The sequence below is a fragment of the Actinocorallia sp. B10E7 genome, from assembly GCF_039871655.1.
In the GTDB taxonomy this organism is placed as follows: Bacteria; Actinomycetota; Actinomycetes; order Streptosporangiales; family Streptosporangiaceae; genus Actinocorallia.
In genome coordinates, this window is the sequence record NZ_JBDPLZ010000002.1 from 112,985 (window position 1) to 340,471 (window position 227,487).

201 protein-coding genes and 3 tRNA genes (2 of these 204 only partly in view) are annotated in these 227,487 nt (G+C 70.5%); 128 read left to right on the forward strand and 76 right to left on the reverse strand.

The features are described 5' to 3' along the window. Both ABGB12_RS05605 and ABGB12_RS05610 read left to right on the forward strand, forming a co-directional pair. Positions 1-754, forward strand: the 3' portion of a protein-coding gene (locus ABGB12_RS05605; protein WP_347675179.1) for an electron transfer flavoprotein subunit beta/FixA family protein. Its footprint begins 26 nt before the window's first position; 754 of the gene's 780 nt are visible here — the last part of the coding sequence; the start codon falls outside the window, past its left edge; its stop codon occupies positions 752-754. 13 nt (positions 755-767) lie between these two features. Further along, on the forward strand, positions 768-1,712 hold the full coding sequence (locus ABGB12_RS05610) for an electron transfer flavoprotein subunit alpha/FixB family protein (protein WP_347675180.1): 945 nt from the start codon (positions 768-770) through the stop codon (positions 1,710-1,712). A 63-nt stretch (positions 1,713-1,775) separates the two neighbouring features. On the opposite strand, the gene ABGB12_RS05615 is transcribed toward ABGB12_RS05610, so the two are convergent. After that, positions 1,776-2,966, reverse strand: a complete 1,191-nt coding sequence (locus ABGB12_RS05615) for an MFS transporter (protein WP_347675181.1) — start codon at positions 2,964-2,966, stop codon at positions 1,776-1,778. 87 nt (positions 2,967-3,053) lie between these two features. Next, positions 3,054-3,569 (reverse strand): TetR/AcrR family transcriptional regulator, encoded by a 516-nt coding sequence (locus ABGB12_RS05620; protein ID WP_347675182.1) that lies wholly within the window; start codon positions 3,567-3,569, stop codon positions 3,054-3,056. Between the two features lie 92 nt (positions 3,570-3,661). Here ABGB12_RS05620 and ABGB12_RS05625 point away from each other — a divergent pair, with 92 nt between their 5' ends. Next, complete coding sequence (locus ABGB12_RS05625; RefSeq protein WP_347675183.1) at positions 3,662-4,813, forward strand: cysteine desulfurase family protein; 1,152 nt, start codon at positions 3,662-3,664, stop codon at positions 4,811-4,813. A 132-nt stretch (positions 4,814-4,945) separates the two neighbouring features. Beyond that, the gene (locus ABGB12_RS05630) at positions 4,946-6,148 is read left to right on the forward strand and encodes an FAD-dependent oxidoreductase (RefSeq protein WP_347675184.1); all 1,203 of its coding nucleotides are present in this window, start codon (positions 4,946-4,948) and stop codon (positions 6,146-6,148) included. Here the strand turns inward: ABGB12_RS05630 and ABGB12_RS05635 are convergent. From ABGB12_RS05635 to ABGB12_RS05665, 7 genes are all read right to left on the reverse strand, one after another. Next, positions 6,069-7,034: a hypothetical protein gene (locus ABGB12_RS05635; protein WP_347675185.1), complete on the reverse strand. Its 966-nt coding sequence runs from the start codon at positions 7,032-7,034 to the stop codon at positions 6,069-6,071. The two genes, ABGB12_RS05630 and ABGB12_RS05635, sit on opposite strands and share 80 nt — an antisense overlap. 13 nt (positions 7,035-7,047) lie before the next feature. Then, positions 7,048-8,085, reverse strand: a complete 1,038-nt coding sequence (locus ABGB12_RS05640; RefSeq protein WP_347675186.1) for an SCO2521 family protein — start codon at positions 8,083-8,085, stop codon at positions 7,048-7,050. Next, positions 8,063-9,031, reverse strand: a complete 969-nt coding sequence (locus ABGB12_RS05645; protein WP_347675187.1) for an SCO2522 family protein — start codon at positions 9,029-9,031, stop codon at positions 8,063-8,065. The genes ABGB12_RS05640 and ABGB12_RS05645 overlap by 23 nt, the downstream gene beginning before the upstream one ends. Beyond that, positions 9,028-9,942, reverse strand: coding sequence for an SCO2523 family variant P-loop protein (locus tag ABGB12_RS05650; RefSeq protein ID WP_347675188.1), 915 nt, complete (start codon positions 9,940-9,942; stop codon positions 9,028-9,030). Before ABGB12_RS05650 ends, ABGB12_RS05645 begins: the two co-directional genes overlap by 4 nt. A gap of 1 nt (position 9,943) precedes the next feature. Next, positions 9,944-11,806 (reverse strand): SCO2524 family protein, encoded by a 1,863-nt coding sequence (locus ABGB12_RS05655; protein WP_347675189.1) that lies wholly within the window; start codon positions 11,804-11,806, stop codon positions 9,944-9,946. Positions 11,807-11,809: 3 nt separating this feature from the next. Then, the gene (locus ABGB12_RS05660; RefSeq protein ID WP_347675190.1) at positions 11,810-12,580 is read right to left on the reverse strand and encodes an SCO2525 family SAM-dependent methyltransferase; all 771 of its coding nucleotides are present in this window, start codon (positions 12,578-12,580) and stop codon (positions 11,810-11,812) included. 330 nt (positions 12,581-12,910) lie between these two features. After that, positions 12,911-13,927 carry a DUF695 domain-containing protein gene (locus tag ABGB12_RS05665; RefSeq protein ID WP_347675191.1) on the reverse strand — a complete coding sequence of 339 codons (1,017 nt, stop codon included), beginning with the start codon at positions 13,925-13,927 and terminating at the stop codon, positions 12,911-12,913. A gap of 68 nt (positions 13,928-13,995) precedes the next feature. Here ABGB12_RS05665 and mnmA point away from each other — a divergent pair, with 68 nt between their 5' ends. Then, complete coding sequence (mnmA, locus tag ABGB12_RS05670; RefSeq protein ID WP_347675192.1) at positions 13,996-15,063, forward strand: tRNA 2-thiouridine(34) synthase MnmA; 1,068 nt, start codon at positions 13,996-13,998, stop codon at positions 15,061-15,063. Here mnmA and ABGB12_RS05675 read toward each other — a convergent pair. Further along, entirely contained in the window at positions 15,003-15,335 is a 333-nt protein-coding gene (locus tag ABGB12_RS05675) for a SemiSWEET transporter (protein ID WP_347675193.1), read from the reverse strand. The genes mnmA and ABGB12_RS05675 overlap by 61 nt on opposite strands. Before the next feature lie 102 nt (positions 15,336-15,437). Further along, the gene (locus tag ABGB12_RS05680; RefSeq protein WP_347675194.1) at positions 15,438-16,004 is read right to left on the reverse strand and encodes a hypothetical protein; all 567 of its coding nucleotides are present in this window, start codon (positions 16,002-16,004) and stop codon (positions 15,438-15,440) included. A gap of 44 nt (positions 16,005-16,048) precedes the next feature. Here ABGB12_RS05680 and ABGB12_RS05685 point away from each other — a divergent pair, with 44 nt between their 5' ends. The 10 genes from ABGB12_RS05685 to ilvC all read left to right on the forward strand — a co-directional run bounded on the left by ABGB12_RS05685 (position 16,049) and on the right by ilvC (position 31,530). Further along, positions 16,049-17,038 (forward strand): methionine synthase, encoded by a 990-nt coding sequence (locus ABGB12_RS05685; RefSeq protein WP_347675195.1) that lies wholly within the window; start codon positions 16,049-16,051, stop codon positions 17,036-17,038. A gap of 149 nt (positions 17,039-17,187) precedes the next feature. Further along, positions 17,188-19,341, forward strand: coding sequence for an NAD-dependent DNA ligase LigA (ligA, locus tag ABGB12_RS05690; RefSeq protein WP_347675196.1), 2,154 nt, complete (start codon positions 17,188-17,190; stop codon positions 19,339-19,341). A gap of 179 nt (positions 19,342-19,520) precedes the next feature. After that, the gene (locus ABGB12_RS05695) at positions 19,521-21,584 is read left to right on the forward strand and encodes an EAL domain-containing protein (RefSeq protein ID WP_347675197.1); all 2,064 of its coding nucleotides are present in this window, start codon (positions 19,521-19,523) and stop codon (positions 21,582-21,584) included. A gap of 114 nt (positions 21,585-21,698) precedes the next feature. Continuing rightward, complete coding sequence (gene gatC, locus ABGB12_RS05700; RefSeq protein WP_347676063.1) at positions 21,699-22,001, forward strand: Asp-tRNA(Asn)/Glu-tRNA(Gln) amidotransferase subunit GatC; 303 nt, start codon at positions 21,699-21,701, stop codon at positions 21,999-22,001. After that, entirely contained in the window at positions 22,001-23,485 is a 1,485-nt protein-coding gene (gene gatA, locus ABGB12_RS05705; RefSeq protein WP_347675198.1) for an Asp-tRNA(Asn)/Glu-tRNA(Gln) amidotransferase subunit GatA, read from the forward strand. Before gatC ends, gatA begins: the two co-directional genes overlap by 1 nt. Further along, positions 23,446-24,978: an Asp-tRNA(Asn)/Glu-tRNA(Gln) amidotransferase subunit GatB gene (gatB, locus tag ABGB12_RS05710; protein WP_347676065.1), complete on the forward strand. Its 1,533-nt coding sequence runs from the start codon at positions 23,446-23,448 to the stop codon at positions 24,976-24,978. Before gatA ends, gatB begins: the two co-directional genes overlap by 40 nt. Positions 24,979-25,316: 338 nt before the next feature. Next, a complete protein-coding gene (locus ABGB12_RS05715; protein ID WP_347675199.1) occupies positions 25,317-27,974 on the forward strand; it encodes an EAL domain-containing protein in 2,658 nt (885 codons plus the stop codon). Positions 27,975-28,241: 267 nt separating this feature from the next. Next, positions 28,242-29,984 carry an acetolactate synthase large subunit gene (locus ABGB12_RS05720; RefSeq protein ID WP_347675200.1) on the forward strand — a complete coding sequence of 581 codons (1,743 nt, stop codon included), beginning with the start codon at positions 28,242-28,244 and terminating at the stop codon, positions 29,982-29,984. After that, positions 29,984-30,511: an acetolactate synthase small subunit gene (gene ilvN, locus ABGB12_RS05725; protein WP_347675201.1), complete on the forward strand. Its 528-nt coding sequence runs from the start codon at positions 29,984-29,986 to the stop codon at positions 30,509-30,511. The genes ABGB12_RS05720 and ilvN overlap by 1 nt, the downstream gene beginning before the upstream one ends. Before the next feature lie 35 nt (positions 30,512-30,546). Next, on the forward strand, positions 30,547-31,530 hold the full coding sequence (gene ilvC / locus ABGB12_RS05730) for a ketol-acid reductoisomerase (RefSeq protein ID WP_344245958.1): 984 nt from the start codon (positions 30,547-30,549) through the stop codon (positions 31,528-31,530). Positions 31,531-31,555: 25 nt separating this feature from the next. On the opposite strand, the gene ABGB12_RS05735 is transcribed toward ilvC, so the two are convergent. The 4 genes from ABGB12_RS05735 to ABGB12_RS05750 form a co-directional block, all read right to left on the reverse strand. Further along, positions 31,556-33,475: a hypothetical protein gene (locus ABGB12_RS05735; RefSeq protein ID WP_347675202.1), complete on the reverse strand. Its 1,920-nt coding sequence runs from the start codon at positions 33,473-33,475 to the stop codon at positions 31,556-31,558. Positions 33,476-33,620: 145 nt separating this feature from the next. Beyond that, entirely contained in the window at positions 33,621-35,597 is a 1,977-nt protein-coding gene (locus ABGB12_RS05740) for an FtsX-like permease family protein (protein ID WP_347675203.1), read from the reverse strand. After that, positions 35,594-36,307: an ABC transporter ATP-binding protein gene (locus ABGB12_RS05745; RefSeq protein WP_347675204.1), complete on the reverse strand. Its 714-nt coding sequence runs from the start codon at positions 36,305-36,307 to the stop codon at positions 35,594-35,596. Before ABGB12_RS05745 ends, ABGB12_RS05740 begins: the two co-directional genes overlap by 4 nt. Further along, positions 36,285-36,860: a PadR family transcriptional regulator gene (locus tag ABGB12_RS05750; RefSeq protein ID WP_347675205.1), complete on the reverse strand. Its 576-nt coding sequence runs from the start codon at positions 36,858-36,860 to the stop codon at positions 36,285-36,287. The genes ABGB12_RS05745 and ABGB12_RS05750 overlap by 23 nt, the downstream gene beginning before the upstream one ends. Before the next feature lie 131 nt (positions 36,861-36,991). Here ABGB12_RS05750 and ABGB12_RS05755 point away from each other — a divergent pair, with 131 nt between their 5' ends. The 7 genes from ABGB12_RS05755 (at position 36,992) to ABGB12_RS05785 (ending at position 46,587) form a co-directional block, all read left to right on the forward strand. Further along, positions 36,992-37,762, forward strand: a complete 771-nt coding sequence (locus tag ABGB12_RS05755) for a hypothetical protein (RefSeq protein WP_347675206.1) — start codon at positions 36,992-36,994, stop codon at positions 37,760-37,762. Positions 37,763-37,854: 92 nt separating this feature from the next. Next, positions 37,855-39,444, forward strand: a complete 1,590-nt coding sequence (serA, locus tag ABGB12_RS05760; protein WP_347675207.1) for a phosphoglycerate dehydrogenase — start codon at positions 37,855-37,857, stop codon at positions 39,442-39,444. A 570-nt stretch (positions 39,445-40,014) separates the two neighbouring features. Then, complete coding sequence (locus ABGB12_RS05765) at positions 40,015-42,075, forward strand: AAA family ATPase (protein WP_347675208.1); 2,061 nt, start codon at positions 40,015-40,017, stop codon at positions 42,073-42,075. Between the two features lie 70 nt (positions 42,076-42,145). Then, positions 42,146-43,195: a 3-isopropylmalate dehydrogenase gene (locus ABGB12_RS05770; RefSeq protein WP_347675209.1), complete on the forward strand. Its 1,050-nt coding sequence runs from the start codon at positions 42,146-42,148 to the stop codon at positions 43,193-43,195. A 151-nt stretch (positions 43,196-43,346) separates the two neighbouring features. After that, entirely contained in the window at positions 43,347-44,438 is a 1,092-nt protein-coding gene (locus ABGB12_RS05775) for a branched-chain amino acid aminotransferase (RefSeq protein WP_347675210.1), read from the forward strand. A 277-nt stretch (positions 44,439-44,715) separates the two neighbouring features. After that, positions 44,716-46,290, forward strand: a complete 1,575-nt coding sequence (gene cimA, locus ABGB12_RS05780) for a citramalate synthase (protein WP_347675211.1) — start codon at positions 44,716-44,718, stop codon at positions 46,288-46,290. A gap of 18 nt (positions 46,291-46,308) precedes the next feature. Next, positions 46,309-46,587, forward strand: a complete 279-nt coding sequence (locus tag ABGB12_RS05785) for a GNAT family N-acetyltransferase (RefSeq protein ID WP_347675212.1) — start codon at positions 46,309-46,311, stop codon at positions 46,585-46,587. Between the two features lie 51 nt (positions 46,588-46,638). Here ABGB12_RS05785 and ABGB12_RS05790 read toward each other — a convergent pair whose 3' ends face one another. Further along, positions 46,639-46,986, reverse strand: a complete 348-nt coding sequence (locus ABGB12_RS05790; RefSeq protein WP_347675213.1) for an antibiotic biosynthesis monooxygenase — start codon at positions 46,984-46,986, stop codon at positions 46,639-46,641. A gap of 158 nt (positions 46,987-47,144) precedes the next feature. Here ABGB12_RS05790 and ABGB12_RS05795 point away from each other — a divergent pair, with 158 nt between their 5' ends. From ABGB12_RS05795 to ABGB12_RS05825, 7 genes are all read left to right on the forward strand, one after another. Continuing rightward, complete coding sequence (locus ABGB12_RS05795; protein WP_347675214.1) at positions 47,145-48,002, forward strand: cellulose binding domain-containing protein; 858 nt, start codon at positions 47,145-47,147, stop codon at positions 48,000-48,002. Between the two features lie 31 nt (positions 48,003-48,033). Next, complete coding sequence (locus tag ABGB12_RS05800; RefSeq protein WP_347675215.1) at positions 48,034-48,801, forward strand: fumarylacetoacetate hydrolase family protein; 768 nt, start codon at positions 48,034-48,036, stop codon at positions 48,799-48,801. Positions 48,802-48,922: 121 nt separating this feature from the next. Further along, positions 48,923-48,994 (forward strand) — tRNA-Gln (locus tag ABGB12_RS05805). Positions 48,995-49,227: 233 nt separating this feature from the next. After that, positions 49,228-49,821 (forward strand): TetR/AcrR family transcriptional regulator, encoded by a 594-nt coding sequence (locus ABGB12_RS05810; protein WP_347675216.1) that lies wholly within the window; start codon positions 49,228-49,230, stop codon positions 49,819-49,821. Positions 49,822-49,943: 122 nt separating this feature from the next. Next, a tRNA-Glu gene (locus ABGB12_RS05815) sits at positions 49,944-50,016 on the forward strand. 26 nt (positions 50,017-50,042) lie between these two features. Continuing rightward, a tRNA-Glu gene (locus ABGB12_RS05820) sits at positions 50,043-50,115 on the forward strand. 154 nt (positions 50,116-50,269) lie between these two features. Next, positions 50,270-51,076 (forward strand): mycofactocin-coupled SDR family oxidoreductase, encoded by an 807-nt coding sequence (locus ABGB12_RS05825; RefSeq protein ID WP_347675217.1) that lies wholly within the window; start codon positions 50,270-50,272, stop codon positions 51,074-51,076. Here the strand turns inward: ABGB12_RS05825 and nhaA are convergent. Beyond that, positions 51,066-52,928 carry a Na+/H+ antiporter NhaA gene (gene nhaA, locus ABGB12_RS05830; protein ID WP_347675218.1) on the reverse strand — a complete coding sequence of 621 codons (1,863 nt, stop codon included), beginning with the start codon at positions 52,926-52,928 and terminating at the stop codon, positions 51,066-51,068. The genes ABGB12_RS05825 and nhaA overlap by 11 nt on opposite strands. Before the next feature lie 245 nt (positions 52,929-53,173). Between nhaA and ABGB12_RS05835 the strand changes: the two genes are divergently transcribed. Both ABGB12_RS05835 and ABGB12_RS05840 read left to right on the forward strand, forming a co-directional pair. Next, on the forward strand, positions 53,174-54,550 hold the full coding sequence (locus ABGB12_RS05835; RefSeq protein WP_347675219.1) for a hemolysin family protein: 1,377 nt from the start codon (positions 53,174-53,176) through the stop codon (positions 54,548-54,550). Then, complete coding sequence (locus ABGB12_RS05840) at positions 54,550-55,581, forward strand: hemolysin family protein (protein ID WP_347675220.1); 1,032 nt, start codon at positions 54,550-54,552, stop codon at positions 55,579-55,581. The genes ABGB12_RS05835 and ABGB12_RS05840 overlap by 1 nt, the downstream gene beginning before the upstream one ends. Before the next feature lie 3 nt (positions 55,582-55,584). Here ABGB12_RS05840 and ABGB12_RS05845 read toward each other — a convergent pair whose 3' ends face one another. After that, the gene (locus tag ABGB12_RS05845; protein WP_347675221.1) at positions 55,585-56,298 is read right to left on the reverse strand and encodes a hypothetical protein; all 714 of its coding nucleotides are present in this window, start codon (positions 56,296-56,298) and stop codon (positions 55,585-55,587) included. An 18-nt stretch (positions 56,299-56,316) separates the two neighbouring features. Between ABGB12_RS05845 and ABGB12_RS05850 the strand changes: the two genes are divergently transcribed. The 3 genes from ABGB12_RS05850 to ABGB12_RS05860 all read left to right on the forward strand — a co-directional run bounded on the left by ABGB12_RS05850 (position 56,317) and on the right by ABGB12_RS05860 (position 58,216). Continuing rightward, positions 56,317-56,499 carry a hypothetical protein gene (locus tag ABGB12_RS05850; protein WP_347676143.1) on the forward strand — a complete coding sequence of 61 codons (183 nt, stop codon included), beginning with the start codon at positions 56,317-56,319 and terminating at the stop codon, positions 56,497-56,499. 109 nt (positions 56,500-56,608) lie between these two features. Continuing rightward, positions 56,609-57,184 carry a hypothetical protein gene (locus tag ABGB12_RS05855; RefSeq protein ID WP_347675222.1) on the forward strand — a complete coding sequence of 192 codons (576 nt, stop codon included), beginning with the start codon at positions 56,609-56,611 and terminating at the stop codon, positions 57,182-57,184. A 117-nt stretch (positions 57,185-57,301) separates the two neighbouring features. Next, a complete protein-coding gene (locus tag ABGB12_RS05860; RefSeq protein WP_347675223.1) occupies positions 57,302-58,216 on the forward strand; it encodes a tyrosinase family protein in 915 nt (304 codons plus the stop codon). Between the two features lie 44 nt (positions 58,217-58,260). Here ABGB12_RS05860 and ABGB12_RS05865 read toward each other — a convergent pair whose 3' ends face one another. The 3 genes from ABGB12_RS05865 to ABGB12_RS05875 are packed head-to-tail and all read right to left on the reverse strand — an operon-like array spanning position 58,261 to position 61,779. After that, positions 58,261-58,905, reverse strand: a complete 645-nt coding sequence (locus tag ABGB12_RS05865) for a TetR/AcrR family transcriptional regulator (protein ID WP_347675224.1) — start codon at positions 58,903-58,905, stop codon at positions 58,261-58,263. 24 nt (positions 58,906-58,929) lie between these two features. Next, on the reverse strand, positions 58,930-60,684 hold the full coding sequence (locus ABGB12_RS05870) for an amidohydrolase family protein (RefSeq protein ID WP_347675225.1): 1,755 nt from the start codon (positions 60,682-60,684) through the stop codon (positions 58,930-58,932). Between the two features lie 45 nt (positions 60,685-60,729). Next, positions 60,730-61,779, reverse strand: coding sequence for an aldo/keto reductase (locus ABGB12_RS05875; protein WP_347675226.1), 1,050 nt, complete (start codon positions 61,777-61,779; stop codon positions 60,730-60,732). A 120-nt stretch (positions 61,780-61,899) separates the two neighbouring features. Here ABGB12_RS05875 and ABGB12_RS05880 point away from each other — a divergent pair, with 120 nt between their 5' ends. Then, positions 61,900-62,271 (forward strand): MerR family transcriptional regulator, encoded by a 372-nt coding sequence (locus ABGB12_RS05880; protein ID WP_347675227.1) that lies wholly within the window; start codon positions 61,900-61,902, stop codon positions 62,269-62,271. A 70-nt stretch (positions 62,272-62,341) separates the two neighbouring features. On the opposite strand, the gene ABGB12_RS05885 is transcribed toward ABGB12_RS05880, so the two are convergent. Continuing rightward, complete coding sequence (locus ABGB12_RS05885) at positions 62,342-63,214, reverse strand: enoyl-CoA hydratase/isomerase family protein (RefSeq protein WP_347675228.1); 873 nt, start codon at positions 63,212-63,214, stop codon at positions 62,342-62,344. Between the two features lie 131 nt (positions 63,215-63,345). Beyond that, positions 63,346-64,116 carry a glucose 1-dehydrogenase gene (locus tag ABGB12_RS05890; protein WP_347675229.1) on the reverse strand — a complete coding sequence of 257 codons (771 nt, stop codon included), beginning with the start codon at positions 64,114-64,116 and terminating at the stop codon, positions 63,346-63,348. A 325-nt stretch (positions 64,117-64,441) separates the two neighbouring features. On the opposite strand from ABGB12_RS05890, the gene ABGB12_RS05895 reads away from it, so the two are divergent. Further along, entirely contained in the window at positions 64,442-65,152 is a 711-nt protein-coding gene (locus ABGB12_RS05895) for a hypothetical protein (RefSeq protein ID WP_347675230.1), read from the forward strand. Between the two features lie 80 nt (positions 65,153-65,232). Here ABGB12_RS05895 and ABGB12_RS05900 read toward each other — a convergent pair whose 3' ends face one another. Next, a complete protein-coding gene (locus ABGB12_RS05900) occupies positions 65,233-66,609 on the reverse strand; it encodes an MFS transporter (RefSeq protein WP_347675231.1) in 1,377 nt (458 codons plus the stop codon). 89 nt (positions 66,610-66,698) lie between these two features. Between ABGB12_RS05900 and ABGB12_RS05905 the strand changes: the two genes are divergently transcribed. Continuing rightward, on the forward strand, positions 66,699-67,583 hold the full coding sequence (locus ABGB12_RS05905; protein WP_347675232.1) for a LysR family transcriptional regulator: 885 nt from the start codon (positions 66,699-66,701) through the stop codon (positions 67,581-67,583). 23 nt (positions 67,584-67,606) lie between these two features. Here the strand turns inward: ABGB12_RS05905 and ABGB12_RS05910 are convergent, their stop codons facing one another. The 4 genes from ABGB12_RS05910 to ABGB12_RS05925 form a co-directional block, all read right to left on the reverse strand. Further along, entirely contained in the window at positions 67,607-67,960 is a 354-nt protein-coding gene (locus ABGB12_RS05910) for a transcriptional regulator (protein WP_347675233.1), read from the reverse strand. Continuing rightward, positions 67,957-68,385, reverse strand: a complete 429-nt coding sequence (locus ABGB12_RS05915) for a hypothetical protein (protein WP_347675234.1) — start codon at positions 68,383-68,385, stop codon at positions 67,957-67,959. The genes ABGB12_RS05910 and ABGB12_RS05915 overlap by 4 nt, the downstream gene beginning before the upstream one ends. A 202-nt stretch (positions 68,386-68,587) precedes the next feature. Next, on the reverse strand, positions 68,588-69,073 hold the full coding sequence (locus ABGB12_RS05920; protein ID WP_347675235.1) for an SRPBCC domain-containing protein: 486 nt from the start codon (positions 69,071-69,073) through the stop codon (positions 68,588-68,590). Next, positions 69,070-69,444 (reverse strand): metalloregulator ArsR/SmtB family transcription factor, encoded by a 375-nt coding sequence (locus tag ABGB12_RS05925; RefSeq protein ID WP_347675236.1) that lies wholly within the window; start codon positions 69,442-69,444, stop codon positions 69,070-69,072. Before ABGB12_RS05925 ends, ABGB12_RS05920 begins: the two co-directional genes overlap by 4 nt. A gap of 159 nt (positions 69,445-69,603) precedes the next feature. Between ABGB12_RS05925 and ABGB12_RS05930 the strand changes: the two genes are divergently transcribed. Together ABGB12_RS05930 and ABGB12_RS05935 are read left to right on the forward strand one after the other, a co-directional pair. Beyond that, a complete protein-coding gene (locus ABGB12_RS05930) occupies positions 69,604-70,404 on the forward strand; it encodes a hypothetical protein (protein ID WP_347675237.1) in 801 nt (266 codons plus the stop codon). Between the two features lie 105 nt (positions 70,405-70,509). Continuing rightward, positions 70,510-71,721, forward strand: coding sequence for a hypothetical protein (locus ABGB12_RS05935; RefSeq protein WP_347675238.1), 1,212 nt, complete (start codon positions 70,510-70,512; stop codon positions 71,719-71,721). Positions 71,722-71,740: 19 nt separating this feature from the next. Here ABGB12_RS05935 and ABGB12_RS05940 read toward each other — a convergent pair whose 3' ends face one another. The 4 genes from ABGB12_RS05940 to ABGB12_RS05955 all read right to left on the reverse strand — a co-directional run bounded on the left by ABGB12_RS05940 (position 71,741) and on the right by ABGB12_RS05955 (position 82,004). Next, a complete protein-coding gene (locus tag ABGB12_RS05940) occupies positions 71,741-72,277 on the reverse strand; it encodes a maleylpyruvate isomerase N-terminal domain-containing protein (RefSeq protein WP_347675239.1) in 537 nt (178 codons plus the stop codon). A gap of 186 nt (positions 72,278-72,463) precedes the next feature. Continuing rightward, positions 72,464-73,303, reverse strand: coding sequence for a serine/threonine-protein kinase (locus ABGB12_RS05945; RefSeq protein ID WP_347675240.1), 840 nt, complete (start codon positions 73,301-73,303; stop codon positions 72,464-72,466). A 5-nt stretch (positions 73,304-73,308) separates the two neighbouring features. Next, a complete protein-coding gene (locus tag ABGB12_RS05950; RefSeq protein WP_347675241.1) occupies positions 73,309-75,522 on the reverse strand; it encodes a UvrD-helicase domain-containing protein in 2,214 nt (737 codons plus the stop codon). Beyond that, complete coding sequence (locus ABGB12_RS05955; protein ID WP_347675242.1) at positions 75,519-82,004, reverse strand: DEAD/DEAH box helicase; 6,486 nt, start codon at positions 82,002-82,004, stop codon at positions 75,519-75,521. The genes ABGB12_RS05950 and ABGB12_RS05955 overlap by 4 nt, the downstream gene beginning before the upstream one ends. Positions 82,005-82,688: 684 nt before the next feature. Here ABGB12_RS05955 and ABGB12_RS05960 point away from each other — a divergent pair. The 4 genes from ABGB12_RS05960 (at position 82,689) to ABGB12_RS05975 (ending at position 87,607) form a co-directional block, all read left to right on the forward strand. Beyond that, the gene (locus ABGB12_RS05960) at positions 82,689-83,498 is read left to right on the forward strand and encodes a hypothetical protein (protein WP_347675243.1); all 810 of its coding nucleotides are present in this window, start codon (positions 82,689-82,691) and stop codon (positions 83,496-83,498) included. Positions 83,499-83,582: 84 nt separating this feature from the next. After that, positions 83,583-83,810 carry a PIN domain-containing protein gene (locus ABGB12_RS05965; RefSeq protein WP_347676067.1) on the forward strand — a complete coding sequence of 76 codons (228 nt, stop codon included), beginning with the start codon at positions 83,583-83,585 and terminating at the stop codon, positions 83,808-83,810. 295 nt (positions 83,811-84,105) lie between these two features. Continuing rightward, positions 84,106-86,691: a hypothetical protein gene (locus ABGB12_RS05970; protein ID WP_347675244.1), complete on the forward strand. Its 2,586-nt coding sequence runs from the start codon at positions 84,106-84,108 to the stop codon at positions 86,689-86,691. Positions 86,692-86,695: 4 nt separating this feature from the next. Beyond that, positions 86,696-87,607 (forward strand): phosphotransferase, encoded by a 912-nt coding sequence (locus ABGB12_RS05975; RefSeq protein ID WP_347675245.1) that lies wholly within the window; start codon positions 86,696-86,698, stop codon positions 87,605-87,607. 79 nt (positions 87,608-87,686) lie between these two features. Here the strand turns inward: ABGB12_RS05975 and ABGB12_RS05980 are convergent, their stop codons facing one another. Together ABGB12_RS05980 and ABGB12_RS05985 are read right to left on the reverse strand one after the other, a co-directional pair. Continuing rightward, positions 87,687-87,962, reverse strand: coding sequence for a hypothetical protein (locus ABGB12_RS05980; protein ID WP_347675246.1), 276 nt, complete (start codon positions 87,960-87,962; stop codon positions 87,687-87,689). 261 nt (positions 87,963-88,223) lie between these two features. Further along, positions 88,224-89,480, reverse strand: a complete 1,257-nt coding sequence (locus ABGB12_RS05985; protein ID WP_347675247.1) for a hypothetical protein — start codon at positions 89,478-89,480, stop codon at positions 88,224-88,226. A 277-nt stretch (positions 89,481-89,757) separates the two neighbouring features. Here ABGB12_RS05985 and ABGB12_RS05990 point away from each other — a divergent pair, with 277 nt between their 5' ends. The 3 genes from ABGB12_RS05990 (at position 89,758) to ABGB12_RS06000 (ending at position 92,368) form a co-directional block, all read left to right on the forward strand. Then, a complete protein-coding gene (locus ABGB12_RS05990) occupies positions 89,758-91,089 on the forward strand; it encodes a DUF222 domain-containing protein (protein ID WP_347675248.1) in 1,332 nt (443 codons plus the stop codon). Between the two features lie 125 nt (positions 91,090-91,214). Further along, complete coding sequence (locus tag ABGB12_RS05995) at positions 91,215-92,036, forward strand: hypothetical protein (protein WP_347675249.1); 822 nt, start codon at positions 91,215-91,217, stop codon at positions 92,034-92,036. Between the two features lie 17 nt (positions 92,037-92,053). Then, the gene (locus ABGB12_RS06000) at positions 92,054-92,368 is read left to right on the forward strand and encodes a hypothetical protein (protein WP_347675250.1); all 315 of its coding nucleotides are present in this window, start codon (positions 92,054-92,056) and stop codon (positions 92,366-92,368) included. Here the strand turns inward: ABGB12_RS06000 and ABGB12_RS06005 are convergent. Then, positions 92,331-92,954, reverse strand: a complete 624-nt coding sequence (locus tag ABGB12_RS06005; RefSeq protein WP_347675251.1) for a hypothetical protein — start codon at positions 92,952-92,954, stop codon at positions 92,331-92,333. The two genes, ABGB12_RS06000 and ABGB12_RS06005, sit on opposite strands and share 38 nt — an antisense overlap. Before the next feature lie 42 nt (positions 92,955-92,996). Beyond that, positions 92,997-93,542 (reverse strand): hypothetical protein, encoded by a 546-nt coding sequence (locus tag ABGB12_RS06010; RefSeq protein ID WP_347675252.1) that lies wholly within the window; start codon positions 93,540-93,542, stop codon positions 92,997-92,999. 688 nt (positions 93,543-94,230) lie between these two features. Between ABGB12_RS06010 and ABGB12_RS06015 the strand changes: the two genes are divergently transcribed. Further along, entirely contained in the window at positions 94,231-95,220 is a 990-nt protein-coding gene (locus tag ABGB12_RS06015) for a hypothetical protein (RefSeq protein WP_347675253.1), read from the forward strand. A gap of 30 nt (positions 95,221-95,250) precedes the next feature. Continuing rightward, complete coding sequence (locus tag ABGB12_RS06020) at positions 95,251-96,012, forward strand: DUF6461 domain-containing protein (RefSeq protein WP_347675254.1); 762 nt, start codon at positions 95,251-95,253, stop codon at positions 96,010-96,012. A 459-nt stretch (positions 96,013-96,471) separates the two neighbouring features. Here the strand turns inward: ABGB12_RS06020 and ABGB12_RS06025 are convergent, their stop codons facing one another. The 3 genes from ABGB12_RS06025 to ABGB12_RS06035 all read right to left on the reverse strand — a co-directional run bounded on the left by ABGB12_RS06025 (position 96,472) and on the right by ABGB12_RS06035 (position 98,784). Then, the gene (locus ABGB12_RS06025; RefSeq protein WP_347675255.1) at positions 96,472-96,795 is read right to left on the reverse strand and encodes a hypothetical protein; all 324 of its coding nucleotides are present in this window, start codon (positions 96,793-96,795) and stop codon (positions 96,472-96,474) included. Positions 96,796-97,169: 374 nt separating this feature from the next. Next, positions 97,170-97,703, reverse strand: a complete 534-nt coding sequence (locus ABGB12_RS06030) for a hypothetical protein (protein WP_347675256.1) — start codon at positions 97,701-97,703, stop codon at positions 97,170-97,172. A 553-nt stretch (positions 97,704-98,256) separates the two neighbouring features. Next, entirely contained in the window at positions 98,257-98,784 is a 528-nt protein-coding gene (locus tag ABGB12_RS06035) for an ATP-binding protein (RefSeq protein ID WP_347675257.1), read from the reverse strand. 157 nt (positions 98,785-98,941) lie between these two features. Here ABGB12_RS06035 and ABGB12_RS06040 point away from each other — a divergent pair, with 157 nt between their 5' ends. Genes ABGB12_RS06040 through ABGB12_RS06050 form a run of 3 tightly spaced genes read left to right on the forward strand, consistent with a single transcriptional unit; the run spans position 98,942 to position 100,160 of the window. Then, positions 98,942-99,802: a DUF5753 domain-containing protein gene (locus ABGB12_RS06040; protein ID WP_347675258.1), complete on the forward strand. Its 861-nt coding sequence runs from the start codon at positions 98,942-98,944 to the stop codon at positions 99,800-99,802. Beyond that, positions 99,799-99,990 (forward strand): DUF397 domain-containing protein, encoded by a 192-nt coding sequence (locus tag ABGB12_RS06045; RefSeq protein ID WP_347675259.1) that lies wholly within the window; start codon positions 99,799-99,801, stop codon positions 99,988-99,990. The genes ABGB12_RS06040 and ABGB12_RS06045 overlap by 4 nt, the downstream gene beginning before the upstream one ends. Positions 99,991-100,049: 59 nt before the next feature. Further along, positions 100,050-100,160 carry a DUF397 domain-containing protein gene (locus tag ABGB12_RS06050; RefSeq protein ID WP_347675260.1) on the forward strand — a complete coding sequence of 37 codons (111 nt, stop codon included), beginning with the start codon at positions 100,050-100,052 and terminating at the stop codon, positions 100,158-100,160. A gap of 20 nt (positions 100,161-100,180) precedes the next feature. On the opposite strand, the gene ABGB12_RS06055 is transcribed toward ABGB12_RS06050, so the two are convergent. From ABGB12_RS06055 to ABGB12_RS06075, 5 genes are all read right to left on the reverse strand, one after another. Next, a complete protein-coding gene (locus ABGB12_RS06055) occupies positions 100,181-100,780 on the reverse strand; it encodes an SMI1/KNR4 family protein (protein ID WP_347675261.1) in 600 nt (199 codons plus the stop codon). Positions 100,781-100,915: 135 nt separating this feature from the next. Beyond that, complete coding sequence (locus ABGB12_RS06060; protein ID WP_347675262.1) at positions 100,916-105,934, reverse strand: class I SAM-dependent DNA methyltransferase; 5,019 nt, start codon at positions 105,932-105,934, stop codon at positions 100,916-100,918. Further along, a complete protein-coding gene (locus ABGB12_RS06065; RefSeq protein WP_347675263.1) occupies positions 105,931-108,687 on the reverse strand; it encodes a DEAD/DEAH box helicase in 2,757 nt (918 codons plus the stop codon). The genes ABGB12_RS06060 and ABGB12_RS06065 overlap by 4 nt, the downstream gene beginning before the upstream one ends. Before the next feature lie 39 nt (positions 108,688-108,726). After that, complete coding sequence (locus tag ABGB12_RS06070; RefSeq protein WP_347675264.1) at positions 108,727-109,791, reverse strand: serine/threonine-protein kinase; 1,065 nt, start codon at positions 109,789-109,791, stop codon at positions 108,727-108,729. Between the two features lie 131 nt (positions 109,792-109,922). Then, a complete protein-coding gene (locus ABGB12_RS06075; protein ID WP_347675265.1) occupies positions 109,923-111,938 on the reverse strand; it encodes a serine/threonine-protein kinase in 2,016 nt (671 codons plus the stop codon). A 199-nt stretch (positions 111,939-112,137) separates the two neighbouring features. On the opposite strand from ABGB12_RS06075, the gene ABGB12_RS06080 reads away from it, so the two are divergent. Next, positions 112,138-114,396: an ATP-binding domain-containing protein gene (locus tag ABGB12_RS06080; protein ID WP_347675266.1), complete on the forward strand. Its 2,259-nt coding sequence runs from the start codon at positions 112,138-112,140 to the stop codon at positions 114,394-114,396. Here ABGB12_RS06080 and ABGB12_RS06085 read toward each other — a convergent pair. Together ABGB12_RS06085 and ABGB12_RS06090 are read right to left on the reverse strand one after the other, a co-directional pair. Next, positions 114,393-117,605, reverse strand: a complete 3,213-nt coding sequence (locus tag ABGB12_RS06085) for a hypothetical protein (protein WP_347675267.1) — start codon at positions 117,603-117,605, stop codon at positions 114,393-114,395. The two genes, ABGB12_RS06080 and ABGB12_RS06085, sit on opposite strands and share 4 nt — an antisense overlap. Positions 117,606-117,610: 5 nt before the next feature. Beyond that, positions 117,611-118,261, reverse strand: a complete 651-nt coding sequence (locus tag ABGB12_RS06090) for a pyridoxamine 5'-phosphate oxidase family protein (protein ID WP_347675268.1) — start codon at positions 118,259-118,261, stop codon at positions 117,611-117,613. A gap of 67 nt (positions 118,262-118,328) precedes the next feature. Here ABGB12_RS06090 and ABGB12_RS06095 point away from each other — a divergent pair, with 67 nt between their 5' ends. The 5 genes from ABGB12_RS06095 (at position 118,329) to ABGB12_RS06115 (ending at position 124,892) form a co-directional block, all read left to right on the forward strand. Beyond that, positions 118,329-119,732 carry a PLP-dependent aminotransferase family protein gene (locus ABGB12_RS06095; RefSeq protein WP_347675269.1) on the forward strand — a complete coding sequence of 468 codons (1,404 nt, stop codon included), beginning with the start codon at positions 118,329-118,331 and terminating at the stop codon, positions 119,730-119,732. Positions 119,733-119,772: 40 nt separating this feature from the next. Further along, on the forward strand, positions 119,773-120,633 hold the full coding sequence (locus ABGB12_RS06100) for an EamA family transporter (protein ID WP_347675270.1): 861 nt from the start codon (positions 119,773-119,775) through the stop codon (positions 120,631-120,633). Positions 120,634-120,701: 68 nt separating this feature from the next. Beyond that, positions 120,702-122,312 carry an AMP-binding protein gene (locus ABGB12_RS06105; RefSeq protein ID WP_347675271.1) on the forward strand — a complete coding sequence of 537 codons (1,611 nt, stop codon included), beginning with the start codon at positions 120,702-120,704 and terminating at the stop codon, positions 122,310-122,312. Positions 122,313-122,343: 31 nt separating this feature from the next. After that, positions 122,344-124,077 carry an AMP-dependent synthetase/ligase gene (locus ABGB12_RS06110; RefSeq protein WP_347675272.1) on the forward strand — a complete coding sequence of 578 codons (1,734 nt, stop codon included), beginning with the start codon at positions 122,344-122,346 and terminating at the stop codon, positions 124,075-124,077. Positions 124,078-124,124: 47 nt separating this feature from the next. Next, a complete protein-coding gene (locus ABGB12_RS06115; RefSeq protein WP_347675273.1) occupies positions 124,125-124,892 on the forward strand; it encodes a class I SAM-dependent methyltransferase in 768 nt (255 codons plus the stop codon). Between the two features lie 96 nt (positions 124,893-124,988). Here ABGB12_RS06115 and ABGB12_RS06120 read toward each other — a convergent pair whose 3' ends face one another. Continuing rightward, positions 124,989-125,954, reverse strand: coding sequence for an alpha/beta hydrolase (locus tag ABGB12_RS06120; RefSeq protein ID WP_347675274.1), 966 nt, complete (start codon positions 125,952-125,954; stop codon positions 124,989-124,991). A 102-nt stretch (positions 125,955-126,056) separates the two neighbouring features. Continuing rightward, on the reverse strand, positions 126,057-126,779 hold the full coding sequence (locus ABGB12_RS06125; RefSeq protein WP_347675275.1) for an IclR family transcriptional regulator: 723 nt from the start codon (positions 126,777-126,779) through the stop codon (positions 126,057-126,059). Between the two features lie 88 nt (positions 126,780-126,867). On the opposite strand from ABGB12_RS06125, the gene leuC reads away from it, so the two are divergent. The 4 genes from leuC to ABGB12_RS06145 all read left to right on the forward strand — a co-directional run bounded on the left by leuC (position 126,868) and on the right by ABGB12_RS06145 (position 129,705). Then, positions 126,868-128,265, forward strand: coding sequence for a 3-isopropylmalate dehydratase large subunit (leuC, locus tag ABGB12_RS06130; protein WP_347675276.1), 1,398 nt, complete (start codon positions 126,868-126,870; stop codon positions 128,263-128,265). Positions 128,266-128,277: 12 nt separating this feature from the next. After that, positions 128,278-128,865, forward strand: a complete 588-nt coding sequence (gene leuD / locus ABGB12_RS06135; protein WP_347675277.1) for a 3-isopropylmalate dehydratase small subunit — start codon at positions 128,278-128,280, stop codon at positions 128,863-128,865. Positions 128,866-129,026: 161 nt separating this feature from the next. Continuing rightward, positions 129,027-129,266 carry a hypothetical protein gene (locus ABGB12_RS06140; protein WP_347675278.1) on the forward strand — a complete coding sequence of 80 codons (240 nt, stop codon included), beginning with the start codon at positions 129,027-129,029 and terminating at the stop codon, positions 129,264-129,266. A 160-nt stretch (positions 129,267-129,426) separates the two neighbouring features. Further along, positions 129,427-129,705 (forward strand): HU family DNA-binding protein, encoded by a 279-nt coding sequence (locus ABGB12_RS06145; protein ID WP_347675279.1) that lies wholly within the window; start codon positions 129,427-129,429, stop codon positions 129,703-129,705. A 78-nt stretch (positions 129,706-129,783) separates the two neighbouring features. Here ABGB12_RS06145 and ABGB12_RS06150 read toward each other — a convergent pair whose 3' ends face one another. Together ABGB12_RS06150 and cofC are read right to left on the reverse strand one after the other, a co-directional pair. Further along, positions 129,784-129,984: a hypothetical protein gene (locus ABGB12_RS06150; protein WP_347675280.1), complete on the reverse strand. Its 201-nt coding sequence runs from the start codon at positions 129,982-129,984 to the stop codon at positions 129,784-129,786. Positions 129,985-130,007: 23 nt separating this feature from the next. Beyond that, positions 130,008-130,649 (reverse strand): 2-phospho-L-lactate guanylyltransferase, encoded by a 642-nt coding sequence (gene cofC, locus ABGB12_RS06155; protein ID WP_347675281.1) that lies wholly within the window; start codon positions 130,647-130,649, stop codon positions 130,008-130,010. A gap of 69 nt (positions 130,650-130,718) precedes the next feature. Between cofC and ABGB12_RS06160 the strand changes: the two genes are divergently transcribed. The 3 genes from ABGB12_RS06160 (at position 130,719) to ABGB12_RS06170 (ending at position 133,585) form a co-directional block, all read left to right on the forward strand. Then, the gene (locus ABGB12_RS06160; protein ID WP_347675282.1) at positions 130,719-131,453 is read left to right on the forward strand and encodes a lysophospholipid acyltransferase family protein; all 735 of its coding nucleotides are present in this window, start codon (positions 130,719-130,721) and stop codon (positions 131,451-131,453) included. A 6-nt stretch (positions 131,454-131,459) separates the two neighbouring features. Next, on the forward strand, positions 131,460-132,467 hold the full coding sequence (locus tag ABGB12_RS06165; RefSeq protein ID WP_347675283.1) for an NAD(P)H-dependent glycerol-3-phosphate dehydrogenase: 1,008 nt from the start codon (positions 131,460-131,462) through the stop codon (positions 132,465-132,467). Positions 132,468-132,535: 68 nt separating this feature from the next. Then, a complete protein-coding gene (locus tag ABGB12_RS06170; RefSeq protein WP_347675284.1) occupies positions 132,536-133,585 on the forward strand; it encodes a D-alanine--D-alanine ligase family protein in 1,050 nt (349 codons plus the stop codon). A gap of 39 nt (positions 133,586-133,624) precedes the next feature. Here the strand turns inward: ABGB12_RS06170 and ABGB12_RS06175 are convergent, their stop codons facing one another. Next, positions 133,625-135,424, reverse strand: a complete 1,800-nt coding sequence (locus tag ABGB12_RS06175; protein WP_347675285.1) for a beta-propeller domain-containing protein — start codon at positions 135,422-135,424, stop codon at positions 133,625-133,627. Between the two features lie 178 nt (positions 135,425-135,602). Between ABGB12_RS06175 and ABGB12_RS06180 the strand changes: the two genes are divergently transcribed. Next, positions 135,603-136,202, forward strand: coding sequence for an acetamidase/formamidase family protein (locus ABGB12_RS06180; protein ID WP_347675286.1), 600 nt, complete (start codon positions 135,603-135,605; stop codon positions 136,200-136,202). Here ABGB12_RS06180 and ABGB12_RS06185 read toward each other — a convergent pair. Beyond that, positions 136,199-136,684, reverse strand: coding sequence for a DUF3515 domain-containing protein (locus tag ABGB12_RS06185; protein ID WP_347675287.1), 486 nt, complete (start codon positions 136,682-136,684; stop codon positions 136,199-136,201). The genes ABGB12_RS06180 and ABGB12_RS06185 overlap by 4 nt on opposite strands. Next, positions 136,681-136,914 carry an Lrp/AsnC ligand binding domain-containing protein gene (locus ABGB12_RS06190; protein ID WP_347675288.1) on the reverse strand — a complete coding sequence of 78 codons (234 nt, stop codon included), beginning with the start codon at positions 136,912-136,914 and terminating at the stop codon, positions 136,681-136,683. The genes ABGB12_RS06185 and ABGB12_RS06190 overlap by 4 nt, the downstream gene beginning before the upstream one ends. Positions 136,915-136,966: 52 nt before the next feature. Here ABGB12_RS06190 and ABGB12_RS06195 point away from each other — a divergent pair, with 52 nt between their 5' ends. The 3 genes from ABGB12_RS06195 to thiD all read left to right on the forward strand — a co-directional run bounded on the left by ABGB12_RS06195 (position 136,967) and on the right by thiD (position 139,491). Then, complete coding sequence (locus tag ABGB12_RS06195; protein WP_347675289.1) at positions 136,967-137,914, forward strand: thiamine-phosphate kinase; 948 nt, start codon at positions 136,967-136,969, stop codon at positions 137,912-137,914. A 103-nt stretch (positions 137,915-138,017) separates the two neighbouring features. After that, entirely contained in the window at positions 138,018-138,653 is a 636-nt protein-coding gene (locus tag ABGB12_RS06200; RefSeq protein ID WP_347675290.1) for a hypothetical protein, read from the forward strand. Between the two features lie 40 nt (positions 138,654-138,693). Continuing rightward, complete coding sequence (thiD, locus tag ABGB12_RS06205) at positions 138,694-139,491, forward strand: bifunctional hydroxymethylpyrimidine kinase/phosphomethylpyrimidine kinase (RefSeq protein WP_347675291.1); 798 nt, start codon at positions 138,694-138,696, stop codon at positions 139,489-139,491. A 246-nt stretch (positions 139,492-139,737) separates the two neighbouring features. Here the strand turns inward: thiD and rpmB are convergent, their stop codons facing one another. Then, positions 139,738-139,935, reverse strand: coding sequence for a 50S ribosomal protein L28 (gene rpmB / locus ABGB12_RS06210; RefSeq protein ID WP_106398010.1), 198 nt, complete (start codon positions 139,933-139,935; stop codon positions 139,738-139,740). 257 nt (positions 139,936-140,192) lie between these two features. Here rpmB and ABGB12_RS06215 point away from each other — a divergent pair, with 257 nt between their 5' ends. Beyond that, the gene (locus ABGB12_RS06215; protein WP_347675292.1) at positions 140,193-141,767 is read left to right on the forward strand and encodes a DAK2 domain-containing protein; all 1,575 of its coding nucleotides are present in this window, start codon (positions 140,193-140,195) and stop codon (positions 141,765-141,767) included. A 128-nt stretch (positions 141,768-141,895) separates the two neighbouring features. Further along, entirely contained in the window at positions 141,896-143,422 is a 1,527-nt protein-coding gene (gene tnpB / locus ABGB12_RS06220) for an IS607 family element RNA-guided endonuclease TnpB (protein WP_347675293.1), read from the forward strand. A 43-nt stretch (positions 143,423-143,465) separates the two neighbouring features. On the opposite strand, the gene ABGB12_RS06225 is transcribed toward tnpB, so the two are convergent. Continuing rightward, positions 143,466-143,738 carry a hypothetical protein gene (locus ABGB12_RS06225; protein ID WP_347675294.1) on the reverse strand — a complete coding sequence of 91 codons (273 nt, stop codon included), beginning with the start codon at positions 143,736-143,738 and terminating at the stop codon, positions 143,466-143,468. Between the two features lie 224 nt (positions 143,739-143,962). Here ABGB12_RS06225 and recG point away from each other — a divergent pair, with 224 nt between their 5' ends. The 29 genes from recG (at position 143,963) to ABGB12_RS06370 (ending at position 175,844) form a co-directional block, all read left to right on the forward strand. Next, positions 143,963-146,143, forward strand: a complete 2,181-nt coding sequence (recG, locus tag ABGB12_RS06230; protein WP_347676069.1) for an ATP-dependent DNA helicase RecG — start codon at positions 143,963-143,965, stop codon at positions 146,141-146,143. Positions 146,144-146,197: 54 nt separating this feature from the next. Next, complete coding sequence (gene rsmD, locus ABGB12_RS06235; RefSeq protein ID WP_347675295.1) at positions 146,198-146,758, forward strand: 16S rRNA (guanine(966)-N(2))-methyltransferase RsmD; 561 nt, start codon at positions 146,198-146,200, stop codon at positions 146,756-146,758. Positions 146,759-146,833: 75 nt separating this feature from the next. Then, positions 146,834-147,313: a pantetheine-phosphate adenylyltransferase gene (gene coaD, locus ABGB12_RS06240; protein WP_347675296.1), complete on the forward strand. Its 480-nt coding sequence runs from the start codon at positions 146,834-146,836 to the stop codon at positions 147,311-147,313. A gap of 242 nt (positions 147,314-147,555) precedes the next feature. Further along, positions 147,556-148,047, forward strand: a complete 492-nt coding sequence (locus ABGB12_RS06245; protein WP_347675297.1) for a YceD family protein — start codon at positions 147,556-147,558, stop codon at positions 148,045-148,047. Positions 148,048-148,050: 3 nt separating this feature from the next. Next, complete coding sequence (gene rpmF / locus ABGB12_RS06250; protein WP_347675298.1) at positions 148,051-148,227, forward strand: 50S ribosomal protein L32; 177 nt, start codon at positions 148,051-148,053, stop codon at positions 148,225-148,227. Between the two features lie 255 nt (positions 148,228-148,482). Further along, positions 148,483-149,226: a ribonuclease III gene (gene rnc, locus ABGB12_RS06255; protein WP_347675299.1), complete on the forward strand. Its 744-nt coding sequence runs from the start codon at positions 148,483-148,485 to the stop codon at positions 149,224-149,226. After that, positions 149,219-150,088: a bifunctional DNA-formamidopyrimidine glycosylase/DNA-(apurinic or apyrimidinic site) lyase gene (mutM, locus tag ABGB12_RS06260; protein WP_347675300.1), complete on the forward strand. Its 870-nt coding sequence runs from the start codon at positions 149,219-149,221 to the stop codon at positions 150,086-150,088. The genes rnc and mutM overlap by 8 nt, the downstream gene beginning before the upstream one ends. Further along, complete coding sequence (locus tag ABGB12_RS06265; RefSeq protein ID WP_347675301.1) at positions 150,078-150,365, forward strand: acylphosphatase; 288 nt, start codon at positions 150,078-150,080, stop codon at positions 150,363-150,365. Before mutM ends, ABGB12_RS06265 begins: the two co-directional genes overlap by 11 nt. A 181-nt stretch (positions 150,366-150,546) precedes the next feature. Then, complete coding sequence (locus ABGB12_RS06270; RefSeq protein ID WP_347675302.1) at positions 150,547-150,732, forward strand: hypothetical protein; 186 nt, start codon at positions 150,547-150,549, stop codon at positions 150,730-150,732. 247 nt (positions 150,733-150,979) lie between these two features. Beyond that, positions 150,980-154,627: a chromosome segregation protein SMC gene (smc, locus tag ABGB12_RS06275; protein WP_347676071.1), complete on the forward strand. Its 3,648-nt coding sequence runs from the start codon at positions 150,980-150,982 to the stop codon at positions 154,625-154,627. A gap of 82 nt (positions 154,628-154,709) precedes the next feature. After that, on the forward strand, positions 154,710-155,858 hold the full coding sequence (gene ftsY, locus ABGB12_RS06280; protein WP_347675303.1) for a signal recognition particle-docking protein FtsY: 1,149 nt from the start codon (positions 154,710-154,712) through the stop codon (positions 155,856-155,858). A 227-nt stretch (positions 155,859-156,085) separates the two neighbouring features. Beyond that, positions 156,086-156,655 carry a hypothetical protein gene (locus ABGB12_RS06285; protein ID WP_347675304.1) on the forward strand — a complete coding sequence of 190 codons (570 nt, stop codon included), beginning with the start codon at positions 156,086-156,088 and terminating at the stop codon, positions 156,653-156,655. Positions 156,656-156,901: 246 nt separating this feature from the next. Continuing rightward, positions 156,902-158,194 carry an ammonium transporter gene (locus tag ABGB12_RS06290; protein WP_347675305.1) on the forward strand — a complete coding sequence of 431 codons (1,293 nt, stop codon included), beginning with the start codon at positions 156,902-156,904 and terminating at the stop codon, positions 158,192-158,194. Next, positions 158,191-158,529 (forward strand): P-II family nitrogen regulator, encoded by a 339-nt coding sequence (locus ABGB12_RS06295; RefSeq protein WP_347675306.1) that lies wholly within the window; start codon positions 158,191-158,193, stop codon positions 158,527-158,529. Before ABGB12_RS06290 ends, ABGB12_RS06295 begins: the two co-directional genes overlap by 4 nt. Positions 158,530-158,615: 86 nt before the next feature. Beyond that, positions 158,616-160,868, forward strand: coding sequence for a [protein-PII] uridylyltransferase (locus ABGB12_RS06300; protein ID WP_347675307.1), 2,253 nt, complete (start codon positions 158,616-158,618; stop codon positions 160,866-160,868). A gap of 375 nt (positions 160,869-161,243) precedes the next feature. Next, positions 161,244-162,785: a signal recognition particle protein gene (gene ffh, locus ABGB12_RS06305; RefSeq protein ID WP_347675308.1), complete on the forward strand. Its 1,542-nt coding sequence runs from the start codon at positions 161,244-161,246 to the stop codon at positions 162,783-162,785. Between the two features lie 211 nt (positions 162,786-162,996). After that, a complete protein-coding gene (gene rpsP, locus ABGB12_RS06310; protein WP_347675309.1) occupies positions 162,997-163,428 on the forward strand; it encodes a 30S ribosomal protein S16 in 432 nt (143 codons plus the stop codon). Then, positions 163,429-163,671: an RNA-binding protein gene (locus tag ABGB12_RS06315; RefSeq protein ID WP_347675310.1), complete on the forward strand. Its 243-nt coding sequence runs from the start codon at positions 163,429-163,431 to the stop codon at positions 163,669-163,671. It abuts the gene before it with no gap. A 3-nt stretch (positions 163,672-163,674) separates the two neighbouring features. Continuing rightward, entirely contained in the window at positions 163,675-164,175 is a 501-nt protein-coding gene (gene rimM / locus ABGB12_RS06320) for a ribosome maturation factor RimM (protein ID WP_347675311.1), read from the forward strand. A 3-nt stretch (positions 164,176-164,178) separates the two neighbouring features. Beyond that, the gene (gene trmD, locus ABGB12_RS06325) at positions 164,179-164,955 is read left to right on the forward strand and encodes a tRNA (guanosine(37)-N1)-methyltransferase TrmD (RefSeq protein ID WP_347675312.1); all 777 of its coding nucleotides are present in this window, start codon (positions 164,179-164,181) and stop codon (positions 164,953-164,955) included. A 106-nt stretch (positions 164,956-165,061) separates the two neighbouring features. Further along, the gene (gene rplS, locus ABGB12_RS06330; RefSeq protein WP_347675313.1) at positions 165,062-165,415 is read left to right on the forward strand and encodes a 50S ribosomal protein L19; all 354 of its coding nucleotides are present in this window, start codon (positions 165,062-165,064) and stop codon (positions 165,413-165,415) included. A gap of 211 nt (positions 165,416-165,626) precedes the next feature. After that, a complete protein-coding gene (gene lepB, locus ABGB12_RS06335; protein ID WP_347675314.1) occupies positions 165,627-166,505 on the forward strand; it encodes a signal peptidase I in 879 nt (292 codons plus the stop codon). 92 nt (positions 166,506-166,597) lie between these two features. After that, positions 166,598-167,335, forward strand: coding sequence for a ribonuclease HII (locus ABGB12_RS06340; protein ID WP_347675315.1), 738 nt, complete (start codon positions 166,598-166,600; stop codon positions 167,333-167,335). After that, positions 167,325-167,633, forward strand: coding sequence for a DUF2469 domain-containing protein (locus ABGB12_RS06345; protein ID WP_347675316.1), 309 nt, complete (start codon positions 167,325-167,327; stop codon positions 167,631-167,633). The genes ABGB12_RS06340 and ABGB12_RS06345 overlap by 11 nt, the downstream gene beginning before the upstream one ends. Before the next feature lie 423 nt (positions 167,634-168,056). Then, the gene (locus ABGB12_RS06350; RefSeq protein ID WP_347675317.1) at positions 168,057-169,310 is read left to right on the forward strand and encodes a glycosyltransferase family 2 protein; all 1,254 of its coding nucleotides are present in this window, start codon (positions 168,057-168,059) and stop codon (positions 169,308-169,310) included. Next, positions 169,311-171,398, forward strand: a complete 2,088-nt coding sequence (locus ABGB12_RS06355; RefSeq protein ID WP_347675318.1) for a right-handed parallel beta-helix repeat-containing protein — start codon at positions 169,311-169,313, stop codon at positions 171,396-171,398. After that, positions 171,395-173,311, forward strand: a complete 1,917-nt coding sequence (locus ABGB12_RS06360; protein WP_347675319.1) for a NosD domain-containing protein — start codon at positions 171,395-171,397, stop codon at positions 173,309-173,311. The genes ABGB12_RS06355 and ABGB12_RS06360 overlap by 4 nt, the downstream gene beginning before the upstream one ends. Before the next feature lie 13 nt (positions 173,312-173,324). Beyond that, a complete protein-coding gene (locus tag ABGB12_RS06365) occupies positions 173,325-174,473 on the forward strand; it encodes a right-handed parallel beta-helix repeat-containing protein (RefSeq protein ID WP_347675320.1) in 1,149 nt (382 codons plus the stop codon). Between the two features lie 39 nt (positions 174,474-174,512). Continuing rightward, on the forward strand, positions 174,513-175,844 hold the full coding sequence (locus ABGB12_RS06370; RefSeq protein ID WP_347675321.1) for a UDP-glucose/GDP-mannose dehydrogenase family protein: 1,332 nt from the start codon (positions 174,513-174,515) through the stop codon (positions 175,842-175,844). A gap of 215 nt (positions 175,845-176,059) precedes the next feature. On the opposite strand, the gene dprA is transcribed toward ABGB12_RS06370, so the two are convergent. The 5 genes from dprA to ABGB12_RS06395 form a co-directional block, all read right to left on the reverse strand. Continuing rightward, positions 176,060-177,217: a DNA-processing protein DprA gene (dprA, locus tag ABGB12_RS06375; protein WP_347675322.1), complete on the reverse strand. Its 1,158-nt coding sequence runs from the start codon at positions 177,215-177,217 to the stop codon at positions 176,060-176,062. A gap of 167 nt (positions 177,218-177,384) precedes the next feature. Continuing rightward, on the reverse strand, positions 177,385-178,932 hold the full coding sequence (locus ABGB12_RS06380) for a YifB family Mg chelatase-like AAA ATPase (protein WP_347675323.1): 1,548 nt from the start codon (positions 178,930-178,932) through the stop codon (positions 177,385-177,387). Next, positions 178,932-179,288, reverse strand: coding sequence for a YraN family protein (locus ABGB12_RS06385; RefSeq protein WP_347675324.1), 357 nt, complete (start codon positions 179,286-179,288; stop codon positions 178,932-178,934). The genes ABGB12_RS06380 and ABGB12_RS06385 overlap by 1 nt, the downstream gene beginning before the upstream one ends. Positions 179,289-179,699: 411 nt before the next feature. Continuing rightward, positions 179,700-180,584 (reverse strand): tyrosine recombinase XerC, encoded by an 885-nt coding sequence (locus ABGB12_RS06390; RefSeq protein ID WP_347675325.1) that lies wholly within the window; start codon positions 180,582-180,584, stop codon positions 179,700-179,702. A 143-nt stretch (positions 180,585-180,727) separates the two neighbouring features. Further along, the gene (locus tag ABGB12_RS06395; RefSeq protein WP_347675326.1) at positions 180,728-181,171 is read right to left on the reverse strand and encodes a M23 family metallopeptidase; all 444 of its coding nucleotides are present in this window, start codon (positions 181,169-181,171) and stop codon (positions 180,728-180,730) included. 267 nt (positions 181,172-181,438) lie between these two features. Between ABGB12_RS06395 and rpsB the strand changes: the two genes are divergently transcribed. The 8 genes from rpsB (at position 181,439) to ABGB12_RS06435 (ending at position 187,637) form a co-directional block, all read left to right on the forward strand. Next, positions 181,439-182,341, forward strand: a complete 903-nt coding sequence (gene rpsB / locus ABGB12_RS06400) for a 30S ribosomal protein S2 (RefSeq protein WP_347675327.1) — start codon at positions 181,439-181,441, stop codon at positions 182,339-182,341. A 72-nt stretch (positions 182,342-182,413) separates the two neighbouring features. Next, on the forward strand, positions 182,414-183,250 hold the full coding sequence (gene tsf, locus ABGB12_RS06405; protein WP_347675328.1) for a translation elongation factor Ts: 837 nt from the start codon (positions 182,414-182,416) through the stop codon (positions 183,248-183,250). A 111-nt stretch (positions 183,251-183,361) separates the two neighbouring features. Then, a complete protein-coding gene (gene pyrH, locus ABGB12_RS06410) occupies positions 183,362-184,096 on the forward strand; it encodes a UMP kinase (protein ID WP_347676073.1) in 735 nt (244 codons plus the stop codon). Positions 184,097-184,111: 15 nt separating this feature from the next. Then, positions 184,112-184,669 carry a ribosome recycling factor gene (gene frr / locus ABGB12_RS06415; RefSeq protein ID WP_347675329.1) on the forward strand — a complete coding sequence of 186 codons (558 nt, stop codon included), beginning with the start codon at positions 184,112-184,114 and terminating at the stop codon, positions 184,667-184,669. Between the two features lie 53 nt (positions 184,670-184,722). Beyond that, positions 184,723-185,508: a phosphatidate cytidylyltransferase gene (locus ABGB12_RS06420; RefSeq protein WP_347675330.1), complete on the forward strand. Its 786-nt coding sequence runs from the start codon at positions 184,723-184,725 to the stop codon at positions 185,506-185,508. Positions 185,509-185,522: 14 nt separating this feature from the next. After that, complete coding sequence (rlmN, locus tag ABGB12_RS06425; protein ID WP_347675331.1) at positions 185,523-186,650, forward strand: 23S rRNA (adenine(2503)-C(2))-methyltransferase RlmN; 1,128 nt, start codon at positions 185,523-185,525, stop codon at positions 186,648-186,650. 25 nt (positions 186,651-186,675) lie between these two features. After that, positions 186,676-187,215, forward strand: coding sequence for a DivIVA domain-containing protein (locus tag ABGB12_RS06430; protein ID WP_347675332.1), 540 nt, complete (start codon positions 186,676-186,678; stop codon positions 187,213-187,215). A gap of 11 nt (positions 187,216-187,226) precedes the next feature. Continuing rightward, positions 187,227-187,637 carry an HIT family protein gene (locus ABGB12_RS06435; protein ID WP_347675333.1) on the forward strand — a complete coding sequence of 137 codons (411 nt, stop codon included), beginning with the start codon at positions 187,227-187,229 and terminating at the stop codon, positions 187,635-187,637. Between the two features lie 5 nt (positions 187,638-187,642). Here ABGB12_RS06435 and ABGB12_RS06440 read toward each other — a convergent pair whose 3' ends face one another. After that, positions 187,643-188,107 (reverse strand): Lrp/AsnC family transcriptional regulator, encoded by a 465-nt coding sequence (locus tag ABGB12_RS06440; RefSeq protein WP_347675334.1) that lies wholly within the window; start codon positions 188,105-188,107, stop codon positions 187,643-187,645. 216 nt (positions 188,108-188,323) lie between these two features. On the opposite strand from ABGB12_RS06440, the gene ABGB12_RS06445 reads away from it, so the two are divergent. From ABGB12_RS06445 to ABGB12_RS06470, 6 genes are all read left to right on the forward strand, one after another. Beyond that, positions 188,324-189,760, forward strand: a complete 1,437-nt coding sequence (locus tag ABGB12_RS06445) for a gamma-aminobutyraldehyde dehydrogenase (protein ID WP_347675335.1) — start codon at positions 188,324-188,326, stop codon at positions 189,758-189,760. 82 nt (positions 189,761-189,842) lie between these two features. After that, a complete protein-coding gene (locus tag ABGB12_RS06450; RefSeq protein ID WP_347675336.1) occupies positions 189,843-190,940 on the forward strand; it encodes an ABC transporter ATP-binding protein in 1,098 nt (365 codons plus the stop codon). Positions 190,941-190,943: 3 nt separating this feature from the next. After that, a complete protein-coding gene (locus tag ABGB12_RS06455) occupies positions 190,944-192,158 on the forward strand; it encodes a spermidine/putrescine ABC transporter substrate-binding protein (protein ID WP_347675337.1) in 1,215 nt (404 codons plus the stop codon). A 26-nt stretch (positions 192,159-192,184) separates the two neighbouring features. After that, positions 192,185-193,012 carry an ABC transporter permease gene (locus ABGB12_RS06460; RefSeq protein WP_347676075.1) on the forward strand — a complete coding sequence of 276 codons (828 nt, stop codon included), beginning with the start codon at positions 192,185-192,187 and terminating at the stop codon, positions 193,010-193,012. An 8-nt stretch (positions 193,013-193,020) separates the two neighbouring features. Continuing rightward, on the forward strand, positions 193,021-193,794 hold the full coding sequence (locus ABGB12_RS06465; protein ID WP_347675338.1) for an ABC transporter permease: 774 nt from the start codon (positions 193,021-193,023) through the stop codon (positions 193,792-193,794). 89 nt (positions 193,795-193,883) lie between these two features. Further along, positions 193,884-195,293 carry an FAD-dependent oxidoreductase gene (locus ABGB12_RS06470; protein ID WP_347675339.1) on the forward strand — a complete coding sequence of 470 codons (1,410 nt, stop codon included), beginning with the start codon at positions 193,884-193,886 and terminating at the stop codon, positions 195,291-195,293. A gap of 44 nt (positions 195,294-195,337) precedes the next feature. Here the strand turns inward: ABGB12_RS06470 and ABGB12_RS06475 are convergent, their stop codons facing one another. From ABGB12_RS06475 to ABGB12_RS06490, 4 genes are all read right to left on the reverse strand, one after another. Beyond that, positions 195,338-196,618 carry a hypothetical protein gene (locus ABGB12_RS06475; protein WP_347675340.1) on the reverse strand — a complete coding sequence of 427 codons (1,281 nt, stop codon included), beginning with the start codon at positions 196,616-196,618 and terminating at the stop codon, positions 195,338-195,340. Then, positions 196,618-197,043, reverse strand: a complete 426-nt coding sequence (locus ABGB12_RS06480) for a hypothetical protein (RefSeq protein ID WP_347675341.1) — start codon at positions 197,041-197,043, stop codon at positions 196,618-196,620. Before ABGB12_RS06480 ends, ABGB12_RS06475 begins: the two co-directional genes overlap by 1 nt. Before the next feature lie 78 nt (positions 197,044-197,121). After that, complete coding sequence (locus tag ABGB12_RS06485) at positions 197,122-197,919, reverse strand: serine/threonine-protein kinase (protein ID WP_347675342.1); 798 nt, start codon at positions 197,917-197,919, stop codon at positions 197,122-197,124. A 31-nt stretch (positions 197,920-197,950) separates the two neighbouring features. Further along, complete coding sequence (locus ABGB12_RS06490) at positions 197,951-198,829, reverse strand: cation:proton antiporter (protein ID WP_347676077.1); 879 nt, start codon at positions 198,827-198,829, stop codon at positions 197,951-197,953. On the opposite strand from ABGB12_RS06490, the gene ABGB12_RS06495 reads away from it, so the two are divergent. Then, a complete protein-coding gene (locus ABGB12_RS06495; RefSeq protein ID WP_347675343.1) occupies positions 198,813-199,583 on the forward strand; it encodes a hypothetical protein in 771 nt (256 codons plus the stop codon). The two genes, ABGB12_RS06490 and ABGB12_RS06495, sit on opposite strands and share 17 nt — an antisense overlap. Here ABGB12_RS06495 and ABGB12_RS06500 read toward each other — a convergent pair. From ABGB12_RS06500 to ABGB12_RS06515, 4 genes are all read right to left on the reverse strand, one after another. Then, on the reverse strand, positions 199,559-200,713 hold the full coding sequence (locus ABGB12_RS06500; RefSeq protein WP_347675344.1) for an FHA domain-containing protein: 1,155 nt from the start codon (positions 200,711-200,713) through the stop codon (positions 199,559-199,561). The genes ABGB12_RS06495 and ABGB12_RS06500 overlap by 25 nt on opposite strands. Next, positions 200,710-201,156, reverse strand: coding sequence for a hypothetical protein (locus ABGB12_RS06505; protein WP_347675345.1), 447 nt, complete (start codon positions 201,154-201,156; stop codon positions 200,710-200,712). Before ABGB12_RS06505 ends, ABGB12_RS06500 begins: the two co-directional genes overlap by 4 nt. Positions 201,157-201,159: 3 nt before the next feature. Next, positions 201,160-202,686 carry a hypothetical protein gene (locus ABGB12_RS06510; RefSeq protein WP_347675346.1) on the reverse strand — a complete coding sequence of 509 codons (1,527 nt, stop codon included), beginning with the start codon at positions 202,684-202,686 and terminating at the stop codon, positions 201,160-201,162. Between the two features lie 124 nt (positions 202,687-202,810). Beyond that, positions 202,811-203,341, reverse strand: coding sequence for a PH domain-containing protein (locus tag ABGB12_RS06515; RefSeq protein WP_347675347.1), 531 nt, complete (start codon positions 203,339-203,341; stop codon positions 202,811-202,813). A 327-nt stretch (positions 203,342-203,668) separates the two neighbouring features. Between ABGB12_RS06515 and ABGB12_RS06520 the strand changes: the two genes are divergently transcribed. Genes ABGB12_RS06520 through ABGB12_RS06530 form a run of 3 tightly spaced genes read left to right on the forward strand, consistent with a single transcriptional unit; the run spans position 203,669 to position 206,758 of the window. Next, positions 203,669-205,981, forward strand: coding sequence for a nitrate- and nitrite sensing domain-containing protein (locus ABGB12_RS06520; protein ID WP_347675348.1), 2,313 nt, complete (start codon positions 203,669-203,671; stop codon positions 205,979-205,981). After that, the gene (locus ABGB12_RS06525) at positions 205,978-206,397 is read left to right on the forward strand and encodes a roadblock/LC7 domain-containing protein (protein WP_347675349.1); all 420 of its coding nucleotides are present in this window, start codon (positions 205,978-205,980) and stop codon (positions 206,395-206,397) included. Before ABGB12_RS06520 ends, ABGB12_RS06525 begins: the two co-directional genes overlap by 4 nt. After that, complete coding sequence (locus ABGB12_RS06530) at positions 206,384-206,758, forward strand: DUF742 domain-containing protein (RefSeq protein WP_347675350.1); 375 nt, start codon at positions 206,384-206,386, stop codon at positions 206,756-206,758. The genes ABGB12_RS06525 and ABGB12_RS06530 overlap by 14 nt, the downstream gene beginning before the upstream one ends. Here the strand turns inward: ABGB12_RS06530 and ABGB12_RS06535 are convergent. After that, positions 206,755-207,780, reverse strand: a complete 1,026-nt coding sequence (locus tag ABGB12_RS06535; RefSeq protein ID WP_347675351.1) for a polyprenyl synthetase family protein — start codon at positions 207,778-207,780, stop codon at positions 206,755-206,757. The genes ABGB12_RS06530 and ABGB12_RS06535 overlap by 4 nt on opposite strands. Positions 207,781-208,133: 353 nt before the next feature. Here ABGB12_RS06535 and ABGB12_RS06540 point away from each other — a divergent pair, with 353 nt between their 5' ends. The 7 genes from ABGB12_RS06540 (at position 208,134) to ABGB12_RS06570 (ending at position 215,700) form a co-directional block, all read left to right on the forward strand. Next, on the forward strand, positions 208,134-209,474 hold the full coding sequence (locus ABGB12_RS06540) for a cytochrome P450 (protein WP_347676079.1): 1,341 nt from the start codon (positions 208,134-208,136) through the stop codon (positions 209,472-209,474). Between the two features lie 24 nt (positions 209,475-209,498). Next, positions 209,499-210,335 carry a terpene synthase family protein gene (locus tag ABGB12_RS06545; protein ID WP_347675352.1) on the forward strand — a complete coding sequence of 279 codons (837 nt, stop codon included), beginning with the start codon at positions 209,499-209,501 and terminating at the stop codon, positions 210,333-210,335. After that, on the forward strand, positions 210,332-211,819 hold the full coding sequence (locus tag ABGB12_RS06550) for a prenyltransferase/squalene oxidase repeat-containing protein (RefSeq protein ID WP_347675353.1): 1,488 nt from the start codon (positions 210,332-210,334) through the stop codon (positions 211,817-211,819). Before ABGB12_RS06545 ends, ABGB12_RS06550 begins: the two co-directional genes overlap by 4 nt. A 243-nt stretch (positions 211,820-212,062) precedes the next feature. After that, on the forward strand, positions 212,063-214,336 hold the full coding sequence (locus ABGB12_RS06555) for a nitrate- and nitrite sensing domain-containing protein (RefSeq protein ID WP_347675354.1): 2,274 nt from the start codon (positions 212,063-212,065) through the stop codon (positions 214,334-214,336). Further along, positions 214,336-214,743, forward strand: coding sequence for a roadblock/LC7 domain-containing protein (locus ABGB12_RS06560; RefSeq protein ID WP_198653129.1), 408 nt, complete (start codon positions 214,336-214,338; stop codon positions 214,741-214,743). The genes ABGB12_RS06555 and ABGB12_RS06560 overlap by 1 nt, the downstream gene beginning before the upstream one ends. Further along, complete coding sequence (locus tag ABGB12_RS06565; RefSeq protein ID WP_347675355.1) at positions 214,740-215,129, forward strand: DUF742 domain-containing protein; 390 nt, start codon at positions 214,740-214,742, stop codon at positions 215,127-215,129. Before ABGB12_RS06560 ends, ABGB12_RS06565 begins: the two co-directional genes overlap by 4 nt. Continuing rightward, entirely contained in the window at positions 215,110-215,700 is a 591-nt protein-coding gene (locus ABGB12_RS06570) for an ATP/GTP-binding protein (protein ID WP_347675356.1), read from the forward strand. The genes ABGB12_RS06565 and ABGB12_RS06570 overlap by 20 nt, the downstream gene beginning before the upstream one ends. A gap of 4 nt (positions 215,701-215,704) precedes the next feature. Here the strand turns inward: ABGB12_RS06570 and ABGB12_RS06575 are convergent, their stop codons facing one another. The 6 genes from ABGB12_RS06575 to ABGB12_RS06600 all read right to left on the reverse strand — a co-directional run bounded on the left by ABGB12_RS06575 (position 215,705) and on the right by ABGB12_RS06600 (position 223,596). Continuing rightward, positions 215,705-216,532, reverse strand: a complete 828-nt coding sequence (locus ABGB12_RS06575; protein ID WP_347675357.1) for a glutamate ABC transporter substrate-binding protein — start codon at positions 216,530-216,532, stop codon at positions 215,705-215,707. Next, the gene (locus ABGB12_RS06580) at positions 216,529-217,896 is read right to left on the reverse strand and encodes a hypothetical protein (RefSeq protein ID WP_347675358.1); all 1,368 of its coding nucleotides are present in this window, start codon (positions 217,894-217,896) and stop codon (positions 216,529-216,531) included. Before ABGB12_RS06580 ends, ABGB12_RS06575 begins: the two co-directional genes overlap by 4 nt. Continuing rightward, on the reverse strand, positions 217,893-219,113 hold the full coding sequence (locus ABGB12_RS06585; protein ID WP_347675359.1) for an FHA domain-containing protein: 1,221 nt from the start codon (positions 219,111-219,113) through the stop codon (positions 217,893-217,895). Before ABGB12_RS06585 ends, ABGB12_RS06580 begins: the two co-directional genes overlap by 4 nt. Continuing rightward, positions 219,110-220,036 (reverse strand): protein phosphatase 2C domain-containing protein, encoded by a 927-nt coding sequence (locus ABGB12_RS06590; protein WP_347675360.1) that lies wholly within the window; start codon positions 220,034-220,036, stop codon positions 219,110-219,112. The genes ABGB12_RS06585 and ABGB12_RS06590 overlap by 4 nt, the downstream gene beginning before the upstream one ends. 22 nt (positions 220,037-220,058) lie before the next feature. Beyond that, complete coding sequence (locus ABGB12_RS06595; protein WP_347675361.1) at positions 220,059-222,239, reverse strand: tetratricopeptide repeat protein; 2,181 nt, start codon at positions 222,237-222,239, stop codon at positions 220,059-220,061. A 205-nt stretch (positions 222,240-222,444) separates the two neighbouring features. Continuing rightward, positions 222,445-223,596, reverse strand: coding sequence for a GDSL-type esterase/lipase family protein (locus ABGB12_RS06600; protein WP_347675362.1), 1,152 nt, complete (start codon positions 223,594-223,596; stop codon positions 222,445-222,447). A gap of 114 nt (positions 223,597-223,710) precedes the next feature. Here ABGB12_RS06600 and ABGB12_RS06605 point away from each other — a divergent pair, with 114 nt between their 5' ends. The 4 genes from ABGB12_RS06605 to ABGB12_RS06620 all read left to right on the forward strand — a co-directional run. Beyond that, complete coding sequence (locus ABGB12_RS06605; protein ID WP_347675363.1) at positions 223,711-224,919, forward strand: alpha/beta hydrolase; 1,209 nt, start codon at positions 223,711-223,713, stop codon at positions 224,917-224,919. A gap of 139 nt (positions 224,920-225,058) precedes the next feature. Further along, the gene (locus tag ABGB12_RS06610; RefSeq protein ID WP_347675364.1) at positions 225,059-226,303 is read left to right on the forward strand and encodes an ATP-grasp domain-containing protein; all 1,245 of its coding nucleotides are present in this window, start codon (positions 225,059-225,061) and stop codon (positions 226,301-226,303) included. Further along, a complete protein-coding gene (locus ABGB12_RS06615; protein WP_347675365.1) occupies positions 226,300-227,106 on the forward strand; it encodes a DUF364 domain-containing protein in 807 nt (268 codons plus the stop codon). The genes ABGB12_RS06610 and ABGB12_RS06615 overlap by 4 nt, the downstream gene beginning before the upstream one ends. Beyond that, positions 227,094-227,487, forward strand: partial view of a PLP-dependent cysteine synthase family protein gene (locus ABGB12_RS06620; protein WP_347675366.1) — the beginning only. It continues 641 nt past the right edge of the window; 394 of the gene's 1,035 nt are visible here — the first part of the coding sequence; its start codon is at positions 227,094-227,096; its stop codon lies beyond the right edge, outside the window. The genes ABGB12_RS06615 and ABGB12_RS06620 overlap by 13 nt, the downstream gene beginning before the upstream one ends.

Genomic DNA, 227,487 nt, shown 5'->3' on the forward strand with positions numbered 1-227,487 from the left:
GGTTCCCGACACGGAGAGCCCGCGTAAGTTGAAGTCCGATGACAACACCCTCGACCGCGCTGCGGCGGACGGCGTCATCAACGAGCTCGACGAGTACGCCATCGAAGAGGCGCTGCTCATCAAGGAGGCGCACGGCGGTGAGGTGACCGTCCTGACCATGGGTCCGGACAAGGCCACCGAGTCGATCCGCAAGGCCCTGGCCATGGGCGCGGACAAGGCCGTCCACCTGGTCGACGACGCCCTCGTCGGCTCGGACGCGCTGCAGACCTCCTACGCGCTGCAGCAGCTCATCACCCGCGCCGGCGCCGACCTGGTGATCCTCGGCTCGGAGTCCACCGACGCCCGCACCGGCGTGCTCGCCGCGATGCTGTCGGAGCGCCTGGGCTGGCCGCAGGTCACCCTGGCCAACAAGGTCGAGATCGACGGCACCGCGATCACCGCGCAGCGCCAGACCGACACCGGCTTCGACAAGGTCGAGGCCTCGCTGCCGGCCGTCGTCTCCGTGGTCGAGAAGATCAACGAGCCGCGTTACCCGTCCTTCAAGGGCATCATGGCGGCCAAGAAGAAGCCGGTCGAGTCCCTGTCCATCGCGGACGCCGGGATCGAGGCCGACAAGGTCGGCGGCGCCAACGCCTACTCGGCCGTGGTCGACCACGCCGACGCCCCGGCGCGCGCCAAGGGCCAGATCGTCACCGACGAGGGTGACGGCGGCGTGAAGATCGCCGACTTCCTCGCCAGCAAGAAGTTCGTGTAAGGGGGATAGGGACATGGCAGAGATTCTCGTCCTCATCGACCACGCCGAAGGCGAGGTCAAGAAGGTCTCGTTCGAGCTGCTGACCCTGGCGCGGAGCCTCGGCGAGGCCGCCGCCGTCTGGATCGGCCCGGGCTACGAGGCCGCCGCCGACAAGATCGCCGAGTACGGTCCGGCCAAGGTCTACGTGGCCGCCGACTCCGAGCTCACCGACTACGTGGTGGCTCCCAAGGTCGAGGTGCTCCAGCAGCTCGCCGCCGGCGCCGGCGCCGTCCTGGTCGCCGCCACCGGCGAGGGCAAGGAGATCGCGGGCCGCCTGGCGGTGCGCCTGGACTCCGGCGTGCTGACCGACGTCGTGGGCGTGACCCCCGAGCTGGTCGCCAAGCACTCCGTCTTCGGCGGCTCGGTCATCGCGCACGCCAAGGTCGTCAAGGGCACCCCGGTCATCGCGGTCCGCCCGAACGCGATCGCGCTGGAGGCCGCTCCCGGCTCTCCGGCCGTCGAGCAGGTCTCGGTGGCGCTGTCCGACGCCGCCAAGGCCGCGAAGATCACCGACCGCGTGGTGCAGGAGAAGGGCGAGCGCCCCGACCTCACCGAGGCCTCGATCGTCGTCTCCGGCGGCCGCGGTGTCGGCGGAGCGGAGAACTTCAAGGTCATCGAGGGCCTGGCCGACACCCTGGGTGCGGCCGTCGGCGCCTCCCGCGCCGCGACCGACGCCGGCTGGTACCCGCACCAGTTCCAGGTCGGCCAGACCGGTAAGACGGTCTCCCCGCAGCTGTACGTCGCCGCCGGCATCTCCGGCGCGATCCAGCACCGGGCCGGCATGCAGACCTCGAAGACCATCGTGGCCATCAACAAGGACCCCGAGGCCCCGATCTTCGAGCTCGTCGACTTCGGCGTCGTGGGCGACCTCTTCCAGGTCGTCCCGCAGCTGACCGAGGAGATCACCAAGCGCAAGTGACGCTTGCCGATCCGTCCGGACGCCCCCGAGCCTCTGTGCTCGGGGGCGTCCGCCGTCGCGGGGTCAGGCGGCGACAGGCTCGTGCTCGGCGGAGCGCCGCGGGACGGCGGCGAGGTCGGTGGTCTCACGGAGGGGGAGGAACCGGACGGAGATCGCGATGGCGGCGGACAGGACGACCACCAGCGACAGGCCGACGCGGATCGTGGAGGCCTCGGCCGCGGCGCTGATGAGGACCGGGCCGAGCAGCAGCCCGCCGTAACCCATCGCGCCGACCTGGGCGACGGAAGCGGCCGAACGGCCCGGAGCCGCGGTGCCGGCCAGCGAGAGCAGCGTCGGGACGATCGTGCAGACCGCCAGGCCGGTGAGGAAGAAGCCGGCCAGCGCCACCGGGAGGCCGGGGGCCAGCAGCACCACCGCCATGCCCGCGGCGGTGCCCGCGCCCGCCCAGGTGAGGAGCGCGCGGGTGCCCAGCAGGACGCGCAGGCGGTCGCCGAAGATCCGGCCGCAGAGCATCGCGGCCTCGAACAAGGGGTAGCCCAGGGCGGCGAGGGCCTCGACGGCGCCCAGATCGTCGTGCAGGAACAGGCCGCTCCAGTCGGCGATCGAACCCTCGATCATGAACGCCAGGAACGTCAGGGCGCCCAGCAGGTGGACGAGGAGCGGCAGGCGCGTCCTGCGGGCCTCGGGGGCCGCGCGGAGGACCGGGGGGTCGGGCAGGTAGGCGCGGCCCAGCAGCACCGTCAGCGGCAGCGCGACCAGGCCCGCGGCCAGCACCGAGGAGGTGAAGGACCAGCCGAGGGCGGCGGTTCCCGACCCCAGCAGCCCGCCGGCCATCGCGCCCACGCACCAGCCCGCGTGCATCCCGCTCATCAGCGGTCTGCGGTGGGCCAGCTCGACCACCGAGGCCTGGGCGTTCATCGCGACGTCCGTCACGCCGAAGGCCATGCCGAACAGGGCGACGCCCGCCAGCAGGAGCGCGTGGGACGGGGCGAGGGCGACCAGCACGACCGAGACCGCGGTCAGCGGGGCGGCGACCCGCAGGGCGGCGCGGCTCCCGAACCGGGAGATGACCCCGCGCAGGCCCTGCATGGCGACGACCGCCGCGATGCCCCACACCAGCAGGACGACGCCGACGCCGCCCGCGTCCAGGGCGAACCGCTCCTTCAGCGCGGGCATCCGCACGACCCACACCCCGGACATCAGACCGGCCACGGCGAAGGTCAGGAACGTGCCCAGACGGGCGCGGAACAGCATGGTGGATCACTCCTTGCGCAAGGGGGAGAACGCCTGGACAGGCGAGTCCGCCGGTGGTGAGAGAGGGGAGGGAAGAGGGGGAAGAGGTCAACCGAGGAGGTCGAGCAGCCGTCGCCGCAGCGCGGTGTACTGCTCGGGCGAGAAGCGCCCGGAGCCGTGGGCGACGACCTCCCACAGGCCTTCGGCGGCCAGGCGGACGACCGTCGCGGTCACCGGATCGGCGTCCTCGGCCTCGTCCCGGTGGTGCCAGCGGTCCATCGCCTCGCGCAGCGGGGCGGCCAGCTCGGGCGTGGTGGTCGCGGCGGTGATCGCCGCCCAGCGACGCCCGGTGCGCTCGCCCTCGGGAGCGGCGACGATCGCGAAGGTGGCCTCGACGAAGGCACGGGTGAACGAACCCTCGTCGTACTGCTCGACGAGGGCGTCGAACTCGGCGATCACCCGCGAGACCAGAGCTGTGACCAGGGCTTCCTTGGTGGGGAAGTGGTACAGCAGCCCGCCCTTGCTGACCCCGGCGCGCTCGGCCACGGCGGTCAGCGTCAACGCCTGGGTGCCGTGCTCCAGCAGCACGGCCTCGGCGGCGTCGAGAAGGGCTTCACGTTTCATGGTCCTCTTTACTGTACCGTCCAGCCGGTACAGTGACAAACGGGCCTCTGGGACAGCGAGTAGAATGGATCGACTCTGGAGGAGGGAGCGCCGTGCCGTATCTCGACCATGCGGCGACGACGCCGATGCTCCCTGAGGCGATCGCCGCGATGACCGAGCAACTCGGACGGGTCGGCAACGCCTCGTCGCTGCACGCCCCCGGCCGCCACGCCCGCCGGGTGGTCGAGGAGTCCCGCGAGATCATCGCCGCGGCGTTCGGAGCCCGCCCGTCCGAGGTGATCTTCACCAGCGGCGGCACCGAGGCCGACAACCTCGCCGTCAAGGGCCTGTACTGGCGGGGCAGGGACGCGGGCCGCAACCGCGTCGTCGCCGGCGCCGTCGAACACCACGCCGTGCTGGACGCCGTGCACTGGCTGGCCGAGCACGAGGGCGCCGACGTGGTGCTGCTGCCGCCCGACCGGCACGGACGCATCTCGCCCGAGGCCCTCGCCGAGGCGGTCACCGACGACACCGCCCTGGTCACCGTGATGTGGGCCAACAACGAGGTCGGCACGATCCAGCCGGTCGCGGAACTCGCCGAGGTCGCCCGCTCCCGCGGCGTCCCCTTCCACTCGGACGCGGTGCAGGCCGCGGGCGTCCTGGACGTGCGCCTCGACGGCGACCCCGCCCCCGACGCCCTGACGATCAGCGCCCACAAGCTGGGCGGCCCCCTGGGCGTGGGAGCCCTCCTGCTGGCCAGGGGTGTCGACCCCACCCCCGTCCTGCACGGCGGCGGTCAGGAGCGCGACGTGCGCTCCGGCACCCTCGACACCCCCGCCATCGCCGGATTCGCCGCCGCCGTGGAGACGGCCTCGGCGCGCCGCGAGGAGACCGCCCGCCGCCTGACGGCCCTGCGCGACGACCTGATCGCCCGCGTCCGCGCCGCCGTCCCCGACGCCGTCCTCAACGGCGACCCGGCCGACCGCCTCCCCGGCAACGCCCACTTCTCCTTCCCCGGCTGCGAGGGCGACGCCCTCCTCATGCTCCTCGACGCCCAGGGCATAGCCTGCTCGACCGGCTCGGCCTGCTCCGCGGGCGTGGCCCAGCCCAGCCACGTCCTCCTGGCCATGGGCCTGACCTCCGAGCAGGCCCGCGGCAGCCTCCGCTTCTCCCTGGGCCACACCTCCACCCCCGAGGACCTCACCCCCCTCATCCAGGCCCTCCCCCCGGCCGTGGAACGCGCCCGCCGCGCCGGCCTCACCTAAAACAATTCACCTCACTTTCGCGATTGACGCATGTTTTCGCCGAGCTTACAATCGGCTGACAGCGTCGAGTCATCCATGGTATTAGGCGTGCCCGCGGCGGGGGTTTTGGATGGCGCTATATAAGGAGAGCGGATGGTCTCCACGTACGATCTCATAGTGATCGGCGGGGGTATTATTGGATGCTCTATAGCTGAGTCGTTGCGCGGAGAACTATCTAGGATAAAACTGCTGGATCCGCACGTCGGCCTCGAGCTGGGCGCATCATCGGCCGCTCTTGGGGGCATCAACCCGCAACTCGGCAATGACTGCCTGGGGCCGCTCGGAAATATGGCTCAGCGAAGTCGAGACATATTCCCCGACTGGATCCGAGGTCTTGCGGACAAGGCCGGCCAAGAAATAACCATCCTTTCCAGCGGGCTCATTCAGGTAGCGGCTGACGAAGCGGAAATGGCACGCCTGGTCAAGGAGGTGCTGCCCGTGCTGCGCGACCGGGAGATAGAGGCGCACGTCCTGGACGGACCCCGGGCCCGCGCACACGAACCCCTGCTGGGCCCGGAGGTCGCCGGGGGACTGCTGATCCCGCAGGATCTGGCGGTGGAGCCCCGACGGATCATGTCCGCCCTGCACCGGGTGCTGGACCGGGACCCGCACGTTGAACTGCAGGCCGCCACCGCCGTCGAGGTCGCCTCGACGGCGACGGGCGCCACGGTGACCCTCGACGACGGCAGCGTGCTGCGGACGGAGCGGATCGTGGTGGCGGCGGGACACCTCAGCCACACCCTGCTCGACCTGCCGGAAGGCGCCCTGTTCCCGGTGAAGGGCCAGGCCATGGAGTTCGCCCCGGGGGTCTTCGGCCGAGGGCTGTCGGTCACCTGCGACGCGCTCATTCAGACTCCCGACGGTCCCGAGGTCGCCTTCGCGCTGCCCCGTCCGGACGGCCGGATCGCCATCGGCTCCACCTTCGAGGAACGGGTCGGGGACACCGAGCCGACCAAGGAGGGAAAGTCGTCGCTGCTGCGGTGGCTCGCCCGGATCTTCCCGGGGATCGACCGCCTGCCCGTGCGGCGGCACTGGGCGGGGATCCGCCCCGGCAGCGGGGACGGAGCCCCCGTGCTCGGCCACGTGGACGAGCACGAGCGGATCCTCGCGGCCACCGGCCACTACGGCGGCGGCATCACGCTGGCCCCGTACACCGCGAGACTGGCCGCCAAACTGCTCACCGGCGCCTCTCCCGGAGCGGAGGAGTCTCTCGACCTCAAGCTCTGTGACCCGGGGCGGTTCCGTCACGCTCGCTTCGGGAGTCGATCTCCCGGGCCGCAGCCCACAGCACATTGAAGTTGCGGATCCGCTCCCTGATCTGCTCCTCCTGGAGCACCAGGCGAGTGTGGACGATGGTCGGCTGCTCGTCCTCGGAGAGCCGGGAGGCGGGCGTCATCTCGTAGCTGATCTCCCCGTCGAAGACGATGAAGTCGAGCATGGCGCTGCGCCGGATGCCCGCGACCACGGCGGCGGCGGGCTCGAGCATCTTGACCTGGATGCCGGCCTCTTTCTGCAACCGGTACATCTCCAGGAAATGAGGGTCCTCGGCCAGTTCGGTGCGGTCGATGATGAACACCCGCCGGATCCGGATCCCCCGGTCCACGCACTCCTTCTGGAGGTCCAGGTAGCGCTGGCCCGGATCGGTCCGCCAGAAGCCCCCGTCGAAGCCGGTGGCGCCGGCGTCGACCGTGCTCAGGCTGGTGGCGTCCAGGGTGTGCTGCACGTTCTGGGTCAGGGTCAGCAGCCAGTCCTGGTCCTCGCCCGGATAGGACACGGTGTCCCCGTCGCGGAGCCCCTTGAGGAACCCCGACATGCGGTTGATCTCGCCTTCGGCGAACTTGTGGATGATCGGGGAGGAGGTCCGCCTGATCTCGGCGGCGTACCGGACGAACTGGAGGATCAGTTCGGAGCGCAGCGCGGACGCCTCCACCAGGCTGAACAGTTCGGTGGCCTCGTTGACCTGGGAGAACTTCCGCTGCACCAGGGCGTCCAGATGGCCGTGGTGCTCGACCTGGCGGGCGTCCATGGCCCTGACCTGTTCGTCGAACTCCATGATGAACTGCACGACCAGCACGACGCCGCCGATGAAGATCGCGATGATCAGCTCCCAGAGGAGCCCGTCCTCCTGATCCTTGGAGGTGGCCAGCGCGGTGAACAGAAAAGCGATCCCACCGCTGAACACGGCGACCAGAATTTTAAGGAGAATCCGCGGGAGCTCGAAACGGTGCTGATCGCGGGAGGGGTGACTCATGCTTTTCAGTCCCGTTTTCCAGGGAACCCAACATGGTCAGTAGTGTTCCCAAGGCCAGTTGGTCGCGTATCCGATTTACAGACATTTCCCACTGTTGCTTGAATCCGAGACGCTTGTCAAGGCTGTCCCAGAATGGCATAAATTCCTCGGGAACCCGGGCCCCCGGCCACCAGAGATGAAGGAGGTGGTCGACGGTGGGACGGATCCGGTTCGTCACACGGGTCCAGTCGTCCTGGCCGAAACCGGCCCGGTCGATCAGGGTGAGCAGGGTGCTGAGCAGCCAGTCGTGGAGCGCGAGGTCCTCGCAGAAATCCAGGACGGTGCCGAGCGAGGCCGTGTTCGCGGCCAACCTCAGCGTACGCAGTTCATCGTTCACGATGACGAATGTGAGACGGCCGGATTCGGCCGCTCCCTCGGAAGGAGGCGTTTCAAAAGCCCAGTGCAGCGTGGTCCGGGGAGCGGCGAACGGACGTTTTCCATCGAGTAGCCGAGAGGCCTGAACCAGGTCCATCGCCCGATCGGCGATGATTGTGGTTTCGATCCCCCGGAATCCTCGATCATCCGCGGTGAATCCGTCGGCGATATCTTGGAAATTGGGCTTTCCGATGGCCTCGACCACTCCGGGACGCGCCAGGTAATGGGACCAGGGCTGCCGGTAGGAGCGTTCGGCCCGCACGACGGTCGTGTGCGCGGAGGACTGCAGGATCCGGCCCCCGGTGATCGTCGCCCGGGAGGCCAGCGTCCCGACGCCTCGAACACGCGAGCCGTTGCGCGACGGAAGAGGGCAGTCGACCCCCGTCAGCAGTTCCGGAGAGACCGCATAAGCCCGGGGACGTGCCGACCACGCCACGTGTTCACTGGGAACCAGCCTCAGCAGCCGGATCGCGAGCTCCCGGGAGACGGCCGAGGAATGCCGCAGCAGCCCGGTCCGGACGGTGCCGACGGTCAGCCGCGGGGGCTCAGAGTGCGTCCGAGAAGACATGAGAGATCCTCGTCACGAGTTCGGGGGGCAACTCGATCTTCTCCTCCCGGGCACGGCGCTCGGTGAGCTCGCGTACCGCCGGATCGAGCGAGATCTGGCTGAGGATCACCCGGACCGCGGCCTCGGTCGGTAGGAAGCGCGTGTCCAGGAAGGTGTAGGTGCGGAAGGCACAGAACGGTTGTGCCCGCGGATTGACCTTGACCACGGGGGGAAGGTCGGACCAATCACGAGGGTAGGGCCTGCCCTCGTCCCACGGTTCGGGAGTCACCAGCGGGCTGCCCTGGTCGCGCAGCACCCCCAGCCGCAGCAGCTGCCAGACGGCGGCCAGATAGGCGCAGGACCAGACCCGTTTCCCCGTGTGCTCGTGCCACAGCTCGACGTCCACATAGATGGAGTGCATCCTGGCGCCGTTCTCCCGGGGAGGACTCCAGGGCCGCAGTCCGGTCATCGCCTCGTTGATGTCGCTGTGGTGCTCCCGCTCCCCGTTGGACAGCCAGCCGGTCTCCAGGGTCGGCGGCCGGGAGCCGTCGGTGCCGGGCGGCGGGTCGCTCACCAGCCGTCCGAGCGCGATCTCGGCGGGGGAGATCGCACCGGTGTGCGCGCAGCCGGACTCCCGGGCGACGTAGTCGACGGTGACGCCCGCCTCGGCCGCGGCCGCGAGCAGTTCGGGGATCAGCTCGGCGGGCTCGCGCAACTGGCTGAAGTAGTCGTCGATCAGGAAGCAGGTGCTGATCCTCGGCCGGCCGCCCCACCGGGCCGAGGCCCGTTCCCGGAGCTCCTCGAAGAGCGGCCGGACGCGTCCGAAGTGCTCGGTGAGCACCCCGGGCCCCCGGCCGAAGTCCTCCATGTACAGATGGCCGAGTTCCACCGACAGGTGGGACAGCGGGACCGAGGCGATCCGGGGCCGGGCGGTGACCACCTCGAAGTCGGTATCGGGAACCTTCACAGTCTGGCCCACGCCTTCTCGCCGAGGACCGCTTCGGCCAGTTCCTCGAAGGCGTCGACCGTCTGCTGGTTGGCGATGCCGTTCCAGACGTCCTCGTCGGAGATCAGCTGCTCCCGCCACTGCAGGACCGGATCGAGAGGCACCGTCGCGATCGCCATGCTGCGGCCGAGGCCGGCCAGCCTGGCCCGCTCCTTGAGGTCCTCGTTGATCCGGCGCAGCCAGGTCTCCTGGGTGGAGCGCAGCGCCGCGACACCGGGCCCGGACGGGTCGACGAACGCGGTGCGCACGAAACGGATCCGGTCCAGGAGTTCGTCGCGGTCGTGCCCGCGCTCGGCTCCGGCCGCCAGTAGCCCGCGCCTGCCGTAGACCAGGCTCGCGGCCGAGCTGACATGCTGGCGCGTCCAGCGGTGGTAGACCAGCCAGCGCACCCCCATCTCCTTGATCTGGGGCAGGGCGGTGGCGGTGAGCACCATCTCGGCCGCGTGGGACCGGCCCGCGCTGAGGTCCATCAGCACCAGGTCGAACTCCTCCTGCAGCCGGATGAGCAGCTTCACGCAGCGCTCGACCACCTCGGCGTTCATGGAGAACTCGCCGCCGCTCAGGTCGCCGGGCAGCAGGACCAGCCGGCCGGCTCCGGGCGGGCGCGACAACTGCCCGGACCTCTCTGACTCGGTCCAGACGTCCACCCGGTGCGGTTCGGCCCGCACTCCCTGGAGGTAGGAGTGCAGCCCCCCGTCCGCGGTGCCGTGCGTGACGTTCTCCACGTTGAAGATCGCGCCTGAGGTGGGGGAGCCGAAGTCGAAGTCCAGGTAGCAGACGTCACTGCCGCGCAGCGCCCGCCGGTAGGCCACGTTGCAGGTGGTGACGGAACGGCCGGTGCCGCCCTTGTCGGAGGTGGCGATGATCAGCACGTCAGACGACCCCCCGGTCGGCGACGGTGTGCCGGTCCGCGTCCTTGCGCGCGAGTTCCTGCTGGTCCAGGAAGCGCAGCACCTCCATGGCGATCGACACGGAGGTGCCAGGACGGTCGGAGAGCACCTCGCGGGCCCGGATCAGGCTCCTGCGCGCCCTCTCCAGCTCCGACCGGAGCCCCCCGCCCTCCGCGGCGAGCCCTTTGAGCACCTCGTAGTCGTACAGGCGGTCGGCCTCGTTGAGCAGGTCGCGGGCGTGCTCGAACAGCCGCGGACTCTGCAGGGTCGAAGAGGAGACCAGCTCGGTCGCCACCACCATGCACTCGATGACGCGCTCGGTGAGGTACCAGGACGGCAGATGGCCGTTCTCGTCGGGCTCCAGCTGGGGATAGACGTTCCTGGGCTGGTCCCACAGTCCCTGGCTCGGACCGGAGTTGATCTGCCGGAGCATCAGGTGGTCCCACACCTGGTCGCTGAGCGAGATGAGCTTGTCCTGCAGACTGACGTTGCGGGCGAGGTCGGCCAGCCGGAGGGCACGCTTGAGCAGCAGGGCGGAGTAGTCGTAGACCTGCCAGAGCAGCGGGGGGCCGCCGGCCTCGTCGGCGCCGATCAGGCCGATCCTGGTGCCGGGGGAGTGGAAGCGCACCCCCCAGTCGCCGGAGGTGGCGCGGCGGGTGATCCGGCCGCGCTGGGCGAGCTCCTCCAGGACGGCGCTGAGCCGCCGGATCCGGTCGTCAGGGGCCTGGGAGCTCTCCAGCTCCTGGACGACCATCGAGGTGATCAGGAGGCTGTAGTAGTCCGACTCCTTGCTGTCGGTGGTCCTCCAGGGGATGTCCTCCAGCGGCCAGCGGCGGTCGCCGAAGGTCGCGATGGCGGACCAGTAGTTCTGGGTGAGCTGCCAGCGCAGGCGCAGCGCCTGCGCGAGCCGTTGCTGCTCCTCGTCCAGCAGGCGCAGCACGACGGTGCGGGGCGAGAAGAGGTCGGCGATGCCGTCCAGGGCGTTCACCGTGAAGTACAGGAAGGGCGCGTCCTGGGCGTACCCCTCGGGCTGGCGGCCGACGTCCGCCGGGGTGTCGATCGGCGGGGCGTCCTTCACCACCCCCCAGCTCCAGCCCACCTCGAAGAGCAGCCGGGTGTTCTCCAGCTTTCCGGTCTGCCCCGAGCCGATGGTGAAGTCCCGGACGGAGGCGCGGACCTCGCGCAGGGCGTACTGGAGGTCGTCGGTCACCTGCGTCACGGAGCCGCCCGCCTGGTTGACGCTGCGCAGCAGGTTCCGGCCCTGCGGAGAGTCCGGAGGGAACGCGTTGACCGTGAAGCTGCGCAGCAGGCCCACCATCGCCGCGGTGAGCCGTTTGCTGGCCTGCTGCTCCAGCGATTCCAGCCGGACGATCCGGCCGGGGTCGCGGACCACGCCGCGGAAGGTCCGCAGGAAGCCGATGGTGTAGAGCATCAGCGAGACGGACATGGAGAAGGAGTCCACCACGTCGAGCGTCAGCTGGGCCGAGGTGGGGTCCTTGCCCTCCTCCGCGCTGTGGAAGTAGCTGCCGCCGCCGAACAGCGGTGTCCCGTCCTCGGTGGTGTAGGTCTCCAGGTACTCGGCGACGAGGTCGACGATCATCTGGGGGATGACCTCGCTGCCCAGCCCGGCCAGGGAGAGCGCCACGTCCTCGGAGGTCTCGTCCGGCAGGTCGACCTTGAAGTAGGGCAGGACCGAGGCCGGATACATGATGCAGAGCAGTTGTTCGGCGTCGCTGATGGAGTTGGGCTGCACCCTGCCGCCCCACGACCACTTCCCGTCCTGCATCGCCGACCGTACGAGTGCTGTCCAGATGTCGATGATCTGCTGGCGCGGCTGAATCTTCATTCGTCAGGTCTCTGTTTCGGTGTCGTCCTGTCGTTTCCGGCCACAGGCCAGGATCATTCCGGTGTATCCGTGACGCAGGGGGTGGGCCCCGACGCTCTCGAAGGCGAACCGGAGATCGTCCTCGACGAGGCCTTTCAGACAGTCCCGAATGTCGTTGTCGGTGATGGCGACCGCGGGGAAGAGGCGCCCGTCGACCTTGTACCCCTGGGAGTTCTCCATGAAGCCGGCCGCGAACGGAGCTCCTGGAACGAGGCTGCCGATGAAACGGCGCAGTCCCTCGCGGAACTCCTCCACATCTGCGGAGATGGATTCCGCGACGAAGAACATCGTGCCTATTTCCCATTTGTTACGGGGAAGGTCGAAGATACTGCCCGGCTCGACCACCGCCCGCTCGGCGAGGGCGCCCACCGGATCGCCCACCTCGGGATAGCGCTCTTTCACGGCCAGTTCCCGCCAGAAGGGCTCCCAGACCGGGGTGTAGCCGCGGATCTCCCGCTCCAGCCACCTCCGGTTGGCCTCGGAGCGCTCGATGAGCGTGATCTCCCGGCAGAAGGGGAGCATGGCCAGCGCGGGATAGAGATTGGTGCCGGAGCCCACGTCGACGCCCCGGAGCGCGTTCCGTCCGCCCAGTTGTTCGAGAAAGAAATCGCCGATGGTCGAAACGAAACGGATATCGTCTTTCCTGGCCTCGGCATAATTGTGCTTGAGGTAGGATTCCGGGTTGAACTCGTCCCAGTCGAAGTTCGAGTTCCTGCCCAGGCCGGGTTGTGTCATGGACGGATCGTAACCCATCACGAGGAGCCGTGCGGCGTTATCGGACGCGTCCAAAAAGGCGGTTTCGGGTGTCTCAAGTCCATATCGACATCGACCTGGCTTCTCTTGGCGTGGGCACCGTTCCCGTATCGGTCATTCTCACATAACTTAGACGCAACGGAAAGTGCGCCGGATGCCTCGGGTTCGGCTCTCCGCGGCGGTACGCCGCTCGCCGCGGCTCCGGGAAGCGGTCATGCAATCCTGTGCCACTCCGAAATTCGGGAGTTCGGCGACAGGTGATGTGTTAACTCGACAAATAAGGCGTTTTTCCCCCGAAAAACCAAGGAAACGTCAGTGTCGGTAGGGGGCCAGGGCCTGCCAGGCGGGGTCGGGGCGGGAGTCGACCTTGGCGCGGCCCTCGGGCCAGGAGGCGGCGAACTGGTCGAGTTCGGAGATGACGCCCGAGTCGGGGTCGGCGTAGAGGTGGAAGACGCGGCGGCCGTCGCCGGTCTCGCGGAGGGCGAGGACGGCGCCGGGGAGGGACGCCAGGTGCTGCTCGGCCCGGCGGAGGGCCGAGGCGGAGGAGCCGACCGGCAGGAGGTCGGGGTTGCTGTGGGCGTAGGGGAGGGTGACGGCCACGTGGACCTCGCACAGCGGGTGGTCCTGGCGGTGCAGCGGGAAGCGGACCGCGATCTGGGCGGGGTGGCCTCGGGGGGTGCGGCCCTCGCCCGTGAGCCACGCCCCCTCCTTAAAAGGTTCGGCTATCTGCTCCACGACCGAGGCGAGCAGCGCGGGGGGCAGGGAGTCGATGGGCGGCTCGACCGCGATGGAGACCTTGCCGATCCAGCGGGCCACGTCGTCCTCGCCCAGGGCCCAGTCCAGCACCCGGAAGGCGACCTGGAGCCGGGTCTCCTCGTCCACGAAGAGGAAGTCGGGGTGGTAGGCCGAGATGTCCACGCGGGCACGGGCCTGGTCGACCCGCATGCCGAGCTTGACGTAGGAGAGGTCGAACTCGTGGTCGCCGAGCGCGAGCGTGCCGGTGAGGCGCTCGGGGTCGGCCTGGCGGGCGGCGTGGAACGTCCACGGGTCGCGCTTGGGGCGCTTCTTGCGCCAGCGCTCGGCCACGCCGCGCGGCTCGGCCAGGCCGCCGCCGGTGAGCGTGAGGCGGCGCCGCTGCGCGTCGAGCTCCCACGTCAGCTCCGGGTGAATGGCCCGGACCAGCTCGTCGAGCCGGTCGCGCGCCTCGGCGGGGACCGCCTCGCCGGCGTTCCCCTCGATGTCGTCGCGCAGCCGGGGCCACTGCTCCCAGAACACGCCGATGGCCGCGGACGCAGACGCGCCACCGCGCGATCGCTTGAAGATGCCCATATCGCCGACCATGCTACGGCCTTCACGCGGCCCCGGGGGGAGACGTCGCCGGATATCCTGGCGAGACCATGACTCTTCGCGTGCTTGCCGCCATGTCGGGCGGCGTCGACTCGGCGGTGGCCGCCGCCCGGGTGGCCGAGGCGGGCCACGACGTCACCGGGGTGCACATGGCCCTGTCCAGCAACCCGCAGTCCTACCGGACGGGCGCGCGGGGCTGCTGCACCGTCGAGGACTCCCGGGACGCGCGCCGGGCCGCCGATGTGATCGGCATCCCCTTCTACGTGTGGGACATGGCCGAGAGGTTCGACCACGACGTGGTGGCCGACTTCGTGGCCGAGTACGCGGCGGGTCGCACGCCCAACCCGTGCCTGCGCTGCAACGAGAAGATCAAGTTCGCCGCGCTGCTGGACCGGGCGCTGGCGCTGGGCTTCGACGCGGTCTGCACCGGCCACTACGCCCGGGTCTCCGACGGGGTGCTGCGGCGCGGCGTGGACGAGGGCAAGGACCAGTCGTACGTGCTGGCGGTGTGCACCCGCGAGCAGCTGCGGCACGCGATCTTCCCGCTGGGAGACACCACCAAGGCCGACATCCGGCGGGAGGCCGAGCGGCGCGGCCTCCAGGTCGCCGACAAGCCCGACAGCCACGACATCTGCTTCATCGCCGACGGCGACACCCGGGCGTTCCTGGCGGGGCGGCTCGGCGCGGAGAAGGGCCCGATCGTCGACGAGAACGGCGAGGTCGTCGGGGAGCACGAGGGCGCGTACGGGTTCACCGTGGGCCAGCGCAAGGGGCTGCGGATCGGCACTCCCGCCCCGGACGGCAAGCCGCGGTACGTGCTGGACATCTCCCCGGTCACCAACACCGTGCGGGTCGGGCCGCGCGAGGCGCTGAACGTCGACGAGATCGTCGCGGAGGGTCTGATCGGCCTGGACGGCGGGCTGCCGGGGCGCTGCCAGGTGCAGTTGCGGGCCCACGGGGCCGTCCACGACTGCGAGCCGGTGATCGAGGACGGCAGGCTGCGGCTGCGGCTGCTGACCCCCGCCCAGGGCGTGGCCCCGGGCCAGGCGGCGGTGCTCTACGACGGCGAGACCGTCCTGGGGTCGGCGACGATCTCCTCCGCGGCCCTGGTGGGCTGAGCCCGCAGGGCGGCCGGGCCGGCGCCCGGCGCGGACTGCGCCTTGAACGCGGCGATGGCCAGCAGGGCCAGCAGGGTGAGGGCGTTCGCCACGGTGATCGCCGCGTCGTGCCGTACCAGGCCGTAGGCGAGCCACATGCCCACGCCGCACATCAGCAGGCCCAGATAGACCCAGGAGAAGTCGTCCGTGGACCGGGTCCGCCAGGTCCGCAGCAACTGCGGCAGCCAGCAGCCGGTGGTGAGCGCGCCCGCGACCAGACCGAGGATGGTCATCACTCCCGTGGAACCCCTTCATGCCTTGGCGGGACCGTTCCACGAGAGTAACCCGCGTCACACTCTCTTGTCTGGAGAAAACTCGATATCACCAGGAAAACACTAAGAAGCCGGGCGATCTCCGGGGCCGGTGGGAGGACCGCTCCAGGGCGAGGGCGTGACGATGGCGTCCTCCCCCTGCGCCAAGGCGGCCTCCAGCACGGGCAGCAGCCGGTCCGGCAGCCCCTCCCGGGACAGCTCCCCGGCGGACTGGACTCCCACGGTGACGAGCAGGTGCTTGGAGACGGCCAGCATGGTGGCCGTGGAGGGATCGAAGAGGGCTCCTTCGCCCACTCCGATGAGAAGCGACCTCTCGCCCTCGGCGACCCCGTGGACCTGCCACATGTCCAGGCCCGTCTTCGGGTCGTACCGGCGCTGGTAGGACACGACGAGCGCCACGGGCTTCTTCTTCGCGAGGCCCTGGAAGCGCGCGCCGTATGTGTCCTTCTGCACGTCGATGGCGCACCTGGAAGGAGAGGCGCCCAGCGCCTTCTCGACGACCTCCACAGGGATCTTCCGGCACACGTCGGGCCGGGGCAGCTCACGAAGGGAAAGAGAACCTGGAGGGGAGTACCCGCCGCAGGCCGCCGTCAGGACGAGGCAGGCCGCGATCACCGGGCGTGCGCGCATGGCGCGCAGAATAGGGCACCGTCGGAGCCCGGCAGAATGGGGTTGTGAGTTTTCCCTGGCCTGAGGCGAGCGCGACGGGTGTGGGGTCGTATCCGGGAACGGATACGGCCGAGATCGCCGAGATCGTGCTCGGAGAACTGCCCCTGCCCCATCTACCCGAACTGCCCGGCCGAGGGCCGGGCGCCGACATGGTCGGCCGCGGCGCGGCGTTCCTGGTGGAACTGCCGGTGCACCTGCAGCCGTCCGGCTGGCGCTTCGCCGACCGGCCCGGCGTGGACCTGCGGCGCGCCCACGACTATCTGAAGTGGGACCTGGACCTGCTGGAGGAGAGGGCCCCCGAGGGGCCGGTCAAGCTCCAGGTCTGCGGCCCCTGGACGCTGGCCGCCTCGATCGAGCTGCCGGCGGGAGAGCGGGCGCTGCGCGACGCCGGGGCCGTCCGCGACCTCATCGAGTCGCTGGCGGAGGGCGTCCGAGGGCATGTGGCCGAGGTGCGGCGGAGGCTGCCGCAGGCGGAGATCCTGCTGCAGCTGGACGAGCCCTCGCTGCCGGCCGTCCTGGCGGGGCGGGTTCCGACGGCCAGCGGATTCCGCACCCTGCGCTCGGTGGCCGCGCCGGTCGTCCAGGAGGGGCTGCGCAAGGTCCTGGAGGCCGCGGACGCCTTCCCGATCGTGCACTGCTGCGCCCGGGACGTCCCGTTCCAGGTGCTCCTGGGGGCGGGGGCGCGGGGCCTGTCGGTGGAGCCGTCGGCGATCGGTGCCAAGGGCGACGAGGTCATCGGCGAGGCCATCGAGGACGGCGTGGCGTTCTTCTTCGGGGTCGTCCCCGGGACGGACTCCCCGCTGCCGGAGCCCGCGCGGTCCGTCCGGCCGGTCCGGGAGCTGTGGCGGCGGCTGGGCATCCGCCCTGACTCCCTGGCGCGGCAGGTCGTGGTCACCCCCGCCTGCGGGCTGGCGGGGGCTTCGCCACGGTATGTCCGGCAGGCTCTCGCGCACTGCGTCAAGGCCGCCGGAACGCTGGCCGACACCCCTGAGTGAGGGCCTCAAAGTGTCAGTGCCGGGCGGGAAGATGGAGGGAACAGCCGACCGCGGCTAAGCGAGGATCGGGTGTTCCCCTCTGCGGGGGTCCGGGGGCCGCCCCCCGGACGAGCGGGGTCGGGTCGGAACGAGCCAGGAGGTCGGAAGAGTTGAGCAGCGCGGAACGCCACGCCGAGCTGGTGCGTGAGCTGCGGGACGCCAACTACCGCTACTACGTCCTGGACCAGCCGGTGCTCAGCGACATCGAGTACGACCTGAAGCTGCGCGAGCTGCAGGAGCTGGAGGACGCCTACCCCGAGCTGGCGACCCCGGACTCGCCGACGCAGGTGGTCGGCAGCGAGATCATCACGGACTTCGCGACGGTGGAGCATCTGGAGCGGATGCAGAGCCTGGACAACGCGATGGACTTCGACGAGCTCACCGTCTGGGCCGAGCGCCTGGAGGTCGGGCTGGGCGGCACGCCGACCGACGGCTACCTGTGCGAGCTGAAGATCGACGGCCTGGCGATCGCGCTGACCTACGAGAAGGGCCTGCTGGTGCGCGGGGTGACCCGCGGCGACGGCGTCCAGGGCGAGGACGTCACCAACAACATCAGGACGATCGCCTCGATCCCCACCAGGCTCGCCGGCGAGGACGTGCCGGACCTGGTGGAGATCCGCGGCGAGGTCTTCATGACGGTCGAGACCTTCGACAAGCTCAACGAGAAGCGGGCGGCCGAGGGCGAGGAGCCCTTCCGCAACCCGCGCAACACCGCCGCCGGCTCGCTGCGCCAGAAGGACCCCAAGATCACCCGGCAGCGCCCGCTGGACATGATCGTCCACGGCTACGGCGCCTGGGAGGGCGGCCCGCCGGTCCCGCGGAGCCAGAGCGAGACCTACGAGCTGTTCGGCCGGTGGGGGCTGCCGGTCAGCGGCCTGTACCGGGTGGTGCCCGACCTGGAGGGCGTCAAGGAGTACATCGCCTACTACGGCGAGCACCGGCACGACCCCGCGTACGAGATCGACGGCGTGGTGGTGAAGGTCAACGACCGCGCGATCCAGCGGCGCCTGGGGTCCACCAGCCGGGCCCCGCGCTGGGCGATCGCCTTCAAGTACCCGCCGGAGGAGGTGCGCACGAAGCTGCTCGACATCAAGGTCGGTGTCGGGCGCACCGGCCGGGTCACCCCGTGGGGCGTGATGGAGCCGATCTCGGTGGCCGGGTCGACGGTCGAGCGGGCCACTCTGCACAACGCCTTCGAGGTGGTGCGCAAGGGCGTGCGCATCGGCGACACCGTGGTGCTGCGCAAGGCCGGCGACGTGATCCCCGAGATCGTCGGGCCGGTCGTGGAACTGCGGGACGGCACCGAGCGCGAGTTCACGATGCCCGAGCGCTGCCCGGAGTGCCACACGGTGCTGGCCTACGCCAAGGAGGGCGACAAGGACATCCGCTGCCCGAACACGCGGTTCTGTCCGGGCCAGCTGCGGGAGCGCATCTACTTCCTGGCCAGCCGCAGGGTGCTGGACATCGAGGCGCTCGGCTACGTCGCGGCCACCGCGCTCACCCAGCCGCTGGAACCGGTGGACGCCCCGGTCAAGGACGAGGGCGACCTCTTCCACCTGACCGAGGAGCAGCTGCTGCCGATCCGCAACCTGGTCCTGGACGCCGCGTCGGGCACCCCGAAGATCGACCCGAAGACCGGCGAGGAGAAGGTGGTCACCTTCTTCGCCAACACCAACGGCACTCCGAAGAAGGTCGTGCACACCCTGCTGGCCGAGCTGGAGAAGGCCAAGACCAAGCCGCTGTGGCGGTGGCTGGTGGCGCTGTCCGTCCGGCATGTGGGGCCGCGCGCGGCCCAGGACCTCGCCCGGGAGATGCGCTCCCTCGACCGGATCTTCAGCGCCACCGAGGAGGAGCTGACCGCGGTCGACGGCATCGGCCCGACGATCGCCCAGTCGATCATCGAGTGGTGGAAGGTCGACTGGCACCGCGAGATCGTGCGCAAGTGGAAGGACGCCGGGGTCCTGCTGGAGGACGCCGAGGCCGAGGAGAGTCCCCGTCCGCTGGCGGGCCTGAGCGTCGTGGTGACCGGCTCGCTGGAGGGCTTCAGCCGCGACTCGGCCAAGGAGGCGATCCAGCACCTCGGGGGCCGCGCCGCCGGATCGGTGTCGAAGAAGACCTCGTTCGTGGTGGTGGGCGAGAACGCCGGATCGAAGTACGACAAGGCCGTTGAGCTGGGCGTTCCCATCCTCGACGAGGCGGGTTTCCGGGTGCTGCTGGAGCAGGGGCCGGATGTGGCCAGGGGTGTAACGCTGAACCCGGAGTGATGAGCAGCACTCTGCGAAGTGTAGGAAGCGGCAGCGATATCCCGCTTTGTATGGATATCGCTGGCCGCCCATCTGTAACAGAACGTACGCATCCGGTTTCGTAAAGCAGAGGGAAAGCCTTACCCTCCTCATGAGCACCTGTTTGAAGCCTCAATCCGGTGTGCCACTGAGGAAGCTGAATGAAGGACCCGAACAACACCCGGGACACCCGGCCCCGGACCGGTTCGCCGCTGTGGATCTACCTGATCGCGATCACCGCGGTCGGTGCCGTCGTGCTGGCCGCGGCGCTCTCCGGGCTGACCTCCTGTGATCTCGAAGCGGGCCTGGCCAACCCGGTGTTCTGGCTGCTGGCGGCCTTCATCGTCTTCGGTGAGCTCAAACCGATCATCACCCCCGGCTCCACCGAGGCCAACAGCGCCACCACCTCGACCACCTTCACCTTCGCCGCCCTGCTGTACGCGGGGCTGCCGCTGGCGATCGCGCTGCACTCCGTCGCGCTGGTGATCCGCGGGGTCTTCCGCCGCCAGTCCGCGCACCGCACCGCCTTCAACGTGGCCCAGTTCGCGCTGGCGCAGGCGGCGGCGGGCGCGGTCCTGTGGGGCTTCGGCATCTCCGCCGACCCCGACCACGTCTGGGTGCCCGCCGGAGCCGACCTGGCCCCGGTGATGCTGGCCGGCATGGTGTACTTCGTCGCCAACGACGTCCTGGTCGGCGGCGCGGTGGCGCTGCACGAGCGGGTGTCCCTGCTGCGGGTGCTGCGCTGGGACCTGGGCTACCAGCTGCTGGCCCATCTCGCCCTGCTCGGGCTGGCGCCGATCGTGGTGGTGGCGATGGACCGCTCCCCGGCCTTCGTCCCGCTGATCGTGCTGCCCTTCACCGCCGTCTACCTCACCGCCTCCGCCTCGGTCCGCCGGGAGTACCAGGCGCTGCACGACGGGCTCACCGGACTGCCCAACCGCAAGCTGCTCATCGCCCGCTCCCAGGAGGCGCTCACCGCCGCCCGGCAGCGGCGCGACCGGGGGGACCACACCCGCGGGGTGGGGCTCTTCCTCATCGACCTCGACCGCTTCAAGGAGGTCAACGACACCCTGGGCCACGCCACCGGCGACCGGCTGCTGCAGATCATCGCCCACCGGCTGACGCACAGCGTCCGCCCCGGAGACCTGGTGGCCAGGCTCGGCGGCGACGAGTTCGCGGTGCTGCTGCCGTCGGTCCGGGACGTTCACGCCGCCCGCGAGGTCGCGGTGCGGCTGCGCGCCGCGCTGAGCGAGCCGGTGCGCCTGGACGGCATGACCTTCGACCTGGAGGGCAGCGTCGGCATCGCGTTGTGCCCCGACCACGCCCCCGACTTCGAACTGCTGCTGCAGCGCGCCGACGTCGCCATGTACGTGGCCAAGGAGAGCCGTTCGGGCGTGGAGATCTACAGTCCGGCCAGCGACCGCAACTCCCCGGCCCGCCTCGGCCTGCTCGGCGACCTGCGCAGGGGCATCGACCGCCGGGAGCTGGAACTGCACTACCAGCCCAAGATCAGGCTGCGCGACGGGGAACTGGCCGGGATGGAGGGGCTGCTGCGCTGGCGGCACCCCGAACGCGGGCTGATCGGGCCCGAGGAGTTCCTGCCGCTGGCCGAACAGACCTACCTCATGAAGTCCATCACCCACTACGTGGTGCGCGAGGCGCTGGCCCAGTCGCACCAGTGGTGGGGGGCGGGGCTGCGCGCTCCGGTGACCGTCAACGTCTCCGGGCGCGACCTGCTGGACGGGCAGCTCGCCGAGACGATCACCGCCGAACTGCTGGAGCGCGACCTGCCGCCCGACGCCTTCGGGCTGGAGATCACCGAGCGGATCCTCATGAACGAGTCCGCCTATGCCTCCGAGACCGTCCGCACCCTGGCCGACCTGGGCATCCCGCTCAGCCTCGACGACTTCGGCACCGGCTACTCCTCGCTGGTGCGGCTCAAGCGCCTGCCGGTCAAGGAGGTCAAGATCGACGCCTCCTTCATCCGGAGGCTGACCTCCTCGGCGGAGGACGCGGTGATCGTCCGTTCGATCGTGGAGCTGGTGCGCACCCTGGGGCTGCGCTCGGTGGCCGAGGGCGTGGAGGACACCGAGATCGCCGGGAGCCTGCGGGAGATGGGCTGCGACATGGGGCAGGGCTGGTACTTCGGCCGCCCCATGGAGAGCGCCGCCGCCACCGAGTGGCTGCGCGGCAGGCTGCGCCGCGCCCCCGAGCCCGTGACCTGAAACACCTGCTCGCGGCGTCCGCGCCGGGAGGCGGGACGGCCGAAGACGGGTCGGGTGGAAGACGGGTTGGCCATAGGATGGAGGCGAATCCCAGTCGATCACTCCGAAACGGCTATCCCTATGTCCATCACCCGTGACGAGGTCGCGCACCTCGCTCGGCTGTCCCGGCTGGCCCTAGGCGAGGAAGAGCTCGAGCACTTCGCCGTCCAGCTGGACGCGATCGTCTCCGCGGTCGCGCGGGTGCAGGAGGTGGCGGCCGAGGACATTCCGCCGACCACCCACGCCCTGCCGATCACCAATGTCTTCCGGCCCGACGAGGTACAGCAGACGCTGAGCAACGCCGAGGCGCTCTCGGGGGCCCCGGCCGCCGAGGAAGAGCGTTTCCGGGTGCCGCGGATCCTGGAGGAGGAAGACTGATGATCTTCAAGACCGCAGCCGAGCTGGGCGAACTCATCGCCTCCGGCGAGACCACCGCAGTCGAGGTCGCCCAGGCGCACCTGGAGCGCATCGAGCAGGTCGAGGGCAAGGTCAACGCCTTCCTGCACGTGTCCGCCGAGCGCGCGCTGGAGCAGGCCGCCGCCGTCGACGCCCGGCGCGCCGCGGGCGAGGAGCTCGGGCCGCTGGCCGGCGTGCCGATCGCGCACAAGGACGTGTTCACCACCAAGGACATGCCCACCACCTGCGCCTCCAAGATCCTCGAGGGCTGGGTGCCGCCGTACGACGCGACGGTCACCACCCGGCTGCGCGAGGCGGGCCTGGTGATCCTGGGCAAGACCAACATGGACGAGTTCGCGATGGGCTCCTCCACGGAGAACAGCGCCTACGGCCCGACCAGCAACCCGTGGGACCTCTCCCGCATCCCCGGAGGCTCCTCCGGCGGCTCCTCGGCGGCCGTGGCCGCCTACGAGGCGCCCCTGGCCACCGGCACCGACACCGGAGGCTCGATCCGCCAGCCCGCGGCGGTCACCGGCCTGGTCGGCATGAAGCCGACCTACGGCGGCTCGTCCCGCTTCGGCCTGGTCGCGTTCGCCTCCTCGCTGGACACCCCCGGCCCGTTCGCCCGCAACGTCCTGGACGCGGCGCTGCTGCACGAGGCGTTCTCCGGCCACGACCCGCGCGACTCCACCTCGATCTCCGAGCCGGTCCCGCCGGTCGTCGAGGCGGCCCGTCAGGCCGACGTGGCCGGGCTGCGGATCGGCGTCGTCAAGGAGTTCTCCGGTGAGGGCTACCAGGCGGGTGTGCTCAACCGCTTCAACGAGACGGTCGAGCTGCTGGAGTCGCTCGGCGCCAAGGTCGTCGAGGTCTCCTGCCCGTCGTTCGACTACGCCCTGTCGTCCTACTACCTCATCGCCCCGTCCGAGGCCTCCTCCAACCTGGCCCGGTTCGACGCGATGCGCTACGGCCTGCGGGTCGGCGACGACGGCACCCGCTCGGCCGAGGAGGTCATGGCCCTCACCCGCGCCGCCGGGTTCGGCCCCGAGGTCAAGCGCCGCATCATCCTGGGCACCTACGCCCTGTCGTCGGGCTACTACGACGCCTACTACGGCAAGGCCCAGCAGGTGCGCACCCTGATCGCCCGGGACTTCGAGGCGGCCTTCGGCCAGGTCGACGTGCTCATCTCGCCGACCACCCCGACGACGGCCTTCCCGATCGGGGAGCGCGCCGACGACCCGATGGCCATGTACCTGGCCGACCTGTGCACCATCCCGTCGAACATGGCGGGCAACGCGGCCATCTCGGTCCCGTGCGGACTGGCCGACGAGGACGGCCTGCCGGTCGGCCTGCAGATCATGGCCCCCGTCCTGGCCGACGACCGCTGCTACCGGGTGGGCGCCGCGGTCGAGAAGGCACTGGAGGACCGCTGGGGCGGCCCGCTGCTTCGAAAGGCTCCCGCGCTGTGACGACGCTTGTTCCCTTTGACGAGGCCCTGGCCAAGTACTCGCCGGTGCTGGGCATCGAGACCCACATCGAGCTGGGCACGGCCTCCAAGATGTTCTGCGGCTGCCCCACGGAGTTCGGCGGGGCGCCCAACACCCACGTGTGCCCGGTGTGCCTGGGCCTGCCCGGCTCGCTGCCGGTGGTGAACGAGAAGGCCATCGAGTACGCGATCCGGATCGGCCTGGCGCTGAACTGCTCGATCGCCGAGTGGTGCCGCTTCGCCCGGAAGAACTACTTCTATCCGGACATGCCGAAGGACTTCCAGATCTCGCAGTACGACGAGCCGATCTGCTTCGACGGCTACCTGGACGTCGAGGTCGAGGGCGAGACGTACCGGATCGGCATCGAGCGCGCCCACCTGGAGGAGGACACCGGCAAGTCCACCCACGTCGGCGGCGCGACCGGCCGCATCCACGGCGCGGTGCACTCGCTGGTCGACTACAACCGGGCCGGCATCCCGCTGATCGAGATCGTCACCAAGCCGATCGAGGCCACCGAGGAGAAGGCCCCGCTGGTCGCCAAGGCCTACGCCACCGAGCTGCGCGAGCTCGTGCGGGCGCTGGGCGCCTCGGACGTGCGCATGGAGGAGGGCTCCATGCGCTGCGACGTCAACGTCTCGCTCATGCTCAAGGGCGCCTCGCAGTGGGGAACCCGCACCGAGACCAAGAACGTCAACTCGCTGCGCAGCGTGGAGCGCTCGGTCCGCCACGAGATCGAGCGGCAGGCCGCGGTCCTCGACGCCGGCGGGAAGATCGTCCAGGAGACCCGGCACTTCCACGAGAACACCGGCACCACCAGCCCCGGCCGGTCCAAGGAGGAGGCGCAGGACTACCGCTACTTCCCCGAGCCCGACCTCGTCCCGGTCGCCCCGGCCCGCGAGTGGGTCGAGGAGATCCGGGCGGGCCTGCCGGAGCTGCCGGCCGCGCGCCGGGTCCGGGTGAAGGAGGCCTGGTCCCTGTCGGACGAGGAGCTGCGCGACGTGATCAACGCGGGCGCCCTCGACCTCATCGAGGAGACCGTCGCGGCCGGGGCCTCGCCCGCCGCCGCCCGCAAGTGGTGGATGAACGAGCTGTCGCGCACCGCCACCGCCCAGGGCGTCGAGTTGTCCGCGCTGCCGGTCACCGCGGAGCAGGTCGCCCGCATCCAGGCGCTCGTCGACGCCGGCGAGCTCAACGACAAGCTCGCCCGCAAGGTCTTCGAGGGCGTGCTGGCCGGGGAGGGCACCCCGGACGAGGTCGTCGCGGCCCGCGGCCTCAAGGTCGTCTCCGACGAGGGCGAGCTGGTCGCCATCGTCGAGAAGGTGATCGCCGACAACGCCGACGCCGCGCAGAAGGTCCGCGACGGCAAGGTCGCCGCGGCCGGCGCCCTGGTCGGCGCGGTGATGAAGGCCAGCCGGGGCCAGGCCGACGCGGCCCGCGCCCGGGAGATCATCCTGGAGCGCCTGGGCCAGGCCTGAGCCCGCGGTCGCCGGCAGCCCACCCTGCGGGGAGGGGGGCCGTCGCCGACAGTGATCGGGTGCTGTCCCTCCGGCTGCACTCCTCTGTCTGTCCGATCACAGATCGGTAATCTCTCGTACGCCCTGCCCAGCGGTGATTACGGGCCGTGAGATTTTGTCGCCGGATGGGCACTGACCCTCAATCGCTCCGTGACCTACGGAACGTACATTGAGGGGCACGATGAGATCCCCGACCTCACTGCGCCAGGACGTGGACGCAGGCAGTTTTTGAGCCCACCGGTAAGGCCGGGAACGAGCCCTCGCCGAGGAGGCTCCGCGAACCAGGAGCACGAGCGACGATGACAGGCGAGAAGGAGCGGCACCGGATCCCGGTGTGGGCCCTGCCGCTGAGCGCCGTGTCCCTGCTGACCGGTCTCTCCCTGCTGGGTCTGCTGCTCGGCTGGACCGGCGACTGGTTCGCGGCGGGAGCCGGCGTCGCCGCCTGCGCGAGCCTGGTGTACGCCTCCCGGCAGCGGCCGGGCATGGAGTCCTGGCGCTGGTTCGCCGCCGCCGCGGCCTGCTGGGGCGTGGGCGCGGCGACCAGCGCGCTCTCCCGCATCGTCCTGGACGTCACGACGGTGACGCTGTCCCTGGGCGACCTGTTCTATCTCGCGGCGCTCCTGCCCCTGGCGATGGGCTTCGTGGCGCCGACACGGCTGCCGCGCACCCCCCGGAAGTGGCTCACGTACGCGGCCGACACCTATGTGTGCGGGGCCGCGCTCTTCGTGCTCGGCTGGGACGCGATCTTCGGGCGGCTGTTCCGGGAGGGCGGCGAGTCCCCGGCCCACTTCCTCCTCGAACTGCGCTACCCGCTGCTGGACATCGGGCTGGTCTGCGCGCTGCTGCCGTTCGTGCTGGGCGCCGCGCGCAGGCAGCGGCCCACCGCCGTCACCGGCTACCTGGCCCTGCTCGCGCTGACCGCGGGCGACGTGATCACCACCGCGGTGCGGCTGGGCGACGGCGGCACGGGCGGCGTGAGCGGCCTGGGAGAGGCCTTCCGCTTCGGCGGGCTGCTGCTGCTCGGCGCGGCCCCCTGGCTGGGGGGCGGCGTCCGCAGGGGCGAGCAGAGGGGGCGCCTGGTCGGCCCCGGCATCGCGCCGGCGCTGCTGGCAGGGGCCTCGGCGATGTTCGTGGCGGGTCACACCCTCACCGGCGGCGACCCGGTCGAGCCGGTCGTGCTCATCGTCACCGGGACGGCGCTGCTCGTCCTCATCGCCCGCCTCACCGACCTGCTGCGCGAGAACGACCGGCTGCGCGGCGAGGTCCGCTCCGCCGAGGAGCACTTCCGGGCGCTGGCCGAGAGCGTCGACGACCTCGTCCTGATCTGTGATGAGACCGGCGCCGTGCACTACATGAGCGCGGGCGAACAGTGGAGCTCCTCACACGCCCTGGACGACCTGCTGGGCCGCCCCCTCCAGGACTTCCTGCACCCCGAGGACGGTCCCGCCGTCGAGGCGGCACTGGGCGAGTGCTTCGACGGCCGCGGGGAGCCGCTGCGGTTGCACTGCCGGCTGCGCACCACCGACGGCACCTGGCTGCCGACGGAGTCGACGTTCTCCCGCTACGCCCCCAGCAGGCTGCTGGTCACCACCCGCGACCTGTCGGAGGAGGCGGCGCTCAAGCGCCAGGTCACCCATCTGACCTTCCACGACGGCCTGACCGGCCTGCCCAACCGCGCCTACCTGGAGGAGCGGACCCGGCAGGTGCTGAGCCGCCGCAACCCCTTCACCGCCGTGATCTTCGTGGATCTGGACGGCTTCACCGCGGTGAACGACTCGGCCGGGCACGCCGCGGGCGACCAGGTCCTGGCCCAGGCCGCGCGGCGGCTGCGGGCCTGCGTGCCGGCCGACGACACGGTGGCGCGCTGGGGCGGCGACGAGTTCGCGGTCCTGGTGGAGACGTCCGCCGACGCCCAGACCGTGGTGGACCTGGCCGAGCGGCTGCTGCGGATGCTCTCGGACGAGCCCTACCGGGTGGGGGACCGCGGCATCGTGCTCAGCGCCAGCGTCGGCGTGGCCTTCACCGACGAGGGGCCGGTCCCGGACGAGACGGACTCGGCCTCCCTGATCCGCAACGGCGACCTGGCCATGACCCGCGCCAAGGAGCTGGGCGGCGGCAGGGTCGAGGTGTTCGCCACCCAGATGCACGCGGCCGTCGTGCGGCGCCTGGAGCTCGGCAGCGACCTGCAGCGGGCGCTGGCCGAGCGGGAGTTCACCGTCGAGTTCCAGCCGGTGGTGGAGCTGGACGGCGGCCGGGTGACCGGGGTGGAGGCCCTGCTGCGCTGGCGGCGCGAGGACGTCGCGGTGCCCCCGGAGGAGTTCATCGGCGCGGCCGAGGAGTCCGGGCTGATCGTGCCGCTGGGCGCCTGGATGCTGGGCGAGGCCTGCCGCGAGGTGGCCCGCTGGCGGGCCGGGGGCTGGCAGGTCGGCCTGTCGGTGAACCTCACCGCCCGGCAGATCGCCGCGCCCAAGTTCGCCGAGACGGTGGCCGAGGCGCTGGCCGAGAGCGGGCTGCCGCCGCACGCCCTGACCCTCGAGGTCAAGGAGGAGGTGCTGGTCGAGCACTTCCAGGGCGACGAGCAGCACCTGGCGCGGCTGTCGGCGCTGCGCGACCTCGGGGTCCGGCTGGCCATCGACGACTTCGGCACCGGGTACGCCTCGCTGGCCTACCTGGGCCAGCTCCCGGTGGACGTGCTGAAGATCGACCCCTCGTTCGTGTCCGGGGTGGGACGTGACGAGACCCTCACCCTGCTCACCCGGACGATCGTGCGGCTCGGCTCGGACCTGGGGCTGATCGTGGTGGCCGAGGGCATCGAGTGCCCCGAGCAGCTGGACCGGCTCCGGGAGATGGGCTGCGCCAGGGGTCAGGGCTTCCTGGTGGCCCGGCCCATGCCGGCCGACCGGATCGACGCCGAGATCAGGCCGGAGAGCGTGCCCTTCCAGGTGCAGGCCGGTTGAGCCGGACATATCTCAGCCTGTGAGATCTCGGCAACACCGATTTGACCTGAGGGTGTGTCATCGGCAAAAGTAGGTACGTGCAGAACGGCAACCTTCTCCTCGTAGTACTCGGCAGGCGCGCGGCCTGACACGAGCTACTGAGGCTTGCGCGCTCCCCTCGACCGCCCATTGGTGGCGCGAGGGGTTTTTTGTTGGCCTCAGCACGGTGAGCTCAGGCGAGAGCCACCGGCGACCCTCTCCCTCCCTTCCTAAGGAAGTAGCAGCAAGATGACCGAGCAGATGACCGGGGCCCAGGCGCTGGTCCGGGCCCTGGAGAACGTCGGCGTCGACACGGTGTTCGGGATTCCGGGCGGGGCGATCCTTCCGGCCTACGACCCCCTGTACGACTCGCAGAGGCTGCGCCACATCCTGGTGCGCCACGAGCAGGGCGCAGGGCACGCCGCGCAGGGCTACGCCCAGGCCACGGGCCGGGTGGGGGTCTGCATGGCGACCTCCGGGCCGGGCGCCACCAACCTCGTGACGCCGATCGCGGACGCCTACATGGACTCCGTTCCGATGGTCGCGGTCACCGGCCAGGTGCCGTCCGGCGCGATCGGGACCGACGCGTTCCAGGAGGCCGACATCTCCGGGATCACGCTGCCGATCACCAAGCACAACTTCCTGGTGACCGACCCCCGCGACATCGGCCGCACCATCCTCGAGGCCTTCCACATCGCGGGCACCGGCCGTCCGGGCCCGGTCCTGGTCGACGTCGCCAAGGACGCGCTGCAGGCCACCTTCGACTTCGTCTGGCCCGAGGAGATGCGCCTGCCGGGCTACCGCCCCGTCACCCGTCCGCACTCCAAGCAGGTCCGCGAGGCGGCCCGCATGATCGTCGCCGCCAAGCGGCCGGTCCTGTACGTCGGCGGCGGCGTCATCAAGGCCCGCGCGGCCGCCGAGCTGCGGGTGCTGGCCGAGCTGACCGGCGCGCCGGTCGTCACCACGCTGATGGCCCGCGGCGCCTTCCCCGACAGCCACCCCCAGCACATGGGCATGCCGGGCATGCACGGCACCGTCGGCGCGGTCGGCGCGCTGCAGAAGTCCGACCTCATCGTCGCGCTGGGCGCGCGGTTCGACGACCGGGTGACCGGGCGGCTGAGCTCCTTCGCGCCGAACGCGGCGATCGTCCACGCCGACATCGACCCGGCGGAGATCTCCAAGAACCGGCAGGCGGACGTCCCGATCGTCGGCGACGCCCGCGAGGTGATCGCGGACCTGATCGTCGCGGTCCAGGCCGAGCACGCGGCCGGCCGGGTCGGCGACTACGCTGCCTGGTGGCAGCAGCTCAACGCCTGGAAGAGCACCTACGCGCTCGGCTACGAGACGCCGGAGAACGGCGAGCTGGCCCCGCAGTACGTCATCGAGCGGCTGGGCAAGATCGTCGGTCCGGACGCGCTGTACTGCGCGGGCGTCGGCCAGCACCAGATGTGGGCCGCGCAGTTCGTCTCCTACGAGAACCCGGGGACGTTCATCAACTCCGGCGGCGCGGGCACCATGGGCTACGCGGTCCCGGCGGCGATGGGCGCCAAGGTCGGCGCGCCGGACAAGACGGTCTGGGCGATCGACGGCGACGGCTGCTTCCAGATGACCAACCAGGAGCTGGTCACCTGCGCGGTCGAGGGCATCCCGATCAAGGTCGCCCTGATCAACAACGGCAACCTCGGCATGGTCCGCCAGTGGCAGACCCTGTTCTACGAGGGCCGGTACTCCAACACCAAGCTGCACTCCAAGCGCATCCCCGACTTCGTCAAGCTGGCCGACGCCTACGGGTGCGAGGGCCTGCGGGTGGAGTCGGCGGCCGAGGTCGACGCGGCGATCGAGAAGGCGATGGAGATCAACGACCGCCCCGTCGTGATCGACTTCGTCGTCCACGACGACGCGATGGTCTGGCCGATGGTCGCCGCCGGAGCCAGCAACGACGACATCAAGTACGCCCGCGACCTCGCGCCGAACTGGGAGCATGAAGACTGATGAGCCGCCACACCCTCTCCGTTCTCGTCGAGAACAAGCCGGGGGTCCTGGTCCGCATAGCGGGCCTGTTCTCCCGGCGCGGGTTCAACATCGACTCGCTGGCGGTCGGCCCGACCGAGCACCCGGAGATCTCCCGGATGACGATCGTCGTGGACGTCCAGGAGCTCCCCCTGGAGCAGGTCACCAAGCAGCTCAACAAGCTGATCAACGTGCTCAAGATCGTCGAGCTGGATCCGAACTCCTCGGTGCAGCGGGAACTGGTCCTGATCAAGGTGGCGGCCGGCCCGGACGTGCGCTCGCAGGTCCTGGAGACCGTGCAGCTGTTCCGGGCCAAGGTCGTCGACGTGGCGCCCGACGCGGTGACGATCGAGGCCACCGGTAACCGCGACAAGCTCGACGCGCTGTACCGTTGCCTGGAGCCGTACGGCATCAAGGAACTGGTCCAGTCGGGTGCGATCGCGGTCGGCCGCGGCGCCCGCTCGATCACCGACCGTTCGCTGCGCGCGCTCGAATCGCGCAGCGCGTAACCACCAGAAAGGCAGACAGCCCCACCATGGCTGAGATGTTCTATGACAACGACGCCGACCTGAGCATCATCCAGGGTCGCAGCGTCGCCGTGATCGGCTACGGCTCCCAGGGTCACGCGCACGCGCTGTCCCTGCGCGACTCGGGTGTCGACGTCCGGGTCGGGCTCCCCGAGGGCTCCAAGTCCCGTGCCAAGGCCGAGGCCGACGGCCTGCGCGTGGTCACTCCGCGTGAGGCCGCCGCCGAGGCCAACCTGATCATGATCCTGGCGCCGGACCACCTGCAGCGCGGCATCTACGAGAACGACATCAAGCCCGAGCTCGCCGAGGGCGACGCGCTGTTCTTCGGCCACGGCCTGAACATCCGCTTCGGCCTGATCGAGCCCCCGGCCGGCGTCGACGTGGCCATGGTCGCCCCCAAGGGCCCCGGCCACCTGGTGCGCCGCCAGTTCGAGGCCGGCCGCGGCGTGCCGGTGATCGTGGCGGTGGAGAAGGACGAGTCCGGCAGCGCCTGGGCGCTGGCCCTGTCCTACGCCAAGGGCATCGGCGGCCTCCGCGCGGGTGGCATCAAGACCACCTTCAAGGAGGAGACCGAGACCGACCTGTTCGGTGAGCAGGCCGTGCTGTGCGGCGGCACCGCCGAGCTGATCAAGACGGGCTTCGAGGTGCTGGTCGAGGCCGGCTACCAGCCCGAGGTCGCCTACTTCGAGTGCCTGCACGAGCTCAAGCTGATCGTCGACCTCATCTACGAGGGCGGCATCCAGAAGATGTACTGGTCGGTGTCCGACACCGCCGAGTTCGGCGGCTACACCCGCGGCCCGCGCGTCATCACCGCCGACACCAAGGCCGAGATGAAGAAGATCCTGGCCGAGATCCAGTCCGGCCAGTTCGTCAAGGAACTGGTCGAGGAGTTCGACGCGGGCCAGCCCAACCACCTCAAGTACCGCGAGGACCTGGGCGCCCACCCGATCGAGCAGGTCGGATCCAAGCTCCGCCCGATGTTCGCCTGGCTGAACGACTGACCGTCGCGGCCTCTCGACCGCCCGTTCACCCCCGGTGGGTGCGCGGGCGGTCGTCTTTCAGGTTCCTTCGGTCTTCGACGTCCGCCCGGCGCGGGCGGGCGAGGGTGAGGACGGCCATGAGCATGGTCGCCAGCAGGGACACGGCCACGCCGCCGCCGAGCAGCGGCAGCCACGGGACGTCGAAGGCGATGACGTACTCCTCGCCCGGGATCGGGTTCAGCCGGGGCAGCAGGGAGGCGACCACCAGGCCCAGGGGGATTCCGGCCAGGAGGCTCAGGCCGCAGCCCAGCAGGGCGATGAAGCCCGCCTGGGGTGCCGCCGTCCGCCGCCGGACGCGGGGTCCGGCTCCGGCCGCCGCCCGCCAGGCCGCGATCAGGGCGGCGACCAGCACCAGCACCGATGTGACGGCTCCGGGCACCCGGAGCGACAGGGCGTCGGAGTCGTCGAAGCCGGGCTCGGTGTAGGCGCGGACCTCGCTGTCGGTGATCTCGGCGACCGCCCGGTCCAGCCGTTCGAACTGCTCCTCGCTGAAGGGGGTGTCGGTCAGCAACAGCCCGGGTTCGATCTTCAGCCCGGTACCGACCACGACCTGCCGGGGGAAGATGACGTCGGGGACGCGGTCGATGGACGAGGTCGCGTACACGGCGGGGAACGAGAAGGTCCGCTCGACCACCGGCTGCGGTTCCGCCGCGGAGAAACGGCTGGACTCGAAGCGGGCCGTACCGTCGTTGTGAACGACGTCCGGGAGGTAGGTGACGACCTTGCCCGCGGCCAGGGCGGAGACGACCTCCGGCTGGTTCCCGACCAGGAACCGGACCGTCTCCGGATCGGCGACCACGAAATCGATGCTCTCCCACGGACTGCTGTCGCACGAGTCGTCGTCGCACCGGCCGCCGGTCCCGACGTAGTCGAACCAGCGGCCGTCCTGCTCCTGCTCCTGCTGCCGTTCGTGGAACTCGTCGATCTGCGTCATCGGAACGCCCGGAAACTCCCGCTCGACCGCGGCCAGGACCTCGGGGGCCGTCTCGGCGCTCATTCCGTAGACCATCGTGTTCCCCACGGGAAGCCACTGGTCGTAGGTGAGCCTTTCGCTCTCCAGGTAGCTGGTCGCGGCCGTCGCGACGGTGGCGAAGACCGCGGCGACGAGAAAGGCCGCGCTGACGCCGGAGGCGGTGCGGCCCCGGTGACGGGCGGCGTCCTGGACGGCCTGGCGCAGCGGCTGCGGCAGCCGTCCCGCGAACCTTCCGGCCAGCGCCACGGTTGCGGGGACGAGTAGGGCGAACCCGATGAGAAACGACCACATGCCCGTCGTCGCGGTGAGGACGGCCGAATCGGCGTCGGGCAGCAGCAGGAAGCAGAGGGAGAGCGCCAGCGCCCCGCCGCCGACGAGGAGCCCGCCGAGCGTGAGCCGGACCCGGTACCGCCGCCCGCCGCGCCCCGCGGCCAGGCGCGCGGCGGCCGAGCCGCTGATCACGGCCAGCGCGATCGCGAGCCCGGGAACGTCCCAGGACAGGACCGCGGTGAGCGGGGCTCCGGAGAGGAGGGCGAGGCCGAAGCCGGCGAGCGTGCCGAGCAGTCCGGCGACCGCGCCGAGCAGCGGGCCGGAGGCCAGGACGACGGTCCGCGGCCGGAGGGCCTCCTCGCCGGTCTCGGCGATGAGCGTCCTCAGCCGGCGCAGCCGCGGGGCGTCGAGGGCGAAGGCGGGCGCGGCGAGCAGGGACACCAGCAGCACGAGCAGTGAGTCGGTCGGCAGCAGGAACCCGGCCTCCAGGAGGCTCCCGGGGACCCCCCACCAAAAGCGGCCGTCGGAGCCCGTCTCCGGAAGGCCGATCGCCACGAACGCCGCGACCGGCAGCCCGATCAGGGTCAGGGCGAGGGCGGTCCCGGCTCTGGCCGCCAGGGCCGCCTTCCACACGACGCGCACCGCGGTGCGACAGCCGTTCATACCCATGCGCATCCTCAGGTCCGGGGAGCGGATCGTGTAAGGGGATACGGCGGCGGGTCATGAGATCATGCCAGGAGAATCCTGTTCGCGCACGGAACCGCCCGTGCGTCCTACGGTGCACGGGCGGTCCTGTAAGGGCCGAAGGTCAGGTGGCGGCCCGTTCGGGCAGGATCTGCCCGCCGCGCACCGAGAGGGCGGTGACCGCGGACGCCAGCAGCGGGACGCCCAGCAGCACGGTCAGCAGGAGCAGCCAGGGCACGTCGATGATCACCCCGTGCGGGGTGGTGCCCTCTTCGAGGGTGTCGGTCAGTGGGCGGGTCACCGCGAGCCCCGGGATCACTCCCGCGAGCAGGCCCAGCGCGCAGCCGAGCAGCGCGATGTAGCCCGTCTGCGCCAGGAGCAGCAGCCTGCGGGTGACGGGGCGCGCGCCGACGGCGGTGAGGGTCGCCAGGTCCGGACGGGAGTCGGCGGCGGCCAGTCCGGTGGCGATCAGCGCCCCGGCCAGCACCAGTACGGAGGCCGCCGCGCCCAGCACCAGCAAAGGCAGGGGGAACGGCTCGTTGAAGCCGCGTTCGGTGTACACCTCCAGGCTGGTGCCGATCCGCTCGATCTCCGCCTTGAGCAGGCGCTCCTTCTCCTCTTCGAGCGGAGAGTCGATCACCAGGGCGAAGGGCCGCGTCTGTACCTTGAGGTCCCGCAGGGCCTTCGGCGGTATCAGCACACCCGGGGTGTCCGGGGAAGGCCGGGCCTGCACGGCGGGCATGCGCACGGTGCGTTCCCGGACCTGGGCGCGGGTGTGCTCGTCGACGGTGAACTCGACTTGGCCGTCTTTCACCGCGTTCGGGACGAAGACGACGGCCTTGCCATCATCCAGAGCAGCGGTGATGGAAGGATCGTCGTGCTTCAGGAGGAGCCGCGCGCCCGCCGAATCAGTGATCACCTGGTTGTCCCCCTGGGGGCCCCTGGCGGTTCTGGAGAGGTCGCAGGACTCCTCCCCGCACCGCATCCACAGGAACGCCCCTTCTCCGTACTCCTCGGCCGTGCCACTCCTCTCCTGGAAATCGGGGGGGTCATAGGGCACGTACTCGACGCGGGCGGTCTGGTGGCCGGGCAGCATCCGCCGCACGGCGGCCTCCACCCACTGCGCGTGCTCCTCCGAATCCAGGGGCTGGACGGAGGTCTGGCCCGCCTGCAGCTGCGGCGCGTACTCCACCCTGCGCTGTTCGAAGTCGCTGGCGGCGCCGATCGCCAGGGCGGTCAGCGCGGCGGTGACCGCCATGATCGCGGCGACGGCGGGCGCGGTCCGCACCCGGTTGCGGTCGGCGTCGCGCACTGCCAGGCGCAGCGGCAGCGGCAGCCGCTCGGCGAACCGGGCGGTCAGCGCGATGACGGCGGGGGTGACCAGGACGAAGCCGATGATGATCAGGGTCGCGCCCAGCGCCGCGCTGAACTCGCGCAGCGAGTCCAGGCTCAGCGGGATCACCGCGACACCCGCGATGATCAGGATCACGCCCAGGATCGGCAAGCCGCGCCGGGGAGGCGGCACGCTCCTGCGTCCGGCCAGGATCTCGGCGGTGTCGGTGCGGGCCGCCTGGCGTGCCGGGGCGTAGGCGGCGGCCAGGCCGCTCAGCACGGCTGTGAGGATGATGGCGGCGATCCAGAGCCAAGGCGTCTCCCAAGGCGGCAGTTCCCGCCCCTTGGGCCGGTACTCGGTCAGCACGAGCCGTCCCGCCCAGGCGAGGAGGAAGCCCGAGGCCGCACCGGCCAGTCCGGCGATGCCTCCGAGCAGCAGGCCCGAGCAGAGCACCACGGCGCGCAGTTGGCCGGGGGAGCCGCCGGTCGCCGAGACCAGCGCCAGCAGTCGGCGTTGGCGGCGCAGCCCGACGGCGAAGGCAGGGCCGGCCAGCAGTACCGTCTCCAGCACCACCATCGCGATGATCAGGGCGTTCACCGCGGTCTCCGCCGGGCCCGTCCCAGCGGCGGAGGCGGTGCCCAGGATCAGGGGAAGGGCGGTGAACGCGGTCACGGGCAGGGCGATCATCGCGATGATCAGGGCGGAGCGGGGGCGGGAGTTCAGGGCGTCGCGCCAGGCCAGGCGCAGGGCCGCGCGCAGGCCGCTCATCGGTGCTCCAGGAGGATCTCGGGGCCGCGGGCGGGCTCGGTGGAGTCGACGGCCAGGCCGTCGCGCAGGAAGACCACCCGGTCGGCCCAGGCGGCGTGCCGGGACTCGTGGGTGACCATCAGGCAGGCCGCGCCCGCGTCGCAGCGGGTCCGCAGCACCCGCATGATCTCCTCGCCGCCCTGGGAGTCCAGGGCGCCGGCGGGCTCGTCGGCCAGGATCAGCCGCCGTTCCCCGACCAGGGCGCGGGCGATGGCGACGCGCTGGCGCTGTCCGCCGGACAGGTCCTCGGGGAATCTGCCCGCCGCGTCCGCCATGCCCGTCTCGGCGAGCGCGGCCAGGGCCTCGGCGCGGGCCTTGCGGGTGCGGACGCCGTCGAGCTCGCGGGGGAGCATGACGTTCTCGGCGGCGGTGAGCGACGGGATCAGGTTCAGCTCCTGGAAGACGTAGCCGACGGCCCGGCGGCGCAGCGCGGCCCGTCCGGCGACGCCGAGGCCCGCCAGATCGGTCCCCGCGACGACGACCCGGCCCCGGGTGGGTGTGATCAGCCCGCCCGCCGCGTTGAGCAGGGTGGACTTGCCGGAGCCGGACGGGCCCATGACGGCGACGAACTCGCCGGGCAGGACGGTCAGGGACAGCCCGCGCAGGGCGTGGACCAGGCCGGCCCCCTGGCCGTGCTCGCGGTGGACGTCATCGAGTTCGAGCGCGGTCATCGGACTCCTCTTCTACGGGGGGCGCGGCGGCGGGTGCCGGGGCGGGCGGGACGACGTGCAGCAGGGTGGCCTCGCAGTGGTCGAGCCAGCGGATCTCGGCCTCGGCCTGGAAGATCATCGATTCCAGCACCAGCGGCCAGGCCGGGCCCTCGGCCGAGGTCTTGAGCCGGGTCAGGTCGCGCATGGCGCGCAGGGTCGCGGCGCGCTGGGCCTGCACGACGGCGTGGACGTCGACGCCGGGGCTGGTGAGGGCGAGCGCCAGCTTGACGGCCAGTTCGTCGCGGGGCCTCTCGGCGCGGGTGATGGGAGTGGCGAACCACCGGCGGACCTCTTCGGCGCCCGGTTCGGTGATCGAGTAGACCGAGCGGCCCTCCTCGTCCTGGCCCCCGCGCAGGACGAGGCCGTCGCGCTCCAGACGGCCGAGAGTGCTGTAGACCTGCCCGATGTTGAGCGGCCAGGTGCTGCCGGTCGCCGTCTCGAACTCGGTTCGCAGTTGATAGCCGTAACGCGGCCCCCGGGAGAGCAGGGCCAGCAGGCTGTGTCTGATGGACATGCATACTGAGTATGCATACCAAGTATGCATCGGGCAAGGGCTGTGCCTTCCATCCCGTGTCGCTCCGGCCTCGAAGGCGCCGACCGGACTACGGTTCAGGCATTCGGCAAGTCCCCGGGGAGCCCGCAGCAGTGACCACACCCACCCTCACACCCGTGCTCAGCCTCACGCGAGAGATCCTGGGCGTGTACGACCAGCGCTTCCTCCAGATGGAGCCGCCCGTCCGCAGACGGGTGGTGACGGCGACCAAGGACATGCTCGACGGGCTGCTCACCCCCGACGTCCGCCAGGAGCTCCCCGAACGCGCCAGGCTGCGCGCCTTCTGCATCGAGAACGAGCTCTTCGAGGAGCTGGAGAGGCTGATCGCCGACGAGGCGGCCGGGCACAGGGAGGGCGCGGTCGTCGTCGGCGGCCGGGTCTACGCCGTCTACCCCTACCTGCGCGGGGTGCCCCGCCAGGACGTCGACATCACCGCCGAGGTCGGAGTCGAGCATTCCCTGGAGTCGCTGGGCTGGTCCAAGGGGCTGCTGAGGATCCGGGGATGGGCGAGAATCGCCCGGGTCCAGGCCAAGAATCCGGAGATCTGCCTCCTGCTGCGCAGCGGCCGGGAGGAGATCCGGATCGAGACCTCGCCCCTCGGGAACGCTCCCACGGGAGAGGATTTCGAGGCCCTGCTGGAGGTTCCGGAGAGCGGGTCGTGGACGGTCCACGTCGAGGTCCGCACGCTGGGACTGCGCAGGTCGGAGCCGTTCGGCGGGCGCCGCCCCGAGGGTTTCAAGGCCCCCGGCGAGCGCGAGGAGATCCTCCTCGACCTGTCCGGCGGGCTGCGGATCGAACGGGTGGCGCTGGAGCTCCCGCGGCCCCGCCGTTCGTGGCGGTTCTGGCGTGGGCGTCAGGCATGAGTCCCGGGCAGGGATAGACTCGGACGTGGGCGCGACACGAGGGCGTGGCGGCCTCCAACCTGCAGAGATCTCTCACCCCAAGGAATCCCACGTTGAGTAAGCCAGTCGTCCTCGTCGCCGAAGAACTGTCGCCGGCCGGTATCGCCGTCCTGGAGAACGACTTCGAGGTCAGGTACGTGGACGGCGCCGATCGTGACGCCCTCCTCCCGGCGGTCGCCGACGTCGACGCCCTGATCATCCGTTCCGCCACCAAGGCCAACGCCGAGGTGTTCGACCACGCCAAGAAGCTGCGGGTCGTGGCCCGCGCCGGCGTCGGCCTCGACAACGTGGACGTCGAGGCGGCCACCAAGGCGGGCGTCATGGTCGTCAACGCGCCGACCTCCAACATCGTCACCGCCGCCGAGCACGCGATCGCGCTGCTGCTGGCCACCGCGCGGAACGTTCCGCAGGGCCACGCCGCGCTCAAGCAGGGCGAGTGGAAGCGCTCCAAGTACACCGGCGTCGAGCTGCAGGGCAAGACCGTCGGCGTGCTGGGCCTGGGCCGCATCGGCGTCCTGGTGGCGCAGCGGCTGGCCGGGTTCGACATGGAGGTCATCGCCTACGACCCCTACATCCAGGCCGCCCGCGCCGCCCAGCTCGGCGTGAAGCTGGTCTCCCTGGACGAGCTGCTGCAGCAGTCGGACTTCATCACCGTCCACCTGCCCAAGACCAAGGAGACCCTCGGCCTCATCGGCGACCGCGAGCTGCACCTGGTCAAGCCCGAGGTGCGGATCGTCAACGCCGCCCGCGGCGGCATCGTGGACGAAGCCGCGCTCGACAGGGCCCTGACCGAGGGCCGCGTCGCCGGCGCCGGCCTGGACGTCTTCTCCACCGAGCCGTGCACCGACAGCCCGCTGTTCAAGCACGACAACGTGGTGGCCACCCCGCACCTGGGCGCCTCCACCCACGAGGCCCAGGAGAAGGCCGGCACCCAGGTCGCCAAGTCGGTGAAGCTGGCCCTGTCGGGCGAGTTCGTGCCGGACGCCGTCAACGTCCAGGGCGGCGCCGTCGCCGAGGACGTCAAGCCGGGCCTGCCGCTGACCGAGAAGCTCGGCCGGATCTTCACCTCGCTGGCCCAGGGCGTCCCGGTGCGCCTGGACGTGATCGTCCGCGGCGAGATCACCGCGCACGACGTCAAGGTGCTGGAGCTGGCCGCGCTCAAGGGCGTCTTCAGCGGGGTCGTCGAGGAGTCGGTGACGTTCGTCAACGCGCCGCTGCTCGCCGGCGAGCGCGGCGTCGAGGTCTCGCTGACCACCAGCGAGGAGTCCCCGGCCTGGCGCAACCTCATCACCCTCAAGGGCACCATGGCCGACGGCGAGGTCATCTCGGTCTCCGGCACCCTGTCGGGCCCGCGCCACCTGGAGCGCATCGTCGAGATCAACGGTTTCGACCTGGAACTCTCGCCCGCCCCGCACATGGCGGTTCTGGGCTACGTCGACAAGCCCGGCGTCATCGGCGTCATCGGCAAGCTGCTGGGTGACCGGGGCATCAACATCGCGGGCATGCAGGTCGGCCGCGACGTCAAGGGCGGCAAGGCGCTGACCGTGCTGACCGTCGACTCGGCGATCGCCCAGGACGACCTGGAGACCATCGGCACCGAGATCGGCGCCGGCCTGGTCCGCCAGATCGAGCTCGCCGACTGAGGCACCCGCTCCGCGGGTACGCTGGAGGAAGCCAGTACACGAACGCCCTCCCGGCTCTGCCGGGAGGGCGTTCTCGTGTTCCCGGGGGCTTGACGGTCCGCGAGTACTCCGAGGGGTCTTCCGGCATATAAGTTCCACATGTTGGATTTGTGACATAAGGGGGTTTTGGTCGGAGAATTGCCGGGATTCTTGCGTGGGGGGAAGGAAGGGTTGCCCTCTGCGGAAATGAGATTGTTCCCTGTGTCGGATGAGGCGTCTGGTTTCCGGACGCACGCCTATGCGGAACAGATCGGGCAGTTCGCGATTTCCTCCGGAATCGGGCAGTGGCACCTCGATGGGGGCGCTGACCTGGTCAAAAGCCGGGAGAAGGGCTGATCTAAGAGCGGGCCAAGAGGCTCATCGATGATCGGAGAACGGGGGGCGCAGACCCTAGGCTCGAAATCCGAACCGCCGGCGCGGGACGGGCGTCAGAAGATCCGAAGCCTCGGAGCCGGAGCAGGGCATTGGCCCGAAGAGACAGCGGAGAGTTGAGGGCTGGTCGTGACGCGGTGGGGAATCTACGCTCCTGGTGTGGGAACGACTTGGTCTTTCGCCGGCCGGGAGGCCGAGACGGCAGCCATCCGGGACGCGCTCTTCGACCGCTCCGGGCCCGGAGCGCTGGTGAGCGGGGCCCCCGGCTCCGGCAAGAGCCGGCTGCTCGCCGAGGTCGTCCTCGGCTGCGTCCCCGACCTGCCGGTCGTCGAGGCCCGCGCCGGGCAGGCCCCGGCCGTGCCGTTCGGCGCCTTCGCCCATCTGCTGCCGGTGCGCGCCCCGGTGCGCGAGGTGGCGTCGGCCGTGGAGACCATCCTGGCCAAGGCGGGCTCGGGCACCTTCCTCCTGGTGGCGGACGACGTCCACGAGCTCGACGAGAGGTCGGCCCGGCTGCTGCGCGCCCTGACCGGGACCGGCAGAGCACGGCTGCTGGCGGCGGGGGAGCGCCTGCCCGAGCCGCTGGCCGCGCTCACCCCCGTCCCGGTGGTGCTGGCCCCGCTCACCGACATCGCCCTCTTCGAGTCGGTCGACGAGCCGACCGCCGCCTACCTGGCCGAGGCCACCCAGGGCGACCTGCGCCTGTTGCACGAATTGGTGCGGATCGGCCGGGCCACCGGGGTGCTGCGCGAAGGCCACTGGCAGGATCCGCCCGCGCGTACCGGGCAGAAGGCCGCGTCCCTGGAGGAGGCGCTGGCCCAGGCGTCGATGCTGGCCGCGCTGGGCCGCCCCGAGGAGGCTGAGGAACTGCTGGCCACGGCCCCGCGCCGGCCCGAGGACAGGGCCAGGACGGCCTTCGCCCGGGCCAGGGCCGCCAACCTCGCCTACGGCCTGGGGCGGGCCGAGGAGGCCGAACGGGTGCTGGGCATCGCGCTGGAGACCGTCTCCCAGCCCGCCGAGCGCCGCCGGATCCTGGCGCAGCGCGCCGAGTTCGCCCTGCACCGGGCGGCCTGCCGGGAGGCGCTGGACCTGGCCGACGACGCGGCCTCGGGCCCCGGCGCACACCCGGTGGCCGACGCGCGGATCACCGCGGTCCAGGCCGTCACCGCCGCGTTGACCGGCCAGGCCGCCGCCGCGCTCGACAAGGTGCGCGCCGGTCTGGAGGAGCTGGACGTGTGGTTCCCGCCGGCGTCCGAGTGCGCCCCGCTGCTGGAGTTCGCCCGCGCCGAGGTGTGGCTGTCGGTCGGGGACCTCGACGCCGCGGTGCAGGAGGGAGCCCCCTCCGCCGACCCGGTCGCGCACGCCGCGACCCAGGCCCGGGTGCTGCGGGCCCGCGGCCAGATCCACGCGGCGCTGCGCGAGGGCTGGGACGGCGCCAGGCTGCTGAGCCGGGGCCACTCCCTGTTCGCCGGGCCGTGCCTGGGCGAGCTGGCGCACGCCGCCGCGCTCGCCGGGGACCTGGCCACCGCCCGCGACGCGCTGGCCGAGGCCGACCGGCGGGCGCTGCCGACGATGCGGGCGTTGTGGTTCCCGGTGGCGCTGGCCCGGCCGTGGCTGCTGGTCGCCCAGGGCGCCGTCGGCGCCGCGGTGCACGGGCTGCTCGACGCCGCGGCCGCCGCCGAGGCGCTGGAGCTGCGCCCCTACGCGGTGGCGGCGCTGCACGACGTGGTCAGGCTGGGCGCGGCCGGGGTGGTCGCCGACCGGCTGGCGCGGCTCGCCGAGGACGCCGAGGGAGACCTGGCGGCCCTGTGCGCCAGGCACGCCGAGGCCGCGGCGGCGGGCGACTGGTCGGGGCTGATCGGGGTGTCCTTCGAGTTCGAGGGGCTGGGCATGACCCTGCACGCGGCCGAGGCCGCCGCCCAGGCCGCCGAGGTGCACTGGGACAAGCAGCAGGCCGCCGCGGCGGGCACCCGGGCCTGGGTCATGGTCCAGCGCTGCGACCAGGTGCGCACCCCGGCGCTGCGCACCGCCGCGGTGCCCGACCTCACCCGGATCCAGTACGAGATCGCCGAGCTGGTCGCCGGGGGAGCTTCCGAGGCGGAGATCTCCGAGCTGATGTCGCTGCCGATCCGCACGGTCGCCGACCAGCTGGTGGAGATCTGCGCCAAGCTCGGGGTCTCCGGGCCCGAGCGGCTGGCGGTCCTGCTGGCGCCCGAGGTGTGAGCCCGCGGCTTCCGTCCTGATATGTGAGATGGATGCCCGGTGTGTGAGACGGATGCACTACGATGCCACCATGGCTTCCCGCAACATCCGACTCGCAGTCGTCGCAGGTGACGGCATCGGCCCCGAGGTCGTGGCCGAGGGTCTCAAAGTCCTTGACGTCATCGCCGGTCAGTACGACCTGTCGATCGAGAAGACCTCCTACGACCTGGGCGCCGCGCGCTGGCACCGCACCGGCGAGGTGCTGCCCGAGTCCGTGCTGGAGGAGATCCGCGGGCAGGAGGCCATCCTGCTGGGCGCGGTCGGCGACCCGACCGTCCCGTCCGGGACGCTGGAGCGGGGGCTGCTGCTGCGGCTGCGCTTCGAGCTCGACCACTACGTCAACCTGCGGCCGGTCAAGCTCTTCCCGGGCGTCAGGACCCCGCTGGCCGACGTGACCCCCGACGACATCGACATGGTCGTCGTCCGGGAGGGCACCGAGGGGCCCTACACCGGGGTCGGCGGCGTGCTGCGGTACGGCACCCCGCACGAGGTCGCCACCCAGGAGAGCGTCAACACCGCCTTCGGCGTCGAGCGGGTTGTCCGCTACGCCTTCCAGCTGGCCGCGGCCCGCCCGCGCAAGAAGCTCACGCTCGTCCACAAGGACAACGTGCTGACCTTCGCCGGCGACCTGTGGCAGCGCACCCTGAAGAAGGTCGCCGCCGAGTTCCCCGACGTGGCCACCGACTACTGCCACGTCGACGCCGCGACGATGTTCTTCGTGAACAACCCGCAGCGCTTCGACGTCGTCGTCACCGACAACCTGTTCGGCGACATCATCACCGACATCGGCGCCGCGATCGCCGGCGGCATCGGCCTGGCCGCCTCCGGCAACGTCAACCCCGACCGCACCGCGCCGTCGATGTTCGAGCCGGTCCACGGCAGCGCCCCCGACATCGCCGGGCAGTTCAAGGCCGACCCGACGGCCACCATCCTGTCGGTCGCCATGCTGCTGGACCACCTCGGCCTGCCCGAGGCCGCCCGCAAGATCGAGAAGGCGGTCGGTGAGGACCTCACCGAGCGCACCGGTGCGCGCCCGACCCAGCAGGTCGGCGACGACATCGCCAAGCGAGTAGCCGGGTAGGCGGCAGCCACCCGGTGGAATGACGGGCGCGCCGCGTATGGATGCGGCGCGCCCGTTTTGTGTGTGCGCCGCGTAGCCCCCGCGTGAGATAGAGCACACAATGGAGAGAAGCCGGTAGGGTCTTTACCGGTGATCCGGGAGAGGTACAGACATGATCGAATTCGAGATCCAGCTCGTTGAGCAGCGCAAGACCGCCCAGGAGCGGGAGGCCGTGCTGGCCGACCCCGGCTTCGGGCAGTACTTCACCGAGCACATGATCACGATCGAGTGGGACAAGGAGCGGGGCTGGCACGACGCGAGGCTGCGGCCCTACGGGCCGCTGTCCCTCGACCCGGCGACCAAGGTCTTCCACTACGGCCAGGAGCTCTTCGAGGGGCTCAAGGCCTACCGCCAGCCGGACGGCACGATCGTCAGCTTCCGGCCCCAGGCCAACGCGGCCCGCTTCAACACCTCCTGCGACCGGATGGCCATGCCCCGGCTGCCCGAGGAGACCTTCGTGAAGTCCCTGGAGCTGCTGGTCGACGCCGACCGCGACTGGGTCCCGACGCGCGAGGGCCACAGCCTCTACCTGCGGCCGTTCATCATCGCCACCGAGACGGGCATGGGCGTCAACTACCCCTCGGCCAGGTACCTGTTCTGCGTGATCGCCTCGCCGTCGGCCTCCTACTTCTCCGGGGCGGTCAAGCCGGTCTCGGTCTGGCTGTCGCGGGACTACACCCGGGCCGCCCCCGGCGGCACCGGCTTCGCCAAGTGCGGCGGCAACTACGCCGCGGCGTTCCTCGCCCAGCAGGAGGCCGTCGCCAAGGGCTGCGACCAGGTGGTCTGGCTGGACGCCGCCGAGCACCGCTGGGTGGAGGAGATGGGCGGCATGAACCTCTTCTTCGTCTACGGCTCCGGCCCCGACGCGCGCCTGGTCACCCCGCCGACGGCCGGCACCATCCTGCCGGGCATCACCCGCGACTCGCTGCTCAAGCTCGCCCCCGAGCTCGGTGTCCCGGTCGCCGAGGAGATGATCAGCGTCGAGCAGTGGCGCGACGACGTGGCCTCCGGCGCGCTCACCGAGGTCTTCGCCTGCGGCACCGCCGCGGTGATCACCCCGGTCGGCCGGGTCAAGGGCGAGGAGGGCGAGTTCACCATCCCCGAGCAGGGCGGCCCCGTCACCATGCGCCTGCGCGAGGAACTGGTCGGCATCCAGTACGGCGGGCGCCCCGACCCGTACGGCTGGATCACCCCGCTCGCCTGAACCGCCCGCGCGACCGAGGCCCCTGCCCGTCACCTCCGAGCCCCCGCATCGCGGTGACGGGAGGGGCCCGCCGTTCCCGTCCGCCACTTCCGTGTCGCAGATCACGTGACAGGAGTGTGACGGGCGGGTTAAGGGTGTGGCAGACTGAGCCTGTTATGAGCACCGGCCTGATCATTATCAGACGGCGCGTCGGCTAAAGGGCATCGCCGGCGCGCAGACCTCTCACGTCCGTGGGGGGTCTTTTTGTTTCGCCGGGCTCTTCGCAAAGGGGTTCTCCATGAGCGACGGTTTCCACGTCTACGACACCACCCTGCGGGACGGATCCCAGCAGGAGGGCCTGAATCTCAGCGTTCAGGACAAGCTGGTCATCGCCCGGCACCTGGACTCGCTGGGCGTGAGCTTCATCGAAGGCGGATGGCCCGGCGCCAACCCCAAGGACACCGAGTTCTTCCGGCTCGCCCGCACCGAGCTGGACCTCAAGCACGCGCAGCTGGCCGCGTTCGGCGCGACCCGCCGAGCCGGTCTGAAGGCCGCCGACGACCCTCAGGTGGCCGCCCTGCGCGATTCCCGTGCCCCGGTCGTCACCCTGGTGGCCAAAAGCCACGACCGGCACGTGGAACTGGCCCTCCGCACGACGTTGGAAGAGAACCTCGCGATGATCCGCGACACCGTCTCCCACCTTCGCGCGGAGGGCCAACGAGTCTTCGTGGACGCCGAGCACTTCTTCGACGGGTTCAAGGCCAACCCCGCCTACGCGCTGGAGGTCGTCCGGACCGCCGCCGAGGCCGGAGCCGACGTCGTGGCGCTGTGCGACACCAACGGCGGGATGCTGCCGGACGAGCTCGCCGACGTCGTCCACGACGTCGTCGACCTCGGAGCCCGGGTCGGCATCCACTGCCATGACGACTCCGGCTGCGCGGTCGCCAACTCCCTGGCCGCGGTGCGGGCGGGCGCCACGCACGTCCAGGGCTGCGCCAACGGGTACGGGGAGCGGTCGGGCAACGCGAACCTGTTCACCGTCATCGGCAACCTCCAGCTCAAGCGCGGCATGGACCTCGTCGCCGCCGAGCAGCTCGCCGAGATGACGCGGATCGCGCACGCCGTCTCCGAGGTCACCAACGTGACGCTCAGCTCGCAGGCACCCTACGTCGGCCACTCGGCGTTCGCCCACAAGGCCGGCCTGCACGCCTCCGCCGTCAAGGTCGACCCGGACCTCTACCAGCACATCGACCCGATGGTCGTCGGCAACGACATGCGCATGCTGGTGTCGTCGATGTCGGGCCGGGCCTCGGTCGAGCTCAAGGGCAAGGAGCTGGGCTACGACCTGTCCGGACAGAAGGCCGCCGAGGTCGTCTCCCGGGTCAAGGACCTGGAGTCCCGGGGCTACACCTTCGAGGCCGCCGACGCCTCCTTCGAGCTGCTGCTGCGCGAGGAGCTCGCGGGCTCCCGCACCTCCTACTTCACCGTCGAGTCCTGGCGGGTCATCGCCGAGCAGCGCCCCGACGGGGTGCAGATCAGCGAGGCCACCGTCAAGGTGCACGCCAAGGGCGAGCGGATCATCGCGACCGGCGAGGGCAACGGCCCGGTCAACGCGCTGGACACCGCGTTGCGGTTCGCGCTGGAGCGGCTCTACCCCGAGCTGGCCAACCTGGAGCTGGTGGACTTCAAGGTGCGCATCCTGGAGGGCTCGCACGGCACCGACGCGATCACCCGGGTGCTCATCGACTCCTCGGACGGCAAGGCCGAGTGGGGCACCGTCGGGGTGGGCGAGAACATCATCGCCGCGTCCTGGCAGGCGCTCGAGGAAGCCGTCACCTACTGCCTGCTGCGGGCCGGATACGACCCGTCCTGACCGGGTAGACCGAGGGTGATGCCTCGAGTCGCCGACAACAGCGCAGCCTTCCGGTACGAGATCTTCACCGACGAGGGCGACCTGGCGGGTTTCTCCACCTACACCCGCCGGGGCGACCGGGTCGTCTTCTGGCGGACCGAGATCGCCGACGAGTTCGAGGGCCACGGGCTGGGCGGCGCGCTGGTCCGGGGCGCGATGGAGGACATCCGCGCCCGAGGGCTCAAGGTGGTGCCCCGCTGCCCGTATGTGCTGGAGTACCTGGAACGCCACCTCGAATACGACGGCCTGCGCGCCTGAGCCAGGCCCGCGTCCCCACCCGGGGCGCGGGCCTTCGCGCTTTCCGGCCGCCTACTTGGGCTCGACCCGCTGGACGACCTCGAAGCCCCACAGCTCCGCGTTGGACGCCGCAGGCCCGCCGTGCCCGTGCCCGTGGCCGTGGCCCTTCTGGGCGTCCTCGGACGCCTGGGCGTGCCCCTGGGCGAACGCCTGGCTCTTGGTCCAGGCCTGGAAGGCCTCCTCGCTGCTCCAGCGGGTGTAGACGAGGTACCGGTCGGTGCCGTCCACGGGGCGCAGCAGCTCGAAGCCCTCGAACCCCTCGGAGCCCTCGACCAGGCCGGCCCTGGCCGCGAACCGCTTCTCCAGCTCGGCCCCCATGCCCTCCGGGACCGTCAGGGCGTTGATCTTGACCACGCTCATGCGCTGCTCCTTCGTCGAAACTGTCGATCTCCACGCTAGCGGGGCGGGATGCGGGGGAGAGGAGGGGCTGTGGAGGAAGGCGTGCGCGAGGTGAACCAGCGGTGGGCTCCGGGCGTCCGAAACCGAGAGACCAGTCCGCGCCGGTGGAAGGGAACGTCTTGGACGCCGAGGAAGAGCAGCCGATCCGGCCGGAGCCGTCGGGGGACGAGGAGCTGTGGGCGACCGCGCCGCTCGTCCTGTCGCCCCGGCCGCTGCCCGACGTGGTGTTCGGTTCCGCGCCCTCCAGGCCGCAGGAGCCTCCCGTCATGACGCCGGTGGCGGGCCCCGGGGAGATCACCGGGCCGCAGCCGGTGGTGGGGGCGCTGCCCGAGGGCGGGCGGCACAGGCGGCGGATGGCATTGCTAGTGGCGGTCGCGATGGCGGGGGCGCTGGCCGTCGCGCTGGTGGCGGCGGTGCTGTGGCCGTCGGACTCAGGGGACGGGCCGCGCCAGGCCGCGCCCGCCACCAGCGCTCCGGGGACGGGGAGCCCGCCGGGGGCCGTGCCGCAGAGCGGTGTGACGGAGTCCGGGCAGGGGCCGGAGGAGGGTCCGTCGGCCGGCCGTCCGTCCCCGGCGATGACGGCGGCCGCCGAGGACCCCGGGCCGGGAGACGGCCCCGCGGCGGGGGAGACGCCTCTGCAGCCTCCGGTCTCAGGGAGCACGGCTCAGGGAATCGGGGTGACTTACCGCACGGTCGAGGTCTCGGCAGGGTACTTCGAGGGCGAGGTGACGCTCACCAACGAGACCGGCGCGGAACTACGTGACTGGACGCTCTCCTTCACCTATCCGGGAGCCTCGATCAGGAACGTCTGGAACGGGCACCTCTGGACGGGAGACGACGGGACGGTGACCGTCACGGGGGACGAGAACACCGCCTCGGTGCCGGCCGGGGCGTCGGTGACGATCCGGTTCGGCGGGTCGGGTGCGCCGTCCCGGCCGCGGGGCTGTGCCGTGAACGGGAGCGCCTGCGGTTTCTGAGCGGGCGGCGCCGGTGTGAGAGGCTTGGAACGTGCGTATCGCAAGGTTTTCCGCAGGTGAGGAAGTGGCCTTCGGGGTCGTCGAAGGCGAGGAGATCGCGGAGGTCTCGGGCCATCCGTTCCTGGGTGAGATCCGCTTCACCGGGGCGAGGTACCCGTTGGCGGACGTCCGGCTGCTGGCGCCCATCCTGCCCAGCAAGGTGATCGCGATCGGCAGGAACTACGCCGAGCACGCTCGCGAGATGGGCTCCGAGGCACCCGAGGAACCGCTGTTCTTCATGAAGCCGTCCACCTCCGTCATCGGCCCCCACGAGGCGGTCCAGTACCCGGAGAAGCTCTCTCAGCGCGTCGACTACGAGGGCGAGCTCGCCGTCGTCATCGGCAGGCTGTGCCGCGAGGTGCCGGTCTCCCGCGCCCAGGAGGTGATCTTCGGCTACACGTGCGCCAACGACGTGACCGCCCGCGATCTCCAGAGCCGGGACGGCCAGTGGACCAGGGCCAAGGGCTTCGACACCTTCTGCCCGCTGGGCCCCTGGATCGAGACCGTGCTGGATCCGTCCGACCTGGGTATCGAGACCCTGGTCAACGGGGAGGTGCGCCAGGTCTCCCGCACCTCCGCGATGATCCATGACATCCCCCGCCTCATCGCCCACGTCAGCCAGGTGATGACCCTCCTGCCCGGGGACGTCATCCTCACCGGCACCCCCGAGGGCGTCGGCCCGCTGGAGATCGGCGACACGGTGAGCGTGCAGATCGAGGGCATCGGCGAGCTGCGCAACCGGGTCGTCGCCCGCGACTGAAAACCCCGGTGGCAGGGGTCTCGGGCGCTTCGGGCAATCGTTTTGGCTAGTGCCCCGGAAGTCCTGTAAGCTTTCCGAGGTCGCCAGGGAACAGCCCGAAAGGGACGGACCCGAAGCGCGATGGGGTATGGTGTAATCGGCAACACGACTGATTCTGGTTCAGTTATTCTAGGTTCGAGTCCTGGTACCCCAGCTTGAAGTTTTGACTTGTGGCGGGAGTCTCATTGAGACCCCGCCTTCGTCGTCTCCGGACAATGTTCGCCGAACATATCGGGCCGGGTTCTCGATGAAAGGCCGCCGGCTCCGGCGCGGAAACGGACCCTCGCCGTGCACGGGCCGACAGGGCCTCCGCCGGATCTCCGTACGGGATGAACCGCGGGAAGAGCGGCGTTGGAGGATTCAGGAGCCTTCACCGATGGGGGGACCGTGCCTGCTCAGGGGGCTGTCGAAGAGGAACGCGAGCGGCTCGTCGAGGTGGCGGGCAGGCTTTTCGTGCAGCTGGGATACGACGCCACCACGATGCAGATGATCGCGGGTGCCGCGGGGACGAGCGTGCATCAAGCCGGCCTTCTGGTGGGGAGCAAGCAGCAGCTCTATCTGGAGGTGATGAACCGGTTCACCAGGGCCGAGGCCGAGCACATGCGGGCCGCGGCCGAGCTGGCCACCCCCGACGTGGTGGGGTTGCGCATGCTCGCGGACAGCTACCTGGACTTCTCGGTGGAGCATCCGGAACTCCGGGCGCTGTGGGTGCACCGCTGGCTGATGGACGCGGCCGACGTGGAGAACGTGGAGGATCTGTACAAACCCCTCGTCGACTCCGTGGTGGAGATGTTCAAGGACAAGCTCCGTGAGGACTACGACCTCCAGCTCGGCGTCTGGAACATCATCTGGATCGTCAACGGTTTCATTCACGTCGGCATCGTCGACGAGAAGGGCCGTCGGCGCTTCGCCGACCACCCGCCGACCCTCCGCCGTTTCCGCGCGTACATGCACGACGTGATCGAACGTATGGCCGTTTGAGCCGTGGTCCGCGGGGGCCGGCGGGCGGCGGGAGGGGAAGTCGTTTTGCGTTGTCGCCGATAGCCGGTATCGTTTACCTCGCTGGAGCGCCCCCCTGAGTCCATCTGGGAAGCACTCTTCCTGCCTCCGTCGTCTAGTGGCCCAGGACGCCGCCCTCTCAAGGCGGTAGCGGCGGTTCGAATCCGCTCGGAGGTACTGGTTCCTTCTTAATTTCATAGCTTGCCTCCGTCGTCTAGTGGCCCAGGACGCCGCCCTCTCAAGGCGGTAGCGGCGGTTCGAATCCGCTCGGAGGTACGTACGCGTAAACCCTCTCCCTTCATGGGAGGGGGTTTTCGCCTTTTCCCGGGAGCCTTCATAAGGTCCCTCTCATGTAGCGAGAATCCTGCTCTTGTCGTTTTTGGCATCGAGTGCCACCATGGCTCGTGCCAATCGATGTGGAGGTAGGACCATGGGGCGTCTGACGGGCAAGGTGGCGTTCATCACCGGTGCCGCGCGAGGTCAGGGCAGGGCTGAGGCCGTACGGCTCGCCGCCGAGGGCGCGGACGTCATCGCGGTCGACCTCGTCGGGCCGGCCAGTGACTACGTCAGGTACGAGCCCGCCACGCAGGACGAACTGGACGAGACCGTCAAGCTCGTGGAGGAGCAGGGGCGGCGGATCCTGGCCCGGAAGGCCGACGTGCGCGATCTGGCCGCGCTGGAGGCCGTGGTGCAGGAGGGCGTCTCCCTGTTCGGACGGCTGGACGTGGTGGTGGCCAACGCGGGGATCGTGAACTACGGCCGCACCTGGGAGCTGACCGAGGAACAGTGGCAGGACATCATCGACGTCAACCTCACCGGGGTGTGGAAGACGGTCAAGGCCACCGTCCCGACGCTCATCGAGCAGGGGCAGGGCGGTTCCGTCATCCTCATCAGCTCGGTGGCGGGCCTGAAGGGGCTGCCGTTCCTCGCCCACTACGCGAGCTCCAAGCACGGCGTCGTGGGCCTGGCCAAGGTCCTGGCCAACGAGCTGGGCGAGCACGACATCAGGGTCAACACGATCCACCCGCACGGCGTCAGGACGGGCATGACCGACACGTCGATGACGGACTACCTGGAGCAGTCCCCCATGCTCGGGACCATCTTCATGCCGACGCTGCCCTACCAGATGGTCGAGCCGGAGGACATCGCCAACATGGTCGCCTTCCTGGCCTCCGACGAGGGCAAGTACATCACCGGCGCCCAGCTGCCGGTGGACCTCGGCGCACTCAACCGCTGACGTCCGCGCGGGACTCCTCCAACGCCCGGGCGAGGGTCCGGGCGTCGAAGGGGCCGGTGTGGCGGCGGTCGCCGATGAAGAAGGTCGGGGTGCCGCGGGCGCCGCTGGCCTCCGCGCTGGCGATGTCGGCGCGGACCCGGCCGGCGGTGCGCTCCTCGTCCAGGTCCCGCAGGAACCGCTCGACGTCCAGGCCGAGCTCGGCGGCGTAACCGGTGAGGTCCTCGAACTCGAGTTCGTCCTGGTGGGCGAAGAGCAGGTCGTGCATCTCCCAGAAGCGGTCCTGGAAACCGGCGGAGACGGCGGCGCGGGCGGCCAGCTCGGCGTGCGGGTGCACGTCGGCGAGGGGCAGGTGCCGGAAGACGTAGCGCAGCTCGGGTCCGAAGTGCTCCCGCAGCTCGCGTGCGGCTCCCGTGGCCTTGGCGCAGAAGGGGCACTCGAAGTCGCCGTACTCCACCAGGGTGAGGGGCGCGTCGAGGGGACCTCTGACGTGGTCGACGCCGGGGTCCACGGGCCGGTCGAGGAACCGGGGCAGGTCGGCGTCACCCTCGCCCAGGAACCGGGCGGAGATCTGGAACAGCAGCCATCCGAGGGCCGTCGCGGCCGCCGCGGCGATGAGGATGCCGACGACGACCTCGTCCCGCATGACCTGGTCGTCGAAGGCGAGCCCGGCGATGAGCAGGGAGACGGTGAACCCGATACCGGAAAGGGCCGCGCCGCTCAGGACATGGCCCTTTCCGACGCCCTGGGGCAGTCGTCCGAGGCCGAGCCGGGAGGCGGCGAGGGCGGTCCCGCCCACGCCCGCCAGCTTGCCCAGGACCAGGGCGCAGACCACGCCCCAGGTGAGCGGGGAGGCGAGCGCCTCGCCGAGGACGCCGCCGCGCAGGTCGACCCCGGCGTTGGCCAGCGCGAACAGGGGGACGACGACGTAACCGGCCCACGGGTGCAGCGCCAGCTGCAGCCGCTCGTTGATCGACACCGCCCGCTGCACCCCCTGGCGGGCATGGAACCCCACCTCGACGTGGGGTGACTGCCGGAAGGCGCGGAAGTACCCGGCGGCTCTCTCCACGGCGTCGCGGGCCGGCTCGTGGGAGGCGACGAGCAGCCCGCCGAGCATTCCGGCGATGGAGCCGTGCAGGCCCGACTCGTAGGCGGCCAGCCACAATCCCAGCCCGGCCAGGACGTACGGGGCGGCGCGCCAGACCCCCAGGCGGCTCAGCAGCCAGATCGTCCCGCACATGACGGCCATGGCGATCAGCGCGGGCGGGTGGAGTTCGCCGGAGTAGACCAGGCCGATCACGCCCACCGCGACGATGTCGTCGATGACGGTGAAGACCAGCAGGAAGATCCGCAGCTGGGTGGAGAACCTGGGGCCGACCAGGGCCAGCGCGCCGAGCATGAACGCGGTGTCGGTGCCGATGACCACGCCCCAGCCCTGCGCGGCGGGCGCCGACGGGTTGAACGCCAGGTAGATCGCCGCGGGGACGAGGACGCCGCCGATCGCCGCGGCCATGGGGACGGCGGCGCGGCGCGGCTCGGTCAGCTCGCCCACGGAGAACTCGTGCCGCACCTCCAGGCCGACGACGAAGAAGAACACCGCCATCAGGCCGTCGTTCACCCAGTGCTCGAGGTCCATCGACAACGTGGCGTCCCCGAAGGAGACGGACGCCTTCAGCCGCCACAGGGACTCGTACAGGTGGGACCAGGGGGAGTTCGCCCAGGCCAGGGCCAGCACGGCGGCGGCGAGCAGCAGCCCGGCGCTGCCCGCCTCGGTGGTCAGGAAACGCCTGAGGGGGGCGGACAGCTGCTCCAGCAGCGCGCCCCCGCCTGCACGGGTCTCGTCGTTCGTCGCCATGGCATCGAAAGAGCTACCCGGACGGGCGGAGAAGATCCCCGGTCCGGGCCGCGCGTGATGAGTATTACAAAAGTGGTATTCGCCCCTGGTGGCAGGCTCCTCCGGGCCGTCTCCGTGTGAAAAGCCCAGGTCCGGGGAACCTGACCAGTTCATTTGGAGTTGTACGAGTGATTCGTCTGACCAGAGAGACCCATGGACCACGATCTATCCGTCTCCCCCGTCCGTGACCGGGGGAGGGTGCGCCGGTGACCACCGTGCTCTCCCTGCTGCTGGGTGTGGTGGTCGTGCTCGCGATCACCGCGCTGACCGGCTACTTCGTCGCCCAGGAATTCGCCTACATGGCGGTGGACCGCTCCCGGCTGAACGCCCGGGCCGGCTCCGGGGACGGCGCCGCCGCCCGCGCGCTGAAGGTGACGCGGCGCACCTCGTTCATGCTGTCGGGAGCCCAGCTGGGCATCACCGTGACGGGACTGCTCGTCGGCTACGTCGCCGAACCGATGATCGGCGAGTCCCTCGGGGACGCGCTCGGCGGGGTGGGCGTGCCCCACGGCACCGGAGTGGCCGTCGGAACGGTGCTGGCGCTGGCGTTCTCCACGCTGGTGCAGATGCTGTTCGGCGAGCTGTTCCCCAAGAACCTCGCGATCGCGCGGCCCGAACCGGTGGCCCGGTGGCTGTCGGCCTCCACGCTGGTCTACCTGAAGCTGTTCGGCTGGGTGATCTGGGTGTTCGACCAGTCGTCCAACGTCCTGCTGCGCCTGCTGCGCATCGAGCCCGTCCACGACGTGGAGCACTCGGCCACCGAACGGGACCTGGCGCACATCGTGGCCGAGTCGCGCCGCAGCGGCGACCTGCCGCCGGACCTGTCGATCCTGCTCGACCGGATCCTGGACTTCCCACAGCGGGACGTCGAGCACGCCATGATCCCCCGGACCCGGGTCGGCACGGTCGACCAGGAGGATCCCATCGCCGAGGTGCGGCGCGAGATGAGCACCGGGCATTCCCGGTACCCCGTGCTGGACGCCGAGGAGCGCATCGTCGGAGTGGTCGACCTGGACGACGTCCTGACCGCCTCCGACCCGTCCCGACCGGTGGCGGAGATCATGAGGCCCGCCCTGGTGGTGCCGACGCTGATGACCCTGCCGGTGGTGCTGGACGAGCTGATCGAGCACAGGTCCCAGCTCGCCTGCGTCGTCGATGAGTTCGGGAGCTTCGCCGGGATCATCACCCTGGAGGACCTGTCCGAGGAACTCGTCGGCGAGATCACCGACGAGCACGACGTCGAGGAAGAGGAGCCCACGGCCAACGACGCCGGGGATGCCTGGATCCTCCCCGGCACCTTCCACATCGACGAGATCGAGCGCACCATCGACCACCGGCTGCCCGAGGGAGACTACGAGACCATCGCCGGGCTGGTGATCGCCGCCCACGGGTCGCTGCCCGAGCCCGGGACGAGGCTCGAGATCGAACTCCCCGTCGACCCCGCGGACCTGGCCCGCATCGAGGAGCCGCCGCGCCGGGTCGTCAGCGTCGAGGTCCTGGAGGTCGACAACCACGTGCCCTCGTCCGTCCGGCTGGAGATCGGGCGGGACGCCGAAGCCGCGGCGCAAGAGGGAGAGCACTGATGGAGAACCCGTGGGTCGTCCTCGCGGCGACCGTCCTGATCATCGTGCTGAGCGCGTTCTTCGTCGCGGTCGAGTTCGCCCTGATCGCCGCCAGGCGCCACCGGCTGGAGGACGCCGCGCACACCAGCAGGTCCGCGCGGGCCGCGCTGCGCAGCGCCTCGGAGCTCACCGTGCTCCTGGCCGGCTCGCAGCTGGGCATCACCGTCTGCACGCTGGCGCTGGGCGCCATCACCAAGCCGGCGGTGCACCACTGGCTCACCCCGGTCCTCTCCTCCTGGGGGCTGGCCCCGTGGACGGCCGACGCCGCCGGCTTCGTGCTCGCCCTGGTCATCGTGACGTTCCTGCACCTGGTCGTCGGGGAGATGGCGCCCAAGTCGTGGGCCATCGCCCATCCGGAGAAGTCCGCGACGATGCTGGCGCTGCCGATGCGCGGGTTCATGTGGCTGACCCGGCCGCTGCTGCGCGGGCTGAACGAGGCGGCGAACCGGTGCCTGCGCAAGGTCGGGGTGGAGGCCGCCGACCAGGTCGCGGCGGGCCAGGACCCGGAGGCCCTGCGGCACCTGGTGGAGCACTCGGCCAACGTCGGGGCGCTCGACAGCAGGTACTCCCAGCAGCTCTCCGGAGCCCTGGACCTGCAGGAGCTGCGGCTCGGCGACCTGGTGAAGCGGGACGCCGCGCCCACGTGCGTGCCCGAGGGCGCCACGGTGGCCGACGTCCAGGCGGCGGGCCGGGCATCGAAGCATCTGCGCATCCTGGTGCGGAGGCCGGGCACCGACTGGGGCGTCGTCCACGTGCGGGACACGCTGACCGACCCGGAGACGTCCGGCATCGAGCACCTGACCCGCCCGGCCTACCGGATGGAGGCCGAGACGCCCGTCTACACGGCCCTCGCCCGGATGCGGGAGACCAGCAACCAGCTCGCCCTCGTCACCGAGGGAGGGAAGGTCGCCGGAGTCATCACGATCACCGACATCCTCCGCCACCTCTTCCCCCGGTCCGAGAGCGGTCAGGCGGCTCCCGCCGGACGGTGAACGTCACCTTCTTCGGACGGTCCCGCGTCTCCTCGCCGCGCCGAGGAGGGCCGACACCGGCCGGAGCGCCCGGCGCCGGGGAACGGGGCGGGGCGTGACGGCGGGGACGTCGACCAGGATCTCGCCGCCGAGTTCGAAGCCGTCGGCGAGGGTGAGGGAGTCGCCGCTCCAGAAACGGCCCGGGTCGTACCAGTTGGGGCGCCTCCGCTTGGGGAGGAGGCCCATCGCGCCGTAGGTGAGGGCGACGACCTCGGCGCAGTAGGCGCTCTCCAGGGCCTGTTGTTCCTTGGGGAAGGGGAGGCGGCCCTTGAACCAGCGGGTGGTGAGACGGGCGGTCGAGGGGAAGGGCGTGCCGTCCAGGCGGGCGATCATTTTGAGGGCGGCGTCCTCCATCTCGCGGGTGACGGGCCGGTCGAGCTGGCGGAGCCAGGCGCGCTGGCCGTAGCGGGCGGCCCAGTGGCAGACGGCGTCGTGCATGTCGTGGAGCTGGACGCCGCGGTGCCTGGCGCCCGACCACAGGTCGGGCAGGGAGCGGCCCAGCTCGGCGTGCCACATCAGCGGCGGAAGGTCGTCGATGACCAGGGACATGCCGACGTGGTTGACGGGGCTGTTGGTCAGCGTCTGGATGGCCCGGTCGGCGGGTGAACGCCCGCGGAAGATCCAGATGTCTCCCGTCCGGGTGAGTTCGAGTGCTCTCTCCAGGCTGATGGCCGTCATGTCTCGTAGCCTAGGCGGGTGATGAAGCGTATGAACTGGTGGAAGCTGCTCGGCTTGGCCGGTCTGGCGGGGGTCGCGGCGACCGGCGCCGTCATCGTCCGCTCCGAACGCCGCCGCCGCGCCTACACCCCGGAGGAGATCCGGCAGCGCCTCCACGAACGCCTCGACGAGGTCCGGCCGGAAGACGACCCTGAGACGTGACCAGGGGAGACGGCGTCGGGCTCAGGGGCGTCTCAGGGACACCGCAGGGAGAACCCTGATGGCGTGAGAGGGAGGGTCGGCGGAGGCTGCAGGGGTGAACCCTTCTCGGATGTCTCGCCGCCCGGTGCTGATCCCGGCCGCCACGGCCCCGGTCCTGCTGCTGCTCTACGGAATCCTCCGGCTGGTGGACGGCCTCGACGGCGACCGCGGGCCAGGCCTCGCCTGGAATCTCGGCCACACGTTCTTCCTGGCCGCGTTCGTCCTGTTCGGTGTTCTGATCGTCGGTCTGCGGCGGCTGGTCCGCGAGGCGGCGGGGTCGCGGATCGTGGCGGACCCGGCGACGGCGGCGGGTCTGATCGGCGTCGCCGGATTTCTCTGGGTGATCCTGTGCGATCTGTTCGAGCGGCTGGAGGACGCCGCTCCGCTGCCCGATCCGCTGTACGCGGCGGGTCCGCTGCTGTTCCAGCTCGGGCTGCTGACGCTGATGGTCCAGCTGACGGCCGCGAGGCCGCGCCTGCTTCCGGCGTGGAGCCCGGTCCTGGTGTTCCTCGGCTTCCTTCTGATCGCGGTGAACCTCGACCTGCTCCCCCTCGGGGCGGTCTTCATCGCGGGCGGCCTGTTCCCGCTGGTCCCGCGTCCGGCCCTGCTGCCGGACAGGACCGGACGGACGGGCGCGAGTGGTTGAACGGACCAGGGTCCGACCTTGCTCCGAGGAGAGGATTCCCTGGCTGTGGAGAACCCCGGGACGCGTTTTTGATCTTGTTAGCTTGGGGGCGTCCGGTAATGGGGCTCGGGAGGGGCGATGGGCGAGATCAGCCGGCGCGGTGTGCTGAGGTGGGCGGCGGGCGGTGCGGTGCTCGCGGGGGCGTGGGGTCCGTCCGGGACGGGAGGGGCCGCCGTCGAGGCGGTCCGGGCCGAGGTCCGGGCGCTTCCGGCGGAGCGGTGGGAGAGGTACGTGCGGGCGGTCCGGGCGCTGAACCGCAGGAGCGGCGGGGCGAGCGAGTACGACGGGATCGTGCGGGTCCACGTCGACCACGCGCACACGGCCCAGGGCACCCCGGCGTTCCTGCCGTGGAACCGGGTGTTCCTGCGGCGGTTCGAACTCGCCCTGCAGCGGATCGACCCGTCGGTGCGGGTGCCCTACTGGGACTGGACGCCGGACGCGAGGGCGCCCGCGGCGTCCGTGGTGCTCGGCGGCGCGTACTTCGGAGGGAACGGCTCCGGCGAAGGGCGCGAGGTACGGGACGGGTCCTTCGCCGACTGGACGGTCGCGCATCCCTCTCCGCACCGGCTGCGGCGCTGGTACGACGAAGGGAGCGGGCTCAGCGCCTTCCCCGGCGCGGAGGACGTCGAGAAGATCCTGGCGGAAGGCTCCGGATACGACGTGTTCCGCGCCGCAGTCGAGTCCGTGCTCGCCGCCCCGGTGCAGGAGAAGCTCGGCGGGGACCTGAGCGCGCTGTCCGCGCCGAACGATCCTCTCTTCTGGTCGCACCGCGCCTTCCTCGACTTGCTGTGGGCCGAACGGCAGGCGCGGGATCCCACGCGGGCGCGCGATTACGACGGGACGTCGCAGGGCCGACAGGCCGGTCTCGGGGACCTCCTGGAACCCTTCGGCGTCACCGTCGCCGCCACCCTCGACCTCCGGGCCGAGGCGTTCGGTTACGCCTACCCGCGCTGGGGCGCCGCGGCGGAACGCGCGAGGAGGAAACCGGCGTAGCAGGCGGGGAGGCCGCTGCCCTTCGGGGCGGGTGCGGGCCGCTTCTATCCGCGTTGAGGGAGGGGGGAGGCCCGTGTGTAGCGGGCGATGAGGAAGTCGGCGTAGTCGGCCAGGAGGGCGAGGCGGGCGTCCTCGACCTCCGGCTCGGGGACGACGGTGCGGGAGATGGCCTCGCCGTCGAAGAGGTTGCGGACGGAGGAGACGAGCAGATGGAGCGCCTCGTCGGGAAGCGCGGCCAGGACGGGGACCTCGCGGGCGACTCCGGTGACCTGTGCGAAGAAGCGGGCGGCCACGGGGGTGAGGCGGACGCGGAGGTCATCGTCGGTGCGCGCGGCGACCATCAGCTCGAACCAGACGACGTTGGTCTCGTCGCGGTGGCGTTCCCGCATGAGGGTCAGGGCCGCGCGCAGGTCGCCGGGGGGAGCGTCGGCGAGGCGGCGGCGCACCAGCGTCAGATGGCGGCGGGCCACCTCCTCGGCGGCGGTGACGACGAGGTCGAGGCGGGAGTCGAAATGCCGGAACAGGCCGCCTCGGGAGACGCCGGAGCGTTTGCAGACCTCGCCCACGGAGGTGCCGGCGTAACCGGCCTGGGAGATGGAGGCGATCGTCGCGTCGACCAGGCGGGCGACGGTCGCCTCCTTGCGTTCGCGCTGGGTCCGTCGTTTCGAGGGCGGCTGCTGCGTGCTCACTCGGGCGAGGGTAGCGCCGGGGCTTCAGAGTGTGCGCGGGTCCACGGTGCCGCGGGCCTCGCCGACCCGGAGGAAACGGCCGGTGCGGCGGTGGCCGAGGTCGGGGGAGTACTCGCCTTCGCCGAAGACCCGGCTGCCCGCGACGAAGGTGGCGACCACGGTGGCGTCGTTGCGGTTGACCATGCGCCGCATGCCGCCGAACGCCTCGGCCGGAGCCTCGTGGATCTCGTCGAGGGCGGAGTCGAGGTGCTCGGGGTCGACGATGACGAGGTCGGCGCGGTCGCCTTCGCGCAGGTGGCCCGCGTCGATGCCGTACCAGGAGGCCAGTTCGCCGGTGAGGCGGTGGACGGCGCGCTCGATCGTCATGAAGCCCTCCTGGTGCGCGCGGCGCAGCAGGCGCAGGGGGAAGTTGTAGAAGGCCATGTTGCGCAGGTGGGCTCCGGCGTCGGAGAAGCCCATCTGGACCTCCGGCAGGGAGCTGAGCTTGTTCAGCGCCTTCGGCCGGTGGTTGGAGATCGTGGTGTGCCAGCGGACCTTCGTGCCGTGTTCGACGACGAGGTCGAGGAAGGCGTCGACGGGGTGGATGCCGCGCTCGTCGCCGACCTGCCCGAACGTCTTGCCGATGACGGAGTCGTCGGGGCAGTCGACGATGTGGGCGTCGTAGAAGTCGCGGTGCCAGACCCGGGGGGAGAACTTGTTCTCGTACTCGCGGCGGAACCAGCGGCGGTACTCCTCGTCCTGGAGCAGCGTGTTCCGCTCGACCTGGTCCTTCAGGTGCAGGGCGGCGGCGCCCGCCCCGAACTCCTCGAAGACCACGAGGTCGATGCCGTCGGCGTACACCTGGAACGGGACGGGCAGGTGCTGCCAGCGGAAGTCCGCGCCGAGCCGGTTCACCAGCCGGGCGACGGGGCCCATGATGTGCATGATCAGCGGGTTGGCCTTGACGTCCGCGGCGGTGAGGTAGCTGGTGCGCAGCGGCTTGTTCCCGCCCCAGCCGATCGCCGACCACAGCGCGGGAATCAGCGCGACGGGGAAGGAGAGGTTCGGCACGGACTGCAGGACGCGGCCCGAGCTGCGCAGGATGCGCTGCAGCCGGCGGCGTTCGGCCCGGCCGGCGTAGGTCGAGGGCAGGGTGCGGGAGCGGTACCGGTCGCCGTCGAGCTTGTCCCAGGGGTTGCGCATCTCCGACAGTCCGAGCATCCCGGAGCGGAGGGCGTCCACCAGGAGCAGTTCCATCTTCCGGATCTCGCCGTCGGTCGGCTTGACCTCCTTGTCGGTGGAGCGCCCCAGCCCCATCACCGCGGCCCGCAGGTCGGAGTGCCCGAGGAACATCGCGACGTTCGGCCCGAGCGGCAGCTCTTCGAGCGCCGAGATGTACTCGGAGGCGCTGGACCAGGTCTTCTTCTCCTCCAGTGTCGCCAGGACGTGCTCGCGCGGCACGGCCTCGACGCGGCTGAAGAGGTCGGCGGCGTCCAGCGGGTCCACGTGCACGGTGCTGAGCGAGCAGGATCCGAAGACCACCGTCGTCACCCCGTGCCGCACCGACTCCCCGAGCCCCGGCGCGGACAGGACCTCCGCGTCGTAGTGGGTGTGGATGTCGACGAATCCCGGCATCACCCACTTGTCGGCGGCGTCGACGACCTGCGCCCCGTCCGCGTCGAGCTCCGTCTCCGAGACGGCGGCCACCCGCCCGTCCTTGAGTCCCAGATGCCGGACGGCCGAAGGCGCGCCCGTCCCGTCGAACCAGCGCCCGCCGCGAATGATGACGTCGTATCCCATGCCCCAGATAGAAACCAATCGGTCTCTATGTGTCAAGACCCGGTTTCACCCCGCGGCGCGCTCCGCGAGAGGGCGCCTCCGCCTCGCCGCGTCCTTCAGGTCCGGCGGGAGCCAGGCGCCGTCGGGCCGGTAGAGGTCGGTCCCGGGGGGCACGATCTCGTCGATCCGGTCCAGGACCGCGTCGTCGAGAGTGAGCGACGCGCCCTTCAGCAGGTCCTCCAACTGGTCCATGGTGCGCGGCCCGATGATCACGGAGGTGACGGCGGGGTGCGCCGCGGGAAAGGCGACGGCCAACTGGGGGAGCGAGCAGCCGATGCTCTCCGCGAGCGCGACGAGTTCCTCCACGGCGTCGAGCTTGCCGGCGTTCACGGGGAGCGAGGGGTCGAAGCGCGCCGGATTGAGCGAGGGGCGACCGGTGGACAGGTCGATGGGCCGGCCTTTGCGGTACCTTCCGGTCAGGAAGCCCGAGGCGAGCGGGCCCCACGTCAGCACCCCCATCCCGAGCCGCCGGCAGGCCGGGAGCAGGGATGCCTCGATCCCCCGGGCGAGGAGGGAGTAGGGCGGCTGTTCCGTCCTGAAGCGACGCAGGCCGCGGCGCTCGGCCACGTGGTGCGCCTCGACGATCTCGTCCGCAGGGAAGGTCGAGCAGCCGAAGGCGCGGATCTTTCCCTGCTGTACGAGGTCGCCCAGAGCCGAGAGCGTCTCCTCGATGTCGGTCCTGTGATCGGGGCGGTGGATCTGGTAGAGGTCGATCCAGTCGGTCCGCAGGCGCCTCAGGCTCTCCTCGACCTCTTTGACGATCCAACGCCTGGAGTTGCCGCTCCGGTTGAGTCCCTCGCCCATCTGGAAGTGCACCTTGGTGGCGAGCACGACGTCATCACGCCGGCCCTGGAGGGCCTTTCCCACGATCTCCTCGGACTCGCCCGCGGAGTACATGTCCGCGGTGTCGACGAAGTTGATCCCCTGGTCGAGGGCGGCGTGGACGACGCGGACGCAGTCGTCGTGGTCGGGGTTGCCGACGGCGCCGAACATCATGGTGCCCAGGCAGTAGGTGCTCACTTCGATGCCGGTGCCGCCGAGGACGCGGTAGCGCATGTTCCTGCTCCTTCGAACGATCGTTTGTGCGCCGCACCTTAGGACCTAGAGTCGGCTCTAGATCAAGTCCTGCTTGGGAGGGATATGCCCGACATCGCGCCAAGCCTGAGCATCGGGCAGGTGGCCGAACGCACGGGTCTGAGCGTTCATACCCTGCGCTTCTACGAAAGCGAAGGCGTCATGGTCAACCCCGTGCGCCGTGACGCCGGAGGACGCCGCGTCTACGACGAGGACGACGTGGGATGGCTGACCCTCTGCACCATCCTCCGCGCCTCCGGCATGCCGCTGCCCGCGCTCCGCGAGTACACCGAGCTCGTCAGGCGGGGGGAGGGAAACGAGGAGGAGCGCCTCGCGCTGCTGCGACGGCACCGGGAGGACGTGGTCGCCCAGATCCGCAGGCTCAACGAGTGCCTGGACCTGATCGTCTACAAGGTCGGGGTGTACGAGGACATCCTCGACCGGCCCGCCTCCGACCACCGGTGCACCCCGTAGCCGGTCCGCGGATCGGCTACGGGCGGTTCGTCTCGTCACGGGGCCGTCCGCCGACGGCGCCGCCATACGGTCAGGAGTCGGTGTAGTCCGCCGGGCGGCGTTGCAGGAAGGAGGTGATCTGTTCGGTCATGTCGCGGGTGTGGGAGGTGAGGATCTGGGTGCGGTTCTCCAGGTCGATGCCGGCTTGGAGGCTGGAGACCTCCAGTTGGCTCCAGGCGACTTCTTTGGTCATCCACACGCCCATGGGGCTGTTGGCGCAGATGAGGGCGGCGGTCTCCAGGGCGGCTTCGAGGGTTTTGCCGTCGTCGACGACGCGGTTGACCAGGCCGAGGCGCAGGGCTTCGTCGGCGTGGACGAATCGGCCGGTGAGGAGGAGTTCGTGGGAGGGGCCGGCGCCGATGAGGCGGGGCAGGAGCCAGCTGACGCCGATGTCGCAGCCGGACAGGCCGATGCGGACGAACGCGGCGTTGAATTTGGCGGTGGTGGAGGCGATGCGGATGTCGCTGGCCAGGGCGAGGGCGAGGCCGCCGCCGGAGGCGGGGCCGTTGACGGCGGAGATGACGGGTTGGCGCAGGTTGCGGAGTTTGGGGACGAGGGAGGCGATGGCCTGCTGGACGTGCATGGCGGCTTGGGGGCTCTTGCGCCGGGCGGCTTCTTCTTCGGAGGCCGGCTCGGAGGTGTGGCGGCGCGGCGGGTCGTGCAGGTCCAGGCCGGCGCAGAACGCGCGTCCGGCACCGGTGAGGATGACGACGCGGCAGGTGTCGTCCAGGGCGATGGCGTCGAGGGCGTGGTGCAGGTCCTTGATGAGTTCGCCGGACATGGCGTTGAGCCGTTCGGGCCGGTCGAGGGTGAGCAGCCGGACGCCGGGTGCGGGCTCCTCCACGCGCACCGTCTTGCCCGAGGCGGGGGTGTCGCGCAGGTAGGCGTCGCCGTTGATCAGCATGGGGATTCCTTCGTTCCGGTGCGGAGCCCGGTGGCGGTAACAGGTCGTGGGGTCGAGCACGGCGCAGGCCGTCGCCGCGCGGCCCGCTGCCGGGAACGGGACCGCTGTCGGCGAGAGACGAGTCCCGGCGGTCAGCGGGCGACGAGGCCGCCGTCGGCGTGGAGGGTCTGGCCGGTGACGAAGCTGGAGGCGTCGGAGGCCAGGAACAGGGCCGGGCCGACCATCTCGTCGGGGTGGGCCAGGCGGGCCTGCAGGCTGGCGCCGGCCATGTGGTCCTGGATCTCCTGCGGGTTGTTGCGGACCATGTCGGTGTCGACGGCGCCGGGTGCCAAGGCGTTGACGCGGATGCCGCGCGGTGCGAATTCGGCGGCCATCGAGCGGGTGTAGGCGACCATGGCGGCCTTGCCCGCGGCGTACATCGCCACGTAGGGGGAGAACATGAACGCGCCTGCGGAGACGACGTTGATGACCGAGGCGTGCGGGCTGGCGGTGAGGTGCTCCAGCGACCGCTGCACCAGGAAGACCGGGCCGCGGACGTTGACGTCCTGGGACTTGGCGAACGCCTCGGGGGTGAGGGAGCCCAGCGGCAGCGCGAGGGCGTTGGCGGCGTTGTTGACGAGGATGTCGAGCCCGCCGAAGGTCTCGGTGGTGCGCGTCACGAGGGCGTCCAGGGAGTCGAGGTCGCCCAGGTGGGTGGGGACGCCGAGGGCGGATCCGCCCATCGCCTTGAGGTGCGCTTCGGTCTCGGCGCAGGCCTCGGGCTTGCGGCTGGCCACCACGACGCTCGCTCCGGCGGCGGCGAAGCCCTCGGCGATCGCACGTCCGATGCCCCGCGTGCCGCCGGTGACGACGGCGACCCGCCCCGTCAGATCGAACAGCGACCGCAGCTTCTCAGCGTCCATGCGCCCTCCTCGACAAGCGGCCGGCGGAGCACGGCCTGATACGTACTTGGGACCTTGTAGCAATTGAGGCTGAGCGTCAATATCTCGGGAAGGCCGATCCTTTCGCGAGCGGAGGAAGCGGCGCGCATTCATGACGGCCGCGCGGGCGGACGACTCCTGCGAACGCGTCGGGCTTTCGTCCTGGTCCGCTCCCTCGTCGGGACTTGTGCCCGGAACGTCGGGGCGATGTCCTGGCGGACGGGATGCTCCGTACCTGGTGAGGGGGACACGAACGCTGGGAGCGTGGCGGCGGCGTGAGGAACGCCGCACACGAGAGGGGACAGCCATGAACGCCGTCGACGTGACCCGGGAGAGCGGAAGCAGAACCGGGAAAGGATCCCTGTGGGCCTGGGCAGGGGCGGCCACCGGGCTCGCCGGGGTGGTCGCCGTCCAGGCGAGCAACGGCATCACCGCGGCCTACGACGAGAAGACCGCCGGTGACGCACTCAAGGTCACCGAGGCGTTCATCGGGCAGGCGGATTCGCTGCTGGTGCTGCACCTGGCGTTGATGACGGCGACGGTGCTGCTGCCGGTGTTCGCGGCGGGCCTGTGGCGGCGGCTGCGCCCCGCGCTGCCCCAGGGCAGCCTGCTCCCGGCGGTCGCCGCACTGGGCCTGGTCCTGACGGCGACGGCCACCCTGCTCGGCAGCGGCCTGGACACCGAGCTGTACTTCGCCCTCACCGGCGAGCGCGACATGCTCGCCCCCGAACTCGCCCTGATCGGCGCCCACTGGATCGGCACGATCCCGTGGCTGTGGGTCGGCACGGGCCTGACCGGCGTGGCGGTCGCCGCCGCGTCCCTCCGCCACCGCGCGGTCCCGCTGTGGCTCGGCTGGGTGAGCGCCTTCTTCGGCGGCCTCACCCTCATCATCGGCGTCTCCCCTCTGCAGTACGCCGCCGGCTTCATCGGCCCGGTCTGGGTCCTGATCGCAGGCGTCGGCCTTGCCTTCTCCCGTCCCGCCGTTCCCGTCGCCGTCCCGGTTCCCCACGGAAGGTGACACGGAGCGGGGACCGCTGAAGAGGACTCGGATACGCCGACGCTCCCCGACCGGTCCGTCTCACGGCCTCGGGCCCTTCGCTAACGGGCGCCACCACGGATGGCTTCTTGTCCGCTCTCCGAAGCGACGGCCCGCGGACGCCCGCCGCCGCGGTTCAGGCGGGTGAGGAGGGCGGCCAGGAGGACGGCGGCGGTGGTGAGGAGGGCCCAGGCCGTTCCCGTCGCGGGGCCGGAGAGGGCCAGGAGGCCGCCGAGGAGGGCCACTCCGAGGGTGGCGCCCATCTGGCGGACGGCGTTGAACAGGCCGCCGGTCAGGCCGCCGGTGCCCTCGGGGGCGGCGTCGATGACCTGGGTGGTCAGGGGGACCAGGGTCAGGGGGGTGCCCAGGCCCATCAGGACGAGGGCCGCGCACAGGGCCGGATAGGGGGCGCTGGCGAGGATCGCGGCGGCGGCCAGGAGGTCGCCGAGCACGCCGACGGCCAGACCGCAGCTCAGGACGCGGGCGCCGCCGAAGCGGACGGCCAGATGTCCGGCAGGGGAGGCCAGGAGCGACGGGCCCAGGACCAGGGGGAGGAACGCCAGGCCGCTGAGGGTCGTGGAGTAGTGGCGGTGCTCGGAGAAGTACAGGGCGAGGACGAACATCGAGCCGGCGAGCTGGAACTGGGCGACGACGCCGGTGAACAGGAGCCGCCGGAGTTCCCGGACCTTCAGGAGCCGCGGCGGGAAGGCGGGGGCGTGGCTGCGGCGTTCGGCGGCCAGCAGGACCGGGACCGACAGGAGCGCCGGGACGGCGAGGAGCAGCGCGCGGTAGGGGGCTTCGGCGCCTTCGATCAGGGCGGCGCTCACCAGGGCCAGAGTGGTGGCGGTGGCCAGCTGGCTGCGCCAGTCCAGGGCGCGGCTCGTGGCGGGGGAGGGCGCCAGGCGGCGGCCCACGAGGAGCAGGGCCGCGAGGACGAACGGAAGGTTGATCAGGAAGACCGCGCGCCAGCCGCCCGCGCCGACCAGGAGCCCGCCGAGGAGGGGGCCTGCGGCGAGGCCCAGGGTGCTGGTGCCCGCCCAGGTCCCCACCGCTCGGGCGCGTTCCGCGGGGACCCGGTAGAGCTCTCCCAGCAGGGAGAGGGAACTGGCGGGGATCGCGGCGGCCGCCGCGCCCTGCGCCGCGCGGAACAGGATCAGGAGTTCGAGGGTGGGGGCGAGGGCGCACAGCAGGGACGTGAGCGCGAACGCGACGAGGCCGAAGCGGAAGACGCGGGCAGCGCCGAAGCGGTCGGCGATGGCGCCGCTGGACAGCAGGAGGGCCGCGAAGGCGATGGTGTAGGAGGCGATCGTCCACTGCTGGCCCGCGACCGTGCCGCCCAGGGAGCGCCGCAGGTCGGAGAGCGCGACGTTGAGGATGGTGCTGTCGAGCAGGACCACGAAGTAGCCGAGGGAGATGCCCAGGAGACGGAGCGAGAACATGGTGGTAGATGCTGCGCGCCGGCCGGTTTCTTCTCGACCGGAAGATCCGCAGGGCGCGTTCGGTTCTTCCGAACGTGGATTATCGACAGTTGCGGACGTTCCTGGCCGTGGTGCGGGAGCGCACCGTCACCGAGGCGGCCAACACCCTCGGCCTGGCCCCGTCTTCGGTTTCCCAGCAGATCCGGGTGCTGGAGGACGGCCTCGGGGTGTCCCTGTTCGATCGCTCGCCGACGGGGATGACGCTGACCGAGGCGGGAAACCGGCTGCTCGACTGGGCGCCGAGGCTGCTGGACGACCTGGACCGGGCCCGCAGGGAGGTCGCGGGCGTCCGGCGTCCGCTGCGGTTCGGGTCGCTGGAGACGCTCATCGCGACCCGGTTGCCTCCGGTGCTCACGCGGATGGAGGAGCGGTGCCCCAAGATCCGGCTGGACATCGTTCCGTTCCCCACCCGCGGAGAGGTGCTCACCGGCCTGCTCGGCGCCGACCTGGACGCCGCGCTGGTACTGGATCTGAAGGGGGTGCGGGAGCCGGATCTGCCGGCGACCGGCGGAAGGCTGGACTTCGTCGACCTGGAGCCCGTGACGCTGGTCCCGGTCGTGCGGCCGACGCATCCGCTGGCGGGGCGCCGGACGGTGACCCGGGCGGACCTGCGGGAGCACAAGGTGCTGCTGGGGCCGACCAGCTGCCTGCTCCATCTGGCGGCCGACCTCTTCTTCGGCTCGTACGGGCAGAGAGTGGAGCTGCCGAGCCTGTTCGTCGCGGTGAACTGGGCGCTCCAGGGCCTGGGGATCGTCCTGACCCCGGAGTTCATCGTGGACGGGGCGCTGGCGTCGGGGGAGCTGGTGCGGATCGAACTGGAGGAGGCCCCGCCCGAGGCGTGGCTGCGGCTGGTGTGGCGCTCGGACAGGGAGCCTGAGCCGGAGCTGCGGACGCTGCTGTACACCGCGAGCGAACTGACCCGCGCGGAGCACTGAGGGCCTCCTTCCCGGGGAGCCGACTACCCGGCTCGTCCTTCATGCGAGTCCGGCTCTCGGTCTTCGAGGGCGTCGATGTCGCCGTGCAGTGACGCGATCTGGTTGAGGATCGCGACATGCCGGGTGAAAGCCGCCCTGCCGTCGGGGGTCGACGCCAGCCAGGTGGTGGTGCGTCTTCCGGCCTGTGCTTTGCGGATGGTGACGTAACCGGCCTTCTCCAGGGTGGTGAGGTGCTGGGACAGAGCCGAGTCGCTGATCTGGACCGTGTCGCGGACGAACCGGAACTCCGCCCGTTCCACCGCCGCGAGCAGCGCCATGATGGAGAAACGGGCCGGGGTGTGGATGACCGCGTCCAGTTGGTGCCGGGGATGGGTCATGACCGGCGGGCCGTCCACGCGGCGGCGAAGAACGGCAGCGCCATGACCGTCGCCGCGGCGATCCACGCGGGCAGCGAGGTCTCCAGCTTCCACCGGACCAGCGGCCCGATCACCAGCAGGTACAACGTGAACCAGACGGCCGTGGAGATGATGAGCCGCCGGGAGGCCCCCGAGGGGAAGACTCCGTGCCGTTCGGCCCGCCAGGAGGCCAGCAGGAACAGCGCCGCCCCTCCGCCGGCCGTGTAGCCGCGGGCGCCCCCGTCAGGCCACACCGCCTCCAGCAGCGTGATCCACACGATCGCCGCCGCACCGAGCCCCGCGAGGAACCCGCTGAACCACCGCCCTGACAGCCGTGCCTGCTCGCGTACCCGTTCCGCCTCGGCCAGCGCCTTCCGAGCGGCCCTACCCTCGTTTTCGTCGTGCATACGTTCTTCTCCTCTGCTCAACTACTTTAGTAACACTAAAGTAGTTGAGGATCGCCGGCAAGGCGGTGGAACGAGCGAGGCGCGCGCCTGCGGTGCTTCGCGTAGTGATCTCACGATGCGGAAAGGGGGAGGGGCTCCCGTTCATCCGGTGAGCCGGATGAACGGGAGCCCCTCTGGGTGCGGTCTTGGTGCTGTTTCTCGGTCAGGCCGCCAGCAGGGTGTCCATCTGGCCGACCGCCTCGCGGAGGCCTTCCATCATGCCCATGTCGACGAGCTGCTCCATCTGCTCGCGGGAGTCGAAGGTCGAGCGCATCTCCATGCGGGTGCGGCCGGCGTGTTCGGTGAGGCGCATCCGCATGGTGGTCTTGGGCATGTCCTCGGCGGGCTTGCCTTCGGTGTCGGCGAAGCCGTCGACGAACTCCAGGGACGTCGGCGGGTCGACGGACAGGACGCGCCACCAGCCGTGGTGCTGGTCGCCCTCGGGGCCGGTCATGAAGTAGGTGACGTCGCCGCCGGGGGTGAGGTCGTGCTCCTTGAAGGTCGCCGGGTAGGTAGGCGGACCCCACCAGCGCTCCAGGCGGCGCGGGTCGGCCCACAGCTGCCACACCTGCTCGACGGGGGCGTCGAAGTCGGCGATCAGCGTGAAGGTCAGGTTGTCGACGTCCTTGTCGACGCTGGTGACGCTCATGTGCCTTGTCCTCTCGTCGTGTCGTTCTCTTGCGGTCCGCGGTCCTCGGCCAGGAGGTCGGACATGCGGTCCACCCGTCCGCGCCAGGCCGCCTCGAGCAGGTCGAGGGCCTGCCGGGCGCGGCGCAGGGCCTCGGGATCGGTGCGCACGAGCTGCTCCCGTCCGCGGCGCTCCTTGGTGATCAGCCCTGCCCGTTCCAGCACCGCGACATGCTTCTGCACCGCTGCGAAGCTCATCGGGTAGGCCTCGGCCAGCTGCGACACCGACAGCTCGCCCCGCACGGAGCGGCGCAGGATGTCGCGGCGCGTGGCGTCGGCCAGCGCGTGGAACAGCCGGTCCACGGTCTCTTCGTCCAACTCACGTACAACCATTTAGTTGTACGTTATCGCGGGGCTCCCCGCCTGTAAAGCGACTCACGGGGACGCGTGGGATCCGCTGACCGATCCGGGCCGCCGGAGGCCGTTGACGGCAGGGCGACGCGACCGCACGATGACGGGGACCGCTCGAACCGTGCGGACGGGGGTGGCTGGATGGCCGCCGGGGGAAGGGCACACGCGTCAGCCGTCTGCCTGGGTCTGGCGTGCTCCGTCCTGCCCTTCGGGGTGGCCGGATCCGTTCTCCTGGTGCTACTGGTGGAATGGCGGGCGCCCGACGTCATCCCCTTCGAGTGGGGCACGTTCTGGACGGTGCAGGAGCGGCCCTGGCCCGCGTTCCTCGGCTCACTCGGGCTGGTCTGGCCGGTGCTGGCGTTCGGATTCCTGCGGTCGGTGCTGGGAATCCCCGCGGCCCGGCGGATGCGGTGGCAGCTGGACCGGCTTCCGCCGGGCAGCGTCGTGGAGACGCTCAGCCCCGCGGCGGTGGTGTTCAGGAGCACCCTGGAAGAGGTCCTCGACCGGTGGCTGATCTTCTACGCCGCGATCGCGGGCGCGACCTTCGCGGACTTCCTCCTGCTCGGCTTCGCAGACCTGCACCCCGTCCGCTGGTTCTTCGAGGACCTGCTGATCCCCGCGGCGGACTTCGCCACCTGGCACCGGCTGCGGGAGCTGCTGACGGACCACTCCTGGACGGTCGGTGCCGGGATCCTCGCCAGCAACGCCAGATTCCGCAACAGCCACGGCTACCAGGGGCTCGTCGGCTTCATCTGGTCGTGGTACCTGGGCATGTTCCTGTTCCTGGTCGTGTTCGAGTACGGGCTGCCGCTCGCCATCGCCGTCCACATCGCCTACAACCTCGTGATCGTGGCCCTGCACCGGGCGACGGTCGGCGACTTCCCCCACATCGTCTACCTGCCCGGCGAACCCTCGGGCCCGGAGGACATCTCGATTCGCTGAACGCCCCGTCCCGCGCGGTACCGTTGCGTCTGGGCGCCTCGCCCCGTCCCGTCCCGCCGTTTCGGGCTTCGCCGTCCGATCGGCTCCCGGAAGGTGAGGCACGACGTGGGGATCACCGAGGCGGACCTTCCGGAGCTGCTTCGGCGGGCCGTCGTCCGTGGCGGCGCCGACGGCGACCCCTACGAGAAATCGTGCGCGCTGGCGCGGCTCGCGGTCGCGGTGGCGGCCGTCGATCGCGACCGGAGTCGAGCCCTCTACGAGCGGGGCAGGGATCTCGCACGGTCCTTCTCCGGAGCCGGGCAGCGGGGCGATCTCCTGGAGGCCGCGCTGGCCGCCGGAGGCCTGGACCTGGCCGAGGAGCTGGCGCTGTCCGCACCCGAAGAGAATTCGCGGGTCGCTGGACTCCTGAAACTGATGAGGCTGACGCCGCCGGAGGACGCCCCCCGGCTGGCGGGCGAGATCGAGGCGCTGATCCTGGACCTCGCGGAGCCGGGCGAGGCGGCGTCGAACGCGGTGTCCTTGGCGGCCAGGGTGGCGGGCGAGGACCCGGAACGGGCCAGGGCGCTCATCGAGTACGCCGAAGGGCTGTTCCCGTCCCCTCTCCCGTCGGCTCCCGGGCAGGAGCGGGCGCGGGTGGCGGCGATGCTCGGAGATCCCGAGCGCGCGGTGTGGACGGCCGCGGAGCTGGCGAAAGTGGCGGCGGTCCTCGGGGACCGGGAACGGGTCCGGATCTTCACGGGGCGGGCCGAAGCCCTCGTCTCCGCTTGCCCGGAGAACCGGGCGGCGGTCCTGACGGAACTGATGGAGGCGGCCGCTCTGCTCGGCGAGGAGAGCCGGGTCCAAGCCCTCCTCGCGGAAGTGCGGGTCCTCATCTCCGCCGTCGCGGACCCCTACGAGCGCGTCGGGGAACTGCTGGGCCTGGTGCTGACCCTGCACGAGATCGGTGACGAGAACCGGGCTTCGGCCGCCGCCGACGAGACCGAACTCCTCATCCCCGAGGTCCCCGACCCGCTCCTGCGCGCACTGTCCTGGACGGCGCTGGCGGCAGAGGTGCTCCTCTGGGATCCGGCCCGCGCCCGTCTCCTCGCCTCGCGCGCCCGGGTTCCGCCGCCGTCTTCCTCCCTCTTCCTCTGGTCCATGTACCTGACCGGGCTGGACGCCGCGATCGCCTCGGAACCGGCCCGCGACCTCTTGGACCGCGTCCACGAGACCGGTTCCTGGCCGGTCTGCCTGACCGCCGGCCTCGCGGCCTTCCCGGACCCGTCCGCGCGGACCCTGCGGACGACCGCCGACGTCCTCCTCGGGCTCCCCGGGTGACGGCGACGCTCCAGGCCGGTCACCAGGCCAGGCGCTCTTCGCGCTGCGACCTCATCGGTTCGGGAAGGGCGAGTTCCTTGAAGAAGGACGGCCAGCCGGACGGGAGGTAGCCCGCGCCCAGGTCGGCATGGTGCAGTTCGAGCTCGACGAGCCGCCTCAGCAGGACCTCCTCGGCGGGGAGGTCCGGGATGCCCGGGACGCGCAACGTGAATTCCCACGAGTCCTCGGGCATGGCGGCGACCTCGGAACGGAACGCCTCGGCCGAGCCGGCGATGTCCTTGACGTGTTCCGCGGCGGGCCGTCCGGACCCGGCTTCGATCGCCTCGTCCCGCGCCTCCCGGCTCGCATAGGCCTGGGTCTCGACCCCGGTGCGCGCCCACACCAGAAGGTTGCGCAGGGCGTCACCACCCCGTGCGACATGGGTGAGCACATGGCCGCGAGTCCAGCCCGGCAGAAGCGAAGGCCGCCGCACCTCCTCGTCGGTGAGTCGCCCCGCCGTGGCGAGAAGCCTCCCGGTCGCGTCATCGATCTGCTGTATCAGAGCGGCTCTGTCCACGAACGCCACCCTACGGGGTGGCGGAGCGAAACGATCGACGGGCGGACGTCGCGGAGAAGCGGAGAGAAAGAAGAAGACGCGCCTTCGTGGCGGACGACGTTGGTGAGGACTTCGGGCAGCAGGAGGGCGACGACGGCCTCGACGGCTGAGGGGCCGGGGACGAGGTCCGAATTTTCTACGTTCGGCTTAGTGGCTCGGGAAGGCCTTGGCCTGGGCCGTGGTGTAGAGGTGGGTCGGGTCTGTGCGTAGCTCGGAGGCCAGGGCGCCGGGCAGGTGCGGGAGCGGGCCGATGAAGGCGTGCAGTGCGGTGAAGACCTCGGTCGCGTCGGCGGGACGGTCCTGAGGGTCCTCGAAGAGCAGGGCGTCGACCAGGGAGGTCAAGGGGGCGGGGACGTCATACCGGTCCTCGCCCAGGAGTTCCTCCAGGAGGCGGCCGACCGCGTACAGGTCGGAGGCGGGGCCGGCGGAGGCGCCCTCGTAGAGTTCGGGGGCGATGTAGCGGGCGGTGCCGGGGATCTGGCCGGCCTGGGTGATCTGGGAGAACTGGGGGAGGCCGGGGGCGGCGGCGACGCCGAAGTCGATGACCTTGACAGCGCCGTGCCGGGTGAGCAGCAGGTTGCTCGGCTTGATGTCGCGGTGGACGAGTCCGCCGGCGTGGGCGGCGGCCAGCACCGAGCAGGCCTGGGCGGCCAGGTACGCCGCCCAGGGGGCGGGCAGCGGGGACTCCTCGGCGATCAGGTCGGAGACGGTCTGGCCCTCGATGTATTCCATCGCGACGAAAAGTTCGTCGTCGGCGCTGCCGAAGTCGTAGACGGCGGGCACGCCGGGGTGGCTCATCCGGGCGGTGACGCGGGCCTCGCGATGGAAGCGGCGGACCGCTTCCTGCGTGTCCGCCAGATCCGCCTTGTGGATGAGCTTCACCGCGACCCGGCGGTTGAGGCGCAGGTCGGAGCCCTCCCAGACCTGGCCCATGCCGCCGCGGCCGAGAGGGCTGACCAGCCGGTACCGATCGGCGATCGTTCTCACGGGAGTCACGGCAGGAAGCGGCTCTGCTCGCCGTGCCAGGTGATGCGCACGGTGTCGCGGGCCCGGGTGACGGCGACGAACAGCAGCGAGCGGGCCTGCTTCTCCTCGCGGCGGTAGCGCAGCGGGTCGGTGTCGGCGTACTGCTCGATGCGCGACGAGGGGACGAGCCCCTCGGCCACCCCGGCGATGATCATCCGTTGGTACTCCAGGCCCTTGAACCGGTGCATCGTCCCCACGTGGACGGCCTCGTGGACCTTCGGCCCGTCGGGTCCGATCGAGGCGGCCTTGATCCCGGCCCGGCCGAGCCGGTTCTCCACCTCGGCGACCATGCGTCGCTCCGGCACGCACACCGCGATCGCGGCGGGGGCGATGTCGTCCCATGCGCGGATCTGCTCGACGATCCCGTCGAGTTCGGCGTCCCAGGTCGCATACCCCTGCAGTACGGGGCGGGTGCCGTGCAGGACGGAGCGGTAGCCGGTCAGGTCGTCGCGGCCGTCGTCGAGGTCGTCCCACTCGCCGTCGCCGAGCACGCCCCGGGCGGCGCGCAGGATCTCCCGGGTGGTGCGGTAGCTGAGCGTCAGTTTGTGGGAGCGGCCCCGGATGTTGATGCCGAGGCTGCCGAGCGACACCTGGTTGCCGTAGATCCGCTGGTGACTGTCGCCTGCGATGAACAGGTCGTCGGGGCCTTCCGGCACCATCGCGCGGAGCATCTTCCAGTGCGCGGCGCTGAGGTCCTGCGCCTCGTCGACGACGATGTGCTTGTAGCGGGGCCGGTGCCAGATGCCGGACTCGCGGTGCAGCTTCTCGGAGCCGGCCTGCCCGGCTTCGAACGCCTCCCGCGCCAGCTTGCGCTCCAGCTCCAGCCTGGCGGCGCGTTCGGCGACCTGCCGGTAGGTCCACAGCCCCATCGTGTCGAGCCGCTTGACGTACCGCTCGACGAGCTGCCAGATCGCGGCCCGGTCGGCGCGGCTGATGTTGCGGCCCCGGCCCGCGCGGCGGGCGCGGAAGTAGTCGGCGCGGGTGGCGATGGCCATGCCCAGGACGACGTGGGACCACTCGGCGTGCAGGAACTCCGCGTCCCAGCGCCTTTCGTTCAGTTCGTCCAGCATGGTCTGCCACTCTTGGAGGGCGCGGTTGTCATCGATCCAGCGGCGTCGGTCGCCGTCCGCGGCCTGGGCGACGATCTGGGTGGCGAGCTTGTCGATGTTGACGATCTCGACGCGTTTGACGACGTCGGGCCCGGCCAGGTCGAGCAGCCGCTGGCGCAGGTCGGCGGCGAGGTTCTTGTTGAACGTGGTGAGCAGGACGTCCTTGCTCTCACCCGGCCGGAGCTGCCGCACCAGGTGCCGGACGCGGTGCAGCGCGACGATGGTCTTGCCGGTGCCGGGACCTCCGGTCACCCGGGCGGGCCCCGAGTAGGGGCGGTGCTCGGCGATCTTCAGCTGGGTGGGGTGCAGGAAGATCTTCCAGCGCCAGAAGTCGTCCTCGAGGACCTCGCGCAGGTCGGTGTCCTCGGTGGTGACCTGGGTGGCGGGACGGGTCAGCGCGGTGGCGTAGTCGGTGGTGTCGACCTCGTCCTCGGCGGCGACCGGGGCGGTGATCTGGTCGAGCACCTCCTCGACGCTCTTGCCGTCGTGGAGGGCGAGCAGGACGTCGCCGGTGAGCTGGGGGGCGTGGTCGGCGAGGACGAGCAGCTCCTCCTCGGTGGTGATCTTCCAGATCAGGCCGAGCAGCGCCTCGCTGACGCCGAGCCCCAGCAACTGCTCGCGGGTGAACGCGGCGAACAGGCCGGACTCGGGCTCGGCGGGGACGGGCTCGGGTCCGACTTCGAGTTCGGCGGGCTTCTCGGCCTTCGTCGCCTCGATGTTCTCCTCGAAGCTCACCAGGTCGATGAACTCGATGCCGCCGGAGACCGGGTTGATCTGGTACTTGATCCGGTCGAGGTTCTCGTAGACGTCCTTGCGGTCCTTGACCGCGACCAGGATGTACTCCGAGCCGCCGGCGTGCAGCAGCAGCGCGCGGTAGTCCTTGTGGACGCGCGCGGAGTGGAGCTGCGGGTGGCCCTTCAGCTGCTTGAAGTGCAGCGCCGGGGAGTACGGGTCCTTGCGGAACTTGTGCTGGAACTCGTAGATCGCCCCCTTGACCTCCCGGGGCAGCTTGAGGATCTCCTTGTCGGCCTTGTCCAGCAGCCGCAGTGTCGCCCCGCCCTGCACGTTCACGCTCCTCCGATCCGGTCGGCCAGCTCCTCGGCCGACCAGCCCTGCACCTCGCGCACGGACCATCCCGCCGCCTGGTAAGCGGCGTTCCGCTTCTTCTCCTCGTCGCCGTCCCCGGACAGCACGATCGCGACCTTCGCCGCGGGCCAGGCGATCTCCGCCTGCCAGGCCTGCTCGCCCAGCTCGTAGCCGACCTCCTCGGGGGCGGGCGCGGGCACGCCCATCGCGGCGAGCCTCCTCGCGAAGTCGGCGAGGAACGGCTCGTCGGGGTCGAGCAGGTCGAGGACGTCCGCCCAGCCGGGGTCGGCGCCGCCCTCGGGGGGTTCGGGCAGCACCTGCGGCACCGAGGCCGGAGCGGGGGCCGGAACGGACGCCGTGACGCTCGGCAGGGCCGGGGCCCGGTCGTCGACCAGGTCGGCGTCCAGAGGGACGAGGCCGAGCGTGGTCTGCACTCCGGCGCCGTCCGCCGCGGTGAGCAGCCCCGGGTCGAACTCGTCCAGCCGGGTCAGGGCGAGCTGCACGCCGTCGCCGGAACCGTGGCCGAGGAACTGCAGCAGGTTCCCCCAGTACAGCCAGGCCGCCCAGCGTCTCCGGTGGGTGTCCTCGTCGGCGGCGACGGTCTCGGACCGGTCGTCGATCAGCGTGAACGCCGAGAAGGAGAGGCCGGAACGCTGGTCGACCAGGATGACCAGCGGACATCCGGACGGGTCGTGCGCCCGGGTGAGCTGGATCTTCCCCTGGGCGGACGGCGGCAGCGGGTTCCCGCGCAGAGCGGCCATGACGGCCCCGCCCACACCCGAGGAGTAGAGCGCCTTCTCTCCGATCGGAACGAGACCGGAGACGACGGCCTCGGCACGACGCAGCCAGAGCGTCAGATCGGGTTCGCGGAGGAAGGCCAGCAGGGAATCAAGGGGGTTGGTCCACATGGTGCGGACGAGGTCGTCGGGGTCCCTGCCGGGCGCCTGCCGCTGGTAGACCTGGCGGGCGATCCTCTGGGGGTTGCCGCCGTAAGGCAGGCGTTTGGGGTCGCCGGAGACGTCGGGCGCGTGGCCGCGTCTCTCCCAGTCCTCCAGGTCCTCCCAGGTGAGCTGGTAGACGACCCGCCCGTGGGCGCGTAGTCGGGTGCGTTTGTCGGCGTCGTCGGCGAGCCGGTTGACGGCGGGGGAGGCGTGGTAGGAGTACCCGTCCAGGTAGACGGCGACCTCCAGCGGCGGCCCGTCGAGCCTGCGGAAGAGCACGTCGGGCCGGGTCTTGCGGATGGTGTTCTGCAGGGTGACCTGCCAGTGCACGATCGAGCCGTCGGCGGCCTCGATCCGCAGGTCCGCGGTGCGTCGTCCGGCGACGACCTCGCCGCGGGCGAGCGTGCCGGGGGTGTCGGCGCGGCGGGCCCAGGCCTCCAGGCCGCCGAGGAACCGGGCTTCCAGCTCGCTTTCGATCAGGTCCCACAGGGAGATGGCGTGGGTGGTGGAGACCTCCTCGGTCGCCCAGCCCTCCAGCAACTCCTCGAACATGCCGAGCGCCTCGGCCCGGCTGACCTGGTCGTAGAGCGGGCCCGGTACATGGGAGAGCAGGCAGCGGTGGCAGGCCTGCTTGTTGGGGTCGGCCGCGCAGGAGCAGTCCCGCATCAGCGCATACGCGGCGAACAGGACCTCGCGGAACTCGTCGGGGTCGGCGAGCCGGTGCAGGTAGCCGGTGCCGCCGGGCAGCGCGTCGTGCAGGACGAGGAAGCGGCGGCGGCGCCCGGTCTCGCCGTCCGGCATGGTCGCGGTGACGACCCGCAGGTGGGCGGGGTCGCCGCCGTAGCTCGCGGCGATCCCGGCCATCAGCGCTGCCTGGAACGAGACGGTCCGCTCCTCGATCATGAGCGTCGCGACCGGCAGCAGGATCCGCAGCGCCTCGGTCGGCAGCTCGTGCGCGAGGATCAGCTCCAGGTGTTCGACGTCATCGGCCGAGCGGCGGTAGCGGCACCAGTTGCGGTGGTGCTGGCGTTCCTTGTCGGCTTGTGAAGGTGCGGCGAGCGCGCCGGGGACGGCCGCGGGGGCGCGTTCCAGGGAGGTGCCGCCGCAGACCGGGCAGGTGCGGAACGGGTTGAGGCGGACGTCGGAGCCGGCGAACCTGTCGGCCGCCGGATGGTCCTGCCTGGCGGGGCCGAGGTTGAAGGTGCGGACGACGGCCCTGCGGGCGAAGTCCACGCCGAAGGTGTGGGAACTGTGCCGCCAGGACCCGGGCGCGAAGTCGGCCGGGTCGATGTCCACGGCGACCGCGCCTTCGTAGTACGCGCGTTTGCGGTCGTCGCGGTCGTCCCGGATCTTGGCGTCGTCGCGCCGGTCGTGGGAGGTGACGCGGGCGGGTCGCAGCACCTGGTGCAGGTGCTGGACGCCGCCGATGGCGCGGTCGGAGCAGCGAGGGCACGGCGAGGTGTCGGTCTCGGCGAGATGGGTGCGGACATGCCCGCAGGACGGGCAGATCCGCCACTTCTCGACCTGGCGGGCGTCGGTGCCGACGTCCAGGCCGGTGATCTGGTGCTCGTAGCCGAGCATGTAGAAGGAGTTGCCGGGGGCGAGCTCGGTGAGCGCGACGGACGCCGAACGCTGGTACTCGCGCACCTCGCTGCGGTAGAGCGGCCGGTTCTCGTCGTCGGGGTCGGGCTCCTCCCAGGTGAGGGTGGCCTCCAGCGCGGTGGTCGAGTCGATCAGCGAGTAGTTCGGCAGCAAGCCCAGCTCGACCAGCGCGTTCTGGGCGTTCTGCCGGCCGATCTCGCCGATGCGCCGGGAGACGGCACGGGCCTCGGCCTCCAGGCTCTTCTTGACGGCCCGCTGCCCGGGGTCGGACTCGATGAGCTCCTCGACGGCCTCCTCGATCCGGCGACGGCGTTCGCGCAGCTCGATGAGCCGCCCGTCCCAGACCCGCTGGATCTCGTCGACCTTCGTCTTCAGCCCGGAGGCGGCGAAGCCCCGCAGTTCGGCGGCGGCAGAGGCGGAGACGTGCTCGCCGAACAGGGCGAGGAAGTCCTCGACGAGCGCGTCGGCTCCGGCGAGGGCCGGGGTGGTGAAGACGGCGAGCCAGCCGGTGTCGCCGAACAGGGCCGAGGCCACGCGCGGCAGCGCCGGAACCTCACCGGGGCCGCCGAGCAGGCCGCGGGCGGCCTTGTCGATGAGGTGGGCGACGTACTGGCGGCGCAGGATCTCCACGGCCGACAGGTAGCTGCCGGGCGGGACGATCTCTCCGGCGATCATGTCGCGGGGCTCGTCCAGGAAGTACAGGTCGCGGGGGGAGCGGCCGACCATCGTCACGAGGAAGGCGTTGCCGGTGCGGCGCCCGGCCCGGCCGACCCGCTGCACGTAGTTGGCGGGTCCCGGCGGCAGGGAGGCCAGCACCACGGCCGACAGTTCGCCGATGTCGATGCCCAGTTCCAGGGTCGGGGTGCAGGACAGGACGTTGGGGTCGCTGTAGCGGTCGCCTTCTCGGAAGCGTTCTTCGACGGTCTCGCGCTGCTTGCGGGTGAGCGCGCCGGTGTGCTCGGCGGTGACGACCTGGAAGACGTCGTCCCGCTCGGTGTAGAGGCGGCGGTAGAAGTCGTTGCGCCAGCCGCGTCCGGTGCGCGGGGTGAGCCGTCCGGAGCAGCGGTAGCGGGGGCAGGGCTGCCCGTCCCATTCGTGGACGAGGGACGGGTGCACGGTCTGAGCCCAGGCGCACGCGTCGCACCCGACCCCGGCCCGTTCGGCCTCGTCGGGTTCGAGCCGCCGGATCTGGATGTGGCCGGGCTGCAGCCCGTAGATGCGGGTCGCTCCGTCGCTCGCGGTCCGGGCGGAGACGACGCCTTCGCCGGCCAGGTGGGAGAGCATTTTGGCGAGGTAGTTCCCGGCCGCGCCGCGTGGCAGGCCGAGGCAGCGGGTCGCCCAGTCCTGCGTCCACGACCGGGGGGAGTCGATCCGGTCGAACTCCGAGCGGTTCTTGGCCCGGTCGAGCAGGAACGTGGGAGCTCCGAGGCCCTTGGGGAAGGCGGGCATGCCTTCGGGGCGCTTGCCCCAGATCGCCAGGTAGCGCCGGGTGCCGGCGTTGGCGAGCCACGGGTCCAGCCACAGGTGCTTGATCGCGCCCCGGGTGCGCAGGCGTTCCAGCAGCCCGCGCAGGAAGACGAGGTAGCGGGCGTCGGAGGCGAGTTCGACCAGGCCGGGCACGCGCTGGTGCTCGTCGCGGGCGAGCGCGACGAGCTTCTCCGGGTCGGGCAGCACGACCTCGGCGGAGGCGGTGCGGGTCAGCTCCAGGGTGCGGCCCTGCCGTGACCGCAGCCCCAGCTCCATGATGGTGGCGAAGGCGAGGCGCTCCCCGATCAGCTTCCACGCCTTCGGGCTGCCGGTGGCGGTCCCGGCGAGGATCGCGTCGATCTCGCTGATCTCGTGCAGGTCCGGGGGGACGACGGCGGGCAGCACGGCCGGGTCGGAGGCCGCGGCGACCACGTCGGCGATCAGCTCGTTGAGCCGGGTCGGCCTGTCGGACTCCAGCCGGGAGGCCAGCAGCCGCCGCAGCGAGAACTGGTAGGAGCGGTTGGCGACGAACCCGGCCCGGTGCGCGGCGTCCTGCACCGAGTCGTTGAACATGAGGGTCTTGCGCTGCCCGTCCTCGAGCTGGTCGCCCGCGAAGAGCTGGGTGATCGCGACGGAGGCGAGGGAGGCGAGCCCGGCACCGAGGAACCGGATGCCCTGGTCCATGTCGCAGGCCGGGCACCGGTCGGCCTGGGCCGCGTTGTTCCCGGCGTCCTCGTTGTTCACGTCGGCCAGGACGAAGACGACGTCGCCTTCGCCGTACTCGTCGAGGGCGGGATCGACGGGCCGGAGCCGGTCGCCCTCGAAGGCGACCAGGTTGCGTGCCCGCTCGGCGAACTCGGCCTCGGTCGCGAGGATCAGCGGCCGGACCCGCTTCTTCTCGCCGACCGACGCCCGGTAGATCCGCTCGGGCTGGGTGACGAGCTCGGAGGGGTTGCGGTCCGGCGAGTAGGCGGCCCAGCCGGACCTGCCGCAGTGCCGGCAGTAGACGGCCGGGAGCATGTTCCGCCCGATCACGTTGAGCGTGGATTCGGGGCCCAGCACGGGCAGCTCGCCGACCCAGCTGAACGCCGGGACGTGGTGGGCCAGCCGCAGCAGCCGGGAGACGGCCCGCACCCACACGTGCGTCTCGACCAGCAGGAACGGACGGTCGGGGGCCTCGGGGCCGCGCGCGTGTGAGATCAGCGCGATGAACCGGGCGAGCGCCGCCGAGGCCGTCTCCGGCGACTGCTTGATGACCGCGCCCCAGCCGTAGGCGCCGCGCCGGGGCAGCAGCTCCAGGAGCTCGTCCGGGGTCTTGGGCCCGTCGCTGAGGAGTTCCAGGACGGCCTGGGTGAGGATGTGCTGCTTCAGCACCGCGCCGAGCTCGGACGGGGTGAGCCCGGACCGCCCGGTGACCTTCTCGGCGAGGGCGTCGAGGGCGGCCGGGTCCTTGAGCGGGTCGCCGCACGCCATCAGGTCACGCGGTGAGGGGATCGGGAGCGAGTCGTCGAGGTCGACGAACTCCTCGGGGGAGAGCCGGTCCTCTCCGATGACGGAGTCGGCGGGGAAGGGGACCCCGAAGACCTGCTCGGCGATCTCCCGGATGGACCGGCCGCAGCCTTCCCCGCCGTCCGGGCCGCCCCCTTCGCCGAGGGTGGCGCTGGTCGCGACCGGGCAGATGCGGCCCATCGGGTCGCCGGGCCGGGAACTGCCGGTGGCGGAGGCGAGCCTGCGGAGCAGCATCGCCACGTCGGTGCCCTGCGCCCCGTCGTAGGTGTGGAACTCGTCGATGACGATGTACCGCAGGTCGGCGTCCTTCCACAGCGGAAGGTCGTCGCCGCGCTGCAGGAGAAGGTCGAGCATCTTGTAGTTGGTGATGAGGATGTCCGGCGGGTTCCGCCGGATCTCGGCCCGCTGCGTCATCACCCGCGCGTACCCGGTCGCCGGGGTGTCGCCGATGTAGAGGGCGGCCGTGACCTCCCGCAGCGGTTCCTGCTCGAGGTGGTCGTTGAGCCGCCCGGCCTGGTCGGTGGCGAGCGCGTTCATCGGGTAGAGAAGGACGGCCTTCACCCCGCGCCTGCCGGCCGCTTTCTCGCGGCGGCAGTGGTCGAGCACGGGGACGAGGAAGGACTCGGTCTTCCCGGAGCCGGTGCCCGTGGTGATCAGCGTGGGTTCGGGGGCCTTGCCGAGGCTGCTGAGCCTGCGCAGCGCCTCGCCCTGGTGCCGGTAGGGCCTCCAGCCGTCGGGCGCCCACTGCAGGCAGTCGTCCCATCCGGCCTCGGCTGGGCGGAACGGCGTGCGGATCCGCAGGTAGGGCCCGCGGAAGATGCCCTGCTCGTCGTGGAGGAGGAACCGTTCCAGGGCTTCTCGCACGGACGGCTCGGCCAGCGCAAAAGTCGTGCTGAGGTACTCCGTCAGACTCTTGCGCAGTTCCTCGGCCGCCAGCGTGGGCTTCACGATGTGTCTCCTGGAACCGGTACTTCAGTGGCAGACCCAGACCCTAGTGGGTCGGACGGGGCAAGTACACCTGGCCTGACCGTTTACGTGCTGATCTCTGGTGAACTGGAATCACGAGATGACGGTTCCCCGATGTGCCCCTTGCCCCATGCGATCACCGTAGTCGGACATCTCCCTGGGCGACGGAGAAGGGAGAAATCCGAAACGGGGATATCGCCGCTATCTCCTGAGCACGGTCTTGCTGCACCTGGGCGGCTTCGGCCGACGGCCCATGAGAGGTGCGGTCCGATGAGGGACAGGAGCTCTGAGGAGTCGTCGAGGGCGTGAGGAAGGGGGCGGAGCTCCTCGTCGGCGAGGTCGGGCGAGCGGGAACACCAGAATAAGAGGCGTAGGTGCTGCCGCCGACGATGGCGATCCCGCCGAGGACGCTCGCGACGTACAGCCCGACGCGCGGCGAGTGTGAATTAATTACACGTCTATCACGCCTGCTGTTCGCGTCCGGGCGGTTTGCCTTGCGGTCGCTTTCGGCTGTGATCTCGCTGCTCTCGTAACGCAAACCGGCCACATCCAACACGGTCCGTATGCTCCAATGGTTCCCCTCCAGCTGAGGAAGTGGGAAAGGAGGCTTCGGTGGGCGGGTCCGGCGTCGTGGCGTTGCGGAGCTCTGATGGCTACTTTGGCAGCATGACGACTGCTCTTGAGATGCGCATCCGCTCCGGAGCCGAGCGGGTCGAGCTGGCTCGGCTGGAGGAGAGCCTGGAGCAGCTGCGTCTGGCACTGAGCGAGATCGATCGCGCCTACCACCTGCGGGGCAGCCGTCCCAAGTGGGTCATCGCCGACCTCGCGAGCCGCGGCGCCGACATCGAAGTCCGCATCACCGCCGACCGGCCGCGGAACAGGGATGCGCGCTCGGTCCTGGCCCCGATCGACGCTCTGGTGGCAGGGGTGGACCGTCTTCAGCGTGAGCCGGAGGTCCCCGAGTACTACACGGAACGCACAGTGGAGAGGATCCTCGCTTTGGGGGAGCCCGGTCGAGGCGTCCAAGAAGTATCGCTCGCGACGGTCAACGGAAGTCCCGGGCGGTTCTTTCCGGTGTCAGAGCCCGTTCGTGCCCACGCTCAGCAGGCGGTACAGGGCGCATACACCTCTCTGGGGTCGGTGACCGGCTGGCTGGACACGATGAGCGCTCGCCGGATGCACAAGGGACTGCTCGTCGTGGGGCTTTATGACCCCGAGACCCGTAGGGCCGTCACAGGCTATCTGTCCGCCGACATGGCAGAAGAAGCACATGACCTCTACTGGCGCAAACGAGTCATCGCCAAAGGCGAGATAACACGCAACGGGCGCGGTCAGGCGGTACGCATAAAAATCGAGGAGCTGGAGGAGCTCGAAGAGCGAGGCAGGGCGTCCGTCGACGATCTCCTCGGGATCGCTCCCGACTGGCTCGGCGGCCAGGACGTGGACGAGTACACAGAGGAGGCCAGACGTGCCTGATCCTGTGCATGCTCCCGTCATCTACGTGGACTCCTGCGTCTACTTCTCTCGTGGTTTGAATCACAGCACACGCTTTGGATCGAAATAGACAGATTCCTGGTGCGCGACGCCGTTCGTATAAAGAAGGAGCACGGAAAGAACCGTACGGGAGAGAAATCCTTCAAATCGGCGGACGCGTTGCACCTGGCGGCGGCACGACGGGCCGGGTGTGAGTACTTCGTGACACACGATGAGGGCTTCCCGATAGGAGGCGCGATCGACGGCCTTCAGATCATCAGGCCCTCTGTGGTCTGGCAGGAAACACTGCTGTGAGAGCGACGCGGCGAAGAACGGCAGGACCTACTCCTGCTGAGCTCCCTCCGCGCGGAACAGGACCGGTTGCGCCCTTACTTCGATCTCGCGGTGACGCGCTTCTCGGGCCTGCTGCGGACCGGTGGTCTCTCGGCCGTATCCGGTCAGTAAAAAACCTTCCGAACGGCTGGCGCGTCGAAGGTGAGCGTTGTCTCCATAGGGGTGGTGATGGCTCTGACGAGGGGTGGCCGTTCTGTCTCGCCCAGATCTGCGTGCGTTGTTCCGGACGAACAACCGGGCTCTTGCTCCAACTGACGTGTTCGCCAACCGGGCCGAGGAGTGGGCCGCCGTTCAGCGGGGCCTTGCCGAGGTGGTGGCCTGCCGCCGCAGCCCGGAGTTCGACGTGGAGGACGTCCAGCTTCCCCGGCGGAACGTCCTGGTCTTCTCCGGGGTGGGAGGGATCGGGAAGTCCACTCTCTCCCGGAGGATCGCGGAGCGGCTGGCCGGTCCGGAGACTGGACCGGAGCACTGGCCGCCGGTCGAGGACGGACTCGGCCGGGTGCTACCCGTCCGGGTCGACCTGTCGCGGCAGACGGGTGCGAGCTTCGAGTCGGTGATGCTGGCCGTCAGGTTGGGTCTGGCGGAGCTTGGAAAGCCGCTGACGGCATTCGACCTGGCGCTCTGCCGTTACTGGGAACACCGGCATCCAGGGGAGCCGATAGAGGAGCACCTGCGGGGCAACACGTTCTTGCGCCGATACGACGGCGGCAGGAACTTCCGGAACCAACTGGAATCGTCGGCGGGTGAGCTGGCTCAGCTCGTCGGCATCCCTGGAGCCGTCCTGGCCGGACGCACCCTGCAGACAGCCGTACGCATCCTGAGGGAGCGGCGCCGCAACGCCCGGGCGCTGGCGGGATGCCGCCGGTTGCCCGACCTGCTGGAAGCCGAGCCGGACGAGGAGACCCTGGCGTTCTCCGCGCATCTGCTGGCATGGGACCTGGCACAGCTTCCGGAGGAAGAGTCCGTGACCCCCGTGGTGCTGCTCGACACGTTCGAGGACGTCGGCGACAGGACGCACCGGGACTTCGAGCGGCTCATCCAGCGGATGGTGTGGCTGATGCCGAACGCACTGTTCGTGATCACCGGCCGGAACCGCCTGCAGTGGGACGATCCCGGCCTGGAAGGTCAGTTGGACTGGGCGGGCCCCGAATGCTGGCCCCAGCTCATCCCCGGAGCCTCCGCCGACCCGAGGCAGTACCGCGTCGGCTACCTGTCAGCTTCGGACGGCGAGGACTACCTGCGCAGGCGTCTCGTCGCCGACGGTCGGCCGCTCATGGACGAGACGACGCGGCGGGTCCTGGTCTCCCGCTCCGGAGGGCTGCCGCTCTATCTCGACCTCGCGGCGATGCGCTTCCTGGACCTGCACGAACGCACCGGGCATGCTCCTTCCGTGGACGAGTTCGATCACGAGTTCCCCGCCCTGGTCACCAGGATCTTCCGGGATCTGCCATCCGAGGAGCGCGATGTGCTGCGCGCGGCCAGTCTGTTCGACTCCTTCTCCGTCGAGCTGGCCACCGCGGCGGCGGGACTCGACCGGGACTCGGCGGTGCTGCGTCTGACGGACCGCCCGTTCGTCGACGTCACGCCGGGCTCCCGGTGGCCCTACCACCTGCACGAACTCGTCCGGACGGCCGTCAGGAGCACCGACACCGTCAGCGACGACCGCTGGAGCCCCGACGACTGGCGGCGGGCGGCGCAGCGCGCGTTCGACGCGCTCGGCGAGGAGTTCACCCGGCACGGCGGCGAACCGAGCCGGACGGCCCTGCTCGGCTGCCTGCGCCAGGGCCTGCGGCTGGCCCGCGACTACGACCTCGACCTCGGCTGGCTGGCCGAGGCCGCATACGCCTATGTGCGGGACTTCGTCTGGGAGCCCATCGAGATCGAGTCGGACGGAGCCGTGGACAGCCCGGCCGTGGCGCTCGCCGACACGCTCACGGTGATCGCCCGACGGCAGAGGCAGCATCGGAGCATCACCGCGACCCGGCTGAGGACGATCCTGGAGTCAGGAGCGCTTCCGTCTGACCTCCGCGAACTCCCGATGTACTTCCTCGCCGAGTGCGAACGCGACCTCGGTAACCTCCCCGTCTCGCTGGAGGGCATGCGCTCCGTCGCGGCGAATGGGGGCCGTCTGGCCCCGGACGCGTCCCGCGGCATCTTGCACCTGACCCGCAGGCTCGGTCACTTCCCCGACGCGATCACCGCCGCCGAGGGGCTGGGCGCGGACGGCAAGAAGGAGCGCACGGTCGGCGAGATCCTCTGGACGCAGGGCTCGATCGGCCACGCCTGCAGCGCGTTCGCCCAGGCCCGCGACCTTGCATGGGAGAGAGGGCAGCACGGAGAAGCCGCCCTCTGCCAGGCGTACTTGGCGTTCGCCGCGTCCTTCGCCGACCGCGCCCGTGCCGTCGAGCAGATCGACCGCGCCGATCACATGCTGCGCGGAGCTCAGGCCCGTTTCGCCGAACTCCAGGTCAGGAACGCCCGACTCCTAGCGGACTCCGGGTATGCGGATGACCTGCTGGACCAGGCCACGGAGGTCGCGACGCTGGCGGCGGACAACGGCCTGTCGTCATGCGCCGCGTACGCGAAGTTCGCCCTCTGCTTCCACGCCGCCATCACGGGCTCCCAGAACCTCCTTGCGACCGGACGCGCCTGGCTGGGGGAGTCCCTGCGAGGCGCGGAATTCGCCTACCTGCTGGAACTCACCTATTTCATGACCGGCGAGCAGCCCCCTCCGGAGCTGCCGCGCGCCCGCTGGATCGACGGCCTCGACGAGACCCGCTCCCGCTGGGCATGGCTCGTGCAGGACCGTCGGCGTGAGCTCCGCGACTTCAGAGGAGAATGAGGAGGTGGCCACCTACACGACCGTCGCCGATCTGGATCTCGCCCTCATCACCGAGGCCTACGGCCTGAGCGGCCTGGTGCTCGAGCCCTTGGGCGGGGGAGCCGCCAACTCCAGCTTCAAGGCGGGCGCGGACCAGGGTGATTTCGTGCTGACCGTCCTGGACAACCACGACCGCACCAGCGCGTTCAGGCTGGCCGCTCACACCGAAGCGCTGTTCGCGCTGGGCATGCCCACGGCCGAGGTCGTCCGCAACGCGGAGGGCGACGCGGTTTCGTCGCTCGACGGTCGGCTCTTCCTGCTCAAACGCTGGATCGACGGGGACGTGCTCGACAGCCTGCCCGCGGAGCTTCTTCCCGAGGCGGGCGCTCTTCTGGCCAGGCTCCACAAGCTGCCTCCGAGCGGTGTCCCGGAGCTTCCGGCCGGCACGCGGCGCCTGTCAGCGGGGCACCTGAAAGCCATCGACGACTTCCAGGACCGGAAGTTCGCGGACTGGCTGAGCGGACGCCTGGCGGCCGTCGAGGAGCAGGAGGCCGGGCTGCCCGAGCGGGTCCGGGTCATCAGCCACGGTGACGTCTTCACGGACAACCTCGTGGTGCTGAGGTCCGGCGGCCTGGCCGTCCTCGACTGGGAGACGGTCTCGCTGGACAGCGCCCTCCTGGATCTGGGCATGACCCTGCTCGGCCTCGCCAACGTCGGCGGCCGGCTCGACCGCGACCGGGCCGCACTGGTCGTCGACGGGTACACGCGGGTCCGGCCGCTCGGGCAGGAGGAGCTCGATGCTCTTCCCGGCCAGGTCGAACACGCGGCTCTGATCATCGCCTTCCACCGGTACCACCGGCACAACGTCCGGTTCCCCGATCCCGCTAAAAGCGACATCCACACCGAGATGATCGGCTTCATCGACTCACTCCGCTGAGCGGCCGCCCGACCCGCTCGTCCCGGTGCGAGGATCTGGACGACCGCCATGGGGTGCGCCACCCCCGATGGTCGTCCGGTCACTCGATGACGATGTCCGGGAGGTCGGTGATTCCTGGATCCGGCGCGAGCGTCGTCCCCGGTGTCACCGTTTGAACGGCCGGCGCGGGTACGGCGGGCGTGTGTACGGTGGGCTTTTCCCGCGACTCCTCCGGGCCGGAGCCGACAGAGCCCAGGATCAGGATCACAGCGACGACCAGGAGCACGACCGCACCCCCGCCCGCTGCCGCCCCGGAATTCCTTCTCACCCAGTGACCGCTGCGGTAGAACCGGTGACCGTTCTTGCTGGTCGCCATGTGGCCTCGACGGTAGTACTCGCCTGACATGCTCCACTCCGTTCGAGCCCACGAGGGGGGAGACACACCAAGGGCTCCGGGCAAGTAGAACACCCGAGTCTGACAAGCTCTTGATGGTTGTCGGAACCCTCGTTTCGCCGAGTCAAGTCCCATGGAAGCGGAGGGATCGCGGCATGGGATCTTTCGATCGCTTGCCCGCTCGGAACCTGCCTCTGGCCACCATCTCGTCCAGTGTGGGGCCCGGTCGTTCTCGGCGTTCACTCAGCTTTTCTCGTCGGGTTCCTCGTCGTCCGCGCGCCGACGGGCCGCTCGCTCGGCGATCCTGCTGGAGAGCTTGGCCGTCACCGATCTGGCCCGGTCGAAGGTCTCGTTGCCGAGCTGTATGGCGGTGTCGACGCCCTCTGCTCCCGTCTCGAGGACCTTGTCCCTCGCCTCCGCGGCCGCGTCCACCCATCGTCGCGTCTTCCATGAGCGGCGGCCGGAGTCGATCCCGAGCAGCCCGTGGAGATCGTGGACGCCGGTCGCGACGTTGTTGCGCGAGTTCATCACGGCCGGGGACGCGGTCGGGTGCCACAGGAGTCTCGTGTTGGCCCTGTGGGCGGCCGCCTCCATGCGGGCCGTCAGCTGCTCGGTGGCCTGTGAGATGGCGTCCAGCCGCTTCTGCCGGGCAGCCCTCAGACCGAGGCGGTGCCCGTCCAGATCGTCCGGAGACGTGTCCAGCACGCGGTCCAACCGGAGCACGTCGAACGCGTCCTGCAGGGAGAAGCAACGAGCCAGGACGAAGAGCCATACCTGAACCTCGGACTCCACCTCCCTGGCCGCCTTGGCGAGATCTCCGATCTTGCTCTTGCGCTCGACCTTCTTCGCGAGGTCGTCGAGTTGACGCAACGCGTACGCCTGGGTGTCCCCGATCCTCCCCGGCGCGTCCTGCACCGTCGACCACGTGACCTCGTCCACCCGGCCCGTCTGGTGGTCTCGGACGGTCATGGCGTCCTCGAGCATGAGGTCCGCCCCGTCCAGGCGCGCCAACACCTGGTCCCTCTGGACGCGGAGCACGTCGTCGATCTTCTTGTCGATCCTGGCGAGGTAGGCGGTGATCTCGGCCATGGACTGTTGCTTCGAGGCCTGCTGCATGAGCCCCGCGACACTGGAAAGCGCCGTCGGATTCAGAAGCGTTCCGGGCCCCTTGACGAATTCGACGAATCCTCCGATCTGGCCCCAGTCCCCCTTCAGCACACCGGTGCTGAGACCTGTCGTCGAACTCGTCCTCAGCCCGTACTCCCGGACACGCTGCGCGGACTCCTCGGTCAGCTTCAGCCAGCGGCCCGAGCCGGCGGCGATCTCGGAACCCGCCTGCGCCATCAAGGCCCCTGTGCCGAGGAGGGACTTGAGCCGCTGTCCGAGGTCCTTCGACGACGACCACAGCCCCTCCGAGGTGAGGAACTCTTCGACGGTCGTCGGATCCCCGATGACCGCCAGTCCGTCGTCGTCGCTGATCAACTGGATCTCACCGGCCATCATCGGCTCCCAAGTGGCTCTTCGCAGGTGAAGGTGGAGGGACCGCCCCTTGCCTCCAGGCTGTGATTTTCCTGGACGGACACCCGCTGGCAGGTCCTTTTCGTCGATGCAACGATATATCAGGACACTCGGAAAGCACGCGTGAATCGGTTACACGTATGTCACTCTCGGCTCCTCTGTGGCGATCGGGTCCGCTACCGGTCGTCTTCGGCGGGCGGCGTTCGGCCCGTTGGGGAAAAGCTTCGATTCTTTGTTCGAGTGACGTAGGGTTCGAGGTGTGGAGAGCGGCGGTGGACTCGCGAATGCTTCGACCGGTGAACTGGTCGAAGCGGCCGAAAGCGCGCTGCTGGAGTTGTTGTCGCGTGAGGTCCCCGGGTCGGGGACCGCGGCGTTGGAGCTGGCCGAGCGGGTGGGGCGGGTCCTGGATCTGGGGCAGGCGCTGCTCGCGGTGCTGACCGCGCGGGTGGACGCCGTCGGGGCGCACCGGCAGTTGGGCCGCCAGTCGGCTTCGGCGTGGTTGCGCACCAGGCTGGGGATGCGCAAGGGCAGGGCGAGCGAGATCGTCACCGTCGGCCGCCAGTTGATCCGCCTGGAGGAGACGGCCGGGCGTCTGTTGTCGGGGCGTCTCCCGTGGGGGCAGGCGGCCACGATCGCCCAGTCCCTGGAGCGGTTGCCTTCGGGGGAGGACGTCGAGACGGGCGAGCGGATCCTGCTCGATCTCGTGGACGCGGGTGCCGTCCCGGACGAGACGGCGAAGATGGGCCGGGTCATCAAGGACCGCGTCGACGAGCGGCTGGAGCGGGCTCCCGACGACGTCAAGCGGGGATACGAGCGTTCCTGGATCCGCATGTCCGCCTCCCCGGACGGGGGAGCCCACCTCTACGGCTGGCTCAGGCCCGAGGACGCCGCCGCCGTCGCAGGGACCATGGCCCCGCTGCTGAGATCCAGGACGAAAGAGGACGACCGGGACCACGCCCAGCGCACCGCCGACGCCCTCGTCTCCTGCGCCACCCGAGGCCACCGCAACGCGGGAATCACCCTGGTCGTCGACCTGGCGGCATACCAGGCGAAGACCGGCTCCTCCTACCCCTTCGACCAACGGCCCTCCGCCGCCTCCCGTCCTCCCTCGGACGCCACGAGCCACCCGGTGACGGTCCTCGGCCGAGGGGCGGTGCGTGGACGGTCCGCCGCGCGGCTGCTGGACGGCACTGAGCTCTCGGTGGAAGACGCACGCCGTGTCGCGGTCTTCGCCGGCATCAGCACCCTTGTCGTCGGACGTTCCGGCGTTCCCCTCTACCTGGGCCGCAGTGAACGCCTGGCTTCCGAGGGGCAGCGCCGCGCCCTGGAAGCCCTGTACGAGACCTGCTGCGTCAAAGGATGCACCGTCCCCGCCCACCTGGCCGAGATCCACCACCTCGGCCGCGGCTGGAGCCGGGGAACTCCCACCGACATCGACCATCTGGCTCCTGCCTGCCGGTGGCACAACGTCTGGATCGCCGCCAACCCAACGAGGTATCACGAATATCGCGATGATCGGGGCAAGGCGGTCATCGAGGTCAGGGCACCCTGGGAAACGGCCCCGGCCTCACGCCATCCCGAAGCGGCTTGAAACACGCCGTATCCCTCGACCGAGGTGCTTCCCCCTCGAACGGCGGTAGCCCCTGGTGGGCTTGCAGCTCCATTCACCCGGTGAATCAGGCGCTGTTCCCGCCGCTCTTCGCTACGGTTCGTCCCATGTGCGTCTCAATGGGGCCTGCCGAGTTCTCGGGCACGATCCTGTACTGCGGTCGGCGGCTGCATCCCGAGCACGGCTGGATCGAGGTGTTCGGGTATCAGAACACCGCGGTGAACCTCGCTTCCGGCCCGAACGCCATGCTGCTGCATCTGCCGGCGCGGTCGGTCGGCTCGCGCCAGTTCCTCCCGGCGGGCCGCGCCGAGTCGGTGCTCCAGGACATGGTGGACGCTGTGTCTGCGGTCCCGGCGGGGCGGGCCATGAGTTGGATGGGCGCAGGCGAGCCGGGCGGTGTGGAGGTCTTCCATCACGACATCTACACCGTTGTCCTCGCCGAGAACGCCTCCCGCGTCGCTGCCGCGCTGGATCGGGTCGAGCCGTCCCGGCGCCCCACGCTCAACCAGGCGCTCTTCGACTTCTACACCGAGGCCTTCCCCGAGCACGCCGTCGCGCTGTGCTGCTTCGACAACGCCGAGGCCGCCGCCGCCAAACCGCTGCTTCTCTGGTATCAGCCGCTTGCCGACGATCGGCTCGTGCTGCCCGCGATCGACTGCCACACCGGCGACGTCCCGGATCTGGACGCGGTCGTGCCCACCGACCACTGGGTGCTCTTCGCTTCCGACGAGGCGGACGAGGAATGGGGAGAGCCGGTCACCTACCGAGGCAGGATCCGCCGCGAACTCCGCGCTTTCCTGCCGCCGCGCGTCATGGGACGGTATTTCCACGAGCCGTTGCCGAACGGCGACTTCGCCATCGGCCACGAGGACCTTCTCCGCGGCGACCTGGACCGGATCGAACGGCTCAGTCCGGAGCCGAGACGGTAGAACCCCGGGAACACGGGATGAGCGTGGACGACATCGGGCCGGCTCTGGGCGTCCTCGGCATGCTCGTCGGGCTGGTCCTCTTCGTGACGACCCTGCGCCGGGGGCCGTTCCTGCCGCCGTACGTGCCGGAGCAGTTGTGCGCCGACTGCGGCCATCCCAGGGCCGAACACTCCAGCGGAGTCGGCCGCTGCTTCTACGAGCTCGGCGACCCGCACGACGGCAACAGCCCGAGACCAGAATCGCAGCGAAGAGCAGGCCCAGGCCCACGCCTCCGCCGACGGCCACAGGGCTCGGCTACCGTGCCCTTGCGCGCGGCTGGTTTCTCGGGGTAGCCGACTCTGCACGAAGATGGTCTGAGGGGAGGAGCGAGCCTGCTCCCGAAGTGCGGCCGCTGAACGTCCAGTGGTCGTCGAACCAGTACCCGTCGAGGCCGGGTTTTCCGCCGGGGTCGATTCGGCTGAAGCTCCAGACGGACGGCAGGTCACCGTCGGCAAGGACGTAGAGGTTCGTCACGCCGTCTCCGCGTTCGACGCAGCGGACCTCGAAGAGGCCCGCCTTCACGACCGGCGCCTTCTCGAGATCGACGTCCATGCAGTCCGGTGCGACGGCGGCTTCCGAGCCGGCCGCCCGCTCCAGCGCGTCCTTGGAGAGGAAGACCCTCAGATCGAACGGGACTCCCTGATCGGCCACCATGTAGACGGCCACCGCCACCAGCAGGGAGGCCGCAGACCGGATCGCGAACCTCCTGTCCAGGGTCCGGTTCACCGCCTTTCCCAGCCCGTGGCCGAGCCGGCCCACGAAGAGCAGCAGGAACGCGAAGAGCACCGACCCCTCTATCCAGTACGGAAGACCGGCCAAGGTGCCGGAGCTGATCAGGACCAGCGAGAGACAGACCGACAGCAGAACAATGGATTTCATTTCTACCCACGCTTCGCGGAGAGATCGGGGGACGGGGATCGGTCAGCGGATGTCCCCCTCGGGGACGGGCAGGCAGTCGTGGACGGTGCAGGCCCAGCCTTCGGGCTGGGCGAAGAAGGCCCGGGTGAGGAGGATGTCTCCCGCTCGCTGGGCTCGGATCATGATTCCGAGTTCGTCCGAGGCGGCGTCGCCTTCCACGGAGACCGTCCGGGGCACCCCTCGTCGGGTCATGTGGTCGAAGAACTCGTCGAGGAGTTCAGAGGGTGCGCGTCCGACCAACCGCATCCCGTCCAGGAAGACCTGCGGGCCGCACAGGGCGTCGACGGCGACGCAGGTCAAACCTTCCGAGTCCCGGTAGTAGAGCGTGACGGCGACCGAGAACCTCGGGGCCGTGCCATCGCGGAACTCGGCTTTCCGGGTGAGGGCTCCGTGCTCGGGTCGCAGCGGGGACAGCGATCCCGTGAATCCCCGTGCCTCCAGCACGGCCCTGGCCTCTTGCGGGCTCATGCCGAACCGCAGCGGGCCCACACTCGCCATGGGGACGTAGTCCCACTGTTGGCGATCACTCTCGTCGATCACTGACCACATGCCGAAGATTCTCGCGTCGTGGGTCGGCGCTGGACTTGAACTCGGCGACGTGGTCGGACCCTTTATCGGAGTCGTGAGAAATAGCCCGCACGGCCACGGTGGCGACCGGAGCCACCCAGGATGACCGTGACCGGGTCCGATCGATGAAGAACTCCTCAAACGGCTGACGCGTCGAAGGTCGCGCCGTCTCCATAGGAGAGTGGTGGATGGCTCTGGCGAGAGGTGGCCGACCTGTCTCGCCCTGATCCTCGTGCGTTGTTCCGGACGAACAACCAGGCTCTGGCGCCGGTCGATGTGTTCGCCAACCGGGCTGAGGAGTGGGACGCGACCCGACGGAGCCTGGCCGGTGTGGTCGCGCTGCGACACAGCCCGGGATTCGATGTGGAGGACGTTCAGTCCGCTCGCCGGAACGTTCTGGTGTTCTACGGGTGGGCGGGATCGGGAAGTCGACCCCGTCACGGCGGATCGCGGAGAGGTTGGCCGATCCGGAGGCGGGACCGGAGCATTGGCCGCCGGTCGATGAGGGGCTCGGCCGGGTGCTGCCCGTCCGGATCGATCTGTCGAGGCAGGCGGGTGCGGGGCCGCGACGCTCGTGCGCCGGCCGGTTGCCGCCGCCGGTTCTGACGTTCCGCGGGAAGTCTTTCCCAGAAAGACACGCTTGGCTTTTGGCGGCCTATGATCTGCTGCCATGGCGCTCGATGATGACCAGATTCGTGATCTTGTCCGGCGGTTCGTGGCGATTGAGATGGGCGAGTGGGATGACGCGGCGTTCGGGCGGGCGCTGGAGGTGCTCGGGTGGCGGGCCGCGGAGTATTCCGACAAGGAGCTGGAGTGGCGGCGTCGGTGGCCGAGTGAGCTGGAGGAGTACGAGACCGGGCTCGGGACGGGTCGGGGGACGTTCGCGCGGCATGGGGCCGGTGACGAGCGATCGCATATCTCGGTTCGGGCGGGGGAGGGGGAGGAGCTGTTCCGCCGGCTGAGGTCGGCGATCGAGGACGAGCTCGGAGTGCCGTCGATCATGCGGGGCCCGGGGCCGTTGCTGCGGTGGCGAGGGAACGGCCGGCTGCTGGAGCTCAAGTACGGCAGAGTCGAGGTGTGCTTGGAACTCCGTCCCCTCGATGTCGTCGAGAACAAGGAGTACCAGGCGGCGAAGTGGGGCGATGCCGAGTACGGGCTCGCTTATCTCGGTTACTGGCAGGTGATCAACTGGAGGGAGGGTGGAGCGGATCTGTTCGCCCCGGGCGGGTACCTCGCCGACGGGTGGGCGGAGTTCGAGGAGATGCTGGCGCGGACGCTGGCGTCCGTCGTTCAGGATTTCGCGCTTCTGGGCGATCTCGGGGATTTCATCGTGACCGTCCATACTCCAGAAGACCGGCGGTTCGTGCAGTGGTACGCGTCGGGGCCGATGCTGCGGATCGAGGCGGGCCTCCCGGACGAGTCCGACCCGGAGTGGTCGGCGGCGATGGCCGAGGCGGGTTGGCTGCCGTCGGACTCGGAGGGCTTCGAGAATCTTCTCGTGATCCGCGAGTTTCCGGTGCTGGGGGATGAGGAGGCGGCGACGGCGGCACGCATGCTGGTCGGGACGCTGCAGTCGTACGGTGTCGCGTTCGAGGACCTCTGGTGCAAGGTGATCTCGCCGGACATCCACCTGATCGGGCTCGGGGTGCCCAGGAGGTAGGGAAATGTTCCCCTGGCAGAATGTCCGGCCATGGTCTCCTCGATCTCTGACTACGGCTGGTGGAGGGATTTCTCGGGGGGCGCCCTGGAGGCGCACTGCGTCACTCTGGCGCGGGGCCTGACTCCGCGGGAGTTCCTCGGGCGGCTGGGAGCCGTTCCCCAAGGGGACCTCGCCGGGTTCGGCGCTTTCATGAGCCTGCACTGGAAGGTCCTGGAGCGCCTGAACCACGGTTGGGGGGACTTCTTCCTCGTCGGGGCCGTCGAGGTGTCCGGCGGCGGCGGCCCCTGGACCCTGGCGCTGGAGCTCAACGGGATCGTCGGAGTCGAGCCGTCCCTGATGAGCGCGGCCACGGCGGGCACCACGGCGGTGTCCCACTTCATGAACGTCAACGGGCTCGGACGGTTCTGCGCCTGGCGGGACGGCGTCCTGACCACCGGGTTCGAATGGCCGTCCCTCCGCTCGGGCAGCGACCCCGACGCCCTCGACGCGGCCGTCGCCCGCATCGGCGGCATCGAGCCCGGCAGGCACAAGGCGGACCGGTACCTCGTGCTCGGCGAGGAACTCACCGGAGTGAAGATCACCTCCGAGCTGCTCACCCGGGCCGTCTACACCGCCGGGGTCGTCGCGGTGAGCCCGCGGGCCAGGGCCGACGGTTGGAGTTGGGAGCCCACCCCGCGGGAAGCGGCTCGTGAAGCCGACATCCGCGCCTGGCTCCACGCTCAGGGGGTCAAGGTGCCCCCCGGCCCGCTCCGCAGCATCATGATCGAGATGTACGAGGCCGCGCACGGCTGAACGGTCTCGGGCGGTCGGCGCGTTCGAACCCCGGGAACCGGATGCGGCGGCCGAACGGCGGCTCGGTGATCCCTGCCGGAAGACGGCACTCGACCCGGCTCCGCGGATCCTCCTCCGGCCCTGTGAGCCGGTTCGCCATCCGGCCGGACGTCGAGACGCGGACGGCCGCTCGCGTGGTGGCCGGATGGACGTCCGGGGGTGGTCTGGGGGCGGACGAGCTCCCAGGCCCGAGGTGCGGAGCGGCTCAGGTCTGGGAAGAGGAGCCGCTCCGTCAGGGCATGGCATCACTTCCCTGTCGGTGGGGACGGGTCCGAGGTCGGTCACCGGCGCCGTGTCCGGCGGCCTCCCGGAACGCACGTTCGGCGGCCACGTCGAGCCCCCGATCTGGGGTGGGCGGGTATTGCTGCGTTCGTCTTGCGGGTGGTCGGAGAGGCCCCGGTCCTGACCGGGCCGGGCCGCTCAGGTGTAGGGCGGGAAGAGGAATTGCCGGGCGGTGAGCACGGTGATCGCGAGGAGGGTGACGGCGTACCACCAGGGGCGGAGGAACCTGGCCCGCACGAAGGGGAACGTGAGCAGCAGGACCAGGAGCCCCCAGAAGATGCCGGCGTAGGACAGGTCTCTGAACTCCGAAGCCGCGTCGAGCTCGTGGGGGCCTCCCCGGGGCATGGCTTGGACCAGGGCGAGAAAGGCCAGAGGCACCTGCAGCACGATCAGCAGGACCGCTCCCGCGATCATGCCGACACGGGAGAAGCGCCGAAGACGCTCGGGGCGGATGCCGGTCATTGTCCGAGTGTCCCCTTCGCCTCGTCCGGTTTCTTGTCGAAGCCTCGGCCGTAGGCCTGAGCGTCCTCGGACTCCCGGTAGGGGCCGCCGTTGTCCTCTCGGGGTCAAGCCGGTTCAGGGGCCGAGGCGAACTCCTCGATCTTCTCTGCGACTCCGAAGCTTTCGGGCGGAGATTAACATGATCTTGCTGGATATCACCGAGACGGTTCGCTGGACAGCGCCCTTCTGGACCTGGGCATGACCCTGCCCGGTCTCGCCGAGATGATCGGCTTCGTGGAGTCCCTCTGACAGGACGGTGGGAAGGGCCGCTTCCCGCAGCTCATCCGGACGACGTACTGACGTGGGAAACCGGCTGCCGGGTCGCGCCGACGCCCTCACGAGCCTCGGCCGCGCGACGGCATCGCCAGAGGACACGGGGACGCCGCGGCTCGGGGGCGGGTGGTCCAGGCGGTGTGGAGGGGGCGGGGGACGCGGGCGGCGGTGTCGTGGGTGCCGAGGTGGCGCCAGGGGGAGGGGCCGGTTCTGCGCCAGAGGCGGGGGCGGTCGTCGAGCGGGGTTCCGTCCTGGGCGGTGAGGCGGGCGAGGAGGTGGTAGGTGTCGGTGGCGGCGGTGCGGCCGAAGACCTTGCCGTAGCGGACGGAGGTGAGGCGGACGTTCGGCGGGGCGTCGGCTTCGGGGCTTTCGCGGTAGGCCTCCAGGACGCGGGCCCGGGTGGTGTCGCTGACGGTGAGAACGAGTGCCCGGCCGGGCAGGTCCCGGCCCAGGTCGCCTTCGAAGTACCAGGGTTCGTGCTCGGCGGTGGAGACGAGCGGTGCCCGGGCCGGGTGGAAGGAGAGGAGAGCCGAGCAGGTGAAAGCCGGGGCGAGGACGGACGCGCACAGGCCGGCGCCCAGGAGGCTGGTGTTCATGTGAGGCGGGTGCTTTCGGGAAGGGGCCGGTCGTCGGGCGGGGCGTCCCTCCGGCGGGCGCGGGCGTCGGCGCCCGCGGGATGGAGGAGGCGGCCCGCGACGGTCCGGGCGTCGGACGTCGGGCGTGGTGGAGGCGGCGGGAGCGGTTCGTACGGCCGGTCGGAGGGGCCGGTCAGGGGAGCGGGCGGGGACCGGAGGGTTGGAGGGCCAGGGTGAACCAGACGGTGAGGCGTCCGTCGGTGAGGCGGTGGTAGCTCCAGTCGAGGGAGAGCTGGTCGAGGAGGGGGAGGCCGCGGCCGGACTCGCCGGGGGAGGCGGGTGCTCCACGCTTCGCAGGAGACCGACGGGCGGGCCGTCCGGGTCGCAGGCGGGGTGGTCGCGATGCGGGTGAGGCCCTCGGCCCGGTGCAGGAGGACGCGACCGGCATGTGCTTCTGGACGGGGTCGGCCGCTCGTGTCGTGGCCGGACGGGCGTCCGGGAGTGGTCTGGGGGCGGACGAGCCCCCAGACCCGAGGTGCGGAGCGGCTCAGGTCTGGGAAGAGGAGCCGCTCCGTCAGGGCATGGCATCACCTCCCTGTCGGTGGGGACGGGTCTCAGGGCCAGGTCCCGGGTGCCCGGGCTCTGAGGGGTCTGGTGCCGGGGTGGCGGCCAGGGTGAACCAGCGGGCCTTGCCCGGCCGGTCGGGGCGGGTGAGCCAGCCGCATTCGTGCGCGGTCAGTTCGACGATGCCGTTTCCGCGGCCGTCTTCGGGCATCTCGTCGATCGGCAGATCGGCCAATTCCGACAGATCGATGGAGGCCGGCATCTCGGGTGAGACGTCCCAGCATTCGAACCGGAAAATCCCCAGCGAAAATCGCAGATCAACCCGGATCGGTTCGTTCGGGCTCGCCGCGACCGCATTGCCGGCGACCTCGGAGGCGAGCAGCACCGCGAGGTCGGTCACCGACGCCGCAAGACCCCAGTTCTCGCAGCTCATCCGGGTGACGCGCCGGACGATACGGACATTCTCCAGCTTCCCATTGAATATCAGAGAAGATTCCGCATAATCGATGTATTCGACACTTCCGACCGGGTGTGTCATCGGCATCACGATTTCGCCTCCGCTTCGGATTTCACGGATTCCCGCCCTCTCTCCGTCCTAATCTGCTGACAGGTTGCGGCCCGCGACGCGGGCTGTCCACGGTTGCTCGTGATTCCGCGCGACATTGGCAACCGCCTGTCAACTTCGGAGGTGTCGAATGGCCGAGGAACGGTACCCGGATCCCCGACTGTCCCTGAAGTCGCTCATCGCCGCCGAGCTGCGGCTCCTCCGCCGAGAACTCGGCCTCACCGGCACCCAGCTCGGCCAGATCATGAAGGTCGACAAGACCCTGGTTTCCAGGATCGAGAGCGGCCGCCGCCCCCTACAGCTCGAACACGCCCGCCTCCTGGACGCCCACGCCGCCGACCTGCGGAAGCAGCGCCTCGGCGAGAACGGCAACCCGGACGACCACCACCCCCGCTTCGAGTCCCTGGTCCTCCTGGCGGCCCGCCAGCCATCGGACGACTGGAACCAGGAGCACGTCAGACAGGAGCAGCGAGCGCACACGCTCAAGCTGTGGGAGCCGCTGTTCGTCCCAGGACTGCTCCAGACCGAGAGCTACGCGAGAGAGGTCTATTCGTCTACAGACGTCCCCATGGACGTCGAGCGGCTCGTCGAACGGCGTATGAAACGCCAGGAATTGCTCACACGCCCTGACCCGCCCAGAGTGTGGGTGCTACTCGAAGAAGGCGTACTCGACCGGCCCGCAGGCGGACGTGAGGTGATGCGAGAGCAGCTCGCTCACCTGGTAGAGCTGGGGGAACTGCCGAACATCGTCATTCGGGTGGTGCGCAAGGGGAAGTGCCTTCACCAAGGCCTTGAGGGACCGTTCAAAATCATGCTGTTCTCGGGTGAGCTACCGATGGCGTACACCGAGGCCGCAGTCGGTTGGCGACTCGTTTCCAACCCGGCGGACGTAGACTCGTTCGTGCTACGTCATGAGAACCTCGGGAGCATCGCGCTCCCTCGAGAGGAATCTCGAGCGTTGATCCGCGAATACATGGAGAAGATGACATGACGTCCCTGGTCTGGCGGAAGTCCAGCTACAGCAACGCTTCGAGTGGTGACTGCGTAGAGACCGCCCGTCTCGGCCACGAACTGGTCGGGCTCCGTGACTCGAAGCACACCGAGGCGGGCCACCTGACGGTGCCCGCTTCCCAGTTCGCCGCACTCCTCCGGGCGATCAAGGCCGGAGAAGGCGCGTAACCATCCGGTCGCTCTAGGACTCCTCGATCGCCGGAGCCTTCACCCGGTTGCCATAGGCCGTGCTGGCTCGGAACTCCAAGAACCCGGACGGGCATGTCCTCGGGTTCGGCCCAGGAGAGTGGCGGGCGTTCGTGTCCTCGGTGAAGGCGGGACGACACGACCTGCACTGAACGTGATGACGATCAGCTGCTCATCGCCACTCGAGGAACTGCCCTTCCCAGACGCTCGGTTGAAGGGACGGCACGTCACGGACGCCTTCAACGGCATCGGCCACGTCGTGAAGCATCGCGGCGAGTGACGGCCAGAGGTTCAGCCGGGCCGAGTCGTCATGAACGAAATGCCCTACGGACCCGTGATCAGTGCCGCCTCGCTGATCGATGAACAGTCCGTCAGCTGTTGAGGCATCGGCGATCGGAAGCCAGCCTGGATGCCACCAGTTGCCGAGTGCCCACTCCTCGAACTCTTCCTCGTCCTCCATGAGCCCCTGCATGATCTCGACCCTCATCGCGTGGATACCTGCGATGCGCTCTGCGGGAAGCAGCGCCGTGAACTCGGGAAGAAAGCCTGCTCCGTGATGGTACTTCCCTGACTGGTCATGTTCGTTGGTGCCGTTGCGCAGCAACAGAATCCGCCTCAGATCCTCAGGAAACTCGCGTCCGAGCGCTTCCTCGGCTGCAGCGATCACAGCTGGCTCAGCCGGCGGGTTGAGCCGTGCGAAGTTCCCCGGCGCATTCGCTTCGAGCCAGCATTCAAGGCGAGTCCAAGACTCTTCAACAGAGGCAAGCGTCATGCACTGGACTATGCCACGTGGAGCGATCATGAGAGGTAGCGGTGCCGTGGATGGGACCACTTCACAGGTGAGACGGCACACCATGAGGATAATGGAGGTCCAGACGATACTTCGCCTCGGCTGCCAGCGTCAGCTTCACGACTCATCCCCCGGCACTGGCCACCCCGCCGCCCGCATCCGCTCCGCGAACGTTGCGTAGGCCTGCCGGTACTCGTTCTCCCGATCCGCCTTGTAGAACGGAGCGGTATAGCCCTCAGGTGCTGGACCATTGATCTCAGGATCAAAGTGGGCCATCAACTGTTCAAAGTGCTCCTTCGTCTGCCCATACCCGAACGTATTGTGGTTTCTCGCGATCTTTCGTCCGTTCGCATCAAACCAGATTTCGTCCTCGCGTTCTGCAAGGACAGGAAAACGAGAGCGATATATAGCGACCAACTGACCGGCTGTCATGCCAAGCCAAAGTGCAACCAAGGAATCCAGTTCGACGAGAGCGGAGCGGCGTTCTTGATCGGTACGGAACGGAGTTTTATATGTCCAGTTGGAAGAGACAGCCGACGGGTCTCCAAGATGGGTGAGATATGGCCAATTTACGGTCCACTTCTCGTTTCTCCAAGACGGTTCATACAGCTCCGCCCATAGATCTGTATAAGCGCTGGTCAAGCAATTAAGGCGGAGGGTTCGTAGCAATAGCGCTGGAGCTAGCGGATGATCTGGCTGGCCGGTTGGAATGTTTGGCGCATCGCCAATTTGTAGGTCAGCCCGCCCCGTGATTCGAAGCAGGTAGTCCAGTGGCAGTGATGACCAAAAGCCAGCAGCCAAAACAGTGGATAGATTACTCTGGAGTGCCATAGTGTGCACTGCGTTAACGTGTGCTGGCCCAGGAGGAATCAGAGCGGCAAATAGTGATCGCTCGCTATTGAATGGTATCATCCGCCGCCAGGCTAGCCGATAAAATTCTGTACATTGACGAGTTATCTTATCGGATTTAGTCCATTTGTCCTGAGCGGATTCATAGGTCGTACGATCGCAGGCCCTGAGATAATTTGTTGCGGGAATGGCATCCCTGGGAAGAGTTGTCAGGTTCCACGGAAGCCAGTCATTATTGCTTTTGCATGGATTCTTTGGATGCTTGGCTATTGGGGTAGCGATCGAAAAATGAGGCCCCTGGAGGATGACTTCATCGAGTGACTCCGGATTCCCTGTCTGCCACCGGATCAGCCCGTCCTTCTTGGCGTTGGCTTCATCATAACCTCTGCTAATGCTTGGGTGGTCAGCGGCAATGCGTTTCCGATACTTTGCAAGTGCCTCGATGGCACCTGCTTCGGAAATGGTAACAGGATAAAGTAGCGGGGTTTGATCTATTGGGTTATCTCCTGCTTCGGAGAAGCGCTGCCATATTTCTAGCTGAGATTCATCTACTTGGATCAGTCTTTTGCGGTGTGGTCGAAGGTCCCATTTTCCTTCGTGTTTGATTCCGGGAAGTGGTCCCGTGCCGTTGTGTTCGATAGAATCGAGCACTACTGAAGAATCGTATAGCCAGTTGATCGAAGAAAAGCTGATTGATTTTTGGGCGCCATAGATGTGGACGCCAAATGATGTGGTGTCGCTGACTGGTCGGGGAAATGCCCAGTTTCCGCCATTCATGAAATGGGCATGGAATCTCAGGTGTTGATATGCAGAGCTTCGCAGATTTCCTTCTTTTGCTCCGCCGAAGTGGGTGTCGGGATGTATTAGTCCAGCAGTTCCCTTTTCGGTAAGATTATCCCAAGTGCGGCACATGAAAGCTCGGTAAAGGTCTGGCTGGGTTTGGGCTAGTAGTGGATATGTCGTCTCTGAGCTGAGGAAATCTACTGCTCCCGAATTGAGTGTCATTTCGCTGAGGAAGTACTGGAATTTATGTGGAGTAGAGAGTTCTGTTGACTTTCTCTCCCGCTTTAGGCTGGCTGCGGGTTTATCTGCCAGCTTGAACCACGGATCCAACTCGGCTAGGACGACATCTTCCTGCCAGCGTGGGCGCACCCATGGCGGGTTCCCTGTCTGGAGGTCGAAACCGCCCCGGGTGAAGATCTGGGCGAATTGGAGTTCCCAGTGGAAGAAGCCGTTTTGCTTGGCGATCTCTTCGGCGCGGTCGAGCCAAGGGAAGAGGCCAGGGAGGCGGTGGTCGGGGACCATGCCCATGAATTCGGGGAGGACGTCCTCGTGTGTTTCGAGTTCGGCGAGAGTGTCGAACTGCTTGACGAGGGTGTCGCCCTGAGCGGGGAGCTTGCCGAGGAGAGCTTCGGCGAAGTCGAGCCAGTCGTCTAGAGAAGCCAGGGGGATCGTGGAACGGGACGACGCTTGGATCCTGGGCTTCGACGGGGCCTGGTTGCGGGGCTTGGGGGCCTGGGTCTTGGCCTCAATGGCCCATTCGGCAAGGTCGCCCTGCTCACCGAATTCCGAAATCAGGGACTCGGTGACGTAGACCTGCCCGAAACCGATGCTCTCCTGGGTCGATGAAGGTGCAGGGAGGGACGGCTGCTCGGTGACGGAGATGACCGGAGCGGCTTGGGCGTAGCGCTCGTCGGTGCCATCCAGCAGGGAGACGCTGTCCAAGGGCCAGAACCAGAGGGCGCTCCAGGCGTCCATCACGGTCTTGAGCCGCCAGTAGGGGGTGCCGGTGGCGATGAGGTCGCCGTAGACCTTCTCTTTCGGGATGGCCTTCTCGGGGTGCTCGAGCCAGTCGGCGCCCCAGACGTCGATCTCGCGGCTGATCTCCTTCTCCGACAGGGTGAGCCGCTGAACGACCAGGCTCCACAAGTACTCGGCGTTCTCTGAGAGAGCTTGAAGGCGCTGAAGCTGGGAGCGCTTCCGCCCGCCGGACTTCTTGTCGCTGACCTTGGCGGTGAGTTTTTTGCGCCAGGCGGCGAGGGCCTTGGCCTGGTCGGGGGCGAGTTCCCTGGCCTCCTTGGCGGCGGCGACGGCACCCCAGCCGGCAGCCGGGAGAAGGAACTGGAAGACCTTCCCGGACGGGAGGCCCTCACCTGAGAGCGGCGTGTTCTCGGGAGTCTCCTTCAGCCAGGTGCCCTTGGTGAGCTGCCCAGCCTCGTAAACACCACGAGTCGCACCGATCAGCGAGTTACCGCGCCGCAGGTGCAGCCCGAACCAGGGAGCCTGCAAACCGGGGTGCATGACGTTCAGCCACAACGACACCTCGGCGAGTTCGATCGCGGTCTCGTTGAGGTCGACGCCGTAGGAGTTGTGCAGAGCGATGTAAGCCTTGGCCTTCTGCAGCTCGGCCTCGTACAGCTCCGGGTCGATCTCACGTCCGAGTTCCTTGGCACGCCGCCGCAGGTACTCGGCAGCCACCTGGTTGATCGCCTCGTTGAGAAACGCCCCGGAACCCAAAGCAGGCTCGCAGATCTTCCAGTCAAGGATCTCGCGCGCCGTCGTAGTGGTCCCGTCCTGGTCAAGCCGGTGCCGCAACGTCAGCTCGACCGTCACCTTCGTCAGCGACTCCGGCGTGTAGTACGAAGCACTCGTCTCCCGATCCCGCCCGGCCAGCCGGTACACGAAGGACCCCTTCGGGTAACTCGCGTACTTCTCCGTCTTGTGCCCGTCCTCGCCGACGACCCGGACGAAGACCTCCTCCGGATACTCCTCGACCTTCGAGGCCGGGATCATCCACGACCCGTCCTTCGGATCCCCGCCCTTGGCGACCTCGTACAGCTCCTCGGTGGCGATGAACCCCGTGTACGACATCAGCCCCTCGTACACCGCCCCGAGCTGGTTGATGCCGAGCTGCGCGTACGAGATGAACCCGCCGCGCTCCCGACGACGCCCCTTGGTGAGCATCAGCAGCCGCAGCACCTTGTACAGCGTCTCGTTACGCAGCCGCGTGTCGAGCACGACCCCGTCCGGGTCGTCCTCGTCCAGCATGATCGAGCCGATGAGGGTGATGGACTCCGGCTCGAACAGGTCCGACCGCAGCGCCTCGAACCGCAACCCCTCACCGCTGGTCGCCTCCGTACCCGCAGCCGGATAGCCCTCGTTGACCATGCGGAACAGCAGCGCCAGCGACTCGTACAGGTGAAGACCGTGCCGTGACTCCTCCCCGTGCAGGTCACGCACGACCAGGTCGCCGAGGCGGGCAAGGCTGTAGCCCTGCACGTAGTCATCGTCCTTGGTCGGCAGGATGCCCAGCTCAGGACGTGCCTCGGCGTACAGCAGGAACAGCACCCGGTACAGGTAGCGCAACGATTCCCGGGTCAGTTTCCGAGCCAGCGCGGCCGGCTCCATGATCTGCGCGGGGTCGGCGCCCTGTTCTCGGATCCGGGCGAGGACCTCGTTGGCGATCAGCTCGACCGAGTGGCGCAGGCCCTCGCGCAGCTCCGTGGAGACGCCCACGGCGTGCTGGCGGGAGCCGTTCAGCAGCGAGGTGAGCAGTTCCGAGCCGCCCTCGGCGGGCGGAAGCAGCGAGTCCGCGCCGAACAGGGCGGCGATGAGCTCGATCTCGGAAGAGTTGTTGCGGCCCAGCGCGGTGTCCAGGCTCACCCCCAGATACCGGCCTTCGCCCCAGGTGGCGCGGTCGGCGAGGACCACCACGCCGCCCGCCAGGAGCAGCACGTAGCGCGGCGGGGCGTCGGAGGTGAACAGCCAGGTGGCGAGCTTCACCCCCGACGTGATGCGTTCGCGGGTGTCGAGCTGGACGGGGAAGAGCAGGTCCGCGCCGACGGCGGCGTCCACCGTCGTCGTCCAGCCGCACTCGACGGCGACGAGATGCTCGTCGGCGTAGGCGACCTGGACGGGGTGCTCGTGGTCGGCGCGGCGGACCGTCAGCTCGCGCGGGGCGGCGTCGAACGCCAGGGCGCGCAGGACGTCGCCGTGCAGCTCCGACAGTTCCTTGCGCCAGGCGGCGAGCTCGTCCGGCGACGGGCGCAGGGCGTCCTCGTCGCGCAGCCGCGCGTCGAACTCGGCGAAGGACGCGCGGGCGTCGAAGTAGCGTTTGCCGAGACGGGTCAGGCCGCGGCGCGGGGTGAGGCGGTCGTCGTTCTTCTCCTCCTCGGCCCAGCGGGGCAGCAGGCCGCCGTCCTTCTTCTTCAGGTCCTTCGGGAGGACCTCGGCGAGGTAGTGGGCGGAGAAGTAGTCGCCGCGGTTGACGATCGAGTCGAAGCTCATGCGTTCTCCCCCACGAGGACGGCGAGGACTCGCAGCAGCGGCTCGCCGGTGGTCTCCATCTGGTCGATCAGACGCCGCTGCTCTTCGGCGGTGTCCTTGGCTTCCTTGGTCTGCGTCTGGGTGCGGGCGCCGTCGAGAGTGCGCTGCTCCCAGATCTCGACGCCGGAGCGGAACGGCTCCAGCAGCTCGCTGATCTCGGCGTCGTAGCCGACCCGGCGGCCCTCCAGGTGCGCGCGGGCCGCGGTGACGGCCGGGACGAGCCGTCGCTGCAACGGCTCCACATCCAGCGGCAGGGCCTTGTTGAGCATGCCGGGGCCGACCTTCGCGGCCTTCAGGACCTCCAGCATGGAGGCGTCCTGGACGGCCGGCGGGTCACCGCTGACGGCCATCCACTCCACGACCGTGGGACGGCCCAGTTTGTTGGAGTAGACGCCCTGGATCAGGAAGACCGGCTCGGACACGTTCTCCGCGACGATGACGGGAGCCTTCTGGCGGCCGAGGCGGACCAGCACCTTGTCCGTCAGCCACTCCACCATCGGGTGCAGATCCGACAGGTAGGCGATGTCCGGCCACATCGTCTTGGTGCGGCGGGCCTCGGCGAGCTTCTTCCCGGCGAGCTCGGTGTCGAAGGTGACGCGCATGCGCTCGTCCAGCTTGTGGGCGCGCAGATACGCCTTCGGCAGCACCGAGAGGCGGTGGACGAGGTCCGGGGGCGGGGTGAACGACAACATCTCGCCGTCGTCCTCCAGATCCGGGAGCAGCCGCAGGGAGCGCACGGCCTCGTCGACGAACGCGCGGGTGTCGGCGAACAGGGCGGGCACGTCGGCCAGGAGCGGGTCCGGCTGGGCCGGGTCCGCGCCCACGCTGCCGAAGAGGTCGGCGAGGAAGTCGGGAGCGGAATCCTCGAGGGACTCCTCCACACTCTTGCCGTCCAGGAGGTCCTGGATGAGGCGGCGCTCCTCCTGGACGGGGGTGTACTCGCCGGTGACGGCCTCGGCCGTGCCGAACGCGCGGTGCGCGGTCTCCTCCTTCTCCAGGAGCTTCAACGCGACGGTCCGGTCGTCCTTGGCGCCCTCGACGTCCGAAGTGAGGATGAGGGCCTTGAACTGCGGCGCGTGCTTCTGCCCGTACCGGTCGATGCGGCCGTTGCGCTGCTCGATGCGGATCAGGCTCCACGGGACGTCGTAGTGGATCAGGTCGTGGCATTCGCGGTGCAGGTTGACGCCCTCGGAGGCGACGTCGCCGGTGAACAGCAGGCGGACCTTGCTGTCGGCGAGGGAGAACTCCTCGACGATGCGCTGCTGCTCGGTGTCGGAGAAGCCGCCGTGCATGATCGCCACCGCGTCGTCGGGCAGGCCGAGGCGGGCCGGCACCACCTCCTTCAGCCACTTCAGCGTGGGGACGCTCTCGGAGAAGACCACGACGCGGGTCTGGCTCCGGGCGGCGACGCCGAGCCGCCTGAGCTGGGTGACGAGGGCGTCGAGCTTCGCCGAGTCGTCGTCGGTCATCTTGGCCGTGAGGGTCTTCAGGGACTCCAGGGCCTCGATCTCCCGCGGTTCGGTCGCGTTCTTCAGACGGTTGCCGACCGTGGCGGCCAGAGCCTTGTGCGAGGAGAGGAATGATTTGAGCAGCGTGTACGGGAACAGGCGGTTCCTGGCGTCCACGACGGGGCCGCCCTCACGCCGCTCGCCCGCCAGCCAGACCTCGGTGAGCTCCTCGAAGATCCGCTCCTCGGCGGGGGTGGCCTCGCAGGGCACGGGAACGGACGGGCCGCGGTCGGGCCACCTGGTGCCCATCTGGTCGCGGACCTCGGGGCTGACCTTGGTGCGGCGGATGTAGAGGTGCTCGATCTCCTTGGCCGAATAGTGCGTCTTGTCGACGATCGCGGCGGGGTCGAGCATCCGGATCAGCTCCGCGAACGACTCGGCCTTGCCGTTGTGCGGGGTGGCGCTGGCCAGCAGCAGGGCGTCCGCCTTGCGGGCCAGGCGCTTGGCCAGGCGGTTGCGCAGGCTGGCCTCGCCGATCAGGTTGTGGGACTCGTCGATGACGACGGCGTCCCAGTCCATCTCGTCTAGGTGCTGGCCGTAACGGCCCTCGTTCTTGAGGGTGTCGACCGAGATGATGATGCGCTTGTAGTACAGGAACGGATTGCGGCCCGCGGGGATGTCCTGCTGGATGCGCTCCAGGCCGATGGAGTCCAGCCGGATCAGCGGGATCGAGAAACGCGTCCACAGCTCGTGCTGGAACTGCTCCAGGACCTGCTGGGGCGTGACGACCAGGATGCGTTCGCCCCGGCCCCGGCGGATCAGCTCGGCCAGGATCAGGCCGATCTCCAGGGTCTTGCCCAGGCCCACCACGTCGGCCAGCAGGATGCGCGGACGCAGGCCCTTGAGCGCCAGCTCGGCGGGGCGCAGCTGGTAGGGCAGGGAGTCCAGCAGGAAGCGGCCGGGCAGGGCCAGGCCCTTCTCGGTCTGGGGGAGCGGGGTGCGGCGCAGCACCGCCTCCAGGTAGAGGCGGCTCGTGGCGAAACCGGGGGAGCGGTCCGACTCCAGCTCGGTGTCCTCGGGGCGGAGCAGCTCGACCGGCTCGATACCGGTGAAGAAGACCGACGTCTCGTCCCGGACGAACTCCGACGCGCCCACCGCGGTGACCTTGTAACCGCCCTGGACCGGAGCGCACTGGGAGACGATCCACTCGGCGGCCCTGGCATAGACCCGGGCGCCGGGCGGATAGGGCGTCGGCGTCTCGGTCACGGTTCTCCTCGGGGGTCATGCGTGCGGTGCGGGGGAAGATCAGAAAGCGGCGTCGGCGGCGTAGGCGTCGCGCAGGCTCGCGGCGAGCGCCGCCACCGCCGGATGGGCGGCCGGTCCGGGCACGCGCTCACGTCTCGGCCGGGGCGGCGGCGTGATCTCCGGCGGGTCGTCGGGCCGCTCCCGGTAGGTCGCCAGAGCCAGGCGGCGCAACACGACCGGCAGAGGATCGCCGTCCGCGGTGGCCAGCCCGACCAGGGCCGCCCTGGCCTCCGCGACCGCGGGGCGGTCCGCCTGAGCGTGGGCGAGCAGCGCGGCCAGCAGGGGGACGAACTCCGGCGGGGCGCCGTCCAGGTTCGGCGGCAGATCCGGGTTCATGACACGGCCGGCGAGGATCGGCAGGCTCGTCCCGGTGTAGGGGTAGTGGCCGGTGAGCGCGAACAGCAGAGTCGCGCCGAGGGCGTACACGTCGGCGGCGGCCGTGACGGACCTGGAGTCGGCGAGCTGCTCCGGAGGCATGCAGGCCGGGGTTCCCATCACCGCGCCGCTCGCCGTCAACTCCGACGGGGCGTCGGCGTAGGTGACCAGGCCCAGGTCGATCACCTTGGGGCCGGTCGCGCCGAGCAGGACGTTGCCGGGTTTGAGGTCGCGGTGCAGCAGACCCGCGTCGTGGACGGCCGTCAGCGCCTCGGCGAGCACCACGCCGAGAGCGGCGCCCCGACGCCGGTCCAGGAGCCTCCCCTCCTGCTCGACCGACTCGCGCAGGGTCAGGCCCCGGACGTACTCGATCGCGATCCAGGGAAAGGCGGGACCGGCGTCGGCGTCGACGAGACCGGCGACGGCCGGGCTCTGGACGCTGCGCAGCGCGTCGATCTCCCGCTGGAAACGCAGCAGGATCTCCCGCCGGCCGAAGAAGTCCTCACGGATGACCTTGACGGCGACCGGCTCGTACTCGGGCGTCGCGCCGAAGAAGACACGGCCCATCCCGCCGGCGCCCAGCCGGCCGTGGAGCACGATCTCCCCGACCTGTCGGGGATCGTTCTCGTGCAGCGGCTCCACACCCACCTGCCTCGTCGACGTCCCCGCGACCCGATGCTGACCAGGCAAGGATAGGACCATCGATCCGGACGCCACGTCAGAAACTCTCATTTCCGCCATGGTCGGTTCGCCTGCCCGGGTGAATGATCGATGGTGACTCGGTATAGGGAATCAGTGATTGTGAACTGAGTCAAGAGGGTTCAGGGGCAGTCGGGGATCTCGCGGCCGTCGTCGTCCCTGGCCTCGTCGTCGCCCCAGTCGCGCAGGTAGTAGGCGGAGAAGTAGGAGGCGGTGCCGTCGGGCTCACGGGTGCGCAACCACCAGTGGTTGTAGGCGCCGTCCACACGGACCTCGGGGCCGAGGACCTTGCAGTGGACCGGGTGGCGGCCCGCCCGCAGGAGGCGGAGGGGCCGGGACGACGGGTCGGGGGAGGCGAAGACGCCTGCGGTGCCGAACGTGCGGACCTGGAACTCCTCGGCGGGGGACGGCGGAGTCGAAGGCGGGGGTTTCCGGGTGGCGTCCGCCTTGCGGATGAGGTTGAGGATGCGCGGCGCCATCAGGTCCTTGATATCCGTGTAGGGGACGTCCACGGTCTTGCGGAGGTTCTCGCCGCCCTCGGCCCCGTCGGTGCTGTGCCAGCCGATGCGGAGGCGGTCGGCGGTGAGGGACAGTTCGATGCCGGGGTCGCGGAGCGGGCGCTGGGACAGGCCCTCGGCGCTGAGGGGACGCCAGAGGAAGTGGCCTGTGAACACATCCGCCTCGGGGCCGTTGGGCGGGGGCGGGACCCTCCGGGACAGCTCCTCCAGGGCGTCCTCGCGGAAGAACGTCTCCTGCGGGACCTGCTCGCCGGTGCGGGCATCGACGGTCACCGCGCGGTAGATCTCGGTGGACAGGCCGCCGAGGCCCAGGGAGAAGGGCATGGTGATCTCGTAGAGCACCGAGACCAGGCCGGGGCCGCGCAGCCCGACGGCGGGTTTCAGCTCCAACCGGTAGAGGTCCCGTGCCGGCGCTTGGGCATGCTCCCGCCAGGCCTCCCGCCAGATGCGGACCGCTTCGTCCAGCGGGGCGCGCAGCACCTGGTTGATCTTCTTCTCGACGGCAGGGTCGCGGTGGCCGGAGACCTGCACGATCTCGGCGCCCTCGGTGGTGTACCGGAGCTCCGGATAGGTGGCGGTCTGGGCGACGAAGGCCACTTCCAGCGGAGGCGGAGTCGGCGGGACGGGATCCGGACGGGTCACGGCGAAGATGCCGACGCCCGCGACCGAGAGGGACGCCGCGGCCAGCGCTCCGAGCTTGGCCGCCCCGAGTTCGATCACGAACCAGGTCTTGGCCACCGACGACACCGCCACTGAGGTGGCGCCGCCCGTGAGGGCGGTGAATCCCGCTCCGGTCGACAGCGCGCCGGCCAGCGCCGCGAGACCACGGGCGCCGCGTTTCTCCCACTTCCGTCCGTAACCGCGGCGGGCGACGGCATCGAGGCTCCGCAGGAAGGCGGCGGCGTTCGCGGGACGGGCCGGGGGATCCTTCGCCAGCCCCGCCTCGACCAGTTCACGGACCTGTTCGGGTACCTCCGCCAGCGGGATCTCCCCGTGGACGTGGCCGTGCTCGTCCCCTTCGAACGGGGTGCGCCCGGTGAGGCATTCGAAGAACACGCAGGTCGCCGCGTAGACGTCCGTCCAAGGACCGACGGGTTCACGCAGCCACTGCTCGGGAGACATGTACCCGGGGGATCCCGTCCGGCCCCGGCCGCCCGTCCGCGCGGCGACCCCGAAGTCGACGAGCGTGCTCGTCCCGTCGGGGCGGACCAGCACGTTCGCGGGTTTGTAGTCCCGGTGGACGACCCCGACGGCGTGCGCGGCCCCCAGCCCCAGAAGCGAGCCCTTCAGCACCAGCAGCGCCTCCTCGGCGGTGAGCCGCCGACCGGCCTCCTTCAGCACCCTGTGGAGCGTGGCGCCCTCGACGTACTCCATCACGATCGCCGAGCGCTCGCCGTCCTCCACGAGATCCAGCAGCCGTGTCACATGCGGATCGGTGACCCGGGCGAGCAGCGCCGCCTCATCCCGGAACCTGGCGCGGCTCACCTCGTCGGCGGCGGTCAGATACTTGACGGCGACGACCGCTCCGTCACGTTCACGCCGGGCGAGGACCACCCGTCCCTGTGCTCCCCGGCCCAGTTCCGCCAGTTCCACGAGCCCCGGAACAGCCCACTCCTCCATGGAAATAGAGGACACCGGCTCCCGGCCGACTACCAGAAATCTCGCCAGAACCGTTTGAATCGTTATGCGTCTCCGCGGCCGCGCGCCGGAGACCGGGAGGGGAAACTGTAACGCCCGGCCGGGAACCTCCGATGTACCGAGGTCGTTGACCATCTGCATATGGGTGCAGGCATACGTTTCCGCTGGGAGTTTACCACAAATGCCATCCAAGGCGGTCTCGGAAGAACAGGAAAAGGTCACCTGGCTGTACGGGCTGCTGGACGCGGCGCGGGCACGGGCCGAGAGGTCCGGGCGGATCGAGGCGGGTGGAGGCGGGGGGTTCCAGCAGCGGGTGGACCGGGAGACGGCCGTCCACGAGCGGGAGAAGAGACTGGCCCAGTACGCGGCGGTCGAGCACGGGTTGTGCTTCGGGCGGATCGACCGGAAGGACGACACGCTCTACATCGGGCGGATCGGGTTGCGGGACGAAGAGGGCGACCCGGCGCTGATCGACTGGCGGGCGCCCGCCGCGCGTCCCTTCTACACCGCGACCGCCTCGGATCCGGGGGAGCTGGTGCGGCGGCGGCATCTGCACACGCGGGGGCGGAAGGTCGTCGACCTGGACGACGAGGTCTTCGACCTGGAGGCGATGCGGCCGGGGGACCGGGCGTCGCTGGTGGGGGAGGCCGCACTGCTCGCGAGCCTGCGGCGGGGGCGCACGGGGCGGATGAACGACGTCGTCGCGACGATCCAGGCCGAGCAGGACGAGGTCGTCCGGGCCGACTTCCAGGGGGTGCTGGTCGTCCAGGGCGGGCCGGGGACGGGCAAGACCGTCGCGGCGCTGCACCGGGCCGCCTACCTGCTCTACACCTACCGGGAGACGTTGAGCAGGCGCGGAGTCCTCATCGTGGGGCCCAACCCGACGTTCCTGCGCTACATCGAACGGGTCCTGCCCGGCCTCGGCGAGACGGACGTCGCGTTGTGCCCGCTCGGGATGCTGTATCCAGGGGTGTACGCCACCGCGATGGAGACGCCGGAGGTCGAGGCCGTCAAAGGCGACGGGCGGATGGCCGAACGGCTCCACGAAGCGCTGAAGGCCAGGCAGCGCGTCCCGGACGAGGACGTGACGGTCGAAGCCGACGGGATGCCCGCCACGCTCACGAGGAAAGCCGCCCTGAGGGCACGCGAGCATGCCCGCGACGTCCGGGCTCCGCACAACGTCCAGCGGCGCGTGTTCGTCCACGACGTCCTCGCGGCACTCGCCGAGGACCAGCTCGAAAGCATGGAGAAGGCGACCGACGAGCCGCTGCTGAAGCTGCTCGAAGAAGGCGGCCTGGGCCGGGAGCTGAAGGAACTCCTCGAAGAGCCCTCCCGGCTGCGCGAGGACCACGACCTGGAGCTGGCCAAGGAGGCCCTCTGGGACGACCCCGAGGTTCGCGGCCTCATCGACTCCCTGTGGCCGGAGCTCACCCCGGAACGCTTCCTCACCGAGCTGTACGCCGACCCTGAGGCCCTGGAGGAGATCGGCTGCCCCGAGCTGTACCGGGAGCCGGGTTCCCCTTGGACGGTCGCGGACGTCCCGCTGCTGGACGAGGCCGCCGAACTGCTCGGCGTGGACGACAGCGCGGACAAGGCCGCCGCCCGCCGGGAGGAGCAGCGGCGTCGTGAGGAGGAACGCTACGCCAGGGGCGTTCTGCAGATCTCCGGCATCACCGAGGTGGACGCCGCGATGCTCGCCGAACGCCAGCGGGAGGAGCGCGGCCCCGTCACGGCCGCCGAAAGGCTCGCAGACCGGGAGTGGGCGTACGGGCACGTGATCGTGGACGAGGCGCAGGAACTCTCCTCCATGGCCTGGCGTGCGGTGATGCGCCGGGTGCCCGCCAAGTCGATGACGATCGTCGGTGACCTCGCGCAGACGGGCAGTGCGGCGGGCGCCCGCGACTGGGGGAAGATGCTGGAGCCGTTCGTGGAGGACCGCTGGCGGGAGCTGCGGCTGCTGGTCAACTACCGGACGCCCGGCGAGATCATGACGGTGGCCGAGGACGTGCTGGCGAGCGTGGACCCGGACGCCGAGGCCCCCCGCTCGGTCCGGGAGGAGGGCGACCCGCCCGAGGCCGTCCGGATGGACGCGCTGGACGGCCTCCCCGCGCTGGTCGAGTCCGAACTGGAGCGGATCGGCGAGGGTCGTCTGGCCGTCATCACCTCCCGGGCCGGCAGAGAAGAGGTGGTCGCGGCCCTCCCCGAGGCTCCTGCGGAGGCGACCCCCGAGGCACTGGATCAGTCTGCCGTGATCCTGACGGCCGGCGAGTCCAAGGGCCTGGAGTTCGACGCCGTCGTCCTCGTCGACCCCGGCGGCATGCTCAAGGAGTCCCCGAACGGAGGCCACGACCTGTACGTCGCCATCACCCGCGCGACGAGACGTCTCACCGTCGTGCACTCCGGAGATCTCCCGGAGGAGCTGCGGAGGCTGGAAGGCTAGCGGCGTCCGATGGTCCTGGCCGCGCCCGCGGCGATGGTGGTGGCCAGGATCCAGCCCGCCGCCACCAGCAGGTAGGAGAACCACTGGTACAGGTCCACCGGGTTGAAGGCCTTCTCCTGCCCGAGGTCGACGATCGGCAGGAGGAGGTCCACGGTGTACATGACGGGGTTGAAGTCCGGGTGCTCGTCGGCCTTGATCGGCTTGGGCTCGGAGACGGAGAACACCACCGAGCCGACCACGACGAGAAGGGCGAGCCAGATCGCCGCCCGCATCGGCTGGTAGCCGTAGCCGACCGTGATGTCCTGCAGCCGCCCCCAGACCCGGCCGGTCCAGGAGGCGGTGAGGCCCTGGCGGCGCTCCCTGGACAGCAGGACGGTCTGGGCGTGGCGCTGCTGGCCCAGGGCGGTGTAGTGGGCGGCGAGCTGCTCGTAGGGCTGCGGCTGGAAGCCGCGCGGGTCGCGGCTCAGCCAGTCCAGCCGGGCCTGCGGGTCGAGCCGGGGCTCCAGCGCCTCGTAGGTCAGGCCGTCGAGCTCTATCGCCTCCGGCCAGTTCTCCGGTTCGTCCTCCAGGATTCCCAGCCGGGCGTGGCTGAGCTGGACGACCCCGTCCGACCGGGTGCGCTCGAACAAGAGACGGCCCGCCTGCAGCCCCTTGGCCGCCAGGGCATGCTCGCCGGGCTGCTTCAGGACGGTGTCGCGGAGCTGGAGGGTCCGGCCGATCCGGGCCTCGGCGACGCGCAGCGTCCCCTCGAAGCGGGTCCGTTCCAGGAAGACGTCCCCGACGACCTCGGCGAGCGACAGCCGCAGGGCCACTCCGCCGGGGTTGACGAACTCGGTGTCGAGGGCGGTGAACAGGTCGGAGATCCGGGCGCCGCGTAGATTGACCTCCCCTTCGACCCTGGCGCCGCGCAGCCGCAGGGTGCGGGTGTTCAGGCCGTCGGCGACGATCGCGTACTCCCCGTCCCCGGTCAGCCGGGCCCCGTCCAGGTAGGTCTGGCCGGTCACCTGGGTTCCGCGCAGGACGATCCGCCCGTCGGCGGTGAGCCCGTTCAGCAGCAGCCCGCCCGCGGTCATCCAGCTGGCCAGCAGAGCCGGGTCCGTCCCGGCCGCGGTGAGATGGGCGTCGGCGAGCTCGACGACCCCCGACAGCTGGGAGCCGCGCAGCGACACCTTCCCCTCGGCCCGCAGCCGCGCCATGCGGGCGTTGACCGCGCGGAGCCCCTCGGCGCTGAACGCCCTGCCCTCCGGGTCGCCGACGAAGACGGCGTCCTGGGCGGACAGGTCGGCGGTGATCTGCGCGCCGCGCAGCGCGATCCGGCCCCGCGCGTGCAGGTGGTCGAGCAGCACCTGCCCCGCGCCCAGACCGTTGCACAGCAGCGCCAGCCCGTCGAGGTCGCAGGCGATCCGCGCCCCGATCAGCCGGAAGTCCCCGGCCACCTGCGCGCCGCGCAGCGAGATCCTGCCCTCGAACCGGGCCTCGTCGGCGATCAGATGCACCGCGTTCAGCCCGGCCGCGGACACGGCACGCCCCGAGGGGTCGGAGCCGATCCGCGCCCCGACGAGCAGCACGTCTCCTGAGACCTGGATTCCGAGCAGCGATATCCGCCCCTCCGCCACCAGCCCGCCGGCGGAGATCCCCCCGGCGGCCAGCCCGTCGGCGGACAGGGACAGCCCCTCGCCGTCCCTGCCCAGCTTCGCCTCTTCCAGTTCCAGGCCCCGCGTGAGCTGCGCGTCGTCGAAGACGAGCAGGCCCCCCGCGTCCAGGCCCCGGGCGCGGACGCCGCCCGCGGTCAGCCCGGCGGCGTCCAGGGAGCGGTCCTCGGCTTCCAGACGGGAGTCGCTCAGATCGAGGTCGCCGGCGACGCGGGCGTTGGCCAGGGAGAGCCGGCCGGTGGCGTGGAGCCGGGGGAGGAGGACGTTGACGGCCTCCAGGTTGTCGGCGTCCAGGCACCGGCCGTCGGCGGCGGGGACCAGGCGGCAGTCGCCCATCCGGACGTCGCCGGTGAAGGCGGCGCCGCTCAGCAGGACGAGGCCCTCGGCTTGCAGGGAGTCGGCGGACAGGCCGCCGGAGCGGATGCGGTCGCCGCGCAGGGCGTATCCGTCGGAGCCCGCCTTCAGCCGGGCGTGGGAGAGGTGGATCTCGCCGATGCCGGTGTTGCGGAGGGAGACGCGGCCCTCGGCGGTGAGGCCGTCGAGGCGGGCCGTCGCCGCGGTCATGCCGTCGGCGGCCAGGGCCGCGCTGTTCGGCGTGGCGGTCAGTCGGGCGCCGAAGAGTTCCAGGTCGCCGGTGAGGCGGGCGTTGACGAGCCGGACCTGTCCGCCTTCGACGACGAGGCCGCGGGCGTGCAGGCCGGAGAGGGACGCGGCCTCCAGGTTGAGGGAGGCGTCTTGGAGCCGCGCGCCTGCGAGGGTGAGCGGGGCGCGGAGCGTGGCGCCGATGAACCTCACCTCGCCGACGGCGCTGAATCCGTGGTTGAGCCACAGCGCGCCGTCCGCCCGCAGGCCGCCCGCCGCGATCGCGACCCCGCCCGGGTTGGCGACGGTGGCCGAGCGCAGCGTGAAGGACCCCCCGATGTGGGCGTTGTCGAGGTACAGCGCGCCCCACTGGCCTGCCCCGGTGATGCGCGCGTCGGAGAAGCGCAGCGCGCTGCCGAACCGGGCGTGCGGCAGGCGCACCGCCCCCGTCGCGGTGAACCCGTCGTCGAAGTTCGCCAGGCCGGTGACCAGGAGGCTCTCGCCGAGCAGGGCCTTGCCCGCCGGATCGTCGCCCAGGGTCGCGCCGGACAGGTGGAGTTCGCCGTCGATCTGGGCGTGGTCCAGGTTCACCTGGCCGGTGACCACGGATCCCTTGAGGGACAACGCCCCGTCCAGCCTCAGTCGTGCCAGGCCGAGGCCGGGCATCCGGCAGCGGACGAACCGCAGCGTCCGGGTGATCGACTCCATGAACTGCGGCGGCTCGTCGAACTCGCACTCGGTGAAGACGAGGGGGTGGTCGATGACGGTGCCGCGCAGGCGCAGCCTGCCGGTGACGCGCGCTCCGCGCAGCCGCAGGCCGGGCACCCCGTCGGGCGGGGGCGGGTCGTGCAGCAGGAGGGTGAGGGCCGAGGCGCGGACCGTCCGGTCCGCGGCCTCGGTGAGGTCGACCGGGCTCCCGTCCGCCACCGCGGTGTAGAGCCGGAGTTCGGTCTCGGTGAGATCATCCGGCCCCATACGCCCTATCTTGCAGAAGATCGAGAAGAACGTCCATTGATGTGAGCGGGCACGGGACGGGGCGGGTCGAGCCTGGGATCCGGTTCCGGGGCGCCGAAAACGGTGCGGACGGGCTGGACTCCGGCCCAGACGGGCAGGGCGTAGTCCTCTTCGTCGTCGTTCGGGGGGCCAGTGCGGATCTTGACGGAGGCCTCGGTCAGCGGCAGGGCCAGGACGGCGGTCGCGGCGATCTCCTTGCGGTTCGGCGACCGCACGGTGTCCCATTGGCCGGGGGCGAGCTGCTCGGTGATGGCCCGGAGCGCGGCCAGGTGCTCGTCCGGGTCGGTGACGGGACGGGGCGTGCCGTAGACCATCGCGGAGCGGTAGTTCATCGAGTGGTGCATGGCCGAGCGGGCCAGGACGATGCCGTCCAGGTGGGTGACGGTCACGCAGACCTCGCCGTCCGCGCGCAGCGAGCGGGCGCCGGTGGAGCCGTGCAGGTAGAGGGTGTCGCCGATGCGGCCGTAACCGGTGGGGATCACCCGGGGGGCACCGTCCACGACGACGCCGAGGTGGCAGACCAGTCCGGCGTCGAGCACGTCGTACAGGTCTTCCCGGTCGATCCTGGCACGTTCCCTGATCCGGCGGAGGCGGGTGCGTTCGGTGGTGGAGAGCATGCTCCTACAGTGGAGGGAAAGTGGACCTTTCACCATGGCCACTTCACCCCCGAAACGGAAGACCACTTTGCCTAGCCGGCTCACCGACCTGCCCCTCCGCGTCGACCGCTCCTCACCCGAACCGCTGAACGTCCAGGTGTCACGGGGACTGCGCGAACTGATGCGCACCGGAGTGCTCACGCCGGGGGAACGGCTGCCCTCCAGTCGGGCGCTCGCCGCCGGACTGGGACTCAGCCGGACCGTCGTCACCGAGGCCTACCAGCAGCTCTACGCCGAGGGCTGGCTGGAGGGCAGGCACGGATCCGGCACGTTCGTCGTGGACGTGGAGCATCCGGAGCCCGTGCCGGAGAACGCGCCGGACGGACGGGCCACCACCGCCGGGCGGCCGGAACCGGGGTTCGTCTCGCGGACCGAGGTGCGGGCGGCCGGACTGCTGGACCTGCGGCCCGGAGCCCCCTGGGTGCGCGGCCGCGACTTCGCGGCGTGGAAGCGCGCCTGGCGGCGGGCCGCGGAGCATCCGCCGGACGACGACCCCGATCCGCGCGGCCTGCCGTGGCTGCGGGAACTGCTGGCCGGCCATCTGCGCCGGGCGAGGGGCATCGCGGTGAGGCCGGAGAACCTCGTGATCACCCGGGGCACCGGCAACGGGCTCGACCTGGTGGCCGCGCTGCTGGCGGCGGGCGGCCGGGCCGGGGTGGAGGATCCCGGTTACGGCCGGGCGCGCTCCATCCTGCGGGCGCGGGGAGCCGAGGTGGTGCCCTGCCCGGTCGACCGGGAGGGCGTCGTCGTCGAGGGACTCCCGGACGGGCTGCGGCTGCTCTACACGACTCCGGCGCACCAGTTCCCGCTGGGCGGACGCCTGTCCATCGCCCGGCGGGAGCAGCTGCTGGCCTGGGCGCGCGCCACCGGGGCGTGGATCGTGGAGGACGACTACGACGCGGAGTTCCGCTACGACGTCGCCCCGCTGCCCGCCCTGTACGGGCTGGACCCGGGCCGGGTGATCCTCCTGGGGACGCTGGCCAAGACGTTGACGCCGGACCTGGGCATCGGCTGGATCGTCGCGTCCCCGGAGCTGGCCACCCGGCTGGCGGCGCTGCGGCGGGTCCTGGTCGACCGCACCAGTGGGCCCGTGCAGTACGCGACGGCCGTCCTGCTGGAGAACGGCGACCTGGACCGCCATCTGCGCCGGATGCGGCTGGAGTACGCGCGCCGCCGGGCGACGGTCGTGGAGTACCTGGGGGAGTGGGTCATGGGCGACACCGCGGGTCTGCACGTCATGATCCCGCTGGACGCCGCCCGCACGGCCGAGATCAGGGCGAAGGCCGAGGCCAGGGGCGTCCTGCTGGAGGATCTCGGACGCTACACCGAGGTGGAGTCGTCAGTCCACGGGCTGATGCTGGGCTACGGTTCGGCGCCGGCGTCCGAAGTGCGCCGCGGCTGCGAGATTCTCGCCGAACTACTCCGTGAATAATGCCCATCATGCGTTTCGTTCCTTACATCCCTCTGCGCGCATGGTGACCGTCATGGCGCTGGCCGCGGCGCTCTTCTACGGGGTGGGCGACTTCTTCGGCGGGGCCGCCTCCCGCCGCGCCACCGCCCTGTCGGTGCTCATGGTGAGCATCCCCCTGGGTCTGGCCCTCCTGGCGGTCGCGGCCCTGGCCGGGGGCGACGCGCCCGACGCGGCGGGCGTCGGCTGGGGCCTGGCCTCGGGCCTGGCCAGCGGCGTCGGCTTCCTCGCCCTCTACCGCGCCCTGGCCATCGGGCCGATGAGCGTGGTCGCCCCCGTCTCGGCCCTGGCGGGCGCGGTCGTCCCGGTCGCCGCCGGACTGCTGGCGGGGGAGCGGTTCAGCGGCACGGTGATGTCCGGGGTCGTCCTGTGCGTCGCCGCGATCGGCCTGGTCAGCATGGAGCCCGGCAAGGAGGGGCGCTCCCCCTGGGTCCTGGGCGAGGGGCTGTCGCTGGCGCTGGTGGCGGGCACGGCGTTCGGCGTCTTCTTCGTGCTGCTCAGCCACGCGGGCGAGGGCTCGGGGCTGTGGCCGCTGGTCCTGTCCCGCGCCGGGGTGCTGACGGTCGTCCTGGGCGTCGTCGTGCTCCTGGCCTGCTCGTCCTCCAGGCCGCCGGTCTCCATGCCGCGCGGCCGGACCACCTGGGCGCTGGCCCTGGGCGCGGGCGCCCTGGACGTCGTCGCCAACGTCGCCTACTTCAAGGCGGTCAACGCCGGGATGCTCAGCATCGTGGGCGTCCTGACGTCTCTCTACCCGGCCGTCACCGTGCTGCTGGCGTGGCTCGTGCACAAGGAGAGACTGCAGGTGGCGCAGAGATTCGGGCTCGTCGTGGCCTTGACAGGAGTGGCCCTGGTCACGTCAGGATGATCCTCGCGTATCGCCCGAGGGTAAGTAGTGATTTACTACCGCTCAGGCGCACAAGGAGGAACTTCGGCATGACCCCTCAGCTGGACCTGGCCACCCTTTTCGAAGCCATCGCCGAGGCGATCCCGGAGCGGGACGCCCTCGTGTGGCGAGGCCGCCGGTGGACGTTCGCGGAGGTCTCGGGGAGAGTGCGGGCGCTCGCCCGCGTCCTGCACGACCACGGCCTGGGCCGGCACGGCGAACCGGGCGACCCGTGGGAGTCCAACCACGACCACCTCGCCCTCTACCTGCACAACAGCCAGGCGTACCTGGAGGGCCTGGTCGGCGCGCACCGGGCGCGCGTCGCCCCCTTCAACGTCAACTACCGCTACGTCGGCGACGAACTGGAGTACCTGTTCGCCGACGCCAAGCCGAAGGCGATCCTCTACCACGCGACGTACGCGCCGACCCTGGCGAAGGTCCTGCCGAACCTGGCGGTCCAGCCTCTGCTGATCCAGGTCGCCGACGACTCCGGCAACGCGCTGCTTCCGGGCGCGCTGGACTACGAGGAGGCCCTCGCGGCGGCCTCCACCGAGCCGCTGCCCGTCACCCCGAGCGGCGACGACCTGCACATCCTCTACACCGGCGGCACGACCGGGATGCCCAAGGGCGTCCTGTGGCGCATCGCCGACCTCGTCGACGGGCCGCTGGGACTGCGCCGCCGCGACGGGAGCCGGTACGACTCGGTGCAGGAGGCCGTCGAGGCCGCCGTCGCCCGCAAGACCGCCAAGGTGCTGGTGCTGCCGCCGATGATGCACGGCTCGGGCACCTGGGTCTCCCTCGGCGGCTGGCTGGGCGGCGCGACCGTCCTGCTCCCCGACGTCGTCGAGCGCCTCGACATCGAAGGCGTCGTGGACATCCTGGACAAGGAGGGCGCCAGCCGGATGCCGGTCATCGGCGACGCCTTCGCCCGCCCGCTGGTGGCCGAGCTGGAGCGCACGGGCCGCGAGCTGCCCAAGCTGCGCCAGATCGTCAACTCCGGGGCCGCGATCAACCCCGTCACCAAGGCCCGGCTGGCCGAACTGCTGCCGCACGTGCGCCTCATCGACATCGTCGGCTCGTCCGAGAGCGGCTTCCAGATCACCCGCCTCGGCGGCGCGGACGCCCCCTTCCTGCCCACCCCCGGCACCGCCGTGCTCAGCGAGGACCGCACGCGCAAGCTGGAGCCCGGCGAGGACGAACTGGGCTGGCTGGCCAAGGGCGGCTCCATCCCGCTGGGCTACCTGGGCGACCCGAAGAAGACCGCGGCCACCTTCGTGAAGATCGGCGACTACCGCTGCGTCATCCCCGGCGACCGGGCCAGACTGCGCGCCGACGGGTTCGTCGAGATGCACGGCCGCGACTCCATGACCATCAACACCGGCGGCGAGAAGGTCTTCGCCGAGGAGGTCGAGGCGGTCGTCCGCGCCATCCCGGGCGTCGCCGAGGCGCTGGTGCTGGGCCGTCCCAGCGAACGCTGGGGCAACGAGATCGTCGCGGTCGTCCGGCTCGCGCAGGAGCTGAGCGACGAGGAGCTCAAGGACGCCTGCGCCGCCCACCTGGCCCGTTACAAGATCCCCAAGAGCTTCATCCGGACCGAGGCCGGTCTGCGCCTGCCCAACGGCAAGGCCGACTACGCCGCGGCACGCGCCCTCATCCAGTAGCAGAGAACCCCTCCAACCGCAGGAGCGAGCCATGTCCTCCACCCCCAAGACCCTGGTCGAGGCGTTCCAGCAGACCGCCGCCGAGTTGTCGGACTCGGTCGCGGTGCGCACCCCCGGTGACGCCGCCGCCTACACCTGGGCGCAGTACGCCGCCGAGGTCGAACGGCTCGCCCGCGCGCTGCACAAGCTGGGAGTGCGCCCCGGCGACCGGGTCGCGATGATGCTGACCAACCGGCCCGAGTTCCACTTCGTGGACAACGCCGCCCTGCACCTGGGCGCGATCCCGTTCTCGATCTACAACACCAGCTCGCCCGAGCAGATCGCCTACATCATCGGCCACGCCGGGCCGAAGGTCGTGGTGGCCGAGCAGCAGTTCATCAGCAAGATCACCGAGGGCGGGGCCGCCTCGATCGACCACCTGATCGACGTGGCCGACCTCGGCTCGCTGGAGACCGACGACGCGTTCGACTTCGAGGCGGCCCGCCAGGCCGTCGACCCCGAGAACGTCGTCACCCTCATCTACACCTCCGGCACCACCGGCCCGCCCAAGGGCGTCGAGGTCACCCACCGGGGCGTGCTCGCCAACATCGAGGCGTTCCAGAAGGGCTACCCCGTCCGCCGGGGCGACAACGTCACCTCCTACCTGCCGGCCGCGCACGCCGTGGACCGCATGGGCAGCCACTGGATGCACATGTGGCAGGGCACGGTCGTGACCTGCGTCTCGGACATGGCCGGCATCCTCGGCGCGCTCACCGAGGTGCGCCCCGACGTGTGGGTCGCGGTCCCGCGCGTGTGGGAGAAGATCAAGAACGGCATCCAGGCGATGCTGGCCGGCGCGGAGGAGGACAAGCGCAAGGCCGTCGACGGCGCCTTCGAGGTCGGCCTGCGCAAGGTCGCCCTCGAGCAGGCCGGCGAGGAGGTGCCGCAGCAGCTCCTGGAGGAGTACAAGTTCGTCGACGAGGTCGTCTTCGCCAACATCCGCGCGCTGCTCGGCCTGGACCGGATGCGCTACGCCTTCTCCGGAGCCGCGGCCATCCCCAAGGAGACCCTGGAGTTCTTCCTGGCGATGGGCCTGAACATCGTCGAGGGCTGGGGCATGACCGAGGTGACCTCGGTGGCCACCTGCAACCCGGTCGGCAAGGCGCGGGTCGGCACCGTCGGCGTCCCGCTGGACGGCATGGAGGTCAAGCTCGGCGAGGACGGCGAGCTGCTGGTGCGCGGCCCGTGGGTCATGAAGGGCTACCGCAACGACCCGGCCAAGACCGCCGAGACCATCGACTCCGACGGCTGGCTGCACACCGGGGACATCGCCACGATCGACGACGACGGCTACGTCACCATCGTCGACCGCAAGAAGGAACTCATCATCAACGCGGCCGGCAAGAACATGTCGCCGACCAACATCGAGAACACCATCCGGGCGCACTCCCCGCTGCTCGGCGGCATCGTCGTCATCGGCGAGGCCAAGCCCTACAACGTGGCGCTGGTCTGCCTCGACCCCGACGCGGCGGCCCTGGTGGCGGCCAAGTACGGGCTGGAGGCCGACCCGGCCGTCCTGGCCAAGGACCCCCGGGTGCGCGAGGAGATCCAGGCCGGCGTCGACGCCGCCAACGCCAAGCTGTCCCGGGTCGAGCAGATCAAGAAGTTCACGATCCTGCCGACCTACTGGGAGCCGGGAGGCGACGAGCTGACCCCGACCATGAAGCTGCGGCGCCGTCCGATCGCCGAGAAGTACGCCGCGGAGATCGACGCCCTGTACGCATAGTCGACGCTTAGTGGCGCTGGCGTCACTCAGGGTGTACGAATTCCTGCATGACCTACACCCGGCGCCAGCGCTCCAGCCTGCTCTACCAGATCCAGTACGCGATCCGGAATCCCGACCGGATCCGTCCCTACGTGAGCCGGTACGCCCGCGACCTCATCCTGCGCGCGAGCGCACCGGACCACGTGGCCTACTACCGCGAGGTCATGCGGTCCGACGTCACGGAGAAGAGCCCGTACAAGGCGGTCGGCAGCCCGACGGAGGAGAGCTGGCTGCGCAACGGCCTCCTGCAGTTCGAGTACCTGCTGTCCCACGGCCTGCAGCCGCACCACCGGGTGCTGGAGATCGGCTGCGGCAACCTGCGCGCCGGCTGGCGCATCATCGAGCACCTGGACGCCGGCAACTACTACGGCCTGGACATCTCGCCCGACATCCTGCTGGCCGCCAACGACACCGTCGTGCGCTACGAACTCCAGGACAAGCTGCCCAACCTGCACCTGGTGCGGGATCTGACGTTCGGGTGGCTGCCCGACGCGCACTTCGACGTCGTCCACGCGCACAGCGTGTTCTCCCACACCCCGCTGGAGATCGTCGAGGAGTGCTTCGCGCACGTCGGCCGCATCCTGCGCCCCGAGGGGTTCTTCGACTTCACCTTCGACCGCACCGAGCTGGCCGAGCACCAGGTGCTGCGCGAGGACTTCTACTACCGGACCGAGACGCTGGTGGACCTGGCCGCCAAGCACGGCCTGACGGCCAGGTTCATGTACGACTGGGAGAAGAACCCCCACAAGCAGAGCAAGATCCGCATCACGCTCTGAGAACAGGTGACCGCAGCGAAGCGAGGATCGCCTGTTCTCTTTCGGGGGTCCGGGGGTCGCCCCCCGGATGGGTGTTTCGTCCCCCGGACGGGTGCCTCAGGCGACCTCGGCGCCGGCGTCCTCCCGCTTGCGGGGGAGGGACCGGATGAACGCGCCGATCTCCGCGATGGAGTCCAGGCCCTCGGGGCACAGGTCGGCGAAGATCTGGAAGACGTGCGGCTGCTCCTCCCAGAGCGTCAGGGTGGCGGGCACTTTGGCGGCGGCCAGGCGCTCGACCATCAGCTCGGCGTCCGCCCGCAGGATCTCGGTGGAGCCGACGTGGATCAGCACGGGCGGGAGGTCGGCCAGCGCGCCGTTGACGGGGGAGTGCAGCGGGTCGGGCACCATGTCCCGCAGCACCAGCTCGCGCAGGACCCCCAGCCTCCTGCCGGGGATGAAGGGGTCCCGCGTCAGGTTCTCGTGGGCGAGCTTGGCGGCGTCGTCCAGGTCGGTCAGCGGGGAGATCGCGACGATGCCGCCGGGGGCGGGCAGCCCCTCCCGGATCGCCTTCAGGGGGGCGGCCAGGGAGAGGAAACCCCCGGCGGAGTCGCCCGCGACGATGATCTGCTCCGGCCGGTAGCCCCGGTCCAGGAGGTGGCGGTAGGCGGTGACGCAGTCCGCCACGGTGCCGGCGAGGTTGACCTCCGGGAGCTGGCGGTAGGCCACCGACAACGCCGGTGCGCCCGCCGCGGCGGAGATCCGGGAGACCAGCCTGCGGTGGGTGTTCAGGCCCGCGACCATGAACCCGCCGCCGTGGAAGTAGAGGATGATCCGGTCGGACCCCTTCACCCCCGGCCCGCACACCAGCTCGGCCCCGAACCCGTCGAAGGCCACCTTCTGCCGCCTCGTCCCGCGCGGCGAGATGAAGAAGAACGCCAGCACGTCCACCAGGTACATGTAGCGCAGGATGCGCGGAGTGAAGGGCATGCGGTGCATCAGCGGCCGGAGGGTGAGCCGCAGGAAGAGCACGTAGAGCCGGGTCCGGAGGCGGACGCCCTTCCGCATCTCGACGACGGGTTCCACCGGGGGCCTCCAATTATCGAACGCTCATCGCATATCGCCTGAGCGGGAGCGTCCCACCTATTGGATTTGGAGTCAATGCCTTGTGCGCCACAGGCCCCGGGGTCAGGACTGCGCGCTGCGGCGCATCGCCTCGCTGACCCGCTCCGCGGCGGCGACCACGGGGGCCGCGTGCACCCGGCCGGGGGCTCGGCTGAGCCGTTCCAGCGGGCCGGAGACCGAGATGGCGGCGATGACCCGGCCGGCGTTGCCGCGCACCGGGGCCGAGACCGAGCCGACGCCCGGCTCGCGCTCGCCCACGGACTGCGCCCAGTTGCGGCGGCGTACCGAGGCGAGGGTCGCGGCGGTGAACTTGGCGCCGCGCAGCCCCCGGTGCAGCCGGTCGGGATCCTCCCAGGCCAGCAGGATCTGCGCGGCGGAGCCCGCGGTCATGGGCAGCGCGGTGCCCACCGGCACGGTGTCGCGCAGGCCGCTGGAGCGTTCCGCGGCGGCGACGCACACCCGGACGTCCCCCTGCCTGCGGTAGAGCTGGGCGGACTCGCCGGTGAGGTCGCGAAGCTGGGTGAGGACGGGCTGGGCGATGGCCAGCAGGCGGTCCTCGCCCGCCGCCACGGCCAGTTCGGCCAGGCGCGGGCCGAGGATGAACCTGCCCTGGGTGTCGCGGTGGACGATGCGGTGGTGTTCGAGGGCGACGGCCAGCCGGTGGGCGGTGGGGCGGGCCAGACCGGTGGCGGTGACGAGCTGGGCCAGCGACGCGGGGCCGGCTTCCAGGGCGTTGAGTACCAGAACTGCTTTATCCAGTACGCCGACTCCGCTAGAGTTGTCCATACCTCGATATTGCCGTCTCGATACTTGAGACGCAACTCGAGTTGACCTGGAAGGGTCGCCGGAAACTCAACGGAGAGAGGTGGGAACGATGGGCCGCACACTGGCCGAGAAGGTCTACGACGCACACGTCGTGCGTCGGGTGGAGGGCGAGCCGGACCTTCTCTACATCGACCTGCACCTGGTCCACGAGGTCACCTCGCCCCAGGCGTTCGACGGGCTGCGCATGACCGGCCGGAAGGTCCGCCGCCCGGACCTGACCATCGCCACCGAGGACCACAACGTCCCCACCCAGGACATCCACCTGCCGATCGCCGACCAGGTGTCGCGCACCCAGGTCGAGACGCTGCGCAAGAACGCCGCCGAGTTCGGCCTGCGGCTGCACCCCATGGGCGACGCCGGCCAGGGCATCGTGCACGTCATCGGCCCGCAGCTGGGCCTGACCCAGCCCGGCATGACGGTCGTGTGCGGCGACTCCCACACCTCCACCCACGGCGCGTTCGGCGCGCTGGCCCACGGCATCGGCACCTCCGAGGTCGAGCACGTGCTGGCCACCCAGACGCTGCCGCAGGTCAAGCCGAAGATGATGGCCGTCACGGTCGAGGGAGAACTGCCCTTCGGCGTCACCGCCAAGGACCTGATCCTGGCGATCATCACCGAGATCGGCACCGGTGGCGGCCAGGGCTACATCATCGAGTACCGCGGCGAGGCGATCCGCTCCCTGTCGATGGAAGGCCGCATGACGGTCTGCAACATGTCCATCGAGGCGGGCGCCCGGGCCGGCATGATCGCCCCCGACGAGACCACCTTCGCCTACCTGAAGGGCCGCCCGCACACGCCCCAGGGCGAGGACTGGGACAAGGCGGTCGAGTACTGGAAGACGCTGCGCACCGACGACGACGCGGTCTTCGACAAGGAGATCGTCATCGACGCCTCCGCCCTCACCCCGTTCGTCACCTGGGGCACCAACCCCGGCCAGGGCGCGCCGCTGGGCGCGAACGTCCCCTCGCCGGAGGACTTCGAGGACCCGATCCAGAAGCAGGCAGCCGAGCGCGCCCTGGAGTACATGGGCCTTCAGGCCGGCACCCCGCTGCGCGAGGTCGAGGTCGACACGGTCTTCGTCGGCTCCTGCACCAACGGCCGCCTGGAGGACCTGCGGGCCGTCGCCGAGGTGCTCAAGGGCCGCAAGGTGGCCGACGGCGTGCGCGCGCTGATCGTCCCCGGCTCGGTCCAGGTGAAGAAGGAGGCCGAGGCCGAGGGCCTGGACAAGATCTTCACCGAGGCGGGTGCGCAGTGGCGCGAGGCGGGCTGCTCGATGTGTTTGGCGATGAACCCCGACAAGCTGACCCCGGGCGAGCGCAGCGCGTCGACCTCCAACCGCAACTTCGAGGGCCGGCAGGGCCCCGGCGGACGCACCCACCTGGTGTCGCCCGCCGTTGCCGCCGCCACCGCCGTCAAGGGCCGTCTGGCCGCCCCCGCCGACCTGTAAGGAGGACTTCTGATGGAAAAGTTCACGGTTCACACGGGTCGCGCGGTGCCGCTGCGGCGCAGCAACGTCGACACCGACCAGATCATCCCGGCGGTGTGGCTGAAGCAGGTCTCCCGGACCGGCTTCGAGAAGGGCCTGTTCTCCGCCTGGCGCGAGGACCCGGAGTTCGTGCTGAACAACCCGGTGTACGAGGGCGCCTCGATCCTGGTCTCCGGCCCCGACTTCGGCACCGGCTCCTCCCGTGAGCACGCCGTCTGGGCGCTGCAGCAGTACGGCTTCCGGGTGGTCATCGCCTCCCGGTTCGGCGACATCTTCCGCAACAACTCCACCAAGATGGGCCTGCTGCCCGTCATCCTGGACGAGAAGGTCGTCGGCGAGCTGCAGGACGCGGTGGAGAAGGACCCGGCCACCGAGATCACCGTCGACCTGGAGAAGCGCGAGGTGCGCTCGGGCGGCCTCACCGCCTCCTTCGACCTGGACGACTACACTCGCTGGCGGTTGATGGAGGGTCTGGACGACATCGGCCTGACCCTGCGGCACGCCGAGGACATCGAGGCCTTCGAGGCCACCCGTCCGTCCTGGCTGCCCGTCACCCAGTAGACCCGGCCCGCACCAAGGCCGAGAACGGTCCCCCGCGCCACAAGCCGGCCGGGCCGGCAACAATGAGCACGCACCCTTCGGAAGCACCTTTCCGGCGGGTGCGTGTCTCGTTTCCGGGGGCGGTGCGAAGCCGATGATCGCGGGGCTGCGACAATGCCCGGATGGGTGCGAGCGAGACCTGGCAGTCGGGACCCGCGTGGGAGGACCCGGAACTGACGTTGCTGGCCGCCCGGCTGCGGGCGGCCCACGAGCGCATCTCGCCCCTTCCCCGGGGGCCCCGGCTGCGGCTGCACCGCCATCTGCTGGCGATCACCGATCTGGCCAAACGGGACCAGGAGCTGGCCGCGCGGCGGCTGGCGGTCTTCCTCGACCAGCTGGACCGGGGCCTGGAGCCGGAGTGACGGGCTCGCCGGACGAATCCCAACGAATTACAATAGAACCGGTGATTTCTCACGATGGTTTCGTCCATGACATGGGAAAACTCGCCACACGGTGATTGTGCCGGTGCTCGGATGCCCCTAGTTTCGGGGGCGCAACGGGGTAACCGGAGGAGCAAACCCTATGAACAAGCGTGAGCTGGTCGACGCGATCGCCGAACGGCTGAGCGGCAGCAAGAAGGAGGCCGCCGAAGCCGTCGACGCGATCCTCGACACGATCCAGGCGACGGTGGCCAAGGGCGAGAAGGTGGCCATCACGGGATTCGGTTCGTTCGAGAAGGCGGACCGCCCCGCCCGTACCGCGCGGAATCCCGCGACCGGCAAGACCATCGAGGTCCCGGCGACCTCGGTGCCCAAGTTCAAGGCCGGAGCCGACTTCAAGAACCTGGTCGCGGGCAAGTAACAGCCGCCCGCAGAGAGAGCGCCCGCACGTTCCGCGTGCGGGCGCTCTCTTTGGCGGACGGCCCGTGCCGCGGGGAGGTCAGGGCAGGGGCAGCGTCGAGAGGGTGAGCGCGGTGACGCGCTCGCCGTCCCAGGCGAGGTTGACCCGCTGGCCGAACCGCAGCAGCCGCAGCCCGCCCGCGTCGAAGGCGGCGCTGTCGAACGGGAGCTCGCTGCCGTCGTCCAGCAGCACGCTGCCCGTCCGGTCGGCGGGATCGAAGTCCTTCACGGTGCCCTGCATGCCCGGCAGCCTACCCGGCCGCCCTAGCGGGGACTCATGGAGAGGATCTTCTCCGCCACCGCCGCGGTGCGCGGCCCCACACCCAGCTCCAGCGCGGCCCTGAGATCGGCCAGGGTGTCGACGTCCGTCCTGACGCTCGGAACCGGCCCCGGGCGCAGCTCCGGGACGCCCAGGGCCAGATGGCGGGCGCGGGAGGGCCCGCCGAAGGCCGGGGCGAACTCCTCGCCGGCACGGGCGCTGTAGAACACCGTGCCCGTCCCCGCGCGATCAGGAAGGAAGCCGTGAGGAAGACGTTCCGCCTCGCAGAGCACCGCCTGCAGTTCCTCGGGCCGCAGCGCCGGGAGGTCGGCCTGCAGTGCGGCGAGCCCCAGGCCCCTCGGCCTGATCCACTCCGCGCCCCGTCGCAGCGCCTCGTTCAGCCCCGGCACCGGCCCGTCGGGCACGACCACCGCGCCCAGCGCGCCCAGGCTGTCAGCGGCGCGCGGATCCTCGGTCACGACCACCACGACGCCCACGGACGGGCAGCGCAGCGCCGCGCCGACGGTGTCCGTCGCGACGGCCAGGGCGAGCTCGCTCCGGTACGCCCCGGCGGCCGCGGCGAGCCGGGACTTGCCCAGCGCCAGGCGCTTCACCGGAACGATCATCGACCAGAGGTTCTTTGACATCAGAGGCGAGATTATGGTGTTGCGGTCTCCACTTGTTCGCCAGGCCGCCGGAAGGGGGTGTCATCCCTCATGACCTACCGGTACTCCCGAGGGTGGCGCCTGTTCACCATCGTGCTCCTGAGGCCCCTGCTCTTCCTGCTGCTCGGACGCGACTGGCGGGGGCGGCACCGGATCCCCGCCTCCGGCGGGGTGATCATCGCGGCCAACCACCTCTCCGAGGCCGACCCGCTGGCGCTGGCCCACTACGTCTACAAGGCCGGACGGTTCCCCGTCTTCCTCGCCAAGGACGCGCTGTTCCGGATACCGCTCGCCGGCCGGCTGCTGGCGCTGATCGGGCAGATCCCCGTCGCCCGCGCCACCGAGGACGCCTCGGCCGCCTACGAGAGAGCGCGCGAGGCGCTGGCCGCGGGCGAGTGCCTGGTCTTCTACCCGGAGGGCACCTGCACGCGCGATCCGCGGCTGTGGCCGATGGCCGCCAAGACGGGAGCCGCACGGCTGGCGCTGGAGACCGGGGCCCCGGTCATCCCGGTCGCCCACTGGGGGGCGCAGGACCTGCTGCGATACCGCAGCTCCGCACTGCGCCTGTTCCCCCGCAAGACGATGAAGGTGATCGCCGGCGAGCCCCTCGACCTGACCGCCTATACGGGGCGCCCCCTGGACGCCGATACCCTCAGAGCGGCGTCGGACGACATCATGCGGGCTATCGCGGAGCTGCTGGGTGGGTTGCGCGGGCAGCGACCGCCTTCGGAGCTGTACGTCCACCGGCGAGAAGTCCGCCCGGACCGTAGGTACGAGGGAGCGTAGACAGACGTGACACGGGTTGCGGTGATGGGCGCGGGGTCCTGGGGGACCGTCTTCGCGAAGGTCCTCGTGGACGCGGGCTGCGAGGTCGTCCTGTGGGGGCGCAGGGACGAGGTGGTCCAGGACGTCAACGAGCGGCACGAGAACACCGAGTACCTGCCGGGCGTCCGGCTGCCCGAGGGGCTGCGGGCGACCACCGACCTGGCCGGCGCGCTCGCCGGAGCCGAGTTCGTCTGCCTGGCCGTCCCCGCCCAGACCCTGCGGGAGAACCTGGCGGCCTGGGCGCCGCACATCCCGTCCGACGCGGTGCTGGTCAGCCTCATGAAGGGCATCGAGTCGGGCACCACCCGGCGCATGTCCGAGGTGATCGCCGAGGTGCTGGGCGCGGGCCCCGAGCGCATCGGCGTGGTCTGCGGGCCCAACCTCGCGATGGAGATCGCCCGCGGCGAGCCGGGCGCGGCGGTCGCCGCCTGCGCCGACGAGCGCACCGCGCAGCGGCTGCAGGCCGTCTGCATGACGCCCTACTTCCGGGTCTACACCAGCACCGACGTGATCGGCTGCGAGCTGGGCGGCGCGGTCAAGAACGTCATCGCGCTGTGCGTGGGCATCGCCACCGGCCTGGGCTTCGGCGACAGCACCAAGGCGCTGCTCATGACCCGCGGCCTGGCCGAGATCACCCGGCTGGGCGTGGCGCTCGGCGCGCAGGAGCCGACCTTCGCGGGGCTGGCGGGGCTCGGCGACCTGGTGGCCACCTGCAGCTCGCCCTACTCCCGCAACCGCACGTTCGGCGAGAACCTCGGCCGGGGCATGACCCTGGAGGAGGTCGTCGCGGTGACCAAGCAGACCGCCGAGGGCGTCAAGTCGTCCCGGCCGGTGCTGACCCTGGCCCGGCGGCACTTCGTCGAGATGCCGATCACCGAGGTGGTGGCGGCGGTCATGCACGACGGGGTGCCGATCGAGGAGGCGTATCTCAAGCTCATGACGCGCTCCCCGAAACCCGAACGGTACGGGGTATAGGGGACATGGAGGGGAACGCCCCCGTCCCGGCCCGTACCCGGGCTGACCAGCCGGTAGGGTCAGGCATCATGCCCGAGAAGATCAGAGTGGCCGTGGTGTTCGGCGGCCTCAGTTCAGAGCACGCCATCTCCTGCGTCACCGCGGGCAGCGTCATGGCCGCCATCGACCCCGAACGCTACGAGGTGCTGCCGGTCGGCATCACCCGCGACGGGCGCTGGGTGCACGCACCCGAGGGGCAGCGGCTGGCCATCGAGGACGGGACGCTGCCCGAGGTCACCGACGGGCGGCCGCTCGACCTGCAGCGCACCCTCGCCGAGGTGGACGTGGTGCTGCCGCTGCTGCACGGGCCCTACGGCGAGGACGGCACCATCCAGGGGCTGCTGGAGCTCATCGGGGTGCGGTACGTCGGCGCCGGCGTCATGGCCAGCGCCGCCGGCATGGACAAGGCCTTCATGAAGCTGATCTGGCAGGCCCAGGGACTGCCGGTCGGCCCGTACGTCATCGTCACCGACCGCGAGTGGCGGCTGGAGCGCGAGCGCAAGCTGGACGAGATCAAGCAGCTCGGCTGGCCGGTGTTCGTCAAGCCCGCCCGCGCCGGCTCCAGCATGGGCATCTCCCGAGTCACCCGGGAGGAGGACCTCATCCCGGCGATCGAGGCGGCCCGCGAGCACGACCCCAAGCTGATCATCGAGGCCGGGGTCGAGGGCGTCGAGGTCGAGTGCGGGGTGCTCCAGGGCGGGGACGACGGCCCCACCGAGGCGAGCCTGCCCGCCGAGATCGTCATGCTCGGGCAGCACGACTTCTACGACTTCGAGACCAAGTACCTGGACGGCACGTCCCGGCTGGAGATCCCGGCGAACCTCCCGCCCGAGGTGATCGAGGAGCTGCGCGCCACGGCGGTGCGGGCGTTCGACACGCTGGGCTGCGAGGGCCTGGCCCGGGTGGACTTCTTCGTCACCCCCGGGCGCGAACTGGTGCTCAACGAGATCAACACCATGCCGGGCTTCACCCCGACCTCGGCCTTCCCGCAGATGTGGGCGGCCACCGGAGTGGAGTACGGCGAACTCGTCGACCGGCTGATCCAGACCGCCCTGCGGCGTCCCCTGGGACTGCGCTGACGTCGTCCCCTCGGGGGACAGGGCGTCCCGGGTGTGCCTTCAGTGCCTCCAGGGTATCCAGGCGCGCTGGGCGAGGGTGGCGGCGTCGTTGACCTTCACGCCCTCGGAGGAGACGGTCCACAGGGTGTCGCCGATGACGAGCGAACGCCGGATGTGGCCTTGCCCCGGGTGCTTCACCGAGCCCTCGCGGGTGATGGCGTCGTCCTTGACGGTGAGGACGAGGGCCCTGCCACCGGAGTCGGGCAGGACGGTCAGGCCGGTCGGGGCCCAGTGGAGGAAGGCGTGCTGGTCGTACTCGACCTGGGTGTCGTAGACCTTCGGCAGGTGCAGCCGCGACAGCCTCCGGGGCGAGCCCGTCACGTCGAAGAGGGAGATCTGGGCGCCGCGGGCGCGGCCCTTGGCGTCGGCCTCCCGGCCCACGCCCAGCAGCCTTCCCTCGGCGGTCGGGTGCAGGTAGGCGGAGTAGCCGGTGATCTTCAGCTCGCCGAGCGACCTCGGCCTCCTCGGGTGGGAGAGGTCCAGGGCGTAGAGCGGGTCGACCTGGCGGAAGGTCACCACGTAGCCGCGCGGGCCCGCGAACCGCACCGAGTAGATGCGCTCGCCGCGGCCCAGTCCGGTCAGCGAGCCGACCTCCCGCAGCAGCGGGCCGTGGGGCTGGAGCACGTGGACGGTGCTCACCTGCTTCTCATCGTCGGTGACGGCGACGCGGAGGTTCCCCTCGTACTCCGACATCGAGTACTGGTTGAGCAGCCGTCCGCGGAGCTCCGTCGAGGCGGCGTAACGCGGACGCCCTTCGCCGATCTCGAACTTGTGGATCTGGGTGACGGGCCTGCGCCACGGAGAACCCGTCACGTACAGGCTCCGGGCGGTGCCGTAGACGGTGTCGCCGTCGGCCACCACGGAGACCGGGTCCCCGTCGCCGAAACCCCTCGCCAGGTCCACGGTGAGGACGGTGAGCATATTGATCTCGTTGCCGTCTTTGCTGTTCCGGGGATGGCTGATCCGCTCGCAGGGGACGCGGTGGGAGGTCTTCCTCCCGTCGACCGTGATGTCGTAGCCGGGCTGGAAGGCCTCCAACGGGGCCTTCCGCACGGCCCGGCGATTGAGCTCCGCCGCCCGCTTCTCCTTCTTCTCGTGGTCGGAAGGGCCGCCCCAGTCGAACCCGGGGAACCGGATGTCGGGAGAGGTGCGCAGGACGAGACGCGCCACCGAACCGACCTGCCGCGCGTCCACCAGAGAACCGCCGGCCTTGAGCGAGCCGAGGACCTTCGGCGCGGCGAGGTCCACGTGCAGGACGTTCAGCTCGTCCGCCCCCGGAGCGGGCAGCAGGCCCGCGGGCTTGGCCGTCATACGGAAGCCGCTGCTCAGCAGGAGGGCCCGGTCGCCACTGATGAGCAGGTCGGCCGGGTTCCGGAACTCCCTGGGCAGCCTCAGCCGGTGGACGACCCTCCGGGACGCGGCGTCGATGATCTGGAGCCGGCCCTCGGCGACGGTGAACACCCGGGAGCCGTCCGTCTTCACCAGGTCCGGCTCGTCCACCCCGGACTCGTGGACGTTCGTTCCGGAGTACGGGGCGGTCGCGCCCGAGGCCGGTGCCGCGCTCGCGGCGAGATTCTTCTCCGCCGCGTCCATGCCGTAGAACATCGGCCCGTCGAAGCCGTAGGGACCGACCCTGGCCGCGGCGGAGGCGCGCAGCGACTCCAGGAGGTCGCCGCAGCCGGAATAGGAGACCAGCCGCATGGGCGGGGCCTCCCCGGCCTGAGGAGAGCGCTCCGGAACGCTCTGGCAGCCCGCCAGAAGTACCGGGACACCGAACAGGGCGGTGAGAGCACGTCGCATGGGTCGCATGATCTCAGGACGTGACCGGCGCCACGCGGCGTTGCACGAGAAAAGAGCGTCTCGGACTGTGAGACGACAATTACTTCCGGGAAAAGGCCGGGAAACGGGTCCGAAACAGCCTTCGGTGCACTATCTCTCTGGCCGACTGTTCCCGTGTGAGCCGCGAAAGGAATCCTTCGTGCCTCTGTCGTACGGCGCCCAGACGGTGCCAGGACACACCCGCTGGCACCCGGAGATCCCGGCCGTCGCCGAGGTCATCTCGGGCGGCTCGGTACGGATGGAGTGCAGGGGGCCGTGGGGCGCGAGAGAGGCGCTGCTGTGCGGTCCGATCGCGGTGGTCGGCGCCGAACCCGGCGACGTGATCGTGGTGGACGTGCTGGGCGTCGGGCGCTCCGAGGGGGTGGCGGCCCCGGACGCGCACCCCGGAATCATCGGATGCGCGCCGGGGGACGAGGACCTGCCGGTCTCGGTCGACCCCGACGGGCCCCTTCTGGGGCGGGTCCGTCCGGGGCTGGCCGCCTACCAGCCGGTGGCCGCCCGCGCCGTCCGCACCGCGGCCCGGGCCGGGGACGTCGGCTCCTGCTCCGACGCGAGGCTCGGCGCGGGCTCGCGGATCGTGCTCCCGGTCCAGGTGCGCGGCGCGAAGCTCTCCGTCGGGGACCTGCACTTCGGTGACGGCTGCACCGCCCTGGACGGCTGGATCGACCTGCGCGTCAACCTCACCAAACGCGGCGTCGAACGCTTCCACGTGACGGGCCCGCTGCTGATGCCGGTCTAATACTGGCCTTCGGGCTTGGCGGGGAGCCCGCTCAGCGACGGGGTGAACTCGGTGAGGATCTCGCCGGGGGGAGTGCCCGCGGGGGCGTACTTGGGAGGGATCGTCACCTCGACGTAGGCGGCGCGGCCCACCAGCGTCCACACGCGCGGCCGCTCGGCCTCCTCGGGGAGCCAGTCGAGGCCGTCGATGGTCACGACGCGTTCGATGAGGCCGGTGTCGGGGTCGGAGGGGCGCGGCACCCCGCAGCGCAGCGCGACGGCGGGGCTGCCCCAGACCGCGACGTAGGGCGTCGAGGGGTCGGTCTCCCGGCGCTCCAGGCCGTCGACCTTCGCGGGGAGTTCCAGCTTCCGGCAGGCCTGCGCGGCGGCGGGGTCGGGGGAGGGCGCCACGACCTGGACGGGGCCGCCGGAACAGGCGGCGGTCGCCAGGATCGCGGCGAGGGCGGCGCCCGCGGCGACGCTCGGTCTCATCGGTCGTCTCACAGGTGCACGATAGGACAGGTCAGAGTCCGGGTGATTCCGGGTAGTGCCTGGATGCGGGCGACCACGAGCCTGCCCAGGTCGTCCATGTGGGGGGCCTCGGCCATGGCGATCACGTCGTAGGGGCCGGTGACGTCGTCGGACCGGACCACGCCGGGAATCGTGCGGATCGCCCCGGCGACCTCGGCCGCCCTGCCGACCTCGGTCTGGATCAAGATGTAGGCCTGCACCATCGCGGTCTTCCCGGTAGGGGTGGGAGAAAAGCCGACTGATCGTCACCGTACCTTGGAGCGTCCGGGAATTTCAGGGAGGGGCGTCATCGAGATCGGAGAGGCCGGGGAGTTCGGCCTGATCGCAAGGGTCGCCGGGCGGTTCCCGCAGGGGCCGCTGGTGGAGCTGGGGCCGGGGGACGACGCGGCGGTGGTCCGCGCGCCGGACGGGCGCGTGGTCGCGAGCATGGACCTGCTGGTGGAGGGGCGCCACTTCCGCACCGACTGGTCGAGCGCCTACGACGTGGGGCGCAAGGCCGCGGCGCAGAACCTCGCGGACATCGTGGCGATGGGCGCGAGGCCGACGGCGCTGCTGGTGGGTTTCGGGGCGCCGCCGGAGCTGGAGGTGGCCTGGGCGGAGGAGTTCAGCGACGGGCTGCGCGACGAGTGCGCGCTGGTGGGGGCGTCGGTCGTCGGAGGCGACACCGTGCGCTCGGAGGGCATCACGGTGGCCGTCACCGTGCTCGGCGATCTCGGCGGCCTGCCTCCGCTGACCCGTACGGGCGCCCGTCCCGGCGAGGTGGTGGCGGTGCGCGGCAGGCTCGGATGGGCCGCCACGGGCCTGGCGGGGCTGCTCGGGGAGGCGGAGGTGCCGGAGCGGTTCACGGCCGCGCACCGGCGTCCTGAGCCGCCCTACACGGCGGGCGAGGAGGCGCGTTCTCTCGGCGCCACGGCGCTGATGGACGTCTCGGACGGTCTCGTGCAGGACCTGGGGCACCTGGCGCGGGGAAGCGGCGTGGGGATCGCCCTGGCGTCGGCCCTGGTGCCGCTCGACGAAGGGGTGGCGCTCGCGGACGCGCTGACCGGAGGGGACGACCACGCGTTCGTCGGGACGTTCCCCGCGGGCGGTGTCCTGCCGCCGTCCTGGAGGGTGCTCGGCGAGGCGGTCGAGGGCGGCGGGGTGACCGTGGACGGCCGTCCGGTGGAGCACGGCGGGTGGGACCACTTCGGCGTTACTGAATGAACGCATCTCTGGTAATAAGAGTCTTTTAAGCGACTTGGATTACTCATCCGGTAGGCGGACTTGGGCCGGTTTTGGTATACATCCCAGGAACGAAGAGGATGGGATGGGACGACACACCACTGTGGATGAGGCGCTCCCGGTCGCCGAACCCAAGCGCATGGCCTGGCTGGGCCGCACGCCGCTGATGCCCCTCCTCGCGGGGGTCGTCGCGGTCGGCGTCATCGCGGCGGCCTTCAGCACCCGGCAGATCTCGCTGAACTTCGCCGGCGGGACGCCCGCGAACCCCGGTTCGGCGGCGTGCGCGGGCTGCGAGAGCCTCGCCGACACGCAGGACGGGGCGGAAGGCGGGCGGACCGCGGAGGACTCGGCACAGCAGCCCCTGGCGGCGCCCTCGAAGCCGTCGCTGCCCCCGCAGGCCACCCGGACGGTGTCGCAGCAGCCGCTCAGAGTCGAGATCAAGCTGGACGAGATGACCCCGGGCGGGTTCACCGCGGTGGCCGTCATCCGCAACGCCTCCAAGACGTCCAAGAACTGGAAGCTGGCCTTCCGCATCCCCAACGCCGTCGTGGTCGGCGTCCAGGGCGCCACCTTCCGGACGACCAGGGAGCACGGCGGCACCACCTGGTTCACCGGGCTCGGCCCGCTCGAAGGACGCCAGGCCGTCAAGGTGGCCTTCACCGCCGAGGGGGCCTGGTCCAAGCCCGCGGTCTGCAAGGTCAACGGACGCGACTGCTCCTGATCCCTCCGGTTCTCCGGGGCCGGTCGGATAGGGTCTGACCATGGCTGTCGCCCCTCCCCGCGTCCTGACCGTCGCCGGCTCCGACTCCGGCGGCGGCGCCGGAATCCAGGCGGACCTGAAGACCATGCTCGCCCTGGGCGCGCACGGCATGAGCGTCGTCTGCGCGGTGACCGCGCAGAACTCCCTGGGCGTCCAGGGCTACTGGGAGCTGCCGCCCGAGGCGGTCGAGGCGCAGCTGGAGTCGGTGCTGTCCGACATCGGCGCGCAGGCCGTCAAGACGGGCATGCTCGCCTCCACGGCCCTGGTCGAGACCGTCGCGGCGCGGCTGTCGGAGTACCCGGCGCCGCTGGTGGTCGACCCGGTGGGCGTCAGCAAGCACGGAGACCCCCTGCTGGCCCGGGACGCCGTCGACGCGGTGAGGCACAAGCTGCTGCCCGTCGCGACGGTCGTCACGCCGAACCTGTGGGAGGTCGAGCTCCTCACCGGGGTGAAGGTGGAGTCGGAGCGGGACCTGCTCCGCGCGGCGGAGGCGGTCAGGGAGTTCGGCTCGGAGTGGGTGCTGATCAAGGGCGGCCACCTGTCCGGACGTCCGGTGGACCTGCTCTACGACGGCACCGAGACCTACGAGTACGCCGCGCCGCGCCACGACAACCGGCACACCCACGGCACCGGCTGCACCCTGGCCTCGGCGATCGCCACGCGGCTGGCGTTCGGCGACACGATGCCCGAGGCGGTGGGCGCGGCCAAGGAGTACGTCACCGGCGCGATCGAGGCGGGTTTCCCGCTCGGCGTCGGCATCGGTCCGGTCGACCACGGCTGGCGGCTGCGCGCCCGCTGAGCATTCCGCTCGTCTCCGATTTTCTTTTCTCGCTGATATCGAAATCGCCGTATTCGCTCGTGGAATTTCACACTGAGATCTGCGAGCGGGGCCGTCTCGTGATTTGCGGCGCCTTCTTCGGCGAGGGAAAGTGAAAGGGCGCGGGCGCCGCCCGGGTTCGCGGGGCTCGGGACGGGCGAACGCCGAAGACCCGGCACGCCTCGACGGCGACCGGGTCTTCTGAAGTACCTCGAGGAGTGAGGTGTCCTAGCGGGCCAGGGGGCGCTGGATCTTGCCGGCCTTGAGGCAGGACGTGCAGACGTTCACGCGCTTGGTGGTGCCGCTGATGACCGCGCGGACACGCTGGATGTTGGGGTTCCAGCGGCGCGGGGTGCGACGGTGCGAGTGGGACACGCTCATACCGAAGCCGGGGCCCTTGCCGCACACTTCGCAGTTGGCAGCCACGGTAACTCCAAACAGTCGAGAACTGGGACGCCCGGAGCACGGGGGCTGCGGGACGTTCACACGGAAACACAAGGAAAAGGTCCCCACGCAGGGGACGCCCCAACAGGTTAGCCGACCGAGCCCCCGGAGGCGAATCGGGGCGGAGGAGCCCGGGGAACTCGCGCACCGGACGCGGCAGAGCCGCCCGAACTCGTGCGTCTCGTGACGAACGAGACGCCGATGGTCGGAATACGCTCTGAAGCGGCAGGGGAGGTGCGGTGCTCGACATTCTGGACGCGACGGCGGTACGGCGCTGGGCGCGGCTGGCCGCCGACGCGCTGGGACGGACCCGGCGGGAGATCGACACGCTGAACGTCTTCCCCGTGCCCGACGGGGACACCGGCACCAACCTGCACCTGACCGTCCTGGCGGCGGCCGAGAGCGTGGCGGAGCTGCCCGAGGAGGCGCCGCTGCCCGAGGTGTGGCGGGCCCTGAGCCGGGGCGCGCTGATGGGCGCGCGAGGCAACTCCGGGGTGATCGTCAGCCAGATCCTGCGCAGCCTCGCGGAGATCCTGGGTTCGGGGGGCAGGCCGGACGGCCCCCTGCTGGAGGAGGCGCTGGCGTACGCGACGGAGCTGGCCAGGGCGGCGGTGGCGCACCCGGTGGAGGGCACCATCCTCACCGTCCTGCGGGCCGCCTCGGAGGCGGCGGGCGGGACGACCGCGGCCGAGGTGGCCCGGTCGGCGGCGCGCGGGGCGCGAAGGGCGCTGCGGGAGACGACGGGACAGCTGGACGTGCTGGCCGAGCGGGGTGTGGTGGACGCGGGTGCGGCCGGGCTCTGCGTGCTGCTGGACGCCCTCGTCGCGGTGGTGACGGAGGAGTATCCCGAACGCTACGAGGTCCCGGCCAGGGACGAGACCAAGAGCGTCGTCATCGCGCATCCGGCGGAGAAGGACTTCGGCTACGAGGTGATCTACCTGCTGGAGACCGAGGACGAGCGCGTCCCCGAACTGCGCGCCGCCCTGGACGTCCTGGGCGACTCCCTGGTGGTGGTCGGCGGCGACGGGCTGTGGAACGTCCACGTCCACGTGGACGATGCGGGCGCCGCGATCGAGGCGGGTCTGGCCGCGGGCCGCGCCTACCGCATCAGGGTGACCCACCTGGGCACGGCGAAGGCGCCGAGGGCCCCGCACACCGGCAGAGGGGTGGTGGCCGTGACCGCGGCGGACGGCCTGGCCGCGCTGTTCGAGGAGGCGGGCGCGTCGGTGGTGCGGCGCCCGTCCGGGGGCCTGCCGCAGCTGGCCGTCCTGGTGGAGGCGATCCTGCTGGCGGGCGACGAGGTGGCGGTGCTGCCGAACGAGCCCGAGGTGCTGGCGCTGGCCGAGGCGGCGGCGGCCCGGGCCCGCGACAGCGGCGTCAAGATCGCGGTGATCCCCACGGAGGCGTCGGTGCAGGGGCTGGCCGCGCTGGCCGTCCACGATCCGCTGCGCCACTTCCACGAGGACGTGATCGAGATGGCGGGCACCGCCCGCGCCACCCGGTTCGGCGGCCTGCAGGTGGCGGCCGAGGAGGCGATGACCACCGTGGGCATCTGCCAGCCAGGTGACGTGCTGGGGCTGCTGGAGGGCGACGTGGTGATGATCGGATCCTCCGCGGGCGAGGTCACCAGGGGGCTGCTGAACCGCATGCTCTCCGGCGGCGGGGAGCTGGTGACGATGATCACCGGGGTGGGGGTGCCGCCCGGCCTCGTCGCCGAGGTGGAGGAGGAACTGCACGCCCGGCGGCCCGATGTGGAGCTGACCGTCTACGACGGCGGCCAGGTCCTCTACCCGGTGCTGCTCGGGGTGGAGTGATCCGGGGCGTCGAAAGCCCCCGGCCCCACCATCCGACCTTTGCGTGACCGGATCATTACCTGTAGTAGTGTTCGGTGTGGTGTTCGACACCCGCCTGTAGACCACGCGCCGGAAAGGAGGGCCGGGAAGTGAGGAAGTTCCGGCCGCGTCCCGGCTGGGTGGTGCAGGCCTACCGGTTCGCCCTGGACCCCAACGCGGGCCAGGAGGCGGCGTTGCGGTCGCATTGCGGTGCGGCCCGTACCGCCTACAACTGGGCGGTGGGCTGGGTGACGGCGTCCTGGCGGCAGCGCGGCGCCGAGCAGACCTACGGCCTCGGCGGTGAGGAGCTGACGGAGTGGCGGCCGTGGTCGCTGCCGGAGCTGCGCAGGGCGTTCAATGCGGCCAAGCGCACCGATCCGCGCTTCGCCGACTGGTGGCGGGAGAACTCCAAGGAGGCCTACAGCACCGGCCTGGCTGGCGCAGCCGCCGCGTTCGACAACTACGCCAAGTCCAAGCAGGGCAGGCGCAGGGGCGGGCGGGTGGGGAGGCCGCGCTACAAGGCCAAGCACAAGACCGCGCTGTCGTGCCGGTTCACCACCGGCACCATCCGCCTGGAGCCCGACCGCAGGCACGTCACCCTGCCGCGGCTGGGCACGCTCCGCACGCACGAGCCCACCGGCAAGCTTCACCGCCGTCTCGAAGCCGGGAACGCGAGGATCCTGTCGGCCACCGTTCGGCACGAGCGGGGCCGGTGGCTGGTGTCCTTCCAGGTCGAGGTGCAGCGGGACCTCCGGCGGGTGACCCGGCCCGGGAGCGCGGTCGGCATCGACCTGGGGATCAAGCACTTGGCGGTCCTGGCCGACAGCCGCGGCGAGGTCCGCCACGTCCCCAACCCCAAGCATTACGAGACGGCGCTGAAGAAGCTCAGACGGCTCTCCCGGCGCGTCTCGCGCCGCCGGGGCCCGGACCGGCGCACGGGGCGGAGTCCGTCGAACCGGTGGGTCAAGGCGAACGCCGAACGCAACCGGGTGCAGCATCGGGTGGCGAACCTGCGCGAGAACGCCCTGCACCAGCTGACCACCGCCGTTCGGGCCGAGTACGCGGTCGTGGTGGTGGAGGACTTGAACGTCGCCGGGATGCTGCGCAACCGGCGCCTGTCCCGGAAGATCGCCGATGCCGGGTTCGGGCGGCTCCGGCGTCAGCTGACGTACAAGGGGCACCGTCATGCCTGCCCCACGGTGGTGGCGGACAGGTGGTTCCCTTCGTCGAAGACCTGCTCGGGGTGCGGTGCGGTGAAAGCCAAGCTGCCGCTGCACGTCCGGGTGTTCGACTGCGAGCATTGCCCGCTCGTCCTGGACCGGGATGAGAACGCGGCCCGCAACCTCCTCGCCCTCGCGGCGAGTACAGCAGTGACAGGTACCGGAGCGGCCGGAGACCTGGGCGCGAAAGCGCCGAAGCCTCGTGGAGCCGACCGTAAGACCCGCACCACCCGCCCCGGCCACCAGGCCGGGACGGGCCGGGCAGACGGCGCGAAACCACCGCACCAGCTGCGGGGGAAGGAAACGAGGACCGTCAACGGACATCCAGCCTGCGCGGCCGTGGTGTCACCGTTACGGACCTTCCCGGCCGAAAGGCCGGGGATGCTGATCTCCGACTATGAGATCAGCAACGGATGAGACAGGTTCACCGTGCCGGGGTCCGGGTTCGGCGGGGCGCCGGTCAGTTCATGGCCGCGACGCGCGCGCCCAGCATGCGGCAGATGCCCGCGGCGGCGGCGTCGAGGTTGCTCGCGGCGGCCAGCAGGTCGCCCCAGGACCACCAGAGGGCCTGGTCCTCGAGGAACACGTGCTCGGCGGAGCCGGGGAGGCCCGGGTTGCTGACGTGGAGCGCGGGCGGACGGCCGATGGGCTGGTCCAGCCGGGCGCGCAGTCCGTGTGCGGTCAGCCGGTCGGCGAGTTCCCGCAGGCAGTCGGTAGAGGTCAGGGTGACCATGAAAGATCTCCACTTCATTGTGGGGGGGTTTCTGGGCACTTACTTAAGGATTGCCCGGTTTTACCGAAATAAGCAAGTGAAACCAGTGATCTTTACCATTGTGCCGGTTCGCATGGTGATCCGATGGCGTTATCCCTCCGAAGCCCGGCTCCCGGGGCGTGAACCGCCTCACGGCCGTGGTCCGGGACGTCGATGTCGGCGGCATCGGCTGTAATGGGCTCGTGGTGAATCTCAGCGCAGACCTGCGAAGGGCGGTCGGGGACAAGACCGCCAAGATCCTCACGGCCAAGTGGGAGATGCGCACCGTCGGCGATCTGCTGCGCCACTACCCCCGCCGGTACGTCAGGCACGGGGAGCTGACGGACCTCGCCTCCCTCGCCGAGGGCGAGGACGTGACGATCGTGGGCAGGGTGGTCCGGCGCGAGCTGCGCAAGCTCCAGCGCAAGCCGTACCAGGTGTTCGAGGTGACGGTGCAGGACGCCACCGGGAACACGCTCAACCTGAGCTTCTTCGGCACCGGCGTCTACCGCGCGGACAAGGAGCTCCAGCAGGGCACCCTGGCGATGATCGCGGGCAGGGTCGGGCACTACCGGGGGAAGGTCCAGCTCAACCACCCCGACTTCGAGGTCATCCCCGCGCTCGCCTCCGCCGAGACGGTCGAGGAGTACGCCACCAAGCCGATCCCGCTGTACCCGGCGACCAAGGAGCTCGCCTCCTGGAAGATCAAGAGCGCGATCGACCTCGTCCTCGGCCCCGGCCTGGAGGTGCCGGACCCGATGCCGCCCGAACTGCTGGCCCGGCACCGACTGATCTCGCTGACCGACGCGCTGGAGCGCATCCACCGGCCCCGCGACGACGACGAGCTGAACTCCGCCCGGCGCCGCCTGAAGTGGGACGAGGCCTTCTACGTCCAGCTCGCCCTGGCCCAGCGCCGGCACGCGGCGGCCGCGCTGCCCGCCGCGCCCCGGCCGCCGCGTCCGGGCGGGCTGCTGGAGGTGTTCGACGCGTCCCTGCCGTTCACCCTCACCGAGGGCCAGCGCGCCGTGGGCGAGGAGATCTCCGCGGACCTCGCCGGCTCCCACCCCATGCACCGGCTGCTGCAGGGCGACGTGGGCGCGGGCAAGACGATCGTGGCGCTGCGGGCGATGCTGCAGGTCGTCGACGGCGGCGGGCAGGCGGCGCTGCTCGCGCCCACCGAAGTGCTGGCCCAGCAGCACCACCGCTCGATCACCGCGCTGCTGGGCCCGCTGGCCGAGGCCGGCCGGCTGGGCGGCGCCGAGCACGCCACCCGGGTGGCGCTGCTCACCGGCTCCCAGGGGGCCAAGGCCAAACGGGCGGCGCTGCTGGAGGCGGCCTCCGGCGAGGCCGGGATCGTGGTGGGCACGCACGCGCTGATCCAGGAGCACGTGCAGTTCGCCGACCTCGGCCTCATCGTGGTGGACGAGCAGCACCGCTTCGGCGTCGAGCAGCGCGACGCGCTGCGCGAGAAGGTCGCCGGGGGGAGGCCGCACGTGCTCGTCATGACCGCCACGCCCATCCCGCGCACGGTCGCCATGACGGTGTTCGGAGACCTGGACACCTCGGTGCTGCGCCAACTGCCCGCGGGACGGTCCCCGATCGCCACCCATGTCGTCCCGGCGGAGAAGCCCGCCTACCTGAAGCGGGCCTGGGAGCGCATCCGCGAGGAGGTGGAGCAGGGCAGACAGGCCTACATCGTGTGCCCCCGCATCGGCGAGGAGGACGCCTCGCCCGCGGCGCATCCCGGGGAGGCCGCGCCGCAGGAGGGCGCGCGCCCGCCGCTGGCCGTCCTGGACCTCCTGCCGATGCTGGAGGGGGAATTGCTGGCGGGCCTGCGCATCGGGGTCCTGCACGGCCGGCTGCACCCCGACGAGAAGGACGCGGTGATGCGCCGGTTCGCCGCCGGGGAGCTGGACGTCCTGCTGGCCACCACGGTGATCGAGGTGGGGGTGGACGTGCCGAACGCCACCGTCATGATGATCATGGACGCGGACAGGTTCGGCGTCTCCCAGCTGCACCAGCTGCGCGGCCGGGTCGGCCGGGGAAGCCTGCCCGGCCTGTGCCTGCTGGTCACCGACACCCCGCCCGAGAGCGGGTCCAGGGAGCGGCTCGACGCGGTGGCCGCCACCACGGACGGCTTCGAGCTCTCCCGTCTCGACCTGGAGCAGCGCCGCGAGGGCGACATCCTGGGCGCGGCGCAGTCCGGCCGCCGCTCCACCCTCCGGCTGCTCACCCTGCTGCGTGACGAACGCCTCATCGCCCGCGCCCGCGAGGAGGCGGCCGCCCTGGTCGCCGCCGATCCCGAGCTGGCCGCCCATCCCGGCCTGGCCGAAGGGCTCGCCGAACTCCTCGACGAGGACCGCGTGGAGTACCTGGAGAAGGCCTGAGTCCCCTCAGCCTCCGCGGGACCGTGCCGGACCCGTTCGGGGGAGAATGAGGGCATGACACGGGTGATCGCCGGGGTGGCGGGGGGCAGAAGGCTGGCGACGCCGGAGGGACGGGACACCCGGCCCACCGGGGACCGGGCCAGGGAGGGGCTCTTCTCGACCGTCGGAGCCCTGCTGGGATCCCTGGAGGGGGTCCGGGTGGCGGACCTCTTCGCCGGATCGGGGGCGGTGGGGCTGGAGGCGCTGTCGCGGGGCGCGGCGCACGCGCTGCTGGTGGAGGCGAACGCCAAGGCGGCCAGGGTGATCCGGGAGAACATCCGGACGCTGGGACTGCCGGGCGCGGAACTCGTCGTCGACAAGGTCGAACGGGTCCTGAGCCGGCCGCCGGAGGAGCCCTACGACTTCGTGTTCGCCGACCCGCCCTACGCGGTGGCGGACGAGGCGGTCGTCGCGCTCCTGGAAGCGCTGCGGGACAACGGATGGCTGGCGCCGGACGCGCTGGTGGCGGTGGAGAGGGCGAGCCGGGGAAGAGCGCTGGAGTGGCCCGCGGGGTACGAGGCGGAACGTGACCGCAGATACGGGGAGGCGATCTTCTACTACGGGTCGCACGCGTGATGCCGAGGGCGCTGCGAAGGAGACGGAGCACGATTTGGTACGGTCTCGCCGTTCGAGCTGAAAGGGAATATCGCCGTGCGCCGTGTCGTCTGCCCGGGCTCCTTCGACCCGGTGACCAATGGCCATCTGGACATCATCAGCAGGGCCTCCCGCCTCTATGACGAGGTGGTGGTGATGGTGTCCATCAACCTTGCGAAGAAGAGCCTGTTCACGGTGGAGGAGCGGCTCGAACTGATCCGCGAGGTCACCAGGGACTACGGGAACGTCAAGGTGGACGCCTTCCGCGGTCTCACCGTCGACTACTGCAAGCAGCACGACATCCCCGTGATCGTGCGGGGGCTGCGGGCGGTCACCGACTACGACTACGAGCTGCAGATCGCGCAGATGAACCACCGCATGTCGGGGGTGGAGACCCTCTTCATGGCGACCAACCCGCTGTACGCCTTCCTCTCGTCGAGCCTGATGAAGGAGGTCGTCCAGTGGGGCGGCGACGTGACGGGCCTGGTGCCCCAGCTGGTGCACGACCGCCTGATCGAGCGGCTCAAGGACTCCTGAGGAGGTCCGGGGCCTCCCCGGCCGCCCGAACAGCGGTGCGCGAGTTGGGATAGCCTCCAGGCTTCGGTATCCTTGGTGGTCGGCCATGCCTGACGTGGCGATCCAACCGTGCACGATGCTCACCCGACGGTCCGTCCTCCGGCCGGCCCGAAGGTGGGACCGAAGGGGGAACCCTGTCCAGTCTTGATCCCAAGGCTCCACTCGTCCTCGACACGAGAACGCTGGGCCGCCGTCCGGGATCGATGAAGGAACAGCGGATCACCGCCCCGGCACCAGAGGGTCTCGGCGTCGAGATGGTCGGCGTTCCCAAGGACGCCGAACTCGAGCTGGACCTGCGGCTCGAATCGGTGATGGAGGGCGTGCTCGTCTCGGGCACGGCGTTCTTGCCCATCGAGGGGGAGTGCGCACGCTGCCTGGACGAGATCTCCTTCACCATGGAGGTCGAGTTCCAGGAACTGTTCGTCTACGACGACACCCGCTCAGCGGCGGGGGCCGACGAAGACGAACGTCGTCTGGAGGGAGATCTCCTCGATCTCGAGCCGGTGCTCAGGGACGCGGTGGTGCTCGCACTGCCGTTGTCCCCCCTGTGCCAGGACGATTGTCCCGGCCTCTGCGCGGAGTGCGGTGAACGGCTGGCCGATGTCGGCCCCGAGCATTCACACGACGTCGCCGACCCCCGGTGGGCGGCACTGCAGGGCCTTGTCGAAACACGAGAAGAAAGCCAGGAGGGCTGACAAGTGGCCGTCCCGAAGCGGAAGAAGTCCCGCAGCAACACCCGGCACCGCCGGTCCCAGTGGAAGGCGCCCCGCGTCGCGCTGGTCGAGTGCCCGCAGTGCCGGGACCAGAAGCTGCCCCACGTCGCGTGCGGCACCTGCGGTACCTACAACAAGCGCCAGGTCGTCGAGACGGCCTGAACCGCCTGAGAAGAGTGAATCCGGGGGTCGGCTCCGTGCGTCGCACGGTCCGCCCCCCGGTTTCGTGGAGGGCGGACCAGGAGCACCCGAGGCCGTGGTGCACGCCGGAATCCCGTGGCGGGGAACCCGTGGTGACGAACACGGGATCCGCCCGGCGCGCACCTCGTCTTCTGGTACCCGGGACACCGGTGCCGCGGGCTTCCTTCCGCGAGCCCGGCGCCCTCCTTCGTGAACCCATCACGTGAGGAGTGAGGCATGACCGTCCCGACTTCCGAGCTCGAGGCCAGAATCGGCCTGAAGCTCGACCCCGAACTGCTGGAGCGGGCGCTCACCCACCGCTCGTACGCCTACGAGAACGGCGGGCTGCCCACCAACGAGCGCCTGGAGTTCCTCGGCGACTCGGTGCTCGGCCTGGTCGTCACCGACACCCTGTACCGCAACCACCCGGACCTGCCCGAGGGCCAGCTGGCCAAGCTGCGCGCCGCCGTGGTCAACATGAAGGCGCTGGCCGGCGTCGCCCGCTCGCTGCTGGACCTGGGCGCCCACATCCGCCTCGGCCGGGGCGAGGAGGGCACCGGGGGCCGGGACAAGGCCTCCATCCTGGCCGACACGCTGGAGGCCGTGATCGGGGCGGTGTACCTGGACCGGGGCCTGGAGGAGGCCTCGGCGCTGGTGCACCGGCTCTTCGACGACCTGATCGAGCACTCGTCGAACCTGGGCGCGGGCCTGGACTGGAAGACCTCCCTGCAGGAGCTCACCGCGGACGAGGGCCTGGGCGTGCCCGAGTACCTGGTGACCGAGAGCGGCCCGGACCACCAGAAGAGCTTCCGCGCCTGCGTGCGGGTCGGCGGCCGGACCTACGGGGAGGGCGAGGGCCGCAGCAAGAAGGACGCCGAGCAGAAGGCCGCCGAGGCCGCCTGGACGGAGATCCGCGCTGATCGCGCTGATCGCGCGGAGACACAGCAGGGCAAGCGGGCAGGCCGGACCGCCGATGCCTGAGCTGCCCGAGGTCGAGGTCGTGCGGCGCGGGCTGGCGCGCTGGGCCTCGGGCCGGACGGTGGAGTCCGTGGAGGTCCTGCACCCCCGCGCGGTGCGCCGCCATCTGCCGGGGGCGGCGGACTTCGCGGCGGGGGTCGCCGGGCGCACCCTGGAGGAGCCCCGGCGGCGGGGCAAGTACCTGTGGCTGCCCTTCGGGGAGGCCGCGGTCCTGGCCCATCTGGGCATGAGCGGCCAGCTGCTGGTGGGGGAGGCGGACGCCCCGCCGCAGCGCCATCTGAGGGTGCGGTTCGCCTTCGCCGACGGCGGTCTGGACCTGCGGTTCGTCGACCAGCGCACGTTCGGGCACCTCATGGTCTGCCCTCTGGTGCCCGACCCCCGGGGCGGCGAGGGGGGCGTCCCCGACGTGATCGGGCACATCGCGGCCGACCCGTTCGAGCCGGTGTTCGACGACGAGGCGTTCTTCGGAGCCCTCAAGCGCCGGCAGACGGGGATCAAGCGGGCGTTGCTCGACCAGTCGCTGATCAGCGGGGTGGGCAACATCTACGCAGACGAGGCGCTGTGGCGGGCCGGGCTGCACGGCGAGCGGTCCGCCGCGAGGCTGACCAGGGCGCAGGCCGTCCTGCTCCTGCGGTCGGTGCGGGACGTCATGGACGAGGCCCTGCGGGCCGGGGGCACTTCCTTCGACAGCCTGTACGTGAACGTGAACGGCGAAAGCGGATACTTCGAACGTTCCCTGAACGCCTATGGGCGCCGTGACGAGCCCTGCGGAAGATGCGGGACGGCGATCCTGCGGGAGGTCTTCATGAATCGTTCCTCCTACAGTTGCCCGCGCTGCCAGCCGAGGCCGCGACTTGTCCGGTGAAAGGGGTGGCGTCCGGCTCACGGCCTGGGTGCGCGGTGAGGTCCAGGGGGTGGGTTTCCGCTGGTGGACCAGGGCCCGGGCGCTGGAGTTGGGCTTGGTGGGCTCGGCCTCGAACCTGAGGGACGGCAGGGTGGAGGTCATCGCCGAAGGGGACCGTTCCACCTGCGAAAAGCTGCTCGAACTGCTGGGTTCGGATGCCGCTCCCGGCCGTGTGACGGGTGTGACCGAACAGTGGGGTGTGGCCCGTGGGAGCAATGTCGGTTTCGTTGAGAGATGACCGGGTGGGTATTCCGTCCGCGACCTGCTAAACTCTATAGGACAAGGTTGTTACTGGTCTGTGATGTCCAGCTTGACCGGCACACCGGCCGGAGCAACTTACTTGAATTGATATGCACCGCCCTCACTCCGAGGGTGTGGTGTGATCTCTGCTGGTTACTCAGCGTGGAGGACCCTCAATCATGGCGAAGGCTCTACTAGGCCACGTCGGCGGTCCCGACCCCCGGATGGTCGCGGAGATGCGACGTCTCCAGCGGCGCGTCCGGGATCTGGAAGCCGAGCTTGTCAGGCTCCAGGAAGAGAACGAAGCGCTCTCCTCGTCCGAGGCTGTGCACTCCGTGAAGGACCGCGAACCCGCGCTCACCTGAGGCGCCGGTTCACACCCGCGAGAAGGCGGGTGCTGACAGGACAGGGACGTCGATCACGGCGTCCCTTTTGTCATTTCTCCCGGAAAGCCTCGATCCGTGGAAAGACCGGCGGCGCCGGCCGGACGGCGGCGTGCACAGGCGCGCCCGTGAGCGCGTTCTCGGCGCTAAGCTGCCGCTGAGCCGCATGGCCGCCTCCGGCCGCCACGCCGGAGCCGTCACCGAAGACCGGGAGGGGGACCCGCCGGGCGTGTACCTGAAGAGCCTCACCCTGCGCGGGTTCAAGTCCTTCGCCTCCTCGACGACGCTGCGCTTCGAGCCGGGGATCACCTGTGTGGTCGGCCCCAACGGCTCGGGCAAGTCCAACGTCGTCGACGCCCTCGCCTGGGTCATGGGCGAGCAGGGCGCCAAGTCCCTGCGCGGCGGCAAGATGGAGGACGTCATCTTCGCCGGCACCGCCAACCGGGCCCCGCTCGGCCGGGCCGAGGTGATCCTCACCATCGACAACTCCGACGGCGCCCTGCCGATCGACTACTCCGAGGTGACGATCAGCCGGCTGATGTTCCGGTCCGGCTCCAGCGAGTACTCCATCAACGGCGACGCCTGCCGCCTCCTGGACGTCCAGGAGCTGCTGTCGGACTCGGGCATCGGCCGCGAGATGCACGTGATCATCGGCCAGGGCCAGCTCGACCAGGTGCTGAACGCCGGGCCCGAGGGCCGCCGCGCCATCGTCGAGGAGGCCGCGGGCGTCCTCAAGCACCGCAAGCGCAAGGAGAAGGCGCTGCGCAAGCTCAGCGCCATGGAGGCCAACCTCACCCGGGTCTCCGACCTCACCACCGAGCTGCGCCGCCAGCTCAAGCCGCTGGGCAAGCAGGCCGAGATCGCCCGCAGGGCCGCGGTGATCCAGGCCGAGCTGCGCGACGCCAGGCTGCGGCTGCTCGCCGACGACCTGGTCACCCTGCGCGGGAAGCTGGAACAGGAGGCCGCCGACGAGGAGGCGGTCCGCCGCCGCCGCGCCGAGGTGGAAGGGGCGCTGGCCGCCGCGCAGGCGCGCGAGGAGGAGCTGGACGCCGAGTCCGCCGCCGCCGCGCCGGTCCTGGCCGCCGCCCAGGAGACGTGGTTCCGCCTGTCGTCGCTGAAGGAGCGGCTGCGCGGCGTCGCCGACCTGGCCGCCGAGCGGCACCGCAACGCGGCGGAGTTCCAGCAGGACGAGAGGTTCGGGCGCGATCCGCAGGAGCTGGAGCGCGAGGCCGAGGAGGTCCGCGCCCAGGAGGAGGTCCTGGAGGAGCGGCTGGAGGACGCCCGCGAACGCCTGGAGGAGGCGGTCGCCGAACGGGCCTCGGGAGAATCGGCGCTGGCGTCCGAGGACCGCAGGCTCCAGGCGCTGGCCAGGGCCGCCGCCGAACGGCGGGACGCGCTGGCCGCCGAGCGCGCGCGGCTGGAGTCGCTGCGCAGCCGCCTGCAGGCGGCCGAAGCCGAGATCGGTCGGCTCACCGAGGCCCGGCTGTCCGCCGAGGACCGGGCCGAGGCGGCGCTGGCCGAGGCCGAGTCCTTCCAGGCCCAGGCCGCCGTGGATCCCGCGCTGACCCGGGACCTGGAGCTGGCCGAGGAGGCGCTGGAGGAGGCCAAGGAGGGCGCGGGCGAGGCCCGCGCCGCGGTCGAGGAGCCGCAGCGAGCCCTGCGGGCCGCCCGCGACCAGGTGGCCTCCGTCCGCGCCGCCGACCAGCGCGCCCAGAAGGAGCTCACCGCGCTGCAGGCCAGGATCGAGGCGCTGGAACTCAGCCTCGGCTCGGCCGCCGACGGCGGAGAGGTCCTGCTGAACTCCGGCCTGGACGGGGTGCTCGGCACCCTGGCCGCCGAACTCGTGGTCAGGCCGGGCGCCGAGACGGCGATCGCCGCGGCCCTCGGCGCGCTCACCGAGGCCGTCTCGGTCGCCTCGCTCGACACCGCGGCGCGGGCCCTGGCCTTCCTCGCCGAGCACGAGGCCGCGGCCGGGCTGGTCATCGGCTCCGATCTCCAGGACGCCGGGCCGGGAGCGAGGCCCGCCCGCACGGACGGGAGCGTCTGGGCGGCGGAGCTGGTGACGGTCCCCGAGCGGCTGAGGCCCGCGATCACCGCCCTGCTCGACGGCGTCGTCGTGGTGGACGACCTCGGCCGGGCCGCCGAACTCGTCCGGTCGGAGCCGGAACTGCGCGCGGTGACCAGGGCCGGAGAGGTGCTGGGGGCGCACTGGGCACGCGGCGGGAGCGCCGGAGGCCAGGGGCTGCTGCGGATGCGCGCCACGCTCGACGAGGCGCGCGAGGCGCTGGTGCGGGCGGGAGAGGCCGCGGAGCTGGCCGCGGCCTCCCTGGAGGAGGCCGCCGAGGCCGAGAGCCGGGCGCAGAGCCTGCTGGAGGCCGCGCAGAGCCGCGTCAACCAGGCGCAGGCCGGGGTCAACCAGGCGCAGTCCGAACTGGACCGCGTCAGGGCGAGGCTGCGCGAGGCCGACGCGGCGGCGGCGCAGGAGGCCAAGCAGGAGGCGCGGCTCCAGGCCGCCGCGCAGGCCGCCCGCCAGGAAGCCGAACGGCTCGCCCAGAACGTCGCGAACGCCGAGCGGAACCGGGACCGGGACGCCGAGGCCCTGGCCGCGCTGGAAGAGGGATTCGAGGCCGAGGCGGCGCGCGAGCCGGAGGAGGAGCCGGACACCGAGATCCGCGACGAACTGGCCGACCGGGTCCAGGAGCTGCGCGGTCTGGAGATGGAGGCGCGGCTGGCGGTGCGCACGGCCGAAGAGCGGGTCGGCGCGCTCGCGGGCCGGGCCGACGCGCTGGAGCGGCAGGCCGAGGCCGAGCGCAGTGAGCGCGCCCAGGCGGTGGAGCGGCGGCGGAGGCGGGAGCGGCAGGCCCGGGTGGCGCAGGCCGTCCGGGAGGGCGCGGCGGTCGCGCTGGAGCGGATCGAGCGCTCCCTGGCCGTCGCGGTGGCCGAACGCGAGGAGGCCGAGCGGCGGCGGGCCGAGCGCGAGGAGGAGCTGAAGGTCGTCCGCGGGCGGGTCCGCGAGTACGGCACCCAGCTGGAGCGCCTGGTCAACGTGGTGCACGGCAGCGAGGTCGCCCGTGCCGAGCAGCGCCTGCGGCTGGAGCAGCTGGAGACCAGGGCGCTGGAGGAGTACGGCATGGAGGTGGAGGGGCTGATCTCCGAGTACGGCCCCGACCAGCCCGTGCCCCCGCAGGACCCGGAGGGCTCGCCCGAGCCCTTCGACCGCGCCGTCCAGGAGAAGCGGGCCAGGGCCGCCGAGCGCCAGATGACGCAGCTGGGCAAGGTCAACCCGCTGGCGCTGGAGGAGTTCGCGGCGCTGGAGGAGCGCCACGCCTTCCTCACCGCGCAGCTGGAGGACCTGAAGAAGACCCGCAAGGACCTCTTCGACATCGTCAAGGACGTCGACCGCAGGGTGCAGGAGGTCTTCGCCGCCGCCTACGCCGACACCGCCGAGCACTTCTCGGGGATCTTCGGCAGGCTGTTCCCCGGCGGCGAGGGCTCGCTGTCCCTCACCGACCCCGAGGACATGCTCGCCACCGGCATCGAGGTCGCCGCCCGCCCGCCGGGCAAGAAGGTCAAGCGCCTGTCCCTGCTGTCCGGCGGCGAGCGCTCCCTGGTGGCCGTCGCCTTCCTGGTCGCGGTGTTCAAGGCCAGGCCCAGCCCGTTCTATGTGCTGGACGAGGTCGAGGCGGCGCTGGACGACACCAACACCCAGCGGCTGATCAAGGTGTTCGAGGAGCTCAGGGAGTCCTCGCAGCTGATCATCATCACCCACCAGAAGCGCACCATGGAGGGCGCCGACGCACTGTACGGAGTGAGCATGCGCGGCGACGGCGTGAGCCAGGTGATCAGCCAGCGGCTGCGCGAGCACGAACCCGCCTGACTTTTCCGTTCACGGGCGGTGGAGCCGTTCCGGGAAGGGGATCAATCAGCGGTCGGGTTGAGTCTGCGAGACTGGACGGGCTATGGAATATCTGATTCTCGGTATCGCGCTTTTCGTCATCTTGGCCGTGGGCGGGATGGTCGCCCTGCTGAGGTCCCGGTCGGGCCCGGGAACGCTGGAGGCACCGCCTGAAGCTCCGACGATCACCAGACCGGCGCCGCCGGCCGAGGAAGAGACGGCGGTCGTCACCCGGCCCGCCGAACGCCCGCCGCTGGCCGAACCGGTGGTGGTGCCCGAGATCGAGCTGCCGCCCCCGTCCGCGGGCCGGTTGCAGCGGCTGCGCGCCCGGCTGGCCCGCTCGCAGAGCACCCTCGGCCAGGGCCTGCTGAACCTGCTGTCCCGCGAGTCGCTCACCGACGACGACTGGGACGAGATCGAGGACCTCCTGATCAGCGCCGACGTCGGCGTCGCGCCGTCCCGGATGATCGTGGACGAGCTGCGCACCCGGGTGAAGGTGACGGGGCAGCTCACGCCCGACCAGGTCCGCGCGCTGCTGCGGGAGCAGCTCGTCGCCCAGATCGGCCTCGACCTGCCGAGGGCGCTGCATGTGGACGCGCACGGCGGGCATCCGGCCGTGGTGATGGTCGTCGGCGTCAACGGCACCGGCAAGACCACCACCACCGGCAAGCTGTCGCGGGTGCTGATCGGCGACGGCAAGCAGGTGCTGCTGGGAGCCGCCGACACCTTCCGCGCGGCGGCGGCCGAGCAGCTGACGACCTGGGGCGAGCGGGTCGGCGCGCGGGTGGTCCGGGGCCCGGAGGGCTCCGACCCGGCCAGCGTCGCCTTCGAGGCGGTCAAGCAGGGCATCCAGGACGGCGTGGACACCGTCATCGTCGACACCGCCGGCCGCCTGCACACCAAGACCGGCCTGATGGACGAGCTGGGCAAGGTCAAGCGGGTCATCGAGAAGCAGGCCACGGTCGACGAGGTGCTGCTGGTGCTGGACGCCACCACCGGACAGAACGGGCTCACCCAGGCCCGGGTGTTCGCCGAGGTCGTGAACGTCACCGGCATCGCGCTGACCAAGCTCGACGGCACCGCCAAGGGCGGCATCGTCATCTCCGTCCAGCGCGAGCTGGGGGTGCCGGTCAAGCTGGTCGGGCTGGGCGAGGGCCCGGACGACCTCGCCCCGTTCGACCCCGAGGCCTTCGTGGACGCCATTTTGGGATAGCGGGACCCTTCCGTGGCCTCCGGCCGGTCGATCTGTGATTCCGTGAAAGGAAAGGCGGCCGTCCGCGGTGCCGGCGGCCGCCCACGGCTGTCAGTAGGTGCCAGGGATTCGGGGGTTTGATCTGCATGGCCATACGCACCAGGAGACCGCATGGCGCCACGGCCGAGGGAACGTCGGTCGGGATGGGCGCGATGCCACAGCTCAGCGCGGCGGAACGAACCTCTGAAGTGGCGTCCAGAGGCGCCGCCGTCGCCGCGGGAGTGCTGATCATCGGCACGCTGCTCCCCTGGGTGAGCGTCACCTTCTTCAGCGCGGCGACGCTCAACGGCGTCCGGATCTGGGAGGGCAGGCTCGCCATGGTCCTGGCGGTCGCGGCGGGGGCCCTCGCCCTGGCCTCCCTCCTCCTGGAGGAGGTGGACCGCCGTGCCCTGCTGCTGGCCTCGGGGCTCTGCGGGGCACTCGCCTTCATCGCCACGGCCGTCTTCGGGTTCCGTTTCCGCGACGCCCTGAACGTCCCCTCCGTCCTGGGCGACACCCAGGCGGGGGTCCTGGCCAGGGCCGGAGCCGGCCTCGACGCCGGCTGGTACCTGTCCATGGCCTCCGGCATCGTGCTGACCGCCCTGGCCGTCTGGGGTTACATGAGCATGCGCGGGAACCGGCCGTCCGAGGCGGTCCCCGGTATGGAATGGGTGGAACCGGGCACCCACCAGGGGTCCTCGCCGGGCGCCGGCACCACATCTCAGAGCACCGGGCAGAGCACCGGACGGCAGGGCCCGTCCCCGGGCGACCGGGGCTGAGCCGGGACCGTACCCGATCGCCGCCCTCCGAGGCCTCCGGAGCCTCAGGAGGGCGGCGGTTCCGTGCTCAGGGCCACCGGAACGCCTTCGCGGAAGGCTTTCGGAACGGTGCGAGAACGGAAACACTTAAGAAACATCGATGAGGCATGTTTCACACGTCGGAAACATCGGTGCCCCCCGGGCGAAACCGCCAGGGAAGAGTCTTCTCGGCGAACGGAAAACCCGCACAGGAGGGCGCTCTCCGAGATGGAAATCGACAGCGGCAATACAGCCTGGATTTTGACGAGCGCAGCGCTCGTCCTTCTGATGACGCCAGGACTCGCCTTTTTCTACGGCGGCATGAGCCGGGCCAAGTCAGTGCTCAACATGATGATGATGAGCTTCGTCAGCATGAGCATCGTCAGCATGGTCTGGGTGCTCTGGGGCTACTCGGTGGCCTTCGGCAGCGAGGGAGGCGTCCCCGCCTTCTTCGGCGGCCTGGACGTCTGGGGCCTGGTCGGCCTCGAGGCCACCGGCGAGGGCTACCCCGACCTGGCCTTCGTCGCCTTCCAGGCGACCTTCGCCATCATCACCGTCGCGCTGATCAGCGGCGCCATAGCGGACCGTACCAAGTTCATGACCTGGTGCGTGTTCGTCCCGATCTGGATCACCCTGGTCTACCTGCCGATCGCCCACTGGGTCTGGTTCAGCGAGGGCTGGATCTTCAAGCTCGGCGCGCTGGACTTCGCCGGCGGCACGGTCGTCCACATCAACGCCGGTTGCGCCGCGCTGGCGCTGGCCCTGGTCCTGGGCAAGCGCAAGGGCTGGCCGAAGGAGCCGATGCGTCCGCACAACCTGCCGTTCGTCCTGCTCGGCGCCGGTCTGCTGTGGTTCGGTTGGTTCGGCTTCAACGCCGGCTCGGCCCTGGCCGCCAACGAGACCGCCTCCCTGGCGTTCGTCAACACCATCGTCGCCACCGGTGCGGCGGGGTTCACGTGGATCATGGTCGAGAAGCTGCGTGACGGCGCCGCCACCACGCTGGGCATCGCCTCGGGCATCGTCGCCGGCCTGGTCGCCATCACCCCGGCCGCCGCCACGATGACCCCGCTGGGCGCCCTGGTCCTGGGCCTGGTCGCCGGCGCCGTCTGCGCCGTCGCGGTCGGCCTGAAGTACAAGCTCGGCTACGACGACTCGCTCGACGTGGTCGGCGTCCACCTGGTCGGCGGCATCATCGGCGCCCTGGCCATCGGCGTGTGGGGCTCCGCCGCCCTCGGCGCGGACAGCCTCCTGTCGGACGGCAGCGCCACGCTGCTGGGCAAGCAGGCGATGGCGGTCGGCGCGACGATGGCCTACTCCTTCGTGGTGACCTTCATCCTCGGCAAGGTGCTCGACCTGACCATGGGCTTCCGGGTCGACGAAGAGGCCGAGGTCACGGGCATCGACATCGTCGAGCACGCGGAGAGCGCCTATGATCTGAACACCTCCAGCACCAGCGGCCTGGGCGGTTCCACCGCCGCCCCGATCGCCGGGGACATCAAGAAGGTCGAGGCCGACGCATGAAGCTCATCACGGCGATCATCAAGCCCTTCAAGCTCGACGACGTGAAGGCAGCCCTGGAGACCTTCGGGGTCAAGGGGATGACGGTCAGCGAGGCCAGCGGCTTCGGCCGGCAGAAGGGCCACACCGAGGTCTACCGCGGCGCCGAGTACAAGGTCGACGTCGTACCGAAGATCCGCCTGGAGATCCTCGTCGAGGACGAGGACGCCGAAGAAGTCATCGACGTGGTCGTGAAGGCCGCGCAGACCGGCAAGATCGGCGACGGCAAGGTCTGGTCGACCCCGGTCGAGACGGTCGTCCGCGTGCGGACCGGAGAGACCGGAGCCGAGGCCCTCTAAGCGGGGCAGCGGGTTCGGGGGAGAGCGCAGGGGCGTTCCGGAGCAGATCCGGGACGCCCCTAACTCTGTCGGGAGGAGAAAGGGAATTGCGGAGTTTCGCGGACGAGCGCGCGGCACGGGTCGCCGAACTGGACGCCTGGCTGGCCGGCCTGGTGGGAGACGAGCCGGGGGTGGCGCTGCTGGCCGTCGGCAGCTTCGGCAGGGGCGACCTGACCCCCGGAGGCGACCTCGACCTGGTGCTGCTGCACGAGGACCGGCGGGACATCGGGGAGTTCGCCGAGAAGCTCTGGTACCCGGTCTGGGACCGGGGCCTGGAGCTCGACCACTCCGTCCGCACCGTCCGCCAGGCCCGTGACGTCGCGGCCGAGGACATCAAGGCGGTGATGGGGCTGCTGCGCACCCGGCTGATCGCGGGGGATCCGAAGCTGGCCGACGAGGTGCGCGGCGCCGTCCTGGCCGATTGGAGGGCCGCCGCGAAGACCCGGCTGCCGGAGCTGGCGCGGATGACCCGGGAACGCTGGGAGCGGCTGGGGGAGCTGGCCTTCCTGCTGGAGGGGGATCTGAAGGACGCCCACGGGGGGCTGCGGGACGTCCACGTGATGGAGGCGGTCGTGGCGACCTGGGTGGTGCCGCCGCCGGGCCCCCGGGTCAAGGCCGCCTACGGGAGGCTGCTGGAGATACGCCATGCGCTGCACGCGGTCACCGGGCGTTCGGCTGACAGGCTCCTGTTGCAGGAGCAGGATCCCGTCGCCGAGCACCTGGGGTTGAAGGACGCCTACGAGCTGCTGGAGACGGTGGCCGAATGCGCCAGGACGATCACCTACGCCGGTGAGCAGGTCTGGCGCCACGTCGAACGGCACGGCACGTCGCAGAGCAGGAGCGAACGCCGTCCGCTGGCCGACGGGTTCGTGGAGTTCGCGGGGGAGGCCGTCCTGGCCCGCGACGCGGACCTCTCCGATCCGTCTCTGCCGCTGCGGGCCGCCGCCGCGGCGGCGCACGCGGGGCTTCCGCTGGCGCCCGCGACCGTGGAGCAGCTCGCGAGGTCCTTCACCGGGCTGTCCGTCCCCTGGCCGGAGCGGGCGCGCACCGCGCTGGTGTCGCTGCTGGGCGCGGGCCCCGCCGCGATCGGGGCCTGGGAGGCGCTCGACCAGGCCGGCCTGGTGGTGCGGATGATCCCCGACTGGTCGCGGGTGCGCAACCGGCCGCAGCGCAACGCCGTCCACAAGTACACCGTCGACCGGCACCTGGTGGAGGCCGCGGCCCGCGCCGCGGCCCTGACCCGCGAGGTGGCACGGCCCGACCTGCTCCTGGTCGGCGCGCTGCTGCACGACATCGGCAAGGACGGCTCCGGGCGGGACCACTCCGTGGTGGGCGCGGAGTACACCCGGCCCCTCGCGGCCCGGTTCGGTTTCCCGCCCGAGGACGTGGAGATCCTGGAGCGGGTCGTCCTGCACCATCTGCTGCTGCCCGACACCGCCACCCGGCGTGATCTGGACGATCCGCTGACGATCGGGACCGTGGCGACCGCCGTGGGCTCCCCGGTGGTGCTGGAGCTGCTGCACGCGATCGCCGTCGCCGACGCCGGCGCGACCGGACCCGCGGCCTGGGGAGGCTGGAAGGCCCGGTTGATCGACGAGCTGGTGCGGCGTACCGACAAGCTGCTGCAGGGCGACGCGCCGCCGCGCACCCCCGAGCCGACCGCGGGTCAGCTGGCGCTGGCCCGGCACGACGGGGTGGCCGTGAGGGTGAGCAGCACCTCGGTGCGGGGTTCGTGGGCCAAGCACACCGGGGGGGCGCTGACCGTCACCGTCGTGGCGGCCGACCGCCAGGGGCTGCTGTGGCAGGCGGCCGGGGTTCTGGCGCTGCACCGGCTGGTGCTGCGGACGGCGCGGACGTTCTCGCACGGCGGCGGCAACGCGGTGATCGAGTTCACCGCGCAGCCGGAGTTCGGCAGTCCGCCGGATCCGGCCTCGATCGAGGCGGACCTGCGCCGGGTGCTGGCCGGGCGGCTGGACGTCGCGGACCGGCTGGAGAAGCGGGCGGCGTCCGTCCGGGGGCGCCGGGGGGTGCCGGTGGCGCCGCCGAAGGTGCGCATCGTGGAGGAGGCATCGCGGACCGCGACGGTGGTGGAGGTGCGCGCCTCCGACCGTCCGGGGCTGCTGTGGCGCATCGGCAGGGTCTTCGGCGAGCTCGGGCTGCACATCAGGGCGGCGAAGGTGGACACGCTGGGCTCCGAGGCGGTCGACGTCTTCTACGTGGTGGACGGGGAAGGAGCGCCGGTCTCGGATTCCACGACGCTCACCGAGATCCAGGAGCGGATTCTCGCGGCTCTCGGGTGATCCGATCATGTGTGGTAGTGGTAAAGCTGATATGTCGCTATTAGTCGGCTATTCATCTGGTGGAGGGCGGGAGGACATTTCCCACCTCCTTCCCGGTCGCCGGGCGGACCCAGAGTTCCTTCCCGCGGAAGAGCACCACGGGAAGGAATTCGGACATGTCATGGAGCGCCCTTTCGGTCATCGTGTCCCTGGGCGCGCTGCTGGCCCCGCTGGTCCTCACCGTCTCGCTGCGTCCGGTTCCGGACCCCTCCGCCGGCCCCGAGGACGGGTGAGGGGCGCGGTGCCCCGTACGCGCCCGGCCGAGGGCGCACGACGCGCCGCACGCGGCGGATAGGCTTGGAGAGTTCGCATCAGGCGTCGGGCTAGGACGGGCAAGTGTTCGAGAATCTCTCCGATCGGTTGACCTCGGTCTTCACCAACCTGCGCAGCAAGGGCAGGCTGTCCGAGGCCGACATCAACGCCACAGCGCGGGAGATCCGGGTCGCGCTGCTCGAGGCGGACGTGGCACTGCCGGTGGTCAAGGACTTCATCGGCCGCGTCAAGGAACGGGCACGCGGCTCCGAGGTGTCCCAGGCCCTCAACCCGGCGCAGCAGGTCGTCAAGATCGTCAACGACGAGCTGATCGAGATCCTGGGCGGCCAGACCCGGCGCATCCGCTTCGCCAAGACCCCGCCGACCGTGATCATGCTCGCCGGTCTGCAGGGCGCGGGCAAGACCACCCTCGCGGGCAAGCTGGCCCGCTGGCTCAAGGAAGAGGGCCACACCCCGCTGCTGGTCGCCTGCGACCTCCAGCGCCCGAACGCCGTCCAGCAGCTCCAGGTGATGGGCGAGCGGGCCGGGGTCGCGGTGTACGCCCCCGAGCCCGGCAACGGCGTGGGCGACCCGGTGCGCGTCGCGCAGGCCTCCATCGCCGAGGCCAAGCGCTCCCTCCACGACGTGGTGATCATCGACACCGCGGGCCGCCTGGGCATCGACTCCGAGATGATGCAGCAGGCGATCGACATCCGCCGGGCCACCGAGCCCGAAGAGGTGCTGTTCGTGGTCGACGCCATGGTCGGCCAGGACGCGGTCAACACCGCCCAGGCCTTCATGGACGGCGTCGGTTTCGACGGCGTCGTGCTCACCAAGCTGGACGGCGACGCCCGGGGCGGCGCCGCGCTGTCGGTCCGCCAGATCACCGGGCGGCCGATCATGTTCGCGTCCACCGGTGAGAAGCTCGAGGACTTCGACCTGTTCCACCCCGACCGGATGGCCGGCCGGATCCTGGACATGGGCGACATCCTCACCCTGATCGAGCAGGCCCAGCGCACGTTCGACGAGGAGCAGACGGCCCGGATGGCCGACAAGCTCGCGTCGGGCGAGGACTTCACGCTCGAGGACTTCCTCGACCAGATGATGATGATCCGCAAGATGGGCCCGATCGGGAACCTGCTCGGCATGCTGCCCGGCATGGGGCAGATGCGCCAGCAGGTGAACCAGATCGACGACCGGGACCTCGACCGGGTCGCCGCGATCATCCGGTCGATGACCCCGGGGGAGCGCAGCGACCCGAAGATCATCAACGGTTCGCGCCGGGCCCGTATCGCCAAGGGCTCCGGCGTCACCGTCGGGGAGGTCAACTCCCTGGTCACCCGGTTCTTCCAGGCCCAGAAGATGATGAAGGCCATGGCCGGGGGCATGGGCATCCCCGGGATGCCGGGCACCCGGCGCAAGGCGGCCAAGCAGGTCAAGGCCAAGAAGGGCAAGCAGCGTTCGGGCGACCCGCGCAAGCGGGCCCTGGGCCCGGGTGCCAAGGAGGAGCAGGCCCAGCCCCAGCAGGCCGGCGGCCTGCCCCCGGCGTTCGGCGGCGGCCTGCCCGGGCAGCTTCCCCCCGGCTTCCAGCTGCCCGACCTGGGTGACCTGGGTAAGAAGCGCTGAATCTTCGGGTCCTGGAGCGAGACGGCGGGCGCGGTGCCGGAGCGGCGTGACGGAGTAGTCACGGAGATCTGGCACAATGGTTCACTGGAAACCCGGTACGTGAGGCGCCCTCTCTCGCTCTGACGCCCGGAGTCCATCCGAGCAGCCCCGGTTCGTACCCCACACGGACGGAGGCTGTTCTCCTGTTACTGAAACCGGAGTTACCACACCCGTGGCAGTCAAGATCAAGCTCAAGCGTCTCGGCAAGATCCGTGGCGCGCAGTACCGCATCGTCGTCGCCGACGCCCGCACCAAGCGTGACGGCCGGGCGATCGAGGAGATCGGCAAGTACCACCCGAAGCAGGAGCCCTCGCTGATCGAGGTGGACTCCGAGCGGGTGCAGTACTGGCTCGGCGTCGGCGCGCAGCCGACCGAGTCCGTCGAGAAGCTGTTCAAGATCACCGGTGACTGGCAGAAGTTCAAGGGCCTGCCCGGTGCCGAGGGCAGCCTGAAGACGGCCGCGCCCAAGGCGGACAAGGCCGAGACCTTCGCCGCCGCCGCCAAGGAGGCCGCGAACCTCGACGGCGGCGAGGCGACCACGCCGAAGGCCAAGAAGAAGGCCGAGCCCAAGGCCGACGAGGCCGAAGCCCCGAGCGAGGCCTAAGTGCTCGAAGAAGCGCTCGAGCACTTGGTGCGCGGCATCGTCGAACACCCTGACGATGTCCGGGTTCACGCCAAGCGGATTCGCGGTGGCCGGGTCCTCGAGGTGCGTGTGCACCCTGAGGACCTGGGCAAAGTGATCGGCCGCAGCGGTCGTACCGCCAAGGCCCTCCGCACGGTCATGGGCGCCCTCTCCGGAGGCCGCTATGTCCGGGTGGACCTGCTCGACGTCAACGAGGTTCGCTGACCAGTGCAACTGGTAGTGGGCCGGATCGGCAAACCGCACGGGATCCGCGGCGACCTCACCGTCGACGTCCGTACTGACGACGCGGACACCCGGTTCGCTCCGGGTGCGACGCTCACCACGGATCCCGTGACGGCCGGTCCCCTGACGGTCGACACCGCCCGCTGGCACAGCGGTCGGCTCGTTGTCCGTTTTGTGGGGATCTCTGATCGCAACCGCGCCGAGGAGCTGCGCGGCACCTGGCTGGTGATCGACTCCTCGGAGATCCTCCCCTCGTCCGACCCGGACGAGTTCCACGACTACCAGCTCGTCGGGCTGAAGGTCGTCACCACCGCCGGCGAGGAGATCGGCACGGTCTCCGAGGTCCTGCACCACGCGCAGGAACTGCTGGTGATCGACACCGGGCAGGGGGACAAGCTGGTTCCCTTCGTGTCCGCGATCGTGCCCGAGGTGGACGTCGAGGGCGGCCGACTGGTGGTCGACCCGCCGGGCGGGCTCTTCGACTAGCCCATGCGCTTCGACATCATCACGATCTTCCCGGAGTACTTCACTCCGCTGTCCGCCTCCCTCCTGGGCAAGGCCCAGGACCGGGGGTTGCTCTCCTTCGGCGTCCACGACCTGCGGGAGTGGGCCTACGACCGGCACCGCACCGTGGACGACACCCCCTACGGGGGCGGGCCCGGCATGGTCATGAAACCCGAGCCGTGGGGCCAGGCGCTGGACGACGTCCTGACGCCGCGGGCCCGGCTGGTGGTGCCCACCCCGTCCGGGCGCCGGTTCACCCAGAAGGTCGCCGTCGAGCTGGCCGCCTCCCCCCACCTCGTCTTCGCCTGCGGCCGGTACGAGGGCATCGACTCGCGTGTCATGGCGCACTACTCCTCCGTGGTCGAGGTCGACGAGCTGAGCATCGGCGACTACGTGCTGGCCGGCGGAGAGGTCGCGGTGCTCGTCATGATCGAGGCGATCAGCAGGCTGGTGCCGGGGGTGCTGGGCAACGCCGAGTCGGTGAGCGACGACTCCTTCGCACCCGGTCGGATGGAGAACCTGGTCGAGGGCCCCGTCTACACCAAGCCGCCGGTGTGGCGGGGGCTCCAGGTGCCCCCGGTGCTGGCCTCCGGCCACCACGGGAAGATCGCGCGCTGGCGGCGCGACGAGGCGCTGCGGCGCACCGCCGCCCTGCGCCCCGACCTGCTGGCCGGCCTGGACCCGCAGGCCCTGGACAAGCACGACCGCAGGCTGCTGGAGTCGCTCGATTTGGCCGAGCACCCCGATCCTGTGGCAGACTAGAGCGTCGCGCGCTTTCGCGCGCTCTCATTCGTTCCCGGCCTGACGCCCCCATCGCCTGACCCTGGGGCCTCTCACGGCACGGGCCAGCTCAGCAGCGAGGACAGTCATGCACACCCTGATCCAGGAGATCGAGAAGGCCGCGCTGCGGTCGGACCTGCCGGACTTCCGCCCCGGAGACACCGTCAAGGTGCACGTGCGGATCACCGAGGGCAAGGTCAGCCGTATCCAGATCTTCGAAGGCGTCGTGATCCGCCGTCAGGGCGGCGGCGCCCGCGAGACCTTCACCGTCCGCAAGGTCAGCAAGGGCGGCTACGGCGTGGAGCGGACCTTCCCGCTGAACCTGCCGGCCATCGAGAAGCTCGAGGTCGTCATCCGCGGTGACGTGCGCCGCGCCAAGCTGTACTACCTGCGCAACCTGCGGGGCAAGGCCGCCCGCATCAAGGAGAAGCGCGAGTTCTGAGGGGTTTCCTCCGAAGATCTGCGAGAACGCCCGGTCCCATGGGGGCCGGGCGTTCGGCCGTTCTTGGGGATCTTCTTGGGGACTCTGGAGCCTTCCTCGATCTTCGCCTGGGGGCGGGCGGCGCTAGGCTCGTTCCTTGATGAGTGACGACGAGGGAGGGCGGTCCGGCGGCAGGGCCGACAGGCCCGCGCCCGCAGAGGATCGGAGAGAAGTGCGTTCCGAGACCGAGGGACCGGCCCCCGATGAGCAGACGGCGCCCGGCGAGGGAGGCGGGTCCGACGATCCCGCCGACGACGTGCGGGAACACGAGGAGCCCTCGGAGAAGCGGGGCTCCTTCTGGCGGGAGCTGCCACTGCTGATCGGGGTCGCGCTGGTCCTGGCCCTGGTGATCAAGTCGTTCGTCGTCCAGGCCTTCTACATCCCGTCGGCGTCGATGGAGAGCACGCTCCAGATCGGCGACCGGGTGCTGGTCAACAAACTCGTCTACCGCCTGCGGGACATCGAGCGCGGCGACATCGTGGTCTTCAGCGGGCTGGACAGCTGGGATCCGGCGGTCGAGGGGTCCGAGCCGTCCAACCCGGTGGTCAAGGGCCTGCGGGCGGTGGGGACGGCGTTCGGGATCGTCCCCGGCGAGAAGGACTACATCAAGCGGGTGATCGGCCTTCCGGGCGACCACGTGGTGTGCTGCGACAAGAAGACGGCGCGGATCACGGTGAACGGGGTCGCCCTGGACGAGGCCCCCTACCTCTACACCGACCCGGACACCGGGGAACAGAACATCCCGTCGTCGCAGAAGTTCGACGTCGTGGTGCCTCCGGGACGGCTGTGGGTGATGGGGGACCACCGTGAGGTCTCCTGGGACTCCCGCGGCCACCAGGCCGACAGCGGCAGCGGCACCATCCCGATCGAGAGCGTGGTGGGGCGGGCCTTCGTGGTGATCTGGCCGGTCTCCCACTGGCAGATGCTGGAGATTCCGGAGACCTTCCGGCAGCCGGGACTGGGCGAGGCCGCGCTGGGCTCGGCCCCGGCGGCGCTGGGCCTGGCGGCCGCGGTTCCGGTGGTGTGGGCGCGGCGCAGGCCGCGTTCCTGAACCGGGGGCGGCCGTCCACAGGGTGTTGGGCGGATGCCCGGCGGTGGGCGTATGGTTCCGGGTATGCACAGCCTTCACTACCGGTGCCTGCAGTGATCTCAGCGATCTCGGAGATCAGGCGTCCCCTGCGGTTCACCCCGCGCCGGGACGCCGGGCTGTACGGCTACGAACGGGCTCTGGCGCACGGCGGGTTCCGCCGGGTGGCGGGGGTGGACGAGGCGGGCCGCGGCGCCTGCGCGGGGCCGCTGGTGGTGGCCGCCGTGATCCTCGACGGGCTCAGGATCGAGGGGCTGGCGGACTCCAAACTGCTCACCCCGGCCAGGAGAGAGGCCCTCTACGAGGAGATCACCGCCAGGGCGGTGTGGCGGGCACTGGTCATCCCCAGCGCCGAACTCGACCGGGCGGGGCTGCACCGCAGCAACATCACCGGGATGCGCCGGGTGCTGGCGGCGCTGCCCGTCCGCCCGTCGTACGTGCTCAGCGACGGTTTCGGTGTGCCGGGACTGGAGGTCCCGAGCCTGCCGGTGATCAAGGGGGACCGTGTGGTGGCCTGTATAGCGGCGGCCTCGGTGGTCGCCAAGGTCACCCGGGACAGGATCATGGCTGAGCTCCACCTCACCCATCCCGCGTACGGATTCGACGTCCACAAGGGGTACAACACCCCGGAGCACATGGCAGCGCTCAGCCTGCACGGGCCCTGCCCGGAGCACCGTTTCTCGTTCTCGAACGTGGTCTCGAGGACCGGGGGCGGATCCCGGCCCCTCATGGGAGTGGGACGGGGCATGCCGCTGGGGAAGAATGAACAGGTGGGAGGGGACGATGAGCGCTGAGGACCTGGAGAAGTACGAGACCGAGATGGAGCTCCAGCTCTATCGCGAGTACCGGGACGTCGTCGGGCTCTTCACCTACGTGGTCGAGACGGAACGCCGCTTCTACCTCACCAATGCGGTGGACCTCCAGGTGCGCGGCCTGGACAACGGCGAGGTCTACTTCGAGGTGGTCATGCAGGACGCCTGGGTCTGGGACATGTACCGCCCCGCGCGCTTCGTTAAGAATGTCCGGGTAGTCACTTTCCATGATGTCAATGTGGAGGAATTGGCCAAGCCGGACCTTCAGCTCCCCAGCTGACCTCTCTGCATCCTCCTTGGCGAGAATTTCTCGATCTTGATTTACTCTCGTCTGCGATCTTGATTTGCAGCATTGATCTTGAGATGTGCCATTCCGGGGCCCCGGAAGAGCGGATGTGGCTCCTGGTGTGGTGACGGGGCGGTTACTCCTGCGCGGAGAGAAGTTGGAAACCTTCTCGACAAAAATGCCAGGCGTGCGAGGTCATTCCCTGGCGAGAGGCGTGGTCGAGTCAGTGTCCAAAATCACTGACATGAACTTTTCGCTCACATGGAATAACAATTCGGGTGATGCTCCCGTTTAACGGCTGTAGCTCCTTTCCCAGTGCTTAAGATCCGGTGCTATCGCATCCAAATTCTTCCGGATGTCCGTATGGCCTCGGGCAAAGGCCGGGCATCCGCTGGGGGAGGTCGACCCGTGTCGTCGATGTCAGATTGGTTCAGCTCTGCCTATGAGGCCGTCGTGCGCTCCAGCGCCAACGGCAGTTGGCGGGACATCGTCCCGCTGGGCCTCGCGGGCCTGCTGGTATGGGGGTTGTGGATCTACCGGGTGGTGCTGTCGCGCCTGGCCAGGCCGGTCGTCAACGATTACCGCACCACGGTCTCCGTGGTGATCCCCTCCTTCCGCGAGGACGCCGCGATCCTGGTGAAGTGCCTGGAGAGCTGGCTGGCCCAGGACCCGATGGAAGTGATCATCGTGGTGGACGTCGCGGACACCGAGTGCCACGAGCGGCTGAGCCAGGTGCACGATCCGCGGCTGAAGGTCCTGATCTACGAGCACGCGGGCAAGCGCTCCGCGCTCGGCGTGGGCATCCGGGAGGCCAAGGGCGAGGTCGTGGTCTTCGCGGACTCCGACACCTGGTGGGAGCCGGGGCTGCTGGAGGCCGTCCAGATGCCGTTCCAGGACCCCACGGTGGGCGGGGTCGGCACCCAGCAGAACGTCTACCAGCGCACCACCAGCGTGTGGCGGCGCATCGCCGACTGGCTGGTCAACCTCCGCTACTACGACTACGTCCCGGCCATGGGAAGCAAGGGCGGCGTCGCCTGCCTGTCCGGCCGCACCGCCGCCTACCGGCGCGAGGCGATCCTGCCGGTGGTGGAGCACCTGGAGAACGAGTTCTTCCTCGGCCGCCGCTGCATCGCCGGTGACGACGGCCGGCTCACCTGGCTGGTGCTGGCCTCCGGATACAAGACGGTGCACCAGTCGTCCGCGCGGGCGATCTCCATGTTCCCCGACTCCTTCCGGGCGTTCGTCAAGCAGCGCATCCGCTGGAGCCGCAACTCCTACCGGTGCTACCTGACGGCCCTGTGGAAGGGCTGGCTGTGGAAGACGCCGTTCGTCACCAAGGTGACCGTGCTGCAGATCCTGCTGACCCCGGTGACCATGGGCGTCACCCTGGCCTACCTGTTCTTCAGCCGACTGGAGCTGACCCCGCTGGGCCTCACGCTGACGCTGGGCTGGGTGCTGCTCGGCCGGGGCGTCCGGGGCTGGTCGCATCTCAAGCGGCACCCCAAGGAGATCCTGCTGCTGCCGCTGACCTGCCTGGTCGTCATCATGATCGCCCTTCCGATCAAGTTGTACGCGTTCTTCACCATGAACAAGCAGGGCTGGCTGACCCGCTCCGCGGACCAGGCGGGCAGCGAGGGACAGACGGCCGCCACCCTCGAGGGCGTGGCCTGAATGTCCTCGCCGACGAGACACCTCGCCGCGGGAGCGCTGGCGCTCCTGCTCCTCGCCGGCGCCGCGCCGGCCTGGGCCGAACCCCTGCCGTCCCCGACCGCGGACACCGCGACGGAGGGAGGGCCGGGGCAGCTCACCGAGAAGTCGGCCCAGCCCGGTACGGAGCAGACGGGGACCGGACAGCCGACGCAGGCGCCGACGGAAGCGACACCGGCAGGCCCGGCGCAGGCGACGCAGCCGGACACCGTCCGGCAGGACGAGACCCAGGACGCGCAGAACGCCGAGATGCAGGCGACGATGGTCGACCAGGAGGACCAGCGGATCATCCAGACCCGGGCGGCGCTCACCGCCATGCTGCAGGCGGGCGGGACCGAGGCGGCCCAGCGCAAGCAGCCCCAGGTCTTCGGCTCCGCCCACGGCGAGACCCTGGTCCTGCCGGCCCGCAATGACGAGCGGCCCTACACGATCAAGGACCTGACGGCGGTCGGGAACGGGAGCTACGTCCGGAAGCAGCCCGACGGGTCCTACCTGGTGGGCGTGCACATCTTCGTGGCGGACGGCGCCCGGCTGCTGCTGCGCGGCCCCCTGACGCTCCGGATGGGCAGCCTGCCGGGGACGTTCAGCTCCATCGTCGGATTCGGCGGGACGATCCAGATCACCGGGACGCGCAAGCACCCCGTGCGGATCACCAGCTGGAACGTCCGGACGAAGAGGCCCGACACCGAGCCCGCCGACGGGCGCCCCTACATCCGCGCGATCGGCGGCGCGTTCAAGATGCGCTACACCTCGGTCTCCCACCTGGGGTTCTGGAGCGGGCGCACCGCGGGCATCGCGCTCACCGGCACCGACCGCCCCGCCAGCGCCTACCGGCACCGGACCAAGGACCAACGACACGCCGACAAGGAAGATCGGCTGAACCGCAACAACGAAGGGCAGGGCGGGAGCAACTTCGGCGACGTGGAGACCACCCCGGTCGGGCCGGGGACCGCCTCCCACGTCCCGGCCGAGGACTTGGTCACCGGTTACGTCCGCAATAGCACGATCACCGGCAACGCCTACGGGCTGTTCGTCTCGGGCTCCAACCAGACCCAGATCCTCGACAACAAGATCAGGAACAGCCTGGTCCACGGAGTGCTCCTCCACCGGTTCACCAAGAACGCGACAGTCGCCAGAACAACGGTGACCGGCAGCGGCGGAGACGGGTTCGTCCTGTCCCGGGCCACCGAGAAGGTCCGGGTCGAGACATGCGTGGCCGAGAGCAACGGACGCAACGGCTTCACACTGAACGGACAGCAGCTGGCCGACGGGCCGTCGGCGTCGGGCGAGTCGCTGGCGGCGTACGGAGACAGCTCGGTCAACGGCAGCATCGCCCGCGACAACGGCCGGTACGGGATCGAGATCCTCGGCGGAAGCCGGCTGGCCGTCCAGACCAGCCAGGTCTACGGCGGCGACATGGGCATCGTCGTACGCGCCCACGCCCAGGGCGTCCAGATCTCCGGCAACCGGCTGGAAGGCCAGAGACGGCACGCGATCGCGCTCCGCGACGGAGTGAAGGGCGCCTACGTGGCCGGGAACACCATCGCGGGCGCTGTCACCGGCATCTACATGCGGAGCTCCAACGGCACCGTCACCGGGAACAAGGTGACCACGGCCCAGGCGCCCAAGGCCCACGGAATCACGGTGGTCGGGGACGCCGACGACACCGAGATCACCAGGAACACCCTGAAGGGGGCCGGCACCAGCGCGGTGAGCACGGCGCGTTCCAGCGGTGACGTCTACCGGAACCACAATGACACCGACGGCTGGAAGGACACCTCCGGCTTCTGGAGCAAGGCCAAGCGCTACCTCAAGCCGATGAACCTCATCTGGGCGGGCGTCATCCTCCTGGTGGTGATCACCGCCCTGCGCTCCGGCGGGAGCAGGAACCAGGGCACGAACCCGTACGGGAAGCAGACGAAGCTGGAGGAGAGGCCCGCGATCGAACTGCGGCGCAAGGGCCGTCGTCACGCGCCCGCACCGGTGCCGCCGCGGGCTCCCGCGCGGCCCTCCGTCCAGATCCCGACGACGGTCGGCGGGGGGCAGCCGTGAAGCCGGGGAACAGGCGCAAGCCCCTTCTCGTGCTCCTCGCCCTGGTGCTCATCGCCTCCGGCACCTGGGGGTACCTGACGTTCGTGTCCGGAGACACCGGAGACCTGCCCGACGTCAACGACGTTTCGGCCGCCGACGCCCAGCAGCAGTCGACGCTGGTCGACCAGGAGGACCTGCGGGTCATGCAGACGCGGGCGGCGCTCACGTCCGCGCTGGCCCGCGGCGGGCCCAACGCCGCGGCGGCCCGGCAACCGCACATCTCCAGCTCGGCGAACGGCCGGACCCTGGTGCTGCCCCAGCGTGGCGAGCCGTACCGGGTCTCGGACCTGGAGGCCCTGGGAGGCGAGGACTTCCAGAAGCAGACCGACGGCTCCTATGTACTGAACATCAACGTCTTCATCGGTCCAGGCGCCCGCCTGGTGCTGCAGAACGCCACGGGGCCGCTGGTGCTCAGGATGCGCAGCGAACCGGGCGCCTTCACCTCCATCGTGGGGTTCGGCGCCGACATCCGGATCAACGGCTCGGCCCAGAACCCCGTCCACCTCACCAGCTGGAACTCCAGGGAGCAGAAGGAGGACACCAAGGTCGCCGACGGACGGGCCTACATCAGGGTCGTCGGCGGCGCGCTGAAGATGAGCCACGCCCGGGTGGAGCACCTGGGGTTCTGGAGCGGGCGGACCGGCGGCCTGTCGATGACCGGGAGCGACCGGTCCAGCGAGGGCGCCGAACAGGTGCCCGGAACCCAGGCCCAAGGGCAGAAGCTCCTGAGCCCCGACGGCCGGTCCCGGGCGCAGCGCGGCGGGGACACCGTCGTGGAGATCATGGACGGCTCCGGCGGCAGGAAGGTGAGCTACCAGATGCCGGAGGCCAACCTGGTCACCGGGTCCATCGAGGACAGCACGATCGTCGGCAACGCCTACGGGATCTTCATCACCGGCTCCAACGAGACGAGGATCCGCGCCACCACGGTGCAGGACAGCCTCGTCAACGGGGTGCTGCTGCACCGCTTCGCGCGGAACGCCACGATCGAGAACACCACGGTCACCCGCAGCAGAGGTGACGGGTTCGTCCTGTCCCGCGCCACCCAGAACGTCAAGATCAGCGGATCGACGGCGGAGGAGAACGGCGGCAACGGCTTCACCCTGAGCGGGCTGCCGCTGGCCCAGGCGGCCTCCGCCTCCGGAGAGTCGCTTCGCAGCTTCGGCGACAGCTCGGTGACCAGCAGCGTCGCCCGGGACAACGAGCGCTACGGCATGGAGATCCAGGGCGGGGTGCGCCTGTCCGTCCAGACCAGCGAGGTCGTCGGAGGCGAGGCGGGCATCGTGGTGAGCAAGGAGGCGCGCGACGTCCAGATCTCGGGGAACCGGCTGAGCGGCCAGTCCGAACAGGGCATCTCGCTGCGCGACGGCGTCCGCTCGGCCAAGATCAGCGGGAACATCGTGCGGAACACCCGGGTGGCGATCCACCTGCGCGACTCCAGGGCGACGATCACCGGGAACACCGTCCAGTCGGTGTCCCTGCACGGGCTGACCCTCATCGGGCAGGCCGAGGGCACGCGGATCACCGGCAACACGCTCGGCGGCGCGGGACGCAGCGCGATCGACTCCGACCGGGTGCTGGGAGCGGTGACCATCGCCGGGAACAACACCGACGGCTGGCAGGAGACCGCGGGGTTCTGGACGATGGTCAAGCGGATCGCCAAACCGATGAACATCATCTGGGCGGTCGTGTTCGGCGTGGTGCTCGTGTCCGCCTTCCGGTCGCGAGGGCTGGGACCGCGGATCGGCAGAAGGGGCATCGACCCCTACTCCCTGCAGAAGGCCATGGAGGAGCGACCGGTACGCCGGCTGAAGGCCGCCGCCGACACAGAGGCCGAACCCGCCAGGGTGTCCTCGGGAACGGATCGGAGTTGACATGCTCGGCCGGATGAAGATCGATGTGAAGTTCCTCGCGGGCCTGCTGGTCGGAGTCCTCGCCACCATGCTGGTCGTCGGCCTGACGATGGGCGGCTCGTCCGACTCCGAGACCCCGCGGATCGAACCGCTCGGCCCGGCGGGCTCCGAACCGGTGCCGGGACCCGCGGACGGAGAGGACGAAGAAGTCGAAGTGGACGCAGGGGACGGCGAGGAGTTCAAGGCCGTCGAGGAACCGCCGACGACACCCGTCCCGTCCTCGGGAGAAGGACGGATCAGCTGCCCGGAACCGACCGTGACCGTCAGCAGCGCCCTGGAACTGGTCGAGGCGCTGGAAGCCGCCGGTCCCGGAACGGTGATCAAGCTGGCTCCCGGGGTCTACCAGGGCAGGTTCGTCGCGACCACCACCGGCACGAAGGAAAAGCCGATCTTCGTGTGCGGCGAGAAGGAATCGATCATCGACGGCGGCGGGGTCAAGAAGGGCTACGCCTTCCACCTCGACGACGTCAGCCACTGGCGGCTGGTCGGCTTCACCGTGCGCCACAGCCAGAAGGGCGTCATGGCCGACAAGACGAACGACACGATCATCCAGGACCTGGCCGTCCACCACATCGGCGACGAGGCCATCCACCTGCGGAACTTCAGCAGTCGCAACACGGTGCAGTACAACCTGATCTACGCGACGGGGCTGCGGCGGGAGAAGTTCGGCGAAGGCGTGTACCTGGGCAGTGCCGAGAGCAACTGGGAGCAGTTCTCCGGCGGGAAGATGGACCGCAGCGACGAGAACACCGTGCGCGGCAACGTCATCCGCGCCACCGCCGAGGCGATCGACATCAAAGAGGGCACCTCGAACGGCCGCATCATCGGCAACGTCTTCGACGGCTCGAAACTCGGCGGATCCAAGCACAACGACTCGTGGGTCGACGTCAAGGGCAACGGCTACCTGATCGAGGGCAATCAAGGCGCCGGGACCAACGCGGACGGCTTCCAGACGCACCAGATCGTCGAGGGCTGGGGGACCGGCAACGTGTTCCGCGGCAACGTCATCGACCTCGGTGATTCAGGCGGTGTCGGCATCAACGACACCGTCGGGGGGAACACGATCGCCTGCGACAACAAGGTCACCGGCGGTCCGCTCACCAAAAAAGACGGCTGCTCCTGAGTCGGAGGCTCAGCGGCTGACAACCCCGAAGGGAAAGTAATGGAAGTTTCCGAGCTTCCCAGGCTCACCGTCATCGGCACCGGATACCTTGGCGCCACCCACGCGGTCTGCATGGCCTCACTGGGCTACGAGGTACTGGGCCTGGACGTGGACGCCCGCAAGGTCGAACGGCTCGCCTCCGGCGAGGTCCCCTTCTTCGAGCCGGGGCTGCCGGAGCTGCTGGCCAAGGCGCTGGACTCCGGACGGCTGCGGTTCACCACCTCCTACCAGGAGGCCGCCGAGTTCGGCGATGTGCACTTCATCTGCGTGGGCACGCCCCAGCAGCCCGGCTCGGACGCCTGCGACCTGCGGTACGTCGACGCGTCCGTGAGCGACCTGGCCGTGCATCTCACCCGCAAGGCCCTTGTCGTCGGCAAGTCGACGGTCCCCGTCGGCACCGCGGCGCGGCTGGCCGACCTGGTGCGGGAGCTGGCCCCGGCCGGCGAGGAGGTGGAGCTGGCCTGGAACCCCGAGTTCCTGCGGGAGGGGTTCGCGGTCGACGACACCCTGCGCCCGGACCGGCTGGTGTTCGGCACCACCTCCGAGTGGGCCCGGGAGCGGCTGGCCTCGGCCTTCAAACCGATCCTCGACCACGGCACGCCTGTCGTGGACACCGACCTGGCCACCGCGGAGCTCGTCAAAGTGGCGGCGAACTCCTTCCTCGCCACGAAGATCTCCTACATCAACGCGATGGCCGAGATCTGCGAGGTCACCGGCGCCGACGTCCGTGACCTGGCGCAGGCGCTGGCCTACGACGACCGGATCGGCGGCCGTTTCCTGCAGCCCGGCCTGGGCTTCGGCGGCGGCTGCCTGCCCAAGGACATCCGCGCCTTCGCCCACCGCGCCGAGGAGATCGGCGTCGGGCAGGCCGTCTCCTTCCTCCGCGAGGTCGACGCGATCAACCGCCGCCGCCGCTCCCGCACCATCGACCTGGTCCGCGGCCTCCTGGGCGGCCGCCTGGACGGGGCCCGCATCGCCTGCCTGGGCGCCGCCTTCAAGCCCAACTCCGACGACATCCGCGACGCCCCGGCACTGGACGTCGCCCGCACCATGCACGGCCTCGGCGCACATGTCCGCGTCTACGACCCCGCAGCCCTGGACAACGCCCGCCTGGCCTACCCCGAGCTCCGCTACGGCGAGAGCGCCCTGGACGTGGCCCGCGATGCCGACGTCGTCGTCCTTCTCACCGAATGGTCTGAGTTCCGGGAGATCGACCCCGCCGCCATGGCCGAGGTGGTTCGCCACCGCCGTATCGTGGACGGCCGCCATGCCCTGGACGCCGTCCTCTGGCGCTCCGCCGGCTGGGAATACCGGGCGCTGGGCCGCCCCTGACCACCCCTGGGACCGCGCAGGAGTGACGCCCGCAGCCGTGCGTCCCGAACGGTGCTGACACACCGGCCGGCCGCTTCCGCTACCGGGCGGCGACACGGATCATGTCCGTGGCCCGCCTCGGAGGCGGCATCCCCTGACCCCGGAGAAACCACCGCCGCTTTCTTCCAGGTCTCGCCACACCCGTCCTCGGCCCGGGTGCGCGGGTGCTGCGGGGGTCAGGGGGAAGGGCGGAGGCGCCAGCCGGTGCGGGTGCGGTCGACGAAGCCGGTGGCGGCCAGGAGGGCGAGGCGGCTGCGGGCGGTGGGGAGGTCCACGGCGGCCGAGGCGGCTATGGCGTGGGTGGGGGCTCCGGAAGGGCCGGAGGGGACGGCTTCCAGGACGGAGCGGGAGTCGGGGTCCAGATGGTCCCGGGGGAGGACGGGCCTGTCGTCGGGGCGGTCGAGGCCCTCGCCGATCCGGCCTATCTCCTCGATGACGTCCTCGGCGCAGGTGACCAGGCGGGTGGCGGGAGGGGTGGCGCGCAGGAGGTCATGGCAGCCGCGGGACATGATCGAGGTGACCGGGCCGGGGAAGGCCATGAGGTGACGGCCCAGATCACGGGCGCGGTGGGCGGTGTTGAGGGCGCCGCTGCGCAGGTCGGCCTCGACGACGACGGTGCCCTTGGTGAGGGCGGCGATCACGCGGTTGCGGACGAGGAAACGGGGACGGGTCGGATGGGAGGCGGGAGGCCACTCGCTGACCAGGAGGCCGGTGCGGCTTATCTCGGCGAACAGGCCCTCATGGCGGGGAGGGTAGGGGACGTCCACCCCGTTGGCCAGCACGGCGACGGTGACGCCGTCCGCCGCCAGGGCCCCCCGGTGGGCCTCGCCGTCGATGCCCAGAGCGCCGCCGCTGACGACGGTCCAGCCCCGTTCGGCCATCTCCGCGCCGAGCTCGGCGGCCACGCGGCGGCCGTAGGGGGAGGCGGCGCGGGCACCCACCACCGCGACCGACCGCAGGCACAGCTGACGCAGGTCGCCGCGGCCCCGCAGCCACAACATGAGCGGAGCGCCCTCACCGAGCTGGTCCAGTGTGGTGGGCCACCCGGGATCCCCCGGGCACAGGATCCGCCCGCCGACCTTCTCCGCCAGGAACAGCACCCCGTCCAGATCGAACGCCTCCGCCCGCATCCGCCAACCGGCGAGCTTCTTCTCGGTGATCCCCGACCCGCCCGGTACCCGCCCGCCCCGGATGGCCTCCACCGCCCCTTCGGCTCCGAGCCGCGCCACCAGCCGCCACGCCGCCTCGTCACCCGGCTCGCACACCCCGCTGAGCCAGGCCCGAGCCACCCCCTCGGCCTCGCCCTCCGCCCTCGGCCTCATCCGTCCGTCCATCTCTTCCTCCTCGAACCTCGAAATTCTCGACTCGGCGTACTGCGCACCGACACGCTCCGGTGCGCTCCGCGATTGGGCCTGGGGCTGGGCCTGAGGGCTTGGCCCTGCGGTTGCGGCTGGGATCGGGTCTGGGCGGGGTGGCTGGACGGGGATGCCATCGGTGACGGTCAGGCACGGGGGCCTCGCCAGAGGTCCAGGGCTTCGGCGGTGTCCCAGGGGGCGGGGGCGTCGCGGCCGCCGAGATCGGCGAGGGTCCAGGCGGCGCGCAGGGCGCGGTCCATGCCCCGGGCGCTGAGGGAGCCCTCCTGGAGGGCGCGTTCCAGGGGGGCCAGGGCCTCGGGGGAGACGGGGAAACGGCGCCGGAGTTCGGGGCCGGGTATCTCGCTGTTGCTGCGCCAGGGAAGGCCGGACATGCGGGTGAGGGCGCGGTCGCGGGCGTCCTGGACGCGGGCGGCCACGGTCTGGCTGGACTCGGCGTTCTCCAGGTCGTAGCGGAGTTCGGCGCGGGTGGCGGGGCTCAGTTCCAGCTTGAGGTCCACCCGATCCAGGAGAGGGCCGGAGATCTTGGCCAGATAGCGGGCTCGGACGGAGGGGGTGCAGCGGCACTGCAGGACCTTGGCGGCGGCGCAGGGACAGGGGTTGGCCGCCAGCACCAGGGAGAACATGGCGGGGAAGCGGGTGCTGACGCCGCTGCGGTCGATGCAGACCTCGCCGGACTCCATGGGCTGGCGCAGGGAGTCGAGGATGCCGCCCGTGTACTCGGGGGCCTCGTCGAGGAACAGGATGCCGTTGTGGGCGAGACTGATCGCGCCGGGACGGACCTGGCGTCCGGATCCGCCGCCGATGATGGCGGACCGCGTGGCGCTGTGGTGCGGGGCCTGGAAGGGGGCGCGGTCGATGAGGGGACTGCCCGGAGGCAGGGCGCCCGCGATGGAGTGGATGGCCGTCACCTCCAGGGCCATCCTGCGGTCCAGTGCGGGAAGCAGGGTGGGGAGCCGTTCGGCGAGCATCGTCTTCCCGCAGCCGGGAGGACCCAGAAGGAACAGGTGGTGGCCGCCCGCGGCACTGACCTCCAGGGCGCGGCGGGCCTCCGCCTGGCCCCGCACATCGGCCAGATCCAGGGAACCGCGCCGGGAACGGGCGGATTCGCCCGGCGAGGGGCGGGACGGCTCCTCGGGCTCGTCCGGTTCGAGGGGCGGGGGCTCTTGGCGCAGATGGCACAGCAGCCCTCGCAGGCTGCTGACGGCGATGACCTTGACGTCGGGGACGAGTTCGGCCTCCACCTGGTTGGCGCGGGGCACGACCACGGTGCGGCAGCCCGCCTCCGCGGCGCCCAGCACGGCGGGCAGGACTCCGGGGACGGGGCGGATCCGGCCGTCCAGACCCAGTTCGCCGAGCATGACGAGGTCGGCGCAGTCGGCGAGGGGCAGCCCGCCGGCGGCGGCGAGGATCGCGACCGCGATCGCCACGTCGAAGCCCGCGCCCGCCTTGGGCAGGCCCGCAGGCCCCAGCGCCACGGTCGTGTGCCGAACCGGCCATTCCTCGCCCGAATGCATGATCGCCGCGCGCACCCGGTCGCGGGCCTCGCTGAGCGCCGTGTCGGGCAGGCCGACCAGGTGGAGGCCGGGGGTGCCGCTGGTGATGGCGGCCTCGACGTCGACGAGATGGCCGGACACCCCGACGAGGGCGACCGCGCGGGTCCGGGCGAGGGCCATCACGCGACCTCCTTCAGGTGGTCGACGGTGAAGCCGCCGGCCCCGCCGCCGACCAGGCCGATCAGATCGATCCGGACCGACGACGTCCGGACGCCGTGCTCCTTGGCCCAGCGCCGCGCCAGCCTGCGCAGCCGCAGCGCCTTGGAGATCGTGATCGCCTCGGCGGGGGCGCCGTAGGCGAGGCTGCGCCGCGTCTTCACCTCGCAGACCACATGCCGGTGCCCGTCGTGGGCCACGATGTCCAGTTCCCCTTCGGCGCATCTCCAGTTGCGTTCGAGTACCCGCCACCCCAGGCCCTCCAGGTAGCGCACCGCCGCGTTCTCCCCGCGGCGTCCCAGTTCGTGTCCGGCGTTCATCGCCATCACCTCCTGGCCATCACCCTGGGTCAGGAAGAGTCGCGAAAAGCTACCGAACCGCGTTCTGTGGACAACCGCCGACTTGATCCCGACGCCGTGCGCCAGAGCGAATCCGGAGGACGCGTCGGGACGCGGGCACCCGACGCCGAAGGCGAGGCTCGGGACGAGACCGAAGCCGGGCGTGCGAGCGCTCGGCGTGGGCTGCCGGGGCGTCGAACGTGCGGAGGGGGCTTTGCGAGGTCCGGTTGGGTGTGGGTGCCTGTCCGCGGGACGTGGAGCCGGCCGGGTGCGGTCTGAGGGGAAGCCTGAGGCGCCGAGCGGGCTTGCGGAGCCGGGTCGGTGCGTGAGGCGTGTGGAGCCGGACGGGCGGGCCGGGCCGTCGGCGGGCGGGGCGAGGGGCGGAGGGGAGGGTCAGGCGCGGGGGTGGGTCCGGGAGTGGACGGCCTTGAGGTGGGTGGGGGTGAGGTGGGTGTAGAGCTGGGTGGTCTGGAGGGAGGCGTGGCCCAGGAGGTCCTGGACGGTGCGGAGGTCGGCGCCGCCTTCCAGGAGGTGGGTGGCGGCGGTGTGGCGGAGGCCGTGGGGGGTGAGGTCGGGGAGGCCGGCTTCCCGGAGGGCCCGGTGGACCACGCGGCGGGCCGTGTTGGGGTGGAGGCGGGAACCCCGCGATCCCAGGAGGAGGGCCGGGCCGCTTCGGGGCGTGGTCCAGGCGGGACGGGCGGCCAGCCAGGAGCGGACGGCCCGGAGGGCGGGTCTTCCGATGGGGACGGTGCGTTCCTTGCCGCCCTTGCCCAGGACGCGGACGGTCTCGGTCTCCTCGTCCAGGTCGTCGATGTCCAGGGCGCACAGTTCGCTGACGCGGATCGCGGTGGCGTAGAGGATCTCCAGGACGGCCAGGTCGCGCAGGCGCTCGGGGGAGGGGTCCCCGGGGGCGTCCAGGAGTTCGGCGGCCTGGTCCCGGCGGAGGATGCGGGGGAGGGCGCGGGAGGCCCGCGGGACGCCCAGGAGGGGGCCCGGGTCCTGGGGCAGGCGGCCGCCGCGGTGGGCCCAGGCCGTGTAGGTGCGGACGGCCGCGGTGCGGCGGGCCAGGGTGGACTTGGCCAGCCCGGCGTCGTGCAGGCGGGCCAGCCAGTCGCGGATCAGGTCGACGTGCAGGTCGGAGGGGGCGGTCAGGCCGCGGGACAGGGCGTGGGCCTCCAAGTCGCGCAGGTCGCTCAGATAGGAGCGGACGGTGTGCGCGGACAGGCCGCGTTCCAGTCGTAGATGCCGCTCGAACTCCACCAGATCCAGGCCGCTCACTCCGGCAACGCTACCCGCGAAGCGTGCCGATGATCCGTACTTGCGGGTCTTGGGAGGGGAAGCGGCGGATCGGGGAGAGACCGGATGAAGGGGAATCGGGTGACCTTGGTCTCGGCGCGGGGGCGGGAGCGAAGCGCCGGGGGTCAGGGGCCGGTCCAGCGGGGGAGGAGGCGAATGCGCGGGAGGGCGAGGAGCGCCAGAGGGTCGAGGTAGGCGGTGTCGCGGCGGAGGCCCCAGTGGAGGCAGGTGCCGGGGAAGCAGTGGGTCCGAACCCGCTGGACGGTGCCGATGACGTCTCCGGCGGCGACCGCGGCGCCTTGGGGGACGGCGGGGACGACGGGTTCGTAGGTGGTGCGCAGGGGGCCGTGGGTGATGGTGATCACGCCGCGGCCGGCGAGGTCGCGGGCGAAGACCACGCGCCCCGCGGCGGGCGCGCGGACGGGCAGTCCCGGACGGGCGGCGAGGTCGACGCCCCGGTGTCCGGGCAGCCAGGGCGCGGCGGGCGGGGCGAAGGCGCGGACGACCCGGACGGGTGCCGGCAGGGGCCATTCCCAGGGCGGCGGAGGGACGGGAAGCGGAAGGATCATGCCGCCAGCATCGGCGTCCACGGCCCCCCGGAGCGGGCCGAACCCCGTTCTGGGGACGAGTGGTTCGCCTTCCGATTCGTGGTCGGGGGCCCGTTCCCCTAAACTGGGAACACGGCGTGGGTGGACTCTGTCCGCCTGCCCGAATTCTCAGCGTCCGCCGGCCGCCCAGGCGGGACGTGCCTCCCAGGTCCGCGACGTCCTCGTGACGGAGCGGCGGGGCTCGTCCGGACGTGACAGGCGAACCGAACACAAGAAGGAGTACGGGCCATGGCTCCCGTCGTCACCATGCGACAGCTGCTCGAGAGCGGCGTTCACTTCGGACACCAGACGCGTCGCTGGAACCCGAAGATGAAGCGCTTCATCCTCACCGAGCGCAACGGCATCTACATCATCGACCTGCAGCAGTCGCTCGCCCACATCGACCGCGCCTACGAGTTCATCAAGGCGACCGTCGCGCACGGCGGCACGATCCTGTTCGTCGGCACCAAGAAGCAGGCGCAGGAGGCGATCGCCGAGCAGGCGACCCGCGTCGGCATGCCGTACGTCAACCAGCGCTGGCTGGGCGGCATGCTCACCAACTTCTCCACCGTGCACAAGCGGCTGCAGCGCCTCAAGGAGCTCGAGCTCCTCGACTTCGACGACGTGGCCGGCTCCGGCATGACCAAGAAGGAGCTCCTGGGTCTCAAGCGCGAGAAGGACAAGCTGGAGAAGACCCTCGGCGGTATCCGCGACATGGCGAAGGTCCCCTCCGCCATCTGGATCGTGGACACCAAGAAGGAGCACATCGCGATCAACGAGGCCAAGAAGCTGGGCATCCCGGTCGTCGCGATCCTCGACACCAACTGCGACCCCGACGAGGTCGACTACCCGATCCCGGGTAACGACGACGCCATCCGCGCCGTCAGCATCCTGACCCGCGTGGTCGCCGACGCCGCCGCCGACGGCCTGCTGGCCCGCTCCGGCGGAGGCGCCGGCGCCGACAAGGCCGTCGAGGTCGCCGAGCCGCTGGCCGAGTGGGAGCGCGAGCTGCTCGAGGGCAAGAAGGACGAGGAGCCCGCCGCCGAGGCCGCCCCGGCTGAGGCTGAGGAGGCCCCGGCTGAGGAGGCCCCGGCCGCCGAGGCCGAGGAGACCCCGGCCGAAGCCGCCGCCGAGGCCCCGGCCGCCGAGTAAGTCCTCACGAGCGCGGTCCCGGACGGGGCCGCGCTCGTCCCAGAGCAGACCACGAAGAGGGATTCAAGAACCATGGCGAACTTCACCGCCGCCGACGTCAAGCGGCTCCGTGAGCTCACCGGCTCCGGCATGATGGACTGCAAGAACGCGCTCACCGAGTCCGAGGGTGACCTGGAGAAGGCCGTAGAGATCCTGCGCCTCAAGGGCGCCAAGGACGTCGGCAAGCGCGCCGAGCGCACCGCCGGCAACGGCCTGGTCGCCGAGTACTTCAACGGCGAGGGTGACGGCACCCTGCTCGAGCTCAACTGCGAGACCGACTTCGTGGCCAAGCTCGAGTCCTTCATCGCGCTCGCCGACAAGATCACCAAGTTCGCCGCCGAGTCCGGCGCCGCGGACGTCCCGGCCCTGCTGGGCGCGGAGATCGAGCCGGGCAAGACCGTCCAGGCCCTGATCGAGGAGAACTCCGCGGTCATCGGCGAGAAGCTGGAACTGCGCCGCTTCGCGCACTTCACCGGCGCCTACGTGGCCAGCTACCTGCACAAGTCCGACCCGCAGCTGCCGCCGACCACCGGCGTGCTGGTCCAGCTCGACAAGGTCGACGCCCAGGTGGCCAAGGACATCGCCCAGCAGATCGCGGCGATGGCTCCGAAGTACCTCACCTTCGAGGAGATCCCGGCCGACGTGATCGAGAAGGAGCGGGCGCTGGCCGAGACCAAGACCCGCGAGGAGGGCAAGCCCGAGGCCGCGATCGCCAAGATCGTCGAGGGCCGGGTCAACGCCTACCTGCGTGACTTCGTCCTGCTGGAGCAGGCCTTCGTCAAGGACAACAAGAAGACCATCGCCAAGCTCCTCGACGAGGCCGGCGTCAAGGTCGAGCGGTTCGTCCGCTTCAAGGTCGGCCAGGCCTGAGGCTCTCGCCCAGAGGCTGATCCGCTTTCTCCTTAGCCGGGGGAAATCTAAGGTAGAACGTGAAGCAACACCGAGGAGGCCGTCGCCGTGCCGGAAAACCATCAGAATGACATAGCGACGGCCTCCAAACATGGCTGGAAGCGGGTGCTGCTGAAGCTCTCCGGCGAGGCCTTCGCCGGCGGGCAGCCGTTGGGCATCGATCCGGCCGTCGTGCAGCACGTCGCGGAAGCGATCAAGACCGCCGTCGACGACGGCATCCAGGTCTCCGTGGTCTGCGGAGGCGGCAACATGTTCCGCGGCGCGCAGCTGTCCGAGCGCGGCATGGACCGGGCTCGCGGCGACTACATGGGCATGCTCTCCACCGTGGTCAACTGCCTCGCGCTGCAGGACTTCCTGGAGCGCCTGGGCGTCGACACCAGGGTGCAGACGGCCATCCACATGGCTCAGGTGGCCGAGGCCTACATCCCGCGCCGGGCCGTCCGCCATCTGGAGAAGGGCCGCGTCGTGATCTTCGGCGCGGGCCTGGGCCAGCCGTTCTTCTCCACCGACACCTGCGCCGCCCAGCGCGCGCTGGAGATCGGCGCGGACGCGGTCCTCAAGGGCACCCAGGTGGACGGCGTGTACGACGCCGACCCCCGGAAGAACCCGGACGCGGTGCGTTTCGACCATTTGGACTACGGTGAGGTCCTGCGACGCGGTCTGAAGGTCATGGACGCCACCGCCATCAGCCTGTGCATGGACAACGGCCTGCCCATCGTGGTCTTCGACCTCATGGGGTCGGGCAACATCGTGCGGGCGGTGCGGGGCGAGAAGATCGGCACCCTCGTCAGCCCGGCAGAGAACTAGACGGGAGCCAGTGCAGTGATCGATGAGATCCTCCTCGAAGCCGAGGAGAAGATGGAGAAGGCGGTCTCGGTCGCCAAGGAGGACTTCACCGGTATCCGCACCGGCCGGGTCACCCCCGCCATGTTCAACAAGATCATGGTGGAGTACTACGGCGCGATGACCCCGGTGAACCAGCTGGCCTCCTTCCACCTGCCCGAGCCGCGCATGGTGGTCATCCAGCCGTTCGACAAGAGCTCCCTGTCGGCCATCGAGAGGGCGATCCGCAACAGCGACCTCGGGGTGAACCCGGGCAACGACGGCGCGATCATCCGCGTGATCTTCCCCGAGCTGTCGGAGGAGCGCCGCCGGGAGTACATCAAGATCGCGGGCGGCAAGGCCGAGGACGCCAAGATCTCGATCCGCAACATCCGTCGCAAGGCCAACGACAGCCTGGACAAGCTCGTCAAGGACGGCGAAGCCGGCGAGGACGAGGTCCGGCGTGCCGAGAAGGAGCTCGACGAGGCGACGAAGAAGTACGTGGCCTCCATCGACTCGCTGCTCGAGCACAAGAAGGCAGAGCTGCTCGAAGTCTGATGGCCCAATCTACAGAGCCCGCGGCCAGACGCAATCCAGGGCGGAACGTCCCGGTGGCCGTGGGAGTGGGACTGGGACTGGCCTCGCTGGTCCTGGTCTCGCTTTATACGGTACGGCAGTCCTTCATCGTGGTCGTCCTGGTCTTCGGCGGGGTGGCCCTGCGGGAGCTGACCTCGGCCTTCGCCGGCCGGGAGATCAGGGTCCCGATGCTGCCCACGGCGCTCGGCGGGGGCGCGATGCTGCCCGTCGCCTTCTTCTACGGTCCCGGTGGCCTGGTCGTCACCCTGGCGCTGACCGTCCTGGTCCTGCTGATCTGGCGGATGAAGGACGGCGCGGAAGGGTATGTCAGGGACTCCACCGCCGGGGTCTTCACCGTCGTCTACCTGCCGTTCCTGGTGGGTTTCGCGATGCTCCTGCTGCAGCCGGAGAACGGCGCCCACCAGATCGTGACGTTCATCGGCGTCACGGTGGCCAGCGACATCGGCGGTTTCTTCGTCGGCGCCTACCTGGGCAAGCACAAGATCGCCCCGAAGATCAGCCCGAAGAAGACCTGGGAGGGCTTCGCCGGCTCGGCCCTGACCTGCATGGGGGTCGGCGCGGGGCTGATGGTCTGGCTGCTGGATTCCCCGTGGTGGCAGGGCGTGGTGCTGGGAGCCTGCGTGGTCCTGACGGCGACCCTCGGCGACCTCGTCGAATCGATGATCAAGCGGGACCTGGGCATCAAGGACCTCGGCACTCTGCTGCCGGGCCACGGCGGGGTGATGGACCGGCTGGACTCGCTGCTCATCACCGCCCCGGTGGTGTGGATCCTGCTCCAGACGTTCCACTCCTTCGGGTGAGCGAGACTGGAAGCATGTCGTCGGAAGAGATCACACCGCCTCGGCCCGGCCAGCTCGTCTTCGCCGGTCCCCGGCGGGCCAAGCCGCCCCGCCACCTGGCCGACCTGACGGTCGCCGAGCGGCGGGAGGCCGTCGCGGCGCTGGGCGAGAAGCCGTTCCGCGCCGACCAGCTGTCCCGCCACTACTTCGACCGCCTGGTCGACGACCCGGCGGACATGCCGGACCTGTCGAAGGCGCTGCGGGAGAAGCTGGTGCCGGAGCTGCTGCCGCGCCTGCTCAGCCCCGTGCGGGATCTGGCCTGCGACGGCGGGAGGACCCACAAGACGGTCTGGAAGGCCTTCGACGGCGTCCTGTTCGAGTCCGTCCTCATGCGCTACCCCGACCGGGTGACGATGTGCGTCTCCTCCCAGGCCGGATGCGGCATGAACTGCCCGTTCTGCGCCACCGGCCAGGCGGGCCTGACCCGCAACCTGTCGACCGCCGAGATCGTCGAGCAGGTGGCGGCGGGGCAGCGGGCGCTCAACCAGGGCGGGATCGCGGGCGGACCGGGCCGGATCAGCAACATCGTCTTCATGGGCATGGGCGAGCCCCTGGCCAACTACAAGGCGGTGCTGGGCGCGGTGCGGAGGATCACCGACCCGAGCCCGTCGGGGCTGGGCATCTCCCAGCGCGGGGTGACGGTCTCGACGGTGGGGCTGGTGCCGGCGATCGAGAAGCTCACCGCGGAGGACCTCTCGGTGCGTCTCGCGGTCTCCCTGCACGCCCCCGACGACGAGCTGCGCGACACCCTCGTGCCGATCAACACCCGCTGGAAGGTCCGCGAGGTGCTGGACGCGGCCTGGGGGTACGCCCGCAGGACCGGCCGCAGGGTCTCCATCGAGTACGCGCTGATCAAGGACGTCAACGACCAGGCCTGGCGGGCCGATCTGCTGGGAAGGCTCTTGAAAGGCAAGCTCGTTCACGTCAATCTGATCCCGTTGAATCCCACTCCGGGGTCGAAGTGGACGGCTTCGCGGCCTGAGGACGAGCGTGAGTTCGTCCGCAGGCTGGAGTCGCACGGGGTCGCGGTGACCGTCCGGGACACCCGGGGGAGGGAGATCGACGGCGCCTGCGGCCAGTTGGCCGCCGCCGTGCAGACCTGACGTCCAGCCCCTAGGAGGCTCCCCGGTGGCACGGTTCCCCCGCGTGCTGCGCGGCTACTTCGCGATCGAGGTCGACGCCCTGCTGCTGCGGATCGAGGCCACGCTGGGCCGGAGCGACGCGCCGGTGCCCCCGATCACCGCGGAGGAGCTGCGGGCGACGAAGCTGAGCGTCGTGCTGCGGGGGTATGACCCGCGCGCGGTGGACGGCGCCCTGCTGGAGTACGCCAGGGAGCTGGAGCAGCTGGAGCGGGGGGAGGACGATCCCTACGTCGAGACGGTCGCGGGTCAGGTCCCCTGGCTGATCAGATGGATCGAGGAGGCGGAGTTCTCGACCACCCGGCTGCGTCCGGGCTACCGGGAGAAGGACGTCGACGACTTCCTGGACCGGGTGGTCGCGGGCCTGCGCGGTCTGGCCCCCGCCGTCTTCGGCCAGGACATCCGGGAGTGCCTGTTCGGTTCGTCGTTCCTCGGGGCCGGCTACGACGAGGTCGAGGTCGACCGGTTCCTGGACGAGCTGGCAGCCGCTCTCGACCACCTCCAGCGGGCCGGGAAGGTGTCCGGTTAGGCTGGTCGACCATGGCCGACTGCGTCTTCTGCGAGATCGTCTCCGGGCGTTCCGCCGCCCATCTGGTGCTGGACGAGCCGGAGGCGGTGGCCTTCCTCGACGTCCGGCCGCTGATCAAGGGCCATGTGCTGCTGGTGCCCAGGGAGCACCACGAGACGCTGACGGATGTGCCGCCGGAGGAGCTCGGCCCGCTGTTCACGCTGGCGCAGCGGCTGGCGGGCGCGGTGCAGCGGGCCATGGAGGCCGGCGGGACGTTCGTGGCGATGAACAACAAGATCAGCCAGAGCGTGCCGCACCTGCACGTCCACGTCGTGCCGCGGGACCGGGGGGACGGACTGAAGGGCTTCTTCTGGCCCCGCCACAAGTACGACTCGGCCGAGGAGATGGCCGGGTACGCCGAGCGGATCAAAGCCGCCCTCTGAGGGCCTCAGCGCGTCCCCCACGAGTACGTCTGCTTCTTGAGCTTCAGGTAGACGAAGCTCTCGGTGCTGATGACGGTGGGGACGGACCGGATCCGGCCGAGGACTCCCAGGAGCTGCTCGTCGGTCTCGGCGACCAGCTCGACCAGCAGGTCGAAGGAGCCGGCCGTGATCACCACGTAGTCGATCTCCGGCATGGCGGCCAGTTCGTCGGCCACCTTCTCCAGGTCCCCGTGGCACTTGATCCCGATCATCGTCTGCCGGGAGAATCCCAGCATCATCGGGTCGGTGACCCCGACGATCTGCATGACCCCCGTGTCCAGCAGCCGCTGCACCCGCTGGCGCACGGCGGCCTCCGACAGTCCGACCGCCTTGCCGATCGCCGCGTAGGAGCGTCTGCCGTCCTCCTGCAGCTGCTCGATGATGCGCTTGGAGGTCTCATCCAGGTGGACGCGGCGCGCTGGCTCGTTCATGGACGAACATCTTTCCGGTTCGGCGTGGGTAGGGAAGGCCGCAGAGCGTCGCGGGCATCCCCATTGAACCGTTCCTCGCTGCGGCATCGGCTTCTGGGTCTGCCCTTTTGCAAGCGATTTCGTTGAGAAACTTGAACGTAACAACGGAATCCCTTGTTATGCGAGGTTATGCTCTGCGAAAGTCAGGTCGACAAGGACACACTGCGGAGGTCGAAGATGACCGGCAAGGCACCCCTGCGCAACTTCGTGAACGGTGAGTACGTCGAGGCCAAGGACGGCCGGGTCTCGGATGTGATCGACCCCAGCACCGGCGAGGTCTACGCGCAGGCTCCGGTGTCGGGGGCGGCGGACGTCGACGACGCCTACGCCGCGGCCGCCGCGGCCTTCGAGGGGTGGCGGGACGCCACGCCCAAGGACCGGAGCCTGGCCCTGCTGAAGTTCGCCGACGCGATCGAGGCACGGGGCGAGGAGCTCGTCGCGGCCGAGTGCAGGAACACCGGCAAGCCCGTCCAGCTCACCATGGAGGAGGAGCTCCCTCCCATGGTCGACAACATCCGCTTCTTCGCCGGGGCCGCCCGCATCCTGGAGGGCCGGGCGACCGGGGAGTACCTGGCCGATCACACCTCTTCCATCCGGCGCGAGCCGATCGGGGTCTGCGCCCAGGTCACGCCGTGGAACTACCCGATGATGATGGCCGTGTGGAAGTTCGCTCCGGCGCTGGCGGCGGGCAACACCGTGGTGCTGAAGCCGTCGGACACCACCCCGGTCACCACGCTGATGCTGGCGGAGATCGCGGCCGAGTTCCTGCCTCCGGGCGTGTTCAACGTCGTCACCGGAGACCGGGACACCGGCCGTGCGCTGGTGGAGCACCCCGTCCCGCAGATGGTCTCGATCACCGGTTCGGTACGGGCCGGCAAGGAGATCGCGGCCTCGGCGGCCCGCGACCTGAAGAAGGTGCACCTCGAGCTGGGCGGCAAGGCCCCGGTCGTGGTGTTCGACGACGCCGACATCGCCTCGGCCGCCGAGGGCATCGCGGGAGCCGGCCTGTTCAACGCCGGCCAGGACTGCACCGCGGCCACCCGGGTGCTGGTGCACGAGCGCATCGCGGAGGACTTCACCGCCGCGCTGGCGGAGGCGGCCGCCGCACTGAAGACCGCGGGCCCGGACGACCCCGACGCCTACTACGGCCCGGTCAACAACGCGAGCCAGCTCGCCAGGGTCCAGGGCTTCCTGGACCGGGTGCCCGACCACGCCACGGTCGAGACGGGCGGCTCGCGGGTGGGGGACCGGGGCTACTTCTTCGCCCCGACCGTCATCTCGGGCGTGCGCCAGGACGACGAGCACGTCCAGGAGGAGATCTTCGGCCCGGTCATGACCGTCCAGCCGTTCTCCGACGAGGACCTCGCCGTGCGCTGGGCCAACGGAGTGAAGTACGGTCTTTCGGCCTCGGTGTGGACGAAGGACCACGGCAGGGCGATGCGGATGACCAGGCGGCTGGACTTCGGAGCGGTCTGGGTCAACACCCACATACCCTTCGTGTCCGAGATGCCGCATGGCGGCTTCAAGCACTCCGGTTACGGAAAAGATCTTTCTATGTACGGTTTCGAGGACTACACCCGCATCAAGCACGTCATGCACTACCTGGGCACCTGACGCCCGCAGCTTCATCGGCCCGGCGGACGACGACCCCGACCGCCCCCGCCGGGCTCCGCACAACCCCCGAAGGATCGACTCAATGACGGAGACCCCCGCCATCGAACTCTCCGGCGTCGTGAAGGAGTTCACGTCGCACGGAGAGGTCGTCCAAGCCGTCAAGGGCATCGACCTGAGGATCGGGGAGGGAGAGTTCTTCTCGCTCCTGGGCCCCTCAGGGTGCGGCAAGACCACGACCATGCGCATGATCGCGGGATTCGACGAACCCACTTCGGGCGAGGTCCTCCTGCACGGGCAGAACGTCGTGGGCGTACCGCCGAACAGGCGGGACGTGAACATGGTGTTCCAGTCCTACGCCCTGTTCCCGCACATGAGCGTCGAGGAGAACGTCGCCTTCGGGCTCCGGCGCAGGAAGAAGGCGGACAAGAAGGAGATCACCCGCCGGGTCGGCGAGATGCTGGAGATCGTCGGCCTGACCGGGCGGGAGAAGCGCAGGCCCGCGGAGCTGTCCGGCGGCCAGCAGCAGCGGGTGGCACTGGCCCGCGCGCTGGTCAACGACCCCCGGGCCCTGCTGCTGGACGAGCCGCTGGCGGCGCTCGACCTCAAGCTCCGCCAGAGCATGCAGGTCGAGCTCAAGCGCATCCAGCGCGAGGTCGGCATCACCTTCGTGTTCGTCACGCACGACCAGGGCGAGGCCCTCACCATGTCGGACCGGATCGCCGTCATGAACGACGGGCGGGTGGAGCAGCTCGGCTCCCCGCGGGAGATCTATGAGCGGCCCGGCACCAAGTTCGTCGCGGGGTTCATCGGAACCTCCAACCTCCTGTCCGGCGAGGTCACCGGACGGTCCGGGGACAACGCGGTCATCTCCCTCGGCGACGAGGAGCGGATCGTGGTGCCGACCGGGGCCGCCGCCGGGCGGGAGGTGGAGCTGACCATCCGGCCGGAGAAGATCGACCTGGGTGTCGAGCAGCCTCCGGGGGAGGGCAGCCGGCTCCGCGGCACGGTCACCGAGGTCATCTACCTGGGGACCGCCACCAACTACAACGTCCGCACCTCCACGGGTGCGGACGTCGTGGTCTTCGTCCAGAACGCCAACAACGCCAATGACGTAGCCGTACGGGGGGACAGCGTCTGGCTGTCGTGGGAACCGCGGCACTCCTACGCGATCGGAGCCTGACCCATGAACGAACAGCGCAACCCCCTCCTCCAGCGCGGGCTCACGCACCGCCGCGACTTCCTGCGCCTGATGGGCATCGGCGGCCTCGGGCTGGCCGCCGCCGCGTGCGGCGTCAGCGGCCAGGGCGGGAAGCAGAACGTCACGAAGTCCGAGGTCGAGAAGTTCTGGGCGGGCAAGGCCAAGAACGGGAAGCTGAACTGGGCGAACTGGGTCGGCTACATCGAGGACGACCGGGCCACCCTGAAGAACTTCACCAAGGCCACCGGCATCGAGGTGACCTACAAGGAGGTCATCAACGAGAACGCCGAGTGGTTCGGCAAGATCAACGAGCCGCTGCGCGCCGGGCAGTCCATCGGCTTCGACCTCATGGTGATGACCAACGGCATCCAGCTGGAGCAGTGCCGCCAGCTGGGCTACCTGGCCCCGCTGGACCACTCCAGGCTGCCGAACTTCGCCGCGAACGCCGGCGCGGCGTTCAAGAACCCGAGCTACGACCCGGACAACACCTTCACCGTCCCCTTCATGTCGGGCATCACCGGGATCGCCTACAACACCAAGTACGTGAAGGAGCCGATCACCAAGTGGTCGGATCTGCTCAACCCCAAGTACAAGGGGAAGATCGGCATGATGGCCGACTCCCAGGAGCTGGGCAATGTCGGCATGTTCCTGACCGGCGCCGACCCGGAGAAGTCGACCCCCGCGGACTGGGAGAAGGCCGCGGCCAAGCTGCGCGAGCAGCGCCCGCTGCTGCGCAAGTACTACAACCAGGACTACATCGAGGCCGTCACCAAGGGCGACGTGTGGCTGACGATGGCCTGGTCCGGTGACGCCTACAGCCTGGCCGGACCCGAGGTGAAGTTCGTGATCCCCGAAGAGGGCGGCACGCTCTGGACCGACAACCTGTGCGTCCCCAAGACCGCCGAGAACCCGGTGGACGCGCTGGAGCTGATCAACTACCTGTACGACCCGCAGGTCAACGCGCCGCTGACGGAGTTCATCACCTACATCACGCCGGTCCCCGGCACCAAGGACCTCATCCAGAAGAAGGCGGACGCGGCCGAAGGCGAGGCCAAGGAGGAACTCGAGTCGTTCCTGACCAGCCCGCTGGTGTACCCCAGTGAGCAGGACCTGGCCAAGCTGCGCCGCTACCGCACCCTCTCCCAGGAGGAGAAGGAGCAGTACCAGCAGATCTTCACCCCGATCCCGCAGGGCTCCTAGTGCGCAGGAGGCTCACCCCCTATCTGATGGTCCTGCCCGGCGGGTTGTGGCTGCTGGCGTTCTTCGCCGTCCCGCTGGTGATGATGTTGTCGTTCTCCCTGATGACCGGCAACATCATCGACGGGTTCCAGCAGACGTTCCACTGGCAGAACTACACCGAAGGGCTGGAGCGCTACGGCGACAAGTTCGTCCGTTCGCTCTGGTACGGCTTCCTGGCGACCTGCGCGTGCATCGTGCTGGCCTACCCGGCGTCCTACTGGATCGCGTTCAAGGCGGGAAGCCGCAAGTCGGCGTACCTGCTCCTGCTGCTGCTCCCGTTCTTCGTGTCGTTCATCCTGCGGACGGTGTCCTGGAAGTTCGTGCTCGCCGACAACGGGATCGTGCTGGGCACCCTCAAGGACTGGGGGCTGCTGCCGGGGGACTTCCACGTCCTGGGCACCACGTTCGCGGTGATCGCCGGGCTGACGTACAACTTCCTGCCGTTCATGGCGCTGCCGATCTACGTGGCGCTGGAGCGCATCGACCCCCGGGTCGTCGAGGCGGCCCGGGACCTGTACGCCTCACGCGCGCAGACGTTCCTGCGGGTGGTGCTGCCGCTGTCGCTGCCGGGGGTGTTCGCGGGAGTGATCATGACGTTCATCCCGATCTCCGGCGACTACGTCAACGCCGACGTCCTGGGCGGGCCCGACAACGTGATGATCGGGAACGTCATCCAGACCGAGTACTTCAACAACAGCGACTACCCGACGGCCTCGGCGCTGTCGTTCACGCTGATGGCGATCCTGCTCGTCGGCATCTTCCTCTACGCCAGGCTCCTGGGCACCGAGGACGTGCTCGAGGCGGCGAAGCGATGAGGGGGGCGATGAAGGGGCGCGGTCTCCAGGTCTACACCTGGATCCTCATCGGCTGGCTGGTCCTGCCGATCGCGGTGATGATCCTCTTCGGCTTCAACGACACCACCAGCAAGCAGAACTTCGTCTGGGAGGGCTTCACGCTCAAGTGGTACGCCCGCCTGTTCGAGAAGGAGGACCTCACCCAGGCGCTGGTCAACTCGCTGCTCATCGCGGTGCTGAGCACCGTCGTCACGACGGTGCTGGGCACCCTGGTGGGCCTGGCCCTGGGCCGCCACAGGTTCAGGGGCAAGGGCCTGTCCAACCTCGTGCTGTTCGCGGCCATCTCCTCGCCCGAGCTGGTGATGGGCGCGTCGCTGCTGTCGATGTTCGTCACCCTGAACATCCCCCGCGGCATCGGGACGGTCGTGGCGGCGCACGTGATGTTCTCCATCGCGTTCGTCGCGGTGACGGTCCGGGCCCGGGCGGTGGGCATCGACCCGGCCCTGGAGGAGGCGGCGGCCGACCTGGGCGCCTCGGGCTGGGAGACCTTCCGGCTGGTCACCCTGCCGATGATCATGCCGGGGGTGCTCTCCGGCGCCCTGCTGGCCTTCGCCCTGTCCATCGACGACTTCATCATCACCAACTTCACCAGCGGGACCACCGTGACGTTCCCGCTGTGGGTGTGGAGTTCCACCAGAACCGGCACCCCTCCCCAGGTCAACGTGATGGGCACGTTGATCTTCGCCATAGGCGTCCTGATCGCGATCGTCAACGTGGTCGGCGCACGCCGCAGGAAGACCTGACACGTGGCCCTAGTCCCGGTCGGGGAAGGATCCGTGGCCATCGTGGCACGGACCCCGGCCGGGGCCCAGGGGACACAGAAGAAGGGAATGTGAACGCGCTCAAGGCTCTCGCGGAAGCGGAGCCGACACCGTTCTGGCTGCAGGATCCGGCTCGTCCAGAGCCCTACCCCTCGCTGGTGGAGACGACCACCTGCGACCTGGCCGTCATCGGGGGCGGCTACACCGGTCTGTGGACCGCGCTGATGGCCAAGGAAAGAGACCCGGCACTGGATGTGGTGCTGGTCGACGCGGACCTCGTGGGTGAGGCGGCCTCCGGCCGCAACGGCGGCTTCTGCGCCGCCTCCCTCACCCACGGTCTGTGGAACGGAATGGAACGCTGGCCGCACCAGATCAAGACGCTGGAGCGGATCGGCAAGGAGAACCTGGCGGAGATCGCCTCCGCCGTCGCCCGGTACGGGATCGACTGCGAGTTCGAGTTCACCGGCGAGCTGAAGGTCGCGACCGAGCGGTGGCAGCTGCCCGAACTGGAGCGGGAGGCGAGGCACGGTACCGCGCTGGGCCACGACATGCGGCTGCTCGACCACGACGCGATGTGCGCGGAAGTGGAGTCGCCCACCTATCTGGGCGGGCTGTGGGACGTGGACGGAGCCGCCATGCTCCACCCGGCCAAGCTCGCCTGGGGGCTGCGCGACGCCTGTGCCGCGCTGGGCGTCAGGATCTATGAGCGGACGCCCGTCACGCTCATGGAAGGCGAAGGCGGGGGGATCCTCCTGCGGACGCCTTACGGCCGTATCAGGGCGCGCAAGGTCGCTTTGGGCACGGGAGCCTTCCCGCCCCTTCTCAAGCGGCTGAAGCACTACCTGGTGCCCGTCTACGACTACGCCCTCATGACCGAACCCCTGTCGCGGTCCCAGCTGGACTCCCTGGGGTGGCGCAACAGGCAGGGGCTGTCGGACGCGGCCAACCAGTTCCACTACTACCGGCTGACGTCCGACAACCGCATCCTGTGGGGCGGCTACGACGCGATCTACCACTTCCGCAACGGGGTCCGCTCGGAGCTGGAGTCCCGTCCGGAGACGTTCGCGCGCCTGTCCGCCCACTTCTTCAAGACCTATCCGCAACTTGAAGGGGTGAACTTCACCCACAGCTGGGGCGGGGTCATCGACACCTGCAGCAGGTTCTGCGCCTTCTACGGCAAGGCGATGGGCGGCAGGCTCGCCTACGCCGTCGGCTACACCGGGCTGGGCGTGGGCGCCACCCGGTTCGGCGCCGAGGTCATGCTCGACCACCTGGACGTGGGGCCCGCGACGGACGAGCGGGCCGAACGGCTGGGGCTGGCGATGGTGACGGACAAGCCGCTGCCGTTCCCGCCCGAGCCGTTCAGGTTCGGGGCGATCCAGCTGACCCGCTGGTCCATCGCCCGGGCGGACGCCAATCAGGGAAGGCGCAACCTGTGGCTGCGCACCCTCGACCGGTTCGGGCTGGGGTTCGACAGCTGAGCGGCGGACGGCGCCGGGCGGAGAGCCCGCCCGGCGCCGTCCGGTCAGGTGGCGAACAGCAGGGTCAGGCCGCCGACGGTGTAGAAGACCATCAGCAGCAGCAGCGGGAGCTGGCCGGTGAGGGCCCGGCGCTTGGGCAGCAGCTCGACCGCCCGGTCGTGGGCGGCGAACACGCCGAGCACGTGCCCGATGACCACGGCCCCGGCCCGGATGACGGCCTGGGTGGTGTCGCTGAGCATCTCGTAGTCGATCACCCAGTCGCGGGTGCCGAGATGGTCGGCCTGGGTGACGAACGGGTCGGTCCACAGCTTCAGCGCCTGCTGCCCGCCGAAGAACAGCAGGGTGAAGTAGTGCGCGATCAGGTAGCCGACCGCGATGGGGATCAGCGACGGGGCCAGTGCGCCGGGGGCCCCGGGGCCGATCGGGCGGGTGCACAGCCGGTAGGTGAGCGCCACCAGCGCCACCAGCGCGGCCAGCCCCAGGGTGCCCGTCAGGGTGCGGGGGAGCGGCCCCGACTGCACCTGGGCCGCCCACCAGGGGGAACGGGAGAACCCGTCGTAGGCGGTGGAGCCGAGCATCACGCAGACGACCGCGACCAGGCCGGGAGCCGCCTGGAGCCCGGCCAGCCCGTCGAACGGGTTGCGCAGCACCAGCCGGCCGTCGGAACGGCGGCCCAGCGGCGCCAGCCGGCCGATGAGCGCCGAGTAGACCTCGAACGGGTCGCCCCTGTCGAAGAAACGCGCGCCGAAGACCAGCGAGCCGACGATCATGACGACCGCGTAGACCGCGAACCAGGTGAGCAGCGCCCAGCCCTCCTCGCGGTCGGGCGGGATGAGCTCCAGCCAGGTGAAGGCGAACAGGCCGACGGCGGCCGGCCAGTAGCCAAGCCAGGGCGGAAGCTCGGCGAGCGGCTTTCCCCCGCTGAGCAGCGACAGGCCCGCGTGCACGGCCCGCAGCGGGTTCAGCAGCCTCCAGACCGGCCCGAACAGCAGCGACAACGGCACCAGGCCGACCCACAGGAGGACGTAGACCGTCCAGGGCGCGGGGTTGGCCGCGCCGTCCGCGCCGAACAGGGCGGCGGCGACGGTCAGGACGGCTCCGGCGACGCCGACGGCCCGCAGGACGAACCGGGTGGCCTTCGCGTCGGCGAAGGACTGCAGCCCGGCGGGGACGGGCCGTCCCTTCTCGCCGTCGAAGCGGGAGTCGCGCCACAACACGCCCACCGCCATGAAGGAGACCAGGACGGCCAGCGCCGCCCCGGCCAGCAGGAACATCAGGGGGATCGGCAGGTCCTGGCGGCCGCCGATCCCGTGGGCGAGGAGCATCAGGAGACCTCGAGGTTGAACAGCAGCAGCCCGGAGTCGTGGGTCTCCACCTCGAACCGGCCGCTGGAGTCGGCGGTGAACTCCACCACCGCGGTCTCGCCCGGCTTCAGGGCAGCGGTCTTCTCGTAGCCGTGGACGTGCAGCTCGTCGGCCTCGTCGCTGGTGACCTCGATGCGGACCTTGTCGCCCTTGGCGACCTTGTGGGTCGACGGCCGGGGCGCGACCTTGCTTCCGTTGATGTCCACCTTGACCAGCGTCCCGTCGAAGGCGGGCTCGCCGGCAGCCGCGGACTCCGTCCCCTCGGCGGCGGCCGAAACCGAGGCCGAGGCGGTCGGCTCGGTCTTCTCCTCCGCGTCGCCGCCGCAGCCGGCGGCGAACAGGAGGGACAGCGCGAGAACGGGGGCGAGGGCTCGAACGCGGGACACGGGGGACTCCTGAGCTCGGGGGAGGCTGACCTGGGCCAGTCTAGGGATCCCTCCGAACCCACCGGATACCGCCGGAGGTCATGCCGGTGCGGGCAGAAGGGACTCCAGACGCGCCGCGAGCTCCAACGCGTCCGGCCGGTCCGCGGGTTCCGCCAGGCAACCGCGGATCACGTCCGCCGGGCCGGGGGAGAGTGACGGGGACAGGACGGGAGGGGTGCTCAGCACCGTCCGCAGGGTGAGGATCGCGTCGTCCGTCGGCAGGTCCCCGTACAGGCCGCGGCCGCTCAGCGCCCAGTGCAGAGTGGCGCCCAGGGACCACACGTCCGCCGCGGGCGAGGGGTCCTCGCCGCGCAGCAGCCCGGGGTCGGTGAACTCCACCGAGCTGATCCGCCCCATCCCGGTGACCTGGACGCCCGGGGTCAGCACCTGCGACAGGCCCAGGTCGGAGAGCTTGGCGCCCCGCCCGGTGAGCAGCACGTTGCCGGGCTTGACGTCCCGGTGGACGATCCCCGCCTCGTGCAGCGCGTGCGCCGCCCGCGCCGCGCCCGCCACCGCCCGCACGCGTTCGGCGGCCCCCACCGGCCGGGACGGCATGGCGAGCGACCCGTCCGGCAGGTACTCCATCGAGTAGTAGAAGACCCCTCCCTGCTGCCCGGCGTCGTACAAGGTGACCAGGTGGGGCGACCGGACGACGGCGAAGGCCTTCAGCTCGCGGGTGGCGCGGCGGAAGGCGTCCTCGCCGGTGCCGCCCACCACCTTCACCGCCACCAGGTCCGCCTCGACCGGGAGCCGCGGAGGCCTCCTGGCCAGGAAGAACTCGCCATGGTTGCCCTGGCCCAGCGACCGTAGGAACTCGTAGTCGGCAATGCCCTGCATCACGGGTCTCCTGACCGGAACGGGATCGTTTTCAAGGCTGCGGGAGCGAAGGGGCGGGGGAGGGCGGGGAGCCGGGCGCACCGATCACCTCGTCGGGCGCGGCGGCGGCGACGAGACCGGCCAGCTCCCCCTCGACGTCGGCGCTGAACCGGCTGATCACCTGGACGGACAGGGGGCCGTCCGCCACCGAGGCGGCGGCCGACTTCAGCACGGACATGGTCTCGGCCATCTCCGCCAGCTCGGACGACAGGCCGAGGCCCACCTCCAGCCGTTCGGCCGGGTAGGGGCGCAGATGGGCCAGCACCAGTTCGGCGTCCTGTCGTCCCGCGGCCCGTGCCGCGCCTTCGGCGGCCAGTTCCGCGGCCCGCGACAGGTCGGAGACGACCACCATGATCCGGTGGGCGGGGCGCCCGCCGGGATCGAGCCGCCCGACCTCCGCCGACTCGGCGGCGACCCGGCTCCGGGGATGGGTCCAGCTGAGCAGCGGACCGGTCATCGCGGTGGTGAGCAGCGCCATGAGCACCATCAGCGAGTACAGCTCGGTGTCCAGGACGCCCTTCTCCAGCCCGACGCTGAGAATGACGATCTCGGTCAGGCCCCGGGTGTTGAGGAGCACGGCGAGCCCGGCGCTCTCCCGGTTCGGCACGCCCAGCAGGCGGGCCGTCACGTAGGCTCCGGCGAGCTTGCCGAAGACCGCGACGAACAGGATCGCGGCGAGGGTGCCGAGGCTGGAGACCCGGAGCGCGCCGAGGTCGACGTCGAACCCGGAGACGACGAAGAACATCGGCAGCAGCAGGACGGCCAACTGCTCCAGCCGCGCCAGGATCTCGTGGTTCAGCCGTTCGGCGGCGCCTCCCCGGGGCATGACCGCGCCGAACAGGAACGCGCCGAAGATGAAGTGGACGTGCAGCCACTCCGTCGCCCAGGCCGATGAGGACGACCGCCAGCAGGTCGGGGGTGAGCCGTCCGGCCTTCTCGTAGGCGGGCACCAGCCGCCGCAGCGCGGGCCGCACCCCCAGGAGCATCACCAGCGCGAAGGGCACCGCGAGCGCGGTCTTCCACTGGCCCTCGCCGGACCCGGCCAGGGCGACCACGGCGGCCAGCGCCGTCCAGGCCAGCACGTCGATCACCGCGGCGCAGGCGAGCGCCAGCCCGCCCAGCCGGGTGCGGTGCATGTTCCGGTCGGTGAGGACGCGCGCCAGCACGGGGAACGCCGTCGCCGACATCGCCGCGCCGAGGAACAGCACGAACGCGAGCCTGTCCCCGCCGTCCACGTGGTCGTCGGCGATGGCCACGGCGAGGAGCGCGCCGAGCCCGAACGGCAGCAGCGTCGAGCCGAGGGACACCCCGGCCGCCACCCTGCCCCTGCCCCGGACCAGCCGCTGGTCCAGCTCCAGCCCGACGACGAACATGAACAGCACCAGCCCGACGTCCGCCAGGGTCTTCAGCGGCGCCTGGATGCCGGACGGGAACAGGTCCTCGCCGATCAGGCCGCCCAGCAGCGAAGGGCCGAGCAGGATGTCGGCCGCGATCTCCCCGACGACCGGCGGCTGGCCGATCAGCCGCGCCCCCGCCCCCAGCAGCCGGGCCAGGGCGAGGATCACCACCAGGTCCAGCAGCAGCAGATCGATCCGGAGCATCAGCTTTTCCGGTGGGACTCGTAGCGGAAGGTCCGGACGCCGCCCACCCGCACCAGGCTCCCCGGCCGCAGGGTGACCGTCTCGCCCTGCCGGAGCCTGCGCTCGGGCAGGTCGGGCTCCTGCACGAAGGTGCCGTTGACCGAGCCGAGGTCGGTGAGCCGGACGTCCCACTGGTCCAGGAGCACCTTCACATGGCGCCGGGACACCGAGCCCTCGGGGTCGGTCAGCAGGATCGGCCGCGCCGTGCCGTCCCGCACCTCGGCGGCGGGCTCGGGGCTGCGCCCCACCACGTAGTCGGTGTCGAGCCGGAAGGTGGCCCCGTCGTCGAGCAGCAGCACGCCCAGCGGCGGCCGCGGCGCCTGCCGGGGGATCAGGCTCATCTGCACCATCGCGATTCCGCAGACCCCGCAGTACTGGACGCGCGGGTCGTTGAAGTGCCCGTTCTTGCAGTCGGCCCCCCACACCAGCGGGCGGGAGCCGGGCGCCGGGGCGGGCGGTCCGGGAGGCGGGGAGGGGTGCTGTTCGGAGGGCAGGAGCAGCACCGACTCGAAGGGCTGGTCCCGGTAGTCCTCGACCAGGGTGATGCCGGCGACCCGCACCGGCCCGGACGGTCCGCGCCCGGCGGGGCCGGTGGGCCCCTCGGCCTCGGGGGCCCCGGCAGTGGGGCCTTCGATCTCGGTGATGCCGGCCGGGGCGGGGGCGCCGATCAGGCACAGCAGCCCGCCTCCGGGGACGACGCCGCCGTCGAGCCGCCAGCGGGTGTCGCCGGCGGAGGCTCCGGGAAGCCGCAGTTCGATCTGGTCGACCCGGCCGCCGACCAGCCGGTCGGTCCAGGTGAGCGCGTCCCGGCCGTCCAGCCGGACCTCTCCGGCGGGTCCGGTGATCCGGGCGGTCGCGCCGCCGCTGACCAGGACGGCGACCCCGCCCCCGGTCGGCCCCGCCACGGCGCAGGAGTGCAGGTCGGACAGGGTGGCGGACAGGACCCGGGCCACCCGGTGGGCGAGGTCGCGCCCGCCTCCGCCGGCCTCGGCGACCTCGGTGAACGCCTGGAGCAGCCGTTCGGTGTCGGACGCGGTGCCCGTGCAGGCCATCAGCAGCCCGTTGCGGCTCGCCACGATCCCCTCGCCGCGCAGCGGCCTGACGGACGGCGTCATATGAGCCGTCCGCCGCGGAAGCGCCAGCGGATGAACGGGACCCGCATCGGCCCGTTGGAGACCAGCCAGACGGCCAGCCACACGGCGGTGAAGTGCGTCCAGAAGGCGGTGGCCGAGGGGGTGGCGGGCAGGCCGGGCACCAGGTCCGCCTTGAGCAGCACGAACAGCAGGACGCCCTCGTTGGCGAGGTTGAGCAGAGCGAACAGGGAGGGCCAGTCCTTCTCCCACCGGAACTGCATGAGGAGGTGGTAGAGCAGTTCCCACCCGATTCCGAGGACGGCGGCGGACGCCAGCACGATCAGGACCGTGGTGAGGACGTCGCCGAGCGGGGTCCCGGCGGGCACGCCCGGCAGGACCGGGGCGATCAGGAGGGTGACGGCCAGGCCGACGGTGGCGAGCAGGAAGAGCCGGGTCTGGATCCGGCCGAGGAGTGTGGGGACCATCTGTCAGACCCCCTTGTTGCGGGCCCACCTGAGCCACTGGGAGGTGGAGCGGATCGGGCCGAGCCTCTTGCAGAACCCGCGCCGGGCGAGGTCGTCGGCGATCTCCTGGGCCGCGATCTGCAGCCCGAGGAAGGTGTCGACGCCGGGAAAGTAGCCGCCGAGGGTGGCGGTGCCCGAGGCGTAGAGGGCGCCGTCGCCGCTGGCGGTCCCCTTCACCTCGAAGTGCCGTTCGACCTCCAGCCGGTTCACCGGGTTGCGGTGGGCGCCGGAGTGCCTCAGCAGGTCGTCGAGCACGCGGTGCTCGGAGATGTCGGCCTCCAGGCCGGTGCAGTCGATGATGAAGTCCGACAGGAACTGCTGGTTCCGTCCGTTCTCGCTGCGCAGGTGGGAGACCAGCCGGCCGTCCGGGCCCGGCTCGACCTTGTCGACCACGCCCTGCATGTTGTGGTACCAGCCCTCCTTGCGGCCCTTCTTCATCTGCGCCTGCCAGCGGCGGCGTCTGGGGGTGTTGGTGCCGCCCATCTGCTTGTACTTGGCGGCGCGCTCGGCGCCCTCCAGCTTGCGCATCTCGGCCTTGAGCTGTCCGCCCCACACCGACTTGGGGTAGTTGAAGCCCTGGTAGGCCCAGCCGTCGCCGCCCTTGCGGCGGCTCCACGGGTGCGGGCCGTGCGGGCCGGTCACGAAGGTGCGGAAGGTGTGGATGATCTGGGTCTGCAGGCCGTGCTTCTCGCGGTCGTCCATCAGCCGCTGCAGGATCCGCGACGCGACGATGCCGCCGCCGCGCACCATCACGGTGCCGGGCTGCGTCTTCAGGAACTCGTACACGTGCTCGTGCGGCTCGTAGGCGTTGACCACGTGGTGGTAGTCCTGGTGCTTCTCGCGGAACTCCTGCAGGTCGGGCAGGAACTTCAGTCCCGGGTAGCCGACGGCCAGGTGCACGAACCGGGAGCGGAAGGCGACGCGACGGGTCGGGGTGGCGCCGGGCGGGGGAGTGAGGACGGTGAAGTAGCCGCCGTCCGTCCTCCTGCGCACCATGCGGACGTTGCCCTTGGCGACCATCGAGAAGTAGTCGATGCGTCTGGCCTCGCGTTCGAGGTTCGTGAAGACGGTGCCCGCGCGCGGTGTCCAGTAGTCGTTGAAGACGGGTTCGGTGACGACGTTGAAGAGGTGTCCGAGGGACTTCTCCTTCCACGCCTCCTCCAGCGCGTAGGACGGGAACCCCCAGATGTTGTCCGGGCGGGAGCTGGAGTCGGAGCGGATGCGTTCGGCCCTGGGGATCTGCGAACAGCGGGTCAGGTACTCGTAGGTCTGCCAGGGGTGGTCGAGGTTGGTCAGGACGCGGATCTGCGAGGTGGGGACTCCGTAGATGCGCAGGTAGTCCACTGTCACGAAGGAGCCGATTCCGCCCCCTACGGTGACGAAAGGGACGTCCACGACCGGGATGCCCGAGGCGGCGACCATCCGGTCCGTCCACTGCGGGCTGTGCAGGAGTTCCTGGGAGAGATCACCGTGGGTGGGAGGTATGGTCACGTCGCCCCGTTCCCTGTGCGCTGGTGAGGTGCCGTCGAACCTTTGGACGCAGCGACTATGGGGTCGGTTGTGTCCCGGCGAACAGGGGCGGTTGTCCCAGAGGCCGTCCCCTCGGGCCCGGGGGTCAGTCGTCGACGCCCTCGGAGGAGAAGAGGGCGGAGGAGACCTCGTAGTAGAGCTGTTCCGGGTAGGGCATGAAGGTGACGGTCCTGAAGGCCTGGTCGTCTCCGGCGCTCTCCATGATGAACGTGCCGTAGTCCAGGATCTCGCCCATCACCGTGCGCTCCATCCTGATGTCGGTGACCTTGCCGCGCGGGATCATGCCGACGCGGCGGGCGATCAGGCCCCGGATGTACATCAGGCGGAGGTCGGTGACGATGAAGAACTCCACCAGCCAGGTGAGCAGCTTCCACAGCAGCCGGCCGACCAGGGCGAGCCAGGCGATCCAGATGACGACGACGGCCGCGCCGCCGCCGAGCCAGCCGGTGAGCGCGCCGGCGGCGACGAGCCCGCCGAGCACTTCGCAGAAGTAGCGCAGCAGCACGGCGGGGTGGCGCCGCACCGCGATGACGTTGCCCTCGTTCTCCATGAGGTACTTGCGGAACACGCGGGCCCTGGCCCGATCCCGTACGACCATCACCTGGTTGAAGCGCACGGTTTCAGCATCGCACACGCAGGAGTTCGAACCGTCGGTCCGTCTGACGGCCAGTCCTGGCCGGGTCGGCTCCCGCGGGCGGTCCGGGGCGCACAGGCGGGATCCCCGCGGAGGGTGGATGTTCACGTGCACGGACTCCGCGGCGGCCGGGGATTTTATCGCGAGAGGATCGTCACTGTCAGGCGGTTGGGCTACCTGTACACCGGACGTTGACTTCCGCTGACGGGTTTGTTGAGTTTTGGCTAGGTTGACCTGCCATGCGCCTGACGTGCAACATGAGCTTTCTGAAAGCCGTGTGACGGCTATTACAGGATTGCGCAGGTTGTCATGGCTCTGCCCACGTCCCGGACACGTAGCATCCGGGCCAGGATCGCCCTCCTCCTCGTGGTTCCGCTGCTCTCGCTCGTCGGGCTCTGGGGCTTCGCGCTGAGCCTCACCCTCCCCGACGCCCAGAGCAAGTTCAAGATCGACACCGCGTACGAGAGCGTCGGCCTGCCCTCCGCCTCCCTGATGGGGGCCCTGCAGTACGAGCGGAAGCTGAGCGTCTTCCACGTCGCGGGCGAGCAGGGCACCGAGGGCCAGATCCACCAGCAGCTCGTCGGGTTGCGGGGCCAGGTCGACCAGTTCCTGAAGACCTATCGCGAGAAGGCGCTCACCGACGAGGTGCGCGACGCGGTCGGCGCCGACACCGCCAAGCTCATCGACACCTTCAGCACCCAGTTGGACGGGCTGGCCGCGCTCCGCGAGGACGTCGACGGCAAGCTGGTCAACCCCGCCACGGCGACCGCCTCCTACACCGAGGTCATCAACGCGGGACTCAACGTCTTCGGTTCACTGCTGATCGCCGACGACGTCGACCTCTACCGCAAGAGCAACTCGCTCATCTCCTACAACTGGGCCCGCGAGTTCGTCATGCGGGAGGACCTCCTGGTCGGCTCCGCCCTCGTCGGCGACCGCCGCTTGACCAAGATGCAGGCCCAGGAGTTCGGAATCCTGATGGCGGGCCACCGGCAGATGACGGCGATGGCCCAGGAGAACCTGGGCGAGAAGATGGCCGCCCTCATGCGGGAGATCTTCAACTCCCCGCACTACGCGGCCTTCAGCCAGCTGGAGGGCGCGGTCGCGCAGGCCGGCGCGAGCCCCTCGGGGCGGCTGCCCGCCGCGGTCGCCAAGGACTGGTCCGTCACCGTCGAACAGCTCCTCACGTTGTGGACCGACAACGTGAACAAGGCCGGCGTGGTCATCAAGGACGACTCCAAGGAGGTCGGGGACGCGGTCATCCAGCGGCTGACCATGGCCGCCGGCGCCGGTCTGCTGGCGGTCGTCGTCTCCGTCGTGCTCACCTTGATGCTCGTCCGCAGCCTCGCCAAGGAGATCGCGCAGCTGCAGAACGCGGCGTGGGAGCTGGCCGAACGGCGGCTCCCCTGGGTCGTCGGCCGGCTGCGGCGCGGTGAGAACGTCGACGTGGCCCAGGAGGTGCCGCCGCTGGACGTCGGCGCCAAGACCACCGAGGTCGCCAGGGTGGCCGACGCCTTCAACCGGGTGCAGAACACCGCCATGCAGACCGCGGTCGGCGAGGCGCACCTGCGCAAGGGCATCAGCAGGGTCTTCCTCAACCTGGCCTGGCGCAGCCAGTCGCTGCTGCACCGGCAGCTGCGCATGCTGGACGCGCTGGAGCGCAAGGCGGCCGATCCCGAAACCCTCAACGACCTGTTCCAGCTCGACCACCTCACCACCCGCATGCGGCGGCACGCCGAGGGCCTCATCATCCTTTCGGGCGCCGCACCCGGCCGCTCCTGGAGCAAGCCGGTGCACATGTCGGACGTGCTGCGCGGCGCGGTCGCCGAGGTCGAGGACTACACCCGGGTCGAGGTGGTGGCCAACTCCCCGGTGGCGCTGACCGGCGCCGCCGTCACCGACGTCATCCACCTGCTGGCCGAGCTCATCGAGAACGGCACCGCCTACTCTCCGCCGCCCACCGAGGTGCTGGTGCACGGCGAGGTGGTGGGCAACGGGTTCGCCGTCGAGATCGTCGACCGCGGTGTCGGCCTCACCCCGGCGGAGTTCGCCGAGCTCAACGAGCGCCTGGCCAGGGCCCCCGAGTTCGACCTGGCGGACACCGACCGGCTCGGCCTGTTCGTGGTCTCGCGCCTGGCCGCCCGGCACGGCATCAAGGTGACCCTGCAGCCGTCGGCCTACGGAGGCGTCAGCGCGGTCGTGGTGATGCCGCACTCGCTGATCGTCCCGGAGTCGGCGATCCACGACGAGCAGCCCTCGATCGAGGCGCGCGGCCCGTCGTCGACGCCGATGGAGTCCGGTACCGGACCCATGCCGCAGCCGCCCGCCTCCATCGCCGCGCCCGCCTCCAGTTCCCCCTCCACGCCCGTCGCCGCCCACACGCCCGCGGGCCAGGCCTCGTCCGTCATCCCGCCGAGCGAGGAGGGCGGGCTGCCCCGCCGGGTCAGGCAGAACAGCCTGGCTCCGCAGCTGCGCAGCGACCCCCTCTCGGCGCCCGCCGGCCCCGAGCCCTTCGAACCCGAGGACCGGGCCCCCGAAGACAGCCGTGACCTCTTCAGCTCGCTGCAGGCCGGATGGCAGCGAGCCCGGAACGAGAACGATGAGGACGGATACGGATCATGACCAATACCCGTGCGGCCACCGAGCTGAGCTGGCTGTTGGACGACCTGGTGACCCGGGTCGGCGAGGTGCGCAAGGCCGTCGTCCTGTCCCGGGACGGACTGGTGATGGGGGTCTCCCAGGGGGTGAGCCGGGAGGAGGGCGACCATCTGGCGGCCCTCGCCTCCGGGCTGCACAGTCTGGCGGGCGGGACCCGCGCCCACTTCGGCGCGGGCGAGGTCAGGCAGACGATCGTCGAGCTGGACACCGGCCTGTTCTTCGTGGCCGCGGCGGGGAGCGGAAGCTGCCTGGCGGTGCTGAGCGAAGCGGGAGCCAACGCGGGCCTCGTCGCCTACGAGATGTCGATGCTGGTCAAGCGGGTGCGCCGCTTGCTGTCGGCGGCGCCCAGGCAGCCGGGAGCCGGCGATGGCGCGTTTTGACGAACGCTGGGTCGACGACGAGGCGGGGCCGATCGTCCGGTCCTACGCTGTGGTCCGGGGCCGCACCCAGCCCCGGGGCGTCTCGCTCGACCTGGTGACCCTGCTGTGCGCGACCGGACGGGAGCCGCCGCACGACATGCGGCTGTCCCGTGAGGAGTCCCACATGCTGGCCCTGTGCTGGCAGCCCGCGGCGGTCGCGGACCTGGCCTCGGACCTCGACCTGCCGCTGGGCGTGGTGAAGGTGCTCGCCGGCGAGCTGTGCCACCGGGGCCTGCTGGAGGTCCACAGGCCCGGCCGCCGCATGGTGCAGGCGGACCAGGCTCTGCTTCAGCGGGTCCTGGAGGACCTCAAGGCTCTCTAGGCGCGCCGCGAGACGACGTACCGGGCCAGCGCCGCCAGCTCGGCGCTGCCGGGTCCGCCCGTCTCCTCGATGAGCGCCAGCGCCGCCGCCAACTCCCGTTCCGCCAGTTCCTCGGTGTACTCCCGCCCGCCCGCCCGTTCGATCAGCAGCGCCGCCCGCCGCGCCTCGTGCTCGTCCTCGGGCCGCGCCTCGAGCAGTCGCGCCAGCTCCTCGTTCCCCGACCGCAGCGCCGCGACGACGGGGAGGCTCTTCTTCCCCTGCCTCAGGTCGCCGTAGACGGCCTTACCCGTCGCCGAGGGATCCCCCCAGATCCCCAGCAGGTCGTCGACGGCCTGGAATGCCAGCCCCAGATGCCGGCCCATCCGGTCCATCCGGTCGGCGCCCTCGCGGTCGCCGCCGCCCAGCAGCCATCCGATCGAGGCCGCGCACCCGAGCAGCGACGCGGTCTTGCCGACGGCCATCTCGCGGTACTCCTCCACGGTGACCGCCTCGGGACCGCTCCAAGGCCGGCCCTCGAAAGCGGTGTCGGCCGCCTGTCCGTTGACGAGCTCCACCAGCACGGACGTCAGCCGGAGCACCGCGTCCGCGTTCCCGGTCTTGGCGAGGGTGTCCAGGGCCAGGGCCAGCAGCCCGTCTCCGGTCAGGACCGCCGCTCCGACCCCGTAGGCCTTCCACGCCGTCGCCCGGTGCCTGCGCAGCTCGTCGCCGTCCATGATGTCGTCGTGCACCAGGGAGAAGGCGTGGACGAACTCCACGGCGGCCGCGCCCAGTGCGGCGTCCTCGGCGCGCCCGCCGGCGGCGGCCGCCGCCAGCCCGGCCAGCGCGGGCCGGACGCCCTTGCCCCCGGTGCCCGTCCGGGGGCTGCCGCCGGCTGTCAGCCAGCCGAGGGCGAATCCGGAGATCAGCCGGGGAACGGGGTGCAGCCGCTCCACCGCTTCCTGCATGGCCGGACGCATCCACCGCCTCGTCTCGTCCAGCGTCCCCGTGACCTTGTCCGGCGGGGTGAGCGCACCGGGCGTCATTCGCAGCCCTTTCCACTACAACAGATCTTCGCGTCAACTCTGGCAAAGAAATACTGCATGCTAAACCATTCGTGTTTCATTCCCGTAAGCATCTTTCGATGATGGGCCGATCACGGAGAGTTGTTTCGAGAAAGGATTGCGACGGAGAGTTCATTGATGATCACTTACTGTGTTTGTGTGCTCTATGTCACATCGACTTGTCTGTTGTGTCGGCTTCGTGCACTCTTGATCTGCAAAGTGGATCAAGAAGAACTTGCGAGTTGTCGGATTTGTCTGATCTGATCCAGGTTTAGGTGTTCCCTGGATGGAAACTGGTGAGAAGAGGCGTCGGACCGATGGCCCTGAGCACTTCCATGAGGTCGGCTGTAAAAGCGCGTAGTCTTCCTATTTACCGAGACATTCCGAGCCTCCTCCGGGACCCGTTGAACTCATTTGCGGAATGGGGCCGCCAGGCGGACGGCGAGATCGTCCGCCTTGACGCGAAGGTCTGCAGCCCCTATCTGGTCACCGCACCGGACCACGTCCAGCACATCCTGCGGGCCAACCAGGGCAACTACGCACGCGGGGGCATGTTCTACTCCCCGCTGAAGGACCTGTTCGGCGACGGCATCCTCGGCGCGGACGACGGCGACACCTGGGTGCACAGCCGCCGGATCATGCAGCCGATGTTCACCGCGCGGCAGATCAAGCTCGTCCAGTCGAAGATCGCGGGCTTCGTCAACGAAGGACTGAACGCGTTGGAGGAGCCGGCCCGTACGGGCGCCCCGGTAGACGTCGACGACCTGATGTCCTCCATCGTGACCAAGGCGGTCGTCGGTCTCATCTTCGGCCAGCGGATCACCCGCGAGCAGTCGGACGAGCTGACCGCCGCGACCAACACCCTCATCCCGGCCATGATCCCCCGGGTGGTCACCCCGTTCCTGCCCGACTGGGTCCCCCGCCCCAAGGACCGCGTGTTCGCCGAGGCCATCAAGGTCTTCGACAAGCACATGTACGAAGTGGCTGCGGCCCAGCCGCGGGAGGGCGACGACGACCTGCTCACCCTGCTCCTGGGAGCCCCCGGCCCGGACGGTGGCGCGCCCTCGCCCAAGTGGCTGCGCGACAACTTCTCCGGGGTCTACGGCGCGGCGAGCGAGAGCACGGTCTCGGCGATGGTCTGGCTGATGCCGATCCTGGCCCGGCATCCGGAGGTCTACGAGAAGCTGACCGCCGAGATCGACGAGGTCGTCGGGACCGACGAGGTGGGCCCCGAGCACCTGCCGCGTCTGGTCTACACCAAGCAGGTCATCGACGAACTGCTGCGCTACATGCCGGTGGGCTGGCTGTTCAGCCGGATCGCGGTGGACGACGACGTGATCGACGGGGTGCACATCCCCCGGGGCGCCGACATCCTGATCAGCCCGTTCATCAGCCACCGGAGCGAGAAGTACTGGGACCGGCCTCTGGAGTTCGACCCCGAGCGGTTCGCCCCGGACGCCCCGCCCCCGAATCGATACTCCTACTTCCCCTTCGGGGCCGGCGGCCACCTCTGCATCGGCAACCACCTCTTCGCGACGGAGGCGCTGCTGCTGCTGTCGGGGCTGTTCAGCAGGTTCCGCCTGGTGAACGTGACGCCGTCCGAACCCACCCGGGTGGTGGGAGCCACCATCAAACCGCTGGAGAAGGTCGAGATGGTCGTGCGGCCCGCTCGCTGAGCCCGAACGACACGAGGACATGTGGTGAACGACCTGCTCAACGCCCGGAGCTGCGGAGTGGCGGCGGCCGTCGGAGGCCAGTCGCAGCGCCGGATGCGCGCCTGGGCGCAGAAGTACCCCGGCCTGTACGACAAGCCGGAGTTCGATCCGGCGCTGTTCGGCACCCTGGCCCAAGCCGCCGCCTTCAGCGGCCCCTGGTACGACGCCGACCAGCTCACCGCGGCCAACAAGACCTGCCTGTGGGCGTTCGGGCTGGACTGGCTCGTCGACTACCAGGCGCAGAGCGAGGAGGAGGTCGGCGCGCTGCTGGCCCGGGTCGCCTCGGTGGCCGACGGGGCGGAGCCGGAGGACGAGCTCACCGTCTTCCTCGCCGAACTCCGCGACGACCTCCCGCCGGACCCCGCCCTGCGCGAGATCTGGCGGGAAGAGCTCCGGGACATGCTCGACGGGATGGCGCTGGAGTGGCGCTGGAAGAGCCGCGGGCCGCGCCCCTCCTTCGAGGAGTACCTGGACAACGCCGACAACCTCGGGTTCGCCTTCGTCTTCTTCGCACACTGGATCGCCAACGGAGCGTCCGGCGAGCTCGCGGAGGTCCGCAAGGCCAGCCGGGCCGTCCAGCAGGTGATCCGGCTGCTCAACGATCTGGGCACCTACGAGCGCGATCTGCAGTGGGGCGACCTCAACGCGCTGCTGCTGGGGGTCGACCGGCCGGCCGTCGAGCGGAAGGTCGTCGAGCTGTCCGCCGAGGCGGTGCGGCTGCTGGAGCCGCTCCCGCCGGAGCATGGCGGCTATATGCGCCGGCAGATGGAGTTCTGCAGCGGTTTCTATGGCGTCACGGACTACTGGGGTGTCGAATTTTGATCCGCGATGTCGACCTCCGGGCCCAGGAGTTGGTGGACGGACTGCTCGCCGAGCCCTGGGGTCAGGTCTCGGCGTCGGTCTACGAGACCGGGCGGCTGGTGGCCTTCACCCCTTGGCTGGCCGGGCACGCCGAACGGGTCGCCTTCCTGCTGCGCGCCCAGCGGCCAGACGGAGGCTGGGGGCCGGACGGCGAACCGGGCTACCTCCTCGTGCCCTCGCTCAGCGCGATCGACGCGCTGCTGGCCGAGGGGTCGGCCGAGGCGGTGGCCGCCGCCCGCCGCGGTCTGGACCGGATGCGCCCGTTGCTGGCGGCGCTGCCGCCGCTCCCGGACACCCCGGCGATCGAGCTGATCTCGGCTTCGCTGATCCGTTCGGTCAACTCCCGCCTACCCGGGACGCTGCCGGTGCCCGCGGCACTCGACGACGGCACCCTGGACCTGGTCATCACCACGGCGAGGGAGGGCGGAACGCTGCCGCAGAAGATGTGGCACGCGCTCGAGATCATCGGTTCCGCCGCGGCCGGGCTGCCCGGGGTCCCGGTGGAGAGCATGGGCGGGGTGGGCGCGTCGCCCGCCGCGACCGCCGCCTGGCTGGGCCGGACGGAGCCCCCGCCGTCCGATCCCTCCCGGCGCTTCCTGGAGACCGCCGCCCGCCAGCACGGCGGTCCGGTGGCCTGTGGACTGCCGATCACCGTCTTCGAACGGTCCTGGGTGCTGACCCTGCTGAGCAGGGCGGGGCTGGCCTTCGACCCCCACCCGGAGCTGCTGCTGAGCCTGTCCGAGCCGCTGGGCCCGGACGGCGTGGCCACTGGACCGGGCCTGCCCCCGGACGCCGACACCACCTCCGCGGTCCTCTACGCCCTGACGCTGCTGGGCAGGCGCGTCGCGCCCGACCCGCTCACCGAATACGAGACGGAGACCAACTTCCGCACCTGGCCCGGCGGCGAGCAGGGGCGTTCGGTCACCACCAACGCCCATGTGCTGGAAGCGTTCGGTCAGTACGCGCGGCTGGAGCCCGGTGTCGGGCACGAGGCCACCGCGGCCAAGGTCGCGGCCTGGCTGCGGAACGTGCAGCGGGCCGACGGCTCCTGGACGGACCGCTGGCACGCCTCGCCCTACTACGCGACGATGGCGGCCGCCTTGGCCCTGGCGGAGTTCGGGGGCGAGGAGTCGGCGGACTCGGTCCGCGCGGCCGTGCGCTGGGTGCGCGGAACCCAGCGGCCCGACGGCTCCTGGGGCGTGTGGGGCGGAACCGCGGAGGAGAGCGCCTACGCCCTGCACGTCCTGCTGCTCGCCGGCGAGCCGGAGGACGCGGCCGAGGCGGTGCGGGCGGGAGCCGGCTTCCTGGAGGAGGCCTCGGACGACGAGCCGTCGGCGCTCTGGCACGACAAGGATCTGTATCTCCCCGTCGCGATCGTGCGCGCCGCGGTGCTGGCAGCCTCCCACCTCGCTCAAGTGCAGCTCGACGGTACGTTGGTCACTTAGAATTATCCTTATACTCCGGAACGCATTGCTTTTGCGGAGGCTCGGGAGATGTGGGAATCTTGCCGGTACTTTGGTGGGTTGTTCGCTAAGTTGCTATCGTTCTCCCGTCTGCTGACAGCGGTTCCGCCGAAGATGTCCGGATCCGCTTGATACGGCACTGTTAACGGGACGTTGCCAGAGTTCAACGACCTTCTTGTCTATTGATGCGATGGAGCGGCTGTAATGCGCCTCCGCAATTCCAGTGTGCGGACCAAAATCACGGCCCTGCTGCTCTCGCTCGCCGCGTTGTGGGTTTTCGCCGCCTGGGTCACGCTCCGCGAGGGTGTGAACCTCCTGTGGGTCAACCAGCTCGACAAGGGGATCGCCCAGCCGGGAGACCCCCTCATCGTCGACCTCCAGAAAGAACGTCGGCTGTCCATGCTGCTCACGGGCGACCGGACGCAGGCGAACGCCAACGCCCTGCGCGACCAGCGGGCGAGCACCGACCGCAAAAAAGCGGCCTACCTGCGGGACGCCCGCTCGACCATGACGAAGCTGGCCGCGAACGACGCCCTGGAGGCGCAGCTCGCGCAGTCCTTCACGGCGCTCGAGGAACTGGACAAGGCGCGCGCCTGGTTCGACACCCCCGACGGCAGGTCGTCCGACTGGGCCCGTTCGCTCTACACGGAAGCGATCGGTTCGATGAACCGGGTGTACGGGGGCATGGCGACTCTCGACGACAACGACTTCGCCGCCAAGACCCGGACCCTGGTCGCGCTCGACCGGTACAACGAGCTGTTCTCCCAGGAGGACGCGCTGGTCTCCGGAGTGCTGGCCACCGGGCGTTTCACCAACGCCTCCTACTCCGAGTTCCACCGGCTGCTCGGCGTCCAGCGCCACGCGCGGGCCGAAGTGATCGAGCGGCTCGCCGAGTTCTCCCCGGAAACGGTCGAGAGGCACAACAGGAGCGAGTCCCTGGCGGCGGTGACGGCCCTGGAGGACCGCCTGCTGGCGATGATGGGCAACAACCACCGCAAACCCATTCAAGCCATCTCCCTCGTCGCCTGGAACGACGCAGCCACCACCTGGTTGGCGGAGTCGCAGGACATCACGTGGGACGCCGGCGACCGGCTCGTCGAGGACGCCACCCCCATCGCGACCTGGGTCATCGTCCGGCTCGCCCTGGCCGGTGGTCTGGGCTTCCTCGCGGTCCTCGCCTCGGTGGTGCTGTCCATCACCACCGCACGGCACCTGGTGCGGCAGCTGGAACGGCTGAAGGACGCCGCTCACGAGCTGTCCGACGTGCGGCTGCCCAGCGTCGTCGAACGGCTCGGCCACGGCGAGCAGTTGGACGTCAAGGCCGAGGCGCCGCCGCTGGCGTTCGGCGACGACGACATCGGCAAGGTGGGCCAGGCGTTCAACGCCGTGCAGGAGACCGCGATCCGCACCGCGGTCGAGCAGGCCGAACTGCGGCGCGGCATCCGCGACATCCTGCTGAGCCTGGCGCGCCGCTCCCAGGCGCTGGTGCACCGGCAGCTCACCCTGCTGGACCAGATGGAACGCCGCGAGATCGACACCGAGGAACTCGAGGACCTCTTCCGCCTCGACCACCTCGCGACCCGTATGCGGCGCAACGCCGAGAACCTCATCATCCTCTCCGGAGCGACGCCCGCCCGCGGCTGGCGCAGGCCGGTCCCCATGGTCGACGTGGTCCGCTCGGCCGTCGCCGAGGTCGAGGACTACACCCGGGTGACCGTCATGCCCATCGACGAGGTCAGCCTCGTCGGCCGGGCAGTCGCCGACATCGCCCACCTGCTGGCCGAGCTGATCGAGAACGCGGTGTCGTTCTCGCCGCCCTACACCTACGCGCAGATCTCCGGCCACATGGTGGCCTCCGGGTACGCCCTGGAGATCGAGGACCGCGGTCTGGGCATGTCGGACGAGAACCTCGAGTCCATCAACCGGAAGATCGCCGACCCGCCGGAGTTCAACCTCTCCAGCTCGGTGCAGCTCGGCCTCTACGTGGTCGGCAAGCTCGCCGAACGGTACGGCGTGCAGGTGACGTTGAAGCGTTCTCCCTACAAGGGAACGACCGCGGTGGTCATCATCCCGCGGGAACTGCTGGAGGAAGGAGAGTCCGGCGCGCCGTCGCAGTCTCTGACGGTCGTCGGGGCGACCATGCCGGAAGTCACCGACCCGATGGAATCCCGGAACGGGGAGAGGTTCACCCCCGTCCTGGTCCCGTCGCCCCCCGAAGAACCGCTGACCGCACCGGCCCACGACGCGACCGGACCGCTGCCGGTGCGGCAGCCGCAGGCACAGACACAGGACCAGGCGGGGGCCGAGGTCACCGCCTCGGGCCTGCCGGTCAGAGTTCCCCAGGCCAGCCTCGCCGCGCCGCTGCGCGAGGAGTCCACGGACGAGCCCGTCGAAGACGACCCCGGCCGTTCGCCCGAAGAGATCCGAAGGATCGTGGGCGCGTTCCAAAGCGGCACCCTGCGCGGCAGGGCCGCCTCCGTTGAGAGTGAGACCGAGTGATGCAGAAGACAGGAGCCGGCGCCGACCTGGCGTGGCTGCTCGACGACCTGGTCAAGCGGGTCAATGAGGCGGAGCACGCGATCGTGCTGTCCGCCGACGGGCTGCTCATGGCCCAGTCCCAGGGCATCGGAAGGGACGACGCGGAGCACCTCTCGGCCGTCGCCGCAGGCATCCAGAGCCTGGCCAAGGGCGCGGGAGAGCGCTTCGGCGGCGGCGCGGTCCGCCAGACCATCATCGAGATGCGCTCGGCCTTCCTGCTGGTCACCGTCGCCGGGCAGGGAGCCTGCCTGGCGGTGCTCAGCAGCGAGGACGCCGACGTCGGGCTCATCGCCTACGAGATGGCCATGATGGTCACCAAGCTGGGCCACCATCTCTCCACGCCCGCGAGGGTCACGGAGTCGGCGTGAGCTATCCGCCGCAGGAGCCCGAGAACGAGCGCTGGCTGGACGAGAGCGCCGGCCCCTTGGTCAGGCCGTACGTGATGACCAGCGGCCGGCTCCAGCCGGTCCGCGGGGAATTCGACCTGATCACCCTGGTGGAGGCGACCGGCCCCGCCCCGGCGGTGGGCATCGGCCTCGGACCGGAGCACCTGGCGATCCTCCGCCTCTGCCAGACGATGATGTCGGTGGCCGAGATCACCGCGCATCTGGACCTGCCCACCGGCACGGTCCGGGTGCTGCTCGGAGACCTGCTCGACAGGGGTCTCGTCACCGTCCAGGAACCCCAACCGGAGATCGACATGCAGGACCTCAGGATGTACCAGGCGGTGATCGATGGCCTCCGCGCCCTCTAGCGCGACCGGAGCCCGCCGCAAGATGCCCACCGCCATCAAGATCCTGGTGGCGGGAGGCTTCGGCGCGGGGAAGACGACCCTGGTCGGCGCCGTCTCGGAGACCGAGCCGCTGCGCACCGAGGAGGTGCTCACCGACCGCGGGGTCGGGGTCGACGACCTCGACGGGGTGGAGACGAAGCGGACCACCACGGTGGCGATGGACTTCGGCCGGATCACCTTCGGCGACGAGTTCGTCCTCTACCTGTTCGGGACCCCCGGCCAGGAGCGCTTCTGGTTCATGTGGGACGAGGTGGCGCTCGGCGCGCTCGGCGCCGTGGTGCTGGCCGACACCCGGCGGCTGGCCGACTGCTTCCCGGCGATCGACTACTTCGAGCGCCGCGGCACCCCGTTCATCGTGGCGGTCAACTGCTTCGACGGGGCGCAGAAGTACGAGGCCGGCGAGGTCAAGCAGGCGCTGCAGATCGGCAAGGACATCCCGGTGCTGCTGTGCGACGCCCGCGAGAAGGAGTCCTCCAAGGAAGTGCTCATCACCCTGGTGCAGCACGCCATGCGCATGAGGGCGGCCCGCTAGGGTCTCAGCCGCATCCCTCGAACTGCGGGACGGTGGTGGCGGTCTTCAACCCGGTCGGCGCGAACCACCGGGACAGGAGCCGCTCCGCCGTCCCGTCCTGGTACATCCGGGTGAGGGCGCGGTTGACCGCCTCGCAACCGCCGATGTCGTCCTTGTGCAGCCCGATGCCGTACTTCTCGTCGGTGAACCTCGCGTTGACCATGCGGAAGGCGTCGGGCTGCCGCATGGCGAATCCGGCGAGGATCAGGTCGTCGGTGGTGACGGCGTCGAGCCCGCCGTCCAGGAGCAGCTGGACGCACTCGCCGTAGGTTCCGGCGTCGACGAGTTCCGCCGGGATGCCGAGCTCCTCCACGACCCGTTTCCAGGAGTTGGAGCCCTCGCTCTTGCACAGCCTGCGGCCCTTCAGGTCGCGGGGGCCGCGGATCTCCTTCTCGCCCTTGCGGACCATGATGTCCTGGTGGGCGACGTAGTAGGGGCCCGCGAAGTTGACCATGGTCTTGCGCAGCGGGGTGATGGAGTAGCTGGCCACGACCAGGTCGCCCTTCCGCTCGGCCAGGAACTCCTCGCGGCCGCCGGAGGTGAGGCCGACGAACTCGACTCGGTCGGCCCCGAGCCGCTCGGCGACGTAGGAGGCGACGTCGATGTCGAAGCCCTCGAAGGAGCCGTCGGGCAGCCGCAGCCCGATGCCGGGCTGGTCGTACTTCACACCGATTCTGAGGACTTCCTTGCCCTCCACGCCGGAGGAGCGCTCGACGCCGCAGGCGGCCGTGGTCAGGGCGAGGGAGACGGCCAGGAGGGAGGCCAGGAGGCGTCTGAGGGGGGTGCTGGTCAACGGTACTCCGCGAGTCTGGGCCGCACGCCCAGGACGATGAGCACGGCCAGGACGAGCCCCGCCGCGGGCAGGCCCCGGTTCCAGCCCTCCAGGGCCGCGGAGCCGGCGTCGATTTCCCGTGCGAAGTCGGCGTTCCGGTCCGCGATGAGCTTGCTCAGCTCCCGGTCGTAGTCGGTGAAGGTCTGGGACATGGGGCCGGTGCGCAGGACGATGGCCTGCCGGGCCCGGCCCTGGCGCGCCAGGTCGCGCATCGACTCGTCCTGGCGCTGGAAGGACCGGTAGCGGACGAGGACCTCGGCGTTGGGGGGCACGCCGCCGAGGAAGCCCAGCTCGATCGGGTCCTCGGCCAGCCTCCGGTAGTAGTCGGCGAGGTTGCCGGCCTCCCGGTAGGCGATGGCCTGGGAGGTGTCGAAGTAGACCTGGGTGTAGGTGTCGGCGCGTTCGGGGTCGAGCAGGAAGCGGGTCTGGTCGGCGGCGGCGGTGTTGCTGATCGCCCGGGCGCGGGTGAAGGCGAGGGTCGGGTCGAAGCCCTCCTCCTTGGCGTCGCGCAGGTGCGAGGAGGTGCTGCTCAGGACGAGCAGGGCCCAGCCCGACAGGACCAGCGTCAGCGCGGTGGCCAGCACCAGCGCCGGGTTGAGCAGCCGCCGGAAGCGGCGCGAGAGGTAGATCTGGAGCCCCGCGAGCACGGCCAGCAGCACCGCCGAGGTGACGCCGACGGCGACGCGGGAGCGCAGGACGTGCGAGCGCTCGTCCACGTACGCGCGGCGGACGACGCTGGCGTTCTCCAGGGTGAGGTTGTAGGCCTTGGGCAGGATGTCCTGGCGCATCAGGTCGGTGGCCCGCCGGTAGACGTCCAGGACGTCGCGCGGCGGCGGTCCCGCCTTGTGCCGGGACCGGTCGTCGAGGACGAGGGCGTGGGAGGCGAGCTGCTCGTACCGGCCGAGGCCGTCCAGGATGTCCTGGACGGTGCGGCGGCTCGCCGTGTCCGCCCCGGCGATCTCGAAGGCCTGCAGCAGCGTCCGGTGGGCCTCGCCCCGCCGGTCGACGTAGAGGTCCGCGGAGCCGTCGCGGCCGACGCCCAGGCCGTGTTCGCGGCCGATGAGCAGCATTCCGGCGAGCTGGGCGTCCATGTCGCTGAGCGCGAAGTACAGGTGCCCGGTGTGCACCACCTGCGGCCCGGCGTCCTCGCCGACCAGCCGCACGCCTTGGCGGGCGTCCTCCAGGCCGGTGGAGACCGCGGCGACCAGGGCGATGACGGCTATCAGCGCCGCCGCCGTCCAGCCTCGGAGGTGGCCGGGCACGGTCCTGGGGACCGGGCCGCGTCCGGCGAGCCGCCGGACCGCCTCGACCGCCGCGCTGCTCACGACAGCGACTCTCTTCGCAGCTCGACCGTGGTCCAGGCGCCGACGTGGATGCGGTCGCCCTCGCGGAGCGGGATCTCGGCGCCGACGGCGACCCGGGCGGCCACCTCGTTCAGCCGGGTGCCGTTGGCCGAGCCCGGGTCGATCAGGGACCAGCTGCCGTCGCGGGCGAGCAGGACGGCGTGGGTGCGCGAGACGGCGGGGTCGCGGGTGGGTTCGGCCAGGTCGATGTCGGGCACGGTGCCGCGCAGCGAGCTGCGCCGGCCCAGCAGCACCCGTCCGCCGGTGAGGGGCAGGTGCCGCCCGGGCCGCCGCGGCGGGCTCGGCAGCCGTCCGGCCTCGCTGCCGCTCTCGGAGAGGACCTGCCGGTGGTACTCGGGGTCGGTGCTGACCACCACGTACCAGCGGGACCGGGCGGCGGTCCGCGGCACGGGCCGGGGGCCGGGCACGCCGGTGGCGAAGTCGTGGCCGCAGCCCTCGCAGAAACGCCCGGCGCCCGGCAGGTCGCAGCCGGGGCAGACGGAGCCGTCCGCGGCGGCGGGGGCGGCGGCAGGGGGCGGCCCGGGGCGGAGGGCGCCGCGGCGCAGCCGGAAGGTGCAGGTGGTCTCGTCGCCTTCGATGACCCGGCTGAGCACCGTGGCCAGCGTGACGTTGCCGCAGGCGCGGGCGAGCCGGAGCGCGCTGTCCAGTTCGGCCGCGGCGGTCCCGGCGTCCCCGGCCCGCTGGGCGTCCAGGCCGGCCTGGATGCGCGCCGCCAGCTCGCTCTGGCCGGTGTAGTGGGCGACCCGCGCGTCGATGCGGGTGCACCGGGTGCGGTCGTCGGTCCACTCGGCGAACACGTCGGCGGCGCCCAGCGGCCCGCCGCCGAGGACCGAGAGCCGGGCCGCGCGCATCAACTGGCCGACGTCGTGGGCCGGGACCCGCAGGTGCAGGTGGTACTCGCGGGTCTCGCGGCGGCCCCAGCGCCCTGTGGGGTGGTCGAAGACGCGCGGGGCGCTCTCGGCGGCGCGCGCGGTGAGGTCCTCCTCGGACGGCAGCACCTGCTTGAGGGAGCGCAGCGAGACACCGCGCGGCACCGCCACCCGCAGCAGGACGTTCTCGTCCGGCTCGTCGTAGCCGCCCGTCCCGGTGACGGAGACGATCGCGTGGAGGTCGGTCCCGCCGTCGGGCAGGTAGCGGTTCTGGTCCACGGAAACGGTGAACGCGGTCCTGGTGGTCATATTTCGAGGCCGTCCCCTTCGACCGGGATGATCGCAACGGTGATGTTGTCGTGGCCGCCGCCGGAGAGCGCGGTGCGCACCAGTTCGCGGGCGACCGACAGCGGGGTGCGGCGGCCCCTGCGCCCGGTGAGCGGCCCGGAGACCGGGTCGGCCAGCGGGTCGGCGAGCGCGGCGGCGAGCGCCAGCGGCGAGGCCATGTAGTTCCACAGGCCGTCGGTGCAGACCACCAGCACGCCGGGCACCTCGGGCGCGTAGACCCGCACGTGCACGTCGATCTCCCTGGCGTCGGCCCCCATCCAGCCGACGAGCATGTGCGCCCTGCGGTCGGAGTAGGCCTCCTCCTCGCTCATCATGCCGTGGGCGATGACGTGCTCGGCCCACGAGTCGTCCTCGGTGAGCAGCTCGTCCCCGGTCGCGCCGATCCAGTAGGCGCGGCTGTCCCCGATCCAGCCGACGGTGATGACGGGGCGTCCGTCGAGCTCCCCGGTGACCGCCGAGATGTAGGTGCAGGCGGGGGCGGAGGAGCGGTCGGCGGTCAGCCCCGCCACGGCCTTGGCCGCCTCCAGCGCGGCGGTGCGGGTGGCGTCGCGCGGGTCCGATCCGGCCTCCAGCTCCCGGGCCAGGACGGCGATGCCGGTGTCGACGGCGGTGCGGGAGGCCTCCTCGGGCCGGGGGGAGGCCGAGACGCCGTCGGAGACCACGGTGGCGAGCCCGCCGGAGATCCGGCACAGGGCCATGCCGTCCTGGTTGGTGCTGTGGCGCAGCCCCCGGTCGCTCACCGCGGCGGCGTCGTCGCCCAGGTCGATCTCCCGGTGGTCGGCGGTCTCCGGCCGCGGCTCTGCGCCCGTGCGCAGCCGATGGCCGCAGGCCTCGCAGAACAGGTCGCCGGCGAGGACGGGGGCGGAGCAGGAGGGACAGGGCATCGGAGTCCGTTCGCTGGGAGGGTCAGAACATCGTTCTGGGACGGATGGCGTTGGCCCGGGTGACCAGGGCGTGGCGTTCGGTGGGGTCGTCGGCGAGCCGGGCCAGGGTCCGGTAGGCGTGTTCGAGGCCGCGGCGCAGTTCCTCCTCGGTCAGATGGAAGCCCAGGATCCGGGCCTGGGACGTGTTCCCCGCCAGCACCCAGTCCAGGGCGGAGTGCAGGATCTCGACCGACAGCCGGCCGTGCCGCTGCGCGTCGAGGCCCAGACGGCTGAGACGACGGCTGGCGTCCATCAGTTCGCGCTCGGACAGATCGGTAGGTTCCCGGCTGGAAACGATCGTGTGGACCGCGGCGACACGGGCGCCCAGAAAGTGGCTGGAGGCCGGGGGGACGGCGTCGAGCGCGGCGATGGCGCCGGCCCGGTCCCCGGCGGCGGAGCGCACCCGGGACAGGCCGAAGGCGGCGCTCACGTACGTCTGGTCGGTGCGCCAGACGGTCTGGTAGTAGTGCTCGGCCTCGGGCGGGCGGCCGAGCAGCTCACAGCAGAAGCCGAGGGCGAGTTTCGGGGCGGCCTCGCCGGGAGTGAGGTCGTAGAGGTCGTCGAACCGGTGGCGGGCCTCCCGCAGTTCACCCGCGCCCAGCGCGGACACCGCCCGGTACCACTCGGCCCGCCAGTCCTCGCGCAGCCCGGCGAGGATCCGGCGGGCCGACTCGTGGTCGTCGAGTTCCAGATGGGCCAGGGCCCGGCGCAGCCGCAGGTCGGGGGAGTCGCGGGGGGCGGAGGCGAGCGCCGTCAGCAGGGCGCGGGGGTCGTCGACGGTCAGCGACGCCAGGAACTCGGCGGACTCGTCGGAGGGGCGGGGCAGCGGGGTGGGCAGGGCCAGCAGCGCGTCCCGCGGGGTGATCCCCTCGTAGGGGACGCGGCGTTCGGGGCCGAACAGGGCGGAGGGCGCGGGGCGGGGCCGCCCGTCCTGGGCCGAGAGCACCTCGCGCAGCACTCCGGTGAGTTGCTCGGCCATCTCCTGGGCGTCCTGGAACCGGGAGTAGGGGTCGCGGGCGGTGGCGCGGCGCAGGAACCGGTCGTAGGACTCGTGGTCGCGCAGTACCGGGACCTGTTCGCGGGGAGGCAGGCTCGCCACGTACTTGGTGGTGTGGCCGTGGAAGGGGAAGCTGAGCACGGCCAGGGTGCGGCCGACGGTGTAGAGGTCCGAGGCGACGGACGGGCCGAGCCCGGCGATCTCGGGGGCCTGGTAGCCGACCGTCCCGTAGACGGCGGACTCGGTGTCGTCCATGCGCCGCACCCCGCCGAGGTCGATCAGCTTGAGCTGCTCCTCGGACTGGATGGCGTTGTCGGGTTTGAAGTCGCAGTACAGCAGGCCGAGGCCGTGCAGGTAGCCCATGGCCCGCAGCACCTCCAGGGCGTAGGCGATGGCCTGGCCGAGGGGCAGGGCGCCGTCCTCGCCGTGTTCGCGGCGGTGCTCCCGCAGGACGTCCTTGAGCGCGTGGCCGCCGACGTACTCCATGACGATGTAGCCGAGCATCCGCAGGGTGCGCGGGTCGGGGTGCTGGACGAAGTTGTAGATCCGGACGATGTTGGGGTGCTCGACCTCGGCCAGGAACGCCTTCTCGGCGGCGGCGACCGCGCCCGCCTCGGGGTCCTCGGTGTCCAGCAGGCCCTTGAGCACCACCCAGCGGTCGCTGACGTTGCGGTCGCGGGCCAGGTAGATCCAGCCGAGGCCGCCGTGGGCGAGGCAGCCGAGCACCTCGTACTGGCCGCCGACGAGGTCGCCGGGCCGCAGCTTGGGCAGGAAGGAGTAGGAGGCGCCGCAGCGGGGGCAGAAGCCCTCGGCCCGGCCGGGCCGGCCGTCGCGGCCGCGTCCGACGGCCTCGCCGCAGCGGCAGTAGCGTTTGCGTTCGGTGACGACGGGGTCGGGCAGGACCGCCTCGGCGGGGTCCTTGTAGGGGACGGGCGGGACTTCGACCAGGCCGGCGCCGAGCAGTCCGCGCCGGGACTTGCCGCTGCCCGCCCCGCCGGTGCTGCGGGCGGTGGTGCTCCAGGCTCCGGGGCGCTGGGAGCCGGTGCGGGGGAGTCCGGGGTCGGGGTGGGTGAGGCCTTCCAGCGGTGCCGGTGCCAGCCCGCATTCCAGGCAGTAGCCGTCCGCCACGGTGCCGGAGCATCCGGGCCTCGTGCAGTGCGCGCTCATGGTCCGGGATCGTCCTGGCCGCGCAGGAAGATCCTCTGGTTGGTTTGTCCCACCTTGTCCTGGCTCTCTGTAGGTCGCCCTGGGTGATATAGGTATCAGCCAGTTTGGTGTGAGGCCAGTCCCGGGTGCCGTTCGGCCGGGGGAGGCCGGAGCGGGAACCCCTGCTCAGACCCGCAGAGCTTCGGTGATCATGGGCTGGGAGCGCTCACCGGCCGGTCCGCGGCACCCGGAAGGCGGCCAGGTCGATCGCGTGGGCCATGGCGCGGGCGCCCTCGTCGTTGGGGTGCAGCCCGTCCCCGCAGTGCAGGTCCGGGTGGAAGTGATCGGGCCGCTCCGGGTCGCGCACGGCCGCGTCGATGTCCAGGCAGGCGTGGTACTCGGGGGTCCGGCGGATCCAGTCGTTGACGGCGGCGCGGACCCGGTCGCCGCTCTCGCAGTGGTAGCCGGAGGAGACCGTCCCGGCGTAGGGCGGCAGGGTCGCGCCGATCGGCACCACCCCCGCCTCCCGCGCCAGGCGGGCCAGGGTGGTGAAGCCCGCGATCATCTCCTCGGCGCCGGCCCCGGGCTCGCCGAGCATCGCGGGCAGGCCCAGGTCGTTGATCCCCAGCGCGATGATCACATGGGTGAGGCCGGGGACGGACAGCACGTCCGGCTGGAAGCGCAGCAGCCCCGCGGGCCCGAAACCGTTGTGCAGCAGGCGGTTGCCCCCGATGCCCAGGTTGAGCACGGGCAGGCCGAGCCGGCGGGACAGGTGGTCGGGATAGCGCTGGTGGGCGCCGGGGGTGGTGCCGGAGCCGTCGGTGAGGGAGTCGCCGAACGCGGCGACGAGGGGCTCGTCCTCGGAGCGTTCCAGTCTGAGGTCCACCCCTTTGATCCAGTAGAGGGAGGTGATCTCCTCCGCGAGGCCGGGTTCGGGCAGGGAGGCCGTGTTCCCGGGGGTGACGTAGCCGGTCTGCAATGCCTCGGGATGGTTGGTGGCAAGGCCGCTGTCCTCCACCACGTGGAGGCTGATCGCGAGTTCGGAGTCGTCGGGGACCTCGAGGCCGGTGAGGTCGCTGACCACCTCGGTGCCGGGCACGATCTCCACCGACTCCGAGCCGCCGAACGTCAGCCTGGCCTGGCCGTCGGCGACCCGCCCGCCGCCCAGATGGCGGCCGGCCCAGGCCTCGCCGATGCGCAGCGGGCCGCTGCCGAACTGGTTGCTCAGCCACACCCGCAGCTCCGGGCCGCCCCGGTGCAGGTGGACGACCTGCCGCACAGTGCGCCCGGTGAACCCGCCGCGCGGCTTGGTGAAGCTCAGGCCGCCGTAGGGACTGACCATCGCGGCCCGGTGCGAGGCCACCCACTGCACGCCCATACATGCTCCCTTCGTTCGCCGGGGGGGAACCCCGATCATCGCACAGGAATAACAAGCAAATGCTTGGTAGGTGCATATTTGCTTGACGGTGTTTCCGCCGGGTAGGCATGGAGCATGCGCCTGTTCGAGGATCGGCTGTTCCAGATGTTCGCCGACCGCGCGCTGATGACCATGACGGGCGGCGGCGCCGAGTACGGCGAGTGCGCCCTCACGGCCTCCCGGATCACCGAGGGGGACGCCGAGAGCTGGCACCGGGAATGGACGGCCACCGCCGACATGGTCTCCGAATGGGCGGCCCGCAGCGACGACAAGGGGCACGCCGTCAGCGCGGCAGAGGCCTACCAGCGGGCGTCCACCTACTACCGCGTGGCCAACTTCCCGCTCTTCGGACACCCCGTGGACCCGCTCCTGGTCGAGACCTTCCGCAAGGAGGCCCACGCCTTCGAACGCTCGGCCGAACTGCGGCGGCTGCGCCCCCTCGAGGTCCCCTACGAGGGCGTCGAACTGCGCGGCTACCTCTGCCTGGCGGCCAAGGACGAGGTCCGCCCGACCGTGATCGCCGTCAACGGGTACGACTCCAATCTCCACGAGATGTACTGGTCCCACGCGATTCCGGCGTTGAAACGCGGATACCACTGCCTGCTGATGGACGGGCCGGGCCAGGGCCGCAACCTCATCGAGCACGGCCTGCACCTCCGGTGCGACTGGGAGCACGTCCTGGGGCCGATCATCAAGAAGCTCCTCACCTACGGGGAAATCGACGAGGAGCGGCTGGCCGTCATGGGCTGGAGCTTCGGCGGCTACCTGGCTGCCCGCGGCGTGGCGGGCGACCCGCGGGTGAAGGCGCTGGTCGTCGACCCCGGTCAGTGGGACCAGCTCGACCTGCTGCGCGAGGTCGCCCCCTTCCCAGAGGAGATCAAGGAGGCCCTCCCGGACCTGGATCCCGCCGTGCTGGAACCCCACATGGAGCAGTTCCTGGAGGACCCCGTCCACTACTGGCAGCTGGTCCGGCGCGGCCAATGGGTCCACGGCGTCGGCTCACCCGCCGAGTACATCCTTGACCTCGCCCGCTACAACATCTCCGAGGTCGTCGACCGCATCACCTGCCCCACCTTCGTCGCCACCGCCGAGGCCGACCTGCTGTCCGCCCATGCCGGCAAGTTCTTCGCCCGCCTCCCCGGCCCCAAGACCCTCAAGGCCTTCACCCGCGCCGAGGGCGCCGCCGGCCACTGCGAGCTGTGGAACCGCTCGCGCTTCACCCAGCAGGCCTTCGACTGGCTCTCCGAGACCCTCCGCTGGCCCGTCGCCCGCTCCCTCTTCTGATCCGACCCGGCCGCCCTCGTCCGCGGGGCCCGCCGGGTCGGCGTGTTCCCGCCCGATCCTGAGCCCCTCCCCTGTTGCGCTTTAAGAATGATAATGGTTATCGTTCTCCGCAACTTCGGGCTTCCGCGAGGAGGAGACGGTGGGACGGCTGTTGATGGTGGAGAGCTGGGTGGGGGCCATGAGCACCCTGCTGCCCCGGGCCATCGGGGAGGCGGGGCACGGGTTCACGTTCCTCACCCGCGACCTGGGGCACTACCTGCGCTCCCGGCAGGGAGGGGAGACGCATCCGCTGCTGGGTGCGGAGAACGTCCTGACGGCGGAGACGAACGACCTGCCGGAGCTGCTGGAACGGGCGGAACGGCTGCAGGAGGTGTTCGGCTTCGACGGGGTGCTCACCTCATGCGACTACTACCTCCCGGCCGTCGCGCACCTCGCGCGGCGGCTGGGGCTGCCGGGCGCCGCGCCCGAGGCGGTGGAGCGGGCCTGCCGCAAGGACCTCGCCCGGCGTGCGCTGACCGAGGCGGGGGTGGCCGGTCCCCGGTACGCGGTGACACGGGACTGGCCGGAGACCCTGGAGGCCGCCGGAGAGCTCGGCTTCCCCCTGGTGATCAAGCCGGTCGACCTCTGCGCGGGCATGTACGTGCGCAAGGTCTCCTCGGAGGCGGAGCTGAGGGAGGCGTTCCTGGCGCTGGAGGGCTTCCCGGTCAACGCCCGGGGACAGGCGCGCAGCCCGCTGGTGCTGCTGGAGGAACTGCTCCACGGGCCGGAGGTGAGCGTTGAGACCGTCACCTTCGAGGGGGACACCCGGGTCGTCGGGGTGACGGACAAGAGCCTGGCGGGGGAGCCGTGGTTCGTGGAGAGCGGCCACATGTTCCCCGCCCGCCTCGCGCCGGAGGCGGCCGAGGGCGCCGCCGCCCTGGCGGTCGCGGCGCTTGAGGCGCTCGGATTCGACCACGGCGTGGCGCACACCGAGATCAGGCTGACCCCGGACGGGCCGAGGCTGGTCGAGGTCAACCCCCGGCCCGCGGGCAACAGGATCACCGAGCTGGTACGCCGGGTCACCGGGATCGACCTGGCGCTGGCGCACGCGCGGCTCGCGCTCGGCGAACGCCCCGATACCAGGCCGGTGGACACCGGAGTGCGCAGTGCCGCCGTCGTGTTCCTGGTGCCCGGACGGACGGGGCGGATCGCCTCCATCGACGGCGTACCGGACGTGCCGGAGGCCGTGGACGTCGAGGTCAGGCCGGTCGGGCACCGCGTGGGCGACACGACCAGCAACAACGGCTACCTCGGCCACGTGCTGGTCGTCGACACCGCAGGGGACGGGGCGCTGGCCCGGGCCGAGGAGTTGGCCGCGGGCATCCGCGTGGAGTACGCGGCATGACGGCCCCGGTCACCGTCGCCGAGCTGACGGACAGGGTGCTGGCGGGCGGGCTGGGCGCCGACCCGGCCCGGGCACGCGTCAGCGTGGCCTTCACGATCCGGCAGGGGGCACGGCACGCCACACGGTCCCGCGCCTACCGCAACGAGGTCGTCGGCCTCCGGGTCGGGCGGGCCGTGGGATCCTGCGCGGTCGAGCCGGACGACCCGGCCGCGTCGGCAGCCGAGGAATGCGCGGGAGAGACCGTGGCGTCGCTGCTGGACCACGAGTCGCAGGCCCTGCGCATCGCCGCGCTGGACGCCTACCTGATGGACAACCACCCGCACACGGCCCCGTCGGTCGTGATCCCGTCCGGTACATCCCTGGAGAAGTCGCTGGCCAGGGCCCGCTCCGTCGTGGAACTGCTGCCGTCGTCGGTGGAGCGGGTGCTGGTGGTCGGGGTGGTCAACTCCCTCCTGCACTGCCTGCGGGAACGGGGCACCGACTACGTGCCCTGCGATCTCAAAGGCGGGACGACCGAGTACGGGGAGGCGGTCCGCACGGACGCCTTCGCGGAACTCGGCGCGTGCGACGCCGTCCTGGCGTCCGGGATGACGCTGGCCAACGGCACCTTCGAGCCGCTGCTGGCGCACGCGCGCAGGACCGGGACGCCGCTGGCGCTGTTCGCCCAGACGGGCAGCGCGGTCCTGCCGTGGTTCGTCGGCGCGGGCGTGAGCGCGGTGTCGGCAGAGCCGTACCCGTTCTTCTGGCTGGACGGCGGGCCGAGCGTCATCTACCGCTACCGGGAGCCGCGATGCTGGAACTGATCGGGAACACGCCGCTCGCCCGGATCACCGCGCCGCTGCCGTTCGCCCACGGCGGGTTCTGGGCCAAGCTCGAAGGGCTCGGCCTCGGCGGGATGAAGGCGCGGGCCGCGGCGTCGATGCTGCTGGCCGCGCGGGCCAGGGGAGAGTTGCGGCCCGGCGCGGCCGTCGTGGAGTCCACCAGCGGGACGCTCGGGATCGGATTGGCGTTCGCCGGGCGGACGCTGGGGCATCCGGTGGTGCTCGTCGTGGACGACGAACTCGAACCGGGGATGCGGGCACTGCTGCGCGCGCACGGGACGAGGCTGGAGGTCGTGGACCGGCCGCATCCGGAGGGCGGCTGGCAGCAGGCGAGACTCGACCGGTTGCGTGCCGTGCTGGACT

What these genes read in the sequence shown, in the direction of transcription:
- ABGB12_RS05610 (WP_347675180.1), top strand. Translation starts at nt 768, where the DNA reads ATGGCAGAGATTCTCGTCCTCATCGACCACGCCGAAGGCGAGGTCAAG.
- ABGB12_RS06075 (WP_347675265.1), bottom strand. Translation starts at nt 111,938, where the DNA reads ATGGAGGAGTGGGCTGTTCCGGGGCTCGTGGAACTGGCGGAACTGGGC.
- ABGB12_RS06040 (WP_347675258.1), top strand. Translation starts at nt 98,942, where the DNA reads ATGGCCGAGGAACGGTACCCGGATCCCCGACTGTCCCTGAAGTCGCTC.
- ABGB12_RS05660 (WP_347675190.1), bottom strand. Translation starts at nt 12,580, where the DNA reads ATGACACAACCCGGCCTGGGCAGGAACTCGAACTTCGACTGGGACGAG.
- ABGB12_RS06015 (WP_347675253.1), top strand. Translation starts at nt 94,231, where the DNA reads ATGGCGCTCGATGATGACCAGATTCGTGATCTTGTCCGGCGGTTCGTG.
- ABGB12_RS05655 (WP_347675189.1), bottom strand. Translation starts at nt 11,806, where the DNA reads ATGAAGATTCAGCCGCGCCAGCAGATCATCGACATCTGGACAGCACTC.
- ABGB12_RS06450 (WP_347675336.1), top strand. Translation starts at nt 189,843, where the DNA reads ATGACGGAGACCCCCGCCATCGAACTCTCCGGCGTCGTGAAGGAGTTC.
- cofC (WP_347675281.1), bottom strand. Translation starts at nt 130,649, where the DNA reads ATGTCAAAGAACCTCTGGTCGATGATCGTTCCGGTGAAGCGCCTGGCG.
- ilvN (WP_347675201.1), top strand. Translation starts at nt 29,984, where the DNA reads ATGAGCCGCCACACCCTCTCCGTTCTCGTCGAGAACAAGCCGGGGGTC.
- ABGB12_RS06590 (WP_347675360.1), bottom strand. Translation starts at nt 220,036, where the DNA reads ATGCCCTGTCCCTCCTGCTCCGCCCCCGTCCTCGCCGGCGACCTGTTC.
- ABGB12_RS06495 (WP_347675343.1), top strand. Translation starts at nt 198,813, where the DNA reads ATGAAGTGGACGTGCAGCCACTCCGTCGCCCAGGCCGATGAGGACGAC.
- ABGB12_RS06060 (WP_347675262.1), bottom strand. Translation starts at nt 105,934, where the DNA reads ATGAGCTTCGACTCGATCGTCAACCGCGGCGACTACTTCTCCGCCCAC.
- gatA (WP_347675198.1), top strand. Translation starts at nt 22,001, where the DNA reads ATGATCTTCAAGACCGCAGCCGAGCTGGGCGAACTCATCGCCTCCGGC.
- ABGB12_RS06445 (WP_347675335.1), top strand. Translation starts at nt 188,324, where the DNA reads ATGACCGGCAAGGCACCCCTGCGCAACTTCGTGAACGGTGAGTACGTC.
- ABGB12_RS06540 (WP_347676079.1), top strand. Translation starts at nt 208,134, where the DNA reads ATGAGGTCGGCTGTAAAAGCGCGTAGTCTTCCTATTTACCGAGACATT.
- ABGB12_RS06105 (WP_347675271.1), top strand. Translation starts at nt 120,702, where the DNA reads ATGACCCCTCAGCTGGACCTGGCCACCCTTTTCGAAGCCATCGCCGAG.
- ABGB12_RS05980 (WP_347675246.1), bottom strand. Translation starts at nt 87,962, where the DNA reads ATGGCGACCAGCAAGAACGGTCACCGGTTCTACCGCAGCGGTCACTGG.
- ABGB12_RS06505 (WP_347675345.1), bottom strand. Translation starts at nt 201,156, where the DNA reads ATGGTCCCCACACTCCTCGGCCGGATCCAGACCCGGCTCTTCCTGCTC.
- ABGB12_RS06245 (WP_347675297.1), top strand. Translation starts at nt 147,556, where the DNA reads ATGAAGGAACAGCGGATCACCGCCCCGGCACCAGAGGGTCTCGGCGTC.
- mnmA (WP_347675192.1), top strand. Translation starts at nt 13,996, where the DNA reads ATGACTCTTCGCGTGCTTGCCGCCATGTCGGGCGGCGTCGACTCGGCG.
- ABGB12_RS06585 (WP_347675359.1), bottom strand. Translation starts at nt 219,113, where the DNA reads ATGACCACCAGGACCGCGTTCACCGTTTCCGTGGACCAGAACCGCTAC.
- leuC (WP_347675276.1), top strand. Translation starts at nt 126,868, where the DNA reads ATGGGCCGCACACTGGCCGAGAAGGTCTACGACGCACACGTCGTGCGT.
- mutM (WP_347675300.1), top strand. Translation starts at nt 149,219, where the DNA reads ATGCCTGAGCTGCCCGAGGTCGAGGTCGTGCGGCGCGGGCTGGCGCGC.
- ABGB12_RS06525 (WP_347675349.1), top strand. Translation starts at nt 205,978, where the DNA reads ATGACCAATACCCGTGCGGCCACCGAGCTGAGCTGGCTGTTGGACGAC.
- ABGB12_RS05630 (WP_347675184.1), top strand. Translation starts at nt 4,946, where the DNA reads ATGGTCTCCACGTACGATCTCATAGTGATCGGCGGGGGTATTATTGGA.
- ABGB12_RS06350 (WP_347675317.1), top strand. Translation starts at nt 168,057, where the DNA reads ATGTCAGATTGGTTCAGCTCTGCCTATGAGGCCGTCGTGCGCTCCAGC.
- ABGB12_RS05845 (WP_347675221.1), bottom strand. Translation starts at nt 56,298, where the DNA reads ATGACGGCCATCAGCCTGGAGAGAGCACTCGAACTCACCCGGACGGGA.
- ABGB12_RS05695 (WP_347675197.1), top strand. Translation starts at nt 19,521, where the DNA reads ATGAAGGACCCGAACAACACCCGGGACACCCGGCCCCGGACCGGTTCG.
- trmD (WP_347675312.1), top strand. Translation starts at nt 164,179, where the DNA reads ATGCGCTTCGACATCATCACGATCTTCCCGGAGTACTTCACTCCGCTG.
- ABGB12_RS05985 (WP_347675247.1), bottom strand. Translation starts at nt 89,480, where the DNA reads ATGGCCGGTGAGATCCAGTTGATCAGCGACGACGACGGACTGGCGGTC.
- ABGB12_RS06605 (WP_347675363.1), top strand. Translation starts at nt 223,711, where the DNA reads ATGCGCCTGTTCGAGGATCGGCTGTTCCAGATGTTCGCCGACCGCGCG.
- ABGB12_RS06225 (WP_347675294.1), bottom strand. Translation starts at nt 143,738, where the DNA reads ATGGTCACCCTGACCTCTACCGACTGCCTGCGGGAACTCGCCGACCGG.
- ABGB12_RS05770 (WP_347675209.1), top strand. Translation starts at nt 42,146, where the DNA reads ATGGCTTCCCGCAACATCCGACTCGCAGTCGTCGCAGGTGACGGCATC.
- ABGB12_RS06500 (WP_347675344.1), bottom strand. Translation starts at nt 200,713, where the DNA reads ATGACGCCGTCCGTCAGGCCGCTGCGCGGCGAGGGGATCGTGGCGAGC.
- ABGB12_RS06365 (WP_347675320.1), top strand. Translation starts at nt 173,325, where the DNA reads ATGAAGATCGATGTGAAGTTCCTCGCGGGCCTGCTGGTCGGAGTCCTC.
- ABGB12_RS05910 (WP_347675233.1), bottom strand. Translation starts at nt 67,960, where the DNA reads ATGACCCATCCCCGGCACCAACTGGACGCGGTCATCCACACCCCGGCC.
- ABGB12_RS06615 (WP_347675365.1), top strand. Translation starts at nt 226,300, where the DNA reads ATGACGGCCCCGGTCACCGTCGCCGAGCTGACGGACAGGGTGCTGGCG.
- ABGB12_RS06020 (WP_347675254.1), top strand. Translation starts at nt 95,251, where the DNA reads ATGGTCTCCTCGATCTCTGACTACGGCTGGTGGAGGGATTTCTCGGGG.
- ABGB12_RS06190 (WP_347675288.1), bottom strand. Translation starts at nt 136,914, where the DNA reads ATGGTGCAGGCCTACATCTTGATCCAGACCGAGGTCGGCAGGGCGGCC.
- ABGB12_RS06055 (WP_347675261.1), bottom strand. Translation starts at nt 100,780, where the DNA reads ATGACGCTTGCCTCTGTTGAAGAGTCTTGGACTCGCCTTGAATGCTGG.
- leuD (WP_347675277.1), top strand. Translation starts at nt 128,278, where the DNA reads ATGGAAAAGTTCACGGTTCACACGGGTCGCGCGGTGCCGCTGCGGCGC.
- ABGB12_RS05620 (WP_347675182.1), bottom strand. Translation starts at nt 3,569, where the DNA reads ATGAAACGTGAAGCCCTTCTCGACGCCGCCGAGGCCGTGCTGCTGGAG.
- tsf (WP_347675328.1), top strand. Translation starts at nt 182,414, where the DNA reads ATGGCGAACTTCACCGCCGCCGACGTCAAGCGGCTCCGTGAGCTCACC.
- ABGB12_RS06100 (WP_347675270.1), top strand. Translation starts at nt 119,773, where the DNA reads ATGGTGACCGTCATGGCGCTGGCCGCGGCGCTCTTCTACGGGGTGGGC.
- ABGB12_RS06535 (WP_347675351.1), bottom strand. Translation starts at nt 207,780, where the DNA reads ATGACGCCCGGTGCGCTCACCCCGCCGGACAAGGTCACGGGGACGCTG.
- ABGB12_RS06455 (WP_347675337.1), top strand. Translation starts at nt 190,944, where the DNA reads ATGAACGAACAGCGCAACCCCCTCCTCCAGCGCGGGCTCACGCACCGC.
- ABGB12_RS06385 (WP_347675324.1), bottom strand. Translation starts at nt 179,288, where the DNA reads ATGAACGCCGGACACGAACTGGGACGCCGCGGGGAGAACGCGGCGGTG.
- ABGB12_RS05860 (WP_347675223.1), top strand. Translation starts at nt 57,302, where the DNA reads ATGGGCGAGATCAGCCGGCGCGGTGTGCTGAGGTGGGCGGCGGGCGGT.
- ABGB12_RS05615 (WP_347675181.1), bottom strand. Translation starts at nt 2,966, where the DNA reads ATGCTGTTCCGCGCCCGTCTGGGCACGTTCCTGACCTTCGCCGTGGCC.
- rpsB (WP_347675327.1), top strand. Translation starts at nt 181,439, where the DNA reads ATGGCTCCCGTCGTCACCATGCGACAGCTGCTCGAGAGCGGCGTTCAC.
- ABGB12_RS06125 (WP_347675275.1), bottom strand. Translation starts at nt 126,779, where the DNA reads ATGGACAACTCTAGCGGAGTCGGCGTACTGGATAAAGCAGTTCTGGTA.
- thiD (WP_347675291.1), top strand. Translation starts at nt 138,694, where the DNA reads ATGGCTGTCGCCCCTCCCCGCGTCCTGACCGTCGCCGGCTCCGACTCC.
- ABGB12_RS06145 (WP_347675279.1), top strand. Translation starts at nt 129,427, where the DNA reads ATGAACAAGCGTGAGCTGGTCGACGCGATCGCCGAACGGCTGAGCGGC.
- ABGB12_RS05925 (WP_347675236.1), bottom strand. Translation starts at nt 69,444, where the DNA reads ATGGTTGTACGTGAGTTGGACGAAGAGACCGTGGACCGGCTGTTCCAC.
- ABGB12_RS05680 (WP_347675194.1), bottom strand. Translation starts at nt 16,004, where the DNA reads ATGCGCGCACGCCCGGTGATCGCGGCCTGCCTCGTCCTGACGGCGGCC.
- ABGB12_RS06295 (WP_347675306.1), top strand. Translation starts at nt 158,191, where the DNA reads ATGAAGCTCATCACGGCGATCATCAAGCCCTTCAAGCTCGACGACGTG.
- ABGB12_RS05720 (WP_347675200.1), top strand. Translation starts at nt 28,242, where the DNA reads ATGACCGAGCAGATGACCGGGGCCCAGGCGCTGGTCCGGGCCCTGGAG.
- ABGB12_RS06110 (WP_347675272.1), top strand. Translation starts at nt 122,344, where the DNA reads ATGTCCTCCACCCCCAAGACCCTGGTCGAGGCGTTCCAGCAGACCGCC.
- ABGB12_RS06370 (WP_347675321.1), top strand. Translation starts at nt 174,513, where the DNA reads ATGGAAGTTTCCGAGCTTCCCAGGCTCACCGTCATCGGCACCGGATAC.
- ABGB12_RS06140 (WP_347675278.1), top strand. Translation starts at nt 129,027, where the DNA reads ATGGGTGCGAGCGAGACCTGGCAGTCGGGACCCGCGTGGGAGGACCCG.
- ABGB12_RS06010 (WP_347675252.1), bottom strand. Translation starts at nt 93,542, where the DNA reads ATGTGGTCAGTGATCGACGAGAGTGATCGCCAACAGTGGGACTACGTC.
- ABGB12_RS05895 (WP_347675230.1), top strand. Translation starts at nt 64,442, where the DNA reads ATGAACGCCGTCGACGTGACCCGGGAGAGCGGAAGCAGAACCGGGAAA.
- ABGB12_RS06355 (WP_347675318.1), top strand. Translation starts at nt 169,311, where the DNA reads ATGTCCTCGCCGACGAGACACCTCGCCGCGGGAGCGCTGGCGCTCCTG.
- ABGB12_RS06460 (WP_347676075.1), top strand. Translation starts at nt 192,185, where the DNA reads ATGGTCCTGCCCGGCGGGTTGTGGCTGCTGGCGTTCTTCGCCGTCCCG.
- rlmN (WP_347675331.1), top strand. Translation starts at nt 185,523, where the DNA reads ATGTCGTCGGAAGAGATCACACCGCCTCGGCCCGGCCAGCTCGTCTTC.
- rsmD (WP_347675295.1), top strand. Translation starts at nt 146,198, where the DNA reads ATGACACGGGTGATCGCCGGGGTGGCGGGGGGCAGAAGGCTGGCGACG.
- ABGB12_RS06045 (WP_347675259.1), top strand. Translation starts at nt 99,799, where the DNA reads ATGACGTCCCTGGTCTGGCGGAAGTCCAGCTACAGCAACGCTTCGAGT.
- ABGB12_RS05665 (WP_347675191.1), bottom strand. Translation starts at nt 13,927, where the DNA reads ATGGGCATCTTCAAGCGATCGCGCGGTGGCGCGTCTGCGTCCGCGGCC.
- ABGB12_RS06290 (WP_347675305.1), top strand. Translation starts at nt 156,902, where the DNA reads ATGGAAATCGACAGCGGCAATACAGCCTGGATTTTGACGAGCGCAGCG.
- ABGB12_RS05855 (WP_347675222.1), top strand. Translation starts at nt 56,609, where the DNA reads ATGTCTCGCCGCCCGGTGCTGATCCCGGCCGCCACGGCCCCGGTCCTG.
- ABGB12_RS06570 (WP_347675356.1), top strand. Translation starts at nt 215,110, where the DNA reads ATGGCCTCCGCGCCCTCTAGCGCGACCGGAGCCCGCCGCAAGATGCCC.
- ABGB12_RS06090 (WP_347675268.1), bottom strand. Translation starts at nt 118,261, where the DNA reads ATGCTCTCCACCACCGAACGCACCCGCCTCCGCCGGATCAGGGAACGT.
- ABGB12_RS06035 (WP_347675257.1), bottom strand. Translation starts at nt 98,784, where the DNA reads ATGACACACCCGGTCGGAAGTGTCGAATACATCGATTATGCGGAATCT.
- nhaA (WP_347675218.1), bottom strand. Translation starts at nt 52,928, where the DNA reads ATGGCGACGAACGACGAGACCCGTGCAGGCGGGGGCGCGCTGCTGGAG.
- ftsY (WP_347675303.1), top strand. Translation starts at nt 154,710, where the DNA reads ATGGAATATCTGATTCTCGGTATCGCGCTTTTCGTCATCTTGGCCGTG.
- ABGB12_RS06520 (WP_347675348.1), top strand. Translation starts at nt 203,669, where the DNA reads ATGGCTCTGCCCACGTCCCGGACACGTAGCATCCGGGCCAGGATCGCC.
- ABGB12_RS05825 (WP_347675217.1), top strand. Translation starts at nt 50,270, where the DNA reads ATGGGGCGTCTGACGGGCAAGGTGGCGTTCATCACCGGTGCCGCGCGA.
- ABGB12_RS06595 (WP_347675361.1), bottom strand. Translation starts at nt 222,239, where the DNA reads ATGAGCGCGCACTGCACGAGGCCCGGATGCTCCGGCACCGTGGCGGAC.
- ABGB12_RS06115 (WP_347675273.1), top strand. Translation starts at nt 124,125, where the DNA reads ATGACCTACACCCGGCGCCAGCGCTCCAGCCTGCTCTACCAGATCCAG.
- ABGB12_RS05930 (WP_347675237.1), top strand. Translation starts at nt 69,604, where the DNA reads ATGGCCGCCGGGGGAAGGGCACACGCGTCAGCCGTCTGCCTGGGTCTG.
- ABGB12_RS05790 (WP_347675213.1), bottom strand. Translation starts at nt 46,986, where the DNA reads ATGAGCGTGGTCAAGATCAACGCCCTGACGGTCCCGGAGGGCATGGGG.
- ABGB12_RS05885 (WP_347675228.1), bottom strand. Translation starts at nt 63,214, where the DNA reads ATGCTGATCAACGGCGACGCCTACCTGCGCGACACCCCCGCCTCGGGC.
- ABGB12_RS06080 (WP_347675266.1), top strand. Translation starts at nt 112,138, where the DNA reads ATGCCATCCAAGGCGGTCTCGGAAGAACAGGAAAAGGTCACCTGGCTG.
- ABGB12_RS05840 (WP_347675220.1), top strand. Translation starts at nt 54,550, where the DNA reads ATGGAGAACCCGTGGGTCGTCCTCGCGGCGACCGTCCTGATCATCGTG.
- dprA (WP_347675322.1), bottom strand. Translation starts at nt 177,217, where the DNA reads ATGGACGGACGGATGAGGCCGAGGGCGGAGGGCGAGGCCGAGGGGGTG.
- ABGB12_RS05640 (WP_347675186.1), bottom strand. Translation starts at nt 8,085, where the DNA reads ATGTCTTCTCGGACGCACTCTGAGCCCCCGCGGCTGACCGTCGGCACC.
- rplS (WP_347675313.1), top strand. Translation starts at nt 165,062, where the DNA reads ATGCACACCCTGATCCAGGAGATCGAGAAGGCCGCGCTGCGGTCGGAC.
- ABGB12_RS06530 (WP_347675350.1), top strand. Translation starts at nt 206,384, where the DNA reads ATGGCGCGTTTTGACGAACGCTGGGTCGACGACGAGGCGGGGCCGATC.
- ABGB12_RS06150 (WP_347675280.1), bottom strand. Translation starts at nt 129,984, where the DNA reads ATGCAGGGCACCGTGAAGGACTTCGATCCCGCCGACCGGACGGGCAGC.
- ABGB12_RS05675 (WP_347675193.1), bottom strand. Translation starts at nt 15,335, where the DNA reads ATGACCATCCTCGGTCTGGTCGCGGGCGCGCTCACCACCGGCTGCTGG.
- ABGB12_RS06000 (WP_347675250.1), top strand. Translation starts at nt 92,054, where the DNA reads ATGAGCGTGGACGACATCGGGCCGGCTCTGGGCGTCCTCGGCATGCTC.
- ABGB12_RS06025 (WP_347675255.1), bottom strand. Translation starts at nt 96,795, where the DNA reads ATGACCGGCATCCGCCCCGAGCGTCTTCGGCGCTTCTCCCGTGTCGGC.
- ABGB12_RS05960 (WP_347675243.1), top strand. Translation starts at nt 82,689, where the DNA reads ATGACGACTGCTCTTGAGATGCGCATCCGCTCCGGAGCCGAGCGGGTC.
- ABGB12_RS05715 (WP_347675199.1), top strand. Translation starts at nt 25,317, where the DNA reads ATGACAGGCGAGAAGGAGCGGCACCGGATCCCGGTGTGGGCCCTGCCG.
- ABGB12_RS05890 (WP_347675229.1), bottom strand. Translation starts at nt 64,116, where the DNA reads ATGGACGCTGAGAAGCTGCGGTCGCTGTTCGATCTGACGGGGCGGGTC.
- ABGB12_RS05915 (WP_347675234.1), bottom strand. Translation starts at nt 68,385, where the DNA reads ATGCACGACGAAAACGAGGGTAGGGCCGCTCGGAAGGCGCTGGCCGAG.
- rnc (WP_347675299.1), top strand. Translation starts at nt 148,483, where the DNA reads ATGACCGTCCCGACTTCCGAGCTCGAGGCCAGAATCGGCCTGAAGCTC.
- ABGB12_RS05775 (WP_347675210.1), top strand. Translation starts at nt 43,347, where the DNA reads ATGATCGAATTCGAGATCCAGCTCGTTGAGCAGCGCAAGACCGCCCAG.
- ABGB12_RS06175 (WP_347675285.1), bottom strand. Translation starts at nt 135,424, where the DNA reads ATGCGACGTGCTCTCACCGCCCTGTTCGGTGTCCCGGTACTTCTGGCG.
- ABGB12_RS06005 (WP_347675251.1), bottom strand. Translation starts at nt 92,954, where the DNA reads ATGAAATCCATTGTTCTGCTGTCGGTCTGTCTCTCGCTGGTCCTGATC.
- ABGB12_RS06475 (WP_347675340.1), bottom strand. Translation starts at nt 196,618, where the DNA reads ATGCTCCTCGCCCACGGGATCGGCGGCCGCCAGGACCTGCCGATCCCC.
- ABGB12_RS05920 (WP_347675235.1), bottom strand. Translation starts at nt 69,073, where the DNA reads ATGAGCGTCACCAGCGTCGACAAGGACGTCGACAACCTGACCTTCACG.
- ABGB12_RS05785 (WP_347675212.1), top strand. Translation starts at nt 46,309, where the DNA reads ATGCCTCGAGTCGCCGACAACAGCGCAGCCTTCCGGTACGAGATCTTC.
- ABGB12_RS05870 (WP_347675225.1), bottom strand. Translation starts at nt 60,684, where the DNA reads ATGGGATACGACGTCATCATTCGCGGCGGGCGCTGGTTCGACGGGACG.
- ABGB12_RS06085 (WP_347675267.1), bottom strand. Translation starts at nt 117,605, where the DNA reads ATGGGGCCGGATGATCTCACCGAGACCGAACTCCGGCTCTACACCGCG.
- ABGB12_RS05745 (WP_347675204.1), bottom strand. Translation starts at nt 36,307, where the DNA reads ATGACCGCGCTCGAACTCGATGACGTCCACCGCGAGCACGGCCAGGGG.
- ABGB12_RS05735 (WP_347675202.1), bottom strand. Translation starts at nt 33,475, where the DNA reads ATGAACGGCTGTCGCACCGCGGTGCGCGTCGTGTGGAAGGCGGCCCTG.
- ABGB12_RS05995 (WP_347675249.1), top strand. Translation starts at nt 91,215, where the DNA reads ATGTGCGTCTCAATGGGGCCTGCCGAGTTCTCGGGCACGATCCTGTAC.
- ABGB12_RS06485 (WP_347675342.1), bottom strand. Translation starts at nt 197,919, where the DNA reads ATGCAGGGCATTGCCGACTACGAGTTCCTACGGTCGCTGGGCCAGGGC.
- ABGB12_RS06030 (WP_347675256.1), bottom strand. Translation starts at nt 97,703, where the DNA reads ATGAACACCAGCCTCCTGGGCGCCGGCCTGTGCGCGTCCGTCCTCGCC.
- ABGB12_RS06560 (WP_198653129.1), top strand. Translation starts at nt 214,336, where the DNA reads ATGCAGAAGACAGGAGCCGGCGCCGACCTGGCGTGGCTGCTCGACGAC.
- ABGB12_RS06395 (WP_347675326.1), bottom strand. Translation starts at nt 181,171, where the DNA reads ATGATCCTTCCGCTTCCCGTCCCTCCGCCGCCCTGGGAATGGCCCCTG.
- ABGB12_RS05750 (WP_347675205.1), bottom strand. Translation starts at nt 36,860, where the DNA reads ATGTCCATCAGACACAGCCTGCTGGCCCTGCTCTCCCGGGGGCCGCGT.
- ABGB12_RS05900 (WP_347675231.1), bottom strand. Translation starts at nt 66,609, where the DNA reads ATGTTCTCGCTCCGTCTCCTGGGCATCTCCCTCGGCTACTTCGTGGTC.
- ABGB12_RS06435 (WP_347675333.1), top strand. Translation starts at nt 187,227, where the DNA reads ATGGCCGACTGCGTCTTCTGCGAGATCGTCTCCGGGCGTTCCGCCGCC.
- ABGB12_RS06170 (WP_347675284.1), top strand. Translation starts at nt 132,536, where the DNA reads ATGCCCGAGAAGATCAGAGTGGCCGTGGTGTTCGGCGGCCTCAGTTCA.
- ABGB12_RS05740 (WP_347675203.1), bottom strand. Translation starts at nt 35,597, where the DNA reads ATGAGCGGCCTGCGCGCGGCCCTGCGCCTGGCCTGGCGCGACGCCCTG.
- ABGB12_RS06465 (WP_347675338.1), top strand. Translation starts at nt 193,021, where the DNA reads ATGAAGGGGCGCGGTCTCCAGGTCTACACCTGGATCCTCATCGGCTGG.
- ABGB12_RS06270 (WP_347675302.1), top strand. Translation starts at nt 150,547, where the DNA reads ATGGCGAAGGCTCTACTAGGCCACGTCGGCGGTCCCGACCCCCGGATG.
- ilvC (WP_344245958.1), top strand. Translation starts at nt 30,547, where the DNA reads ATGTTCTATGACAACGACGCCGACCTGAGCATCATCCAGGGTCGCAGC.
- ABGB12_RS06345 (WP_347675316.1), top strand. Translation starts at nt 167,325, where the DNA reads ATGAGCGCTGAGGACCTGGAGAAGTACGAGACCGAGATGGAGCTCCAG.
- ABGB12_RS06160 (WP_347675282.1), top strand. Translation starts at nt 130,719, where the DNA reads ATGACCTACCGGTACTCCCGAGGGTGGCGCCTGTTCACCATCGTGCTC.
- ABGB12_RS06440 (WP_347675334.1), bottom strand. Translation starts at nt 188,107, where the DNA reads ATGAACGAGCCAGCGCGCCGCGTCCACCTGGATGAGACCTCCAAGCGC.
- ABGB12_RS06600 (WP_347675362.1), bottom strand. Translation starts at nt 223,596, where the DNA reads ATGGGCGTGCAGTGGGTGGCCTCGCACCGGGCCGCGATGGTCAGTCCC.
- ABGB12_RS05875 (WP_347675226.1), bottom strand. Translation starts at nt 61,779, where the DNA reads ATGCGCTACCGCGTCCTCGGCGGCACCGGCATCGAAGTGAGCACCTAC.
- ABGB12_RS06200 (WP_347675290.1), top strand. Translation starts at nt 138,018, where the DNA reads ATGGGACGACACACCACTGTGGATGAGGCGCTCCCGGTCGCCGAACCC.
- ABGB12_RS06380 (WP_347675323.1), bottom strand. Translation starts at nt 178,932, where the DNA reads ATGGCCCTCGCCCGGACCCGCGCGGTCGCCCTCGTCGGGGTGTCCGGC.
- cimA (WP_347675211.1), top strand. Translation starts at nt 44,716, where the DNA reads ATGAGCGACGGTTTCCACGTCTACGACACCACCCTGCGGGACGGATCC.